Genomic DNA, 230,686 nt, shown 5'->3' on the forward strand with positions numbered 1-230,686 from the left:
CAATGCTTCACGAATCTCAATCGTCCCCTGCAGCGTGGCATCGATATCCCCCGCCACCAGGCTGCGGATCAGTTGGTCATTGAGCCAGAAACTCTTGATGATCACCCCCGCTGGTGCCCACTGCGCTTGCGCAAAGGCCTCGCGATTGCTGCCGGCCAATACGCCGATCCGCTTGCCCCTCAAAGACCGTATGGTGGGCACCAGGCCCGAATCCTTGCGCGCCACCAGGTGGGTGGTAAGCGGGTAAAGATCCTCGGTAAAGTCGATCAGTTGTCGCCGTTGCGGGGTCGATGCCATGCCCATGATCGCGTCGAAACGCCGCTGTTCAAGGGCCGCGATACTGCCAGCAAAAACCTGGTCGACCCAGGTGCAGCGGACATTGAGCTGCGCGCACAAGGCGTTACCCAGTTCGATGTTCAAGCCCACCAGTTGGCCTTTCTCATCGCGACTTTCATAAGGGGGAAACTGGGAGGAGATGGCAAAGCGGATTTCGCTACGCGGCTGATTGTCTGCAGCAACCGTAGAAAAGCTACCCATTACCATCAAGAAGATGAGTGCAGCGCCAATCTGTGTCGCAGCCATGGGGATGTCCTTTTCCTGAAAGATCAGCGTCATCAGTCCCCGTCTCTGCCAGGCAGAATCGGGGATTGGATGGGGTGCAAGCTTTCAAGAAATGGTCGTTGGCGGACAAGGCGAAAGATCAGTAGTTGCTGTAGGCACAACTAACCCGTGCAGGGGATTTATTACCGGTACATGCCAGAGCGGTCAGCGCTTGCCCATCGAACGGCGGGTGCCAGGAGGTGCCATACCCGGGCTCTTGGTGTGGCCGTTCTTGGCACCGTTTTTGTACCAGGGCTGGCTGGCATTTTTTTCCCCGGCAAGCTCGCCCGGTTTGAATGGAAACTTGAACGCCGGGATCTCGGTTTTGGCTGCGTTTTCGACGCTTTCAGGGTTGACCTGTCCGTCAATCTCGACAGCTTCAACAGGGGGTTGTGTCGGGGAATTCATGGGAGCTCCGGGGAGTGCAAAAAATGACGCGGGACCGCCTTGCGGACCACACTGGCGCGCAGTATACCTGCGCGCCTCGGATCTTTAACCACTGCCCGTACGAATGGTCGGTGTTTGCTGACAGCGCCGTCAGTTAGCAGTCACTTTGCTGACCCGGTCCACAGGCTATAAAGAACCTTCATTCTTCTGTTTCTCTGTCCGGGCGCCGTCACCCCATGCACATTCCACGAAAATCCGCCGTGATCGTCGGCGTCCTGGTCTTGGTGGCCATCGCCGCCTGGGCGTTGATCCGACCGGCCAAGACCAAACTGGTGGCTTCGGCGGCAATCCCGGTGCGGGTGGTCAGCGTCGCCGAGCAGGACATCCCACGCTTCGTCAGCGGCATCGGTTCAGTGTTGTCGTTGCACAGCGTGATCATCCGGCCGCAGATCGACGGCATCCTCACCAAGTTGCTGGTCAAGGAAGGCCAACTGGTCAAGGCCGGAGACCTGCTGGCGACTATCGACGACCGTTCGATTCGTGCCAGCCTGGACCAGGCGCGGGCGCAACTGGGGGAAAGCCAGGCGCAACTGCAAGTGGCTCAGGTCAACCTCAAGCGCTACAAGGAATTGAGTGTCGACGACGGCGTGTCCAAGCAGACCTACGACCAGCAACAAGCCCTGGTCAACCAGCTCAAGGCGACAGCCCAGGGTAACCAGGCCGCCATTGATTCGGCACAGGTGCAGTTGTCGTACACACAGATTCGTTCGCCGGTCACCGGGCGCGTCGGTATTCGTACGGTGGATGAAGGCAACTTCCTGCGCATGAGCGATGCCCAAGGCTTATTCTCGGTCACCCAGATCGACCCGATTGCCGTCGAGTTTTCCCTGCCGCAGCAAATGCTGCCCACCCTGCAAGGCTTGATCGCCGCCCAGCAACCTGCCGACGTCAACGCCTACATGGGCGCCGACACCGATGGCCAGACCGGTGACCTGCTCGGTGAAGGCCGCCTGAGCCTGATCGACAACCAGATCAGCGCCACCACCGGCACCATCCGCGCCAAGGCCGAATTCAGTAATGCCACGCAGAAGTTATGGCCGGGGCAACTGGTGACCATCAAGATCCAGACCGCCCTCGACAAAAACGCTCTGGTGGTGCCGCCGACCGTGGTCCAGCGCGGCCTGGACTCGCACTTCGTGTACCGGGTCAACGGTGACAAGGTGGACATCGTGCCGGTGCAGGTGGTCTATCAGGACAGCGACATGAATATCGTCAAGGGCGTGCAGGCCGGTGACGTACTGGTCAGCGATGGCCAGTCGCGGCTCAAGGCTGGGGCTCAGGTGGAGGTTCTCAAGGAACCTCCACAAGTGATCCAGACCGCCAACGCACAGGTGCAGCCATGAAGGGCAGTCGCTCGCCGTCTGCCTGGTGCGTCGACCACCCGGTCGCCACGCTGCTGTTGACCTTCGCCCTGGTGCTGCTGGGGCTGATTGCCTTCCCGCGCTTGCCCATCGCCCCGTTGCCGGAAGCGGAATTCCCGACCATTCAGGTCACCGCGCAACTGCCCGGTGCCAGCCCCGATACCATGGCCTCGTCGGTCGCGACGCCCCTGGAAGTGCAATTCAGTGCCATCCCCGGCATGACCCAGATGACCTCCAGCAGTGCGTTGGGCTCCAGCCTGTTGACCCTGCAATTCACCCTCAACAAGAGCATCGACACCGCCGCCCAAGAAGTGCAGGCGGCGATCAACACCGCCTCCGGCAAGCTGCCCAGCGACATGCCTAGCCTGCCGACCTGGAAAAAGGTCAACCCGGCAGACAGCCCAGTGCTGATCCTCAGCGTCAGTTCCAGCAGCATGCCCGGCACCGAACTGAGCGACTATGTGGAAACCCTGTTGGCCCGACAGATCAGCCAGATCGACGGCGTCGGCCAGATCAACATCACCGGCCAGCAACGTCCGGCCATTCGCGTGCAAGCCTCGCCGGACAAACTCGCCGCCATCGGCCTGACCCTTGCAGACATTCGCCTGGCCATCCAGCAATCAAGCCTGAACCTGGCCAAGGGCGCGCTCTACGGGCAGAACAGCGTGTCCACTCTGTCGACCAACGACCAGCTGTTTCACCCCGAGGAATACGGCGAGTTGATCGTCTCCTACAAGGATGGCGCGCCCGTACAACTGCGGGATGTGGCCCGCGTGGTCAATGGCTCGGAAAACGCCTACGTCCAGGCCTGGTCCGGCGATACGCCAGGGGTCAACCTGGTGATTTCCCGCCAGCCTGGCGCCAATATCGTCGAGACCGTGGACCGTATTCAGGCCGAGCTACCGCGCTTGGAAGCCATGCTGCCGGCCTCGGTGGAGGTCAGCATACTGTCGGACCGGACCAAGACTATTCGCGCGTCCCTGCATGAAGTGGAAATCACCCTGTTGATCGCCGTGTTGTTGGTGGTGGCGGTGATGGCACTGTTCCTGCGCCAGTGGTCGGCAACGATGATTGTGTCCAGCGTGCTCGGGGTGTCGCTGATCGCCAGCTTTGCCTTGATGTACGTGATGGGCTTCAGCCTGAACAACCTGACACTGGTGGCCATCGTGATCGCCGTCGGCTTTGTGGTGGACGATGCGATTGTGGTGGTGGAGAACATCCACCGTCATCTGGAAGCGGGCCTGGGCATGCGCGAGTCGGCCATCAAGGGCGCCGGCGAGATTGGCTTTACCGTGGTGTCCATCAGCTTCTCGCTGGTGGCGGCGTTTATCCCGTTGCTGTTCATGGGCGGCGTGGTGGGACGGCTGTTCAAGGAGTTCGCCCTGACGGCCACCTCAACCATTCTGATTTCGGTGGTGGTGTCCCTGACGTTGGCCCCCACATTGGCCGCGCTGTTCATGCGTGCGCCGACCCATCATCCCCATGACAAACCCGGTTTCAGCGAGCGCCTGCTGGCCGGTTATGCCAAAAACCTGCGCCTTGCCTTGGCTCACCCACGATTGATGCTGAGTATCTTCATCGTGACCTTGGGGCTGGCCATCGCCGGTTACGTGTTTATTCCCAAGGGTTTCTTCCCGGTACAAGACACCGGTTTTGTCCTCGGCACCAGCGAGGCGGCAGCGGACGTGTCCTTTCCGGACATGATCACCAAGCACCAGGCGCTGGCCGAAATCATCAAGGCCGACCCGGCGGTGGAGGCGTTCTCCCATTCAGTCGGCGTGACCGGCAGTAACCAGACCATCGCCAACGGCCGGTTCTGGATTGCCTTGAAAGATCGTGGTGAGCGCGATGTATCCGCCAGCCAGTTTATCGACCGTATCCGCTCCAAACTGGCCAAAGTGCCGGGGATTGTCCTGTACCTGCGAGCCGGCCAGGACATCAACCTCAGTTCCGGCCCCAGCCGCAGCCAGTACCAATACGTGCTCAAGAGCAATGACGGCCCGACACTGAACACCTGGACCCAACGCCTGACGGAAAAACTGCGGGCCAACCCGGCGTTCCGCGACTTGTCCAACGACCTGCAACTGGGGGGCAGCATCACCCATATCAGCATCGACCGACAGGCTGCCGCCCGCTTTGGCCTGACCGCCACCGATGTCGATCAGGCGCTCTACGATGCTTTCGGCCAGCGCCAGGTCAACGAGTTCCAGACCGAGATCAACCAGTACCAAGTGGTGCTGGAACTCGACACCCAACAGCGCGGCAAAGCCGAAAGCCTCAATTACTTCTACCTGCGCTCCCCGTTAAGTGGCGAGATGGTGCCGCTGTCGGCGGTGGCCAAGGTTGATCCGCCCACCGTCGGGCCGTTGTCCATCAGCCATGACGGCATGTTCCCGGCGGCCAACCTGTCGTTTAACCTGGCACCCGGTGTGGCGTTGGGTGATGCGGTGATCATGCTCAACCAGGCGAAGAACGAGATCGGTATGCCGGCCTCCATCATCGGCAACTTCCAGGGAGCGGCCCAGGCATTCCAGAGCTCACTGGCCAGCCAGCCATGGCTGATCCTCGCGGCGCTGGTGGCGGTCTACATCATTCTGGGCGTGCTGTATGAGAGCTTTGTGCATCCGCTGACCATCATCTCCACCCTGCCCTCGGCGGGACTGGGGGCGTTGATCATGCTGTGGCTATTGGGCCAGGACTTTTCGATCATGGCGTTGATCGGCCTGGTGCTACTGATCGGTATCGTCAAGAAAAACGGCATCCTGATGATCGACTTCGCCCTGGAGGCCCAGCGCGTTCGCGGGTTGCCACCCCATGACGCGATTTATGAAGCCTGCGTTACGCGGTTCCGGCCAATTATCATGACCACCCTCGCCGCCTTGCTGGGCGCCGTGCCGCTGATGTTGGGTGCAGGCCCCGGTGCAGAACTGCGCCAGCCGCTGGGGATTGCGGTGGTCGGCGGGTTGCTGGTGAGCCAGGCGCTGACGCTGTTCACCACACCGGTCATATACTTGTATCTTGAGAAACTTTTCCACAGACCCAAACCGGCCCTTGGGCTGGCGACCACACACTGAGGCGGGGTCATGCGCGTTCTGATTATTGAAGACGAAGAAAAAACGGCCGACTACCTGCACCGCGGCCTGACGGAGCAAGGCTACACCGTCGACGTGGCGCGCGAGGGCGTTGAAGGCTTGCACCTGGCCCTGGAGAACGATTATGCGGTGATCGTGCTCGACGTGATGCTGCCGGGGATTGACGGCTTTGGCGTACTGCGGGCATTGCGTGCCCGCAAGCAGACGCCGGTGATCATGCTCACCGCCCGGGAGCGGGTGGAAGACCGCATTCGCGGCCTGCGTGAAGGTGCCGATGATTACCTGGGCAAACCCTTTTCGTTCCTCGAACTGGTGGCACGCCTGCAAGCCCTGACCCGGCGCAGCGGCGGCCACGAGCCGGTGCAAGTGACCGTCGCCGACCTGTGGATCGACTTGATCAGCCGCAAGGCCAGTCGCAACGGCATACGTCTGGACCTGACCGCCAAGGAGTTCTCGTTGCTCAGCGTATTGGCTCGGCGCCAAGGCGAGATCCTGTCCAAGACCTCCATTGCGGAAATGGTCTGGGACATCAATTTCGACAGCGACGCCAACGTCGTGGAAGTGGCGATCAAGCGCCTGCGGGCCAAGCTCGACGGGCCATTCGAACAGAAACTGCTGCACACCATTCGCGGCATGGGCTACGTGCTGGAGAACCGCAGTGTCGGCTAACTCCATCGCCCTGCGCCTGAGCGGTATGTTCACCCTCGTGGCGATGCTGATCTTCGTGTTGATCGGCGGTGCGTTGTACCAACAGGTAGACCGTGGCCTGGGCTTGTTGCCGGGCGCCGAGCTGGATGCGCGCTATAGCGTGCTGGAATCTTCGGTGACGCGTTTTGGTACGCCGGACCATTGGGCAAAGATCACCAACAAACTCAAATTGCTGGGGGAAGAAGACAAACGCATCCGTTTCTGGGTGGTGAGCAGTGATCCCACCTACGAATACGGCAACCCCGACGCACAGATTCGTGCGTTCGCCGAAGGGCCGATCGGCAAGCGCGACCTGCACCTGCCGGGGCACGCTTATCCGTTCAAAGTGCTGGTGAGCCAGTTCCCGGCCAAGGAACAGCGTCCGCCGCTGCGCTTCATGATTGCCATCGATACCGAAAACTTCCGCGCGACCCAGCATCATTTGCTGGTGGCATTGATCAGCCTCGCGCTGGTGGGTGTAGTGTTGGCGTCCTTGCTGGGTTTTTGGGTGGCGCGCATTGGCCTCAAGCCGCTGATCAAGCTGTCGGATGAGGCACAGAAACTCGCGCCACCAAAACTCTCCGGACGCCTGCAACTGTCGCCGCTGCCGCCGGAACTCAAGCAGTTCGTCAACTCCTTCAACTCCACCCTGGACCGAGTGGAACAGGCCTACTCCCGGCTGGAGTCGTTCAACGCCGACGTTGCCCACGAACTGCGCTCGCCCCTGACCAACCTGATTGGCCAGACTCAGGTCGCCCTGACCCGTGGCCGTTCGGCAGAGCATTACTTGGAGGTGCTGCAATCGAATCTGGAAGAGCTGGAGCGGCTGCGCTCGATCATCAATGACATGCTGTTCCTGGCCAGCGCCGACCAGGGCAGCAAAGCCACCAAGCTGATTGAAAGCTCGCTGGCCGATGAAGTTGCCACCACACTCGATTACCTGGACTTCATTCTCGAAGATGCTCAGGTACAAGTGAACGTTATTGGCGATGCCCAGGTGCAGATCGAAAAAGCCCATTTGCGGCGGGCGCTGATCAACCTGCTGAGCAATGCCGTACAACACACCGCGCCAGGGCACACCATCAAAGTGAAGATCGAAGTGCTGGAGCATCACGTGGCGATTGGTGTGACCAACCCTGGCGAGATAATCGCCAGCGAGCACTTGCCTCGGTTGTTTGAACGCTTCTATCGGGTGGACGCGTCCCGCAGCAACAGCGGCGCCAACCACGGGCTGGGGTTGGCGATCGTCAAGGCGATTGCTTTGATGCATGGCGGCGATGTGTTTGTGCGCAGTGAGGCCGATGGCAATACGTTCGGCATTACCCTGCCGGTCTAATCCTTCAAAACCCTGTAGATCCAAATGTGGGAGCGGGCTTGTGTGGGAGCGGGCTTGCTCGCGAATGCGGTGGGTCATTCAGCCTTCATGTGACTGATCCCCTGCATTCGCGAGCAAGCCCGCTCCCACATTTGGAATCCCACCCTAGTTACTGTTGCGATTTGGGCAATAGTCATTATCTTGTTACACTCTGTATCGCACCGCTCACCTGCGCTAATTTGTCGCAGCGATGAGCGTGACGGCGAAGACAGCTGACCCGCTCTCCCCTATTTCCCTCGACTTATTTCCAGGGCTCTACACTGGGAATCTGTCTTAAAGCCGCTGACTTCAGCGGCTTTTTTTTGACCCAAAAAAGGCCAGGCAAACCTAACGACACTGGCCAGTTTCGATTCATCCAAAGGAGCCCCACCCGGTGAAAACCCCGCTGACGTTCACCCCGTTATTCCTCGCGATTACTGCAACTATCATCCCTCTCGCCCAAGCGGCAGACCCCACGCCCGCCGACGGTTTCGTCGAAGGCTCAAGCTTCAAGATCAACACCCGCAACTACTACATGAACCGCGACCGCCGCGACATTCACACCGATGACAGCAAGGAGTGGGGCCAGGGTTTCCTCGGGATCTTTGAATCCGGCTACACCCAGGGCACTGTCGGTTTCGGCCTCGACGCCCACGCCATGCTCGGCCTCAAGCTTGACGGCGGTGGCGGCACCGACGGCTCCAGCATCCTGCCCGTAGGCTCCGGCAACGGCAAAGCGCCGGGTTCTTTTTCCACCGCAGGCGGCACCCTGAAAATGCGCGCCTTCGACACCGAACTGAAAGCGGGCGACCTGTTTCTCAACAACCCGGTTATCGCAGGGGGCATGACCCGTATGCTGCCCCAGACCTTTCGTGGTGTGAGCCTGACCAACCACAGCGTTGATGGCTGGATGATCGAAGGCGGCCAGGCCAGCTTCACCAAGCTCTACAACCAGAGCGGTCACCGCCGCATCGGCACCAGCTACGGCACCCTGCCCACGGGTGAAGACAGCCAGCACTTGAACTGGGCCGGCGTGGCTTGGAGCGGCGTCCCGGGGCTGACCAGCAGCCTGTATGCATCCGAACTCAAGGACATCTGGAACCAGTACTACTACGACCTGGACTACACCTACGCGGTCAACGACCTGGTCAGCCTCAACCCAGGCCTGCACTTCTACCATACCCAAGACACCGGCAACGCCCTGCTGGGCAACATCGACAACAACACCTACAGCCTGCACTTCACCGTTGGCGTCGGTAATCACAGCGTCACCGCCGCTTACCAGCGGGTCAATGGCAACACTCCGTTCGACTACATCACCCAGGGCGACAGCATCTACCTGGATAACTCCCAGCAATACTCGGACTTCAACGGCCCCAATGAGCGCTCGTGGAAGCTCAAGTATGCGTACGACTTTGTCGGCCTAGGCCTACCCGGCCTGACCTCGGCTGTGTCCTATATCAGCGGCAAGACTGACCTGACCACAGTCGATCCCGACAGCCGTGGCTATTCCTCCTGGTACAGCGCCGATGGCAAGAATGCCAAGCATTGGGAACGGGATATCGATTTGAAGTACGTGGTCCAGGGCGGCCAAGCCAAGAACCTGGCCGTGCGCCTGCAGTGGGCAACCAACCGGGGTGGGAATGGTTACTCGGCGGTGGATCGCGACGTGGATGAATACCGGGTGATTGTGGATTACCCCATTGATGTGTTTTGAGCCGGATCTTTCTTTTACCGGTAACCACTTAATTCACACTGCATAGAACTAAACTGCCAGCATCCCCACGCTGAAGTCAGTCCGATGAGCCCACGCTCCGCCTTTATCCGCCCTGCACGCCCAGAGCTTTTGCTGATTCTGGGCAGTGGCCTCACCGTCATCCTCATCGTTGGTATCGTGGCCGTGTTGCTGACCCGTGAACACGCCAGTGCCCTGCAGGCCGCCAAGCGCTCGACCAGCAACATCACCCAACTGATCAACGCCGATGTGCTGCGTAACGTCGAACTGTATGACTTGGCCCTGCACGGCCTGACCGCAGCGGCGACTCGCAAGGACTTGCCGCGGGTCCCGGCAGACATTCGGCATCTGGTGCAGTTCGATCAGGCAACGGCGGCCCCTTACAAGGGCGAAGTCCTGCTGCTGGACAAGACAGGCGCAGTCACTGCGGACTCATCGACGCTGACACCAACCCCACGCAACTTTGCCAACAACGATTTTTTCCAGGTACACCAACAAGACACCGATGCCGGACTGTTCATCAGCCGTCCTTTCAAAGTCCGCTGCGACTGTAATCAGGTATGGCGCATTGCGTTCAGCCGAAGGGTCAGCGGGCCTGACGCCGAGTTTGCAGGGGTCGCGGTGGCGACCATGCGCCTGGCGTATTTCGACCAGTTGTTCAACAGCCTCACGATCGGCAGCGGCAGCAGCATCAACCTGCTTAACAGCAGCGGCATTCTCCTGGCCCAGCAGCCCTTGCTCGAACGGGACATGATCGACAAGGACCTGAGCACGCGGCCGAACTTCAAAAGAATGCTGCGCGAAGGTAGCGGCAGTTTCAGAGGTGTCTCCAGCGTCGACGGCACGCCACGTTTGTACACGTTCACCAACGTCGGCACGCTGCCGCTGATCGTCGTCGTGGCGTTGTCCAGTGACGACGTGTTCGCTGCCTGGAAACGTGCAGCCCTGCTGATCAGTGGTGCTACTGGCGTGCTGTGCATTGGCCTGTTGTGGCTGACCTGGTTGCTACGCCTGGAGTTGCGCCGACGCTACCGAGCCGAAGCGGTGTTGTCGGAGCTTGCCGCCACTGATGCCCTGACCAGCCTGGCTAACCGCCGGACGCTGGATCAGCGCTTGCGCCTGGAATGGGACCGCGCCCAACGCTCGGGTGAACCGCTGGCCTTGTTGATGATCGACGTCGATCACTTCAAGGACTTCAACGACCGTCATGGTCATCAGGCTGGCGATGAAGCGTTACGCAGCGTGGCTCAGGTCATCGACAGCAGTATTCGCCGCCCTGCCGACCTGGCCGCCCGTTATGGCGGCGAGGAGTTTGCGGTAATCCTGCCGCATACCGACGGCAACGGCGCCGGGCTGATTGCCGAGCATATCCGCAGCGCCGTCGAGCACTTGCCACCGGTGGCCGGGGACACGAACCCCGTTACGGTGAGCATCGGGGTCGCCACCAGGGATAAAAACAGCCATGGTTCCCTGGAGGAATTGCTGCTCAGCGCCGACCGGGCGCTGTATGAGGCCAAGCACAGCGGGCGAAACCGCATTGTCGATGCCCAAGGCGTGCAATAACTCGGTATCAAGAACTACGCTAATTGCATTCTCGAAGCAGAAGTACGCCTGATGAGCCCAAACCCCGCTCGCCTGCACCGTCCGACCCGACGCCCGGAGTTCCTGCTGATCATGGGCAGTTGTCTCACGGTCCTGTTGATCATGGCGATTGTCACCGTGCTGCTGATTCGTGAGCATGCCAACACCTATGAGGCCGCCAAGCGTACGGCGAACAACATTACCCAACTGATCGACGCTGACGTACTGCGTAACGTTGAACTGTACGACTTGTCCCTCAAGGGCCTGATCGCTGCCACCGAGCGCAGCGATTTGCAAGACGTATCGGCCAATATCCGCCACCTGATACTGTTCGACCGTTCCGCGGCAGCCCCGTACAAGGGCGATATCCTGTTGCTGGACAAGGCTGGCGATGTGATTGCCGACTCATCACTCCTGACCCCAAAACCCGGCAACTTCGCCGACCGGGACTATTTCCTGGCCCATCAGAAAAACCCTGACGTCGGGCTCTTCATCAGCCGGCCATTCATGGCCCGCTGCATCTGCGATGACCAATGGCGAATCGCATTCAGCCGCCGGGTTTCAGGGCCAGACGGACGGTTCCTCGGGGTGGCCGTTGCGTCCATGCGCCTGTCGTACTTCCAACAACTGTTCAGAAGCCTGAACATCGGCAGCAACAGCACCATCAACCTGCTCAACCAACAAGGCATTCTGCTGGCCCAGCAGCCATTGCTGGAACGGGACATGATCGACAAGGACCTGAGCCAGCGCCCGAACGTCTTGCGCATGCTGCGTGAGGGCGAGGGCAACTTCCGTGGGGTTTCCAGTGTGGATAACCAGGAGCGCCTCTATACCTTCTCCACGGTCAGTGAGTTACCACTGATGGTCGCCGTGGCCTTGTCCACCAACGAAATCTTCGCCCCCTGGAAGCGCGCCGCCCTGCTGATCAGCGGCGCCACCGGGGTCCTGTGCGTCGGCTTGCTGTGGTTGACGTGGATGCTGTGCATGGAACTGCGCCGTCGCCACCGGGCTGAGCGAGTGCTGTCAGAACTGGCAGCTACCGATGCCCTGACCGGCGTTGCCAATCGCCGTACCCTGGACGAACGCCTGCGCCTGGAATGGGACCGTGCGCAACGCTCAAGCGAGTCATTGACGCTGCTGATGATCGACGTGGACCACTTCAAGGCGTTCAACGACCGACATGGCCATCAGGGCGGTGACGAAGCGTTACGCACCGTGGCGCACGTCATTGACAGTAATATCCGCCGCCCCGCCGACCTGGCGGCGCGCTACGGAGGGGAAGAGTTTGCGGTGGTGTTGCCCCATACCGACAGTAAGGGGGCGTGGGTCATCGCCGAACACATCCGCAGCAGTGTTGAACACCTGCCACGGATGGCCGGGGACACGATGCCGATTACGGTGAGCATCGGTCTCAGTACCTGGGACAAGAAGAGTCGTGCGTCCCTGGAAGAGTTGCTGCTGAGTGCTGACCGGGCGTTGTATGAGGCCAAGCACGCCGGGCGTAATCGTATTGTTGACGCAAAATCTCTGGCATAAAAAAAGGCCACCCGAAGGCAGCCTTTAAAAACAAAAGGAAAGAGAGTTGTTACTTACACCGCCGCAACGGGACGCATGTAAGAGATCGGTGCGGTGCTGGCATCTTCGAAGGTCACAACTTCCCAAGCATCTGTCTGGGCAATCAACTTGCGCAGCAGTTGGTTGTTCAGGGCGTGGCCCGACTTGAAGCCTTTGAACTCGCCTATCAGGCTATTGCCCAGCAGGTAGAGGTCACCGATTGCATCGAGGATCTTGTGCTTAACAAATTCGTCTTCATAGCGAAGGCCGTCTTCGTTCAGTACACCATCCGCGTCGACCACAATGGCGTTTTCAACGCTGCCGCCGAGTGCGAGGTTGTGCTTGCGCAGGTACTCGATGTCACTCATGAAACCAAAGGTACGGGCGCGGCTGACTTCTTTTACAAACGAAGTGCTGGAAAAATCCACGCTTGCACTTTGGGTGCGGTCACGGAATACCGGGTGATCGAAATCGATCTCAAAGCTCACTTTGAAGCCTTCAAACGGGACGAAGGTGGCGCGCTTGTCGCCGTCTTCTACTGTCACTTCCCGCAGAATGCGAATGAACTTCTTGGCTGCGTCCTGTTCTTCCAGGCCGGCAGATTGAATCAAGAATACGAAGGGTCCAGCGCTGCCATCCATGATAGGGACTTCGGACGCGGAGAGCTCGACGTAGGCGTTATCGATGCCCAGACCGGCCATGGCCGAGAGCAAGTGCTCCACCGTGTCCACTTTGACGTCACCGTTGACCAACGTGGTCGACATCGTGGTTTCGCCAACATTTTCCGCGCGAGCAGGAATCTGCACCACAGGGTCCAGGTCGGCACGAACAAACACGATGCCGGTGTCGACAGGTGCAGGTTTGAGAGTCAGGTATACCTTCTCCCCGGAGTGCAGACCTACACCTGTGGCACGGATAATATTCTTCAGGGTGCGTTGTTTAATCATGGCTTGGACCGCTTCAGCGCAAATTGCGAACTGGTATCAACAAAGGCTGGCGATAATAGCAGACCAGACCTTTGCTGAACACCAATCACCTTCATAGCCCTGATACATTCCATTAATCGGCCTGACGACGCAGGAAAGCCGGGATGTCCAGGTAGTCCAGATCATCTTGCGGATTCAAGCGAGTCGACGCCGCAGCACCGGCCTGAGCCTGGTTGCGCATCACGGTAGGACGATCCAGGTCACGATAGTTCACCGACGGCAGTTCCTGGCGCGAAGGCGCTGGAGCAGCAGACGCTTGGCTGGTGTGAACGGTATTGTCGATAACCTTCACAGGCTTCTCGATTTTCGCGCCCAGACCGGTAGCCACTACCGTAACGTGCAGCTCGTCGCGCATGTCCGGATCGATAACAGTACCGACCTTGACCATCGCGTGCTCGGAAGCGAAGGCTTCGATGATGCTACCCACGTCGGAGTACTCACCCAGGGACAGGTCAGGACCGGCGGTGATGTTCACCAGGATGCCGCGCGCACCTTGCAGGTTCACGTCTTCCAGCAATGGATTGCGGATCGCCGCTTCGGTGGCTTCACGTGCACGGTTCGGACCGCTGGCGCAGCCAGTGCCCATCATCGCCATGCCCATTTCGCTCATCACGGTACGCACGTCGGCAAAGTCGACGTTGATCATGCCCGGACGCTTGATGATGTCGGAGATACCGCGAACGGCACCGGCCAGTACATCGTCAGCCTTGGCGAAAGCCGACAGCAGGCTGGCGTCTTTACCGAGGATGGTCAGCAGCTTCTCGTTAGGGATGGTGATCAACGAGTCAACGCTTTCCGACAGCAGACGGATGCCTTCATCGGCGATCTGCATGCGCTTGCGGCCTTCGAACGGGAACGGACGGGTCACCACTGCAACGGTGAGAATGCCCATTTCCTTCGCCACTTCGGCAATGATCGGCGCAGCACCGGTACCGGTACCACCGCCCATGCCCGTGGTGATGAACACCATGTTGGTGCCCTGCAGCACTTCGGCAATACGCTCGCGGTCTTCCAGAGCGGCTTGACGGCCGACTTCCGGATTGGCGCCAGCACCCAGGCCTTTGGTCACAGCTGTGCCCAATTGCAGGATGGTGCGTGCACCGATGCTTTTAAGGGCCTGGGCGTCAGTGTTGGCGCAGATGAATTCAACGCCTTCAATGTTGCTCTTGACCATGTGGTTGACAGCGTTGCCGCCGCCACCGCCGACACCGATTACTTTGATAACCGGGCTTGCGGGGATGTTGTCTACGAGTTCGAACATTTTCCCTCTCCTTTCATTTCTCTAGTTTTTTCGCCTACTACTTGAAACGGTATTGCGGTAAATCTTTAGAAATTGCCTTTCACCCAGGCTTGCAACCGCTCGAACAACGGCGTTTTCGCTTCGTCGTCGCTTCTGTAGCTTTCGCGGTTGCCAATACCCGACAGGGAAATGCCGTCGGTCTGCTTTTGCAGCCCGTACAACAGCAAGCCCACACCGGTGGAATAAATCGGGTTACGCACCACGTCGCCCAGGCCCTTGACGCCATGGGGCACGCCCAGGCGGACTGGCATGTGGAAGATTTCCTCGGCCAGTTCGACCGCGCCTTCCATCTTCGAGGTGCCACCGGTCAGCACGATGCCGGCCGGGATCAAATCTTCGTAGCCGCTGCGGCGCAGTTCAGCCTGGATCAGGGTGAACAGCTCGTCGTAACGCGGCTCGACCACTTCGGCCAACGCCTGGCGGGACAGCTCGCGCGGTGGACGGTCGCCAACGCTTGGCACCTTGATGGTTTCACCGGCACCGGCCAACTTGGCCAGGGCGCAGGCGTAACGGATCTTGATTTCTTCGGCGTACTGGGTCGGTGTGCGCAACGCCATGGCGATGTCGTTGGTCACTTGATCACCGGCAATTGGGATCACGGCGGTGTGACGGATCGCACCCTCGGTGAAGATCGCGATGTCAGTGGTGCCGCCGCCGATGTCCACCAGGCACACGCCCAGTTCTTTTTCATCGTCGGTCAGTACCGAATACGCGGACGCAAGCTGCTCCAGAATGATGTCGTCGATTTCCAGGCCGCAGCGGCGCACGCATTTTTCAATGTTCTGTGCAGCGTTGACGGCGCAAGTCACCACGTGGACCTTGGCTTCCAGACGTACGCCCGACATGCCCAAAGGCTCACGAACGCCTTCCTGGTTATCGATCACGTAATCCTGCGGCAGGGTGTGCAGCACCCGCTGGTCGGCCGGGATCGCTACGGCTTGCGCGGCGTCCAGTACTCGTTCCAGGTCAGCCGAGCTGACTTCACGATCACGAATCGCCACAATGCCGTGGGAGTTCAGGCTACGGATGTGGTTGCCGGCAACACCGACAAACGCCGAGTGAATCCGGCAGCCGGCCATCAGTTGCGCTTCTTCGATGGCGCGCTGGATCGACTGCACGGTGGATTCGATGTTGACCACCACGCCCTTCTTCAGGCCCCGGGACGGATGCGTGCCGATTCCGACGATTTCCAGCGTGCCGTCGTCCGCGACCTCGCCTACCAGCGCCACCACCTTGGAGGTGCCGATATCGAGACCGACGATCATTTTGCCGCTTTGCACGTTTGCCATGGGTCCTGCCTCTTCTTAATTCTTCGCGACAGCGGGTTGCGCTGCCGTGGGCGCCGCAGCGGCCCGCCAGCCGACGGCCAGGCCGTTGGCGTAACGCAGGTCGATGCTCGCAATGTTCGTAATCTGTTCTTTCAAGGTCTTTTCATAGATGGCGATAAAGCGGCGCATCTTCTCCACCAAGTTGCCGCGTCCCAGCAACAACTCGATGCCCGGCCCAGAACTGCCGGCCCCGGTGGTCAAAAACCAGCTGCCCCGCTCGCGCAATTCCAGTCGCGCGATAGAGAAGCCCAGTGGCCGCAGCATCTGGCTCAAGGCCTGGTACTGCTGCATCACTTGCTGTTGCGCCCGTTGTGGTCCGAACAACTGCGGCAGGTGTTCGTAGTTCGCCACTTCGCGAGGCGCGAACGCCTGGCCCTGGTTGTTCAACAACGCGCCATCACCCCAACGGGCCACGGGCAGTTGTTCCTCCAGGCGGATCGTCACTTGATCCGGCCAAACCCTGCGCACTTCGGCGTGGGCAATCCACGGCATCTGTTCCAGTTCGGAACGCATGCCCGCCAAGTCAATGGTGAAGAAGCTCGCCGCCAGATACGGGCCGATCCGCTGTTGCACCGCTTGCTGGCTGATGTAGCTCAAATCACCCTGCACGCTGATCTTGGTAATCGGTCGATCCGCGTAAGGCAGCAGACGCTGGGCACCTTCGTAGGTACCGAAGCCCAAAACCACCAACAACACCGGCCAGAACAACGCTTTGAAAAAACCAAAATTGGCTTTCGGCAGGCGCGCCGACATCGGCTCTTTAGCCACCATCCGGCTGGCGCCCCGTGGCACCGGCTTGCGGCCGGGTGGCGAGGTTTGCTGATGACGAAGCGATGCGCCTTGCATGGTCTTAACCCCGCGGCTCAATGCTTGCTGCCAGAATGGCCAGCACCAACTGCTGGAAATCCAATCCGGCTGCGCGTGCAGCCATAGGTACCAGGCTGTGATCGGTCATCCCTGGTGCGGTGTTGACTTCAAGGAACCAGAAATTCCCTTGGTCATCCTGCATCACGTCTGCCCGCGCCCAACCGGCGATACCCAGCGCCTCACAGGCTTTCGCCGTGAGGTCCATCAATTCCTGTTCCTTGGCACTGTCGAGGCCACATGGAATCCGATACTGGGTATCGGAAGCCAGGTACTTGGCGTCGTAGTCGTAAAAGGTATGGGGCGTGCCCAAAGCGATAGGCGGCAATACTTGGCCACGCAGGGTTGCGATGGTGTACTCGGGACCGGAAATCCACTGTTCCACCAACACTTGCGAATCGTAGGTACTGGCCGCTTTCCATGCGTCAATCAATTCGGCGGCCGAGTTCACTTTGGCCATGCCGATACTGGAGCCTTCATGGGCTGGTTTGACGATCAAAGGCAAGCCCAGTTCCTTGGCTGCAGAAATACAATCGTCTTCGCTGCACAGCACGGCATGACGCGGGGTCGGAATACCCAGGCTATGCCAGACCTGCTTGGTACGCAGCTTGTCCATCGCCAGCGCCGAGGCCAGGATGCCACTACCGGTATAAGGAATGCCCAGGCACTCCAGCAGGCCCTGCATGCTGCCGTCTTCACCGCCACGGCCGTGAAGAATGACGAAGGCGCGATCGATTTTTTCGGCCTGCAGACGCGACAGGAAGTCATCGCCCACATCGATGCCGAACGCATTCACGCCACCGCTGAGCAGCGCATCCAGCACGGCATTGCCGGACTTGAGCGACACTTCACGCTCGGCGCTCTTGCCGCCGAACAGCACCGCAACGCGGCCGAAATCGGCAGGTTTGATCGTGGAAAACAGGGAGCCGTAGTCAATGGTCATTTCGACTTCCCCTGTGGTGCGGCAAACAGCGGGCTTGCCAGCAGTTTTGGGGCAAGGCCGCCGATATCGCCGGCGCCCTGGCACAGCAGGATGTCACCGGCACGCAGCAGTGGCTTGACCACGGGTGCGAGGTCGACACCACGCTCGATGTAGATTGGGTCCAATTGACCGCGCTGACGGATGCTGTTGCACAGCTTGCGGCTGTCGGCGCCCGGGATCGGTTCTTCACCGGCCGGGTAGACTTCCATCAGCAGCAAGACGTTGGCATCAGCCAGTACATTCACGAAATCGTCGTACAGGTCGCGGGTGCGGCTATAACGGTGCGGCTGGTAGACCATCACCAGGCGGCGCTCCGGCCAACCACCACGCACGGCCTTGATCACGGCTGCGACTTCAGTCGGGTGGTGACCGTAGTCGTCCACCAGCATCACGTTGCCGCCGTCCACCGGCAGTTCGCCGTAGACCTGGAAGCGCCGGCCCACACCGGCAAAGCCCGACAGGCCTTCGACGATGGCTTCATCGCTGACGCCCTCATCGGTGGCAATGCAGATGGTCGCCAGGGAATTGAGCACGTTGTGGTTGCCCGGCATGTTCACCGAGACGTCCAGCGGCTCACGGTCAGGGCGCAGCACGGTGAAGAAAGTCTGCATGCCTTGCTGGCGAACATTGATGGCACGCACGTCGGCGTCTTCGCTGAAGCCATAGGTCACGGTCGGACGCTTGACCAGTGGCAGGATCTCGCGCACCACCGGGTCGTCCAGGCACACCACCGCCAGACCGTAGAACGGCAGGTTGTGGAGGAATTCGACGAAGGTTTTTTTCAGTTTGTTGAAGTCACCGTCGTAGGTCGCCATGTGGTCGGCGTCGATGTTAGTGACCACGGCCACCAGCGGCTGCAGGTGCAGGAAGCTGGCGTCGCTTTCATCGGCTTCGGCGATCAAGTAGCGGCTGGTGCCCAACTGTGCATTGGTGCCCGCTGCATTCAGCCGACCACCGATCACAAACGTCGGGTCCAGGCCGCCGGCGGCGAACACCGAGGCGATCAGGCTGGTGGTGGTGGTCTTGCCATGGGTACCGGCAACGGCAATGCCGTGGCGGTAGCGCATCAGTTCGGCCAGCATCTCGGCGCGAGGCACCACGGGAATGCGGCGTTCAAGGGCGGTGGCCACTTCCGGGTTGGAGGTGTTTACTGCGCTGGAAACCACCAGCACGTCGGCCTCGGCAGCGTTCTCGGCACGGTGACCAATAAAGATCTGCGCGCCGAAAGACTCCAGGCGCTCAGTGACCGGCGACATTTTCAGGTCGGAACCGGACACTTGGTAGCCCAGGTTCAGCAACACTTCGGCAATCCCGCACATGCCCACACCGCCGATCCCGACAAAGTGGATACGACGGATGCGGCGCATTTCCGGTTGCGGCATGGCTTTCTGATTCTCAACCATGGGCCACCTCCAGGCAGATATCGACCACGTTGCGGGTTGCGTCAGGCTTGGCCAGGCGGCTTGCGGTGCTCGCCATGCTGTTCAGTCGTTCCGGTTGCATCAAAACCTCAGTCAGGCGTGCGGCCAAATCGGCGGCGCCAGTCGTTCTTTGCGGCAGCAGGAAGGCAGCGCCTTCCCCAGCCAAATATTCGGCGTTGCGGGTCTGGTGATCGTCGATGGCGTGGGGCAAAGGCACCAGCAAGGACGGCAGACCGGCGGCGGCCAGTTCACTGACGGTCAACGCACCTGCGCGACAGACCACCAGGTCGGCCCAGCCATAGGCATGGGCCATGTCTTTGATGAAGGGCTGCACGTTGGCTTCAACTCCGGCGTCGCGATAGCGTCCGGCGGTCACTTCATCGTGGTTCTTGCCCGCTTGATGGAACACTTCAGGACGCAGGTCCACGGGAAGCTGCGACAAGGCTTCGGGTAATAATTTGTTCAACGGTTCCGCGCCCAGGCTGCCACCGAGGATCAGCAAGTGCGGCTTGCGCCCAATCAGAGCCTGGCGCGCGATGGCCATGAACAGCTCGGTACGCACCGGGTTGCCGGTGGTACGGAGTTTGTCCGACGGGCCAAAGGTGTTGGGGAACGCTTCGCACACCCGGGCGGCCAACGGTGCCAGCAGGCGATTGGCGGTTCCGGCAACAGCATTCTGCTCATGGACAATCACCGGCACGCCCGCAAGCCTGGCAGCAACACCACCGGGACCTGTCACATAACCGCCAAAGCCCAACACACAGACGGGCTTCAATTCACGAATCACTTTGCGCGCTTGCCACACGGCCTTGAGCAACACGAACGGCGCCTTGAGCAGGGACAACTTGCTCTTGCCCCGCAGGCCGGTGACGTTGATCAAATGCAGCGGCAAGCCGGCATTCGGGACCAATTCATTTTCAATGCCACGTGGCGTGCCCAGCCAGTGCACCGTGTAGCCACGGGCCTGGAACTCGCGGGCACAGGCCAGCGCCGGGAACACGTGGCCACCGGTGCCGCCGGCCATGATCAGCACGTTAGCGCCCATGGGTCGGCTCCTCGGCGAAGTCGCTTTCGCTGAACTCCATCTCTTCACTGCCCAAGTGGGTCCGACTCTCCCACTCGATACGCAGCAGCAACCCGAGACAGGCGCAGCAAATCACCAACGAACTGCCACCGTAACTGAGGAACGGCAGGGTCAAGCCCTTGGTCGGCAGCAGGCCGACGTTCACCCCGATGTTGATCAGGAACTGGCCGATCCACAAGAACGCCAAGCCGTAAGCCACATAAGCTGCGAAAAACTGTTTGGCCTTCTCCGCCCACAAGCCGATGTACATGGCCCGCACGCAAACGAATACAAACAGTGCAACGGTGCACAGGGAGCCGACCACGCCCAGCTCTTCGGCGAGTACCGAGAACACGAAGTCCGTGTGGGCTTCCGGCAGGTAGAACTGTTTCTGTACGCTGTTGCCCAGGCCCACGCCCAGCCACTCGCCGCGACCGAAGGCGATCAAGGCCTGGGTCAACTGGTAGCCGGAGCCGAACTGGTCGGACCATGGGTCGGTAAAGGTGATCAGACGGGCCATCCGGTAGGGTTGCGCCTGAACCAGGATCGTCACCGCCGCCACTGCCAGCCCAACCATCAAGGCAAAGCGGAACAAGCCCACACCACCGAGGAATAGCATCGCCGCTGCGGCGCCCATCATCACGACGGTGGCACCGAAGTCCGGCTCCATCAGCAGCAGGCCGGCCATCGGCAGCAGCACGATGAACGGCTTGAAGAACCCCATCCAACTTTCGCGCACTTCTTTCTGGCGCCGTACCAGGTAGCCCGCGAGGTAGATCACCACAAACACCTTGGCGATTTCCGACGGCTGCACGTTGAACGCGCCGAAACCAATCCAGCGCATCGAACCGTTCACCTCACGGCCAATGCCCGGCAGGATCACCATGATCAGCAAACCAAAGGCACCGATCAGCATCAGCCAACCCAGGCGCTGCCAGGTGGCGATCGGAATCATCATGGTGACGATGCACGCCCCCAGACCGATCACCAGGTAAATCAGGTGACGGATCATCATGTACAGAGTGTTGCCCGACTGCACGGCGGCCACTTCCGAGGACGCCGAGGTAATCATCACCAGGCCCAGGCCCAGCAGCGCGAGGCAACCGGCGAGCATCGGGAAGTCGAGATCGATACCACGCCCGGTAATGATCGGCGACGGGTAAGGTTTGATGATGTTTTTGAGGTCGATACTCATGCCAAGGCCTCCACGGCGCGGGCGAATAGCTGGCCGCGCTCTTCGTAGTTCTTGAACATGTCGAAGCTGGCGCACGCCGGCGACAGCAGCACTGCATCACCTGGCTGGGCCAGGGCACGGCATTGGGCGATGGCGTCATCCAGCGAATGCGCACGAACCTGTGGCACCGAGTCACCCAGGGCATCGGCGATCAAGCCGGAATCTCGGCCCATCAGCACCACGACACGGCAGTTGGCCGCGACCGGATCTTTAAGGTCCTTGAAGTCAGCACCCTTGCCGTCGCCACCGGCGATCAGCACTACCTTGCCTTCGATGTCGGCACCAAGGCCTTCAATAGCAGCCAATGCGGCACCCACGTTAGTGGCCTTGGAGTCGTTGTAATAGCTGACGCCGTCCAGGTCACGCACCCACTGGCAGCGGTGTTCAAGGCCGGCAAAGGTGCGCAGGCTCGAGAGCATGGCGTCGAACGGCAAGCCCACTGCATGACCAAGAGCCAGCGCCGCCAGGGCGTTGGACTGGTTATGCGCGCCACGGATTTTCAGTTCGCGCACCGGCATCAGGTTCTGGAATTCGAAGGCCAGGTATTTCTCGCCGTTCTCTTCACGAATACCGAAGGCCTTGAAGTCTGGCTTGCTCAAGCCAAAGGTCCAGCACGGCAGGCCTTCGCCCATCAGCGGACGGCTCAAGGCATCCTGACGATTGACCACCACTTGCCGCGCACCACGGAAGATTCGGTGCTTGGCCAAGTGATAAGCCGGCAGGCCGCTGTAGCGATCCATGTGGTCTTCGCTGACATTCAACACGGTGGCCACTTCGGCGTTGAGTTGGTTGGTGGTTTCCAGCTGGAAGCTCGACAACTCCATCACGTACAGCTCGACGTCGTCGCGAAGCAGGTCCAGCGCCGGGGTGCCGAGGTTACCGCCCACCGCCACACGTTTGCCGGCCGCAGCCGCCATCTCGCCGACGAGGGTGGTGACGGTGCTTTTCGCGTTGGAGCCGCTGATGGCCACAATCGGCGCTTTCGCGTTGCGCGCGAACAGATCGATATCACCGGACAGTTTCACACCACGAGCAGCAGCGGCTTGCAGCGCCGGTGTTGCCAACGCCAGGCCGGGGCTCACGTAGAGCTCATCGGCGCGGCAGAGGAAGTCGACATCCAGCTCGCCACAACGCACTTCCACATGCGGGTAGTCACGGCGCAGCGTGACCAGCTCCGGTGGATTTTCCCGCGTGTCGGCCACAGCAAACGACGTGCCCCGGTTCGCCAGGAAGCGAACCAGGGACATGCCGCTCTTGCCGAGGCCGACAACGATGCGGAAGTGGTCAGAAGCGATCAAGGACACTCGTTTCTACCTCAGTTTCAGGGTGGCAAGGCCGACCAGGACCAGAATCACGGTGATAATCCAGAAACGGACAATCACGCGTGGCTCAGGCCAGCCCTTGAGTTCAAAGTGGTGGTGAATCGGCGCCATGCGGAACACCCGGCGCCCGGTCAACTTGAAGGAGGCGACCTGGATCACCACCGACAGGGTTTCCATCACGAACACACCGCCCATGATGAACAGGACGATTTCCTGACGGACGATCACCGCGATGGTGCCCAGGGCTGCGCCCAGCGCCAGTGCGCCGACGTCGCCCATGAAAACTTGTGCTGGATAGGTGTTGAACCATAGGAAGCCGAGGCCGGCACCGATCAGTGCGCCGCAGAACACGATCAGTTCACCCGCGCCCGGAACGTATGGGATCAGCAGGTACTCAGCGAATTTCACGTTACCCGACAGGTAGCAGAAGATGCCCAACGCGCCGCCGACCATCACCGTTGGCATGATCGCCAGACCGTCGAGGCCATCGGTCAGGTTGACCGCGTTGCTGGAGCCGACGATAACGAAGTAAGTCAGCACTACGAAACCAATGCCCAACGGGATACTGGCATCCTTGAGTATTGGCAGGATCAGGGTGGTTTCCACCGCACTTGGCGCGGTCATATAAAGGAAGATCGCTGCGCCCAGGCCGAACACTGACTGCCAGAAATACTTCCAGCGGCTTGGCAGCCCCTTGGAGTTCTTCTCGATCACTTTGCGGTAGTCGTCAACCCAGCCGATGGCACCGAACAACAGAGTCACCAGCAACACGGTCCAGACGTAGCGGTTGTGCAGGTCAGCCCAGAGCAAGGTACTGATGCCGATGGACGACAGGATCAGCGCACCGCCCATGGTTGGGGTACCAGACTTGGACAGATGCGACTGCGGGCCGTCATTACGCACAGACTGGCCAATCTGCAGGCTTTGCAGAGTACGGATCATCCATGGCCCCAGAAACAGCGACAACGACAGCGCGGTCAGCACACCCAGAATCCCGCGCAGGGTCAGGTACTGAAAGACCGCGAAGCCTTTGTAGAACTGTTGCAGATACTCAGCCAGCAGCAGCAGCATTAATGTTTCTCCGTACTTGAGCCACACAAGGCCGCGACGACGTTTTCCATCACCGCGCTGCGCGATCCCTTGATCAAAATAGTGGTGTGTTTGTCTTGTTCAGTCGCGCTCAGCGCCTGGATCAATTCGGCCTGGCTGGAGAAGTGCTGCGCACCGGGGCCGAAGGCTTTCACGGCGTGGACCATGTTCGAGCCCACGGCATAAAGAGCATCTACCTTGCCGGAGGCATAGCTGCCGACTTCACGGTGAGCTTGTTCTGCCCAGTCACCCAATTCAGCGATATCGCCAAGCACCAGGACCTTGCGACCAGCAAAACCGGTCAGCAGGTCGACGGCAGCACAGATCGAGGACTGGTTGGCGTTATAGGTGTCATCGATGACGCGCATGCCGTTGGTTGCCAACTGCGCCACGGTGCGGCCCTTGACCGGTTGCACCGCGCCAAGGCCGGTGGCGATGCCGAACAGCGACACGCCCAGCACATGAGCGGCGGCGGCGGCGGCCAACGCATTGGCGACGTTATGGTTACCCAGCAAATTCAGTTGAACGCGTTCGTCACCCTGCGGTGTGTGCAGGGTGAAAGCCGGGCAGCCACGGGCGTCGACGCTGATAGCCGAGGCGTAGAAATTGGCTGCAGTGTTGTGTACCGAGAAGCTCAAGACCTTGCGACCGGCGGCGCGTACACGCCAGGTCTCAAAGGCCTTGTCGTCGAGATTCAGTACCGCCGTACCGGAAGCGTCGAGGCCTTCGAGGATTTCGCCCTTGGCTTCGACGATTTTTTCCGGACCGCCGAACTCGCCGACGTGGGCAGTTCCGGCATTGTTGATCACGGCAACATGGGGACGAGTCATCGCCACGGTGTAAGCGATTTCGCCGATGCGCGAGGCACCCAGTTCGATCACGGCAGCCGTGTGTTCAGGCGCCAGTTCCAACAGGGTCAGCGGGACGCCAAAGTCGTTGTTCAAGTTGCCACGGGTAGCCAGCACCGGTCCGCGCGTACGCAAGATGCCGGCAAGCAGTTCCTTGACCGTAGTTTTGCCGCTGGAACCGGTCACTGCGGCAACAGGCTTGTCGTAGGCAGCGCGGTTCAAGGCACCCAACTGGCCGAGGGCCAGACGGGTATCAGCCACCAGCAATTGCGGCAATACCGAGTCCGCGACTTCGCGCTGGACCAAAGCACCGACCGCGCCGTTGGTGGCGACATCATTAAGGTAGTCATGACCGTCAAAGCGCGGGCCGGCCAGCGCGACGAACAATTGCCCTGGCTTGATGGCGCGACTATCGATGCTCACGCCGTCGAAACTGCAATCGCTGGACAACAGGCGTGCCGACAAGGCTTCGGTCAGTTCGCTGAATTTCAGGGCCTTAAGCATGGGCCACCTCCCATGCGGTCAAGGCGTGATCCGCCTCGACCAGATCCGAGAAGTCATGGCGCTCGCCATTGATTTCCTGATAGTCCTCGTGACCTTTACCGGCCAGTACCACCACGTCGTCGGCGCTGGCGCTGGCGATCAGTTGAGCAATGGCGGCGCCGCGACCGGCAACAAAAGTGACTTTCGAGGCGTCGACAAAACCTTCGCGGATGTCGTCGAAAATCTGGCTCGGCGCTTCACTGCGGGGGTTATCGTCAGTGACGAGAACACAGTCCGCCAAACGCTCGACGATTTGCGCCATCAGTGGGCGCTTGCCGCGATCGCGATCACCGCCACAGCCAAACAGGCACAGCAACTTGCCTTTGGCGTGGGGACGCAGGGCCAACAGGACTTTTTCCAGGGCATCCGGGGTGTGGGCGTAATCCACCACCACCAACGGCTGTGTGCCGCCGCCGAGGCGCTGCATGCGCCCGGCAGGGCCTTCCAGCTTCGGGAGCACCCGGAGGATTTCGTCCAGGGCGTAATCAAGCCCAAGCAACGCGCCGATGGCGGCAAGGACGTTGCTCAGGTTGAAGCGACCGAGCAAGGTGCTGCGCAAGTGGTGCTCGCCCTGAGGCGTGACCAGCGTGGCGCGCACGCCTTCATCATCAAACTGGGCGTTACGGCAATAGAGATACGCGCTGGTATCTTCCAGGCTGTAGCTGATCAACCGTGCTTCGCTTTTCTCGGCAGCCAATTGCCGACCGAATTCGTCATCCAGGTTAACCACCCGGCAGCTCAGGTCGTTCCAGACAAACAGTTTGGCCTTGGCGGCCGCGTAGGCCTCCATGGTGCCGTGGTAATCCAGGTGATCGCGAGACAGGTTGGTCATCACCGCCACGTCGAATGCCAGGGCGGTCACGCGACCCTGATCAAGACCGTGGGAAGACACTTCCATGGCAACAGCCTTGGCACCGGCTTTTTTCAGGTCGGCCAGGGTTGCCTGGACGGCGATCGGGTTGGGCGTGGTGTGCAGGCCGCTTTGCAGCGCGCCGTAGAAACCAGTGCCCAGGGTACCGACGATGCCGCAGTGCTGGCCCAGCAAGTCAAGGGCTTGCGCGACCAGTTGGGTAACGCTGGTCTTGCCGTTGGTGCCTGTAACGCCAATCAGGTTCAGGGTGCGGCTAGGGTCAGCATAAAAGCGCCCGGCGATGTCCGACAGCTGCGCCGCCAGGCCCTTGACCGGAATCAACGGTACATCGGTGATCGGCAGTACGGTGGCGCCGTCAACTTCATAGGCGACGGCTGCCGCCCCACGTTGCAGCGCATCAGCGATATGAGCGCGACCATCGAACTTGCCACCCGGTACCGCCAGGAACAAGTCACCGGCACGCACATTACGGCTGTCCAGGGTCAACTCGCGAATCAGCAGATCGCGGCCAGCGTGGGCAAAAATCTTGTTCAGGCTAAGAGACATCAGCCGCGCCCTCCATTGGCTTTTACAGCAGCGGCCGGTGGTCCGGCGTTCGCTTGTTGGGTCGGCGGCAGGTTGTCCGGCGTGATGTTCATCAGGCGCAAGGTCCCGGACATCACTTTGCTGAACACCGGCGCCGAAACCAGACCACCGAAGTAGCCAGCCTTGCTCGGTTCATCAATGACCACGACGATGGCGTAACGCGGATCGCTCATGGGGCCGAAGCCGGCGAACAGCGAACGGTAGGAGTTTTCTGCGTAGCCTTTAGTCCCCACGGCGGTTTTACGTGCTGTACCGGACTTGCCTGCCACGTGATACGCCGGCACTTGGGCGCGGAACACACCACGCGGTGCCTCGATCACTTGTTGCAACATGCCCTGCATGGTCTTGGCGACCTTTTCCGGAATGACTTGGGTGGCCTTCGGCGGCTCGTCAACATGGATCAGACTCAGTGGGACCATCTTGCCGTTGTTGGCCAGCACTGAGAATGCATGGACCAATTGGATCGCGGTCACCGACAGGCCGTAGCCGTAGGATAACGTCGCGGTCTCGGCTTTTTTCCAATCGCGGTAGTTCGGCAGATTGCCAACACGCTCACCTGGGAAATCCAGACCGGTGGGCTGGCCCAGGCCGATTTTCTGTGCCAGGCGGTAAATGGTTTCGCCGCCGATGTCGAAGGCGACCTTACTCATGCCGACGTTACTGGAGTTGATCAGGATGCCGGTCAAGTCCAGCACCGGACCTTCGCTACGGGACACGTCGCGAATGGTGTATTTGCCCAACTGCAGGGTGCCCGGATAAACCTCGACCTTGTCGCTGGGCTTCCAGCGACCGGTCTCCAGGGCCGCACTCATGGAGACGGCTTTCATGGTCGAACCTGGCTCAAACACGTCGATCATGGCGCGGTTACGCATCATCGCCGGTTGCAGGTTGCGACGGTTGTTCGGGTTGTAGGTCGGCTGGTTGACCATGGCGAGAATCTCACCGGTCTTCACGTCCATGATCACCAGGCTGCCGGCCTTGGCGCCGTTTTCGATGATCGCGTTGCGCAGTTCGCGGTTGGCCAGGTACTGCAGACGCAAATCAATCGACAACGCCAAGGGCTTACCGGCCTTGGCGTTTTTGGTGACCTGGACATCCTTGATCAATCTGCCGCGCCGGTCCTTGATGACCTGCCGTTTGCCGGGAACCCCGGCCAGCCACTCGTCGTAGGCCAGCTCAACACCTTCGCGACCGTGATCGTCGATGTCGGTGAACCCCACCATATGAGCAGTGGTTTCGCCGGCGGGATAGAAACGCCGAAACTCCTCGATGCCGTAGACACCGGGGACTTTAAGGTCGAGCACAATCTGGCCTTGTTCGGGGGTCAGGCCACGAACCAGGTAGATGAATTCTTTGTTGGCCTGGGCTTCCAGGCGTTCGCTCAGGGCTTTTGGATCCTGGCCCAAGGCGGCGGCGAGTTCCGGCCATTTGTCCTTGGCGGTCTGCAGTTCCTTGGCGTTGGCCCACAGGGTGGTCACCGGGGTACTGACGGCCAGGGGCTCGCCGTTGCGGTCGGTGATCAGGCCGCGGTGCGCAGGAATCGGGATATGACGCAGGCTGCGGGCATCGCCCTGGCCGATCAGGAAGTCACGGTCGACCACCTGCAGATCGATAATCCTCCAGGCAATCGCACTTACCATCAGTGCCAGCAAGCCCAGCACCACACGGAAACGCCACGGGTAGAGTGCGCCTTCGAGTTTCATCATGGCGCCACCATCCGCACTTCGGCCGCGCCCGGAATGTGCATCTTAAGCTGTTCAGTGGCCAGGATTTCGATGCGGCTGTGGGCCGTCCAGGTGCTTTGCTCCAGGATCAACCGGCCCCACTCTGCCTGTGCCTTGTCACGCACGCTCAATTCCCCATACAGGGAATTGAGTAACTGGCGGTTCCAGTGGGCGCTGTAGGACACCCCAATCGCGGACACCAGCACGCCGATAAACAACAGCATCATAAAGAAGCTGCCGCCCGGGAGGGGCTTGGCGAAGAGCTTACTCACCGCAACTTCTCCGCAACGCGCATGACAGCACTACGGGCACGCGGGTTGGCCTTGAGTTCTGCCTCGGAGGCGAACTGCGCTTTGCCATGGATTTTGATTTTCGGCACAAAGGCTTCGAAACGTACCGGCAGGTTGCGCGGCAGATTGTCGGACTCACCCTTGACCAGACGACGCATGAACAGTTTGACGATGCGGTCTTCGAGGGAGTGGAAACTGATCACCACCAGGCGACCGCCCACTTCCAGGGACTCCAGGGCCGCTTCAAGGCCGGCCTCCAGGTCACCCAATTCGTTGTTGACGTGAATGCGCAGGCCCTGGAATGCACGGGTAGCCGGGTTCTTGCCCTTCTCCCACGCTGGGTTGGCGACTTTCAGCACTTCGGCCAGGTCGGCGGTGCGCTCGAACGGCTGGATTTCCCGGCGTTCAACCACGGCGCGAGCCATGCGGCCGGCGAAGCGCTCTTCGCCGTACTCTTTGAATACACGCGTGATTTCTTCATGGGGAGCGGTGGCGATGAACTGCGCGGCACTGATGCCACGGCTTGGGTCCATACGCATGTCCAGCGGACCGTCGTTCATGAAACTGAAGCCGCGCTCTGGGTCGTCCAGCTGTGGCGAAGACACGCCCAGGTCCAGCAAAACCCCGGCCACCTTGCCCGCCATGCCGCGCTCGGCGACTTCGGCACCCAGCTCGGCAAAGCTGCGCTGCACAACGACAAAGCGGCCGTCTTCGGCCGCTAGCGCTTGCCCGGTGGCAATCGCTTGAGGGTCTTTGTCGAACCCGAGGAGTTTACCGTCGGAACCGAGCTGACTGAGGATCAACCGGCTGTGCCCGCCGCGCCCGAACGTGCCATCCAAATAGCAGCCATCAGGGCGTACGGCGAGAGCCTCGACGGCTTCGTCAAGCAGTACGGTGATGTGGTTAAAGCCGCTATCAATAGTCACAGGATCAAATCACGCAGTTCATCAGGCATAGCGCCCGGTTGTTGAATAGCAGCCAGGTCTGCTGCAGAAACAGCATCCCAGGCATCTTCGTCCCACAATTGGAACTTGTTCAGTTGGCCTACCAGCATCGCGCGCTTGTCCAACTTGGCGTATTCGCGCAGACGCGGTGGAACCAGGAAACGACCACTGCCATCGAGTTCGAGGTCGACGGCATTACCAATCAGCAAGCGCTGCAAGCGCCGGTTCTCTTCACGCAACGAAGGCAGGGCTCGCAACTTGGTTTCAATCAGTTCCCACTCATCGAGCGGGTAAACACATAAACAAGGATCAACGGCGTCAATCGTGATGATTAACTGCCCGGAACTTCGCGAAATGAGCTCGTCACGATACCGGCTCGGCATAGCGAGACGGCCTTTTGCATCGAGACTGATAGCGTTAGCTCCGCGAAACACAGGTGCGTTTCTCCAAATTCTAGCGTTTTACGTTCAAAAAACCCACTTTATGCCACTTTCCGCCACTTGCGCACACTATAGGAATGCGCCCACCACACCGTCAAGGCGCGGATTAAAGGAAAAGCCTTACAGAACGGAGATTTAGGAAGGTAAACAGAGGAGAAACGACAGTTTTGCGATATTTTTGACTCAACAACCACAAGCAACTCAAAGAGCTAGAGGCCGAAGTTAAAGTAATTTATTAAGAGTAAGATTTTTTTGGTATTACGAAGACACATCTGCCAATGATTTGGCAGGGAAGGATTCTTGCGCTACTACCTGGTTTCTGCTCGAGATTCGGGCAGAAGGAAAAAGGTGGAGAGTCGATCTATAAGCCGGGTTCTGTCTTGAACAGTCATTCGTCTACGATGGCCATCACTGGACATCTTTAGCAACCTACCCGGTTCCAGCGCGGGCCACGCCTTGGAACCCTATTTGGTCTTGCTCCAAGTGGGGTTTACCTAGCCACGAACTGTTGCCAGTCGTGCGGTGCGCTCTTACCGCACCTTTTCACCCTTACCGGCACCGAAATGCTTAGGCGGTTATTTTCTGTGGCACTTTCCGTAGGCTCACGCCCCCCAGGCATTACCTGGCACTTCGCCCTATGGAGCCCGGACTTTCCTCCCCCCTCTAATTTTCATAGAGGGCAGCGACTGTCCAATCGACTCTCCGCCGCGAAGATTAACGGCACGTGGCTTTCAGGACAAGCTTTAAAAGCCAACAATGCCATCATGTTCCGACGTGACGCAGATTAAAGCGCGGAACTATTCACTCTTTTGTTTATCCAGTGCGGCCTGATACAGCACATTCTTACGCACACCGGTAATTTCCGCCGCCAAGGCAGCCGCCCGCTTGAGGGGCATTTCCTTAAGCAGCAAATCGAGGACGCGCATGGCTTCGCTGCCCACGGCATCCTCACTCTCCGGTGCCGACCAGCCCGCCACCAACACCACGCACTCGCCGCGCTGCTGATTGCTGTCGCCTTCGACGAACGCCCGCAGCTCTTCCAACGGCAACCCCTTGAGGGTTTCGAAGGTTTTAGTCAGCTCTCGCGCCAGCAACGCCAGGCGCTCGCCACCAAATACCAGCTCCATGTCCTGCAGACACTCAAGGATGCGGTGCGGAGCTTCGTAGAAAATCAGCGTGCGCGGCTCTTCCTTCAACAGTTCAAGACGCGCCCGACGCCCTACTGCCTTCGCCGGCAGAAAGCCTTCGAAGATAAAACGGTCCGACGGCAAGCCGGCAGCGGATAACGCCGCAATCAGCGCGCACGCTCCCGGAACAGGCACTACATTGATACCAGCGGCACGCGCCTGACGGACCAAATGGTAGCCAGGATCGGAAATCAGCGGCGTACCGGCGTCGGAGATCAGCGCCACATCGTCGCCAGCGAGTAACCGCGTAATAAAGCGGCTACCCTCCTCACGTTCGTTATGCTCGTGACACGCAGCCAATGGCGTGGTGATACCAAAATGCTGCAACAAACGCAGGGAGTGCCGAGTGTCTTCAGCCGCGATCAATTTAGCCTCACGCAACACCTTCAGCGCCCTCGCGCTGATATCGTCCAGGTTGCCAATGGGCGTCGCCACGACAAAAAGCGAGCCTGCAGTGGAATTCAAAGGACCTGGAGCAGTCAAAGCGCACACCTCGATGATTGGCAAAAGCCACATTGTAGCGTGTAGACGCCTCGAAGACAGGACATCGGGGCAGAGACCTTTTGTAGTCATCTATCAGGCCTTGCAACATTTGCACGACCTAAATAGACGGTTTTACGCCAGTAACATCGCGCCCCGGCCAGTGCTTGGGTACAATTCCACGCTAATTTGATCGGTATCAGGAACACTTACATGATCGCTTGCCTGCGGCTGCTCTCCGCCCTCTGCCTCGCTGCCCTGTTGGCCGCTTGTGCCAGCTCGCCCTCGTCCAGCCTTGGCGACCTTCCACGGACTCCAGATGCCAGTATCGAGCAACTGCTCGAACAGGCCACCTCGGCAAAAACGCCGGAAAAAGCCGCCCTTCTGCGCTTGAGTGCTGCGGACCTGGCTTACCATCAGAACAATCCTGGACGCTCGGCGCAGATCCTTGCACAAGTCCCGCTGGACACCCTCAAGCCTGCGGCACAGATTTTCGCCAGCACCCTGGCGGCCGAACTGGCGATGACCCGCAACCAGCCCAAGGCAGCATTGGCGGCGCTGAATCATCCAAGCCTGCAAAACCTGAAGGACCTGCCGCCAGAACAGCAGATCCGTACTGGTACCGTGCATGCCCGTGCCTATGAGGCCGACGGCCAGACCCTGGCCGCTGCTCGCGAGCGCGTCGCCATGGCCCCGCTGCTCAGCGGCGACGCCTATAACAGCAACCATGAAGCCATCTGGGCGTTGATTGCTGCGCTGCCTGCCGAACAGCTGCAAGCCACCGGCAATCCGACGCTCGACGGCTGGATCACCTTGGCCCTGGCGGTCAAGAGTGCAGGCACCCTGGAGCAGCAGCAGGCCGCCATCGACACCTGGCGCGCGCAAAACCCTGGTCACCCTGCCGCCTCGCAACTGCCTGTGCCCCTGACCAAGCTCAAGGAACTGGCCAGCCAGCCCCTGAACAAGATCGCGCTGCTGCTGCCCCAGGAAGGCCCGCTGGCCAACGTCGCCAAAGCCTTGCGTGAAGGCTTCATGGCTGCTCACTACCAGGCTGAACAAGCCGGGCAGAAACCGCCAGTGATCGAGTTTTACGACAGCTCGCGCCTGACCTCCATCGACGATTTCTACGCCAAGGCCCAAGCCGCCGGCGTGCAACTGGTGGTCGGTCCTCTGGAGAAGCCGCTGGTCAAGCAGCTCAGCGCTCGCCCGCAATTGCCAATCACCACCCTGGCCCTGAACTACAGCGAAACCGACCAGAGCCCGGCCCAACTGTTCCAGTTCGGCCTGGCTGCCGAGGACGAGGCGCGTGAAGTGTCGCGCCGTGCTCGCGCCGACGGCCTGCACCGCGCAGCAGCTATGGTGCCGAAAGGCGAATGGGGCGAGCGCGTATTCAAGGCCTTCCGCCAGGATTGGGAAGCCAATGGCGGCACCGTGGTCGGCGTTGAATACGTTGACCAGCCGGTAGCCCTGGCCCAACAGATCGCCGATCTGTTCCATCTGCGCCAAAGCGAAGGTCGCGCCAAGAGCCTGCAAAGCACCGTGGGAACGGATGTCGCCGCACAGCCTTCGCGTCGCCAGGACATTGAGTTCATCTTCCTCGCTGTACCGCCGCAACTGGCCCAGCAGATCAAGCCGACGCTGAACTTCCAGTACGCCGGTGATGTACCGGTGTATGCGACGTCCCATGTGTACAGCGCCAGTGGCGACAAGAACCAGTACCTGGACATGAACAACATTCTGTTCTGCGAAACGCCATGGCTGCTCAACACCACTGATCCGCTGCGCAATCAGGTTGCTGCACAATGGCCGCAAGCCAATGGCAGCCTGGGTCGCCTGTACGCGATGGGCGTTGATGCCTACCGCCTGGCGCCGCGCCTGGGGCAACTCAAGGCCCTGCCGGACACTCGTATCGACGGGCTCTCCGGCAGCCTGGGCATCAGCCCGAACCAGCGGGTCGACCGCCAGTTGCCATGGGCTCAGTTTGTCAGTGGACAGGTCCAGCGCCTGCCTGATACCCCGCGCTGATGCCCCAGCGGTCAAGTGCACAAAGCGGTAAGGATGCCGAGCTTCAAGCACTCCAGCACTTGCAACAACAAGGTCTGCGCCTCCTGGCGCAGAACTGGTTATGTAAACGCGGCGAGCTTGATCTGGTCATGCTTGACGGCGATACAGTAGTATTTGTCGAAGTCCGCTACAGAAAACACGCACAATGGGGTGGCGCGCTCGCCAGTATCGACGGGCGCAAGCGTCAAAAGCTGATACTCGCCGCGCAGTTTTTCCTGCAAAGCGAACGCCGCTGGGCCGATTACCCCTGCCGTTTCGATGTGGTTGCCATGGAAAGCACACCGTCTGGAACAGTTGATCTGAATTGGCTGAAAGATGCCTTTGACAGCTGATTCGCTGGACATCTTCACCGCACACTTTTGCTCTTTGCTTTGCGGGCTGCACATTCCTGTGCCAAACAGCCGCGCTACTTAAGGTCACACAGATGGACATGCAATCCCGAATTCGCCAGCTTTTCCAGGCCAGCATTGATACCAAGCAACAGGCGATGGACGTACTTGCACCGCACATCGAGCAAGCCAGCCAGGTCATGGTCAACGCCCTGCTCAACGAAGGCAAAATGCTCTCGTGCGGCAACGGCGGTTCGGCCGGCGATGCCCAGCACTTCTCCTCCGAGCTGCTCAACCGCTTCGAGCGTGAGCGCCCTAGCCTGCCGGCCATCGCCCTGACCACCGATTCGTCGACGATCACTTCGATCGCCAACGACTACAGCTACAACGAAATCTTCTCCAAACAGATTCGCGCCCTTGGCCAACCCGGCGACGTACTGCTGGCGATTTCCACCAGCGGCAACTCGGCGAACATTATTCAAGCGATCCAGGCCGCACATGATCGGGAAATGATTGTCGTAGCATTGACCGGACGCGATGGCGGCGGCATGGCCTCGCTGCTGCTGCCCGAAGATGTGGAGATTCGCGTCCCGGCCAATGTCACCGCACGTATTCAGGAAGTCCACCTGCTGGCGATCCACTGCCTGTGCGATCTGATCGACAGCCAACTGTTCGGGAGTGAAGAATGACCGTTAACCGCCTCAGCCTATTGGCCCTCACGCTGTGCCTCGGCATCAGCGGCTGCAGCTCGGTAATCGAAGCGAGCCGCGACACGCCTATCCAGGACGATAAAGGCACCCGCACTTTCGGCAGCAAAATCGATGACTCGCTGATCGAAACCAAGGTTTCCGTCAACGTTTCCAAGGCCGCTCCAGACCTGGGCAATGGTGCCTCGCGCATCGTGGTCGTCAGCTTTAATGGTGTTGTGCTGCTCGCGGGACAAACCCCACGCGCCGACCTGAAGGCCCAGGCTGAACAAGCAGCCTCATCTGTTCAACGGGTCAAGAAGGTCCACAACGAATTGCAGGTGATGGACCCCATCACACTGCTGGCAATCAGCAACGATGCCTTGCTGACCACCAAGATCAAGACGCAAATGCTGACCGACAGCGCGGTTCCCAGCTCACGGATCAAGGTCGTCACCGATAACGGCATCGTCTACATGATGGGCCTGCTGACCCAGGCAGAAGCCACACGCGCGGCCAACCTGGTACAGGGTGTGTCCGGGGTGCAGAAGATTGTGAAAGTGTTCGAGTACATCGACTGATGTAAATCGACTGCAACGAAAAAGGGCGCCATGCATTGCATGGCGCCCTTTTTTATTAGCGTGGGGTTACTGGTACTGCTGGTACGGGTTGCCTTGGAACTCATTGTTCTGCTGAGGCGCTTGTTGCTGCCCAGGCTGCTGGTATTGCTGGCCAGGGATCGGACCGAGATTGACCTCTACGCGACGGTTTTGAGCGCGGCCATTGACGTCTGCGTTGCTGGCAATCGGGTTATCCGGACCGGCGCCGCGAGCACTCAGGTTGGTCGGGCTGACACCCTGGGATGTCAGGTACGTGGCAACGCTCTGCGCACGACGCTGGGACAGGTCCATGTTGTGCTGGCGACTGCCGGTGCTGTCGGTGTAACCGACGATCTGGATGGTGTTCTGGTTGAACTGCTTGAGGGAGCCCGCCAGGTTATTCAGTGGCGAATAGAAACTGCTGGCGATGGCAGCCGAGTCTGTGGCGAAGGTGATATTGCCCGGCATGATCAACTTGATCGTATCGCCCTGACGCTGCACTTCAACACCGGTGTTGGCCATTTTGGCCCGCAACTCGGCTTCCTGCTTGTCGGCGTAGTAACCGTAGCCCGCCGCGCCAATACCAGCGACGGCAGCGCCAATCAATGCGCCCTTGCCCCGGTTGTTATGGTCAATGGCCGCACCGGCCAAGGCACCCGCCAAAGCACCGAGCCCACCGTATTTGGCAGTTTTGCTCATACCTTGCGAGCCGCCGTCTGCCTGCCCTTGGCTACCGTCATAAGGGTTGGGCGAGGCACAGCCGGACAACAAAGCAACAGCCGTAGCAACAACAAGCAAACGACGCGAAGTGAACATGAAGGAAGCTCCTACTTTTGCATTCTGTGATGCAGAGGACATTGGCAATGGGCCTGTGCCGACGTTGGAACACGACAAACGGTAAAAATTCCGTGTCCGATCAGGCCCACACAAAACTGATTCAACCGCATTACAACAGATGAACATGGTGAAACCCTAGCAGACACCTCCTGAATGGGAATTGTCATTTTTGCTATAAATATCGTCAGATGGTCGTCACTTGGTGTCAGGAAAAATACCCTCCTGCCCTTCAAGCCCTGACAAAAGGGTTCTCGCGCATCTCATCTCCCAACCGCGTATCCGGACCATGACCGGTTACTACCGTCGCGCCCTCATCCAGCGTGTACAGCCGCTGCTTGATCGAACGCACAATGGTCGCCTGATCCCCGCCCCACAAATCGGTACGTCCCACGCCGCGCCGGAACAATGTGTCCCCGGCAATCAGCAATTTGGCGTCGGCAAACCAGAAACTCATCGACCCCGGCGTGTGGCCTGGTGTGTGCAAGGCCACCCCACAACCGCAGGCGAGTTCTTCTTCATCCTCCAACCAGCGGTCTGGAGACGGCACCGGGGTGTATGGCACACGGAACATCTGGCACTGCATTTCCAGGTTGTCCCAGAGAAATTGATCCTCCTTGTGCAAGTGCAACGTGGCGCCGGTCTTTTCCTTCAACTGGCCAGATGCCAGGAAGTGATCAAGGTGGGCATGGGTATGAATGATGCTCACCACTTTCAAGCCGAGCGCGTCCAGCCGTGCCAGGATCAGCTCATGATTGCCGCCCGGATCGACCACGATGGCCTTTTTGCTGATGGGGTCGCCGATGATGGTGCAATTACACTGCAACGGGCCGACAGGGAAGGTTTCGCGAATCAGGGCAGGAGGCTGGGACATCAAACGGGCTCGGTATGCTGTGATGGTGCCGATTCTGGCACAAAAAGCCCCGTACCTACCCCAGCAACCCCATCTCCTGCGCCCGAGCTACCGCCTGGGTGCGGCGCTCCACCCCAAGCTTGCTGTTGATATGACTGGCGTGAGTCTTGACCGTATGCAACGAGATAAACAGCTGGTTGCTGATTTCCTGGTTCGAACAGCCCTGAGCGATCAAGTGCAGCACCGCCAGCTCGCGCACGCTCAAGGCTTCATGGGTAGGCGCAGTCTCGACACACGCCATGGCTGGCAAGAGTGCCAGCAGGCTTTGATTCAGCAGACCATGAGCGGCGCGGCCCAGTTGTTCCCGCGTCCAGTCGGGATAGCGTTCCAGTAGTCGCTCAAAAGGCTGCAACGCCCCACCCGCCGCGGCTTCAAGTGCCTGGGCAAACACTTGGCGCGCCTGAGGCTCCTGACCACTGTCCAGTAACAATTGCGTCTGCTGGGTCAACGCCATCAGCGCGATCATCTGCCGCCCACTGTTGTGGGCCTGTCGCGCCAGTTCTTCGAGCCGCTGCAGTGCAGCAGAGGGCTGATGACGAATGGCATCCAACGCGGCTTGTTGCAGTTCGATATGTTGCGCCAGGTGTGGGTGAAACTCCGGCGCGGCAGCCGCCTGCTCACCGTTATACGTTTGCCCCAGTCGTGTCAGCCAGGCGTCCGCCAAGTCTGTACGCCCCTGTGCCAGCCACAGCTCGCATTTGATCAGGGTAATCATCGCCAGGTAATAGATCGGCGGCACGTCCCAGATGTGCATCAAGCGCTCGGCTTCAGCCAATTCGGCAAACGCCAGAGGGAAATCCCCACGACGGCCTTCGAAGTTGGCGATCACGCAATGCCCAATCAAAACACTGATATCCCGACAAGCGCGGGCCTCGCTCAAACCCGCACGCAAGCGGGCAATACCTGTTTCGGGCTGACAGCGCATCAACAACAAATAGCCCTCATATAGCGCGAGCCTGGCGCGTACTGCATACAACCGCTGGGGCGCTAACCCTTGCAAACGCTGCAAGCCCTGGCGGACTTCATCCAGGGAGCGCAGGATCTCACCCCGCGCCTGCAACACACGCGCGCGGTCGTAATGGGCCAGCGCCTCGAACAGCGGGTTGCCGACCCGCTGCGCCAACTCCAGCGAATCGCGGTTCAAGCCACGGGCACGCCACAGGTCGGCATCGACAATCGCCAAATTAGACAGCGTGGACAAGCACATCAGCCGCTGGCCGTAGCGTTTCTGCGGCAGGCTCTCCAGCGCCTCGGTGCAATACAGCTGAGTCAATTCACGGTTGCCGCGTCCACGGGCAATGATCCCGCTGAGGGCCAGCCACTGGGCCAGCATCGACTTCTGGGCGGTGGCCGACGGGGCCGGGAGAAAACGGCTGAGGTGACTGGACAACTCTTCCGCTGCATCCAGTTGGCAGGCCAAGCCCAGGGCCCAGCTATAGAGCACGATCAAGCGCGGCGTGCTGATCAACAGACTGTCGGGCAAGTCCATCTTCCAGCGCAGGAGCATGCCGACGTTTTGCTCGGCCAGCAGTTGCTCTTCCGAAAGGTTTTGCACCAGGTTCGCCGCCACATCCAGATGGCCGGCGCGCAACGCCTGCTCCACCGCCTCATCGATCAGGCCCTGGGCATTGAACCAGCGGCAAGCCCGCAGATGCAGGCTGGCAATCGGCAATACGGCGTTAGCCGCACGCCGGGTACGCAGCAAGTCGGAAAACAGATGGTGATAACGGAACCAGTGACCCTGCTCGTCCAGCGGCACCAGAAAGACCTGGTGAGCTTGCAGATAACGCAGGATCTCTGCGCTGTCGTGAGCTTCGCGCACGGCGTCGCACAGTTCGCTGCAAAAGCGTTCCTGAGGCGCGGTGTCGTAAAGAAATGAATGCACTTGCGCAGGCAAGCAGTCGATCACCTCCTCCAGCAAGTAGTCGCGGATCAGTCCCTCCCCGCCGTGCAAACCTTGGGGCAAGGCGCCGTCGTTGCCGGCTTCAGAAGCGGCCAACAACCAGAAACGCAGGCCGGCAACCCAACCTTCGCTGCGGCGAATCAGGTTATCCAGGGCCTCGCCGCGCAATGAACTGCTGTGGCGATCGAGCAAGGCCAGAGATTCATCGTTGGTCAGCCGCAGGTCCTGCTCCTGCAACTCCAGCAAGTGCCGGGACAGTCGCAACCGCGCCAGGTGCCAATCGGGACGCTGGCGGCTGGTCACCATCACCAACAGCCCGTCAGGCAGATGGTTGAGGAAAAACTGCAGGCAACGGTCGAGTACCGGGCCCTGGACCAGATGATAGTCATCCAGCACCAGCAGCAAGGGCGCGCGGGTGGAAAGGTGCACCGTCAACTCATCAAGCAGCCCGTCGAGCCACTCTTCAAACGCGAACGGCTGATGCCGCTGACGCATTTTCAGCAGACCCAACGACTGGGCGCCGATTTGAGGGAAATATTGTTGCAGGCCATCGAGCAGACGCTCGAGAAAACGCCCCGGATCGTTGTCCCTGGGGCTCAAGCCCAACCACAGACTTTGCCAGTGGGCCGGCAGGCTTTGGCAGAACTCCACCGCTAACGAACTCTTGCCGAAGCCCGCCGGCGCGCTGACCAACAACAAACGCCCACCCAACCCTTCGCTCAGGCGTTCGCACAGGCGTGGTCGCAGCACGTAGCCGTCAGGCAGCGGGGGTCGATAGAAGCGACCTTCCAGGGTGGGGATCACCGCACTGGCAGGCCCTTGGATTCGGGACAGATCAGTCATCGCCGGGCTCTTGTAGAAGGCTGTTGTCGGCATTGCAGATGTCCGCAGACTAGCGGTAAAAGCGGCAGCTTTGTAGATCTTTGCAACAATTGTCTGAAAAAGACTACAACAAAACATAACCGGGAGTTTCCATTACCCGGCTGGAGTCGATATTGCAGAAACCACAAATAAAATGTGGGAGCCGGGCTTGCCCGCGATACAGGCACCTCGGTGTGTCAGATACACCGAAGTGATGCTATCGCGAGCAAGCCCGGCTCCCACACCCGAGGATGCGGCCTCTGTTACAGCAGGTTAGCGAACACCATCCTGACGCAGGGCGGCCGGGGTGAAGTCGCTGGTGGTGGCGGTGAAGCCGAAGTCATAGGCCTGTTTCTCTTCGTTCTTCATGCCCAGTGCCAGGTAACGGCCGGACTGCAGGTCGTAGAGGGTTTCCAGGGCATACCACGGCACTTGCTTGTCGTAGTAGTTCTCGGCATGAGCTTCCGCCACGCGCCACAGTTGGCCACGACCGTCGTAGTGGTCGATCACTGCTGCCTGCCAAGTATCTTCGTCGATGAAGAAGTCACGCTTGGCGTAGATGTGACGCTGGCCTTCCTTCAAGGTGGCGACCACATGCCAGACCCGACGCAGCTCGTAGCGAGCCAGGTCCTGGTTGATGTGGCCGGCCTTGATGATGTCGACGTACTTGAGCTTCGGATCGTCGAGCTTGTAGCTGTTTTCGGCGATGTAGATTTCCTTCTTGCCTTCCAGTTTCCAGTCGTAGCGATCCGGTGCGCCGTTGTACATATCGAGGTTGTCGGAGGTGCGCAGGCCATCGGCGGCGGTACCCGGGCCGTCATAGGACACTTGCGGCGCCCGACGCACACGGCGCTGGCCGGCGTTGTAGACCCACGCAGAACGCGGTTCCTTCACCTGGTCCAGGGTTTCGTGCACCAGCAGCACACCACCGGCCAGACGTGCCGGCGCGGTCACTTGCTGCTTGAAGTAGAACAGGATGTTGCCCGGGTTTTTCGGGTCGTAGTCTTTCATCTTGTCGCGGAACACAAACTGGTCGCGGAAGTACACCAGGCTGAACGAGCCGTTGGTTTGCGGCGTGGCCTGGGTCACCAGACGGGTCACGCTGCCACCACGATAGCGGGTGATGTGGTTCCAGATGACTTCGACGCCGCTTTTCGGAATCGGGAACGGCACGGCAGTTTCGAAGTTTTCCAGGCCGTTGCCGCCGGACACCAGATTGGTGTTGGTGGCGTTTTTCTTGATGGCAGCGAACACATCAGCCGGCACGGTGGCGCCGCGATGGGTCGGATAGACCGGCATCTTGAAGGTTTCCGGGTAGCGCTTGAACATCGCGTACTGCCCCGGGGCCAGCTTGTCTTTGTACTGCTCGACGTTCTGCGCAGTGATGGTGAACTGCGGCTGCTCACTGGCGTATGGATTAGCCAGGAAGCCCCGCGCGTCCACGGCGCCAGCGTTGGTTGACAGCGGTGACCATTTAGGGATGGTGCCGGCCGCGTTACCGGCCATTTCCGCGCCCATCGGGGTCAGGGTCGTGCCCAGCTTTGACGCTTCATCCGCCGATACGGCCGCCATGACGTTGGAGGCCATGATCGACAGCCCAAGCACACCTACGTGCAACAGACTTTTAGTTATTTTCATATTCTGGTCTTCCTGAAATGCATGTGCTTAGAAGTTCACGCCGACACTAAGGGCTACGAAATCGCGGTCATCCACTGTGCTGAATTTGCCACCAAAGAAGTTGGTGTAGTTCAGGCTGGCGGTGTAGGTGTTCTGGTATTCGGCATCCACACCCAGGCTGACTGCCTTGCGGCCTTCTTCGAAGTTACCGCCAGGGCCTGGCGAGTAACCTTTCACGTCATGGGACCAAGCCACGTTGGGCTTGAGGTTGACGCCGGCAAACACATCCGGGTATTCCCAGATCGCCCTGGCGCGATAGCCCCAGGAGGTCGCGGTGGTGTAACCGTCGTTGTTGCAGTTGGTGTTCAGGCCTGCGGCATTGGGCAGGCCGGCGCCGTTGGCCGTCGAGTTATTGAGGGCGGCACAGAATCCACCCGGCAGAGTGCCAGGGCCAAAGACCGGGTCGCGGCCATAACGCGCCTCGTTTTTGCTTTCCAGTCCGCCGACGTGAGTAATACCAATTTCACCGACCGTGGTCAGGCGGCTGGCGCCCATGACCTGATCGAAGAAGTGTGTAAACGTCGTCTGGAACTGAGTGATTTCCTTGCGGTTGTAACCATGCAGATCCTGGCCCGGAGAGCCTTTCAATACCGAAGCGTTGCCATAACCCGGAATTGGCGTGACGCCCGCGTAGAGGATGTCGGTGGTACTCAGTTGTACCGGCGCGTTTGGCCGATAGCTCAACTCACCACTCCAGGCGGTGCCGGTAGGCAGCGTGGTGGAGAAGCTCAAACCGTACAGGCGGATATCTTCCGGGTACTCGACGAAGTAATTGGAGCTGCCTGCCACAATCAACGGTCGCAGTGCAGCCAAAGGCCCCAGAGGCCGGGTGTAAGCCGAGCTAGGTGCGCCTTGGGCACTGAAGATCGGTGCACGGCTGTGGTAGTTCATGAAGTACGCGCCGAACTCGGTATCCAACGGTTCGAAGTTGTAGTGCATGGCCACACCGAACTGGCCGCTGTCCCGCGCATCACGGTCCGGGCCACGACGCACCAGAACCCCTTCGTCGTTCACATTCACACCCAGGGCATTGAGGGTCGGCATTGCAGCACCCGGAATGGTGGAGCGCTTGTTCAAGACCCGCAGGTTGTTGCTGCAGCCATCGGCAATAACGTCAGGCTGGGAGAAGAACGTACCGCAGTTATCCACTACGGTCTGGTCCCACTCCAACTGGTAGAACGCTTCTGCCGACAAGTTATCGGTCAGGGTCTGCGACACATAGAACATGTTGACCGGAATCAAGCCTTCCTTGATTTCAGCCCCCGGACGACGGAACGCGGACACATCGATCGGGTTGATGGAGTTGATGCCGCCGCCGATGAAGGTACTTTCACCCCAGCTCACGACTTGCTTACCGAACCGCACGTTACCCGGCTGATCGGCAATGGAATAGTTGTGGTAAACGAAGGCATCGAGAATCTGCCCGCCGGAGGACTTGGCGCCCTCTTTGCGGTTGCTGTTGCTGACGTTCTTGAATTCCAGGTCTTCGTCTTGCAACTTGAAGTCATACCAGTACTTGCCACGCACAAACACACCGGTATCGCCATACTTCAGTTCAAGATCGTGAATGCCTTTGAAGATCTTTGAAAAGGTCTGCCCGGCCTTGAAGTTCAAATGGCCGTCGTCGGAAGTCTGCGACAACCCTTTGCCGCCGTTGTTGGCACCGATCAGGTCCTTGTTGGGATTCTGAGTTGACCAACTGGCTCCCAGCGACAGGGACGAATCGAAGCTGCCTTCGATTTCACCAATGTTAAAACTGACGCCGAATGCCGGCCCGGCGAGCGTAGAAGCAAGACCGACGGCCAGGGGCAGTTTCGCCCGGCGCCAGAACTGGTTTACTGAGGTCATCGACGCTACTCCATGTGCATTATTGTTATGGCAGTGAGCTTCTTCCTGGACGCTTGTAACGGCGGGAATACAACGATTCCAATGCCGGGCGACAACCGAACCTGCGCAGGTCCGCCGCACCGCATCCGTGAAAACTCTGGGATGGACTATAGCCAGCGGGGGGTACCGCTTGATCCCTCTAAAGTGTGATTTGCATCACCAACCCGTCTGCCACAGTCGTTTCGCCATACCAGCGAGCGCCGGCGCGGCAAGGATGGCTGAAAATTTCGAATAAACAAGTTGAAGGCTTGTGTTAGAGCGTCGCCGTGCCCGCGAAGGCACGGCGAAATACCTCAGAGGGTAGAAAGGAAGGTGCTGTTGTTGGCCTGCCATTCAATGATGTCGACACGGATACGTTTTTTGTCGAGTTTTCCGACACTGGTCTTGGGAATTTCAGTAACAACGGCAATCTGGCTCGGAATCGCCCACTTGCTTAGATGGCCCAGTTCGACAAAAGGCTTGAGGTGCTCCTTGAGTTCCTTGGCCCCTATCACATGGCCATCACGCACCACCAGCAAGGCAAACGGGCGCTCGCCCCACTGCGGGTCGGCAATCCCCACCACCGCTACTTCGCGTACCGCCGGGTGACGGCTGACCAGGTCTTCAAGGGCCAGGGAAGAGATCCACTCGCCGCCCGTCTTGATCACATCCTTGATGCGGTCACGAATATCGATTACGCCAAAGGCATCGAGCGTCGCCACATCACCCGTGTGCATCCAGCCACCGGCCCACAGCTCGGCACCCTTTTGCGGTTCGTTGAAATAACCTTCGCTGAGCCATGGAGCACGCAGCACCAGCTCGCCCTGGGACTCACCGTCGGCGGGCAGGAAATTACCGTCAGCATCGATGATTGCCGCTTCCACCAACGGCCCGGGCACGCCGGCCTTGATGCGGTAGGTAGTGCGCTCGTCTTCGCTGCCGGCCATCAACTCTTCGTTGAGGTGAGCACAGGACACCAACGGGCCGGTCTCGGACATGCCGTAGGCGGCGGTCAGTTGAATACCCCGCGCCTTGGACGCCTCGTACAACGAACGATTGAGCGCGCTGCCGCCAATGACGATTTTCCAGCCACCGAAATCGACACCCTGGCCAGCCTTGGCGTTGAGCACCATTTGCAGGATGGTCGGCACGCAATGGGAGAACGTGACCTTCTCCTTGCGCCACAACTCCACCAGGTATTCAGGATCGTAGCGGCCGGGGTAGACCTGTTTCAGACCAAGCATCGTGGCCACATACGGCAAGCCCCAGGCATGCACGTGGAACATCGGCGTGATGGGCATGTAGACGTCGTTGGTGCCCAGCAGGCGCACGCTGTCGACACTGCCCATGATGGTCGCCACGCCCATGGTGTGCAGCACCAGTTGACGATGGGTGAAGTACACACCCTTGGGGTTGCCGGTGGTGCCGGTGGTGTAGAAGGTGGTGGCCACCGAATGTTCGTCAAAATCCTGGAAATCGTACTTGGGACTGGCCGCCGCCAGCAGGCTTTCGTATTCGCCCACCAGGTTTGGCAGCTCGGCGGTTTTTTCCTCACCGTCGGTCAGCAGCAGGGTTTTGTCGACGGTGGTCAGGTGCCCGGCGATGGCTTGATACAGCCCCACGAACTCGCTGTTGACCAGCACGAAGCGGTCCTCAGCGTGGTTCATGGTGTAGAGAATCTGTTCCGGCGACAGGCGCACGTTGATGGTGTGGATCACCGCGCCGATCATCGGGATGGCGAACATGCATTCCAGGTAGCGGTGACTGTCCCAGTCCATCACCGCGACGGTGTCACCGGCCTTGACGCCGGCAGCCGTCAGCACGTTGGCCAGGCGGGCCACACGTTCGATCAGGGTTGGGTAGGTGTAACGCAGTTTGTCGCGGTAAACGATTTCCCGGGTCTTCTCGTAGCGGGTACCGGACATCAACAGGCGTTTGATCAACAACGGGTACTGGTAGGCGCCTTCGGCGGGCGGGATAACACGAGTCTGCAACATACTAATCCCTTATCTGACTGCACGGTCTGGCTGAAAGACTTGCACTGTAGAGCCCTTGCGCGCCATCCAAATCAGCCAAAGGAATGATTTGCAGACTCCGATGAATGCTAGCTTTGCGCCAGCATTCCGGTTATTTCATGCTGGTAAATGCCAGCTTTACACCGATCGCAATCAGCACCGCACCCATTCCCCGATCGAACCAATGTCCCATCCGCGCAAACCCTGCCCGCACCCGCTGCTGGCTGAACAACATCGCCACCAGGCAGAACCAAAGAGCCGTAGCCACCGCCAGATAAACCCCATAACCCGCCTGGACCGCCAGCGGCGTGTGGGGATTGATCACCACCGTAAACAGCGACAGGAAAAACAGCGTGGCCTTGGGGTTCAACCCATTAGTAACAAACCCCGAAGTGAAAGCCCCTCGCGCAGTGCGCTCACCCGCTTCACGGTGCAAATCTTCCTCATTGGAAGGCTTGGCCGGCTGAGCACGCAACGCCTTGAAACCGATGTACAACAGGTAAGCCGCCGCCGCCCACTTCAACGCGTTGAACAACACGATGGACTGGGAAACGATCAGGCCGATACCGAGCAACGAGTAGCCCACATGCAGGAAAATCGCCGAACCGACGCCCAACGCTGTCCAGGTCCCGGCGCGGCGGCCATGGGTCACACTCTCACGTACCACCACGGCGAAATCCGGCCCCGGGCTGGCCACCGCCAGCAAGTGAATCAAGGCCACGGTCAAGAACTCAGTGAGGTACATGCACACTCCAGGAAGTAACTGATTATTTCATCTGATAGGCTCGGCAGATTACGCCTTCGAACCCCGCCGAAAAAGGTACAGTTGATGACGAACAATCGCCGCGCCGTCTTCCTCGATCACCCCTCCCTTGACCTGGGAGACCTCGACCTGAGCGGGTTGCGGGAGCATTTCAGCGACTTGCAACTGTGGGAGCAGACCACCCCACAGAACGTGGTCGAACGCTTGCAAGGCGCCCAAGTGGCAATCAGTAACAAGATCCTGCTCAACGCCGAAACCCTGGTGGCCTGCCCCGAGTTGAAACTGATCCTGATCGCCGCCACCGGCACCAACAACGTCGACCTCGCCGCCGCCCGCGCCCAGGGCATTACTGTGAGCAATTGCCAGGGTTACGGCACACCGTCGGTGGCCCAGCACACCCTCATGCTGCTGCTCAATCTGGCGACGCGCTTGAAGGACTATCAACGGGATGTTGATGCCGGGCTCTGGCAGCAGGCCAAGCAGTTCTGCCTGCTGGACTACCCCATCGTCGAACTGGAAGGCAAAACCCTAGGCTTGCTGGGCCATGGCGAACTGGGTGGCGCCGTCGCACGCCTGGCCGAAGCCTTTGGTATGCGCGTTGTGCTGGGGGCGATACCAGGACGCCCGGCCCGCGCCGATCGAGTGCCGTTGAATGAACTGCTGCCGCAGATTGACGCCCTGAGCCTGCACTGCCCGCTCAACGAACACACTCGTCATTTCATCGGTGCCCGTGAGTTGGCATCGCTCAAGCCTGGTGCGTTTGTGGTCAACACTGCCCGCGGCGGTCTGATCGACGAACAGGCCCTGGCCGACGCCTTGCGCAGCGGTCACTTGGGTGGCGCGGCCACCGACGTGTTGAGCGTTGAACCACCGACCGCCGGCAACCCGTTGCTGGCCGCCGACATCCCGCGCCTGATCGTCACGCCTCATATCGCCTGGGCCAGCCGCGAAGCCCGGCAGCGAATCGTCGGCCAACTGACGGAAAACGCCCGGGGCTTTTTCAGTGGCGCCCCACAGCGCGTCGTCAGTTGATAAACTGCGCCCCTTTTCAAGGAGCAGACCATGGATCCGCGCAGTGAAGTACTGCTTCGTCAGGCCGAACTTTTTCAAGGTGACTTGCTGCTGGTGGGGTTGCCCGCCGACGACCTGCTGGGTCGTCTGCCCAATGCCCATGGCTGGTGCTGGCATGCCGGCGATCAGGCTGCGCTCGACGCGCGTTTCGCCGAGCGCAGCCATTTTGGCGTGACCGTGCCCGAGCGTTCATTCGACTCGGTCGTCGTGTTCCTGCCCAAGTCCAAAGACCTGGCCGACTACCTGCTCAATGCCGTGGCCGCACGCTTGCCCGGCAAAGAGCTGTATCTGGTAGGGGAAAAAAAGGGCGGCATCGAAAGCGCCGCCAAACAACTGATCCCCTTTGGTAAACCCCGCAAGCTCGACAACGCGCGGCACTGCCAGTTGTGGCAGGTCACTGTGGTCAACGCCCCGCAAGCTGTAGAGCTGGAAAGCCTGGCCGAGGTTTTCGACGTACCACTGGCCGACGGGCCACTCAAGGTCGTGAGCCTACCGGGAGTGTTCAGCCACGGTCGTCTTGATCGCGGCACCGAACTGCTGCTGGAGCATCTGGATAAATTGCCGAGCGGGCATTTGCTGGACTTCGGCTGTGGTGCTGGCGTACTGGGCGCGGCGGTCAAACGGCGTTATCCCCACAACACCGTCACCCTGCTGGATGTGGACGCCTTTGCAGCTGCCAGCAGTCGCCTGACGTTGGCTGCCAATGGCCTGGAGGCTGAGGTGTTGACCGGTGATGGCATCGACGCCGCGCCAATGGGTCTGAACACGATTTTGAGCAATCCGCCGTTCCATGTCGGGGTGCATACCGATTATCACGCCACCGAGAACTTGCTGCGAAAAGCGGCAAAACATCTGGCAAAAGGCGGCGAACTACGACTCGTGGCCAACAGCTTCCTGAAGTACCAGCCACTGATCGAAGAGCACTTGGGCGTGTGCGCAATCAAGGCCGAAGGCCAGGGTTTTCGCATTTACCGTGCCAAGCGCCCTTGATGACTTTTTGAAAAAGAAGGCTTGCCGAATGGATTTTGCCTAGGCAGAATCCGCTCCGTCCTAGGGGAGTAGTCTCCCACGAGCCCACGCTCGTCCGGCATACGTCAACATACTTGGTCAACAGACCATGGCGTATGCGACCCAGGAGTCCGCACAGACGGACCGGGGTTTGACAAGACCTATGACACGAACACCTTACCCGGGGCGGGAAGGCTGTACGTGTCATAGCCGTGTCGACCCGCCCCTGGAACTTACCTGATGCTGGATTCTCTGCTCGTCCCTACCGCAATCGTTGCCTTGGCCGAAATTGGCGACAAGACGCAACTGCTCGCCCTCGTTCTCGCTGCACGCTTTCGCAAACCCTGGCCGATCATCGCCGGCATCGTTGCTGCGACCCTGGCCAACCATGCGGCCGCTGGTGCCGTAGGCGCCTGGTTTGGCAGCTTCTTCTCAAATGCGATGCTGCACTGGATTCTCGCCGCGAGCTTTTGCGCCACGGCCCTGTGGACCTTGGTGCCCGACAAACTCGACGATGACGAAACCAGTACCACTCGCAAGTTCGGGCCATTCCTGACCACGCTGATTGCATTCTTCCTGGCGGAGATCGGTGACAAGACACAGATCGCTACCGTCATGCTGGCGGCGCAATACCCGGAACTGTGGCTGGTGATTATCGGTACGACGCTGGGCATGCTGATTGCCAACGTGCCGGTGGTACTGGCGGGGAATTTTGCGGCGGATAAATTGCCATTAACGTTGATTCGTCGCTTGGCGGCCACGGCATTTTTCATTCTGGCAATCGTTGCTGTCTACAAGGCCATGCAGAGCAGCGGCTGGCTGTAAACGCAATCCAATGTGGGAGCAAGCCCGCTCCCACACAAGCCCACTCCCACATTCAGATTTGCATTGCAGCCTTACAGATCAGGACTTCTTGGCCTGCTGATACAACGGCATCACCTTCGGAATCGCCGCCTGCAACGAGGCGATCCGGCTCTCGGAGGCCGGGTGGGTGCTCATGAACTCAGGTGGCGCCCCTTCGGAGGCCTTGGCCATTTTGTTCCACAGGGTGATCGCCGCGTTCGGGTTGTAACCGGCCCGCGCTGACAACTCCAGCCCGATCAGGTCAGCTTCGTTTTCATTGCTGCGACTGTTGGGCAAGGTCATGCCGTAGTTGGCCACAGTATCAGCCAGCGCCAGGCTATCCTGGCCCAGGCCGAACAACGCACCGGCGCCCTGCTTGGCCATCTGGATGCCGTAGGCCTTGGACATGGCTTCGCGGCCATGCTCACGCAAAGCGTGGGCAATTTCATGGCCCATCACTGCGGCAAGTTCGTCATCCGTCAGCTTGAGGTTGTCGATCAACGCGCTGTAGACAAAGATCTTGCCGCCAGGCCCGCAGTTGGCGTTGATCTCATCGCTTTTGATCAGGTTCACTTCCCACTTCCACTGGGCTGCGTCCGGACGGAAGGTCGGTGCCTGGGCAATCAGGCGCTTGGCAATCGCCTGCACGCGCTTGGCGTTGGCACTGGTCTTGTCCACCAAGCCCTTGCCGCCGGCGTCCCCCAACGTCTGCTGGTAGGACTGTGCATACATCTGGTCGACTTCCTGGCTCGACAACATGCTGAACATGTACTGCTTGCGCTCAACGCCCACAGCACCGCCGCTGGTGGTGTTGACCGACTGACAACCGGCCAGCAGCACCGCCGCGCCCAATGCACATACCGCTAATGATTTCTTCATGACACGCTCCCTGAAAACATGGCGCGTATCGTAGGCGGTCAATTGTATCGGCGCTAGATACACGAGACGTTTAACTGACAAATTTCGGACACATCTCACAACCCAACTCAAGGTTTAACCCGGCGTCAAACACTCCGGCCCATTGAGTTTCGGGTCGTTGACCATATTGGCCAACACCCGCTCGCGCAACGCCGCAGGCTCACTGGCCAATAGTGCCTGCAAGGTATGCAACGGGGTCTCGGGATCAAGCCACGCCTCTTGCCCCGCCGCATCGAGAATCAACGGTCGCCGCTGACTCTGCGCGGCCTGGGTTACCACCGCCGTACTCAACCACACCTGCTCCTGCACCGGATAAGCTTCCCAAATCGCCGCAAAGAACAGCGTCGAACCCTCGCCCGGCGTCAGCCAGTACGGCCGCTTGCGCTGGGTACCGCGCCATTCGTAGAACCCGTTGGCCGGCAACAGGCAGCGCCGCTGACGGAACGCTTCGCGAAACATCGGTTGCTCGGCCAGGGTTTCCGCCCGGGCATGGGCCGGGGTGCGGGACAAATCCGTGAGCCATGGTGGCGTGAGCCCCCAACGTGCTCGCGCCAGGGTGCGCTGGCCGTCGGTGGTGCGTTGGATCAATACCGAATCATTAGGGGAAATATTCCACTGGGCTTGTTGGTCCGCCGGAAAGCCCGGCAAGGCAGCAAACGCGGGGTTCCAGCGAAACAGGGCATAACGTCCACACATGGGGCAACACGACTCTTGGAGAAACTGGCTGACAGCCTAACAGACCAGCACGTCAGGAAAGCTGTCGGGTTCATCTCCAGGCACAGGCAGCGCGCCATTGTAGGCGGTGATCAGCTCCCGAGCGTAGTCAGCCTGCTCGTCCTCGACCGACAGCGCCAGCAGGCCAAACACCGGCAACTCCCCCACACCACCGAGTAAATCACGGCCCACCAAGTGTGCCTTGATCCCCTCACTGGCGAGCATGTGCTGGAGCAGTTCGCCCTCCATCAGGTTTTCCGGCTCGTAGATTCGCTGCATGGGCGTACCTTTTATTCGTTCTCGCTGCGCACGTTGAGCATCCATTCGTCATCGTGAACCTGCAGGTCGAAAATGATGGGCCGGCAGCACACCGGGCAATCTTCTATATAAGTCTGATCACCACCGGACAGATCCAGCACTGCCTCCGCCGGCTCACCACAATAAGGACAATCGTACGCCTCGGTCTCCAGCATCGCAGTCTCCCAAAGTGACTTATGCGTATAATCGCCGGTCTGTTTGCAGGGCTATTTTCGTTTGATGCCATTTGCTCAGACTGCGCCCTGTCACTTATCGATCCAAACCTTTACTTACCCTAGACGTTTCTAACAAGAGAGCATGATGGGCGAATTCGATACCATCCGACCTTACAACGACAGCGAAGTCCCGGCAGTGCTGGCCCGGCTGTTCAGTGACAAGGCCTTTCTGGACATCCTGACCCACTTTCGCTTCCCGCGCTTTGCCGGCGCCTTTGGCTGGCTGCTCAAGCCCCTGATCAGTCACCGCCTGCGCCGTGAGTTCGCCGGCGTGACCACCGTGGCCACCCTGCAAGACAAAGTCGAGTACTACGTCGACCATACCATTGACCGGGCCACCGACGGCGTGACCTATACCGGCGTCGAACAACTCAAGTCCGGCATGGCCTATCTGTTTCTGGCCAACCACCGCGACATCGTGATGGACCCGGCCTTCGTCAACTATGCGGTCTACCATGCCGGCCTGCCGACTCCACGCATTGCCATTGGCGACAACCTGCTGCAAAAGCCCTTCGTCAGCGACCTGATGCGCTTGAACAAGAGCTTTATCGTGCACCGCTCCATTACCGGGCGGCGCGAGAAGATGGCGGCGTATCAGTTGCTCTCGGCCTACATCAACCATTCGATTCGCAACGACGGCCAGTCGATCTGGATCGCCCAGGCTGAAGGCCGTGCCAAGGATGGGGATGATCGCACCGAATCAGCGATCCTCAAGATGTTCCACATGAGTCGCAAGGAAGAGCCGTTTGCCGAGGTCATCCAGTCGTTGAACCTGACGCCAGTGTCCATCAGCTACGAATACGATCCGTGCGATGCGGCCAAGGCCCGCGAGTTGTACATCCGCGCGACTACCGGCACGTACACCAAGGCAGCGGGTGAGGACGATGTGAGCATTGCCCTGGGCATCACCGGCTACAAGGGCCGGGTTCATATCAACTTCGCACTGCCGATCACCGAGCGCTTTGAAGATACCAAGCTGTTGGCCATCGAGATGGACCGGCAGATCCTCGGCGGTTATCGCCTGTTTCCGGTGCACTATCTGGCGTACGCCCAGTGGAGCGACGCCGACCCGCAATTGCAGGTGCCAACCGCAGCCGAGCTGTTCCCGGCCGAGGAGTTGGCCAAGGCAAAAGCAGAATGGGAGCGGCGGCTGAATGCCTGCCCGGCGGAACATCGGCCGTATCTGGTGCAGCAATATGCGACACCGGTAAAGAACCAGTATCGGGTCAAGGCAGGGATTGCACTGTAACGACCTACTCATGTGGGAGCGGGCTGGCTCGCGAATGCGGTTTATCAGCCTATACATGTGCTGACGGCCCCATCGCCTTCGCGAGCAAGTCGAATCGTCGCACCGCCGCTCCCACATTTGATTTATGGTGTTCTTACAGGCGGGTACTGAACCAAGACGCCATCAGCGCCAACCCGAGGCAGGCAAAACCCAGTCGGTACGCAAAGCGCTGGGCACGCTGGGTTCGTACATCCTGGAACAGCATCGGCTGATCAACGGCACGCTCTTCGCTAAGCGCTGCCAAATGAGCCAGGGCTCGTTGTTCACGCAGGCGCGTGACAGACAGTAGCCAGGCGCCGGGGCAAGCGGCCAGCAATGCGAATGCGTTGAGTAGTGTTGCAGCGTTAACGCCGAGCACGGAAAGTGGCAACGACATCATGAACCTCGGTGTCACTGTGGCCTTGGTATCAAACAGGTTACAAACCTGACCGATATGCGCTGCCTGCGCGTACGTAACTGCTCCTTCCCCCATTAACGGCTAATGTATCCAGTAATTTACGCCGTCACCTGAACGTCACCTTAACAAGCCACTCTGTTGCCCTTCCAAAGCCCAGGAGCTTGTCATGCTGCACGCACAAAACCAGGACCGTCTGTATCTGATAACCCAAAGCGACGAGCAAGAGGCACTCGTCGGTGGCCTGGCGTTCAATGTCCAGGATCGGCATTGGCTGGTGTACTGCGCCCTTGGTGGACACCTGCACGCCGACCTTCCGGAGCTGGATTTACTGACCGGAGTGAGTGTGCTCGACTTTTATGTCGAATCGGCCGCATGAAGACTGCAGGCACAAAAAAACCGGACTCATTACTGAGCCCGGTTTTTTTATCCGCGCTTATTGCGAGCTGAGGAGCTGGCTGATGCTCGGATCCTTGAACAGGCGAGTCAGGGCGTCACTCAGGACATCGCCGACCAGCTTGGTATTGGTTTCCTGGTTCGGCGCCATGCCAAAGCGCTGGTCCAGGGACGCAGCGTAGCGGCCGCTGTAGCGACGGGTGCCCGCAGACACATCGGATTTGAAGGTCGCACCGATGGTGGCCTCAGTCACGTACAAGCCTTCCTTGGGCGACTGATACTTCAGCTCGGCCAGGGTCACGGTCAATTGCGGGGCACCCGGGGAGTTACTGGTCGGGGTGAACCCCAACAGGCGTACAGCCGCTTCGGCCTGGGCTTGCAGCTTGGGCAGCACGTCGGCACCGGTCACCGTGATAGCGCTGGTTTCCGGGTACAGGCCACCGCGGGTGCCGAGGGTCGGCGACGGACGGCCATCAACCACACGTACCGACACCGGTTGGCCATGGCCGACGGCTGCCAGTGGGGTGGTGATTTTCGGTTGCGGGCTGAGTTGTTGCGGGCTGTGGGCGCAGCCAACCAGGGTCAAACTGGTCACAGTGATCAAACCGAACAACAGGCGTTGCAACATACTCATTTCTCCAGGACTAGATGCAAACAGGGCGCCAGTATAACGGCGCGTGGGCGTCACTCACCAGAGATCCTGAACATTGGCTGAACTGACCGTGAAATTACAATTTTGCATAGAATCGTCATTCCAGTGTCATGCCAGACTGACAATCTTCGAGCATGTAACGGATCAGGTACACAGCCATGCGCCTTCTCAAATCATTGTTCATGTCCCACCCCACTCATCGGCACTTTGCGCTCCTCGATGCCCAAGGCTGCTGCTTGGCATTTAAACAGTGCAGCCTGCCGCCCGTCGGCGACGGCTGGGTGGAAATCGAGGAGATTCGCCTGAGCTGGATGCACCGTCCATTGCCTGCCAATGCCCGGATCAGTCCACGGGTTTCGCACGCACATGCCCGGCAAGCGTTGGCCTCCTGACCAGATGCTTAATAAAAGTCATTAAACAGGACCATTTGCGCGCATTTCTTCGCTACAATCTCCCCCCGATTATAAGGACGTCTCCTGATCGGGCCTCGCAGCATCGCTAATGCTCTGGTATTAGCTCCCCCGCACCGCCCACAGAGAGCCGCCCACACAGATCGAGTGAAGCTGGCGAGCTTGCTGTTTTGTCTGCAAAACCACCGCCTTTACCGAATCTGCCAGAGCTGCCATTGCGCTCGGCCACTTGAGTTGTTTGCCCGTTATGCCGCGTGTCGGCAGTGGTTTCGGGCCAGGTGCCAGGCTGGGGCAGCCCTTTTTTGAGGTTCACGTCTTCAAAAGAGCGTGAAAAAACGGGTTTTCACAACTTCACAAGAGTGTGGCGAGCAAATGAATAGTTTTGCGTTTGTACAAGCACCATCAGCGTCTGGCACTGCCCAACCACACAGGACCGAGTACTCCTCAAGAACTGGAGTTTGAAGCCTGTCCGCTACGGATTTGGTTGCACGATCGGACGTACTTGACCATAAGTCGAATTGCCACAGGAGCCCTGAAATGCGTTCATACGCAGATCAGGCCCGGTCGGCAGCGTCCGCTGAAGTTGCAAAAAAATTGCGAAGAATCGGACATGGTGATCCTGGCCATGGGTAACCTGGGGCATCACGTGAACCGCCCCGTCACTCCTGGCAGCCATGCCGTCAATTTGGTGCTGCAGATTTTGGAGACGCGTTAATGGCGCATAACGAAGCAGTCGACGTAGTACTGGTAGGTGCGGGCATCATGAGTGCCACCCTTGCCGTACTGCTCAAAGAGCTCGACCCCGGCCTCAAGCTGGAAGTCGTTGAGCTGATGGATTCGGGTGCCGCGGAAAGTTCCAACCCGTGGAACAACGCCGGTACCGGCCACGCCGGGCTGTGTGAGCTGAACTACACGCCTGAAGCTGCCGATGGTTCCATCGACATCAAAAAAGCCGTGCACATCAACACTCAGTTCGAGGTGTCGAAGCAGTTCTGGGCGTACCTGACCAAGAAAGGCACCTTTGGCTCGTCCAAATCCTTCATCAGTCCGGTGCCGCACCTGAGCTTTGTGCAGGGCGAAAAAGGCGTGTCGTTCCTCAAGAAGCGCTTTGAAGCACTCAGCCAGCACCACGCCTTTTCGGATATGCACTACACCGAAGACCGTAGCGAGATGGCCGAGTGGATGCCGTTAATGATGCCCGGCCGCCCGCTGGACGAAAAAAACGCTGCCACCCGCGTGATGAACGGCACCGACGTCAACTTTGGCGCCCTGACCAATCAGTTGCTGTCGCACCTGACCAGTTCGGCAGATGCCCAGGTCAAGTACAGCAAGCGCGTCACCGGCCTCAAGCGCAACGGCGCCGGCTGGACCGTGAGCATCAAGGACGTCAACAGCGGCAATTCCCGTGATGTCGACGCCAAGTTCGTGTTCCTGGGTGCCGGCGGCGCGGCCCTGCCGCTGCTGCAAGCGTCGGGCATCGAAGAAAGCAAAGGCTTCGGCGGCTTCCCGGTCAGCGGCCAGTGGCTGCGTTGCGATAATCCGGAAGTGGTCAAGCACCACCAGGCCAAGGTCTACAGCCAGGCCGCCGTGGGTTCGCCACCGATGTCTGTGCCGCACCTCGACACTCGCGTAGTCGACGGCAACAAGTCCCTGCTGTTCGGGCCATACGCCGGCTTCACCACCAAGTTCCTCAAGCATGGCTCGTTCCTCGACCTGCCGATGTCGGTTCGCGCCGGCAACATTGGTCCGATGCTGGCGGTGGCCCGGGACAACATGGACTTGACCAAGTACCTGGTCAGCGAAGTCATGCAGTCCATGGAGCAACGCCTGGAGTCCCTGCGTCGCTTCTACCCCGAGGCGAAAGCCGAAGACTGGCGCCTGGAAGTGGCCGGCCAACGGGTGCAGATCATCAAGAAAGACCCGAAGAAAGGCGGTGTGCTGCAATTCGGTACCGAACTGGTTGCGTCCAAGGACGGTTCGCTGGCTGCATTGCTAGGCGCTTCCCCTGGTGCTTCGGTGACCGTCTCGATCATGCTGGAACTGATCGAACGTTGCTTCCCAGCCAAGGCTGCTGGCGAGTGGGCCACCAAACTGCAGGAAATCTTCCCGGCAAGGGAAAAAATCCTGGAGACCGATGCGGCGCTGTATCACAAGATCAACACGCAGAACAACATCAGCCTGGAACTGGTTGATGCAGGAGCGAGCTTGCTCGCGAAAAACGTTAACGATGACGCAGCACGCCTGGTTTAACGCGGCGCTCTCAGGTTCTTCGCGAGCAAGCTCGCTCCTACAGTAAAAGCAAAAATGCCCCGCTCTCTTTTGGAGAACGGGGCATTTTTTTGTCAGGGCAAATCAGCCGCGGGCTTTTTCGATCAGCTCGATATACTCGGCGGCGTTGCGCTGGTCCTTGATCACTTCAACGAACGTCAGGCCATGCTCATCCTGGCCATCCAGATCCAGGCCGGCTTCCTTGAAGAAACCCACAAAGCGCTCGAAGTCGTCGATACGCAGGCCACGATAAGCCTTGATCAGTTTGTGCAGGGACGGCGAAGTGGCGTCTACCGGTTCGAAATCCAGGAACAGCTTGATCTGCTCATCGCCGATCTCATCACCAATCACCTGTTTCTTATCTTTACGCATTACCGACTCCAGCCTGCAGACATTTACACGGGGCGGGCAGTTTAACTCCGCTGCTACCTCGAACGCACCGCCCCGGTGTGCAAATCCGCCCAGATATGGCCATTGGCATAGCTCAAGAACTGTACATATACTGTGTCGTTGCGCAGCAGATCGACGATCACTCGGTACTGCGTCACGGGGTAAGACAGAGTCAGGGTTTTGCTTTTGTCGTCGAACACCGGTTTTTTCAGACTTTTGCTTTCGGCATCAAAGCTGAGGATCACCTGGCTGAGGGTCGCACCTTTGTTCAGGGCCTTGCCCTTGAGGCGAATCATCAGCGACGAAGTCACTGGAATCGGCTGCTGGCTGGATTGACGCTGATTGCCCACCACCACCGAATACTCGGTGACTTGCAGCAATTGCTGCTGTTCGGGGCTTTCGGCCCGCAGGGCCAGCTCATCAGGCGGCAGGAATTGGCTGTGCAGCGGCGCGGGTGCCGCCGCCACAGGCAAACTGAGGGTCAGCACCAAGGCGGCACAAGTGCGTATCAACAGGCTCATGAGCAGGTCCGTGGAAGATGGCCCAGCACTCTAGCTCAATCGAACTGGGCAAGCATCCAGCGCTGATACTCAGCCACTTCGGCATCACCTTCTCGAGGCGCCCAACTCGCCAGTTCGCCCTCGCCGACTGGCCGATAAGGCCCCGCCTTGCATTCGAACATCACGGTATTTGGCTCCAGCACCACCACGCCGTGGAACACCCCCGGCGGCAAATCGACACCCTGGCATTCACCACCGGCCTGCATCACGCGCTTGGCCAGCACTTCACCGGTCTCACTGAAAATCAACAGACCCAGGCAGCCCTTGAGCACCAACAAGGTTTCCGCCTTGTCGGCACTCAGGTGGCGATGCGGCGGCACATAAGTCGAGGTTTGCAGGCCCACCGCCATGCGATGGCACGGTTCTTCCATCTGATGGAAGTTATGGTGATGCCGGCCACGCGGGCTGTTGGCCGCTTTCTCGGCCAACTCGGCAAACAGCGACTGATCAAGAAAGCTGGCCATTGATTACATCCCCTTGACGGCATAAATGCCGTTGGCGTTGCGCCAGTAACCCTTGTAGTCCATGCCATAACCGAAGATGTAGCGGTCGATGCACGGCAAGCCAACATAGTCGGCTTTCAGGTCCGGACGGGCTTTGCGGTCATGGTCCTTGTCGATCAACACGGCGGTGTGCACTTTACGGGCGCCCGCGTGTTTGCAGAAGTCGATGATCGCACCCAGGGTATGACCTTCATCGAGGATGTCGTCGATGATCAGCACGTCGCGGTCGATGAACGATACTTCGGGCTTGGCCTTCCAGAATAGGTCGCCGCCGCTGGTTTCGTTGCGATAACGGGTGGCGTGCAGGTAGGACACTTCCAAGGGAAATTGCAGATGAGTCAGCAATTTCCCGGCGAAAATCAGACCACCGTTCATCACACAAAAGACCACCGGGTTGGTGTCGGCCATTTCGCGAGTGATGTGAGCGCCGACCTTGGCGATTGCCTCTTCGACTTGCGATTCGGTGTACAGGCAGTCAGCCTCTCGCATGATTTGACGGATATGCTCGAGATCAGCGGACATGGCGCTCTCCAAGGGTGCTTATGGCAAGAAAAGCGGGCGAAGGTACGCTTCTGGGACGCAACGATCAAGCCTTAATGGACTAACGTACTAGATGTCTATAGGACAACACCGTCGGATAGATTAATCTAGGCCGGTTTTTTTGCCCGCTGCCGGAGCCTTTCCCCATGCCCATCCGTGAGATCCGCCATCCGCTGATCCGACACAAGCTCGGCCTCATGCGCCGCGCCGACATTAGCACGAAGAACTTCCGTGAGCTTGCTCAGGAAGTCGGAGCGTTGCTCACCTACGAGGCGACTAAAGACTTGCCTCTGGAAAACTACGAGATCGACGGTTGGTGTGGTCCCGTCCAGGTCGAGAAAATCGCCGGTAAGAAAATTACCGTGGTGCCGATCCTGCGCGCCGGCATCGGCATGCTCGAAGGTGTGCTGAGCCTGATCCCGGGCGCCAAGGTCAGCGCCGTGGGCGTGGCCCGCAATGAAGAAACCCTGCAGGCTCACACTTACCTGGAAAAACTGGTTCCGGAAATCGACGAACGCCTGGCCATGATCATCGACCCGATGCTCGCTACCGGCAGCTCCATGGTCGCCACCATCGACCTGCTGAAGAAAGCCGGTTGCAAGGACATCCGCGCAATGGTGCTGGTAGCCGCACCCGAAGGCATCGCCGCCGTCGAGAAAGCTCACCCGGACGTGGTGATCTACACCGCCTCCATCGATGAGCGCCTGAACGAACACGGCTACATCATCCCAGGCCTGGGCGATGCCGGTGACAAGATCTTCGGCACCAAGCAGAAGGACGCGTGACCATGCAGGATGAATTCAACGACCCGCTTTGGCGCCAGATCCTGTCTGGCGCACAGATGCTCTTCGTGGCATTTGGCGCGTTGGTGTTGATGCCGCTGATCACAGGTCTGGATCCGAACGTCGCACTGTTTACCGCAGGCCTGGGCACGCTGTTGTTCCAGATAGTCACCGGGCGTCAGGTGCCGGTGTTCCTGGCCTCGAGCTTTGCCTTTATCACCCCGATCATTCTCGCCAAGGGCCAATTCGGCCTCGCGGCGACCATGGGCGGCGTGATGGCGGCCGGTTTCGTTTATACCTTCCTGGGCCTTGCGGTTAAGGTCAAGGGCACCGGTTTCATCGACCGGCTGCTGCCGCCGGTGGTCATCGGGCCGGTCATTATCTCCATCGGCCTGGCCATGGCGCCGATTGCCGCCAACATGGCCATGGGTAAAGCCGGTGACGGCTCCGAGCTGATTCACTACCAGACGGCAATGCTGATCTCGATGCCGGCGCTGCTGACCACATTGATCGTGGCGGTGTTCGGCAAAGGTATTTTCCGCCTGGTGCCAATCATCTCCGGCGTGCTGGTGGGTTTTGCCATGTCGTTCTACTTTGGCGTGGTCGACACGGCAAAGATTGCGGCGGCACCCTGGTTCGCCCTGCCCCACTTCACCGCACCGGAGTTCAACTGGCAGGCGATTCTGTTTATCGTCCCGGTGGCCTTGGCGCCAGCCATCGAACACATCGGTGGCGTGATCGCCGTCGGCAGTGTGACCGGTCGCGACTACCTGAAAAAACCCGGCCTGCATCGCACGTTGCTGGGTGACGGTATCGCCACTACCGCTGCTGGCATGCTCGGCGGCCCACCCAACACCACCTACGCCGAAGTAACGGGCGCCGTGATGCTGACCAAGAACTACAACCCGAAGATCATGACCTGGGCGGCAGTGTTTGCCATCACCCTGGCGTTTATCGGCAAGTTCGGCGCGTTGCTGCAAAGCATTCCGGTGCCGGTAATGGGCGGGATTCTGTGCCTGCTGTTCGGCTCGATTGCCGCGGTGGGGATGAACACGCTGATCCGTCACAAGATCGACTTGGGGGAAGCACGCAATCTGGTGATTGTGTCGGTGACCCTGGTGTTCGGGATTGGTGGTGTGCTGGTCGGCACCGGCACGGGTCCGGACGACTTCGGCCTGAAGGGCATCGCCCTGTGTGCGGTGGTAGCGATTGCCTTGAATCTGCTGCTGCCGGGCAATGATGGCTGGAAGAACAAGAAGCCGGATGAGCCGTTGCTCTAGGCCAACAGCTTTGTGTTGCTGATGACCTCATCGCGGGCAAGCCCGGCTCCCACAGGGGTGTGGGAGCCGGGCTTGCCCGCGATGAGGCCCGTTCAGTCAATAAAGGGCTAAAGATCGCCCAACGCGTCGATCAACGCCTGATTCTGTTCAGGCGTACCAATGCTGATCCGCAGGAACTGGGCAATCCGCTCCTGCTTGAAATGCCGCACGATCACCCCTTGCTCCCGCACCTTCGCTGCCAGCGCCGCCGCATCATGCTGTGGGTGACGGGCAAAGATGAAGTTCGCCGCCGACGGCAGCACCTCAAAACCTTTTGCCTGCAACTGCCCGACAACCTTTTCACGACTGTCGATCACCCACTGGCAGGTCTTCTCGAAGTGCTCACGATCCTCGAACGCCGCCGCCGCACCAACAATCGCCAAGCGATCCAGTGGATAGGAGTTAAAGCTGTTCTTGATGCGCTCCAGCGCTTCGATCAGGTCTGGATGACCCACCGCCAGGCCCACCCGCAGCCCCGCAAGGGAGCGCGACTTGGAGAGGGTCTGAGTCACCAACAGGTTCGGGTAACGGTCCACCAGGCTGATGGCGGTTTCGCCGCCGAAGTCGATATAGGCTTCATCGACCACCACCACTGAGTCTGGGCTCGCTTTGAGGATCTGCTCCACCGCGTCCAGCGCCATCACACAACCGGTCGGTGCATTCGGGTTGGGGAAGATAATCCCGCCGTTGGGCTTGGCGTAGTCCGACGCGCGAATCTGAAAATGCTCATCCAGCGGTACCGCGTCGAAGGCGATGCCGTAGAGGCCGCAGTACACCGGGTAAAAGCTGTAGCTGATATCCGGGAACAGCAGCGGTTGATCGTGCTGGAACAACCCGTGGAAGATATGGGCCAGTACTTCGTCAGACCCATTACCGAGGAACACCTGCGCCGATTGCACACCGTAATACTGCGCCACAGCCTGTTTGAGCAGATCACCATTGGGATCCGGGTACAAACGCAGGTTGTCGTTCAATTCGGCTTGCATGGCTGCCAGCGCCTTGGGCGACGGGCCATAAGGATTTTCGTTGGTGTTGAGCTTGACCAGCTTGGCCAGCTTCGGTTGTTCGCCTGGCACGTAAGGCACCAGGTTCTTGACGAACGGGCTCCAGAATTTGCTCATGTCTCAGTTCCCCTGCTTGTCGTCAAGAATGCGGTATTCCGCGCTGCGGGCGTGGGCAGTCAGCGATTCGCCGCGCGCCAGCACTGACGCAGTTTTGCCCAGCTCCGACGCGCCCTGAGGCGAGCAGAAGATGATCGACGAACGCTTCTGGAAGTCATAAACCCCCAGCGGCGACGAGAATCGCGCGGTACCGGAGGTCGGCAGCACGTGATTGGGACCGGCGCAGTAGTCGCCCAAGGCTTCGCTGGTGTGGCGTCCCATGAAGATTGCACCGGCGTGACGAATCAGCGGCAGCCAGGTTTGTGGGTCGGCCACGGACAGCTCCAGGTGCTCCGGCGCGATGCGGTTGGCCACTTCGATGGCCTGCTCCATGTCACGGACCTGAATCAGCGCACCACGGCCATTGATCGATTTCTCAATGATCTCGGCGCGCTCCATGGTCGGCATCAACTTGGCGATGCTGGAGGCGACCTTGTCGAGGAATTCAGCGTCGGGACTGACCAGAATTGCCTGGGCGTCTTCATCGTGTTCAGCCTGGGAAAACAGGTCCATGGCGATCCAGTCCGGATCGGTCTGGCCATCGCATACCACGAGGATCTCCGAAGGGCCGGCGATCATGTCGATGCCGACCTGGCCAAATACATGGCGTTTGGCAGTGGCAACGTAGATGTTACCGGGGCCAACTACTTTGTCGACCTTCGGCACGCTTTCGGTGCCGTAGGCCAGTGCCGCTACGGCCTGGGCGCCACCGATGGTGAACACCCGGTCCACACCGGCGATGCAGGCTGCAGCCAGTACCAGCTCGTTGATTTCACCGCGCGGGGTGGGTACCACCATGACCACTTCGGTCACACCAGCTACTTTGGCCGGAATCGCGTTCATCAGCACCGAGGACGGGTAGGACGCTTTACCGCCGGGCACGTACAGGCCGGCGCGATCCAGCGGCGTAACCTTCTGGCCCAGCACCGTGCCGTCGGCTTCGGTGTAGCTCCAGGAGTCCTGTTTTTGCTTTTCGTGGTAGCTGCGCACTCGTGCCGCCGCAACTTCCAACGCTTCGCGCTGGGGAGCGGTGATGCGGGTCAGCGCCAGTTCCAGGCGTTCGCGGGGCAGGATCAGGTCAGCCATGGAGGCAACGTCCAGGCCATCGAACTGCCGGGTGAAGTCCACCAGCGCCGCGTCACCGCGCTCGCGCACGCCCTTGATGATGTCGAGCACCCGCTGGTTGACCGAGTCGTCGGACACACTTTCCCAGCTCAGCAGATGATCCAGATGATGGGCGAAATCCGGGTCGGCAGCGTTGAGTCGGGCAATTGCAGTGGACGTGGTCATAGCGAGGGCCTCAATAGAATTGGCAAAAACTCAGGCGCCCTAAACTAGCAGTCGTTTCCGCTTGGGCACCTGAGAATTCTGGCTATGAGGCGGATAGACGGGCGCGACCTAAGGCCGCGCGGGTGAGTCAGCCGCGGTGTCGAGACTCCACTGCCTTGCGCAGGGTGTCGATCAACGCCTGGATACGGGCGTGCTGCATTTTCATCGAAGCCTTGTTGACGATCAGCCGGGAGCTGATGTCGGCAATGAAGTCCTGGGGTTCCAGGCCATTGGCGCGCAGGGTGTTGCCGGTGTCGACCACGTCGATGATCTTGTCGGCCAGGCCGATCAGCGGTGCCAGTTCCATCGAGCCGTAGAGCTTGATGATGTCGACCTGGCGGCCCTGCTCGGCGTAGTAGCGCTTGGCAACGTTGACGAACTTGGTCGCCACTCGCAGGCGACCCTTGGGCTCGACATCACCGACACGGCCGGCGGTCATCAGCTTGCACAGGGCAATGCGCAGATCCAGAGGCTCGTACAGGCCCTGGCCACCGTATTCCATCAGCACATCTTTACCGGCAACGCCGAGGTCTGCCGCGCCATGCTCAACATAGGTCGGCACGTCAGTGGCACGCACGATCAACAGGCGAACGTCGTCCTGGGTCGTGGGGATGATCAGCTTGCGGCTTTTGTCCGGATTCTCGGTCGGCACGATGCCCGCTTCAGCCAGAAGCGGCAAGGTGTCATCAAGGATGCGGCCCTTGGACAGTGCGATGGTCAACATGGGAAACGTCAGTCCTTCATCAGGCTATTGCTGCCCGGTCGCAATCGGCGCCGGACACAGATCAAGGCCATTACAGCCTCGATTTGAAACAAATCCAATACCGCTCAGTTAACAGCAAACACTTTCATGTGGCGAGCGGGCTTGTCCGCGTTGGACTGCGTAGCAGTCCCAGTCTTTTTAAACAAAGAGCAGGGCCGCTTCGCGCCCCAACGCGGGCAAGCCCGCTCGCCACAATGACCGAATGTGCAGTCCCTGGAACTAGCCCGGTACGCGGCGAATTTTCGCGCCGAGCATCTGCAGTTTCTCTTCGATGCACTCGTAGCCACGGTCGATGTGGTAGATGCGGTCGATCAGGGTGTCGCCGTCAGCGCACAGTGCCGAGATCACCAGGCTGGCGGAAGCGCGCAGGTCGGTGGCCATCACTGGCGCGCCCTTGAGCTTGTCGATACCGGTGACGATGGCGGTGTTGCCTTCGACCTGGATCTTGGCGCCCATGCGGTGCAGTTCATACACGTGCATGAAGCGGTTTTCGAAGATGGTCTCGATCACGGCACCGGTGCCTTCAGCAATTGCGTTCAAGGAAATGAACTGCGCTTGCATGTCGGTCGGGAACGCCGGGTACGGAGCGGTACGCACATTCACGGCTTTTGGCCGCTTGCCATGCATGTTCAGCTCGATCCAGTCCTCACCGGTAGTGATTTCAGCACCGGCTTCCTTGAGTTTTTCCAGGACAGCTTCAAGGATGGTCGGATCAGTGTCCTTGACCTTGACACGACCGCCGGTCACGGCAGCGGCGACCAGGTAGGTACCGGTCTCGATACGGTCCGGCATCACTTTGTAGGTGGCCGAGTGCAGACGCTTCACACCTTCGATGGTGATGGTGTCGGTACCGGCGCCGGTGATGTTGGCACCCATGGCGATCAGGAAGTTCGCCAGGTCGACGACTTCCGGCTCACGCGCGGCGTTTTGCAGGACGCTACGGCCGTTGGCCAGTGCAGCCGCCATCATGATGTTCTCGGTACCGGTCACGCTGACGGTATCAAAGAAGAAGTTGGCACCACGCAGGCCGCCTTCCGGTGCCTTGGCCTTGATGTAGCCACCTTCGACGTCGATGGTTGCGCCCATGGCTTCGAGGCCACGGATATGCAGGTCCACCGGACGCGAACCGATGGCGCAACCGCCAGGCAATGCAACTTCGGCTTCGCCGAAACGGGCAACCATCGGGCCCAGCACCAGGATCGAGGCACGCATGGTTTTCACCAGTTCGTACGGGGCGATCAGGGTCTTGATGGTGCGTGGGTCGATTTCGACGCTGAGTTTCTCGTCGATCACCGGCTCAATACCCATGCGACCGAACAGTTCGATCATGGTGGTGATGTCGTGCAGGTGCGGCAGGTTGGCCACAGTCACCGGGCCATCGCACAGCAGGGTAGCTGCCAGGATCGGCAGGGCGGAGTTCTTCGCCCCGGAAATGCGGATCTCGCCATCAAGACGAGCACCGCCAGTAATAATCAATTTATCCATAAGAATCTCGACGCCTTGGGGGCTCAGGTGCGCTCGGCCCAGGCCGCGCGGCTGAAAAATTTCATAGTGACCGCATGGATGCTGCCATCGGTGATCCATGGGTTCAAATGGGCATAGATCTGCTGCTGACGCTTGACCGGGCTCAATGCCGCCAGTTCATCGCTAATCACGTTCAGCTGGAAGTTGCAGCCTTCGCCTTCAACTTCGACCTTCGTATCTGGCAGCTTTCCTTCAAGGAAGCTCTTCACTTCTAGGGCCTGCATGCTCAACCTCTATCGGCGCCCAGTGCGCGCGGGTCGCACATCATACAAAAAAGCCCCGCGCCTGCGAACCCCGCATAGCAGGACTCTGACGGGGGGCTTCTTTAATAATGTGTATTACGGATGCGCAAACAGCTCAGTAAGACCGGAAACCTGAGCGATTTCACGCATGTCTTCGGGCAAAGCCCGGACGCTGACCGGCTTTTTGACTGCCTCGGCATCGCGCATAAAACACAGCAGCAATGACAAACCGACGCTGCTGGACTTTTCCACTGCCGAACAATCCAGCACCAGCGCGGGGGCAGTACTGGCGTTAATCAGCGCCTGGCCCTGTTTGCGCAGGGCCGGCCCGGTACTGTAGTCCAGTACACCGCTGAGCAGTAATTCGCCGGCCTGGCCGAGATGGATAGCCGACTCACTCATTGGGCAGGCTTCTGTGCAGCGTCTTCGGACTGTGCCTTGGCCTTGGCGACTTCACCGGCCCAACCATTGATGGTTTTGTCCAGGTCATTGCCATTGCGCTGCATCGCGTCCGCAAACTGATCACGGAACAGCTTGCCGATATTGATGCCGTTGATGATCACGTTGCGCAGTTTCCACTCGCCGTTAATCTTTTCCAGGGTGTAGGTCACGGGATACACCGCGCCGCTGCTGCCCTTGACGGTCATGCCGACACTGGTACGGTCACCCGACTCATCCTTTGGTGCATCAACGGTAATGCCCTGGTTGTTGTACTCAAGCAGTGCATTGCCATAGAACTGAAACAGGCCGCGCTTGAAGTTCTCCTGAAAGCGGGTCATTTGCTCAGGCGTCGCCTTGCGCGAGTACTTGACGGTCATGATGCTTTTGGAGATGCCTTCGGCATCCACCACCGGACCGACGATAGTGTTCAGCGCTTCATAAAAGTCGCTCGGGTCCTGTTTGTACTTTTCCTTGTTGGCCTTCAAATCGGCCAACATCTTGTTGGTCGTGTCCTGCACCAGATCATGCGCAGAACCTGCAGCAACCGCATTTGCCATCAACGGCAGCGCTGCAAGCAGTACCAGCAGGCCACGTCGCAAGGTAGAGATCATGAACACATTCCTCATTTGGCGTCTTTATTAACGGTATTGAGCAGGAATTTTCCGATCAGGTCCTCCAGCACCAGCGACGACTGAGTGTCATGGATGGTCGAACCATCCTTGAGCAGGGCTGTTTCCCCGCCCACACTGATACCAATGTACTTCTCGCCCAGCAAACCCGCCGTGAGAATAGACGCCGTGGAGTCGGTCGGCAGATTATCCACCTTCTTGTCCACTTGCATGGTCACCCGGCCTGTGAAGCTGTCGCGATCCAGATCGATAGCCGTGACTTTGCCGATGGTTACACCCGCCATGGTCACTTTAGCTCTGACAGTCAAACCGGCGATATTGTCGAAGTAGGCGTAAAGTTTATACGTGTCAGCCGTAGGGCTGGCCGAGAGGCCGCTGACTCGCAGGGCGAGCAACAGTAAAGCCAGGATGCCAGCCAGCAAGAAAAGGCCGACACCGATTTCCACAGTGCGGTTTTGCATCAGAAATCTCCAAACATCAAGGCGGTCAAAATGAAGTCAAGGCCCAGTACTGCCAACGAGGCGTACACAACGGTCTTGGTGGTGGCGCGACTGATCCCTTCAGACGTGGGCTCACAGTCATAGCCTTGGAATACGGCGATCCAGGTCACTACAAAGGCAAAGACAATGCTCTTGATGATGCCGTTGAGCACGTCACCGGTGAAGGTCACACTGTTTTGCATGTTGGCCCAGTAGGAGCCGTCGTAGACCCCCAACCAGTCCACCGCCACCCACGAACCACCCCAAATCCCGACCACGCTGAAAATCATCGCCAGCAATGGCAGAGAGATGAAACCGGCCCACAGGCGCGGGGCAACAATGTATTTGAGCGGGTCCACGCCTATCATTTCCAGGCTGGACAGCTGTTCGGTGGACTTCATGTTGCCGATTTCCGCCGTCAGCGCCGAACCGGCACGCCCGGCAAACAGCAACGCGGTGACCACCGGCCCCAGTTCACGTAACAACGTCAGGGCGACCATCTGCCCTACCGCCTGCTCGGAACCGTAGCTGGAGAGGATATTGAAACCCTGCAACGCAAGCACCATGCCGATGAACATCCCGGAGACCACGATGATCACCAGGGACATCACGCCCACCGAATGCAATTGCTTGAGCAGCAGGCCAAAACCGCCACCGATTCCGCCGCGGCCGAGCAAGGCATGAAACAGGAAAATCGTCGAACGGCCGAGCACTTCGACAATGTCGATGCCCGAACGGCCGAAAAGGCGAACCTTCTCGATTAAAGATGTCTTGCGCATCAGCGCTTCCCCAGAAGATCTGAGCGGTAGTCCGCTGCCGGAAAATGAAAAGGCACCGGGCCATCGGGATCGCCTGTCATGAATTGGCGAATCCGCGGGTTATCAGCGTTCATCAGCTCTTCAGGCGTGCCCTGCCCCAACACCTGACCATCACCCACCACATAGAGGTAGTCGGCAATGCTCGCGGTTTCGGCCAAATCGTGAGAGACCACAATACTGGTGATGCCCAGGGCGTCGTTGAGCAGGCGGATCAAGCGCACCAGCACCCCCATGGCAATCGGGTCCTGGCCGACGAAAGGTTCGTCGTACATGAGAATCTGCGGGTCCAGAGCGATGGCACGAGCCAGGGCCACTCGGCGCTTCATGCCGCCGGACAATTCGTCAGGCATCAGGTCGATGGCACCGCGCAGCCCTACGGCCTGCAGTTTCAGCAACACAATGTCACGAATCATTTCGTCGGACAGTTGAGTGTGCACCCGCAGCGGAAACGCCACGTTCTCGAACACATCCAGATCAGTGAACAGCGCGCCACTCTGGAACAACACGCCCATGTGCTTGCGGGCATCGAACAGATCGCTGCGCGACAGCGTCGGCAGGTTCTGGCCATTGACCCAGACTTCGCCGGCACTTGGACGCAATTGCATGCCCATCAGGCGCAGCAATGTGGTCTTGCCGCAACCGGAAGGCCCCATGATGCCCGTGACCTTGCCACGGGGAATGCGAATATCCACATTATTGAAGATGCTGCGCGTACCGCGCTTGAAGGAAAGGCCCTTCAGCTCGACCGCGTAGGCGTTATCGGCACTCATCTAAACTCCTTGGGATGCAGCCTCTCGCTCAGACACCTTGTTTTCGATAAATGCTTAAGGCAAATAAAAACAAAGACCGTGCGGACCGAACTGGCGGCGAACTATATCACTGTCGATACAGCGCGCCCAAGGCCGGAACAGAGCTTGTTCAGAATCAGGACAGGTAAAAAATTGTAATTAAGAGGGTTCCCGCAACGCTGCCTGAACTAAAGGCTGACGAACTTGCGTGAGGGAATTGATCATTACCGCTATAATCGCCGACTTTTCGTCAGGCTATACGATTTCAGACATGAGCCAATCCAGCGACCTTATTCAATCCGCACAACGCACCATCCGCCTCGAGCTTGAAGCCGTAGAAGGCTTACTGGCCCATATCGACGCAGATTTCGTACGCGCATGCGAGATGATTCTGGCCAGCAAAGGCCGCGTTGTCGTGGTTGGCATGGGCAAATCCGGCCACGTTGGCAACAAGATTGCCGCCACCTTGGCGAGCACGGGGACCACCGCGTTTTTCGTGCATCCGGCCGAGGCCAGCCACGGCGATATGGGCATGATCACCCGGGATGACATCATCCTGGCCCTGTCCAACTCCGGCACCACCAACGAAATCGTCACCCTGCTGCCGCTGATCAAGCGCCTGGGCATCAAGCTGATCAGCCTCACCGGCAACCCGGATTCGACGTTGGCCAAGGCCGCCGAAGTGAATTTGAATGTGCATGTAGCCCATGAAGCCTGCCCGCTGAACCTGGCCCCGACCTCCTCTACCACCGCCGCCCTGGTGATGGGCGATGCGCTGGCGGTAGCCCTGCTGGAAGCCCGCGGCTTTACCGCCGAAGATTTCGCGTTTTCCCATCCGGGCGGTGCACTGGGCCGTCGGTTGCTGTTGAAAGTGGAAAACGTCATGCACACCGGCGACGAACTACCACAGGTCCAGCGCGGTACGCTGCTCAAGGACGCGCTGATGGAGATGACTCGCAAGGGCCTGGGCATGACGGTCATCCTGGAGGCCGATGGCCGCCTGGCCGGGGTTTTCACCGACGGAGACCTGCGCCGCACCCTGGACCGCACCATTGATATCCACACCGCCACCATCGACGATGTAATGACTCCTCATGGCAAGACCGCCCGCGCCGAGATGCTCGCAGCCGAAGCGCTGAAGATCATGGAGGACCACAAGATCGGCGCCCTGGTGGTGGTCGATAGCAATGATCACCCGATTGGCGCCCTGAACATGCACGACTTGCTGCGTGCGGGAGTGATGTAAATGACCACCGACCTGCTGCAACGTGGCAAACACATCAAATTGGCGATTTTCGACGTTGACGGCGTGCTGACCGATGGCCGCCTGTACTTCCTCGAAGATGGCAGCGAATTCAAGACGTTCAACACCCTCGACGGCCAGGGCATCAAGATGCTCATGGCTTCAGGCGTGCAAACAGCCATTATCAGCGGTCGCAAGACCCCCGTTGTGGAACGTCGCGCACAAAACCTGGGGATTCCTCACCTCTATCAGGGCCGCGAGGATAAACTGGTGGTTCTGGACGAGCTTCTTGGCCAACTCAACCTAAGCTATGAGCAGGTTGCCTACCTGGGTGATGACTTGCCTGACTTGCCGGTAATTCGCCGGGTCGGCCTAGGCATGGCGGTGGCCAATGCTGCAGCCTTTGTTCGCGAGCACGCCCATGGTGTTACCACAGCCCGTGGCGGCGAAGGCGCCGCCCGTGAGTTCTGCGAATTGATCCTGCGCGCCCAGGGCAGCCTTGAAGCGGCTCACGCCGCCTACTTATAGAGCTTTGTATGCTGAGTAAAAAGATTCGCAATTTCCTGTTATTCGCCGTCATCGCCGCGCTGTTCGCGGCGGTTGGCTACTGGAATATCAGCCCGGAACGCTTCCTCGACCAGCCTGTTGTGCAGGTCGACCAGAGCGCTATCGACTATTACGCCACCAATGCCTACAGCATCCAGTTCCTGCCCGACGGCAAGGTTCAGTATGAGATGACCTCGGAAAAGGTCGATCACATGAAGGCTTCGCAGATCACGATGCTGACCAAACCGGACATGCAACTGTATCGCGGCGCAGAGTTCCCCTGGCATGTCACCAGCGAACGTGGCGAGGTCAATCCCGACGGTACTGAGGTCGAGCTGATCGACTCGGTTCGCGTCGCTCGTACCGACGCACAGAACCGCGACACCATCATTACCAGCAGTCGCATGACCGTATTCCCACAGAAGCAATATGCGCAGACCGAGCAAGACGTTAGAATCGACGGCGCTGGCGGTGTATCGACTGGCAAGGGAATGAAAGCGTATTTGAAAGAAAGCAGGATACACCTGCTATCGAACGTAAGAGGACAGTATGAGGCTCGTTAAAACCCTCCCTATTTTGCTCGGTCTGGGCGCAGCACTGGGAAGCGTGAGCGCCTGGGCTCTGCCGAACGATAGCCAGCAACCGATCCACATTCAGGCTGACGATGCGCAGCTGGATGACAAGCAAGGTGTCGCGACCTACAAAGGTGACGTAATCATCACCCAAGGCTCGATGATCGTTAAGGGCAACACCGTGACACTTACTCGTACCAAAGACGGCGCGATTGATGTGGTCACTTCCGTGGGCAACCTGGCGTATTTCGAACAGCTGCAAAAGGTTGGCGACCCGAAACCGGTCCAGGGCTACGGCGTGACGATTCAGTACCATGCCCAGCAAAACCGCATCGTGCTGATCGACAAGGCCAAGGTCATCAATGACGGCAACACCACCGAAGGCGAAAAAATCGTCTACGACACCGTAAAGCAAATTGCCCAGGCTGGTCGTGCCAATGGCGCCACGGTCACCGAGAAACGTCCGCGTATCGACATGGTCATCCAGCCGAAAGAGAAGAAGACTCCGTAATGGCAACCCTGAAAGCCCAGCATCTGGCCAAGGCCTATAAAAGCCGTCAGGTCGTGCGCGACGTCAGCCTGTCGATCGACAGTGGCCAGATAGTCGGCTTGCTCGGCCCCAACGGTGCCGGCAAGACTACCTGCTTCTACATGATCGTTGGCCTGGTACAGGCCGATCAGGGTCGCGTACTGATCGACGACTTGGACGTCAGCCATCAGCCCATGCACGGTCGTGCACGGGCGGGTATCGGCTATCTTCCACAAGAAGCATCGATCTTCCGCAAACTGTCGGTATCCGACAACATCATGGCGATCCTCGAGACCCGCAAGGAACTCGACCGCGCCGGACGCAAGAAAGAGCTGGAAAGCCTGCTGCAGGAGTTCCATATCAACCACATTCGCGACAACCTCGGCATGAGCCTCTCCGGCGGCGAGCGTCGTCGCGTGGAAATCGCCCGCGCCCTGGCCACTGCACCGAAGTTCATCCTGCTGGACGAACCCTTCGCCGGTGTTGACCCAATCTCGGTCGGCGATATCAAACAGATCATCCATCACCTCAAGGCCAAGGGTATCGGTGTATTGATCACCGACCACAACGTCCGCGAGACCCTCGATATCTGCGAAACAGCCTATATCGTCAACGATGGGCAACTGATTGCCGAAGGCGATTCCGCCACCATCCTGGCCAACGAACTGGTCAAGGAAGTGTACCTGGGCCACGAGTTCCGTCTGTAAGCATCATCCTGCAAGCAGCATGGTGTCTGGCCCTTCGCCAAGGAGCGCAAGCAGCAATAAAAACCTCAAGATTTTTATTGTTACTGCGCTCTAGGCAAAGCCCCCGATATCAGGCATATAATTTGCTTATGTTTGGCGCTCACGCGCCCTGTCGTGGATGGCGCACTGCGCCGGCGAATAAGGTGTTAAGCCCCTGCCATGAAACCATCGCTAGTCCTGAGAATGGGCCAGCAGCTGACGATGACACCGCAGCTGCAACAGGCCATCCGCCTGCTCCAATTGTCGACCCTGGACCTGCAACAGGAAATCCAGGAGGCCCTGGAGTCCAATCCGATGCTCGAACGCCAGGAAGAAGGCGAAGACTTCGATAACGCCGACCCGCTGGCCGATAACGTCGAGCAAAAACCCAATACCGATACCCAGGAACCCTCCTACCAGGAAACCGCCCCGACAGTAGACAACCTCGAGGAAGGCGAATGGAACGAACGCATTCCCAATGAGTTGCCGGTCGACACCGCTTGGGAAGACGTGTACCAGACCAGCGCCAGCAGCCTGCCCAGCAACGACGATGACGAGTGGGACTTCACCACCCGCACGTCCGCCGGCGAAAGCCTGCAAAGTCATCTGCTGTGGCAACTGAACCTCGCGCCGATGTCCGACACCGATCGCCTGATCGCCGTTACCCTGATCGACTGCATCAATAACCAGGGATACCTGGACGAGACGCTGGAGGAGATCCTCGAAGCCTTCGACCCGGAACTGGACATCGAGCTGGACGAAATCGAAGCCGTCCTGCACCGCATCCAGCAGTTTGAACCTGCCGGCATCGGCGCCCGCAGCCTCAGTGAGTGCCTGCAGCTACAACTGCGTCAACTGCCAGCCAAGACGCCGTGGCTGGCCGAGGCCCAACGCTTGGTCACCGACTTCATCGACCTGCTGGGCAGCCGTGACTACAGCCAACTGATGCGCCGGATGAAGCTCAAGGAAGACGACCTGCGCCAGATCATCGAACTGGTGCAAAGCCTCAACCCACGCCCCGGTTCGCAAATCGAATCCAGTGAAGCCGAATATGTCGTTCCCGATGTGATCGTGCGCAAGGACAACGAACGCTGGCTGGTGGAGCTGAACCAGGAATCAGTGCCTCGCCTGCGGGTCAACCCGCAATATGCCGGTTTCGTCCGTCGCGCCGACACCAGCGCCGACAACACCTTCATGCGCAACCAACTGCAGGAAGCACGCTGGTTCATCAAGAGCCTGCAGAGCCGTAACGAAACCCTGATGAAAGTGGCCACTCAGATTGTCGAGCATCAGCGCGGCTTTCTGGAGTATGGCGACGAAGCGATGAAACCGCTGGTGCTGCACGACATTGCCGAAGCGGTCGGCATGCACGAGTCGACGATTTCCCGGGTCACCACGCAAAAATTCATGCATACCCCACGGGGTATTTATGAGCTGAAATACTTTTTCTCCAGCCATGTCAGCACCTCCGAAGGCGGCGAATGCTCGTCCACGGCAATCCGCGCGATCATCAAAAAACTGGTTGCCGCGGAAAATCAGAAAAAGCCGTTGAGTGACAGCAAGATCGCTGGTTTACTGGAGGCACAAGGCATTCAGGTCGCCCGTCGAACCGTCGCCAAGTACCGCGAGTCCCTGGGGATCGCGCCTTCCAGCGAGCGCAAGCGTTTGATGTGACGGGCGGGCCATAGCGTTCCAGTGGCAGGCATTTGCCTGCCGCTTTATGCACTGGCAACGAAGGAGAAGCTGTATGCAAGTCAACATCAGTGGACACCATGTAGAAGTCACCCCTCCATTGCGCGAATACGTCGAGCAGAAGCTGAAGCGACTTGAGGGTCATTTCGACAAGATCACCAATGTGCAGGTCATCATGAAGGTCGATAAGCTTCAGCAGAAAATCGAAGCAACCCTTCAGATACCCGGTGGCGAAGTGGTCGCCAATGCCGAGCATGAAGACATGTATGCATCAATCGATGCCTTGACTGACAAGCTTGACCGCCAACTTAAAAAGCATAAGGAAAAGAACCTGCACCTGATGCAAGGTACAGGTCGCTAACTCTCCCCCCATGATCCGACTTGAAACCATCCTGACCCCCGGCCGTTCCCTCGTGAACGTGCCGGGCGGCAGTAAAAAGCGCGCCCTCGAACAAATTGCCAACCTGATCGGCCGCGAAGTGCCCGAGCTGGATACGCAAGCTGTGTACGAGGCCCTGATTGCCCGTGAAAAGCTCGGTTCGACCGGCTTTGGCAACGGCATCGCCATTCCTCATTGCCGCCTGCAAGGCTGTGAGTCGCCAGTCAGTGCCCTGCTGCACCTGGACGCCCCTATCGATTTCGACGCCATCGACGGCGCCCCCGTGGACCTGCTCTTCGTCCTGCTGGTCCCGCAAGCTGCCACCGATGCACACCTGGAACTGCTCCGGCAGATCGCCAGCATGCTCGACCGCAAAGAAGTACGCGACAAACTGCGCAGCGCCAACAGCAATGAGGCGTTGTATCAGGTCGTCCTGGATGAACAGAACGGGCAGTAATCATGCGTTTGATCATCGTCAGCGGCCGCTCCGGCTCGGGTAAAAGTACTGCCCTCAATGTTCTTGAGGACAACGGCTTCTATTGCATCGATAACTTGCCCGCCGGTTTGCTGCCCGAGCTGGCGGAGCGCGCCTTGATCCATACAGAGCTGGCGCAACCGCTGGTGGCCGTGTCCATCGACGCCCGCAACCTGCCCAGCCACCTCACGCGCTTCCCGGAACTGCTTGAAGAAGTGCGCAGCAAACATATCCACTGCGATGTGCTGTACCTGGATGCTGACGAAGAAACCTTGTTAAAGCGTTTCTCCGAAACCCGTCGACGCCATCCCCTCAGCAGCCCACACCGCTCGCTGGCCGAAGCCATCGAGGACGAGACCAAGCTGCTGGGCCCGATCATTGATTTGGCCGACCTGAAGATCAACACCACGAACCTGAACCTGTATCAACTGCGCGATGCCATCAAGCTGCGCCTGTTGAACCAGCCGGAGCCCGGTACAGCGTTCCTGGTCGAGTCGTTCGGCTTCAAGCGGGGCATGCCGGTGGACGCCGACCTGGTGTTTGACGTGCGTTGCCTGCCCAACCCGTACTGGAAGCCGGAACTGCGCGACCAATCCGGCCTGGATCTACCGGTGGCCGAGTATCTGGCGGCACAACCGGATGTCGAGGAAATGTTCCAGGACATATCCAGCTACCTGCTCAAATGGCTGCCACGTTTTGCTGCCAGCAATCGAGCCTATGTCACCATCGCCATTGGCTGCACCGGTGGGCACCATCGTTCTGTCTATCTGACGGAGCGCCTGGGCCAGGTGTTGCAGCAAACCCTCAAGAACGTCCAGGTTCGCCACCGCGACCTTAGCTGAAAGGAACACCCCCGCGATGCCCGCTCTGGAAATTGAAATCATCAACAAGTTGGGCTTGCATGCCCGGGCCTCAGCCAAGTTTGTCGGCGTTGCAGGGCAGTTTCCTTGCCAGATCAGGGCCGGGCGCACTCCGGAATCCATGGTTGATGGCAAAAGCATCATGGCCATGATGATGCTGGCTGCCGGCAAGGGCACCAAGATCCACTTGAAAACGGAAGGCGAGCAAGAGAATGAAGCGATGGCGGCTCTGGTAAAGCTGATCAATGACTACTTTGACGAGGGTGAGTAAGCCCTCTCTTGACCTGTGATCGTTCCCGCCGACGGGAACGATCAATGGAAGCGCCCTACCCCAGCGCCGTATCCATCACCATCATCAAACAAAACCCGACACACAATCCCAAGCTAGCCAGCTTGTCGTGGCCATTACGCCGCGACTCGGGTATCACTTCGTGCGTCACTACCAGCAACATCGCGCCTGCTGCCAACGCCAACCCCAAGGGCAGCAGCACTTGCGCCAGGCTCACCAGCCAGGCACACAACACGGCAAACACCGGCTCGACCAATCCGGACGCAGCACCGATCAGGAACGCCTTGATCCGCGACATCCCCGCACCCGCCAGCACCAACGCAATCACCAGCCCTTCCGGCACATCCTGCAGCGCGATGCCCATGGCCAGACTATCTGCGTCAGGCATGCCGCCACCCGCCGACACTCCGACCGCCATTCCTTCGGGAATGTTATGGGCAATGATGGCAAACACAAACAACCAGATACGCGGCGGGATAACCGAGTGCTCCGGCGTGCCCACCAGCATTTCCGGACTGGCACCGGAGACTTTGCGATCCACCAGAAACAGCCCGAACGCCCCCAGCATGATGCCGAAACTGATCAGCCCGCTGGCCGACCAAGACGATAAACCAAGACTTTCGGCTGCGGCAATACCGGGCACAATCAGCGAAAACGCCGTCGCCGCCAACATCACCCCGGCACCAAAACCGAGCAACGTATCACTCACCGCCAGTGGCATCCGGCGAATCACCAACACTGGCACCGCCCCCAAAGCCGTTCCCAGGGCACAGATGGCCCCACCTTGCAGGGCCCGCAAAATACGCGGTTCCAGATCCAGCCAGGCCAGCCCTTGAGCCACCAGCAATGCAGTTCCTGCCAGCAGCAACAGCGAGCCAAACGCATAACGGAACATTCGCACGCTGCTAATCGCCAGTGTTTCAGTGCCCATAGTCGGCCTTAGATCTTGTTATAAAAAGGGTGTCAGGCGAGCGCAGCGCGGTACCGCTCGGCGACTTCTGGCCAGTTAATGACGCTGTAGAACGCGTTGATGTATTCCGGACGGCGGTTCTGGTACAGCAGGTAATAGGCGTGCTCCCAGACGTCCAGACCGAGAATTGGCGTATTGCCGCTCATTAGCGGGCTGTCTTGATTGCCGCTGCTTTCTACCACCAAGGTCTTTTGCGGGGTCACGCTCAGCCAGGCCCAGCCACTGCCAAAGCGGGTCAATGCGGCTTTGGTGAACGCCTCCTTGAAACTGTCGAAGCCACCCAACTGTTCATCAATAGCCTTGCCCAACGCACCGTCCGGCTTGCCTCCGCCCTTGGGCGACATGACTGCCCAGAACAACGAGTGGTTGGCATGACCTCCGCCCTGATTGATCACCGCTGCACGCAGTTTTTCCGGCAGTTGCTGGACGCTGGACACCAGTTTCTCCACCGGCCAACCCGCCCACTCGGTGCCTTCAACAGCCGCGTTCAGGTTATTGATGTAGGTCTGATGGTGCTTGGTGTAGTGAATCTCCATGGTTTGCGCATCGATATGCGGCTCCAGGGCGTCATAGGCGTAGGGCAAGGCAGGCAAGGTGTAGGTCATATCAATGTGCTCCATAGTGAGGACTGTTGCGGGTCGGCGCATCCGGTTGCGCCGCGTGACTGCCCAGCAAACGATAGGTACGGGGGTACTCGCCGTGATCGCTGATGAAATTCAACAGTTCAACGTAGGTTTTGCTGCTCTGACGCAGAGCCGCCTCTCGAAGGAGCGGGTTCAGGCGGACGTCCTGCATGGTCTGCAGCAGGCGCTGGTGAATGGCGCAGAGGTATTCCGCGCTTTCTTCCGGCTGATTCAAGCGTAGGTGCAAGTCTGCGAGGTTGTGATGGGAAATGACGCAAGCCGCCACTGCTTCGTCGGCATCCGCCCAGCGCTCAAACAACACCTGGGCCAAGGCCAAGGCCTGCAGGTAGTGCTCGCGAGCGTCCACCAGCTCGCCTTGCATAAAACAGCGATTAGCCCTTTCGATCGTGCGTTTCCAGTGCTCCATGGTGAGCCTCCAAAGCAGGGTCGGTGATTACACGCCGCCCGCCGTGAGCTTTTCCGGATCCAAGAGGATTTCCAGTTGGCTGCGGGACAAGTCCGTGTGTTCAAGCGCGACATCAATCACCGGACGACCTTGCTGATAGGCCTTCTTGGCGATCTCAGCGGCCTTTTGGTAACCAATGATCGGGTTGAGTGCGGTGACCAGGATCGGGTTTCGCGACAGCGCCTCCTTGAGCTTGGCCTCGTTGACCTTGAAGCTGGCGATTGCCTTGTCCGCCAGCAGGCGGCTGGAGTTGGCCAGCAGCTCCAGGCTACTGAGCAAGTTCTGGGCAATGATCGGAAGCATGACGTTCAGTTCGAAGTTGCCGGATTGGCCGGCGATGGTGATCACCGAGTCATTTCCGATCACTTGCGCCGCAACCATCGCAGTGGCCTCCGGAATCACCGGATTGACCTTGCCCGGCATGATCGAAGAACCGGGTTGCAAGCCTTCCAGCTCGATTTCACCGAGGCCGGCCAGCGGACCGGAGTTCATCCAGCGCAGATCGTTGGCAATCTTCATCAAGGACACGGCGATGGCTTTCAGTTGACCAGACACGGCGACGGCGGTGTCCTGAGAACCAATCAGGGCAAACAGGTTTTTGCCGGGCGTAAATCTCACCTCGGTCAAACGACTGAGCTGCTGGCTGAAACGCACAGCAAATTCCGGATGCGCGTTGATCCCGGTTCCTACCGCCGTGCCACCCTGGGCCAGGGCGTGCAGGCTCGGTAGCAAGTCTTGCAGGTGACCGATATTGGCCTTGAGTTGCTGCGCCCAGCCATTGAGCACCTGGCTCATGCGTACGGGCATGGCGTCCATCAGGTGGGTACGACCGGTCTTGATAAACGGATGAACCTCCTGCGCTTTGCGCTCGATCACCTGCACCAGGTGCAGCAATGCCGGCAGTGTTTGCTCATGCAGCACCAGCGCCGCGCTGACGTGAATCGTGGTCGGGATGATGTCGTTGCTGCTTTGCCCGCAGTTCACGTGGTCATTGGGATTGACCGGCTCGCCCAGCAGACGGCTGGCGAGCGTCGCGATGACTTCGTTGGCGTTCATGTTGGAGCTGGTGCCAGAACCGGTCTGGAAAATATCCACCGGAAAGTGCTGCATGAAGTCGCCTTCCAGCAACCCCAGGGCGGCATCGACGATGGCCTTGCCTTGGGCTTCGCTCAACTGCTTCAGCTCGACGTTGGCCTTGGCCGCGGCAGCTTTGGCGAGGATTAGGGCACGAATGAATGGCGCCGGCATGCGCTGGTGACTGATGGGAAAGTTATTCACTGCGCGCTGTGTTTGCGCGCCATACAAGGCTTCGGCCGGTACTTGTAGTTCACCCATGCTGTCGCGTTCGATACGGGTATTACTCATCGGGAAATCCTTGCATCAAGTCAGAAAAGGAAATGGAAGGCAGCAACTCACAGGTCGCCAGTTGCCAGGCAAAAGTCTGCCAGCGCTTGAGGCGGCAGGCACAGTGGGATAGTTTTTCCAGGTCGCGCAGGGGGCGCCAGGCCTGATCCATGCACATGGATCGCCAGTGCCAAGGCAGCGCTGTATCGGCAGCGGTATCCAGAAGCAGACGGAATGAGGTTTCGGCGATGGTCCAAGGATGGGTCGCCGTACAGCAGGCCAGATACCGACCTTCAGCCAGGTAATGTTCGATCAGGCGCGGCTCATCAGGATCGAGACCGCAGCGAATCTGACGACTCATCCAGCGCCAGCTTTCCAGGTAGGGATCCTCATGCAGGACAGAACTCATGATCCACGCTCATCCGGTAATGATATTTATTATTAAATGATGTTGAGAATCAAAACAAGAGTCTGAGCAAAACCCTCGAAATTGCAGCCACAAAAAAGGCGCGCCACCCAATGGGTGGCGCGCCTTTTTTACAGCGTTGACGGATTAGCTACCGGCGACCGTCATCTTCTCGATCAGCACTGAACCGGTGCGGATGTTGCTGCGCAGCTCAAGGTCATTACCCACTGCAACAATCTGCTTGAACATATCGCGCATATTGCCGGCGATGGTCACTTCCTGGACGGCGAACTGAATTTCGCCGTTTTCCACCCAAAAACCTGCCGCGCCTCGGGAGTAATCACCGGTGACCATATTCAGGCCCTGCCCCATCAGTTCGGTAACCAACAAGCCGCGCCCCATACGCCGCAACAGCGCCGCCTGGTCTTCTTCACCATGCGTCACGAACAGGTTGTGCACGCCACCGGAGTTGGCAGTGCTCGGCAGGCCGAGTTTGCGGCCGGCATAGGTGCCCAGTACGTAGGACACCAACTCACCGTTCTCGACGAACGGCTTGGCATAGGTCGCCAGGCCATCCCCGTCGAACGCCGAACTGCCCATGGCACGCATCAAATGCGGGCGCTCATCAATAGTCATCCACTCAGGGAACAGCTTCTGACCCATCGCCCCTTCCAGGAACGAGGATTTGCGGTACAGGTTCCCGCCGGAAATAGCCCCCAGAAAACTGCCGAACAATCCACCAGCCAGCTCTGCCGAAAACAGCACCGGGACTTCGCAGGTCGGCACCGGACGCGCACCCAAGCGGCTCGCCGCACGTTGCGCAGCGCGCTGACCGATGCTCACCGGATCAGCCAGCAATTCGCCCTGACGGCTTACGTCATACCAATAATCGCGCTGCATCTGGCCATTGGCCTCGGCAATCATCACGCAGCTCAAGCTGTGGCGAGTAGAGGCATAACCACCGACAAAGCCATGACTGTTGCCATACACGCGGCAGCCCTGATGGGTACTCAAGGTGGTGCCATCGGCATTTTTGATTCGGCTGTCAGCGTCAAACGCTGCCGCTTCACAGGTCAGCGCCTGTTCGATAGCCTGCTCCGGGGTGATGTCCCAGGCATGGAACAAATCAAAGTCCTTCAAATCCTTGGCCATCAAGGCTTTATCAGCCAACCCCGAGCTTTCGTCTTCAGAGGTGTGCTTGGCAATGGCCAGTGCTGCGGCAACGGTCTCGCGAATCGCTTCCGGGCCGCTGGCGGATGTGCTGGCCGAGCCTTTGCGCTGGCCCACGTACAAGGTGATGCCAAACCCTTGGTCACGGTTGAATTCAACGGTTTCCACTTCTCGCTGGCGCACCGACGTCGACAGCCCTTGCTCCAGGGACACCGCCACTTCACAGGCGCTGGCCCCCTGGCGCTTGGCCTCGGCAAGGATCTGCTCGACTTGTTCCTGCAGTGCCGGTAACGCTTGCGGACCGACGCTTTGGGCTGCACTCATGGTTTTCTCCACTCAAATTCTGCTTTCGGTTAAGGCCTTCGAGCGACCGGGCCGGACAAGCGGCCCCCGACTGGTTATCATGGCGGCGTTTCTTTGCGGACTGCCACCATGGTTGATTCTTACGACGACTCCCTCGATGGGGAGAAAAGCAAAACCCAGGTCAAACGCGAGCTGCATGCTCTGGTTGACCTCGGCGAGCGCCTTACAACGCTCAAGCCTGACTTGCTGGCAAAACTGCCCTTGACCGACGCTATGCGCCGGGCCTTGGCCGATGCGCCCAAGCACACCGCGAATATCGCGCGTAAACGGCACATCATGTTTATCGGCAAGTTGATGCGCGATCAGGACACTGACGCCATTCTGACGTTGCTCGATCAAATGGATGCCTCCACGCGCCAGTACAACGAACGGTTTCACAATCTGGAACGCTGGCGTGACCGCTTGATCGCGGGCGACGACGCCGTTCTGGAGAAGTTCGTCCTGGACTACCCGGATGCCGACCGCCAGCAACTGCGCTCCCTGATCCGTCAGGCCCAGCACGAACTGGCGCAGAACAAGCCACCGGCCACCAGCCGTAAAATGTTCAAGTACATCCGTGAGCTGGACGAGACTCAACGCGGCCTGCGCTGATCCTCTTCCCCGGGTGGCGGCCTTCGCCACCCGAAGCTCCCGTTCTTACGACCCCGTGCCACCCACGGTGATCGCATCAATTTTCAAGGTTGGCTGGCCGACACCCACCGGTACCGACTGTCCATCTTTCCCGCACGTCCCCACACCACTGTCCAGCGCCAGGTCGTTACCGACCATCGACACCTTGCTCATGGCTTCCGGGCCGTTACCGATCAGTGTTGCCCCTTTGACCGGCGCGGTAATCTTGCCGTCTTCGATCAAATACGCCTCGCTGGTGGAAAACACGAACTTGCCACTGGTGATGTCTACCTGCCCGCCGCCGAGGTTGGCGCAGTAGATACCGCGTTTCACCGACGCGATGATTTCGGCGGGATCACTTTCACCACCCAGCATGTAAGTGTTAGTCATACGCGGCATTGGCAGGTGCGCGTAAGACTCACGACGACCGTTGCCGGTACGGGCCACGCCCATCAGGCGGGCGTTGAGTTTGTCTTGCATGTAGCCCTTGAGCACACCGTTTTCGATCAGGGTCGTGCATTCGGTAGGCGTGCCTTCGTCATCGACGCTCAACGAGCCACGACGCCCGGCCAACGTGCCGTCATCGACAATGGTGCAGAGTTTTGAGGCAACCATTTCGCCCATGCGACCGCTGTAAGCCGAACTGCCCTTGCGGTTGAAGTCGCCTTCCAGGCCGTGGCCCACCGCCTCATGCAGCAGAACCCCGGACCAACCCGAGCCCAACACCACCGGCAAGGTACCCGCCGGGGCCGGAATCGCTTCCAGGTTGACCAATGCCTGGCGCAGTGCCTCACGGGCATAGCCCATGGCGCGGTCTTCAGTCAGGAAATAACAGTAATCGGTACGCCCGCCACCGCCATGGCCGCCGCGCTCGCGACGGCCGTTTTGCTCAACGATCACGCTGACGTTAAAGCGCACCAATGGCCGCACGTCCGCTGCCAGGCCGCCGTCAGTGGAGGCCACCAGGATTCGCTCCCAGACGCCGGCCATACTCACGGTGACTTGCTGGATACGTGGGTCCAGGGCGCGGGTTGCCGCATCCACACGCTTGAGCAGCTCGACCTTTTCGGCACGGCTGATCACTTCCAGTGGGTTATCCGGCGCATACAACTGGGCCACATCCTGAGTGCTGAACGCCTGCACCGTACCGTTTTGCCCGGCACGGGAGATCGAACGAGCCGCTCGGGCGGCCAAACCCAGCGCCTCGAGGGTGATGGCATTGCTGTAGGCAAAACCGGTTTTTTCACCGGATTGCGCCCGCACACCCACCCCTTGGTCCAGGTTGAAACTGCCTTCCTTGACGATGCCGTCCTCCAGGGCCCAGGACTCGGAGATCTGCCCCTGGAAGTACAAATCGGCGGCGTCGATACCCGGCCCGGCCAAATCGCCCAGCACGGTTTGCAAGCTTTCAATGGTCACGCCACCGGGCGCCAGGAGGTGTTCACTGACTGAGGACAACAACTCGCTCATAGGTTTGGCCTTAAATTCATCGTTCTGAAGCAGGTCGCTGCGCGCCCTGCGAGAAAAAACGCCGATGGTTCACCACCGGCATGCGCGCCCGTATCGACGCCTGTTCACTGCTATCGCGTTCGGCCAGCAACACCGCTTCGCCTTGATCCTGTTGTGTCAGCACTCGCCCCCAGGGGTCGACAATCGCCGCGTGGCCGAAAGTTTCCCGTGGCCCCGGATGCACGCCGCCTTGAGCGGCCGCCAGCAAGTAGCACTGGGTTTCGATGGCCCTGGCACGAATCAACACGTCCCAATGTGCAGCCCCGGTCACCGCCGTAAACGCGGACGGTGCGGTAATCAATTCAGCCCCGGCAGCACGCAATTCGCTGTACAGCTCCGGGAAACGCAAGTCGTAACAAACCGTCAGCCCCAAACGGCCCACGGGGGTATCCGCCACCACCACCTGGCTACCGTAAGCATAGTCATCGGATTCCCGATAACGACCCCGGGCATCAGCCACGTCGACATCAAACAAATGCAGCTTGTCGTAACGGGCGACGATTTCACCGTGTTCATTGATCAACAACGAGCAGGCATTGGACTTGGCCGTCGACTGCCCCTCGGGCGGCAACGGCAAAGTGCCGGCTACTATCCATAAGGTGAGGTCGCGGGCGGTCTGTTTCAACCAGGGCAGGATCGGGCCTTCGCCCAAGGCCTCGGCACGGCCGATATCGGCGACGTCACGACGGCCCATGGCGGCGAAGTTCTCCGGCAGGACCGCCAGCCGAGCACCGCCGGCGGCGGCCTGTTCAAGCAGACGACGTGCCTGGGCCAGGTTGGCCAGCACGTCGCTTTGGCTGACCATTTGAATGACTGCGATGGACATGACGGGCTCCGGTATTCGAGACGGATAGACCATGACACTATAAGGGCGGTCCTGCGGACCGCATCGCAGCCTCGTGCCTCGGCAGCGGCTACAGAACCTTATCGTGACTTTTCAAATGGCTTGTCGAAGGTGATTTTCGGGTCCTTCCAAGGGCCTTGCACCGTGTATTGCACGCTGGCGAAACGAGAAACCCGGTCACCAATCAGCTTGTCGATCAGAAACAATGCCCCACCAATAGCCGGCGCCCCAACAATCAGTGCCGCAATCGGCAGGTTGTTGGTCACCGGCAAGGTCACCAGCAGCTTGGCATCGACCCGATCAGCCACCAGGTCCAGGGTACCGTTAATCTCCAGATTGGTGGATGGCCCGGTCATGGTGATTGGCTCACGGGTGACAAACACGCCGTTACTGGCCGCCAGCAACCCCTTGACCCGGTCATAACTCAAACCCTTGCCGAGCAAGTCGGAAAAGTCCAGACGCAGGCGTCGGCCAATGGAGTTGAAGTTCAGCAGACCAAACACCCGCAGGGCCTGGGCCCCACCTTCCACTTCAACGAACTGGCCTTTGCGGAAACTGGCGTCCAGGCTGCCGGAGAAGCGCTTGGGCCCGACCCAGGCCGGCGAACCCGGCCAGCGTCCGTCCACATCCAGGTGGAAATCCTCGCTGGTCACGGTCGGGGCAAAACCCCAGCCCTTGAGCACATCAGCAATGTTCTTGCCGTCCAGGCGCCCTTTGTACCAGCTGCTGCTGGCGCCCGGCGCACCTTCCCAGCCACCGGCACCTTTCAATTGCATGCCCTTGAGACCCAGGTCGAGGCTATTGAAAGCCATGCCCTTGGCCGTCGGCCGCACCTTCAGCGACCAGGCACCAATCAAGTCTGGCCCCTGGAACAATTGATCAATGGCGATATCCAGTGCCGGGATCTGCTTGGGATCCACATCTGCCAGCGGATCTGGCGCATTTTCATCGGCCTGCACCGACGGGTCGACCGCCGGCAACTTCACGTACTGCAAGTTGACCGCAATCGGTGCGCCTTTGGCATCCGGCAACCCCACAGTGCCTTTGGCTTGCTGGCTGTCGAGTTGCAAAGCCCAGGCTGCGGGCTTGCGATCCAACAGCAACGTTACCTGATCGAACTGAGTGCCAAAACCGGTCAGCTTGTCGACCTTGAAGTTCGCACCGCTCAACAGTTGCTTGGCACTGCCGCCCGGGTCATTGCTGGCATAACGATCCGCCAGCTTTTTCCAAGGGTCGATATCCAGCTCTGACAATACGCCGCGAATGCGCAAACCTTTGGCGCTTGGCAGCAGCGCATCGCCGTCACCCAGAAACAGTTCACCGCGACCGTCGGCGAAATTGTCCGCCGGGGCGGCAAAGGTAAAGTTGGCCAGCTCGCCATAATCAAACCAGTAACGCCGTTCCTTGCCCTGCAAGGTCATACGGAACACGGTGTCGCGCCCCTGGCTGGCGGGCATGCCGAACGGTGCCGGCAGATCAACCACCACGCCCTTGAGGTTAGAGCTGACCATCAACTGACTGTCGGCGCCGTCCAGGTTCAATTGAAGTTGGTAAGGGATATCGCCTGAGACCGGCAATGGCTGGCTGACCTTGAGCCAGTCAGTCAGCTTCTTGACCGCCACCTGCCCCTTGGCCGTGACCCGGGTGTTGAGATTGCCAGGTTTGCCATCGGCAAAAATCTGCGCCGTGATCGGCCGGTCAAACGCCTGGGCGCTGATCTTCTGACCGCTGAGGCCCTTGGCACTGTCGAAGCGGAAGTCACCCTTGAGCTGACTCAAGTCCAGCGCGGGCTCGGCCAACTGTAGCCGTGCCTTATCAGTCTTGAAGTCCACTACGATCTTTGGCTCAGTGTTCTTGGCCAAAGGAACATCCAGGTCCAGACTCCCTTGCAAATCGCCCTCGCCTTTCCAGCCGGCAAACGTCGATGCCGTACCAATCGGCGCTTCCTGAAGAATTTTAAGACCGTCGCCCAAGCCGCCGGCAAAGCCACCGGTCAGCAACAGATGACTGTCCTGCCCGCTGGGCGCGTGAGGGATATTGACGTAGATGTCCTTGACCTTGGTGTCGAGCAACTGGCCCTTGCTGGCCAGGATGCGCACGCCGGTCTCTTCGACAAACACTTCACCCGCAACCTTGCTGACATGCGGCCAGCCTGGCTGGAACGCCAACTCGGCGTCGTGCACCTTGAAAAACAGGCTGATATTGCGCGCAGCCGTCGGTGCGTCGTGGTTCAGCGACCCCTGATACTGGAAGAAACCTTGATCCACAGCACCCTTGAGAACCGCCGTACGCAGCCATTCGTCCAACGCCGGGCTCAAGACCGCCGGCAGGTATTTGGAAGTAAAACGTCCATCGCCATCGACCATGCCGACTCGCAGGTCCATGTAGTCTTCCTGGCTATGGTCAAAATGCAGGCGAATCAGGAAGTCGGCAGCGACCTTGCCCTCTTCTCCAAGTACCTTGATGTACGGCGCGATCAGGGTGAAGCCTTCTTTATCCAGCTTCCAGGTCAGTCGTGCGTTGGCCTGGATGTACTGCCAGGGCTTAGCGAAAATCGGGAACAGGTGCAGTGAAAAATCCTTGCTGTCCATGCGTAGTTCGCCATGACCCAAATCGCCGCTGATGCTGCCGCTGACATTGCGAGCTGCCGGCGCGCCGAAATAGGCGTCGAAGCCGATCCGATCGAGGTTGGCGGCAAAACTCACTTTCTGGTCAGTGGTGTCCTGGGGACGATAATCCGCCATTACATTGCGCAAGGTCCCGGTCGCCTTCAGGTGTTCGACCGCCGTGGCAACGCCTTCCGGCAGGGGTGCCAGGGCATTGAGCAAAGGCGTGATGGGCGTCAGGTCCAGACGATCCGCCTGCAGGTTCCAGACTTCCTGAGCATCGCCCGTGACCAACGTCTGCTGCAATTGCAGGCGCGACTCCCAACGAGTCTCCCCCAGGTTCATCGCCAAGGAGTCGAAGAGCACCTTGAGACCACCGTCATTACGCTGCACATAGGCAGTCAGTGCCAGGTTCTCGATATGCGCCGGCCTGCGGTCGGCATAGCTGACGCGCAGTTGCGGGGCATTGAGGCGCACGACAGCGCTTTGCACCGTGCCTTGGCCCCAGTTCAGCCAGAACTCGCCACCGGCCTTGAGTTCACTGAGCTTCCATTGCTGGGTCAGTTTTGCCGGGATCCAGCGAGCCCAGTCACTCTGGGGCAGGCTCAGGTAAGCCTGAACCTCTGCGTACTTCCACTGGTCGGCCCTGATCCGGGTGCGCAGGTTCAGTGCCAGGGGCTGGCCATCCGGCAAGGTCAACCGCGCATCGAGGCGTTGACGAGAGGCACCGGTTTGCAGGTTCACGCCGACATAAGTAAGGGTGACTGGCGCCTGGCCGAACGGCTGCAAGGTCACTTGGCTATCGAGCAGCGACAGCTCCGATACCGTTTGCATGCGTGTGAACAGCTGCTGCGGATCCAGCGGTTGGTCATCCTGCACCGGCAAGCCTTGCAGCGCCCAATGGCCGTCCTTGTCCTCTTTGGCGCTGACCTGCAAGCCACTGACCTCCAGGTGCGCAATACGCACGTCCCACGCCAGCAGGCTGGCCCAGACATCCGGCACCACTTGCACCTGGTCCAGGCGCAGCGCACTGCTGCCTTCTCCGACCATCACATCGTGAGCCAGCAACACCGGCGCAAAGCCACTCCAGCGCCCTTCCAGGCTGCCAATGCTCAAGGGCATATCCAAAGCGGCCCGCGCCTTGGCTTCGATTTCGCCCCGGTATTCCGCCACCAACGGCGTCAACTCACGGCCCAGGCTGACGTAGACCGCAGCCAGAACCAGCAGCAAGGCACACAGGCCAAGGCCCCAGCGGGTCAATGCGGCAAAAAAGCGTATCAGACGCTCCATGTCAGGCGACCCTCAAGACGGTAATCGGACGGCAGATCAAGGCCTGCCCGTCTCGTTGGAAAAAACATACGCGAATCAGAGCAGCACCACGTCGTATTGTTCCTGTGAATACATGGTTTCAACCTGGAAGCGAATCGTGCGGCCAATGAACCCTTCCAGCTCTGCCACATTGCCTGACTCTTCATCCAGCAGTCGGTCGACCACTTTTTGATTGGCCAGCACCCTATAGCCTTCGGCCTGATAGGCGCGGGCCTCTCGGAGAATTTCCCGGAAAATTTCGTAGCACACCGTTTCCGGGGTCTTCAGCTTTCCACGGCCCTGGCAACTGCTGCAGGGCTCGCACAACACTTGCTCGAGACTTTCGCGGGTGCGCTTGCGGGTCATCTGCACCAGGCCCAACTCGGTGATCCCGATAATGTTGGTCTTGGCGTGGTCGCGCTCCAACTGCTTCTCGAGGGTGCGCAACACCTGGCGTTGGTGCTCTTCATCCTCCATGTCGATGAAGTCGATGATGATGATCCCGCCCAGATTGCGCAGACGCAGTTGACGGGCAATCGCTGTGGCGGCCTCGAGGTTGGTCTTGAAGATGGTTTCTTCGAGGTTGCGATGGCCGACAAAGGCCCCCGTGTTGACGTCGATGGTGCTCATCGCTTCCGCCGGGTCTACCACCAGGTAGCCGCCAGACTTGAGCGGCACTTTGCGCTCCAGGGCCTTCTGGATTTCGTCCTCGACGCCATACAGGTCGAAGATCGGGCGCTCACCAGGGTAATGTTCCAGGCGGTCGGCAATTTCCGGCATCAGCTCGGCAACAAATTGCGTGGTGCGCTGGAAGGTTTCCCGCGAGTCGATGCGAATTTTCTCGATTTTGGGGCTGACCAGGTCGCGCAATGTGCGCAGGGCCAAACCCAGGTCTTCATAGATAACGCTCGGTGCGCTAATGGTTTTGATCTGCGCGTCGATCTGATCCCACAAGCGTCGCAGGTAGCGGATGTCCATGAGGATTTCATCCGCCCCTGCGCCTTCGGCCGCGGTGCGCAAGATGAAACCACCAGCCTCCTTGATGCCCTCAAGGGCCACGCAATCGCTGACTACCTTTTTCAGGCGCTCACGTTCGGCTTCGTCTTCGATCTTCAGGGAAATGCCAACGTGAGCCGTACGCGGCATGTACACCAGGTAGCGGGAAGGAATCGACAACTGGGTCGTCAGCCGCGCGCCCTTGGAGCCAATCGGGTCCTTGGTGACTTGCACCACCAGGCTTTGCCCTTCGTGCACCAGAGCACTGATGCTTTCGACGGCCGGGCCTTCGCGCAGGGAGATTTCCGAGGCATGGATAAACGCGGCGCGGTCCAGACCGATGTCGACAAACGCCGCCTGCATGCCCGGCAATACCCGCACTACCTTGCCTTTATAGATATTGCCGACGATCCCGCGCTTCTGGGTGCGCTCGACATGCACTTCTTGCAAAACACCGTTTTCTACCACCGCCACGCGTGATTCCATCGGCGTGATATTGATCAGAATCTCTTCACTCATGGCTGGGTCTCGTTCAGGCGTTTTCACAATAGTGACCGATCGCTTAAGGCTTGGCGCTGAAATACGGCGTTTAGCGCACGGTAAGGTTTTGCCAACAGGGTATGCCGAATTGGCCCAGCAGTTCCGCGGTTTCGCACACAGGCAGGCCGACAACGGCGGAGTAGCTGCCATTGAGCCCGGCTACAAACACCGCGCCCAGCCCTTGGATAGCATAGCCGCCCGCCTTGTCTTGGGGTTCGCCGCTGTGCCAGTAAGTGGTGGCTTCGTCTGCCGATATCTTGCGAAACCGCACGCGACTGCTCACCAGCCGCGTTTCGCAACGCTGGCCGTCAAGCAGTGCGATGGCAGTAAGGACTTCATGTTCACGATCAGAAAGGGCCAGCAACATGGCCAGGGCGTCGGCCTGATCCAGCGGCTTGCCGAGGATCTGGCCGTCGAGGATCACGGCGGTGTCGGCGCCCAGTACACAGGCCTCCGAAGTATCCGACAACGCTGCACGCCCCGCCGCCGCCTTGCCACGGGCAAGGCGTTCGACGTAGGACACCGCAGATTCATCTGTCAGGGGAGTTTCATCAATGGCAGCGCCGACCACGGTGAAAGGCACGCCGATCTGGGTCAGCAGCTCACGCCGCCGGGGGGATCCGGAGGCCAGATAAAGCAAATTCATTCCAGACTCTCCCTGTGGGGTTTGATAACCAGGCAGAGCCTCGAGATCCATTCAATTGATTTTGTAGCGGCGACGCAACCCACGCAGGCCAAAGCTGATCCAGGGCCACAGTAACGCACTGACCAGTGCCGGCAGAACCAGCGCCAGTGTCGGCTGGCGATTACCGGTCAAGGCACTGAGCCACAGCTGTACCAACTGAGCCAGGCCGAATATCACTAGGATCACCAGACACTGCTGCCACATCGGGAACATGCGTAAACGCTGCTGCAGCGACAGTACCAGAAAGGTAATCAACGTCAGGATCAACGCATTCTGACCGAGCAAGGTGCCGTACAGCACATCCTCAGCCAACCCCAGGCACATCGCGGTGACCATGCCGACCTTGTGGGGCAGCGTCAGGGACCAGAACGCCAGCAACAACGCCAGCCACAGCGGGCGCAGTATCTCCATGAACTGCGGCAACGGCGAAACGCTGAGCAGCAAGCCAATGGCGAAGGTCAGCCAGACGATCCAGCCATTACGCGAATGGGTACCGGCCATTATTCCTCCCTCTGCCGAGTGGTTGCCGGGGCCGCCACCGGTGGTTTAGTGGCGGCAGGCGCTGCTGCAGGTGGCTTGGCGGCAGCAGGAGTCACAGGCTTGGCGGGGCGTGCACTGTGGGCAATGGGCTTGACGGGTGTGGCCACCGGCGCGACAGGCGCTGCCGGTACCGCAACAGGTGCAACGGCTGGAACCGGTTTGGGCACGGTTGCCGGAATAATTGGCGTGGTGCCGTTTTGCTTGTCTTCCGCTTCCTGGGCCTGGGCGGCTTCGTTGGCGCGCTCTTCCGGAGTGCGGTTATCGCTGAACACCAGCAGCAGGTAACGGCTACGGTTCAAGGCGGCGGTCGGCACAGCACGGACGATGGCGAATGGCTGGCCGGAATCGTGGATCACTTCCTTGACCGTCGCCACCGGGTAACCCGCCGGGAACCGTTGACCCAGGCCAGAACTGACCAACAGGTCGCCTTCCTTGATATCAGCAGTGTCCGCTACATGGCGTAGTTCCAGGCGTTCAGGATTGCCAGTACCGCTGGCAATCGCCCGCAAACCGTTGCGGTTGACCTGCACCGGAATGCTGTGGGTGGTGTCGGTGAGCAACAGGACGCGGGAGGTATACGGCATCAACTCCACCACCTGGCCCATCAGGCCGCGGGCATCGAGCACCGGCTGGCCCAGGACCACGCCATCGCGCTCACCCTTGTTGATGATGATGCGGTGGGTGAAGGGGTTGGGGTCCATGCCAATCAACTCGGCCACTTCGACCTTCTCGTTGACCAACGCGGAAGAATTGAGCAACTCGCGCAGCCGAACGTTCTGCTCAGTGAGGGCCGCCAGCTTTTGCATGCGCCCCTGCAGCAGCAGGTTTTCGGTCTTGAGTTTTTCGTTTTCGGCGACCAGCTCGGTACGGCTGCCAAACTGGCTGGCCACACCTTGCCATAGCCGTTGCGGCAGGTCAGTGATCCAGTAGGACTGCATCAGTACCAGCGACATCTGGCTACGCACTGGCTTGAGCAGTGTGAAGCGGGCATCGACCACCATCAGCGCGACCGATAGCACGACCAGCACCAACAGGCGCACGCCCAATGAGGGGCCTTTGGCGAAAAGCGGTTTAATAAGCCGCTCCTCCCAGGCAAATGTTTTCTTTATTCATACGGCATCAAACCGGCCTGGATGCAGATTGAAGAAGATAAACGCCAACAGGCAGCACTGCAAAGTGCTGCCTGTGAGCGAAACATGGACGAACCAGCAAAATCTTATTCGCTGGAAAGCAGGTCCATAGTGTGTTTATCCATCATTTCCAGTGCACGACCACCGCCACGAGCAACGCAGGTCAGCGGGTCTTCGGCGACGATCACCGGCAGACCGGTTTCCTGGGCCAGCAACTTGTCGAGGTCGCGCAGCAAGGCGCCACCACCGGTCAGTACCAGGCCACGCTCGGCGATATCGGAAGCCAGTTCCGGCGGCGATTGCTCCAGGGCGCTTTTCACAGCCTGAACGATGGTGGCCAGGGACTCTTGCAGAGCTTCCAGCACTTCATTGGAGTTCAGAGTGAAGGCACGCGGAACGCCTTCGGCCAGGTTGCGACCGCGAACATCAACTTCGCGAACTTCGCCGCCTGGGTAAGCAGTACCGATTTCCTGCTTGATGCGCTCGGCGGTAGATTCGCCGATCAGGCTGCCGTAGTTACGACGCACATAAGTGATGATCGCTTCGTCGAAGCGGTCGCCGCCTACACGCACGGATTCGGCATACACCACACCGTTCAGGGAAATCAGGGCGATTTCAGTGGTACCACCACCGATATCCACCACCATCGAACCGCGCGCTTCTTCAACCGGCAGGCCGGCACCGATCGCAGCAGCCATTGGCTCTTCGATCAGGAACACTTCACGGGCACCGGCACCAAGGGCCGATTCACGGATGGCACGACGCTCCACCTGGGTGGACTTGCACGGAACGCAGATCAGCACACGAGGGCTGGGCTGCAGAAAACTGTTTTCGTGAACCTTGTTGATAAAGTACTGCAGCATCTTCTCGCAGACGCTGAAGTCGGCAATCACACCATCCTTCATCGGACGAATGGCAGCAATGTTGCCCGGCGTTCGGCCAAGCATGCGTTTGGCCTCGGTGCCAACGGCAACGACACTTTTCTGATTACCATGGGTCCGAATAGCCACAACCGATGGCTCATTCAGGACGATACCGCGCTCGCGCACGTAAATAAGGGTGTTGGCAGTGCCCAGGTCGATGGAAAGATCGCTGGAAAACATGCCACGCAGTTTCTTGAACATGGGAAAGGGACCCTAGGCAACGCGTGGGTAAAAAAGTGCGGCAAACTCTAACAACGACAGGGATTTTGGGCAAGGCGCCAATATGTTAAATTGACCGACTTTCTGTGCACCAACCCCCACAATCGCGGCCTTATGACCGTAGAAATGCGGTAGTGTTCCGACAATCTAACACACGGATAGCTTCCGTTCTGTTTTCCACTGGAGAATCCCATGGCGCTTGAACGCTCCGACGTGGAAAAAATCGCTCATTTGGCCTGCCTTGGCCTCAATGAAGCCGATCTTCCACAGACCACCGCAGCCCTGAACAGCATTCTCGGGCTGGTCGACCAAATGCAGGCCGTGAATACCGACGGCATCGAGCCCCTGGCTCACCCACTGGAAGCCAGCCAGCGCCTGCGCGCGGACGTCGTGACCGAACGCAATCATCGCGAGGCCTACCAGTCCATCGCACCAGCGGTCGAAAACGGCCTGTACCTGGTTCCGAAAGTCATCGACTAAAGGGAAAGAGCCTGCAATGCATCAATTGACTCTGGCCGAGATCGCCCGCGGTCTCGCCGATAAAAAGTTTTCTTCCGAAGAGCTGACCAAGACCCTGCTGGCACGTATTGCCGAGCTGGATCCCAAGGTCAACAGCTTCATCAGTCTCACCGAAGAACTGGCCCTGAGCCAGGCCAAGGCCGCCGACGCCCGCCGCGCCAACGGTGAGAACGGCGCCCTGTTGGGTGCGCCGATTGCCCACAAGGACCTGTTCTGCACCCAGGGCATTCGCACCAGTTGCGGCTCGAAGATGCTCGACAACTTCAAAGCGCCTTATGACGCCACCGTGGTCGCCAAGCTGGCCGCTGCCGGCGCCGTGACCCTGGGCAAGACCAACATGGACGAGTTCGCCATGGGCTCGGCCAACGAGTCGAGCTACTACGGCGCGGTGAAAAACCCGTGGAACCTTGCGCACGTGCCAGGTGGTTCGTCCGGTGGTTCGGCCGCTGCCGTTGCCGCGCGCTTCCTGCCAGCCGCCACCGCGACTGACACCGGCGGCTCGATCCGCCAACCAGCCGCCTTCACCAACCTCACCGGTTTGAAACCGACGTACGGTCGTGTTTCCCGTTGGGGCATGATTGCCTACGCCTCCAGTCTCGATCAGGGCGGCCCTTTGGCGCGCACGGCTGAAGACTGCGCAATATTGTTACAAGGCATGGCAGGCTTCGATCCACAAGACTCCACCAGCATTGATGAGCCGGTGCCGGATTACAGCGCCAGCCTCAACACCTCGCTCAAAGGCCTGCGCATTGGTGTGCCAAAAGAGTACTTCAGCGCCGGCCTCGACCCGCGTATTGCTGAACTGGTGCACAACAGCGTCAAGGAGCTGGAAAAGCTCGGCGCGGTGATCAAGGAAATCAGCCTGCCGAACAACCAGCACGCGATTCCGGCCTACTACGTGATCGCCCCGGCAGAAGCTTCCTCCAACCTGTCGCGGTTCGACGGCGTGCGCTTCGGCTACCGTTGTGAAGACCCGAAAGACCTGACCGACCTTTATAAGCGTTCCCGTGGCGAAGGCTTCGGCGCGGAAGTGCAACGTCGGATCATGGTCGGTGCCTACGCTCTGTCGGCCGGTTACTACGATGCGTACTACCTCAAGGCGCAAAAAATCCGTCGCCTGATCAAGAACGACTTCATGGCTGCCTTTAATGAAGTCGACGTCATCCTCGGCCCAACCACGCCGAACCCGGCCTGGAAGATTGGCGCCAAGACCGGCGACCCGATCGCCGAGTACCTGGAAGACCTGTACACCATCACCGCCAACCTCGCGGGTCTGCCGGGCTTGTCCATGCCGGCCGGTTTCGTCGATGGTCTGCCGGTTGGCGTGCAACTGCTCGCTCCGTATTTCCAGGAAGGCCGCCTGCTCAATGTGGCGCACCAGTACCAGTTGAACACTGACTGGCACACTCGCACCCCTACCGGCTTCTGAGGAGAACACTATGCAATGGGAAGTTGTGATCGGGCTGGAGATTCATACCCAGCTCGCCACCCAATCGAAGATTTTCTCCGGTAGCGCCACCACGTTCGGCTCCGAGCCCAACACTCAGGCCAGCCTGGTTGACCTGGGCATGCCCGGTGTATTGCCGGTGCTGAACCAGGAAGCAGTGCGCATGGCGGTGATGTTCGGCCTGGCGATTGACGCCGAGATCGGCCAACACAACGTGTTCGCCCGCAAGAACTACTTCTACCCGGACCTGCCCAAGGGTTACCAGATCAGCCAGATGGAATTGCCGATTGTCGGCAAGGGCTACCTGGATATCCCACTGGAAGACGGCACCATCAAACGTGTCGGCGTTACCCGTGCGCACTTGGAAGAAGATGCCGGCAAGAGCCTGCATGAAGAATTCAACGGTGCCACCGGCATCGACCTGAACCGCGCCGGCACCCCGCTGCTGGAAATCGTGTCCGAGCCGGACATGCGCAGCGCCAAGGAAGCGGTGGCTTACGTCAAGACGATCCACGCGCTGGTGCGTTACCTGGGCATCTGCGACGGCAACATGGCCGAAGGTTCTCTGCGTTGTGACTGCAACGTGTCGATCCGGCCAAAAGGCCAGGTCGAGTACGGCACCCGCTGTGAGATCAAGAACGTCAACTCGTTTCGTTTCATCGAGAAGGCGATCAACACCGAAGTGCGTCGCCAGATCGAACTGATCGAAGACGGCGGCAAGGTGATCCAGCAAACGCGCCTGTACGACCCGAACAAAGACGAAACCCGCGCCATGCGCAGCAAGGAGGAAGCCAACGACTACCGTTACTTCCCCGATCCGGACCTGTTGCCGGTGGTCATCGAGGATTCGTTTCTCACTGAAATCCGCGCCACCCTGCCGGAATTGCCACCGCAAAAACGCGAACGTTTCCAGGAACAGTTCGGCCTGTCGGTCTACGACGCCAGCGTTTTGGCCTCGAGCCGCGAGCAAGCCGACTACTTCGAAAAAGTCGTGAGCATCGCCGGCGACGCCAAACTGGCGGCCAACTGGGTCATGGTCGAACTGGGCAGCCTGTTGAACAAACAGGGCCTGGAAATCGACGAGGCACCCGTGTCGGCCGAGCAGTTGGGCGGCATGTTGCTGCGGATCAAGGACAACACCATCTCCGGCAAGATCGCCAAGACCGTGTTTGAAGCCATGGCCGCAGGCGAAGGCAGCAGCGATGAGATCATCGAGAAGCGCGGCCTTAAGCAAGTCACTGACAGCGGCGCCATTTCGGCGGTGCTCGACGAGATGCTCGCGGCCAATGCCGAACAGGTCGAACAATACCGAGCGGCGGATGAAGCCAAGCGCGGCAAGATGTTCGGCTTCTTTGTCGGCCAGGCCATGAAGGCCTCCAAAGGCAAAGCCAACCCGCAACAGGTCAACGAATTGCTGAAAAGCAAACTCGAAGGCTGATAGCGGTTGTCTCTCTGCAGGAACCCGCCTGTGTGGGAGCTGGCTTGCCTGCGATAGCATCACCTCGGTGCGTCTGAAAGACCGAGGCGCTTGCATCGCGGGCAAGCCCGGCTCCCACATGAGCGGGTTCCTGCATTAATTTCGGGGACACCTTTAATGAAGCGTCTACTCGGCCTCCTGGCCCTGTTCTCCTTGCTAACCGGCTGCGCCAGCGGGCTCATTGACCCCAACGGCTACGACGAAACCGGCACTGCGTCCTACTACGGCGCCAAACACCACGGCAAACGTACCGCCAGCGGTGAAGCCTTCAATCAGAACGGCCTGACCGCCGCTCATCGCCGCCTGCCCTTTGGTACGCGGGTCAAAGTCACCAACCTCAATAACGACAAAAGCGTCGTGGTCCGTATCAATGACCGTGGCCCCCACACCCGTGGACGCCTGATCGATCTTTCGCGCAAGGCCGCCGAGCAATTGGGTATGCTGCGCAGCGGGACCGCGCGCGTTCGTGTGCAAGCCCTGAGCAATTGACCGACGGGAGCCCTGACCATTTTCGGATTAACCGCCCTATCGCCCTTCAGTCTGATCGAGCTGATCAGTGGCCTGGTGTTGCTGATTCTCGGTGCCGAAGTGCTGGTGCGCGCTGCCATCCGCCTGGCTGCCAGCCTCAAGGTGCGACCACTTATCATCGGCTTGAGCATCGTCGCCTTTGGCAGCAGCGCGCCGCAGATGGCCGTCAGCCTGCAAGCCACCCTGACGGACAACACCGACATCGCCGTGGGCAGCGTAATCGGTAGCAGTATCTTCAATATCCTCGTCACCCTCGGCCTGTCGGCGTTGATCATTCCGTTACGGGTCTCACGCCAACTGGTGCGCCTGGATATCCCGGTGATGATCCTCGCCAGCCTGCTGGTGTTCGCACTCTCCGCCAACGAAATACTAACCCCGGTGGATGGCCTGCTCTTGCTGACCGCACTGGTGGCTTATCTTGGCTTGCTGCTATACCAGACGCGCCATTCCCGTCGCCCTCGCACCCGTGACACAGTGGTGCAGGCGCCATGGCTGAGCAGCGTGCTCTGCATGATTGCCGGCCTGCTGTTGCTGGTGTTTGCCGGGCACCTGTTGCTGGGGGCGGCGGTAGAAGTGGCCAGTGATCTGGGCCTGTCCGAGCGGGTTATCGGCCTGACCATCGTCGGTGTCAGCACCTCGCTACCTTGCCTGGCAACCTCACTGATCGCCGCTCTGCGAGGGGAACGTGAGATTGCCGTGGGTAATGTGATCGGCAGCAATCTGTTCAACCTGTTGGGCGTCCTGGGTTTTACCGCCCTGGTGGCGCCTTCGCCGCTGTCGGTATCGCCCAATGCCCTGGACTTCGACCTGCCGGTGATGCTCGGCGTCGCGGTCTTGTGCCTGCCGGTGTTTTATTCCGGTTACCGGATCACCCGGGCCGAAGGCTTGCTGTTTCTGGGGCTATACCTGGCCTACGGGCTGCATGTGATTTCGTTCACCACCGGTATGCCCCTGGCCAACAGGCTGGAACAACTGATGCTGTATTACGTCCTGCCAGCGCTGGTGGCTTTCCTGTTGTTCACCTCGCTGCGAGCCTGGCGCCGCCAACACAAGAGGGAATCGCAATGACCGATCAAAAAAAGCCCGGGGTTGAAATGCGTCGCCAGGTCATGGGCGATATGTTCGTCGATCGCGCCTTGGGGAATGCCACCGAGTTCACCCAGCCGCTGCAGGATTTCGTCAATGAGCATGCTTGGGGCAGCGTCTGGAATCGTGACGGCTTGCCGCTGAAAACCCGAAGCCTGATCACCCTCGCCGCCTTGACTGCGCTCAAGTGCCCGCAAGAGCTCAAAGGGCACGTGCGAGGTGCGTTGAACAACGGCTGCACTGTGGAGGAAATTCGCGAGGCGCTGCTGCATTGCGCGGTGTATGCCGGCGTGCCAGCAGCCATTGATGCATTCCGCGCCGCACAGGAAGTCATCGACAGCTACCAGAAAAGCCCCCTGTAGGAACGAGCTTGCTCGCGAAAAACCTTAGGGCACCGTGTTCATCCAGGACACACGCGTTATCGTTAACGCCTTTCGCGAGCAAGCTCGCTCCTACACCCAGCCACCCGCCTGCAACACAAAGATTCCGATATTCGTGGTCACTGCCGCCATCAGCGTGGTGATCACGATAATCGCCGCCGCCAGTTCATGATTGCCTTGCGCCGCGCGGGCCATGACGAAACTGGCTGCCGCCGTCGGAGCCCCGAAATACAGAAACAGAATCCCCAACTCCGGCCCACGGAACCCGCACAACCAGGCACCGAGAGTCGCCAGCACCGGCAAGCCAATCATCTTCACCAGGCTGGCGCTCAACGCCATGTCGCCGCTCTTGCGCAAGGCCGCCAATGACAATGTCCCGCCAATGCAGATCAAGGCCAGGGGCAAGGTCATGTCCGCCAGGTACTGCCCCGAAGCTTGCAGCCAGTTGGGCAAGCCAATCTGGAAATAAGCGAAGGGCGTCGCGGCAATCACGCTGATGATCAGCGGGTTGCTGATCACACTTTTGAAGATGCTCCACGGATCGGACTTAATCACCGGGCTGTACACCGCCAGCACAATGGTCGACAGCGTGTTGTAGAACAGGATCACCAGCGCTGCGAGAATCGCCCCGAGGGAAATCCCATAATCGCCATACATGCTGGCCGCCAGTGCCAGGCCGATCACCCCGTTGTTACCTCGAAATGCGCCCTGGGCGTAGATACCACGGTCTTCCCGTGGGCAGCGCCAGATCGCCCAACCCCAGGCCAGGGCAAAGCTCAGCAAGGTGGCGACGGAAAAATAGATCAGCAGCGCCGGCTTGAGCGCCGAGTGCAAGTCCGCATGAATAATTCCGAGAAACAGCAACGCCGGCATGGTGACGTTGAACACCAGGGCCGACGCGATGTGGATGAAGTTGTCGTTGATCCAGTTGATGCGTTTGAGCAGCACACCGAGAAACAGCATGGCGAACACTGGCGCAGTGATGTTCAGGGTCGCGAGGAAGATTGCCAGCATGCCGGGGGGAACCTTGGGTGAGCGTCGGTAAGTGGCAATGATAAGCCAGCAGGGGCAGGCTCGTCTGGTCGAACACCTCGAACAAGGAGATGGCTTTTGTAGCGAGGGGGCTTGTCCCCCGTTGGGCTGCGCAGCAGCCCCAATAAGATCGAAGCATTCCTTCAGGCAAAACCCGTTAGCTGGTTTAGGGCCGCTTCGCAGCCCAACGGGGGACAAGCCCCCTCGCCACAAAAGCATGCCCCACAATGTTCAGGTGATCGGCGCCGGATTGAACAACGTGATGTCATTGTGCAGTTTGTGCCGCTCAGCCCAGGTCTGCTTCTTGCCGCTGGCCACGTCCAGATAGAAGTGGAACAACTCCCAGCCCAGCTCCTCAATCGTCGCCCGCCCCGTCGCAATTCGCCCCGCATCGATGTCGATCAAATCCGGCCAGCGCTGAGCCAGTTCGGTCCGTGTCGAGACCTTCACCACCGGCGCCATCGCCAACCCATAGGGCGTGCCGCGACCAGTGGTGAATACATGCAGGTTCATCCCCGCTGCCAACTGCAAAGTACCGCAGACAAAATCACTGGCGGGCGTGGCGCAGAAGATCAGGCCCTTGTGCTTGAACCGCTCACCCGGGCCGAGTACGCCATTGATCGCGCTGCTACCCGACTTGACGATGGAGCCCAGGGATTTCTCAACTATGTTCGACAACCCGCCCTTCTTGTTCCCCGGCGTGGTATTGGCGCTGCGGTCAGCCTCGCCCTTGGCCAGGTAGCGGTCGTACCAGTCCATTTCCCGTACCAGTTCCTGAGCCACTTCCTTGCTCTGCGCGCGAGCAGTCAGCAGGTAGATGGCGTCACGGACTTCAGTCACTTCGGAAAACATCACCGTCGCGCCCGCCCGCAACAACAGGTCTGACGCATAACCCAACGCCGGGTTGGCGGTGATACCGGAAAACGCATCGCTACCGCCGCATTGCATGCCCAGGATCAGCTCCGAGGCGGGTACGGTTTCGCGCCGCCGCAGGTCGAGCTTCTTCAGTCGGGTTTCTGCCAGACCCATGATCTGTTCGATCATCTCGGCAAACCCGTGGCTGGAATCCTGAAGGCGATACAGCCAGGGTTCACTCAGATCCACAGAGCTGTCGTTGTCATGCATCACCTGCCCAGCCTGCAATTTCTCGCAGCCCAGGCTGATGACCAACGCCTCGCCACCCAGATTCGGGTTGCGTGCCAGGTTGCGCACCGTGCGGATCGGGATGTAGGCGTCGGTAGCAGTAATCGCCACCCCGCAGCCGTAGCTGTGGGTCAGCGCCACCACGTCGTCGACGTTCGGGTACTTGGGCAACAACTCGTTCTTGATGCGCTGGACCGCATGGTCCAGCACCCCGGTCACACATTGCACGGTGGTGGTGATGCCCAGAATATTGCGCGTGCCGACGGTGCCGTCGGCATTGCGGTAACCCTCGAAGGTGAAGCCCTCCAACGGTGCCTGAGCCTCGGGCACCTCTGTGGACAGCGGCAAGCTGTCCAGAGGCGGCGCGGTAGGCATGCGCAGTTGATCTTCCTTGACCCAACTGCCCCGGGGAATCGGTTGCAAGGCATAGCCAATGGTCTGTCCGTAGCGAACGATCTGCCCGCCTTCGGGAATATCTTCCAGCGTGACCTTGTGGCTCTGGGGGATGAAATCCACCGTCACCAGGCCGTCCGGGAATTCGGTCCCGGCAGGTACGCCCTGGTCGTTGACCACAATCACCACGTTATCCCGCTCGTGCAAACGGATGGAGCGTGGTGAGTCGGCATGTTCAATCAACTGCATGACGCGGGCCCCTTCAGGAATGCGCTTGGGAAAGTTTAGTCAGCTCAGGGCCTTTGGTCGGTGGTTCCTTGAGCACCACGCGCTTGATCGGACCGACGATCACCAAGTAGCTGAACACCGCCACCAGGGCATTCGCACCGACGAATACCAGCGCCCACTTGAACGAACCGGTGGTGCTGATGATGTAGCCGATCACAATCGGTGTAGTGATCGAAGCGATGTTGCCGAACATGTTGAACAAACCGCCGCTCAAACCAGCGATTTGTTTCGGTGAAGTGTCGGACACCACCGCCCAACCGAGTGCACCAACGCCTTTGCCAAAGAAGGCCAAGGCCATGAAGCCCACCACCATCCATTCGATGTCGACGTAGTTGCACGCCACGATGCTGCTGGAAATCAGCAGCCCACCAATGATCGGCGCCTTGCGAGCGAAGGTCAGCGAATGCCCTTTGCGCAGCAGGTAGTCGGAAATCACCCCGCCCAACACGCCACCGATAAAGCCGCAGATGGCCGGCAATGACGCAATGAAACCCGCCTTGAGGATGGTCATGCCGCGCTCCTGCACCAGGTACACCGGAAACCAGGTCAGGAAGAAATAGGTGATGCCGTTGATGCAGTACTGGCCCAGGTACACACCGAGCATCATGCGGTTGGTCAGCAACTGGCGGATGTAATCCCACTTCGGTCCATCGACTTTCTTACCCTTGCCCTTGTCTTGATCCATATCGACCATGCCACCGTTGTCGGCGATGTGCTGAAGCTCGGCGTCGTTGATCATCGGATGCTGGCGCGGGCTGTGGATAACTTTCAGCCAGATCAGCGAGAACACAATGCCGATACCCCCCATGACGACAAACACGTGCTGCCAGCCAAAGGTGTAGACGATCCAGCCCATCAACGGCGCGAACAGCACCGTGGCGAAGTACTGCGCCGAGTTGAAGATCGCCGACGCTGTGCCGCGCTCGGCCGTCGGAAACCAAGCAGCGACGATCCGCGCATTGCCGGGAAAGGATGGCGCTTCGGCCAGGCCCACCAGGAAGCGCAGCATGAACAGCGCGACGATGGCGGTTGAAAGGCCAAATTCACCGACATAGCCCTGCAGCACAGTGAACAGCGACCAGGTAAAGATGCTCAGCGCATAGATTTTCTTCGAGCCAAAACGGTCCAGCAGCCAGCCGCCAGGAATTTGCCCGGCCACGTAGGCCCAACCGAATGCAGAGAAGATATAACCGAGGGTGACCGCGTCGATGCCGAGGTCTTTTTGCAGGCTTGAGCCGGCGATGGCGATGGTGGCCCGGTCGGCGTAGTTGATCGTGGTCACCAGGAACAGCATGAGCAGGATCAAATAGCGGACGTGGGTCGGCTTGGTCGCTTGCATGTAGATGTACTCCCACTAATTATTTTTTTTGCGGGTAATCGTTTTGATGTTGCGTGCTGAGGCTCAGACCTGCCGGGATTTGCGTTATGTGGGAGCCGGGCTTGCCTGCGATTGCATCACCCAGGTGTTCCTGAAACACCGAGGTACCTGCATCGCGGGCAAGCCCGGCTCCCACATAAAGCAGCCCCTATCAGCCAGCGCCTACAAAGGTGTTGCTGTTACGAACCGATGTAGCTGGTTTTCACCACGGTGTAGAACTCTTGCGCATAGCGACCCTGCTCACGCGAACCATAGGATGAACCTTTACGGCCACCGAACGGAACGTGGTAATCCACGCCGGCAGTCGGCAGGTTGACCATCACCATCCCGGCCTGGGAGTGGCGCTTGAAGTGGTTGGCGTACTTCAATGATGTGGTGGCAATGCCTGCCGACAAACCGAACTCGGTGTCGTTGGCCATCGCCAGCGCAGCCTCGTAATCCGCCACGCGAACCACGTTGGCCACCGGGCCGAAGATTTCTTCACGACTGATACGCATGGTGGCTTCGCTGTCGGCAAACAGCGTCGGCGCCAGGTAGTAGCCCTCAGTGTCGCAAGTCACCAGGCCACCACCGCTCACCAGCCGCGCACCTTCGCTCTGGCCAATGTCGATGTATTTCAAGTCCTGATCCAACTGCGCCTGAGACACCACCGGGCCAATGTCGGTGCCGGTTTTAAGGGCATGGCCAACCTTGATCGATTTCATCCGTTCAGCCATGGCAGCGACGAACTGGTCGTGAATCCCGGCGGTGACAATCATGCGGCTGGACGCCGTACAACGCTGGCCGGTGGAATAGAACGCGCTCTGCACCGACAGCTCGACGGCCTGTTTGAGGTCGGCATCATCAAGAATGATCTGCGGGTTTTTGCCGCCCATTTCCAACTGCACTTTGGCTTGACGCGACACGCAACTGACAGCGATCTGCCGCCCAACACCCACGGAGCCGGTGAAGCTGATGCCGTCGACTTTCGGGCTGTTAACCATGGCATCGCCAACCACACGACCGCTGCCCATCACCAGGTTGAACACACCGGCGGGGAAACCGGCGCGGGAAATAATTTCCGCCAGAGCCCAGGCACAACCCGGAACCAACTCGGCAGGTTTGAGCACTACGCAATTGCCATAGGCCAACGCAGGGGCAATTTTCCAGGCCGGGATGGCAATCGGGAAGTTCCACGGGGTGATCAGGCCAACCACACCGAGGGCTTCACGGGTGACTTCGACATTGACGCCCGGACGAACCGACGGCAGGTAGTCGCCGGACAGACGCAGGCATTCACCGGCGAAGAACTTGAAGATATTACCGGCGCGAGTCACTTCGCCGATGGCTTCGGGCAGGGTCTTGCCCTCCTCCCGTGCCAGCAAGGTACCAAGCTCTTCGCGGCGGGCGAGGATTTCACTGCCGACTTTGTCCAGGGCGTCATGACGCGCCTGGATACCCGAGGTCGACCAGGCCGGGAACGCAGCGCGGGCAGCGTCGATGGCGGCGTGGACTTGAGCGAGGTCAGCCTTGGCGTAATCGCCAATGACATCAGACAACTCAGACGGGTTGATATTGGCCGAATAGTCGGCGCCAGCGACCCATTGGCCGCCGATGTAGTTGTCAAAACGTTTGGCTTGGGACACGAATCTTCTCCTGACGCAAAAAGCCGCTGATTGCTCAGCGGCTTTGGTGATGGGTTATTGCGCGCCTTGCTTGTCAATCAGCGCGGCCAGGGCTTCGTATTCTTCCGGCAGCAGATCGGTCAACGGCGTGCGCACGGGGCCGGCGTCGTACCCGACAATTTTCGCCCCGGCCTTGACGATGCTCACCGCGTAACCGGCCTTGCGGTTACGGATGTCCAAGTACGGCAGGAAGAAGTCATCGATGATCTTGCCGACGGTGGCGTGATCTTCACGGGCAATGGCGTGGTAGAAATCCATCGCGGTTTTCGGGATGAAGTTGAACACCGCCGAAGAGTACACCGGTACGCCCAAAGCCTTGTAGGCAGCGGCGTAAACCTCTGCAGTCGGCAAGCCACCCAGGTAGCTGAAACGGTCTCCAAGGCGACGGCGGATCGACACCATCAACTCAATGTCACCCAAGCCGTCCTTGTAACCGATCAGGTTCGGGCAACGCTCGGCCAGGCGCTCCAACAGCGGCGCGGTCAGGCGGCAAACGTTGCGGTTGTAGACCACCACGCCGATTTTTACCGATTTGCACACGGCTTCAACGTGGGCGGCGACGCCGTCCTGGCTGGCTTCGGTCAGGTAGTGCGGCAGCAGCAACAGGCCCTTGGCGCCAAGGCGCTCGGCTTCTTGGGCGTATTCGATGGCCTGGCGGGTCGAACCGCCGACACCGGCGAGGATTGGCACGCTGGTGGCACAGGTATCAACGGCGGTTTTCACCACCTGGGAATATTCACTGGCCGCCAGGGAGAAGAACTCACCGGTGCCGCCGGCGGCAAATAAGGCGGTGGCGCCATAAGGGGCCAGCCATTCCAGGCGCTTGATGTAACCCGCCTGATGGAAATCGCCTTGGGCGTTGAAATCGGTCACAGGGAAAGACAGCAGACCGGAGGAGAGGATGGACTTCAGTTCTTGTGGATTCATTATTCGAACACCCTGGGCAAAGACTATCTGTTGAGAGATTGCTGATGGTTATTTGTTAATGTCGTACGTCATCGTACAACTATAAAAGTATTCGTCAACTGCAATTCATCAGGCTCACGGGCAGACCGGGTTTTGGCGGCGTCTAAAACGGGCTTCTTGACGTAGGAATTTATTCCTCTATGATCCAGACAGCTGTATATACATACAGTTATTAAGGAAGAGTCCTACGACATAGCAAGGAGCTAACATGTCAGTACTTGAATCGGTAACACGCTCGAAAAATCCGTCCCTACGTTTTGAAGGTGGCGAACACACCGCCATCGGCGACGACACTCTGCTGCGTTTCGCCAAGGACGCACCGGCGATCCCCGCCCGAGAAGTTGAGTTGCATCTGCCCAATGGTCTCGCCCTGCGGTACGGCCAGATCATCTCCCTGGGCGGTGATTTCTACGGCATCCCTGGCCAGGCCATCAGCGATGGCGCATCGGCAACCGACCGCGTGCAACGGTTTACTGCGGCCTTCAACTCCCTGGCAGTCCTGCCCGCCGCACGCGAGGAAGCAGGCAAGATCCTGGCGGTCATGCAAAAGGAGATCAATGCGGTCAACCAGGCTATCAAGGACGGCAAGCAGCCCCATGAGGCTTACGATGCGCTCGGAGATACTTTGTCCGAAGAGTGGAACCGGATTACCGGTGGTGGCAGTGCCGTGTCGGCAATGGTTCCGCTGGGGCGTTACCTGAAACTGGCGGCGGACAACGCTGACCATTTCGGCGAATGGGCGTTGTCAGCTTATTTGGCAGGCCATACGGCGGCACTGCAACAAGCCGTCGTGGCGCATCAAAGTGGTACCGACCAGGCGTTGGAATTGGCTTATGCCATGAACAGCTTTGCGGATCACTTTTTGACCGACCTGTTTTCCGCCGGCCACCTGCGCGTACCGCGCAAGCAACTGGCAGCCGTGGTGACACCGGGTGAGTTGGGGTCGCTGATCAGCCGCTTCATGCACGACGAAGACAGCAAGTTCGGACTCAACGTGCGCAATGCCCTGGGTGATGAATGGCACGCCTACGGTGATAAACGCTATTTCGATACCAATGACGCTGCCAATCGGGCCCAGGTTAAACGCGCGGTGCAGGCGTCGGCAGATGAGATCTTCGAGACGTTTACCAGTGGCATCGCGCCCTCCCCGGCCAACTTCAAGGCACCACTTTATGTGCCGGATTTGAATGCCGCGAACAACCCGAGCAATAACTTCTCGCCGCTGTTCAAGGCCGAGGGTGACAAAGTGCTACGCCGCACAGACGTCAACAACCTCAATGACAAGCACTGGACCAACGATTGGTGGGGTTGGAGCACGTATCTGTTGCTCAAGGACTACAAGCCAAATCAACCCACCTGAAGCACATGAGTTAAGCCTGGAGCCTTAACCTGTGGCGAGGGAGCTTGCTCCCGTTGGACTGCACAGCAGCCCCAAGAAAAATACTGGGTTCTTTCAAACAGAACTCGGGAGAATAGATTTGGGGCCGCTGCGCGGCCCAACGGGAGCAAGCTCCCTCGCCACAATAAGCGTTCATGGCATTCAGCCCCGCTGCGCCTCTGCCTCTTCATGAGCATGACGCAACCGCTCACGACTGTTGGTCAGGTGCAACCGCATCGCCGCTCGTGCCGCATCCGAATCCTGACGGGCAATGGCGTCGTAGATTTCTTCGTGTTCGCGGCTCAGGCGGCTCATGTAGTGTTGCTGGTCATCATGAGCCAGGCGCGCGGAGTTCAAGCGAGTGCGCGGGATAATGCTGGTGCCCAAGTGGGTCATGATGTCGGTGAAATAGCGGTTGCCGGTGGACAAGGCAATCTGCAGGTGAAACTGAAAGTCCGATGCCACCGCATCACCGGCGTGGGCAGCGCTTTCGTTCAACGCATCCAGGGCGGCGCGCATGGCCGCCAACTGTTCGTCACTGCGGCGTTGGGCTGCCAGGCCGGCGGATTCCACTTCGAGGCTGATGCGCAGTTCCAGAATCGCCAGCACATCACGTAATGTCACCACCGTGGCCGGGTCGATCCGGAAACCGCTGGGGCTTGGCGTATCCAACACAAAGGTGCCGATGCCGTGACGGGTTTCCACCTGCCCTGCCGCCTGCAGCCTCGAGATGGCTTCACGTACCACGGTACGGCTGACGCCATGGGCATCCATGATCGCCGATTCGGTAGGCAATTTATCACCACGTTTGAGCTGACCGTCGCGGATCTGCTCGGACAGCACCGTGACCAATTCCTGGGCAAGGCTGCGACGCTTGCGGGGAAGACGAGGGGCGGCGCTGGAGTTTTCCATGATGAATCATCTATCTCGGCGAACTAAAGGGGCATCATAGCCCAAGCCGGTTGTACGATCACCGTTCTGTCAGCACTTTCATCTGCAACCTGCGGGCTTTTGCAGCGCGCAAAAAAATACCCCGGCAAAGCCGAGGCATTTTTCAACACTTGCCCGAAGGCTTGTGTCCTGTCACTTCACCACTTTCAGACTCGGACGACCGCTAGGACGCGGCGGCTCGGAATCAGGCGGCGGCACATCATTGTCATCTTCGAGCTCGATCGCGTCGTCGTCCTCAAGAGGCGACTCCAGATCAAACACCATGCCCTGGCCGTTCTCCCGGGCATAAATCCCCAGGATGGCGCCGATGGGCACGTACAGCGTATGCGGCACACCGCCGAAACGCCCTTCGAAACTGACCGCTTCATTGTCCATGTGCAGGTGTCTCACGGCACTGGGCGAAACGTTCAGGACGATCTGTCCGTCACTGGCAAAACCTTGTGGTACCTGCACAGCAGGAAACTCGGAATTGACCAGCATGTGCGGGGTGCAATCGTTGTCCACAATCCACTCATAGAGCGCGCGGACCAGATAAGGTCGACTGGAGTTCATCAGCGGCTCCTTAAGCCTTAGCGCATATCACGTTCGACACCAGACAGACTCGCCTGGAAAGCCTCACGCGCAAACTGGCGCTCCATGTAATCAAGCAGCGGCTTGGCAGGCCGCGGCAGTTCAATGCCCAGAATCGGCAAGCGCCAGAGTATGGGTAATAGGCAGCAATCCACCAGACTTTGTTCCTCGCTGAGGAAAAAAGGTTTGTCGGCAAATAACGGCGAAACACCCGTCAGGCTCTCACGCAATTCCTTGCGCGCCTGAACGCGAGCCGCTTCTTTGCTGCGCGAATCCAGGATCAAATCGACCAGGCCACACCAGTCACGCTGAATCCGATGGATCAGCAGACGGCTGTTGGCACGTGCCACCGGATACACCGGCAACAAAGGCGGATGCGGGTAACGCTCATCCAGATATTCCATCACCACGGTTGACTCCCACAGCGCCAGGTCACGATCAACCAGGGTGGGCAAGCTGCCGTAAGGGTTCACTTCGATCAGTTTCGGCGGGTGACGACCGGCCTCCACACTGATGATCTCTGCGCTGACACCCTTCTCTGCGAGCACGATGCGTACTCGGTGGGAATAGTGGTCGGCGGGGTCGGAGTAACAGGCCAACCGATTGGTCACGCCCATGGCGGTCCTCCTCGCTTGTTGAAATTATTGAAACGCTCAAAAACGAGCGCGCCCAGAGAGCATCTCCGTAACGCCTGGATCAACCAGACCGTTACCTGTTCAGAGATGCCGCTGGGCGCGCAAGATTAACAGCAATTGCTTACGGTTGGATCAATGCACGTCCTTCCAGTATTCGCGTTTGAGTAAATATGCGAACACGAAGAAGAAGGCCAGGTACAGCAACACATAGGTACCAATGCGCTGATGCTGCAGCTTCACTGGGTTGGCCGAATAGGCCAGGAAGGTCACCAGGTTCTTGACCTTCTCATCAAACTGCTCTTCGTTCAACGCACCGGTTTTTGGCATTATGGTCAGTTGATCGCACGCTTCATGAGTCAGCGGCGTACCGGTCAACGGGTCATATTGCTTCTTGCCGTCTTCAACGATCTGAACCTGCTTGCATCCTACCACTTGGCGACCCTGCAGGCCGACCAGAACGTTAGGCATACCGACATTCGGGAACACCTTGTTGTTCACGCCGTACGGGCGCGACGGGTCTTCATAGAAGGATCTCAGGTAGCCGTAGAGCCAATCGGTGCCACGAACGCGCGCCACCAGGGTCAGGTCCGGCGGTGCCGCCCCGAACCAGGTCTTGGCATCGGCAGGTTGCATACCGATGTTCATGTGGTCTCCGATCTTGGCGCCGGTGAACACCAGGTTCTTGAGCATCACGTCATGGGGAATGCCCAAATCATCGGCAACCCGCTCGTAACGCTGGAACTTGGCGCTGTGGCAGCCCATGCAGTAGTTGGCGAACGTACGTGCGCCATCTTGCATCGCAGCCTTGTCAGATACGTCGATATCGACTTTTTCCAGGTCCGGGCCATGCTCGGCCGCGAAGGACAGTATCGGCAGGGCCGCAAGAATCAATGCAACGAATAATTTTTTCATCAGCCAGTCACCCTTTCCGGAACCGGTTTGGTCTTCTCGAGCCTGGTGTAGAACGGCATCAGAATGAAGTAGGCGAAGTACAGGAACGTGCAGACCTGCGACAGCAGCGTACGCTCAGGGGTCGGCGCCAATACGCCCAGTACGCCCAGGATCACGAACGAAATGCAGAACACCCACAGCCAGATCTTGCTCATCCAGCCCTTGTAGCGCATGGATTTGACCGGACTACGGTCGAGCCATGGCAGGACGAACAGCACGGCGATGGCCGCGCCCATGGCGATAACGCCCATGAGTTTGTCGGGAATCGCCCGCAAAATGGCGTAGAACGGAGTGAAGTACCAGACCGGGGCAATGTGTTCCGGGGTCTTGAAGGCGTTCGCTTGTTCGAAGTTCGGCTTCTCGAGGAAATAACCGCCCATCTCCGGGAAAAAGAACACGATCGAGCAAAAGATGAACAGGAACACCACCACGCCGACGATATCTTTCACGGTGTAGTACGGGTGGAAGGCAATGCCATCCAGCGGTACGCCGTTCTCGTCCTTGTGCTTCTTGATGTCCACGCCGTCCGGGTTGTTGGAGCCGACTTCGTGCAGCGCCAGGACGTGCAACACCACCAGGCCGAGAATCACGATCGGCAAGGCCACCACGTGCAAGGCGAAGAAGCGGTTCAGGGTAATACCGGAAATCAGGTAGTCACCACGAATCCACTGGGTCAGGTCGTTGCCGATGACAGGGATCGCACCGAACAGCGAGATGATCACCTGGGCGCCCCAGTAGGACATCTGGCCCCACGGCAGCAGGTAGCCCATGAAGGCCTCAGCCATCAGCGCCAGGTAGATCAGCATGCCGAACACCCACACCAGCTCGCGAGGCTTCTGGTACGAACCGTAGAGTAAGCCACGGAACATGTGCAGATAGACCACGATGAAGAACATCGAAGCGCCCACGGCATGAAGCAGACGCAAGATAGCGCCATGATTGACGTCGCGCATGATGCCTTCGACGGACGCAAAGGCCTCTTCCGCCGACGGGGTGTAGCTCATGGTCAGCCAGACACCGGTAACGATCTGGTTGACCAGCACCAGCAGTGCCAGGGAGCCAAAGAAGTAGAAGAAGTTGAAGTTCTTCGGGGCGTAATACTTGCTGAGATGGTCTTCCCACATCTTGGTGGCGGGGAAGCGTGCATCAACCCAATCCATGAACTTGCTCATCAGACTTTCTCCCCCTCGTCGACGCCAATGACAATGACACTGTCAGTCTCGTAGTGATGTGGCGGAACTGGCAGGTTCAAAGGCGCGGGTTGTGACTTGTAGACGCGGCCGGCCAGGTCGTAGTGGGAACCGTGGCACGGGCAGAAGTAGCCGCCGACCCAGTCCTTGCCCAAGTCCGCGGGCGCCACTTCCGGGCGGAAGGTGGGAGAGCAACCCAAGTGGGTGCAGATACCGATCAGCAGCAGAATCTCTGGCTTGATCGAGCGAATTTCCTTATCGACGTAAGCGGGTTGGTCGGAATTCTTCGAGTCGGGGTCAGACAACTGGCCTTCGATCTTCTTCAAATTTCCCAGGATTTCCTCAGTACGACGAACGATGAACACTGGCTGACCGCGCCATTCAGCAATCATTTGCTGGCCTGGATCGATCTTGCTGACATTCACCTTCACCGGTGCACCTGCGGCTTTCGCCTTGGCACTGGGAAACCATGACCCCACGAACGGGACCGCAGCCCCCACCGCTCCTGCAGCACCCACCACGGATGTGGCTGCTACCAAGAAGCGACGCCGGCCTGCATTCACGCCGTCATTGCTCATTCAGTCCTCTCCCATCAGCTTTGTGGCCTGTTAAATCAGGCGTCTACTAAGTGTTAAATCTGAACTTATAAAAATTTTGCCGAATGGTAATGAAAAGCCCCACCTCTGACAAGGTAATTACCCCCGGCCCCAGCTCCAAGCCTTTGAGTATAGGGGGTCTACGGATGTGGCAAGTTGTCACGGTAAAAAATTGCCTATAAATCGCAGACAATAAAAAACGCCCAGCTCCGTGAGGAGGCTGGGCGTTTTCTGGAACGTAAAAGCGAATTAACGCTTCGAGTACTGCGGACGCTTACGCGCTTTACGCAGACCGACTTTCTTACGTTCAACTTCACGAGCATCGCGAGTAACGAAGCCAGCTTTGCGCAGAGCGCCACGCAGGGTTTCGTCGTACTGCATCAGAGCGCGAGTGATACCGTGGCGGATTGCGCCAGCTTGACCACTTACACCGCCACCGATAACGGTGACGTAGATGTCGAACTTTTCAACGGTCTCGGTCAATTCCAGCGGCTGACGAACTACCATACGGGCAGTTTCGCGACCGAAGAAGTTTTCCAGAGTGCGGTTGTTGATCGAGATGTTACCAGTGCCCGGACGCAGGAAAACGCGTGCGGTTGCGGTTTTGCGACGGCCAGTGCCGTAATTTTGAGTCGCCGACATAATGAACTATTCCGTTAAAACTTCAGTTCTTGGGGCTGCTGAGCAGCATGAGGGTGAGCAGCGCCCGCATAGACTTTCAGCTTGCGAAACATATCGCGACCCAGTGGGCCCTTAGGCAGCATACCTTTGACCGCGATTTCGATCGGGGCTTCAGGCTTCTTGGAAATCAGGCCTTCGAAGTTCGAAGACTTGATACCGCCTGGGAAACCGGAGTGACGGTAGTACATTTTGTCTTGCGCTTTGTTGCCGGTAACACGTACCTGCTCAGCGTTGATGATCACGATGTAGTCACCGGTGTCAACGTGAGGGGTGTATTCAGGCTTGTGCTTGCCACGCAGACGGCTGGCGACTTCAGTGGCCAGACGACCCAGGGTCTGACCAGCGGCATCGACGACAAACCAGTCGCGCTGAACTGTTTCCGGTTTTGCAGTAAAAGTTGTCATTCTTTAATAGCCTCAGGGGCCGCCCTGTAAATTAGACGGCGGATCTTACTGAATAGTGCGTACTTTGACAAGTCAAAGGCAGCCGGATACAGACGCTATCGGGGGCTCGGGTCAGCGCGTCCGTTCAACGGCAAGATTCTTCGGCAGGCGGCGCATCACTTCCACTGCAGAAAGAGGTGGGCAATTATGCAGATTGCCAAAAAAAATTCAACCTGCTTTTATGATTGTTTTCCCCGAAGGAGTACCCGATGGATTATCGACAACTGGGCCGGACCGATCTGAACGTGAGTGCGATAGCCTTGGGGACCATGACCTGGGGCGAGCAGAACAGCGAGGCAGAGGCCTTCGCACAGATCGAACGGGCCAAGGCCGCGGGGATCAATTTCCTCGACACGGCAGAAATGTACCCGGTGCCACCCAAGGCAGATACCTACGCCACCACCGAGCGTTATATCGGTAACTACTTCAAAAGCCGCGGCGACCGTGCCGACTGGATCCTCGCCAGCAAGATCGCCGGCCCCGGCAACACCATCGACTACATCCGCGATGGCAACCTCAAGCACAACCGCAAACACATCGTCGACGCCCTGGACGCCAGCCTCAAGCGCCTGCAAACCGATTGGATCGACCTCTACCAACTGCATTGGCCGGAGCGCAGCACCAACTTCTTCGGACAATTGGCCTACAAACACAAGGCCGAAGAAAACCTGACGCCGCTGGAGGAAACCCTCGAAGCCCTGGACGAACAGGTCAAGGCCGGCAAGATTCGCCATATTGGCCTGTCCAACGAAACCCCATGGGGCACCATGAAGTTCCTGGCCCTGGCCGAAGCCCGTGGCTGGACCCGCGCGGTGTCGATCCAGAACCCCTACAACCTGCTCAACCGCAGCTTTGAAGTGGGCCTGGCGGAAATCGCCATTCGCGAGCAGTGTGGGCTACTGGCCTATTCGCCATTGGCGTTCGGCATGCTGAGTGGCAAATACGAAGGGGGCGCACGTCCGGCAAAAGGTCGCCTGAGCCTCTACAGCCGCTTCAGCCGCTACTTCAACGCACAATCGGAAGCCGCATGCAGCCGTTACGTGGCCTTGGCGCGTGAGCACGGCCTGGACCCGGCGCAGATGGCGCTGGCCTTTGTGACGCAGCAGTCCTTCGTGACCAGCAACATCATTGGTGCCACGACGCTGGAGCAACTGGACAGCAACATCGCCAGCGCCGACTTGAAACTGTCGGATGAAGTGCTGGCGGGGATCGAGGAGATTCAGAAGGATCACCCAAACCCTGCGCCTTGATTGACCGGCAAGGCTGACACCTAACCTGTGGCGAGGGGGCTTGCCCCCGTTGGGCCGCGAAGCGGCCCCAAAACCTGCCATCTCAATCGACCTGAAAAAACGAGGTGCTGTTATTGGGGCTGCTACGCAGCCCAACGCGGGCAAGCTCGCTCGCCACATAAAGCCCATACGATTTTCAAAGCGCCCGCGCAATAATCTCCTTCATGATTTCATTGGTCCCCGCATAAATGCGCTGCACCCGCGCATCCGCCCAGGCCCGGGCAATCGGGTATTCCCACATGTAGCCATAACCGCCGTGCAGCTGCACGCACTCGTCGAGCACCTTGCATTGCAGGTCAGTGGTCCAGTACTTGGCCATCGCCGCCGTAGGCACGTCCAGCTTGCCTTCCAGGTGCTGCTCCAGGCACTTGTCGACAAACACCCGGCCGATCTGCGCCTCTGTTGCAATCTCCGCCAACTTGAAGCGGGTGTTCTGGAAATCGGCAATCGGCTTGCCAAACGCTTTGCGCTCGCGGGTGTATTCCAGGGTCCATTGCAATGCCGCTTCCGCTGATGCCAAGGCGCCAATTGCCACGGTCAAGCGCTCCTGGGGCAATTCCTGCATCAAATAGGCGAAGCCCATCCCCGCCTGCCCCAGCAGATTTTCCTTGGGCACCCGTACATCCTGAAAAAACAGCTCCGAGGTGTCCTGGGCCTTCATCCCGACCTTTTCCAAGCGCTTGCCCTTGTCGAAGCCTGGTGTATTCGCCTCCACCAGGAACAAGCTGGTGCCCTTCGCGCCAGCCTTCGGATCGGTCTTGGCCACAACGATGACCAAGTCTGCGAGGAAGCCATTGGTAATAAAAGTCTTCGAACCGTTGATCACATATTCATCGCCGTCCAGCACGGCGGTGGTCTTCACCCCCTGCAGGTCGGAGCCGGCACCCGGCTCGGTCATGGCGATGGCCGTGACCATCTCCCCGGAGATCAGTTTGGGCAGGTACTTCTGCTTCAGCGCTTCGCTGCCGTAATGCAGGATGTACGGCGCCACGATGTCCGAATGCAGGGAGAAACCGATCCCGGTCAACCCCAGCCGACTGATCTCCTCGATCACCACCGCGCTATAGAGAAAGTCCGCCCCCAAGCCACCATATTCTTCCGGCAGGTGAGAACAGAGCATTCCCGCCTCCCCCGCCTTGTTCCACAGGTTGCGATCAATATGCCCCTGTTTTTCCCATTGCCCGTGGAACGGCGCAGCGTCTTTTTCGAGGAAGGTGCGCACGCTCTGACGGAAGAGTTCGTGCTCCGAGCTGAACAAGGTTCTGGGAATCATGGGTCACCTGTGAGAATTGTCAGACAAGAACAAGATCACAAAGCCTAAGCCTGCGGGACGTCACAGGACACTGGACACATGCGACAAAAAATAAGACGATCCAGCCGTCTGGTGACCACTTTCCCCTATAAGAATAAATGAAATTATGTCTACCCAAGTCTCCACGCCCTTGCGGCGCGTCAGCATTTTGGCCATTGATCGGGTATTTGCTTCCACCCTCATGCAAGCCAAGGATTTCTTCCACCTCGCCAGCCTGCGCTATGGCAAACAGCTGGGCCAGGGCCTTACTCCCGCATTCGAAACCCGCCTGGTCAGCCCTGATGGGCAATCGGTGCGCAGCTTCAGCGATGTGATCATGCCGGTGGACGGCGGGCTGGAAAATGCCGACATTATTGTCCTGCCGGCGTTCTGGGACGACTTTGACTCCCTGTGCGGCCGTTATCCGCAGATCCTGCCTTGGCTACGGGAGCAACACGCCCGTGGCGCCGTGCTCTGCGGCGAAGCCACCGGGGTATTCTGGCTCGCTGAAGCGGGACTGTTGGACGGCAAGGAGGCGACCACCTATTGGCGCTTCTTCAACGCGTTCAGCGAGCGGTTCCCCAAGGTACAACTCAATCAGGACAAGCACCTGACCGACGCCGACAACCTGTACTGCGCCGGCGGTACCACCTCGGCCTGCGACCTCTACATCTATTTGATCGAACGCTTCTGCGGCGCCAACATCGCCCAGGCCGTGGCGCGCGACATTCTTTATGAAGTGCAACGCAGCTACGCCCCCGGTCGCATCGGCTTCGGCGGCCAGAAACTGCACCAGGACGTGATCATCCTGCAGATCCAGCACTGGCTCGAAGAACACTTCGCCGACAAGTTCCGCTTCGAAGACGTCGCCCGGGAACACGGCATGAGCATCCGCAACTTCATGCGCCGCTTCCAGACCGCCACCGGCGACAAGCCCCTGCACTATCTACAACGCCTGCGCATCGAAACCGCCAAGGGCTTGCTTTCGGGCAGTCGCAAAAGCATCAAGACCATCAGTTATGAGGTGGGCTATGACGATGCGAGCTTCTTTGCGCGGTTGTTCAGGCAGCACACCGAGCTGTCGCCGAACCAGTACCGCCAGCAGTTTCAGCAAGCCGCCTAAGCAAAGGGTATACACAGTACAAAGTGGGAGCTGGCTTGCCTGCGATGGCGATCTGTCAGGCACCAGATGCATTGCCTGACAGACCGCCATCGCAGGCAAGCCCGACTCCCACATTTGATTTCTGCTGATCTGGAAATTTTGTATAAAAAAGGCCTGCATCGCTGCAGGCCTTTTTCATTTCGATCACACCACTTACGGCTTATGCGCCCGCGACAGGAACTCGTGGGATTGCATTTCCAGCAAGCGGCTCAAGGTCCGTTGGAACTCGAAGTTCAAGCGACCGCCGGTGTAGAGGTCCTTGAGTTCAACTTCGGCCGAAATGATCAGCTTGACGTTACGGTCGTAGAACTCATCGACCATGTTGATAAAGCGTCGGGCGATGTCGTCGGTGGTGACGGTCATTTGCTCGACGCCGCTCAAGATAACAGCGTGGAAGATCTTGCCCAGCTCGATGTAGTCGTTCTGGCTGCGGGGGCCGTCGCACAGTTCGCGGAAGTCGAACCAGGCCACATCGTCGCAAGTGCGCAGGGCGATGATTTCGCGGTTTTCAATAATCAACTTATCGTTTTCCACGGCCTGGGTGCATTCCGGCGTCAGGGCGCGGAAGCTTTTGCGCAGGCTTTCCTGAGCGGCTTCGTCGAGCGGGAAGTGGAACAACTCCGCTTGTTCGAGGTGACGCAGGCGGTAGTCGACGCCACTGTCGACGTTGACGATGTCAGTGTTCTGCTTGATCAAGGCGATAGCCGGCAGGAAGCGCGCCCGCTGCAGGCCGTCCTTATACAGGCCGTCCGGCACGATGTTCGAGGTAGCGACCAGGGTCACACCGTTCTTGAACAGTTCTTCCATCAGCGTGCCGAGGATCATGGCGTCGGTGATGTCAGAGACGAAAAACTCATCGAAACAGATCACCCGCGCCTCATCGGAGAAACGCTTGGCAATGATGGTCAGCGGGTTTTTCTCGCCGGGAAGGGTCTTCATCTCTTCATGCACACGCTTCATGAAGCGGTGGAAGTGAGTGCGGACCTTTTCCTTGAACGGCAGCGCTTCGAAGAACGTGTCCACCAGGTAAGTCTTGCCCCGGCCCACGCCACCCCAGAAATACAGGCCCTTGACCGGCGCTTGGTCTTTCTTGCCAAACAGTTTGCTGAACATCCCCGGCTTGTTCTGCGAGGCCTGGACCAGATCGTCGTACAGGCGCTGCAAATGACGCACCGCAGTTTCCTGGGCGGCGTCATGGAAGAATTCGGGGCGCTTCAGATCAGCTTGATATCGTTCTAGGGGCGTCATAATTCGTTAGCAAGGCAACAAAAACGGGCCGCCACTGTAACGACGGCCCTGAAGAATGGCAATCAACCCTTGGTCGGGTTAATCCTCGATTGGCGTCAGCGCTACGCGCAACGCCTCGATGGCGGCATCGCGCGATGCGCTGTCGGCGAAGGACGGACTGTCGGCCACGGCCGCACCTTCCAGCCAGACGCTGAAGCTCAATGCTTCGCTGCGTACGTCCAAGTCCTGACCCGACTGCAGTTGTTTGGTCACGGCACCCGCCGCTTTACCATCGGCAAAGTTGCGCGACAGCAGCAGTTGCTCACCTTCGGCTGCCAACAGGCGGAAGCGGAAGCTACCGTCATCTTCGCGGAAACTGACGAAGCGCGCGGCTTTCGCAGCCTTCTTCTTGGTGCTGGCGGCAACCGTGGTCTGGTTGACAAACGAACGCAGGCCAACTGCTTCACGCAGTTCGCTGAGGAACGGAGCGGCCACGGCACGGGCTTTCTTGGCACCGATCAACAGCAGATCTTCCATGTCCGAAGGGCGCGACATCAACTGGTGATAACGCTCGCGGGCTTCGCCCAGTTGGCCGTCCAACAGCTGGAACAGACGGTTCTTCGCCTCGCCCCAGCCCAGGCCTTGCAGCAGTTCGCCACGGAATTCCTCTTCCTGAGCCTTGGTGGCAAACGCCTGGAACAAGGTGAACAGGTGGGAGTTGTCCGGATCTTTTGCCTCGCCTGGCGCGCGGGAGTCGGTGACGATCCGCGAGATGGCATCTTTCATGTCTTTGGCGCTGGTGAACAACGGGATGGTGTTGTCGTAGCTCTTCGACATCTTGCGGCCATCCAGGCCCGGTAAGGTGGCGACGCTTTCTTCGATCAGCGCCTCAGGCATGGTGAAGAATTCTTTACCGTTGCCGAACAGATGATTGAAGCGCTGGCCGATGTCCCGAGCCATTTCCACGTGCTGGATCTGGTCACGACCGACCGGCACTTTGTGGGCGTTGAACATCAGGATGTCCGCGGCCATCAGCACCGGGTAGCTGTACAGGCCCATGGTGATGCCCGCATCCGGGTCTTCGCCATTTTCCAGGTTCTTGTCCACCGAGGCCTTGTAGGCGTGGGCGCGGTTGAGCAGGCCCTTGGCCGCCACACAGGTCAGCAGCCAGGTCAGCTCGGGGATTTCCGGGATGTCGGACTGGCGGTAGAAGGTCACCCGGTTCACATCCAGGCCACCGGCCAGCCAGGTCGCGGCGATTTCCATACGCGAGCGCTGGATGCGCTGCGGGTCATCGCATTTGATCAGGGCGTGGTAGTCGGCCAGGAAGTAGAAGGAGTCGGCGTTGGCGTCCTGGCTGGCAAGGATCGCCGGGCGGATGGCGCCCGCGTAGTTGCCCAGGTGCGGCGTGCCGGTGGTGGTGATGCCGGTGAGGATACGGGTACGAGTCGTCATGGGTAATCGCTTATCAGACTGCTATCAATTCGAAAGGCGCGGCAGCACCAGATCCTTTAGATCGGTCAGCTTGCCATGAAAAAAGTGTCCGCATTCTGCCACTTTCAGCAGCTCATGGGGGCGATTCAAGGCCGCGGACCAGTCGTAGACGGTCTGGGGGTCGACCACTTCGTCGGTTTCAGGCTGGATCAGAGTCAATGGGCAGTTCTGCGCCAGCACGTCCTGATCGCGCAGGCGCATGACCGCAGCCGCCACCATGAACAGGTGCGCAAGTTTTTCGCCCTTGGCTTCCAGGCGGCCGCCGAGACTTGCCGCAACATACCCACCGAAGGAAAAACCCAGCAGGGTGATAGGCAGGTCGGGGTGTTTTTCACGCAGCCAGGTGGCGGCCGCTTCGGCGTCGTCCACTTCACCGGTGGACATATCGTGGGTTCCGGCGCTGGCGCCGACGCCACGATAATTGAAACGCAAAGTAATCAAACCGGCATCGCGGGCAGTGCGTTGCAGGGTCGAAACCACTTTGTTGAGCATGGTGCCGCCCTGCACCGGGTTAGGGTGGCAGATCAGCGCCAGGCCACGTGGCTCGGGGTGATCCAGATACAGGGCTTCCAGTTGGCCGACCGGGCCATCGATCAAAACGGGGGTTTCACGCATCAGCAAGGAAGGAACTCCGTGACCTCTCAAGGGGTCGACTCGTCTAGCTAAAAGTCTGTGCATGGCATCATTGCGAACTTAATCGCGGTATACAGCGCAGGTCCGAGCCGTTAACGTAAAGCAAAGCCGTTTATAGAGGAAGGACTCGTGGAACACTCGCTCTTAGTTTGGTTGTTGCCGACTCTCGCCTTGGTTGCCGGTGTCGCCATTGGATTCCTGGTTGCTCGCCTGCTGCCCAATGCGGCGCCTAACCGCACGCAGCGTCAGTTGGATGACATTCAGGAACGTTTTGACAGTTATCAGAACGAGGTTGTTACCCATTTCAACAGCACCGCGACCCTGGTGAAAAAGCTCACTCAGAGCTATCAGGAAGTACAAGATCATCTCGCCGAGGGCGCCAACCGCCTGGCCCTGGACGACATCACCCGTCAGCGTCTGCTGGCCGCGCTGCATTCCGATGTGCCGCAAGCTCCACGGGAACGCCTGACCCCACCACGGGAAAATCAGGAACCGCCTCGGGACTACGCGCCAAAAACGCCGAACGCCCCAGGCATGCTGGATGAGCATTACGGCTTGAAGAAGTAATACACTTTCAAGCGACATAAAAAGCCCGGCTGATCGATGATCAGCCGGGCTTTTTGTTGGGGGTACGGTCTGCCAAATAGCACAAAACATGCGGGAGCCGGGCTTGCCCGCGATAGCGGCATATCAGATTACATCTCTGCTGCCTGACATACCGCTATCGCAGGCAAGCCAGCTCCCACACTGACCGTGTCCGGTCTCAGGACACCGGTTGTTCTTGCAACTGCCCCTGCTCAATCCGCACATGCCGCCCATGGAAGCGCTTGAGGCTACTGCGATGACCAACGCTGACGATGCTCAAGCCAGGCAGCTCATCAATCAACGCCTGGTACAACGTCGCCTCATCCTCTTCATCCATGGCCGAGGTCGCCTCATCCATGTACAGCCATTGCGGCGCGAACAGCAGCGCACGAGCAAAGGCCAGCCGCTGTTGCTCACCCGGCGAGAGCATGCGTTGCCAGTGATTGGCTTCATCAAGACGGTTGACCAAATGCGGCAAGCGGCAGGTTTCCAGGACCTGTGCATAACGTTCAGCGCTATAGACCGAGTCTTCCTGTGGATAACTCAGCACCGCCTTCAACGTGCCAATCGGCAGATACGGCTTCTGTGGCAGGAACAGATAACGCGCCGCCGGCAGGCGAATCGCGCCATGACCGTTAGGCCACAGGTGCCCCATCGCCCGCAGCAACGTACTTTTGCCACTGCCCGAGCGGCCGCTCAACATCACCCGCTGGCCCGGTTCCACCACCATGTCGGCTTGGGTCAGCAAGTGACGGCCGTCTGCCAAATCCAGCCCGAGCCCTGTCACCGCCAGCTCGGCACCTTGGTTCTGCACCTCAATCGCCGGCTTGCGCGCCTCGTTGTCGCTCATGGCCTGATGGAAACTCAACAGACGATCGCTGGTAGCACGCCACGAGGCCAGGTCGGAGTAGGCACTGATAAACCAGCTGAAGTTCTCCTGTACGTTGCCGAACGCCGAGTTGATTTGCATCAGCTCACCCAGTTCGATCTTGCCGGTGAAATAGCGCGGCGCCGCAACGATGAACGGGAAGATGATTGCAATCTGGCTGTAACCGGCGGTGAAGAAAGTCAGGCGCTTGGACACTTTCATGATGTCCCAGAAGTTGAGCCACACCTTGCCGAACCGTGTGCTGAGGCGCTGATTCTCGTTGGGCTCGCCGTTATACAAGGCAATGCTCTCGGCGTTCTCTCGCACCCGTACCATGGAGAAACGCAAGTCAGCTTCGAAGCGTTGTTGTTGGTTGTTCAGCCCGATCAACCGGCGACCGATCAAGTGAGTCAACCAGCTGCCGACACCGGCATACACCAAGGCACACCAGAACATGTAGCCGGGAATCGTGACGCCGAACACTTCGATGCTGCCAGAAACGCCCCACAGAATGATGGAGAACGACACCAGGCTAACGACGTTGCGCAGCAGCCCCAGGCCGAGGCCCAGGGTACTGGTAGTGAAACTGTTGAGGTCTTCGGAAATCCGCTGGTCCGGGTTATCGGTATAGCCACCCTGCTCCAGCTGGTAGTAGTTCTTGTCGGCGAGCCAGCGTGCGAAGTGCTTTTCGGTGAGCCAGGCCCGCCAGCGAATCGTCAGCATCTGAGTCAGGTACAGGCGATATACCGCACCCAGGATTGCCACGGCGGCAATCGCGCCGAAATAGCCGATCAATTGCCAGAAGGCGGCGGTGTCTTTCTTCTCCAGGGCGTTGTAGAAATCCTTGTACCAGTGGTTGATCCATACGGAAATGGCCACGCTGAACAGCGACAAACCAATCACGGCGATCAGCAACAACCAGGCCTTGCCCTTCTCTTCACTGCGCCAATACGGCGTGACCATTTGCCAGACTCGGCGGAAAAACTGCCCGCGCACAGCATCGTTGACCGCGGAATATTCAGCGTTCTGATTCATGGATAAGGCTCGATAGGGAAAAGAACACACACAAGCCGATCATAGTGGATCGGCTCGTGCGGTCGAGAGCGGCGCTGATATTTGTTCAGCGCGGGTTCAGCGCCGAACCGGACGCTTTTGCAGCTTGCGCTGCAAGGTCCGGCGGTGCATGCCCAGGGCGCGGGCGGTGGCGGAGATATTGCCTTCGTGCTCGGTCAGCACCCGTTGGATGTGCTCCCACTGCAGGCGGTCGACAGACATCGGGTTTTCCGGCACCAGGGTGTCGAGGTCGGCGTGCTCGGAGAGCAACGCAGCCAGCACATCGTCAGCGTCCGCCGGCTTGCACAGGTAATTGCAGGCACCCCGTTTGATGGCCTCGACGGCGGTGGCGATGCTGGAATATCCGGTGAGGATCAGCACGCGCATTTCCGGGTCCAGCTCCAGCAGCTTGGGCAACAGCACCAGGCCGGAGTCGCCGTCCATTTTCAGGTCCAGTGCCGCGTAGTCCGGCAGGTCGGCCGTAGCAATGGTCAGACCTTCTTCGGCAGAACCTGCGGTACTCACGCGAAAACCGCGACGGCTCATGGCCCGCGCCATGACGCGGGTAAAGGTGGCGTCGTCATCTACCAGCAGCAGGTGCGGCAGTTCTTCGCCTTCGACTTGGATCTCGTCACTCATCGATGTCTCCTCGTGCGACACGGGGCAGGCGCAGCTCGGTGAGCGTGCCACCTTCCTCATGACTGTAGAGTTTCACTGAGCCGCCAGCGCGTGTCACGCTGGCCTTGCTCAAAAACAGGCCCAGGCCGAAGCCTTTGCCCTTGGTGGTAAAGAATGGCTTGCCGATCTGCTCGGCAATGGCCAGCGGCACGCCGGCACCGTGGTCGCGAATACTGATGGTGAAGTTTTCCTGGTCCCAGTCCAACTGCACTTCCAGCCCTTCCGGACAAGCATCGGCGGCGTTGTTCAGCAGGTTCAGCAGTGCCTGGGTCAAATCCGGCGGTGGTGCCATGCGCGGTACTGTGCCCTGCCCCAGCAGATGGAAACGGTAACTGGCTTCGGGACGCATCAAGTGCCAGCGGTTCAGGGCTTCGTCCAGCCACTGGGTGACATCTTGCATCTCTATCGCCAGGCGACGGTTGGCTTCGGCGGCACGCACCAGCTGCTGCAAGGTTTGCTTGCACGCCTGGACTTGATCCTGCAGTACGCTCAAGTCGTCCTGCAAGTCTGGATGATGGTGGTCTTGGCGCATTTCCTTGAGCAACACGCTCATGGTGGCCAACGGCGTGCCCAACTCATGAGCCGCGCCGGCCGCCTGGGTGGCAACAGCCAACAGTTGCTGGTCCCGCAGGCCTTCCTCACGGCGGATCGCCCGCAACTCTTCCTGACGGCGCAGCTCTTCAGCCATGCGCGCAGCAAAGAACGTGATCACGGCGGCGGACAGCGCGAAGCTCAGCCACATGCCATAGATCTGCAGGTTTTCCCGAGCGATCGGAAAGGTTTGCAGCGGATAGAACTGGGCCAGCAGCAGGGTGTACAGGGTCAGGGCGATACCGGACAAAATCACCGAGTAACGCCAAGGCAACGTCACCGCAGCGATGGTCAGCGGCACCAAATAATAAGAAACGAAGGGATTAGTGGAACCGCCGGAGAAATACAGCAACACACTGTGGATAAACAGGTCGCAGGCCAGTTGCAGGGCGTATTCCAGCTCGGTCACCGGCCACGTGGTGCGCAGGCGGATGACGGTAAAGGCGCACAACACCGTGGAAAAGCCGAGGGTCACGGCCAGTTGCAGCCAAGGCAGCGGCAACAGGTCGAGCCAATAGGCCAGGCCCACAGAACCGGCCTGTGCGGCCAGGACCAGGGTGCGGATGAAGGTCAATCGCCACAGGTTCTGGCGAGTGGCGGAAGTCAGTTGTACGGGGGCGAGCATGAGCTCTCCTGATGAGCGCTCCAGGCGGATCGCACCGAGTATAAACGAAGCGACAGCGCTGGCACGGCGTGTGTGGCTCTTTGACGCAGGCCTTCCACATGACCGTTCGTCGGCACTCCCGCTATTTGTAGAGAATGTGTAACCCGCCGAACCAGACCATCACGTCTACAGTCATACCGATTACGATTATCTCAAGGAGCTTCTATGTCACGTTTCATTCGCAGCGCAGCCGTTATCACCCTCGGTGTCGGCACCCTTGCCAGCCTGCCGGCCCTGGCCGCCGATGAGCTGCACTACAACCAGATCTCCCTGCGCGCCGAAGTCAGCCAGGAAGTGGCCCGTGACCAGATGATCGTCACCCTTTACACCGAATCCCAGAACAGCGACCCAGCCAAGCTCGCCGCTGAAATCACCACCACCATGAACACAGCCCTGGCCCAGGCCCGCGAGGTCAAGGCCGTGACCCTGCGTCAGGGCAGCCGCAATAGCTACCCGATCTACGACAACAAGAACCAGAAGATCACCGGCTGGCGTGAACGCGCTGAGATACGCATGGAAAGCTCGGACTTCGCGGCCCTGTCCAAGCTTACCGGTGAGATGCTGACCAACCTGAAAATGGACAGCATGGACTTCGCCATCGCCAACCCGACCCGCAAGGCCAGCGAAGACGCCCTGCTCAAGGAAGCTGTCACCGCGTTCAAGGCCCGTGCCCAACTGGCTACCGATGCGTTGGGTGGCAAGGGCTACAAGATCGTCAACCTGAACTTCAATACCAACGGCTATCCACAGCCCTATGCCCGTGGCGGGATGATGATGAAGGCTGCGGCCATGGACTCGGCGCCGGCCCCGGAAGTTGAAGCGGGTACCAGCCAGGTCAGCATGAGTGCGGATGGGGTGATCGAAGTCCTGCAATGACCGCGATGCACTGAAACCAGAAACGGCGCGGCCCAAGGCAAGCGCCGTTTTTTTTCGCCTGTAGATCCGGACAACTTTACCAACACTCTGCTAATCCCCCGGAACAACAGGTGCACAACCTATTCATACACACCCCTGTCACTTTTCCAGACACTCCCAAGGGAATGGAGAGCTTGATTGTCGTTACTCATCACTAGCAATGCCCATAGATGAATGGACGCGTGTGCTGCGGGCAATGCCTTCTGATGACTATCGAGAATAAACACGATGACCTCCATCACCCGCACACCGTCTCCTTTGTCTTTTTCGCAACCCTATAAATCCGTTGCCGGGGCGATCCCAGCACAAATAAGCATCGAAAAACCACTGACCGCCCGTGAGCAGGGTGATCGTCAATTAGCGACAAACATCCGCAACGCACTGCATCCCCAAGACCGCCAATACAACACTCGCGTTCAAATTCCTGCCAACTCCACCTTGGGGCAGTGGCAACAGCAGTTGGCAAGGGCATTGCTGAACCCGGCGTTTCAAGACTGGTTGAAAGATAGCAACATCAACCCCTCAAGTGTCGTCGTGCATCCGGACACCAACAGCATCTCGGTCATCGTTAATAACCAAAGAGTCAGCTTCAGAACGGGCAATGACCTGGCATGGAATGCTGCAGCAGCACCTGTATTGGACGCAGGCAAGGTCCTCGCCGCCGGCAACGGTATTTCCCTGAGCTACGACGATGCCTTCAGGACTAATCTTGAACTGAAGACAGTAGGCCAGTTTTATGGCCTACAAACCTCCGCCGACTATGACCAACTCGATCGAACCCAAACCTTCCCGGCGATCGCCGCATCAGATCCGTACAAGTCGGACAGAATCCGCGGCGAAGATCAGTTGAAAAGCCAGCGAGGAATTGTCGATCATCTGTACAAACTCCAGGACACGCCCTCCAGCGCCAACGCACAGCAGGCACAAACCTATAAACACCTGGCACTGACGGTTGCCGATGCGCTGCCAAACGTGCGCGTACACGCAAAACGATGGGCGGAGTCCCTCATTTTCCGACTGACCGGCAAATTGGTGGACGCCGATACACTTTATTTGAACCGTTTCAACGGCTCGCAAAGCGCTTCAACTGCTACCGGCTGGGAGCACATGAACGAAGAGCCAACCTCCTCCCTGCGCCTGCCCGATGCGCTGCTGAAGAACTTCTCTGAAAACGATTGGGTCCCCGGCAATCTGGACTCGGAATCCGGTATCTATAAAGACGGACCTGGGCAGAGTAAAACGGGAGGATACGGTACGCATAACCAATTTCCCCTGGCCCCATCGACACTGATGCATGCCAGTTGGAAAACCGACTTCCAGGCGAAAATGACGCAAGAAATCGGCAACTTCTGGAACGCCCACAGCGATGACTACCAAGCAGCGATCAAAGGGGAGTTCGCCTATCAAGCTCGAAAGCAACTGAAGACCGTTGAAGCCAGGCCTCCCGCAGAGCAAGCTCTGCAAGCCCCCGAACATCGATTCACCCGTGAAGACTACCGTTTGGTCATGGGCGCGGCGTCCAATCTTCCACTCGACGAAAATGCACCGCTCAACGTCGAACAGCTCAGGGCCAAAGCCCCGGTAAAAGGCATCGTCCAGGCGCATGCTTTCAATATCAAGGGCTTCTTGTCTAACGACATTGTGCGTTTCAGTGCTGCCGACGGTGGCCGGCAAGCCCTCTACATCCCTGGCGCCGAGCCAGCATTTCTCAGGTTCGACTCCCTGGAGAAACTGGATCAATGGGTTATCGATCAAACCAAGGACCCCAAAAAGCGCGAGTCCCTGGTCGCTCATTTTCCGTTGATCAGCCGCCAAGACCATGAGTCGGGCACCATTGAACGCTTGGCGAAAGTGTTCATGCCCGTCTTGTGGTTTACGAATGTAGGCACCAAAACGGAAGGCCTGGACACGACTCTCGGCAAACTCTCTTCTGGAGAACTGAAAGACCCTACGTTTAATGGCGATGGATCGCACATTGAGGGGGATGTCTTCTCGGCCATGACGTCCGCCAGTAAAGAGCGCATGACAAGTGACGCCGATGTAATGATCAAGTCCAACAGTGAGGTGACGCGAGACACCTGGCTTAACGACATCACCGTCGCAGCAGGTTTGCTTGCCAAACTGGCGCCTATTGCTGCGCCCGTTGCCGCCGCCGCAGTCGTTACTGGGCTGACCGAGCTGGCGCTAGGGGAGGAAAAACAATACTCCGGCGATACGCTGGCTGAACGCAACGACGGTGCATCCAAGGCATTCGATGGCTTGTTGAACACCTTGTTCTCGGTCGGCGCCAGTGGAAGGGTTGAGGACCCGTTCACTCCCCCAGAAGAAACATCGGCCAACCCCAAGCCAGGCGAGCCTCCTCAGATTGAAAGCCCGCAGTCAGTACCTGGCATTAACCGTTTGCAGCCCAGCCAATCGGGCAATATCAGCCAATACGCAGTGCAGAACGGTGAACAACTCATTGAAAATGCCACACGTAACGCGAAGGGTATTTACCAGGTTAAAGATGCAACAACCGGCTCAGATCAATGGTTTATTCGCTATACCGACACAACCGGTGTTCGCCAGGTGTATGAGATAAAAGGCGACTTCAAATTGAGCAATGATTATATGCAGATCATTGATCGTGATACGGGCAAGCCAGTACTGACGGTGCATTCAGGCGGCGATGGTGAGTGGATTCGCACGACTGGAAATGGTGGGGCCAGGTGGCCATGGCAACGCACCCCATCGCCAACCCCAAGTAATGACTTAAAGATCTCGCCAAAATTCTCGGATCAATTCGTTGAATTGGACGGTTCAAAAATGACGGGAGCCGACAGGGTCGATAAATACTTGAAAGTCAACGAGGGGGGCGCCTATGAGTTCTCCAGTAGAAACTATGAAGAAAACGCCATAATCAAAAGAAACCTCAACGTGTCCTGGAACATCGATGAGCGTGGGTTTTCAGTTGAATCTGGAGAAAAGGCACAATTTACGGAGCACAGTACAAACGAGTACTCCCCAAACTTTGTGCTCGATATAAATCGCAATCCTTACACCGTAATCACCAAAGAAAACGGACGTGAGGTGAGCGTGGCGCTGGATGGCACGGCAGATTCTGCCGAGGGTATCCGCCAAAGCCGACTAAAACAGTTTGAGGCTGCAATTGCGCCTGCTGATCTGCGCGCACGCATTTCCGAGGTAGCCCATCAAGGCTCCATAGCGCCCGCCACCATTAACTTGAATGGAGAATCGGTGCTACAGGACGGCTACTACTTTGGCGCTGACGATACCCATTTTTACATCGAGCATGACCCATCAAAGGACCTGACTCAGGTCAGGATCATTTCCAAAGGGCATCTTTCAAATCCAGAACAAGATATCAACCATGTTCCAGGTGTAGAGGTCACCATCAGCAGAACGTTTACGATACGGGAGAGTAACGAGCTGGAAGGGTCGTTTGCGATCGACAAGAATGCACCTACCCAAATTGAAGTATCGGTTCAAGCGCAGTAGCAAACTGCGGGGCCTTCCCTCTACCTCATAAACCCCAACGGCGGTAACCTCGGTAGCCGCCGTTTTCGTTTGGGCAGCCTTCACCTGCCACTTCAGGGGTATCCATGGAAAGAATCGCCTTAAAAACGCTGCTCCTCGCCGCCGGCTTGCTGGCCCTTATGCCGATGGCCCAGGCGGCCAGCACCCTGGTCTACTGCTCTGAAGCCAGCCCCGCCGGCTTCGACCCCAGTCAGTACACCAGCGGCACCGATTTCGATGCCTCCGCCGAAACCGTCTTCAACCGCCTGACCCAGTTCAAGCGCGGCGGTACCGAAGTTGAGCCAGGCCTGGCCACACGCTGGGACGTATCCCCGGATGGCCTGACGTATACCTTCCATCTGCGAGAGGGCGTTAAGTTCCACACCACCGACTACTTCACCCCCACCCGCGACTTCAATGCCGACGATGTGCTGTTCACCTTCCAGCGCTTGCTGGATGCCGACAGCCCGTTTCGCAAGGCCTACCCCTCCGAGTCGCCGTACTTCACCGACATGGGCCTGAACACCACCATCAAGAGCATCGACAAGATCGACGACCACGCCGTGCGGTTCAGCCTGAATAACGTCGATGCCTCGTTCGTGCAAAACCTGGCCATGAGTTTTGCCTCGGTGCAATCCGCCGAGTACGCCGCGCAGTTGCTCAAGGAGGGCAAGGCCGCAGACATCAACCAGAAGCCCGTCGGCACCGGGCCATTCGTGTTCAAGCGCTACCAGAAGGATTCGCAGATCCGCTACAGCGCCAATAAAGAGTACTGGAAGCCCGAGGATGTGAAACTCGACAACCTGGTGTTTTCCATTACCCCGGACGCAGCTGTGCGCCTGCAAAAGCTCAAGACCGGCGAGTGCCAGGTCAGCGGCTATCCTCGTCCTTCGGACATCGAAGTGATGGAGCAGGACCCGAACCTGCGGGTGCTCAAGCAAGCCGGTTTCAACCTGGGCTTCCTCGCCTACAACGTGACCCACAAACCCTTGGATCAGCTCAAAGTGCGCCAGGCCCTGGACATGGCCATCGACAAGCCGGCCATTATCAAGGCGGTGTACCAGAGCGCCGGGCAATTGGCGCAGAACGCACTGCCGCCGGCCCAGTGGTCTTATGACCCGACAATCAAAGACGCGCCGTACGATCCGGTCAAGGCCCGGGCGCTACTAAAAGAAGCAGGGGTTGCACCAGGTACCACCATCAATCTTTGGGCCATGACGGTACAACGGGCGTCCAATCCCAACGCACGGATGTCGGCGCAAATGATCCAGCAGGACTGGGCCAAGATCGGGATAACCGCCAATATCGTGAGCTACGAGTGGGGTGAGTACATCAAGCGGGCGAAAAATGGCGAGCACGATGTGATGATCTACGGCTGGACCGGCGACAACGGCGACCCGGATAACTGGCTGGGTGTGCTCTACAGTTGTGCCGCAGTCAAGGGCAGCAACTACGCAAAATGGTGTAACCCCGAGTACGACAAACTGGTGCAGCAGGCCAAAGTCAGCAGTGACCGTGAGCAGCGCATCAAGTGGTATCAACAGGCACAAAAAATCCTTAAGGAACAAGTACCTATAACACCTATTGCGAACTCGACGGTTTTCCAGCCACTTCGAAAGGAAGTCCAGGACTTCAAGATCAGTCCATTTGGGCTGACACCCTTCTATGGCGTGAGTCTCCATAAGTAACAGCCCTGCGCCAACCGGGTGCGCCAGACGCTCCGGTTGGTCATTTTTGGTGCGCTAAACGCACCGAAAAGACCCTCCAAAATGTCTATTTGTGTCGAAACTTACATCAATGCGACATTCCTGTACGTTCGTACCACTGTTTAGCGCTTGCAGCCTCTCAACATCTTGCATTGGGTATGGGCCCTGCATAAGTATCCGCAGGTCGACTCACGAGGTCGCCCTCACTACCAAAAATGACAACAAATCATGAGGCCAACATGCTTAAACACGCAGTCATTCCGTTATTAGTCAGCGCCGGTTTAATGGCTGCTGCACCTTTCGCCCAAGCGGCGACTAATCTGGTGTTCTGCTCCGAAGGGAGCCCGGCCGGTTTCGATCCAGGCCAGTACACCACCGGAACAGACTTCGATGCTTCGGCCGAAACCATGTTCAACCGCCTGACTCAGTTCGAGCGCGGCGGCACCGCCGTAATTCCTGGGCTCGCCACCAGCTGGGACGTTTCCCCGGATGGCCTGACGTATACCTTCCACCTTCGTGAAGGCGTCAAGTTCCACACCACCCCGTACTTCAAGCCAACTCGTGAGTTCACGGCTGACGACGTACTGTTCACCTTCAACCGGATGATCAATAAAGACGATCCGTTCCGTAAAGCCTACCCTACCGAGTTCCCGTACTTCACGGACATGGGGATGGACACCAACATCAAGAACATCGAGAAAGTCGATGACCACACCGTCAAGTTCACCCTTGGCACCGTGGACGCCGCCTTCATCCAGAACCTGGCCATGAGCTTCGCTTCCGTCCAGTCGGCTGAATACGCCGCTCAACTGTTGAAGGAAGGCAAGGCACAGGACATTAACCAGAAGCCAATCGGCACTGGTCCGTTCGTGTTCAAGAGCTATCAGAAAGATTCCAACATCCGTTACACCGGCAACAAGGACTACTGGAAGCCTGAAGACGTGAAGATCGACAACCTGATCTTCGCTATCACCACCGACCCGTCGGTACGTATCCAGAAGCTGAAGAAAAACGAATGCCAGGTAACCCTGTTCCCACGTCCAGCCGACCTCAAGGCGCTGGGTGAAGACAAGGACCTGAAACTGCCGCACCAGGCTGGTTTCAACCTGGGCTACATCGCCTACAACGTGATGCCGGTGCTCAAAGGTCAAACCGCACCTAACCCGCTGTCCGACCTGCGAGTACGCGAGGCACTGGACATGTCGGTGAACAAGCAGCAGATCATCGACTCGGTTTATCAGGGCGCAGGCCAATTGGCCGTCAACGCCATGCCGCCAACCCAGTGGTCCTATGACACCACCATCAAAGATGCCCCGCACGATTTGACCAAAGCCAAGGCTTTGCTCAAGGAAGCAGGCGTCAAGGAAGGCACCGAAATCACCCTGTGGGCGATGCCGGTTCAGCGTCCGTACAACCCGAACGCCAAGCTGATGGCCGAGATGCTGCAGAACGACTGGAAACAGATCGGCCTGAAGGTCAACATCGTCAGCTACGAGTGGGGCGAGTACATTAAGCGTTCCAAAGGCGGCGAGAACCAGGCCATGATCATTGGCTGGAGCGGCGACAATGGTGACCCGGACAACTGGCTGAACGTGCTGTTCGGCTGCGACTCCCTGGCCGGCAACAACTTCTCCAAGTGGTGCGACAAGAAATTCGACGGCATCGTGAAAGAAGCCAAGGCAACTTCCGACGTAGCCAAACGCACCGAGCTGTACAAGCAGGCGCAACATATCCTCAAAGATGCAGTCCCGATGACACCTATCGCGCACTCGACGGTGTATCAACCCATGCGCAACAACGTGCAGGACTTCAAGATCAGCCCATTTGGCTTGAACTCCTTCTACGGCGTGAGCGTAAGCGGCAAGTAAGGATCCCTGGCGGCGACGTGTAAAAACGTCGCCGTTATTGCATCCGCCAAGACCATAGGAATCAGACTACATCCGCACCTGCTGCCGTCCTACGGCAACAAACTGCGAATCACTCGTCCGCTACCTACAAGGTCTGTCAGATTCGACGCATTTACTGCCCGGCTCCCGACTCATAACGTCGTGGCACGGCAGAGGCTTCGTACCTGTAGGGCATTTGCTGAATGTGGGGTCAGTGTTGTTTCCATGCCCTGAACGGCCTGGCGATTGCTCACTGACGACAACAACAAACAAGGATTGGGGACTGTCATGCGCCATACAACCGTTCTATCCGCGATTTTGGGCACCGGCCTGTTAATCAGTGCGTCACTGAGCCAAGCGGCTGACAAGAAAAGCCTGGTGTTTTGCTCCGAAGGCAGCCCCGCTGGCTTCGACACCGCGCAATACACCACCGCCACTGATAACGATGTAGCCGAGCCGCTCTATAACCGTCTGGCTGAGTTCGAGAAAGGCGCCACCACGGTAGTCCCCGGTCTTGCAACCTCATGGGACATTTCACCGGACGGTCTGACGTATACCTTCCACCTGCGCGAAGGGGTGAAGTTCCACAGCAACAAGGACTTCAAGCCGACGCGCGATTTTGACGCCGACGACGTGCTGTTCACCTTCAACCGCATGCTTGACCCCGAGCACCCTTTCCGCAAGGCCTACCCCACCGAGTTTCCGTACTTCACCGGGATGAGCCTGAACAAAAATATCGCAAAGGTCGAAAAAACCGACCCACACACCGTGGTGATGACGTTGAACACGGTAGACGCCGCGTTTATCCAGAACATCGCCATGAGCTTCGCCTCGATCCTGTCGGCCGAATACGCCGACCACTTGCTCAAGATCGGCAAGCCTAGCGAAATCAACCAGAAGCCGATCGGCACTGGGCCTTTCGAGTTCAAGAGTTATCAGAAAGACTCCAACATCCGCTACGTCGCCAACAAACACTACTGGGCGCCGGACCGGGTCAAGCTCGATCAACTGATCTTCGCCATCAATACCGACGCCTCGGTGCGGGTGCAGAAGCTCAAGGCCAACGAATGCCAGGTCACCCTGCACCCTCGACCGGCAGACGTAGACGCCCTCAAAGCCGACCCGAAATTGCAACTGCTGACCAAACCTGGCTTCAACCTCGGTTACATCGCCTATAACGTACGGCACAAGCCTTTCGACCAGCTCGAAGTACGCCAGGCCCTGGACATGGCGGTGAACAAGCAGAGCATTCTCAATGCGGTTTACCAAGGCGCGGGGCAACTGGCGGTCAACGCCATGCCGCCAACCCAATGGTCCTACGACGACACCATCAAGGACGCCGCTTACAACCCGGAAAAAGCCAAGGAACTGCTCAAGGCCGCCGGCGTCAAGGAAGGCACCGAAATCACCCTATGGGCGATGCCGGTGCAACGGCCGTACAACCCCAACGCCAAGCTGATGGCCGAAATGCTCCAGAACGATTGGGCCAAGATCGGCCTCAAGGTCAAGATCGTCAGCTACGAATGGGGCGAGTACATCAAGCGCACCAAGAATGGCGAACATGACATCAGCCTGATCGGCTGGACCGGCGACAACGGTGACCCGGACAACTGGCTGGGTACCCTGTACAGCTGCGACGCCATCGGCGGGAACAACTACTCCATGTGGTGTGACCCTGCGTACGACAAGCTGATCAAGCAAGCCAAGGTCGTCACCGACCGCGAACAAAGGACTGTTCTGTACAAACAGGCGCAGCAACTGCTTAAAGCACAGGTGCCGATCACGCCAGTCGCCCACTCGACGGTCAACCAGCCGTTAAGCGCCAAAGTCGAAGGTTTCAAAGTGAGCCCCTTCGGCCGCAACGTGTTCTCGGGCGTCAGTATCAACCCATAAGAAAGTAACCGGATTGCACAGGGCGAAGTTCGCCCTGTGGCAAACGTGCAGCCTTAATTCAGTGGTCCTACGGCAAACGTTTGCAAAGGCTTGAACGAGTTACACACCCAATAGCCGGTTCACCTAAAAAGACCGGCATTAAAAAAAGAGAACCAAAGGAGCTTCACCCATGAAACTGAGCAGCACCGCGCTACTGGCCTTGGCCATCAGCAGCATCACGGCTAACGCCTATGCTGACCCTGCAAGTCAGGACTTCGTTCCTACCACTCTGGCCGGCTCCAGCGCCCAAAGCGAGGCCAAAGGCTTTATCGATGGACAAAGCCTGGGCGGTACCACCCGTAACTGGTTCTCCAACGAGCAGAAATTCCGTGGTGGCAAGTTCACCTACCAAAAACACGGTGAAGCCCGCACCGACGCGTACCGTACCAACTGGGTACAAGGCACCATCCTCAACTACAGCTCGGGCTTTACCCAAGGCACCGTAGGGGTCGCTACCGAAGTCGCGGCCTACAACGCCGTGGTCCTGGACCGCAGCAAGCGCGATATCAAGGGCGGTTCCAACCGTACCCTGGCTGACTCCAACGGCGACGCCGTGGACCAGTGGAGCAAACTGGGTCTGGCCAACGTCAAGTTCCGCGTCTCGAACACCACCTTGACCGCCGGTCGCCAGAACTTCAGCAGCGGCATTGTCGACACCATCGGCAACCGTGCACTGCCTTCGAGCTTTGAAGGTGTGAGCTTCAACAGCGAAGAGTTCAGCAACCTGTCGTTCCAGGGCGGCGTGTTTGACCGCGTTTCGCCACGGACCGAGCAAAGCCTGTCGAAATTCCGTACCGAATACGGCAATGGCGCTGAAACCGACAAGGTCAACACCCTCGGTGTGAACTACCAGCCGTTCAAGAGCCTGAAAACCAGCCTCTTCGCCGCTAACGTGGAAGACTTCTGGAACCAGTACTACTTCGGTGCAACCCACGAGTTGGGCGACAGCCAGACACTGGCACTGACCACTGGCCTGAACTACTACAAAACCGTCGATACCGGCAAAAAGTTGATGGGCACGATCGACAACGATACCTACTCGTTGTCGCTGGGTCTGACCCACCAGGCTCATAGCCTGACCTTCTCCTACCAGGCCGTGAACGGTAACGAGTACTTCGACTACCTGCACGAAACCAACGGTATCTACCTGGCCAACTCCCTGACGTCCGACTTTAACGGTCCGAACGAGAAGTCCTTCCAGATCGCCTACGGCCTCAACATGGCCGAATACGGCGTGCCAGGCCTGAAGTTCAACATCTACTCGGCTCGCGGCTGGGGTATCGACGGTACTCACTACACCGGCGACGGCGGCCGAGCAGGCTTTGCCTACAACGGCATTCAGGCCCAGGACGGCGAGAAACACCAGGAATACGGTATCGGTACCTCCTACGCCGTGCAGAGCGGCCCGCTTAAGGCCACCGCTATTCGTGCGACCTACGTCACTCACCGTGCCACCGAAAACCAGGCTGACGGCAACATCCGTGAGTTCCGTCTGGTCACCACCATTCCGTTCAACATTCTTTAATTAGCGCCAGGTGTACGGCGGGCTCAGGACGAGCCCCCGTACACGCTTGTCTGGTTCAATCGATTGCAGAGGGCTCTCAATGAAAATGCTCCCGTTACAAGCTGCCATTGCCGCTGCGCTGTTGAGTGTGGCGATTGGCGTTTCGGCCAAACCGTTGATCGTCTGCACCGAAGCCAGCCCTGAGGGTTTCGATCCAGTTCTGTACAGTACGGCAGTCACCGCAGATGCCGCCGCAGAAACCATGTTCAACCGGCTGGTAGACTTCAAACCGGGGACCACCGAAATCGTCCCGGCGCTCGCCAAATCCTGGGATATCAGTGAAGACGGGCTGAGCTACACCTTTCACCTGCGTACCGATGTCAAGTTCCACACCACCGATTACTTCACGCCCACCCGCAACATGAATGCCGACGATGTGCTGTGGAACTTCCACCGCCAGATGGACCCGAACCACCCGTGGCATAACAAGTCCAGCACCGGCTTCCCGTATTTCGAAAGCATGGGCTTCAAGGAACTGATCAAGAGCGTCGAGAAAACCGACGACCACACCGTGGTCTTTACCCTGACCCGTCGTGAAGCACCGTTCCTGGCCGACGTCGCCATGCCGTTTACCGCGATTCACTCCGCTGAGTACGCCGACAAATTACTCGCCGCCGGCAAGACCGACGAGCTCAACAGTAAGCCGATCGGCACTGGCCCCTTCATCTTCACCCGTTATCAAAAAGACGCTCAGGTGCGTTTCAAGGCCAACCCGGAATATTTCCGTGGCAAGCCACCCGCCGATCCACTGATCCTGTCCATTGCCGTCGACAACAACACCCGGCTGCAGAAGCTCAAGGCCAACGAATGCCAGATCGCGCTGTATCCCAAGCCTGACGACATCCCAAGCGTCAAGGCCGACCCGAACCTGAAAGTCTATGAACTGGCCGCCATGACCATGGGCTACATCGCCATGAACACCACGCACAAGTACATCAGTGACCCGCGGGTCCGTCATGCGATCAATATCGCCTTTGACAAGGAAGCCTATGTCAATGCCATGTATGGCAAGGGCAACGCGGTGGTCGGCACCGGTCCTTATCCACCGACACTGCTGGGATTCAGCGAGAAACTGAAAAACCCGCCCCGCGATCTCGACAAGGCCCGCGCCCTGCTCAAGGAAGCGGGAGTGCCTGAAGGCACGGTCTTTACGCTGTACACCCGCAATGGCGGTGGCCCGACCAATCCCAACCCCCTGCTGGGTGCACAGATGATGCAGTCGGACCTGTCCAGGATTGGTCTTAAGATCGACATCCGTGTCTTCGAATGGGGCGAAATGCTCAAGCGCTCGAAAGCGGGTGAGCATGACCTGATGTCGGCCGGCTGGGCGGGGGATAACGGGGACCCGGACAACTTCCTCACGCCTAATTTGAGTTGCGACGCCGCACAAAACGGCGAAAACTACGCCCGCTGGTGTAACAAAGAGTTTCAAGCCCTGATCGACAAGGCTCGCGAGGGCACTGAACCGGCAGCTCGGGCTGCGCTCTATGAACAAGCACAGGAGGTTTTCGAGAAGGACCAACCGTGGATCCCCATGGCCTACCCGAAAATGTTCACCGCCTTGCGTAAAAACGTCGAGGGTTTTACCCAAAGCCCCCTGACCAACAATAACTTCGCCACCACCCAGGTGAAGTAATAAGAGACGCCCGGCACCGTCGACCTGGACGGTGCCGGACCTGCCTAACCGGCTGATTGAGGTACACAACAAGATGTTTAGTTTTATTGCCCGCCGATTGGGGTTATTGATCCCCACGTTTTTCGGCATCACCTTGCTGACGTTCGCGTTGATTCGCATGATCCCTGGCGATCCCGTGGAAGTCATGATGGGCGAACGACGAGTCGACCCCGAAATGCACGCTCAGGCAATGGAACGCCTTGGTCTGAATAAACCCTTGTATGCGCAATACTTTGACTACGTCGGCAAGCTTGCCCACGGCGACCTTGGCGAATCCCTGCGTACCCGTACCAGCGTGTGGACTGAATTCACCGCCCTCTTCCCTGCGACCCTGGAACTGTCCATGGCCGCCCTGTTGTTCGCCGGCGTCCTGGGCCTCCTGGCCGGGGTAATCGCGGCCTTGAAGCGAGGATCCCTGTTCGACCATGGGGTGATGGGCATCTCCCTCGCGGGATATTCGATGCCGATCTTCTGGTGGGGCCTGATCCTGATCATGTTCTTCTCCGTGAGCCTGGGCTGGACCCCGGTGTCCGGACGTATAGACCTGCTCTACGACATCGAGCCGCGCACCGGCTTCATGCTGATCGACACCCTGCTGGCGGATGAACCCGACGCGTTCTTCGACGCCCTGCACCACCTGATCCTGCCGGCCATCGTGCTCGGCACCATTCCGCTGGCCGTGATCGCGCGGATGACCCGCTCCTCGATGCTCGAAGTGCTGCGTGAAGACTACATCCGTACCGCCAAGGCCAAAGGCCTGTCGCCGGCACGCGTGGTGTTCGTCCACGGCCTGCGCAACGCGCTGATCCCGGTACTGACGGTGGTCGGCCTGCAAGTCGGCACCCTGCTGGCCGGTGCGGTCCTGACCGAAACCATCTTCTCCTGGCCCGGCATCGGCAAATGGCTGATCGAAGCCATTGGCGCACGGGATTATCCCGTGGTGCAAAACGGCATCCTGTTAATCGCCTGCCTGGTGATTATGGTGAACTTCGTGGTGGATATCCTCTACGGCTTTGCCAACCCACGCATCCGTCACCAGCGCTGAGATCATGACCATGACCACTCCAACTACTTCGGTAGCAGTCGATCAAAGCCTGCTTTATCCGTCCCCGTACAAAGAATTCTGGCAAGCCTTTTCCAAGAACAAGGGCGCGGTTGCCGGCCTGTTGTTCATGTTGCTGGTGATATTTTGCGCACTGTTCGCCCCTTGGGTGGCGCCGCACAACCCGAGCGAACAGTACCGCGACTTCCTGCTGACCCCGCCAGCCTGGCTGGAAGGTGGGCAGATGCAATTCCTGCTGGGCACCGACGAACTGGGCCGTGACTTGCTGTCGCGCCTGATCCAGGGTTCGCGCCTGTCGTTGCTGATAGGTTTGTCTTCGGTCGTCATGTCGCTGATCCCGGGGATTCTGCTGGGTCTGTTCGCCGGCTTCTTCCCACGCTTGCTCGGCCCGACCATCATGCGTTTGATGGACATCATGCTGGCCCTGCCATCGCTGCTGCTGGCTGTGGCGATTGTCGCCATCCTCGGCCCTGGCCTGATCAACACCGTGATCGCCATCGCCATCGTGTCCCTACCGTCCTATGTCCGCTTGACCCGCGCTGCGGTGATGGGCGAACTGAACCGCGACTACGTGACCGCCGCCCGCCTCGCTGGCGCCGGCCTGCCCCGCCTGATGTTCGTCACCGTGCTGCCTAACTGCATGGCACCGTTGATCGTGCAGGCAACCTTGAGTTTCTCCTCGGCGATTCTTGATGCCGCAGCCCTTGGCTTCCTCGGCCTTGGCGTACAACCGCCAACCCCTGAGTGGGGCACCATGCTGGCCTCGGCTCGCGACTACATCGAACGCGCCTGGTGGGTAGTGAGTCTGCCTGGCTTGACCATTTTGCTCAGCGTGCTGGCAATCAACCTGATGGGCGACGGTCTGCGCGATGCGCTGGACCCGAAACTCAAGAATGCCGCCTGAGGAGATTCCCATGTCACTGCTAGAAATCAAGAATCTCAATGTCCGCTTCGGCGACAAGACCGCCGTGCCGGTGGTCGATGGCCTCGACATTTCCGTCGACAAGGGCGAAGTACTGGCGATCGTTGGCGAGTCGGGCTCGGGTAAATCCGTGACCATGATGGCGCTGATGGGCCTGATCGAGCACCCCGGCATCGTCACCGCCGACGCCCTGAACTTCGACGGCAAGGACATGCTCAAACTGAGCAACCGCCAGCGTCGGCAGATCGTCGGTAAAGACCTGGCGATGGTGTTCCAGGACCCGATGACCGCGCTGAACCCTAGCTACACCGTGGGTTTCCAGATCGAGGAAGTGCTGCGCCTACACCTGAAGATGTCCGGCAAGCAAGCCCGCAAGCGTGCCATCGAACTGCTGGAAAAAGTCGAAATCCCAGGCGCTGCCAGCCGAATGGACGCCTACCCCCACCAGTTGTCTGGCGGCATGAGCCAGCGCGTGGCCATCGCCATGGCGATTGCCGGCGAGCCGAAACTGCTGATCGCCGATGAACCGACCACTGCGTTGGACGTAACCATCCAGGCGCAGATCATGGAGCTGCTGCTGGCCCTGCAGAAAGAACAGAACATGGGCCTGGTGCTGATCACCCACGACCTCGCGGTCGTGGCCGAAACCGCCCAGCGCGTGTGTGTGATGTACGCCGGCCAAGCCGTGGAAGTCGGCCAGGTGCCTGGCCTGTTCGACGTTCCGGGGCATCCGTACAGTGAAGCATTGCTGGCGGCGATTCCGGAACACAGCATGGGCGCGGCCCGTCTGTCGACCTTGCCGGGCATCGTTCCCGGTCGTTATGACCGTCCACAGGGCTGCCTGCTGTCTCCACGCTGCCCGTATGTCCAGGACAGCTGCCGTCAGACCCGCCCGGGTCTGGACCCTAAAGCCCACAGCCTAGCGCGCTGCTTCTACCCCTTGAACCAGGAGGTGGCGTAATGGCCGTCGTTCTTACCGCCCGCGACCTGACCCGTCACTACGAAGTGTCCCGTGGCCTGTTCAAGGGCCATGCCTTGGTGCGTGCGCTCAATGGTGTGTCGTTCGAACTGGAAGCCGGCAAGACCCTTGCGGTCGTAGGCGAATCCGGTTGCGGCAAGTCCACTCTGGCCCGTGCCCTGACGCTGATTGAAGAACCGTCCTCCGGCTCGCTGAAAATCGCCGGCCAGGAAGTCACCGGTGCCGACAAGGCCCAACGCAAGCAACTGCGCAAAGACGTGCAGATGGTGTTCCAGAGCCCTTATGCGTCGTTGAACCCACGCCAGAAAGTCGGTGACCAACTGGGCGAGCCGCTGCTGATCAACACCAACCTGTCCGCCGCCGAGCGCCGGGAAAAAGTCCAGGCGATGATGAAGCAAGTGGGCCTGCGCCCTGAGCATTATCAGCGCTACCCGCACATGTTCTCCGGTGGTCAGCGCCAGCGGATCGCATTGGCCCGGGCGATGATGCTGCAACCCAAAGTGCTGGTGGCGGATGAACCGACCTCGGCACTGGACGTGTCGATCCAGGCCCAGGTGCTCAACCTGTTCATGGACCTGCAGCAGGAGTTCAACACCGCCTACGTGTTCATCTCTCACAACCTGGCGGTGGTGCAGCACGTCGCCGACGACGTGATGGTGATGTACCTCGGCCGCCCGGTAGAAGTGGGTCCCAAGCACGACATCTACGCGCGTCCACTGCACCCCTACACCCAGGCACTGCTGTCGGCGACCCCAACCATTCATCCGGACCCGAACAAACCGAAGATCAAGATCGTCGGCGAGTTGCCCAACCCGCTAAACCCGCCATCTGGCTGCGCGTTCCACAAGCGTTGCCCGTACGCCACCGAACTGTGCAGCACCGAAGAGCCGGCCTTGCGGCCACTCGATAACCGCCAAGTGGCTTGCCACTTTGCAGAACAGTTTGTCGGCTGAGGCACAAACCCAAAAAACCTGTAGGAGCGAGCTTGCTCGCGAAGAACCTGAGAACGCATCGGAGCATCAGGCTCCCAGCGTTATCGTTAACGATCTTCGCGAGCAAGCTCGCTCCTACAGGGGCTAGTGTCTCACTTGAGTTCTACAGCCCTTCCCATCAGGTTGCGCATCAGCCTGGTAGGAGGGGCTTTTTTGCCTGTACTACTTATGTATCGCTGTCACCGCCATCATCCGGGTCGTCATTGTTATCCGGCCCGCCGGTGGTGCCATCATCATCGTCTTTGGAGCCGCCCTGGCCTTCATCACCGCCTTCAGACTCGCTCTTGGCCAGTTGCAGCACGCTTCCCTGCACCGTCTTCGCCGCCACAAACCCCGAGTCATGGCCTTGCACGGCCGTATTAGCCCACGCTGCCGACATGCCCAGCGATAACATCACCAGCACTTTGATCAACAGCACCAAACGTTGAAAGATACTCATGGTCGATTTCCGTCCAGTCAGTTGGTGAATCCCGCACGACCTGTGTCTTCGGCTTACGCCGACTGTCGCCCTTTCTCAAGCTAGTAGCGTTATGGGGTTTTCGCCATCTCGATCACCGTTGCCGAAGGAATTAGCACTTCGCTTATAGAGCTGTTTGGAATAATCATTATTCCAATACCAAAACTCACCCTCCTACCGACACTCCCCATAACACCTGCTATAAAAACCGAGCGCTCTTACACAGAAAACCACATTAACGCTCACCCCATGTAGAAATTATCTGGAACTTGTAACAAGTATGTTTCGGCAATTGCACAATTCAAAGCTTGAAGACTAAAGTCCGCCCTCTTCAACTAGTTACTTACAGGTTAATGTTATCTATGAGAGCCATTTCCAAATCCCTGGAAAAGTTACTGTCGGACATTTATGAAGATGGCGACGTGTCGATGGAGGAGTTCAAGTCCCTACAGGCCGAGTCAGATCGCCGCTGGGAGGCCGTAGTCCATGAACTGGGGCCAAACAACACATTGCTGACGTTTCAAAGTTCCATGGATGTAGCCCTGCACTTGTTGCACCTGAGCGTGAGTCATATCAAGAATCAGGAGCTGACTGACGTGGGCGAAGCAATCGTCAAGGATGCCATTGTTGCGCAAGTTGAAGCCGTACGCGTGGGAGCAGAACTTTCGTTAAAGCAACTTCGGGTAGGGCCGAACAGCCTTTAATTCAATAGTTATCCGCCACAAAAAAGGGCGAAGCCATCACAGCTTCGCCCTTTCTATTACCGCCAGACCTTAGTGATGCTCACGGGTCGCGCGGAATTTCACATCCGGCCAGCGCTCTTCCATCAGCGCCAGGTTGACCCGCGTCGGGGCCAGGTAGGTCAGGTGACCTCCGCCGTCGATCGCAAGGTTTTCCACGGCCTTGTTGGAGAACTCTTCCAACTTCTTCTTATCGCTGCAATCGATCCAGCGTGCGGAGTACACGGTGATCGGCTCGTAGGAGCACTCGACCTTGTATTCCTCTTTCAAGCGGCTGGCGACCACATCGAACTGCAGCACACCGACGGCGCCGAGGATGATGTCGTTGCTGCGCTCAGGGAAGAACACCTGGGTCGCGCCCTCTTCCGCCAGTTGCTGCAAGCCTTGGCGCAGTTGCTTGGACTTGAGCGGGTCACGCAGGCGTACGCGGCGGAACAGTTCCGGCGCGAAGTGCGGGATACCGGTGAAGCCCAGCACTTCGCCTTCGGTGAACGTATCACCGATCTGGATGGTGCCGTGGTTGTGCAAACCGATGATGTCGCCGGCAAATGCCTCTTCCAGTTGCTCACGCTCGGAGGAGAAGAACGTCAGGGCGTCGCCGATACGCACGTCCTTGCCGGTACGCACGTGGCGCATCTTCATGCCTTTTTCGTATTTGCCGGAGCAGATACGCATGAAGGCGATACGGTCGCGGTGTTTTGGGTCCATGTTCGCCTGGATCTTGAACACGAAGCCTGCGAATTTCTCTTCCACTGGCTCCACGGTACGTTCGTTGGCGACACGGGCCAGCGGTTTCGGCGCCCAGTTCACCACGGCGTCGAGCACGTGATCGACACCGAAGTTGCCCAAGGCGGTACCGAAGAACACCGGCGTCAGTTGGCCGTCGAGGAATTCCTGCTGATTGAACTCGTGGCAGGCGCCCTGTACCAGTTCCAACTGATCGACAAAACGGTCGTACTCGTCACCCAAGTGGGCGCGGGCTTCGTCCGAGTCGAGCTTCTCGATGATTTTCACATCGGTGCGTTCGTGACCATGGCCGGCTGTGTAGACAATGATGTAGTCGTCGGCCAGGTGGTACACGCCCTTGAAGTCGCGGTAGCAACCGATCGGCCAGGTGATCGGCGCGGCCTTGATCTTCAGGACGGCTTCGATCTCGTCGAGCAATTCGATCGGGTCACGGATGTCACGGTCGAGCTTGTTGATAAAGCTGACAATCGGCGTATCCCGCAGACGGCAAACGTCCATCAGCGCGATGGTCCGTGGCTCAACGCCTTTACCGCCGTCGAGCACCATCAGTGCCGAGTCGACCGCAGTCAGGGTACGGTAGGTATCTTCGGAGAAGTCTTCGTGGCCCGGGGTGTCGAGCAGGTTGATCATGTGTTCGCGGTAAGGAAACTGCATGACCGACGTGGTAATGGAAATACCCCGTTGCTTCTCCATCTCCATCCAGTCGGAGGTGGCATGACGGTCGGATTTACGGGATTTCACCGTGCCGGCCACTGCGATCGCCTTGCCCATCAGCAGGAGCTTTTCGGTGATGGTGGTTTTACCGGCATCGGGGTGGGAAATAATGGCGAAAGTGCGGCGTTTCGCGACTTCGGCGGCCTGGTGGGTCATGGGAAATCGCCTGGCAGGTGAGTCAAAAAAGGGCGGCGAGTATAGCGTAAACCCGGGGTGCCGGACCACCGTTCACCCAGTTAGGGGTGGCTAAAAGCTCCCAAGTGTGGAACCTTTTAAAAGGTGGAGGCGTCCACTCTCCTGTTACAGCATTCGTACCAGGGGCTGAAAAATCAGCAAGTTAGCCTGACGAGGCTGCGCTCATAGCTCGACCTCATGCCGTTTTGCCGGCATTGGCGAGCTGCTTTTCGCGACCACATTTGCCGACAGCCAGGAATGGCATTGCCGCTCGGGAATGTGCTCGCCGACTGAAATAAGGAGTCCGCCTGTGGCTATTCGCTATGGCAAAGGGCTGATAGGAGGAGCGGTTGTCGTCGCTCTCCTGGCCCTGCTGGTCCATTGGATTGGCATCAACACGATCGAACTGTACCGCGACGATTTGTTGTTTTACCTGCAAGCTCACCTGATTCTTGTCCTTGTCTCCATGCTTGCCGCCCTGATTGTGGGCATCCCCGCCGGTATTCTGCTCAGCCGACCGAACATGGTCGGGCGCGCAGAACGCTTCATGCAGATCTTCAACATCGGCAACACCGTCCCTCCCCTGGCCGTCCTGGCCATCGCCCTCGGCGTGCTCGGCATTGGCAGCGGCCCTGCGATCTTCGCCCTGTTCCTCGCCTCCTTGCTGCCCATCGTGCGCAACACCTATGAAGGACTGAAAAACGTCCAGAGTTCCTTGAAAGAAGCCGCTGTCGGCATCGGCATGACCCCGCGCCAAGTGCTGTTTCGCGTGGAGTTGCCCAACGCCGTGCCGATCATCATCGGTGGTGTGCGCGTGGCCCTGGCGATCAACGTCGGTACCGCGCCCCTGGCGTTCCTGATCGGCGCCAACAGCCTGGGCAGCCTGATCTTCCCTGGCATCGCCCTGAACAATCAGCCGCAACTGCTGCTCGGCGCCGCGTGTACCGCGCTGCTGGCCTTGCTGCTCGACGGTCTGGTGACCATGGCCAGCCGCCTCTGGCTGGAACGCGGGTTACGTCCGTCTTAAGGCTTGGCAAAGGAATTCACATGAAAAAACTGACTTTGATATTGAGTTGCGTCCTGCTGTTCGCAGGAATTGCGCAAGCCGCTGAAAAACCGGTCATCCGCATCGGCGCCCGGGTGTTCACCGAACAAACCCTGCTGGCCGAAATCACCTCCCAATACCTGCGCACCAAGGGCTATGACACCCGTGTGACCGGTGGCTTGGGCAGCAACCTGGCGCGCAGTGCCCAAGAGAGCGGGCAACTGGACCTGATCTGGGAATACACCGGCGTGTCGCTGGTGGCCTACAACCATGTCGACGAGAAGCTCGACAGTGAACAGTCCTACGCTCGGGTCAAAGAACTCGACGCGAAGAAAGGCCTGGTCTGGCTGTCACCGTCGAAGTTCAGCAACACCTACGCCCTGTCCCTGCCGGAGAACGTGGCCAAGGAATACCCGCAGATCAACACCATCAGCGACCTGACCAAGGCCCTGGCCGAGGACACTAAGGATAACCGCCTGGTGGCCCTGGACACCGAGTTCGCCAACCGTTCCGACGGCATGGCCGGCATGGTCAAGCTGTACGGCATGAACCTGACCCGCAAAAACACCCGGCAGATGGACGCAGGCCTGGTCTACACCGCCCTGCGTAATGGCCAAGTGTTTGCTGGCCTGGTCTACACCACCGACGGGCGCCTCAACGCCTTCAAATTGAAGCTGCTGGAAGACGACAAGCATTACTTCCCGGACTACACCGCCGCGCCCGTAGTGCGTCAGGTTTATCTCGACGCACACCCGCAACTGGCCGCAGAGCTTGCGCCGCTGGCCGCGTTGTTCGACGACGCAACCATGCGCCAACTCAACGCGCGGGTGGATGTCGACCATGAAAGCCCATCCGCCGTTGCCGCAGACTTCCTGCGCCAACACCCACTCAACTAAGGAGAAGACATGGAATTCCTGAACGCCTTCTCCCATCTTGATTGGGCACTCGTCCTGCAACTGACTTGGCAGCACATCACCCTGGTCGGTATCGCAGTCATCCTGGCCATCGTTGTTGGCGTGCCGCTGGGCGTGCTGATGACCCGCTTCCCGACACTCGCCGGCCCACTGCAAGCCAGCGCCACGGTACTGCTCACCGTACCGTCCATCGCCTTGTTCGGCCTGCTGCTGCCGTTTTATTCCAAGTTCGGCCAGGGCCTGGGGCCGATGCCGGCGATCACCGCCGTGTTCCTCTACTCCCTGCTGCCCATCATGCGTAACACCTACCTGGCCCTGACCGGCGTGGAACCGGGTATTCGCGAAGCCGCCCGTGGCATTGGCATGACCTTCGGCCAGCGCCTGCGCATGGTCGAGCTGCCCATCGCCGTGCCGGTGATCCTCGCCGGTGTGCGCACCGCCGTGGTGATGAACATTGGCGTCATGACCATCGCCGCCACCATCGGCGCCGGCGGTCTGGGTGTACTTATTCTGGCTTCCATCAGCCGCAGCGACATGTCGATGCTGATCGTTGGCGCCGTGCTGGTCAGTCTCCTGGCCATCTTCGCCGACCTGCTTCTGCAATGGCTGCAACGCACGCTGACTCCAAAAGGACTGCTCAAATGATCGAACTTCAAAACCTGACCAAGACCTTTCAAAGCAACGGCAAGACCATCACCGCCGTTGATTCCGTGAGCCTGACCGTCAACGAAGGCGAAATTTGCGTATTCCTCGGCCCGTCGGGCTGCGGTAAAAGCACCACGCTGAAGATGATCAACCGCCTGATCAAACCCACCTCGGGCAAGATCCTGATCAACGGCGAAGACACCACCGACCTCGACGAAGTGACCCTGCGCCGCAACATCGGCTATGTGATCCAGCAGATTGGCTTGTTCCCCAACATGACCATCGAGGAAAACATCGTGGTCGTGCCCAAGCTACTGGGCTGGGACAAGCAGAGATGCCATGACCGTGCCCGTGAATTGATGAGCATGATCAAGCTCGAACCCAAGCAGTACCTGCACCGCTACCCGCGGGAACTGTCCGGTGGCCAACAACAGCGCATCGGCGTGATCCGCGCCCTGGCGGCTGATGCGCCATTGCTGTTGATGGATGAGCCGTTTGGCGCGGTCGACCCGATCAACCGCGAGATGATCCAGAACGAGTTCTTCGAGATGCAGCGCGCGCTGAACAAGACGGTGATCATGGTCAGCCACGACATCGACGAAGCCATCAAGCTGGGTGACAAGATCGCCATCTTCCGCGCCGGCAAGCTGCTGCAGATCGACCATCCGGACACCTTGCTGGCACACCCTGCCGACGAGTTCGTCAGCAACTTTGTTGGCCAGGACAGCACCCTCAAGCGCCTGCTGTTGGTAAAGGCCGAAGATGCGGCGGACAACGCACCGTCCGTCAGCCCGGAAACCCCGGTGGCGGATGCCCTGGAGTTGATGGACGAACATGACCGTCGCTATGTGGTGGTCACCTGTGCCGAGAACAAGGCGCTGGGTTATGTGCGACGTCGCGACCTGCACCGTCAGACCGGTACCTGCGGGCAATACCTGCGAGAATTCAACGCCACGGCGGCGTACGACGAGCATTTGCGCATCCTGTTGTCGCGGATGTACGAGTTCAACCGCTCGTGGTTGCCGGTGATGGATGCGGAGCGGGTGTTCCTGGGGGAAGTGACCCAGGAATCAATTGCCGAGTACCTGAGTTCCGGTAAGTCGCGTGGGGGCAAGACCAGCATCGTGTCGCCCGCCGAAACTGCGTTGGCCTGATAGATCGCTATCGCAGGCAAGCCAGCTCCCACATTGAATTGCATTCATCTGTTGGAATGCATTCCCCTGTGGGAGCCGGGCTTGCCCGCGATGAATGCGCCGCAAATCCCGCTGAATTGCCCCATCCGGGGAACATCAATCCGTCATCCCCGTCAGTTACATAAGTAGCTGCACGGCACCACACGACGAACGCGTGCAAAAACGCGACATTTTTAGTTGATCTAAAGCCCCTCACGTCCTAAAGTTCGCGCCGAACGTCCATGCTGGAAACGATCCATCCGGCTCAAGTACTGACGACGAGACAGCAAGGCCAAGGGAAGCGGTTGATCCCATGGCCTTTTTGCTTTCGGCGACATGCCTTGGGAAGTAGGCGAACCAAAGTGGGGATACGGAGGACGTTCATTTGCACCCATTGATCAATCTAGTTTGCCAGTAGGAGTTCCCAGCATGTCGATCCAGGTCGAAGACTATTACGCGCGCGAAACCTTCCAGAAAATGAAGGCCTTCGCCGACACGCAAGAAACCCCGTTCGTGGTGATCGACACCGCGATGATCAGCAAGGCCTATGACGACCTGCGCGCCGGTTTCGAATTCGCCAAAGTCTATTACGCGGTCAAGGCCAACCCGGCCGTCGAAATCATCGACCTGCTGAAAGACAAAGGCTCCAGCTTCGACATCGCCTCGATCTACGAGTTGGACAAGGTGATGGACCGTGGCGTCAGCGCCGACCGTATCAGCTACGGCAACACCATCAAGAAATCCAAGGACATTCGCTACTTCTATGAGAAGGGCGTGCGCCTGTTCTCCACCGACTCCGAAGCCGACTTGCGCAACATCGCCAAGGCCGCGCCGGGCTCGAAAGTCTATGTGCGGATCCTCACCGAAGGTTCGACCACCGCTGACTGGCCTCTGTCGCGTAAATTCGGCTGCCAGACCGACATGGCCATGGACCTGCTGATCCTCGCCCGCGACCTGGGCCTGGTGCCGTACGGCATCTCGTTCCACGTGGGTTCGCAACAGCGTGATATCAGCGTGTGGGACGCGGCGATTGCCAAGGTCAAAGTGATCTTCGAGCGTCTGAAAGAAGAAGACGGCATCCACCTGAAGCTGATCAACATGGGCGGTGGCTTCCCGGCCAACTACATCACCCGCACCAACAGCCTGGAAACCTACGCCGAAGAAATCATCCGTTTCCTCAAGGAAGACTTCGGTGACGACCTGCCGGAAATCATCCTGGAGCCGGGCCGTTCGTTGATCGCCAACGCCGGGATCCTGGTCAGTGAAGTGGTGTTGGTCGCACGTAAATCGCGTACCGCCGTCGAGCGTTGGGTGTACACGGATGTGGGCAAATTCTCCGGCCTGATCGAAACCATGGACGAAGCCATCAAGTTCCCGATCTGGACCGAGAAGAAAGGCGAGATGGAAGAAGTGGTCATCGCCGGCCCAACCTGCGACAGCGCCGACATCATGTATGAAAACTACAAGTACGGGCTGCCGCTGAACCTGGCAATTGGTGATCGTTTGTACTGGTTGTCCACCGGTGCGTACACCACCAGTTACAGCGCTGTTGAATTCAATGGTTTCCCACCGTTGAAATCGTTCTACCTGTAACGCAGGCAGCAATAAGCAAAAGCCCATGACGCGTCATGGGCTTTTTTTTGCATCATGAAAGTGCTGCTGCGCGCGCCTGATAAGCCAATGCCATCGCCTTGATCTGAGGGTCATCGGCGCTCTGCAAGGCCACCTGTGCCACCCGCAAAAACTTCAGATTCCCGCCTGCCAGCGCCTTGCGCAGCCACTCCAGTGCAGCCTCGGTCTGGCCTTGATCCGCCAACACCGCCGCATAGCTGAACTGCCCGCGAAAATCCCCGCCGATGGCTGATTGTCGATACCACTCAACCGCCGCGTTTAAATCCTGTGGGCAGAATTGCCCCTCTTCCAGATAACGCCCCAGCAGGTTCATCGACTTGGCGTGCCCCAGTTCTGCCGCCTGTCGGTAACACGTCAGCGCTTGCAGCTGATTGCAAGCCACACCCCGACCAGTCGCCAGCAGGTTCGCGTAGTTGTACAAACCCCAATCCAGCCCGGCTTCTGCCGCCAAGCGATATTCCCGAGCGGCCGCACCGGCATTCGCGTCGCAACCCCAGCCATGCTCAAAACACCGACCCGCCATATTGCGCGCCATCAGGTGACCGCCTTGGGCCGCAATCTGGAACCAGCGCAGTGCCAGGGCCTCGTCGCGCTCGATACCGCGCCCTTCCAGCAGGATCTGCCCGAGCAGCGCCTGGGCATCGATCACGCCCTCTTTCGCGGCGATCAGGATCGCCTGGGCGGCGCGAACCGGGGATTCGTCGAGCATCGCTCGCAGTTGCTCGCCGTCCAGCACTTCTTCACGGCGCAGATGAAAGCCCATGGTCAGACCTCGACCCAGCGGCGCAACAAGTTGTGGTAGGTGCCGGTGAGTTGGATCAGCGCCGGGTGGTCGGGCACGTCTGCGGTCAGTTGCTGAATCGCGCCGTCCATTTCAAACAACAGGGTGCGCTGGCTGTCTTCACGCACCAGGCTCTGGGTCCAGAAAAACGAGGCGTAGCGAGTACCACGGGTGACGGCGTTGACCTTATGCAGGCTGGAGCCTGGGTACAACACCATGTCCCCAGCCGGCAACTTGACCCGCTGCAGACCGAAGGTGTCCTGGATCTCAAGCTCGCCACCGTCGTAGTCGTCGGGGTCGCTGAAAAACAGCGTGGATGAAAGGTCGGTGCGTACCCGCTCGTGGCTGCCCTTGGGCTGGCGCACGGCGTTGTCGATATGGAAGTCGAAACTGCCTCCAGCGGTGTAGCAATTAAGCAGAGGCGGAAAGACTTTGTGCGGTAACGCCGCTGACATAAACAACGGATTTTTCCACAGGCGTTCCAGCATCGCTGCACCGATTTCCTGCGCCAATGGGTGACCTTCCGGCAGTTGCAGGTTGTGCTTGGCCTTGGCCGACTGATGCCCGGCGGTGATTTTCCCATCGGCCCAATCGGCCTGCTCCAGGGCTTCGCGGATGCGCAGCACTTCCTCGCGAGAGAACAGGCCGGGAATGTGCAGCAACATGGGGCAATACCTGGGGCAGAGGGATGCCAATGGTATTGATTCTTATTGAATGTGTAAAACACTGTTCTGCACCGGTGACGAACGAGAATGCAAAAACCGTAAGGCAAAAGTGTAAAGAATGTAAATTCAGTGCGAATAGTAATGTATCGCAATTGATAGAAATACTTGTTCACCCTATATTCCGCGGCTTCACATCCTTGGGGAAAGGACACGTCATGTCGCGCACTTCTATAAAAACACCGGTCAATTCACCTCGCTTGCTGGCCTCGGCCATCGGCGTTGCCATCAGCGCCAGCTCTGCAGCCCACCTGGCTCAAGCGGCCGAAAACACCGACCAAAAAAACGAGCGCAACAGCATCTCCCTGGGTGCCACCAGCATCACCGGGCAAGAACAAGACGCGACGTCCTACCAAGTAGAAAAAGCCTCTTCGCAAAAGTACACCGCGCCGCTGGTGGACACCCCACGCTCGGTTACCGTTGTACCGCAGCAAGTCCTCAAGGACACCGCCGCCACCTCGTTGCAGGATGCCTTGCGCACCGTACCGGGCATTACCTTTGGCGCCGGTGAAGGTGGCAACCCGCAGGGCGACCGTCCATTCATTCGCGGCTTTGACGCCCAAGGCGACACCTACCTCGACGGCGTGCGCGACACCGGCGGCCAGAGCCGCGAGATCTTCGACATTGAATCCATCGAAGTCAGCAAAGGCCCGAACTCTTCCTTCGGTGGCCGCGGCTCGGCCGGCGGCAGCCTCAACCTGGTGAGCAAGACGCCACAGGCGCGGGACTTCACCAATGGCGGTTTCACCTACGGTTCCGACCAGACCCGTCGCTACGTGCTCGACGTCAACCGTCAGTTCCTCGACAACGCCGCGTTCCGCCTGAACCTGATGAGCCACGAACAGAACGTGGCCGGCCGCGACACCGTCAACTACGACCGTTGGGGCGTGGCCCCGTCGCTGACGTTTGGACTGGGCACACCGACCCGCGTCAACTTCAGCTACTACCATATGGAAAGTAACGATCTGCCGGATTCGGGGATTCCGTATGGCTACAGCTCACCGACTGCAACAGCACACGTTCATGACAAACCCACCGATGGCGGTGATAGCAACAACTTCTACGGCCTGAAAGACCGCGACTTCCGTAAGACCCGTGCAGACATCGCGACGTTCTCCATCGAGCACGACCTGAGCGACAACATGACGCTGAAAAACACCCTGCGTCATGGCAACACTGGCCAGGATTACATCCTGACGCAACCGGACGACAGCAAGCGCAACGTTAGCCAGTTCGGTACCGTTTGGCGCCGCGCCAACGCACGAGTGTCCACCACTGAAACCACCACCAACCAGACCGACCTGTTTGGCAGTTTCCAAGCCTTGGGTTTCAAACACTCCTATTCCACAGGCCTGGAATTCACCGGCGAAGAAACCCGAGTCAGCGGCTATAACTTCGGCACGTCCAACGACGCACAAGTCTGCAACCCGGGAAGCATTCCGAGCTGCACCTCTCTCGCGAACCCGAATCCTGATGATGCGTGGAACAGCAGCATTGCACGCAATTACAACGGTACCAACACCAAGGCCACCAGCCGCGCCGCCTACGTATTCGACACCATCGAACTCGATCCAAAATGGCTGCTGAACGTAGGCCTGCGTTATGACACCTTTGATACTGTCGCCAACACCAACGCCGTACCAACCGCGACCACTCCAACTCGCAGCAAGATCAAGGACGACAGCCAGTTCTTCAACTGGCAGGCTGGCCTGGTCTGGAAGCCGATGGAAAACGGCAGCATCTACACGTCGTATGCCACATCGGCATCGCCAGCTGGTGGCCTGGTGGGTGAAGGTCAAGAAACTAACGGCTTCGTCACTGGCATTAACACCAGCGACTTGAAACCCGAAGAAACCGTCAACTATGAGCTGGGCACCAAGTGGGACCTGCTCCACAACCGCCTGTCCCTTACAGCGGCAGTGTTCCGCACTGAGAAGAAAAACGCCCGGATTCTGGTGGACTCCAACACCTATGAAACGACAGGCGAATCCCGGGTAGATGGCCTGGAACTGTCAGCCAGCGGCAAAATCACAGATCAATGGCAGGTGTTCGCCGGTTACAGCTACCTGAAAAGCGAACTGGTGGACCCAGGCAAGAACGGCAACCGTCAGGGCGTAGTCACTGCCGGCTCCAACAAAGGCAACGAAATGCCCAACACGCCGAAGAACACCTTCAGCCTCTGGACCACGTACGACGTGACGCCGAAGTTGACCATCGGCGGCGGCGCGTTCTATGTCGACGAAGTCTACGGCGACGCGGGCAACACCGTTTACGTGCCGTCCTACACCCGCTACGACGCCATGGCCAGCTACAAGCTGACCAAGAACGTCGACCTGCAGTTGAACGTGCAGAACCTGACCGACAAGACCTACTACGACAAAGCCTTCGCGGCGCACTTCGCCAACCAGGCAGCCGGTCGTACGGCGCTGTTGACCACCAGCTTCCACTTCTAATCCGCGACCCTGTAGCCGGTGCCGAGGAACGAGGCTGCGATGGGTTTGGGCGGCATTCCGACGCAGCAGACCCCGAAGGGAGGTCCTGCGGACACGCATCGCAGCCTCGTGCCTCGGCAGCGGCTACAAGGCGGCGATATCCGGTAAAACCCCACGCATCGGATGCGTGGGGTTTTTGTGTGTAAAACAGAATGTTTCTCGACAACCCACGGCATAATGCGCGCCGTGACGAATATATTCAGATAAACGAGGCAGTCCGACGTGTTGAAGAAAACCCTGTTCCAGTTGCATTGGTTCTTCGGCATTACCGCCGGGCTGGTGTTGGCCTTGATGGGGATCACCGGCGCCACGGTCTCGTTCCAGGATGAAATCCTGAGGGCGCTCAACCCAACGGTGCTGACCGTCGAAAAGCGCCCGGCCGGGGTGCTGCCGCCCGCTGAGTTGGTGCGCAAGCTGGAAGCCACCGAAGGCAAGGTCGTCTCGATGCTTTGGGTGGAAAACGAAAGCGGCAACGCCGCCCGGGTATTCTTCACCCCACCACCCGGTGAGCGTCGCGGCCAGATGCGCTACTTCGACCCATATACCGGCGACTACATGGGCGACGCCGTCGGCCAGGATTTCTTCGGCTTCATCTTGCAGCTGCACCGTTTCTTGGCCATGGGCGATACCGGCCGGCAGATCACCGGGGCCTGCACGCTGATCCTGGTGTTCTTCTGCCTCTCCGGCCTGTACCTGCGCTGGCCGCGCCAAGTGGCGAGCTGGCGTGCGTGGCTGGCCCTGGACTGGCGCAAAAAAGGCCGCAGTTTCAATTGGGACCTGCACTCGGTATTCGGCACCTGGTGTTTGCTGTTCTACCTGCTGGCGGCGTTAACCGGCCTGTCCTGGTCCTACGATTGGTACAGCCAGGGCCTCAATAAATTGCTCTCGGACGCTCCGCAAAACGAGCGAATGCGCAAGCGCGGCCCGGCCTCTGAAGGCCCGGCGCCAATTGCCAATTACGAGGCGATGTGGAGCAGCATCTACAGCAATGCCGGACCGAAGCTAAGCGCCTACAACATCCGCATGCCAGCGGTCGCAGGCCAACCGGCCACTGTGTTCTATCTGTTGCAGGATTCGCCCCATGACCGGGCACTGAACCAGATCAGCCTGGATCCGGCCACGGGCGAGGTCAAACGCCATGATCAATACGCCAGCAAAAGCTTCAAGGCTCAATTGCTGACCAGCATTTACGCACTGCACGTCGGCAGTTATTTCGGCTTGGTGGGACGGATCATCCTGACCATCACGGCCCTGTGTATGCCGCTGTTCTTTATCACCGGCTGGCTGCTGTACCTGGACCGTCGCCGTAAAAAACGCCAGGTCCGTGATGCCCGTAAAGGCCTGAGTGAAAACCCCAGCGACGCACCAACCTGGCTGATCGGCTTTGCCAGCCAGAGCGGTTTTGCCGAACAACTGGCCTGGCAGACCGCCGGGCAATTGCAGGCCGCCGGTTTGCCGGTAAAAGTCCAATCCCTGGGCAGCGTCAGCGAAGACGACTTGCGTCAGTCAGAGAATGCGCTGTTCGTGGTCAGTACCTTCGGCGATGGCGAGGCTCCAGACAGCGCTCGCGGTTTCGAGCGTGCCGTGCTGGGCCGGGACTTATCCCTCAAAGGCTTGAACTACTCGGTGCTGGCCCTGGGCGATCGGCAATATCAGCACTTCTGCGGCTTTGCCCGACGCCTGCATTTCTGGCTGACCAACCAGGGTGGCAACCCGTTGTTCGCCCCGGTTGAAGTCGACAGCGGCGACAGCGACGCCTTGCTGCACTGGCAACAACAACTGGGCCAACTCACCGGCCACACACCGACGGCCGCATGGGCCAGCCCCTGCTACGAAAACTGGACCTTGAGCCAACGCGCCCTGCTCAACCCGGACAGCAGCGGCTCCGGCGTCTATTTGCTGGGGCTGACGCCACCGGCTCCACGAACCTGGCTGGCCGGTGACCTGGTCGAAGTGCTGCCGCGCAATGGTCCCTGGGCTATCGAACACTTCCTCACCGGCCTCGGCATTGCCGGCAGCGACGGTGTGCAGGTCGATGGCCTGCTGCAAACCCTCGACCAAGCGTTGGCCTGCCGCCAGCTCCCGGATAATCGCGCCCATCTGGTGGGCTTGCACGCCCAGGCGTTGGTGGATGCACTGGTGCCGTTGGCCATGCGCGAATACTCCATCGCCTCGATTGCCAGTGACGGCGTACTGGAGCTGATCGTGCGCCAGGAACGCCACCCCGACGGCAGCCTCGGCCTGGGTTCCGGCTGGTTGACCGAACACGCGAACATCGGCTCAGGCATCAGCCTGCGTCTGCGGCGCAACAGCGGTTTCCATCTGCCGAGCGAACCGGTACCGCTGATTCTGCTGGGCAATGGCACCGGCCTCGCCGGGTTGCGCAGCCTGCTCAAGGCGCGAATTGTCGACGGCCTGCAACGTAACTGGCTGCTGTTTGGCGAACGCAATATCGCCCACGACTATCACTGCCGGGACGAGTTGCAAAGCTGGCTGGCCAGCGGTGATCTGGCCCTGCTGGACCTGGCGTTCAGTCGGGATCAGGAGGAAAAAATCTACGTTCAGGACCGCCTGCGCGAATCCGCCGAAGTACTGCGCAAGTGGCTGGCAAACGGTGCGGCGATTTATGTCTGCGGCAGTTTGCAGGGCATGGCGGCGGGCGTGGATCAGGTGCTGGTGGAGATCTTGGGCAGTGAGGCCGTTGAGCGCCTGATCGAGCAAGGCCGTTATCGCCGGGATGTTTACTGACCGCAAACCACCGAAGGTCAAATGTGGGGCTTGCTGTTTCCCGTAGCAGCTGTCGAACCCCAGCGAGGCGGCGTAAGGCGCGACGCGGTTCTGTGTCTGCCCCGATAGAGGCGGTACGACCAACGCAGCCTCGCTGGGGCTCGACAGCTGCTACGTCGGGAACGAACCGGACCGCGCCTGTCCGCTCCCGCCGGATTACCAGCGATAGGTGGCAGAAGCCACGGCCGTACGCGGGTTGCCAAACAGGCAGCGCGTGGCGTCATAGCAGCCAGAGATGTACTCGTCGTTAGTCAGGTTGGTGACATTGAGCGCCAGCTTCCACGGCCCGGTCTGGTAGTGCGCCGAGGCATCGAACACGGTGTACGACGCCACCTCCAGCGAGTTGTCGGCGCCACCCGGGTTGGCGCCGACATAGCGCACACCCGCCCCAACTCCGAAGTCCTTCAGCAAGCCGTCCCGCAAGGTGTAGTCCGCCCACAGAGAAGCCATGTTGCGTGGGATAGGAATGAAGGTCGGGGTCTTGCCCTGGCTGACATCGTTGGCCTTGGTGATCTTCACATCCTGATAGGTGTAGCTGGCGATCAAGTCCAGTTCACGGCTCAGGCTGGCGGTGCCTTCGAGCTCAAAGCCACGGGAACGGATCTCGCCGGTTTGCACATTGAAATTAGGATTCAGCGGGCTGGGTGTCGTCACGTTACTTTGGGTGATCTGGAACACCGCTGCCGTGACCGAGGCATTGCTGTCCTTGGGGCTGAACTTGATCCCCGCTTCGTACTGCTCGGACTCCGTAGGGTCAAAGGGTTTACCGTTGGCATCGATGCCTGAGTTCGGCGTGAAGCCCGTCGAATAACTGGCGTAAGGCGCCAGGCCGTTATCCGCCAAATACACCACGCCCACCCGGCCGCTGAGTGCCTCGTCCTTTTGCTCGACGTGGGTGCCGGACACACGTTCGTTGGTTTCAGAAGTGGCCCAGTCATAGCGACCGCTTAAGGTCAGGCGCCAGTGATCATCCAGCTTGAGTTGGTCTTGCAGGTACAGGCCGGTCTGGTTCAGGGTCGAATTGGGACGGTAGCGCGAGCTTTTTTGCGGATCATTGAACACCGATGGATCGAACGGCACGAACACCGGATTGTAGAGATTCAACGACGGTGCAGCCGCAGCAACATCCCGTTCGCTGCTGTTCTGGTGCTGGTAGTCCAGGCCGATCAACAGTGTCTGGTCGATACCGCCGGCAGTGAAATCAGCCTGGGCCTGGTTGTCGACGGTCCAGCGTTTGTAGGTGAAATCATCGATCTCGGCGGACCGCGAGATGGTGGTCAGCGAACCCGGTTCAAAGCCGGTGCCGTAGATCATGTTGTCGTCCAGATCCAGCCGTGTGTAGCGCAGGTTCTGGCGCACTTGCCAGGTGTCGTTCAGGCGTTTGGAGAACTCGTAACCCAGGGAAAATTGCTTCTTCTCGTACTTCTGGAATGCCTTGTCGGCGGGGAATACGTCGCGACGGATATGGCCGTTGGGGTTGAAGGTGACGGTCCCCGCTGCCGGGTAAAAACCATCGCCGGAGTTGCTGTCGTCGTAAAGCCAGGACGCCAACAAGGTCAGGCGCGTGTCCTCGTCCGGCTGGAACGTCAGGGACGGCGCCAGGGACTGACGCTTGTCCTGCCACGGCGTGTCCTTGATGTTCTGGTCACGCAGCACACCGACCATGCGGTACGACCACGCGCCCTGCTCATCCAGCGGCCCGGTGCTGTCGAAGCTGACCTGCTTGCGCGCATCGGTGCCGTATTGCACCTGCACTTCGTTGGCGGCAATCGTACTCGGGCGCTTGGACACCTGGTTGATCACACCACCGGGGTCGCCCTGCCCATACAGCACACCGGCCGGGCCACGCAGCACTTCGACCCGCTCGAGCATGTACGGGTCCACCATCCAACTGGCGAGGTTGGTGGTGGTTGGCAGTTGCAGGCTGTCCAGGTAAGTGGTCGGGGTAAACCCGCGAATCACCGTGTACCAGTCGGAGCGATTGTTGGCGCCGTAGCTGGAAACCCCCGGCGTGTAGCGCAGCGCCTCGTTCACCGATTGCACGCCCTGAGCGTCCATGCGCTCGCGGGTGATCACCGAAATGGATTGCGGGGTTTCGTGGATCGGTGTGCCGGTCTTGGTCGCGCTGATGCTGCGCTGGGCGACATAGCCGTCGACTTCGCCCAGCGGCGTTTGATCAACCTCGGGCGCCGTGATCGACAGGCTGTCCAGTTGCAGCTTGCCATCCCCTTGCGGCACCACTTGTAAACGATAGGTGGCGCCGACCTGCACGGCTTCCAGTCCGCTGCCGGCCAACAAGCGCGCGAGGGCAATCTCCAGGCTGTAGCTACCGCTCAGGCCCGCTGTCTGCTTGCCACGGGTCAGCGCCGGGTCGAACGCCTGGGCCACACCGGCCTGCTCGGCCAGAGTGCTGAGGGCGACGCCCAATTCACCGGCCGGGATGCGGAAGTTTTGCACGCGACTTTGCTGCGACACCGATTGATCGGCAGCCGCCGGCAACACACTGCCAGCAAGGAAGATCGGAAACAGCGCAGCCGCAAGAGGATGCAACCGGACAACAGGGCGGGTCATGGGGCGATTCCTGGAAGTTTTGTTTGGGTTTCTCAGGCCATGACGGGCGAGATGGGCAAAGGGACAGTGAGCGCTGAATTTATTTATCGGACTTGATCACAACGAGCCAGTCGGTAAAGCGTTGCAGGCGAATCGGCAGGCTGGTCTGCAACGCGGCAAGGGCGGCGTCGCTGTTGTCCAGCGGGAACGAGCCCGACACCCGCAACCCGGCCAGTGCCTGGCGGTCGTAATGCAGGACACCACGGCGATAGCGCGCCAGTTCATCGAGTACTTCCAGCAGCGGTCGATCATCGACTTTGAGCACGCCACGGGTCCAACTGGCAGGGTCAGCGGTGCCGAGGGTGGTCAGGCCATCAACGTGATCGGCGTACAGCAGCGCCTGCTGTCCGGCGGCCACCCGCGCGGCTGCACTCGACACACGGGCAGGTTGAGCAGCGATGGCGGATTCGAGCACGGTGACGCGGGTCTGGCCGTCTTCGCGACGCACCAGGAAACGCGTCCCCAACGCCGTGACCGTGCCTTGTTCGGTACGTACGACAAAGGGACGCTGCGGGTCTTTGGCCACTTCGACCCATAACTCTCCGCGCCGCAGGTCGATCAGCCGGCGCTGGCCGTCAAACTCAATGTCCACCGCTGAATCGCTGTTGAGCTGCAACTGGCTGTGGTCTTCCAACATCATTGAGCGACGCTCGCCCACGCCGGTCCGCTGATCTGCCAGCCACACAGGCGCCTGACGTACGCCTTGCCAGGCCACGGCTGCCGCGACCAATAAGACCAACGCCGTACCGGCGCGCCGCAGAGCCGGCTTGCGCTGGGCCGCGAAGGCTCGCTCCAGGGTTTTGCGCGAGCGGGAAGCGGGCAAGCCGTCAAAACGCCCCCAGAGAATCTCCAGCCGCGACAATGCGAGGGCATGCCCCGGATCGGCATCACGCCAAACCGCGCAGGCCTGGCGCTGGCTTTCATCGGCCTCACCGGAATGCAACACCGTCAACCACTGGGCGGCCGCAGCGACTTGCTCGGGCGTGGGTTCGGATCGGTTCACGGCGTTGGCACGTACAGCAGCGTGTAGCAATGCACCATGACCTGGGCGATGTACTGTTTGATCATGCTTTTCGAAACGCCGAGGTGCTCGGCGATTTCCGCGTGGGTCCAGCCGTCCAGGCGGTTGAGCAGAAAGGCTTGCCGGGTTTTTTCCGCCAGACCATCCAGCAGGCGGGCGACCGACTCCAGCAACTCGAGAATTTGATGCAGTTCTTCAGGGCTGATTGCCGCCGCGTCGGCGCTTTCATGGGCCAGCACCGCCAGGTAGGCGCGTTCGAGCTTGCGTCGGCGTTCGCCATCGATCAGCAGGCGAATCGCCGTGGTGGTGAGGAAGGCGCGTGGCTCTTGCAGGCGCTCGGGTTCGGCGAGGCTCAGAAGGCGAATAAACGTATCTTGTGCCAAGTCCGCCGCGCGCTGGGAGCAACCGAGTTTTTTGCGTAGCCAGTTGTGCAGCCAGCCGTGGTGGTCGCTATAAAGCAGACCGACCAGGCGATTGCGCGGCGAGTCGGGCTGCATAAGGGGGTGATGGGCTGGCACTGCGGCATCCTGAAGGGGGTGAACCTGCATGAATGCGAATATATTTCATTTGGTAACGGGTGTCACTAAGCCTGGTTGGGGGTGGGCTTTGGGGCGATGTACGGCTTTAGCCCCCCTCCAACGCCAATTCGCCAAACACCTTTTTGGCTAATGCCGATCAATTAGGAGCCAACAATACCCCTGTGGCGAGGGGGCTTGCCCCCGTTGGGCTGCGAAGCAGCCCCAATAAGACCGCTGAGTTTTTTCAGATAAACCGAGATGGCAGGTTTTAGGGCTGCTCCGCAGCCCAACGGGGGCAAGCCCCCTCGCCACAGGTCAGTATTCGCTCTCCAAATACGGCTGATTTTTCAAAGGCCTTGAAAGGCATAGCCCTCACACCGGCTGCAACTTCTGCTCAAACACCGACACCCCATCCAGGTCCCTCAAAATGACCGTCAGCTCCGCCGTCTGACCGTCAATCTGCACTTCCCCAAAAAACTGAAACCCGGCAAACGGCGAGGTGTTCTGCGCCGGTGGCGCTTTCTCGAACACCACCTGCGGCCCGAAGGTCTTGTCCAACGGATTAGGCCCAAAACTCCCCGCATTCAGCGGCCCCGCAACAAACTCCCAGAACGGCTCGAAATCCTGAAACGCCGCCCGGTCGGGGTGATAGTGATGGGCCGCGCAGTAATGCACATCGGCGGTCAGCCACACATGATTGCGCACTTTTTGCGCCCGCAGGAACGCCAGCAGTTCAGCGATTTCCAGCTCACGGCCTTGGGCCGGCCCCGGGTCGCCGTTGGCGATGGCTTCCCAGCGCGGCACGCCTGGGCTGACTTCACCGTCGGGCACGCCGAGGCCGATGGGCATGTCGGCAGCAATGACTTTCCACTGGGCCTTGGAGGCCTTGAGTTCGCGCTTGAGCCAGTCCAACTGCTCACGCCCGAGAAAAGGTTTTTCGCCGCCCAGGTTGTCATCGTTGGGCCCACGATAGCTGCGCATGTCGAGCACGAACACATCCAGCAGCGGCCCGTAACTGAGCTTGCGATAGATGCGCCCACCCTGGTCGGCACTCTGCAGGCGCATCGGTGCATATTCGAGCCAGGCTTGGCGCGCGCGACCTACCAGAGTGTTGATGTCTTTGGTCTGGTAACGATCATCCAGTTGCTTGCTCGGCGACCAGTTGTTGATTACTTCGTGGTCGTCCCACTGCCAGATCTGCGGCACTTCGGCGTTGAAGCGGCGGATGTTTTCGTCCATCAGGTTGTAGCGATAGTTGCCGCGATATTCATCCAGGGTTTCGGCGACTTTGCTTTTGGCCTCGGTAGTGATGTTGCGCCAGATACGCCCGCCTTCGGTGGGCAACTGCGCCGGCACCGGGCCGTCGGCGTAGATGGTGTCGCCACTGTGGATAAAGAAGTCCGGCAGGCGCAGGCGCATGGCTTCGTAGATGCGCATGCCGCCGATGTCCGGGTTGATGCCAAAGCCTTGGCCGACGGTGTCGCCGCTCCACACAAAGCGGATGTCCCGGCGCTGTTGCGGCACGCTGCGCAAGTGGCCGAACCACGGTTCGCTGGCGACGCCGGTCTGGGCGTCTTCAAACTGCACGCGGTAGAAAATCGCCTGGTCGGCGGGCAGCCCCGTCAGCTCGACCCGGGCGGTAAAATCGGTGCGCCCGTCAGCCAGGGGTGAGACGAATCGGCGCGGGTTGCTGAACACGCTGCGGGTATCCCACTCCACCACCATCCGCGCCGGGCGGTCACTGCGGCTCCAGATCATCGCCCGGTCGCCCAGCAAGTCACCGGACTGCACACCATCGGTGAGTTGCGGGCGGTCCTTGACCGAAGCAATCACCGCCGGCGCCAGGCCGGGCAACAACAGACCGGCCCCGACGGCTTGCATCACACGGCGGCGACCGAGATCGAAGTGGCTCATGGCGGGTTCCCCTTTTGCTGGATCAAAAGGGAAACTTAAGCACGCCAGGATGAAAAACATATGACACCTGTAGCCGCTGCCGCCAGGCTGCGATCGCCTCGCAGAGGCGCAACCTATCAAGACCGCTGAAGGCCTTCGGCCTTATCGCAGGCTACGCCAGCGGCTACAGTGGTTTTGGTTGGGCAATGGGCAGCTCGATCAGTTCGGGACGTTTGATCAACGCATACACCACCGCCGTCAACACACTCCCGGCGACAATCGCCAGCAAATACAACAGCGCGTGGTTGATCGCATTCGGGATCAGCATCACAAACAACCCGCCATGGGGCGCCATCAGCTTGCAGCCAAAATACATCGACAGCGCACCGGTCAATGCACCGCCGGCAATGCTCGCCGGAATCACCCGCAATGGGTCCTTGGCCGCAAACGGAATGGCCCCTTCGGAGATAAAGCACATGCCGAGAATCAACGCCGCCTTGCCTGCCTCGCGTTCGGTCTGGGCAAACTTGCGCCGCGCCAGGAGCGTGGCGATGCCCATGCCAATCGGCGGCACCATGCCGGCCGCCATGGTCGCAGCCATCGGTGCACCGCTCTGTGCCGCCAGCAACCCGACGGAAAACGCATAGGCCGCCTTGTTGATCGGCCCACCCAGGTCGACACACATCATCCCGCCCAGCAGGATCCCCAACAGCACCGCATTGGCCGTGCCCATGTTGCTGAGAAAGTCCGTCAGCCCGGTGAGCATATGCGCCACCGGCGGGCCTACCAGGTAGATCATCACCAGCCCGGTGAACAGGCTCGCCAGCAACGGGATGATCAGGATCGGTTTGAGGGCTTCAAGGCTTTGCGGCAAGCGTACCGCGCGGCTGATCAGTTTTACGCTGTAGCCGGCGAGGAAACCCGCCAGGATCCCGCCGATAAACCCGGCACCCAAGGTGCTGGCCAGCAAGCCGCCAATCATCCCCGGCGCGAGGCCAGGGCGGTCAGCGATGGAGTAAGCGATGTAACCCGCCAGCAACGGCACCATCAGCATGAATGCCTGGTCACCGACGGTCTTCAGTGCTGCGGCCAACGTGCCTTTTTCTTCGAACGCGTGAATACCAAAGACGAAGGACAAAGCAATCAGCAAACCGCCTGCCACCACCATCGGCAGCATGAATGACACACCGGTCAGCAGATGTTTGTAGACCCCTGTCTTCTCGGTCTTGGCGGCGACACCGCTGGCAGCGCTTTCCTGCTTGCCTTCAGCCAGTGCTTTATTGAGGGTGGCTTCCGATTGCTTGAGGGCAATGCCAGTGCCGCAGCGGTAGATTTTCTTACCGGCGAAACGCTCGGTGGCGACTTCGATATCGGCTGCCAGCAGTACCACGTCGGCGTCACGAATCGCTTCCGGACTCAGCGGGGTACGAGCGCCCACCGAACCCTGGGTTTCCACCTGCAAGTCGTAACCCAAGCGCTTGGCCGTTTGTTGCAAGGCTTCAGCAGCCATGAAGGTGTGGGCAACGCCGGTTGGGCATGCGGTGATCGCGACAATACGCGGCGCGCTTTTGGGTGCGACCACAGCCTCGCTCGCGACATACACCTGGGCCTCTTCGGCGCCCCTGCGCAACACGGCCTCGACATCTTGCAACGCTTGCGCCGGAGTGCTCTGGAACACGCGCTTACCGACAAACCGCTGCTTATCCACCGGCGTACTGCTGACCAGCAACACCCACTCGGCCGCCTCGATCGTCGCCGCCGACAATTGGCGTTCCGGATGTTGTGTGTCGACCACTTCGACACTGGTGCTCCAGCCCTGGCGCTGAGCGGCGGCGTCCAATAAGCGGGCGCACAGCACACTGGTGACCATGCCGTTGGGGCAGGCAGTAACAATGGCTAACTTCATGACAAACCCTCTTATTGTTCTGTCAGCGTGCGCACGTGGACGCCGCTTTCGAGACGCGCCAACTGCGCGTCATCGCTGATACCAAAACCGATCTGCGTCACCGCCATTGCGGCAATGGCCGTGGCCCGGCGCAAGGTGGTTTCGGGCACATCGAAACTGAGCAAACCGTGGAGCATTCCCGCCAGCAGTGAGTCCCCTGCCCCTACGGTGCTGGCAACCGTGACCTTGGGCGGCGTAGCGTGCAGTGCCGTGCCGGGACTGAACCAGTTAACGCCGTCGGCACCGTGGGAAATCACCACGTGTTCGACACCTTGGGCATGCAACCGCACGGCGGCCTGGGCCTGTTGCGCGACCGAGTCCGCCGGGCAATCCAGCGCTTCAGCCAGTTCTTCGGTATTGGGTTTGATCAACCACGGGCCGGCTTTGAGCCCGGCACGCAAGGCCTCGCCACTGGTATCCAGCACGACTTTCAAGCCCAGGCTTTTCAATTGTTCCAGCAAGCCTTGCAACCACTGCGGGCTGACGCCACGAGGCAGACTGCCGGCGACCACCACTGCGTCGTACCCAGGAGCAATCCGCGCCAACTGATCGAGCAATGCCTGTTGCGCCTGCTCACTGACCACCGGGCCTGGGCCGTTGATGTCAGTGACACGGCCGTCCTGCTCGGCGATCTTGATGTTGCTGCGGGTTTCGCCGGGGACGCGGATGAAGGCATCGACGAAACCACGTCGAGCGATCAACACATCGAACGCTTGTGGATTGTCTTCACCGAGAAAACCGCCCACGGTCACCTGATGGCCCAAGTCCGCCAGCACTTGGGCGACATTGACGCCCTTGCCGGCCGCGTGGGTGAGCATGGCTCCACTGCGATTGACTGCGCCCGGTTCCAGGCGCGCCAATGGCACTGTCAGGTCCAACGCCGGGTTCAGCGTCAGGCTTAAAATCCTTGCCATTTACACGGCCTCCACAAGGGCACGCACTTGCGCGGGAGTGCCCATCGCCAGCGCTTGTTGAGCCAGGCCTTGGGCCTGGCTCAAGGTAAATTCACGCACCCGCGCCTTGACCTCGGGGATGCTGCGGGCAGAGACGCTCAGCTCATCAACACCCAGGCCAACCAGCACCGGAACGGCCAACGGGTCTGCCGCCAGCTCTCCGCACACGCCAACCCATTTGCCATGGGCATGGGCCGCACGCACGGTGATGTCGATCAGTTGCAACACCGCCGGGTGCAAGCCATCGGCCTGGGCCGAGAGCGTCGGATGGCCACGGTCGATGGCCAGGGTGTACTGGGTCAGGTCGTTGGTGCCAACGCTGAAAAAGTCCACTTCCTTGGCCAGCACCGGCGCCAACAACGCGGCGGACGGTACTTCGATCATGATGCCCAACTGCAAGTCGGCCACCGGAATTTCCAGGCGCAGGCGCTCGGTCATGTCCCGGGCCTGACGCCACTCATCGACGCTGCCAACCATGGGGAACATGATCCGCAGCGGACGCTTATCCGCCGAGCGCAGCAGTGCGCGCAGTTGCGCTTCCATGATCTGTGGGCGTTGCAGGGTCAGGCGAATGCCGCGCACACCGAGGAAAGGATTTTCTTCCTTGGCGATCGGCCAATACGGCAGCGGTTTGTCGCCACCGACATCCAGGGTTCGCACCACCAGCGGACGACCACCGAGACCGTCGAGTACACGGCGATATTCGGCTTCCTGAGTGGCCTCGTCCGGCGCCTGTTTGTGGGCCATGAAAATCAGTTCGGTACGCAGCAGACCAATGCCTTCGGCGCCCTGCTCCACCGCGCTGGCAACACCGGCGCTTTCACCGATATTGGCGAACACTTCCACGGCATGGCCGTCGCGCGTCAAGGCTGGCTCGTGGCGCTGGGCAGCAGCGGCTTGCAGGCGTTGCTCGCGGGTATCGCGCTCCTGAGTGGCGCGTTGCAAGGTGGCCGCGTCGGCGTCCACATGCAGACGGCCGCGCTGACCATCCAGCAACAGCGGTGTGCCCGAGGCCAGCAGCAGCACCGACGCACCTGCGCCCACCAGCGCCGGAATGCCCAAAGCACGCGCGACGATGGCGCTGTGGGCTGTAGCGCCGCCACGGGCGGTGAGGATGCCGGCAACGCGTGTTGGGTCAAGACGGGCCACGTCCGACGGGCCGACTTCGTCCATCACCAGGATGTAGGGTTCATCAGGCTCTTGTGCGGTTTCGACGCCGCACAATTGCGCCAATACTCGGCGGCCAATGTCCCGCAAGTCGGCGGCACGCTCGGCCAGCAGCGCGTCCTGCAAAGATTCCTGCTGCTTGGCGGCGGCTTCGATCACGCTCATCCACGCAGCTTCGGCGCTTTCACCTTGCTTGAGGCGGGTGTCGACTTCGTCGGTCAGTTCCGGGTCGTCGAGCATTTCCTGGTGGGTGATGAAGATTTCGCGAATGGCTTTGGATTTGCTGCGCTCGATCAGGCCCTGGATATCGTGGCGCACATCCGTCAGCGCAGCGTGCAGGCGCTGGCGTTCAATAGCGGTCGTTTCACCACGCAGCGGGTACTCGAAGGGTTGCAGCACCTGAATATGCGCCGGACCGATAGCAATACCGGGCGCAGCGGCGATGGCCTGGATCAGACTGCCGGATAACGGCGCGCTGATCTGCGGTTCGATATCGATGACTGGGTGTGCGGTGTTACCTACAGGCAGCGGCTCGACTTCTTCTCCGAGCCCTTCTTCCACTGCTGCCAACAAAGCGGGTAATGCATCGCCGGCGATGGCTGGCTCGGCGACAAACTCCAGTACCTGGCCACGCCGGGCGCCGAGGCTCAGCAGCTTGCTCAGGCTTTTCACCGACACGGTGCCGCCTTGGCCGTCGACGATACGCACGCGGATTTCACCGTCAAAACTTTTCGCCAGTTGCGCAAGGATCTTCGCCGGACGCGCGTGCAAGCCATGGGCGTTAGCCAAGGCGATTCGTGCGCTGGGCCAATCGGCGGGCAGTTCACCACCGAGCACTTCCAATACTGCACGGCTGCTGGTGGCGCGGCCCAGTTCCTGGCCCCTGCCCTCTATCAGCAAGGCGCACAGGCGTTCTAGCAAGGCTTGATGAGCTTCGCCGAGACTGGCCAGGCAGAACAGGCCACTCAGGGGCTGGCCCAAGTAACGCATGGGCTTGTCCGGGGTGACGAAAGCCAAGCCAGGACGCTTGACCGTTTGCTCGCTGTGCAACCACCACAGGCCATCGCCCAGCGGCAGCGCATCAACCTGTTGCAGCACGGCGGCAAAGCCATTGCTCACGCAATCGGCCTGGCGCAACAGGCGGGCGCCGCGCCACACCAGCTCTTCAAAATCATCAGCGGACACCCCGAGGCCAATCATCTGCGCATCCAGCGCCAGTTCCTGCGGCGCGCCTTGCAACAACTTCAGCAGGGCTTCGGCGGAACTGGCGCGACACAACGCCTGGCCCAGGTCGGTTTCACCGAGGGCACGGGTCAGCAGTTGCAGCAGGCGCAGGTGTTCGTCGGATTTAGCGGCAATGCCGATCGCCAGGTAGACGATCTGGCCATCACCCCAATCCACGCCTTCAGGGAATTGCAGCAGGCGCACGCCGGTGGCGAACACTTGGTCACGGGTTTCGGGAGTGCCATGAGGGATGGCGATGCCTTGACCAAGAAAGGTCGAGCCTTGGGCTTCACGGGCTTGCAAGCCACTGAGGTAGCCTTCGGCGACCAGGCCATCAGCCACCAATTTATCTGCGAGCAAGTGCAAGGCAGCAGACTTATCCACAGCCGTCTGGCCCATGGATATCTGCTCTATGGTGAGCTCAAGCATGCCGTTCTCCTAGTTAGTGCGCCGGGCGCACTAGGTATTATTTTGAATAAATCAGTGCAAATGCGTTCGAAAAAATTGACTGGGTGGTCAGTTGGCAGAACCAACCCGGTCGCGATAATCGTAAAAATACGCCTGCTGAAACGTTTAATCTAGAATTTATGGCAGGTTACGCGTTAATTAAGCATGCTTGAAGCGCCACTCGGCGCTTGAGCTGAGACAATGGTCGTCTGCTGGAATCGGTTACGATTGGACAAAATGTCGGGGCAAGCTCTAAAAAACAAGGAAATCCCGGTTTGAAACTCAGTGATATCGCGCGCATAGCCGGTGTGTCAGTCACCACCGCCAGCTACGTCATCAATGGCAAGGCCGAACAGCAACGCATCAGCAGCGCAACCGTCGAGCGGGTGCGTGCAGTGGTTGAAGAACACGGCTTTACGCCCAACCCTCAGGCCGCCGGGCTGCGCAGCCGGCACACCCGTACCCTGGGTTTTATTCTGCCGGACCTGGAAAACCCCAGTTACGCACGGATCGCCAAGCTTTTGGAACAAGGCGCGCGGGCGCGTGGCTATCAATTGCTGATCGCCAGCTCCGACGACGACGCCGACAGCGAACGTCAATTGCTGAAACTGTTCCGTGCCCGGCGCTGCGATGCGTTGTTCGTCGCCAGTTGCCTGCCGGCCAGCGACGACAGCTACCGCGAGCTGCAAGCCAAGGGCCTGCCGGTGATTGCCATCGACCGGGTGATGGAGCCTACCCAGTTCTGCTCGGTGGTCAGCGACGACCACCAGGCGTGCCAGCAATTGACCAGCAGCTTGCTGCAACCCGTGCCCCGGCAGATTGTACTGATCGGCGCCCGGCCAGAACTGAGCATCAGCCAGGAGCGCGCTGCAGGCTTCAAGGAAGCCTTGAACGGCTTCACCGGTGAGGTGCTGATCGAACACGGCGAGGCCTTCAGTCGCGACTGTGGCCGACAGTTGATGGAAGAATTACTGCAACGCCTTGGGCATTTGCCTGACGCGCTGGTGACCACCTCCTACGTGCTGCTGCAAGGTGTCTTCGACGCGCTGCATGACTTCCCACTCAGGTCCCGGCCGTTGCGCCTGGGCACCTTCGGCGATACCCAGTTGCTGGACTTCCTGCCGTTGCCGGTCAACGCCATGGCCCAGCAGCACTCGTTGATCGCCGATACGGCGCTGCGCCTGGCCTTGGCGGCCATTGAAGAAGAACAGTACCAGCCGGGCGTCCATGCCATCGGCCGCACGTTCAAGCAACGGATTCACGAGGCCTGAGCGTGGAGCTGATCGACAGCCACACTCACCTGGATTTTCCGGACTTCGATGCCGATCGCAATGAAGTCCTGAACCACAGTCGCCAGTTGGGCGTACGGCGAATGGTAGTGCTGGGGGTCTGTCAGCAAAACTGGCAGCGCGTGTGGGACCTGGTGCAGCAAGACGCGGATTTATATGCGGCCCTTGGGCTGCATCCGGTGTATCTCGATGACCATCGACCGGCCGACCTCACTGAACTGGGGGACTGGTTGACCCGCTTAAAAGGGTATCGACAGCTGTGTGCGGTGGGTGAAATCGGCCTGGATTACTTCCTCGAACATCTGGACCGTGAACGTCAGCAAGCCTTGTTTGAAGCTCAACTGAAACTGGCGGTGGACTTCCAGTTACCGGCGCTGCTGCACGTTCGGCGCAGCCATGCCGCCGTCATCGCGACCCTCAAGCGCATTCGCCTGCCACGCGGCGGCATTATCCATGCCTTCGCCGGCAGCCAGGAGGAAGCCCACGAATACATCAAGCTCGGTTTCAAGCTGGGTTTGGGAGGGGCAGCAACCTGGCCTCAAGCCTTGCGCATGCACAAGGTGATCGCCCAGTTGCCACTGGACTCGGTGGTGCTGGAAACCGATTCACCGGACATGGCGCCCGTCATGTACCCCGGCCAGCGCAACAGCCCTGAACACCTGCCGGACATCTGCATCGCCCTGGCCGAGCGCATGGGCATCAGCCCATCAGCCCTGGCCGAGGCGAGCACGCGCAACGGGTGCGAGCTGTTCAACTGGTAAGTCCCTGACCGGATTGATCGCCTGCAGAGTCAATGTCATGTGCTGACGGTGACGGGCATAACGCAACGTCAGAAAGTAAATCAGCACCGCCACCAAAGACACATTGAGCTGCCCGATCACACTGATCAGGCCTGTCCATTCCGCCACCAACGCCACCAGCAGGGCCACGCTGGTCAACACAATCATGCTCGGCCGCAACAGCGCCAGGTTATCCAGGGACTTGAGCTGCTTGAGCTGTTTGGGACAACACAGCTGCAAGACTTTGTGGCAATACTGGCAATCAAAGGGCTCATTGATGGCAATGGCGTTAAGCTGCCAGGGCTTGAGTTCAAAAATAATGTCGCAGTGGGCGCAATGCCCTCTGACACCGACGATTGCCGCCGTCATGGTTGAGCCTCCGAGACGCAGTGGATGTGGTGAAATAAATTCTCACCCATTCTGCCGGAGAAAAAAGGTCAACGGACGAAACAGGACATACGCCACACACCTTGAGAATCAACCCTACAGCTTTTCCCTACACCCGAAACGCGCCGATCAGTTGCTTCAACTCAACAACCTGCTGTGACAATTGCCGACTGGCCTCTTCAGTCTGATGCGCACCCTGCGCGGCATGCTCTCCTGCACGATTGATCGCAACGATGTTCTGGTCAATGTCATGGGCCACGGCGGTCTGCTGCTCCACGGCTGCCGCAATCTGCTGGTTCTGATCGACGATCATGCCCACGGCGCCGAGGATGTTTTCCAAGGCCTGCTGGACCTTTTCCGACTGCCCGACCGTGCCATTGGCCATTTGATGACTGCTGCCCATAGCTTTCACCGCCGCGCCAACACCGCTGTGCAGCTTGGCGATCATCTGCTCGATTTCTTCGGTGGAATGCTGCGTGCGTCGAGCCAGGGTCCGCACTTCGTCGGCGACTACGGCAAATCCGCGTCCCTGCTCGCCCGCCCGCGCCGCCTCGATGGCTGCGTTGAGCGCCAGTAGGTTGGTTTGTTCAGCGATGCTCTTGATCACTTCCAAGACGCGGCTGATGGACTGGCTGTCGAGGGCCAATTGGTTAATCACCCGTACCGACTGATCAATTTCCGACGCCAGCAACGCAATGCTGCCCTGCTGGGATTGCACCAAGCCACGGCCGCTGACGGTTTCATCATTGACGCTGTGGGCGCTGCTGACGGCGGCGGCCGCGCTGCGGGCCACTTCCTGGGCCGTGGCTGACATCTGGTTCATGGCAGTGGCCACCTGTTCGATCTGGCCGCGCTGGTCCGACACCGCCTGGTTGCTACGGGCTGAGACTGTCTCCACCTGTCCGGCCTGGCGCTCTACCTCGCTGACGGTGCGCCCTACTCGCTCGATCAGGTCATGAATTTTCGCCACCGTGCCATTGAATACCTGGCCCAAGTCCCCTAACTCGTCGCGGCTGTGGGCCTTGATGCTGACGGTCATGTCACCGGCTGCGACCTTGTCCATCATTGCGCCCAGACGCTGCAGAGTGGTCCGAGTGGAGGCGTAGAAACCACCATACAAGTAGAAGATCAGCAAAAACACGGCGGTCAGGGCCGTGACCAGCACCACCATGTGCGTGCGATTCTGCGACAGGCGCTGCTGCAACTGCTGCTCAAGAAAGGTCAGCGTCGCCTCATCCAGTTGATAGGTCTTGGCCATCAGGCCACTGACCTCGTCGTAAAACCCCTGCCATGGCGCGTCCAGCGCTTCAGCCATCACCACGTGCTCTTCGAACAACTCACTGCCCTGCTTGAGGCTGGCTTTGCTGGCATCGGCCAGGGTATCCAACGCGGCATGGGCGGCTTTGCTGGAACCCAAGGCGTCCTGCAATTTCAGGCCATATTCAGCCTGGAGCTTTTCCAACTGCTGCAGCAATTCATCAAACCGAGTGCTGGAAGCGGAATTGAGAAAACCCTGACCAAGGGAATAAGCGCCCATCGCCCGGCCTTCACCCAAGGCCTGGGTGACTTGCGGGATGATGCTGGTGATCAATTCGATCAACTGGCGCAGGTCACTTTGCGGGTCACGGCTCAAGCCCGACTGGCTGGCGATGATCTGGCTGAGCATTTGCGCCTTATTGAGCAGCTTACCGATCAGCGCGCTTTTGCTAAGCACAGAGGATTCGCTTTGCTGCGCTTTGAAGGCCGCGATCATTTCGTCGCGCTTACCGTCAAACACCTTGACCTGTTCCGGGTCGGCGACCATGGCCTGGAAGCCTTGCAGACGCTCCAACACACGTAGCTCCAGAGCGCTGATCTTGCCTTCAAGATCACCGGCCTTACCCGACTGGCCCAAGGTCGCGTTTATCTGTACCTGGTTGTTCAGGGTTTCCAGATCACGTCGCAAAACCAGGCTACTACCCAACAGATCCAGGCTTTGCAGTTCGATTTGCGTACCCTGGAATTCACGCCAGGAATCGCGCACCAGGTAGTAGTTGGTCACCAGCATCGGCAGGAGAAACAACACGCTGATCAAGCTGAACTTCATGCCGAAACTCAGGCGATTCATCAACGCGATGGCGGGATAGAGCAAGCTCTTCACAGATGGACTCCCTTTTCTTTTATTTTTATTGAGCGCAGGAGGTAAGGCAGATAGCCAGTACTTGGCGCTCTGTCTGTATAGCTCAATTCGAAAGGGAGTTTTGTAACTTAAGGTTAACGGTAGGAGCAGGCTCCCACCGTTACTTCATCAAGGAAGGACGGTCCAGATGGCAAACCCGGCATACCACAGCACGGCGGCCCGCAGCAGCAGCTCCCAGATACGATCCAGGCTGTTGATGCCATCGGCGCCCACCACTGGCGGCGGGATTTCTCCGGCCACCAGACCGACCTTTTCCACCAGTTGTGCAGCGCTGATATCCCAGTTGAGCAGCTCATGGAGCATCACCCGGCTGACCCCGACAAAGTTGCCCACCAAGGCAAAACTCGCCGCCAGCAAGCGCACCGGCAACCAGTCGAAGGCATGACGCAGTTGCGTTGCGCGCTCCACCACCAACGGGTTCTTGCCGTGCTCACTGGCCAGCGCCAGCAGGCGATAAGCCAGGGCAGCCACGGGACCCAGCAGGAAATACCAGAAAATCACCGCAAAGAAACTTTGATAGGCCTGCCACAACAAGTGGCCTTGGACCCGCTCCAGCAGTTGTTCGCCACTGTCGGCACCGATGCTCAGGTCGCGTTCGGCCACGTGCTCGGCGGCTTGCAGGTCGCCGCGGCGCCAGGCATCACGAAACGGACCGAGACCGGCCAATAGATCGCCGCGCCCCAGGGCATAAATCACCACCAACAAATGCACCGGCAACGCCAGCAAACCATAGGCCACGGGTTCCAGCACCAGTAACAACAGTCCCAACAGCGCGACCGGCAACAGCACCAACACCACCAGAATCAACCAGGGCTGTTTGCCCATGCGTTCGCTGGATTCGAGTTTGGCCAGCTCGCGCAACCAGGCGCCATCACGCTGCACTCGATGGCGCAAGGCCGAAAACTTCTCGACCCATACCGCCAATACCAACACCAGAAAACTCATTGTGCTTGTCCTCCATCCTGCAAGGCGTCGCGAAAGCGCACCCAATCAAAAGCCGGTCCAGGATCCGTCTTGCGTCCCGGGGCGATGTCACTGTGGCCACAAATGCGCTGGCGGGTAATGTCCTTGTAGGCAGCCAATAACTGACGGGTCAGCTCAATCAAGGATTGGTACTGGGCATCGGTGAAAGGCAAGTCATCCGTGCCTTCCAGTTCGATCCCCAGGGAAAAATCATTGCAAACCTCACGCCCTTCGAAACTCGACACCCCTGCATGCCAGGCCCGGTCCAGGCACGAGACAAATTGCGTCACAACGCCATCACGCTCAATCAGGAAATGCGCAGACACGCGTAGGTCAGCAATACCCTCAAAGTAGGGATGTTCCGTGACGTCCAGACGATTCTGGAAGAATTCATGCACCTTGCCGGTGGCAAACTGTGCCGGCGGCAAACTGATGTTATGCACCACCAACAGGGAAATCTCGCCGCCGGGGCGCTCATTGAAGTTAGGCGATAGGCAATGACGAATGCCCTGGCACCAACCACTGGCGGGGTCCAACTGCATACAGGTTCCTTGAACGAGGCTGAGGGACTCCAGTATGCCGCGTTCAGCCCGTTGGTTGCGATCACTTGGCGTGATTGAGTTGCCGCAGGCTGCCAATCACAGAGGCCAGCGCCCGGTCGAACAACAGCGCATCATCCAGGGCCCAAACCCCGCCGCGCTTGAACTCCAGCGCCAGCTCGTTGCCGGTTTTCTCCAATACCTTGAGGCCCGTGCGGTTGACAAAAATATAGCTATTGGCCAGCGGGATGATCGCCGTCAGCTTACAACGCAGGGTATTTTCTTCATCTTCCTGGAACTCGACCCAGCAGCCGATCCGCAGTTGACGGACCTTGAGTACGTCCGGGTCATCATCTGGCAGGCTCACAATCTCGGCGCGGGCAGCAGGACTGAGTACGAACGCCTCACGTACCTCGATCAAGGCGCCGACCTTCGACAGCGACGACTGGCCGCCCGCATTCGCCTGGAACGACTGGAGATGCAGGGCTTGCAACTGGGTGAAAAACTCACGGGTGATAAACGGATCAAATGCGGCAGCGCTCAACCCATCGCGCAAGGCCTTGAGCAAAGCCGGCAACTGTTCCAGCAAATGCCTCCCGGCTTCAGTGTCCTCGCTCATGCCGACGCTCCAGATCAACTCGTCCATGGTCTGCAAACTGCCCTGCCATTGCGCTGATTGCTCGCCGTGCTTGAGGCCGACCAACAACAGCACCTGGCTCCATGCTTGCTGCAGGAACTGCACCACCACTTCGGGCAAGACTTTCCCCAGTAGCCTGACATTGAGGGCGTCGGCCACGCGCTGACGGGCGATTTCGGTCCGCGCGCGCCCTTCCTCCGCGTCTCGGGTGCGCTGCTCAAGTAACTCGCAGCGACGTCGCTCGTCGTTGGTAAAAGCGCTGAACTCCGCCAGCAACTGGGAAAAAATCGCCGGATCGTCGACAAAATCGTTCAGTAGTCGCTGCACAACCTGCTCAATACGCAGGTACAGGCTATCGCGCTGGTAATTGTCACACGTGCCCCACCCCATGGCGGCCGAAGCGATTTCATTGAACAGACGTCGCGCCGGATGGCTACGGCGACTGAAGAAGCTCTTGTCCAGCACTGCCACTTTCAGCATGGGAATCTGCAAGCGAGCGATCAATACCTTGAGGGAATCCGGCAAGGAGCGATCGTCGAGGATGAACTCGAACAGCATGGCAATCAGGTTGATCACGTCCTCGTCGGCGTCGTCGACCACCCGTGACCTGCCACTCTTGACGCTGACCCGGGTCAGCAGTTGTTCAAGTTGGTTGCGCAGGTCGAAATCGTCCTCGACCTCGGGCTCCGGAACGTATTGCTGCAAGTGGGAGAGCAGGCGCAACAAGTCACGGGTAGAAATCGGTTGAGTCTGAGCGCTGGCTTCAAGGGTCGGACAGACACTGCCGCGCACGGCGAACAACAGTTTTTGCAAGGCGGCAAAGGCGACCAACGAACCCTCATCGGTTTGAGGATCGGCAGCGGGCACAATGTCTGCTGTCGGGTGGGCCTGAACGTCTCGCTCACCAGGACGCCGGGACGGGACAGCCTTGAGCCCGGGCAAGACGCCGGTGGCAATCAGCAGTTGATTGGCTTCGCCATACAACTGGTCGGCGTCACTGAGAACGTATTTCTCAAACAGTTTGAGGATGATCAGCTTGACCCGGATCTCCATCCCCAGACTGCGGCCGGCCTGCAGGAAGAACTCACAGAGCATCGCCGGGCCGAGGGGGTTTTCCCGGTCATCCAGGCGCTTGCCAAGCAGCTCGCTCAAGCGCGCGGAGAGTTGCCCCAAGGCCAAACCATCGCGATGCTGCACCTTGCCGAGCATGGCTTCCAGGGCCACGCCTTTTTCCAGTTCGTCACCGGACGCGCCGGGCAATGCCTCGTAGGAAACCACGGGCAGCAACTGCAGCTCACCACGTCCCACCTGCCCGATGTTGGCGAAGGCATCAAAGAGCTGTTCCATAAAGCTGCGCTCGAAGTTCTTGCGCTTGAGGCGCAAGTCACGCATGGCTTCGAAGAAAATGTTGTGGTCGACGCTGTTACGGGCTTTGTCGGCCATTTCGAACAAGGTGTCATCGGCGTTATCGAACAGCTCCTGCAACCCCTGATTGAGCTGTTGGGCCGCCTTATCACGGACCTGGAGCAGAACCACTGGCAGGCGGGCGAGCGGTGACGGCATCGCTTGTGCCTTATTGATCGGCACCACCTTCCCGTCATTGTGCATCCTGGCCCTCCTGAAACGGCGATGTTCGGTTTTGTGAAAGATCGGTACACCCTGGGTGAAACATCCATGGGCACAACGATTATCGGGGTATCACCGAGACGTCAAAGCTATGACGCCAATTGCAAGGCGCGAGATTATCTTGCAAACAGGGGCAATTGCGCCAGCAAACTCTGTAGCGGCTTTGTAAAAGGACGCTCGATCCCGGATTGGCAGCGCTTCGCGCCTTGGGTTGCAGCGCGCCCTGCCCCTATAATCGGTGCACTTTGTTTGTGGAGCCCGTTATGCCGAATCTACGTCTCGCCGACCTGACCGCCGAAATCGAAGCCAACGTGCGTCGCGCATTGTTGGAAGACATCGGCAGCGGCGACATCACTGCGCAACTGATCCCTGCCGAACGGCTGGCCAAAGCCACCATCATTACCCGCGATGCCGCCGTTATCAGTGGTACGGCTTGGGTGGATGCGGTGTTCCGTCAACTGGACCCTCGGGTCGCTGTGCACTGGCAGGTAAGCGACGGTGAGCGCGTCAGCCCCAACCAGGCGCTGTTTCATCTCGAAGGCCCGGCTCGCTCACTGTTGAGTGGCGAACGCTGTGCGCTGAACTTTCTGCAGTTGCTGTCAGGCGTTGCGACCCGTGCTCAGTACCTGGCGGACTTTGTCGCCAGCACCCAAGTCAAGCTGCTGGATACCCGCAAGACCCTGCCGGGCCTGCGACTCGCACAAAAGTACGCAGTGACCTGCGGCGGCTGCCATAACCATCGCATCGGTTTGTATGACGCCTTCCTGATCAAGGAAAACCATATCGCTGCCTGCGGCGGCATTGCCCAGGCTATTACCGCCGCCCACAAGATCGCTCCGGGAAAGCCGGTGGAAATCGAAGTGGAAAGTCTGGAGGAGTTGCGCGAAGCACTGGCGGCAGGTGCCGATATCATCATGCTCGATGAGTTGAGCCTGGATGACATGCGCGAAGCCGTGCGCCTGAATGGCGGTAAAGCCAAGCTGGAAGCCAGCGGTGGAATTAACGAAAGTACCTTGCTGCCTATCGCAGAAACCGGGGTGGACTACATCTCCATCGGGGCGATGACCAAGGATGTGAAGGCAGTCGATTTGTCGATGCGCCTCAGTATCTGATGGACGCCTGCGGGAGCGAGCAAGCTCACTCCCGCAGTTGCTCGATCAAATCGCGAGGTTATTCATCCCGCAGTACTCGTTCCAGTCGACGCCAAGCACCTCGGCGGCCTCTTTGTGCAAGACCAGGCGTGCAGCCTCGAACTCTTCAGGAGAGGACGTGTACTTGAGGGTTAACTCCCACGGCTGGAGGCCCTGAGCCTCGGCCTCATCCTCAAATGCCCATTGGATCTGGTCCTTTTGATCGTCGGCGCTAAGATCTTTGATCTCTTCCAGGAGTTCCGGCGACTCCGAGACATACTTTTTGAGGGCCGCTTCGTGCCGTGCTTCCTGGGTCATTTCTTGTATGGTCATGTCGTTCTCTTTGATCTAGGAATGGGGATGCATCTGGGTCATCAAGGTCGCGCAGATACAAAAGAACAGGCATGAATACCGGTTCGTCTGGCCTTCAGAACCATTCTGGGATCATCTGAAAACTGTGTTGCCTTTGTGCCCGAGACAGGAATCGAACCTGCGACCTTCGCGTTACGAGTGCGCTGCTCTACCGGCTGAGCTACACGGGCGGTGGACTAAAGCTAGCACTGCCTTGGGCGTCCGGCAACTCACTGCTTTTCGAGGGCAATGACCCCCTGAGTCCAGAACCGTGGCTGCAGGAGTACGTTGCTGGTACCGACATAATGATGCTGACGCTCGCCGAGGTGAGGTACGTCGCGAATAGCCACGAATATCAACAGACCGACCGCCAGGATGCTCGCCGCCATCCATGCCCTACGCAGCAACGGCCGCGAGGCGCTTGTGGGCGTTCGCCACACATGCAGAGCCATCAGCCAGCCCACCACCAGTGCCAACCATAATTGCGAGTTGGGCATCACGATTACACCATCCACCATGGCTTGGGTCATGGCCCCGACCAGCGCGGCGAACAGGCACAGGCGCAGCAGGTCGACAGCCGCCACCGACAGGACACGCTCACGCAACACACCCAAGGTCGCCCAACCCGCCCGCGTCGCCATTACCACCACACACAAGGCCGATGGAACACCCCATTCGCTGGCCCATTGCAAAATCGCCTGGTGCGGGTGAGCGGCGATATCGTTGGCGATGTCGGCAAAATGCATTGGCCCAAAGCCCAGCCAAGGCCGCTCACGAATCATATCCCAGGCTTGCCACCAGATCGGACCTCGGCCTGAAAGGGAGGTGGTCAAGCGGTCGCTGGCAACCTGGGTCAATTCGAGCCCCAGATACCCTGCCAACACCGTGAACAGCAGCCAATACAAGACCAAGCCGGTGAGCAGTGCCGCCAGTTGCCAGCCCAGCCAGCGACGACCCGATGGCCCCAAGAAAACCACGAGTAAACCGGCGACGCCCATACCGAGCCATGTACCGCGGGTCCCGCCACCTATCGCAATCAGCCACCAGATACACAGCAAGGCGAATACCAACCCACGCACTGTACGCTTGCTAGTAGGGAGCAGGAGTGGAAGCGCCAACAGCGGCAAAGTGAATGTCTGAAATTGACCGTAGAAGCGCTTGTTGGAGAACCCCGACAGCAGCAGGTCAGTGTTCAACACCGACTCACCGCTGGTAAAGGCGAGCACGCCGGCGTGCAGATACTGAATACTTTTGATCAGGCACAGCAGTATCACGCACAGAATCAACGTCCGATCCACGGACTCGTCGCCATTGCGTCTGAGCACGGCAAAGGCAAACGCAATGGCGCCGCAGGTGATGAACAACGCCAGCTCGGTCAACGCCCATATCGGTTGATGGGCCAGCGACGAAGAGACCAGGCCCAACAGGATAATCACTGCCAGCCCGATAGCCGTTGGCCTGTCGACAAGCCGCGTGGTGCACGCAGTCGATGAAACCAATAGGCCATAAATCACCGCACACAACCCCACGGCAATCTGAACCGCACGCTGCCAGTCATGCCCGCTGAACGGCGCGCAAATCGCCAGCGCCAACAGACAGACCGCCACCACTAGGAATACGTTTCCTCGCTGCTGCACGGATAGCGCCATAAGTGACTTCAACTTCCTTGTGGATCGTTGGTATCAAGCTTGACCTGATGCTGCTCAGTTAAGCAAACCTGGGGCGAGCTCACTCCAGGAAGATGCCTGATCACGCCCGGCCAGCAGTACAACCTTTCGCGGCGTACTGCTCTTCGGCATCCGTCGTGCAGCTCCAGCCCTTGGTAGCACTGCGGGTCAGGGTGATGGTCTTACCCAGCACCGGCGCAGGCGCATCGAGGATTTCACAGGTAATTGTGCCCGCACCTGTGGCGACATCGCCGGTCGCCTCGATCTTGCAGTTGGCGGTCGGGCTGGTCCCGCCGATCAAGGCTACAGTTGGCGCAGTGCCTTGGTTGAGTGTGTCTTCAAACCCGGCCTTCAACGCGGAAATTTCCGCCAGCCCTGCCGTAAACTTGGCTTTGGCCTGGTGCTTGGTATAGATGGGCAGGCCGATTGTGGCCAAGATGCCGATGATCGCCACGACGATCAACAATTCGATCAAGGTAAAGCCTTTCTGACGTATCACGCTCACTCTCCAGAATAAGACGGGGCTCAGCCCCCACAGCAAGGCGCGTCCTGCGCCCTGTCCTCAGCAACCGCGCCAGTGTACTCATCCCGACTGGCGCAATCCCGTACAAGTCGCACAATCTGACATTTTTTCGTTCGTATCCGCCCTGTCCGACGCCCTCCCCTGACTAAGCTCTAAATCTTCAACTGCTCGTGTACGGTGCTTCGAAATGAACAATGTGCTCTTGAGTATTACAGCCCGCAATGAGGCCATGGGATGACCGAAGCTTCAGTGATCTATGCTTGGGAAGGCACCAACCGCAAAGGTCGCAAAGTGTCCGGAGAAACACGTGGACACACGCCGACGCTGATCAAGGTGCAGTTGCGCCAGCAGGGGATCAACCCCGGTCGGGTATGGAAAAAGTCCCGCACCTTGTCGAGCTTGCGCCGGCCAGTCAAAGCGGGCGATATCGCCTTGTTTACCCGCCAATTGGCAACCCTGCTGAAGGCTGGAATCCCCTTACTGCAGGCATTCGACATCATCACTGAGGGCTTTGATAACCGGCACATGCAGGCGCTGATACAAGGCTTGAAACAAGAGATCGCGGCAGGCAGCAGCCTGGCCGCAGCACTGCAGAAACAGCCACACTATTTCGATGATTTGTACTGCCACTTGATCGCAGCAGGCGAACAGGCCGGCGCACTGGAAACGCTGCTGGAGCGCGTGGCCATTCATCTCGAAAAGAGCGAACAGCTCAAGGCCAGAATCAAGAAGGCTATGACCTATCCACTGGCGGTGCTGATGGTTGCCGCCATTGTCAGCGCGATCCTGCTGATTCACGTTGTGCCGCAGTTCCAGGGACTATTTGCCGGAGTCGATGCCGAACTTCCGGGGTTTACCTTGATGGTCATCGCCCTGTCGGAGTTCATGCAGCACGCGTGGTGGGCGTTGGCCATAGGCCTGGGCGCCAGTGCTCTCGGACTGCGCAAGGCTTACCGGCTCTCGCCCGACTTTCGTCATCGGATCGATACGGGTTTGTTGAAAATGCCACTGGCAGGCACACTGCTGAAAAAGTCGGCTGTCGCCCGCTATGCCCGAACGCTCTCGACCACGTTCGCAGCTGGCGTGCCGCTGGTGCAGGCGCTGGATTCGGTGGCCGGCGCCGCTGGAAATGGACTGTTCAAACAGGCGATCAATCGTATGCGTCAGGACGTATCAACAGGCATGCAGCTGAATCAAACCATGGCCATCAGCGGCCTCTTTCCGGGTATGGCCATTCAGATGACCGCGATTGGCGAAGAGTCGGGCACTCTCGACAGCATGCTGGAGAAAGTCGCCAGCCACTATGAAGCGGATGTCGACAATCAGGTCGACAACCTCACCAGCCTGATGGAGCCACTGATCATGGTGGTACTTGGGGGTATTGTCGGGGCACTGGTGGTCGCCATGTACCTGCCGATCTTCCAGCTCGGTACAGCGTTTTGAGCCTGTCATTGAGTGACATGCTGGCCCAGCAGCCATGGCTGTTCATGTGGGGCGCGCTGCTGCTTGGCCTGATCGTCGGCAGTTTTCTCAATGTCCTGGTATGGCGCCTGCCAAAAATGCTGACGCGGGAATGGCGCGCCCAGGCCCATGACATCCTCGAACTCCCTGCGGAACCGAAAGGCCCGACCTACAACCTGCTGCTGCCTCACTCTTGCTGCCCTCACTGCGCGCAGCCGATTCGACCATGGGAAAATATCCCACTGTTCAGTTATCTGCTGCTCAAGGGACGCTGCTCCCATTGCCATGACCCCATCAGCCCGCGCTACCCGCTTACGGAGTTGGCGTGTGGACTGGTCTCGGCGTACGTCGCCTGGCATTTCGGCTTCGGCTGGCAGGCCGGCTGGGTCATGCTATTGAGTTGGGGCCTGCTGGCGATGAGCCTGATTGATGTTGATCACCAATTGTTGCCGGATGTACTGGTTCTGCCCTTGCTCTGGCTGGGGCTGATCCTCAATCAGTTTGGTTTGTTCGTCGCACCGGCGGATGCGCTCTGGGGCGCGGTCGCGGGCTATCTGAGCCTATGGTCGGTGTTCTGGCTGTTCAAACTGATCACCGGCAAGGACGGCATGGGATACGGTGATTTCAAACTGCTGGCGCTGCTCGGCGCCTGGGGTGGCTGGCAGATTCTGCCGATGACGCTGTTGCTGTCCTCACTGGTGGGTGCGATATCGGGGCTGATACTTTTGCGTTTGCGTAACGCCCAGACGTCGGTACCCATGCCTTTTGGACCTTATCTGGCGATTGCCGGCTGGATTGCATTGCTCTGGGGTGGTCAAATAACCGACTTCTATTTGCAGTCTGTCGGTTTCAAATGATGACGTGTGCCTCAACACCCTGGATTCTTGGCCTCACCGGCGGCATCGGTAGTGGCAAAAGTGCAGCGGCCCAGCACTTTATCGACCTTGGCGTCGATCTGGTGGACGCCGACCACGCCGCCCGCTGGGTGGTCGAGCCCGGTCGCCCGGCACTGGCGAGTATTGCCGAGCATTTCGGCGCAGGCGTGTTGTTGCCCGACGGCCAACTGGACCGTGCAGCACTACGCAAGTTGATCTTCGAAGTCCCCGAGGAACGTCGCTGGCTCGAGGCCCTGCTGCACCCGTTGATTGCCGAGGAAATTCGCAGCCACCTGGCTCGCGCTCAATCGCCTTACGCGATCCTCGTGTCACCCTTGCTGATCGAGTCTGGCCAATACACCATGACCCAGCGCATCCTGGTGATCGACGTGCCGCAGTCGCTGCAGATTCAGCGTACCCTGCAACGCGACGGCATCAGCGAAGAGCAGGTTCAGGCGATCCTCAAGGCCCAGGCCACCCGAGAAGATCGTTTGCGCCAAGCCGACGATGTACTGATCAACGACCAAGACCTTGCCTGGCTACATGGCGAGGTCGAGCGACTGCACCACTTTTACCTTACTTTGCGTGGAGGCCGATCATGAGCCAACCCTTGACCGTTGAATGCCCAACCTGCGGCGCGCCTGTGGAATGGAATGCGACCAATCCCAACCGGCCATTCTGCTCGGACCGTTGCAAACTGATCGACCTGGGTGCCTGGGCGTCGGAAGAACACAAGATTCCGGTCAGCCCGGATGCCGAAGACGAACTGTTCTCGGAAGATCTGCCCCCACGCGCCCATTAAGGACGCATAAAACCGTAGTCCTGCTGGTCATCGAGGTTCTGCGCAAGAAATTGCAACTCGTCGGCCAGGTCTTCGGCACTGCGCACGCCCTTGCTCTGCTGCACCACCGCACTGAGCAAGGCGCGCAGGCTCAGGCCCGGGTCAAAACCGATTTCCTGTGCCGCGTCCTGACTTCTGCGCATTTCCTGCCTTGCCCATTCGTACACACTCATGATCCGTGCTCCTGGAAATTTCCCAGAGCATGGGACCGCCAGGCCGTGCAGGATTTGACCTGGATCAAGGGCGAGAGTCGTCGTCCTTCCAGGGCGCTGAAAGGTATCGGGTGCGGTTGAACGTCTCCAGCCACTCCGGGCAAAACACCACCAAAGCGCTGATGACCATCCCATTGATAAAAGCTTCGGGAAAGATGATCAGCCACAAGTAGCCGACGAAATCCTCCAACCACTCCGGCATCACGAAGCGGCCGTCAAACCACAGCAGTCCCAGCCCCGCCAACAGGCACAGCAACGCCGAGAGCCCCGCAGCAAAGAAACCGGAGCAGAAGATGTACACAAAGGGATTACGCGGTTTCGTCCGCTCCACCAGCAGCGCACAGACTTCAGTGATCAGCACCGGCAACAAGACCAAAAGCATGCCGTTGACGCCCACCGCTGCCAAGTCCTGGCGACCGAGCAACACCAAACCAAGCTGGGCGATCAACCCGCCGACAATTGCCAGGGGCCAGTCGAGCAAGAGGGTCACCGCGGTCATGCCGATAAAGTGGTAAGACACACCGGTATCGAAATCCCGGCGCACCAACCACAACATGAACAACGCGAACACCGTGCCAAACAGCAAATGCTGACGCCGTCGGTCGGCAAACAGCTCAACCCAGGGCGAGCGCAGAATTGCCCACATCACCACCGGCGCATAGAGCAGCCAGCCGATGCTGAGGGTTTCCGGCGCCAGCACCGCAGCGCTGATCACGGCTGCACCTGCTCCAGGGCTTGGCGAAGTTGCGTCGCGGAGTCATATTCGTGACGAGCCACCAGCTTGCCGTTGTCCAGTTGCAGCCACAGCACTTTATCCACAGGTGCTGGATAACGCGGGGAAATCCGTGCATCACGATCGAGCATGACCCGGTAGTTGTAGGCCTGCATGGCCGGTACGGCGAACAGCCTGGCGATCAGCCGGGGCATGCGCTGGATATCGGCGATAAACACCGCATGGCGTGCTTCCAGATAGCCTTTGGGCTGGCCTTGCAACGCCACGTCCACCTGTTTGGCGGCGTCCATGCTGCGGGCCACCAACAAGACTTGCACCTGATCATCCAGGGTATAGGCTTGGTCAAACTGATCCAGCAAGGTCCAGGGGGCGAGCCGCTCCCCTACTTCGACGGCCTGAACCCACAGGGGCAAAAGGCTCAAGAACAGCGCCACCCAATACTTCACTGCACACTCCTCATTCCGGGATAAACGCCCCGTGGTCAGTCTACACCGACCGGTTGATGACTCCAGTGAGCCGTCATCACCCAGCAGTTACCTTCCATCATTTGAGAAGTAGATTGATCATCCGCCTGCCTGCGCGCGAAAACATACGCACGACGCCGGCGCATCTGCGTCAGCACAATGCCCGGAAACCCCGGTCAAGATCGGCGATCAATGAGTGAACAGCTTCCAACCCAATGTGCAAACGCAGAAGATTGCCTCCTGTCGGGTAGCGGGTACTGCGCTCAGACAGGTTGACCGGGCAGACCAGGCTTTCGAAACCACCCCATGAGGCGCCCAGACCGAACAACTGCAGAGCTTCTACAAAAGTATGCACCTGGTGAAGACTGGCCGTTGCAAACTCAAACGTAAGCAATCCATTGCAACCTTGGAAGTCGCGTAACCACAGTTCATGCCCAACGTGCGTGGCCAGTGCGGGATAATAGACACGGGCCACTTCCACCCGGTCCTCCAGCCACTGTGCAACCTCCAACGCCTGGCGCCCGTGGGTTTCAAGGCGGCAGGCCAGCGTACGTGCGCCCCTTAATATCAACCATGCATCGTCGGGGCTGACTGTGCTCCCGAACGTGTCGCTCATACGCGAAAGCGGCATGAAGGCGGCCTCAGTCGTGCACACGCTGCCCATCATCGTATCGCTGTGCCCACTGAGGTACTTGCTTAGCGCCATGATCGAAATATCGGCCCCCAGCGACAAAGGCTGATAGAGATAGCCGCCCCCCCAGGTGCTGTCGACCGCCAGCAAAATGCTGCGGGTTTTGCAGAGACGAGCAATGGCGGGCAGATCAACAATTTCGTAGAGCAGCGAGCTCGGCGTTTCGGCATAGATCATCCGTGTAGTGGGCTTGATCATCGATGCCAAGCCGTGGCCATCGGCAGGATAATAATCGACCTCAATACCGAATGGCTGGAGGAACTCGCGGGCCAGACGTCGAACCGGCGAGTAGACCCCTTCAGTGATCAGTACATGCTCGCCTGGTCGCAAATAGGCCAGGAAGACTTGGGCAATCGCGGCCATCCCCGTCACAAACAATTTGCTGCGATAGCCCCCTTCAAGCTCCGTGACCAGGTCCTCCAGGGCGAACGCGGTGGGATTACCACGCGCCCCGTAACTCAAGACTCGCTCATCGTCCCGGCGGTCCTGCGCATCGCGCATCTGCTCAATATCATCGAACAATACTGTGCTCAGTCGCGTCACGGGAACGCTAACCCCGTGCGGTCCGGAGGCCTGCTGATTGCGCCCCGCATGAATCAGGCGGGTTTTCATCAGTGGTGCATCACGGCATTGAGCCTAGCGGGCGTCACCACCATGATGAACGGAATTATGAGCAGCGCCGTGCAAACGGCAAAGACCGCGAACGCGATACGTATGCCAAAGAACTCGGCCAGTACGCCAACAAGTGCCGCACCGATCGGCATCGCGCCCCAGCTGAACAGCCGTGAGGCCGCGCTATAGCGGCCGAGCATGCTGCCGGGTACCAGATGCTGGCTGATGGTTCGAGAGTTGACCGTCCATAACGTGCCGCCCAGCCCGCCAAAAAATGCACCGGCACTGACTGCCCAAAGATTGGTCGTTACGACTGGAATCGCCACCATGGCAAAGGTACCGATTAGATCGGCGAGCATCACGTTACGGCGCCCAAACAGTCGATTGAGGGTTGTGGTACTCACCGCCCCCATCAAGCCACCGACACCGAGGGCACTGAGCATGATCCCATAGCCCTTGGCATCAAGCCCCATAGCGGTTGTCGCGAACAGCGGCATCAGTGCCAGCCAGGCGCCCCAACAGGCACACAACACGCTGAGCGACAAGGCCATGAGTCGCAGGAGTTTTTCATTCCACAGACATTTGAGTCCCTCGACGATTTGCTCATGCACTGAAACCGGCTTGGCGCTCCAGACGGGTTCTACGCGGAACTTGCCCACCAGCAAGAGCAGCACCAGAATGCCTGCCACGTAACCGCCAAACACCACACCCAGGGCAACTGCAGTACTACCTGCCACAAGAATGCCGCCGATCAGAGGCCCACAGAACTCGTTACAGACGGTCTCGGCCCCCGCCACCCAGGCGTTGGCACGCTCTCTGCCCGGGCGCGCGACAGCATCAGGAATCAACGCCGACGCTGCGGTCTGTGCCACCACCTCTGCGATCCCAAGTGTCAGGCCGCCGATATAGAGCAACGGCAACGTCACGCCCTCAGTCAGCACCATCGCCAACAGGGCGGCGACCACAACAAGTCGGGTGATATCCGCGATCCAGAGCAGCACACGTCGATCGGCGCGGTCAACCAACACCCCCACATGCAAAGCGACAAGCAACCAGGGCAATGTGAGTGTCACCGATACCCCCGCAACCAACGCCGGTGAGGCCGTGAGCATCGTGGCCATCAACGGCAGAGCCACTTTGGTCACACCATCGGCCAAGTTGGTCAACGCGGTAAATATCACGAGGACGCCGGTGTTTCTTGAACTGACCTCCTCAATGGTTTTGGTGGGTTTGATGATCGTGGTCAAGGCAATCTCCCTCTGCTCTATGTCACGTAGAGTCTTTTATTCTGCGTTATTTTGATTGCTAGCTTGAAACATGCTGTTGATCGACAGCAGCGGGGTCAAGCACCAGTTCCGATAGCGCATACCTGCAGCGACGACTCACTTCAGCATGCACGACATGGCGGGTCGTCTTTGCCGGATATGGCCGACGCTGCAAGCCCCGGGCAATCACATCTTCAGGGCAAATGTCGAGACCCGCCCGCCACGATCCCAGTTCGACTTGTGAATAATCGAGCAAAAGACAAGGCACCCACAGCAGCGAGTGGCGCTTCGCGAATTCCCTGCGATGATGACCATCCATGATCACCAGAGACGTGCGCTCAACCAAAATAGGCTCCAGCCAGAACCCCTCCCGAATGATGTCGCGGCTCACCTGCAGCACACGCTCTTCGATGAACTCTTCGGTCGGTAACAGTTGTTGTGGCGCCAGCAAGACCATTCGATCATGAGCCATCACTGTCTTGGCACACCCTGCATCAGTCATTCTCCGTTCCTCCATCATCCTGTAGAACGTCGCCAGGAGTGCCAGCACGGGCACACACAGGACGGATAAAAAGCTGAAAGACCATAGGCATTAAGCCACCTCTTGTGCCAAGAGCGAGGCGATGGCGCGACGGTCGATTTTGCCGTTCACGTTCAACGGGAAGTGCGTGAGAAACGTCACCCTTCGCGGAACCATATATGACGGCAGTTTCAGCCGTAATACGTTCAACAATGCTGCCGTATCGATAGGTTTCCCTGTGTAAACAGCTTCCAGGTCAATCTCGGTGTCAGCACCGGGAACGGCGAGCACAACCGCGTCGATAATCCCGTCGTGTTCGCGCAGCACCGCCTCGATCTCCCCCAGTTCCACTCGGTAGCCCTTGACTTTGATCTGTTCATCCAGACGCCCCTGATGCACCAGACCCCCCTGGACGTCAGTCACCCGATCCCCCGTGCGATACCAATGCTGAGGCGTCAGCGGTGTTTGACCATCGTAGGGAACCGCAATACCCGTGCTTAGATCGAAAAAGCGCCGGACATTGTCCCTGGGGTCCAGGTAGCCCGGGAAACGCTGAGGACCGCGCATGCATAACTCACCCTCGGTTGCCGGTTCGCCCGAGGCGCTGACGATGACATGCTCCATATGCGGATAAACCGTGCCGATCGGGACCGTGCCGTTCGCCGTGCGGGGCCAATCGTCCTGGTGCGCAGGCAAACGATATTCGGCGCAGGTGATCGTCAGCTCGGTCGGACCGTAAAAATTTTCCACCACGGCATTGGGTGCCGCTAATTGCCAGGCTTGCGCCTGTTGCAACGTTAACGGCTCCCCCACGAACAGGCTCAGGCGCAGGCTGGGCATCGCACCAGGGCGCAACGCACGCAGCCTGCGCGCGAAGGAAATCACCGACGGCACCGAACACCAGTGGGTGATTTGACGAGCCGTCACAAAACGCACCGGCGCCAATACCTCGTTGCGCGTCGGCACCACCAGCGTGGCGCCACTGCCCCAAGCGGCGAACATATCAAACACCGACACGTCGAACGTCGTGTCGAACATCTGCGACAACCGAGCACCAGGCCCCAGCTCATAACGCGCGATCACGTAGTCGAGATAGGCACTCACATTCATATGGTTGATCGGTACACCCTTGGGAGTGCCCGTCGAACCCGAGGTGAACAAGATATAGGCCAGGTCATCTGGGCCAACCGCATTTGGCGCAAACTGCAACTCACTGTCGCGTACCCCGACCAGAGGCACCAGAGGCATTGACAAGCCTTCGATGCCCTCGGATTCGCTCAACACCAGATCAAGCCGCGCAGCCTCGGCAATAGTGACGTTGCGCGCATCCGGGAAGGCGGGATTCAGAGGCACTGCAGTACTGCCCAGGCGCTGAATCGCGAGATACCCCACGTAGGTTGCCAGGCTTCGGGCCGCCAACAGGCCGACCCGGCGTGGCACCTGTCCTCCCGCCGCCTGGACGAGCATCCTGGCCATGGACTCGACACGTGCTGCAAGTTCGTCATAGGTCAAGTAATGGTCGTCAACCTCCAAGGCATTCACAGAGCCATGACGGGCAACTGCCGATGAGAACCAATCGTATAACGTCCTTGCCTTGTTCATTGAGAGGCTCCCTCCTTAGTCAGCGTTGAAGAAACGATGTGCTCAAATGCATGGGTGATCAGCGCCGGGCGCGGACGTCCCCGGTCTGCGGACTGAAGCGCAAAACTCAACGTCCGTGGCAGCTCGCCCCACGCCGCACTGACGCTCGCGTCCTGGGCGAAGCGGTATTGATAATGGCGACTGGCGGCCCAGAGGTCCTGGGCATGGCGACGCAACAGATCGGGGTCTTGCGCGAATCGTTCAGCCAGATAACGCAAGGCTGCCGCGCCCTCGACCCATTGCCCGCCATGATCCGCGCGATCATCAACACCCCGCGCCAGCCAGCGATAGCAATCCGGTGCAGGAACATTGGAAGTATCGCCGAGGGCATGTACATCACGATTACGTAGCTCGCAGGTCAGCTGGGGTAAAGGCGTGAGCATCTTCGCCAGCTCCTCGTCGTTGACCCAGCCATCGTAGGGGTGCTGCTCACCTTGAGGCAGTACGGCGCTGAACTCGTCAATCACCCGCCATTGATTACCGCGCCGCTCGGACAAGCGAATCCAGTGCGGCACGTCTTCGACGCCATACGTCGGGCTCCAGGGCAAGTTGCGGGTGCTCGCCACGACGATCACATCGTTGTTTCGCTCGAACTCCTCCAGCAAGCCTTTTCGCGCCGTCTCCCAGGTATCCGAAGTGCTATAGCCGAGCAAAGGTCCCACTCGACGATGTTGAGTAAATGCCAGGGCACCGTCCTCAAGGTCGGTGCGCACCGACAAATTGATGGCCTGCGCAAACTCGCCTTCAATACCCGGCGTGTCCCTGCGCAAATGACCGATGAGGTTGGTCGTATAACAGCTCAGCATAATGCCTCTCCTAATGCGCAACTGATGGGTAACTCAGTGTGGTGACGCAGCGTGGTCCAGGAGATCGCTCGCCACGTCCCTCCCTGCGGCCTCAAGGGAACGTCGATGGCCCAGGGACGCCCCGATATGCCACTGCCGTCGCACTTGACGCAGGCTTCCTGCACAGACCACACCCATGCGAACTCCAGGGCCTGTTCGGCCGCCGGCAGTGACAGTAATTCTGCTGCCCGATCGCGTAGACAACGACGCACCATGCGCTCGTCCGGTTGTGCCACAGGCAGCTGAATATCAACCCCCACCTGCCGCCCCATACTGACAGCGACAGCAACGGCATCGCTGTCATGGGACCAACTGACTCCCACCTGCGGCCATCCCACGAGGACCGGCTTGCCATTCGCACCGGGAACCAGTTCAGCATCGGCACACGCCGGTGCGACCTCAGCCAGAAGTGCCCGCAGCAAACCTCGGGCGGTGAGCATTTCCGAGCGACGCCACTGGGGCAGCCCCGATGCCTGGCCCAAGTCCGCCGGGTGAGTGCTTTGCTCAACATCTCGACCGAAGTCCACCCAGGTCGCCGGAGCAATCTGCACGCTCATCGGCACTTCTCTCGCGATTCAAGCGGTGAGAGCGCCTGGAGCAGGCTATCGGCCTGATCGGCAACGCTGCCCAGGACAATTTCCGTTGAGCCTCCCGCGATGGCGAATATCGCGGCCTCGGTCCGCAACCGTTGCATGCCATCGTTGGCAAAACCCTGGGCTCCGTACAGATGGGCACAGGTTTCAAGTACCTGATTGACGGTAATCCCGGCGGACGCCTTGAGCAGTGCCGCAGCCGCGTGATCATGCTCGACGGCAATACGTCGAGCGACCGCGCTGGCCAGTGCATCGAGCTGGCGGGCTTGTACCAGCGCCCGTGCAAATCGCTCACGCACGCCGTTCTGCTGCCAGATATCACCACGTGCCGTGAGCCAGGCTTTGGTCGCACACAACGCACGATGGCACATGGCTGAAGCCCATAAGCCGCTGGCCAGTCGCTCGACCGCAATGTGCCGGGCGAACAGCGGCAAGCCTCGCCCTGCTCCGCCAATCACTGCGCTCAGGGGCAACGAAACCGCCTCAAGCCGAATATGGCCGACCCCTGCATTGGGAAAGAGCGCGCTGTCAACCGGCTCGACCGATACGCCAGGCGTATCGACCGGAATCAACACCCAACTGAAGTTGGTGAAGTGAGGGCCTTCACGGCGCCGTGCCAGGACTAACAACCAGTGCGCCGTGGTGGCATTAGTGATCCAGCGCTTCTCGCCGCTGACCACGACCCGGTCATCAACCACCGTCGCCGTGGTGGCGAGCGCGGTAAGATCGGAGCCCGCACCAACGTCGGTCGCCGCCCAGGCGGTGATTGCAGTACCCGCCAACGTTGCAGCAGTTGCTGGCGAATCAGGTGCCATTTCGGCGAGTAACGGCAACGAACTGGCTAACTGAACACAAGCACTGAGCACAATGCCCGCGTCATCGCGAGCGTCCAACGACCCCAGTAAGATACGTAGCTTGTCCGGGTCTACGCCACGCTCCGGCCTGCCGTCACGATAGACACCCGCGATCTCCCCGCTGGCACCCAACTCGGCCCAGATCCTACGCCCTGCTCCGGTGCAGGGCGGGGTCATAGTCAAGTCAGTCAAAGCGCACCTCGGGGTCCAGCAGAGCCAGCTTGCCGTCAGCCAGACGCAGCCGGTCGTTGTTATAGTTCAAGGCCGCCGAACGCAGATCCCGCAGTGCCCGTTCCAGATGGGTCGGTGACCCACGCAGATAACCGTGCTGCATGCCGATAAGGGAAATGAGGTCTTCTATCACCGCATGACATTGCTCCGATGCGGTGACTTTGAGGCCATTGATCAGCAGTTGTATTCGCGGGCGACTCAGGTCCGGCTCGGTGTCCACCACCTCAGCGCAACGCCAGAGCAGCGCGTGCACCACCTCAAGCCGCTGTCGTGCAGTAGCCAGGCGGGTCAGCAGCAACTCGGAATCCAACTTCGCCGAGCCTCGTGCCCGGCTGTCGCGGAGCACGCCGATCACTCGGGACAGAGCACCGCTGGCGGTACCGAGCCAGGCGGCAGACCACCCCAAATGCGCTATCGGGCCGAAGATCGAGGACACAATCTCGCGGAAGCAGCCGTGCTGGCCAATTACTTGATGGGCAGGCAACTCACCCCGCAGATGCAAAGGCCCACTGTCGCTGGCGCGCATGCCCAGCGGCTGCCAGGTGCCGGCCGGTGTGACCTCGATCTGATCACGACGGGCGTAGACCAGCGACACTTGATGAGCCGACTCGGCGTGAGGGTCTTGCATCGTAATCAGGTAACCGTCGGCGTGGAGCCCGCCCGTGACGATGGGCGCAAAACGGTCAAGGATCAGATTATCGTTGGCGATGCCGAGCCGGGACACCGCACCGAGCAAGTTCCCACCAGTACCGACTTCGGTGGTCACCGATGCCAGATAGCAGCGCCCCTGGGCAATCTGCGGCAATAATTCGCTACGTAACTCACCGGCGGCATAACGGGTGATCGCAGCTACCTGCTGGCAATGCATGGCGAAAATCATGGCAACAGACATGTCTTCACGTCCCAGTTGGGTCGTCACCCGGAGCACGTCCGCAATGGTTCCGCCCAACCCACCAAACTCCTCAGGGACCAGCAACCCCAGAAGCCCGGTCTCCCGCAGTGCCTGCAGCGCTTGAGTCGGGAATACCGCATCGAGGTCAGTGCGCTCGGCATGCTCGGCGGTGATCCTCGCCACTTGCTTGACCAAGTCGGCCAATTCGGGTCGTGACAGCAACAACGTAGTCACGAGACAACTCTTGCGCTGAGCGCGACCGAGATCGCGTTCCACAGATTCCCTGCGGTCGCAAAGGTATGATCGTTGAGGTCTTCATCCGCCAGGGTGATCGCGAACACATCCTCGATACCGAAGAGCAGATCAATGGACTTCATCGAGTCCAATCCCAGCTCCCGTAACCGCATATCCGGGGTGAGAGCTTGATTGCGCAGCAGAGGAAGAAACGGCGTCAGCAGTGTTACGAAATCAGCGTTCATAAGTATTCCTTGCGAATCAATTCCAGTTGGGAAAGGTGGGTGACGCGACCGCCATCAACGACGACCTCAGTCGGTGCCGGGTGCCCAAGGAAGGCAATAAGACTGGCGTACAGACCGTAAGCACCGACGTTCGGCACGCTCAGCACGTCGCCACTGCTCAGGGCTGGCAACTGGGCGTTCCTGGACCAACTGTCCAGCGGTGTGCAGAGCGGCCCGGTGACAATGAACGGGGTCGTCGGCCCTTCTTGCTGCTGCCCGACGAGATAGGGGTTGAGCGGCGGAAGCCGGCGCAACCCGGACATGCCTCCCAGGTGATTGATGCCCGAATCCAGGACTACAACATCCTTGCCATGGGATTTTTTGACATCGAGCACCCGCGTCAGCAAGGTGCCCGCAGTGCCCACCAGATAACGGCCAGACTCAAAAACAATGTGCGGCGAGCCTTCGCGCCATGTCCTGAAATGCTCATCGAAAAGCGTCGCGAGGCCCTCGTGCAATCCCTCCAGATTGATGGCTTGCCCTTTCTGAGCGAAAGGCGCACCGAAACCGCCTCCTAGATCAAGGGTCTCGATCTGCACGCCCTGACCGGCGAGTACCTCTGTCAGACGCGCCGTCGTGGCGAGTGAGTGTGCGAACTGCCCGAGCAAGTCGTGCACATTTGTCAGGTTGGTCCCCATGTACAGATGCAATCCGCTGACGCGTACGCGCTTGCGATTAGCAAATCGCTGCGGCTCGGCGAGCACCCACTCCAGGTCCGCACCGAATTGCGAGGGAACGCCCGTCATCGTCAAACCCTGGCCCGCAACCGGCTGATCATCGTTGATGCGCAACAGACTGCGGACATCGACATCTGCGTGTTCGGCCAATCGATTCAGTTGATCCAGCGCCATCCCCGAGTCGACGGAAAACTCACGCACCCCGATCTTCAACGCGTAAGCCACATCCTCGTCGCGTTTACCCGGGCCGGTATAAAGCACCTCGCTTGCCGGCCATCCGGCCGCAAGTGCCTGGTCCAACTCACCGACAGAGCACACCTCCGGCAGCGCGCCCTGGCTACGAACTGTCGCAAGTATCGCCGGATGCGGGTTGGCCTTAAGCGAGTAATAGATACCGTTGAGCCGAGGCAAGGCCGAGCGCAATCGCTCGCAGTTGGCCTTCACTTCATCCAGGTCATACAAATACGCTGGGGTCTGGACCCCGAGCCTCATTGCGGCGTCGACCGCCACGCTTGCGGCTTCGCTGACGGGGTCCGCCAATGCACTAGACATTTGCGACCTCCTCACGAAGCGCTTTACGGTTGATTTTTCCGTTGTTGGTCAACGGCAATTCGTCCAGCACCACACAACGCTGTGGAATCTTGAACTCCTCGATTTCCTCGCGCAGCATCAGCTTCACGTCTTCTGGGCTCAGGTCACCGACCACCACCAACAACGCCGGCTGGCCGCCGTGAGGCGGCAGTACCACTGCGGCCTCAACGCCGGCCAGGCGTCTCACCGCGGCCTCAACCTCAATGGTGCTGACGCGAAATCCGCGCTCTTTGTAAATGTCATCGTCACGACCGGCGAAGTAGACGTAACCGTCCTTATCCTGCCAGCCTTGATCACCGGTACGCAGTTGCGGGAAGAGCCCGTCCTGACGATGAAAACGCTGCGCAGTGAGTTCGGGGCAACGCCAATAACCCGCCATCACATTCGGGCCACGCACCACAAGCTCGCCCACTTCACCAGGCGGCAATCGATTGCCGGCGCTGTCCACGACAAACAGCTCCGTTCCGGGCAACGCGAGGCCGCAGGCACCCGGCCGTTCAAGATCGGCATCCGGTGGCATGATCGCTGCCCGCTTGCACTCGGTCAGGCCGAACATCAGTTGAACCCGCAAGCCCGGGATCGCCTCACGCAACGTGACCAGCGGCTCGGCCGGCATGGCCGCTCCCGTATTGGTCAGCAACCTGAGCGACGAGGGAATCACCGCAGAACTTCGGCGCAGCAGTCGGGCCAGGTTTTCGGCAACCGCCGGCACCGAGGCGAGAATGGTCGCCTTCGCTTCGATCAGGTTGGTCAGTATGGAAGGCCCAACCTCTGCTGGCAGACCAAGCCGAACATGCGCCCCGCTGAGAGCACCGAGAAAGACCTGATACATGCCGTAGTCGAACGAAAGAGGGAGCGGGCAATACACGACGTCTTCGGTCTGGTAGGCCAGTACCTTCTGGATGGCGTGGATCGCAAAAAGCGCCTGTTCATGGGTACTGACCACCGCTTTGGGACGCGCCGTGGTGCCGGAGGTGTAAATCAGGCACAACGGATCGACCGAGATACCCGCTGTCGGCGTGGTCGAGTACGCCAGATCCGGGGCGACGAGCATCTGCTGGCGCAGGGCCTGAAAACTCACGGCCGGGATGCCACGCTGGCGAGCCAATTCCAACGCCGCCTCCTCAGCCGCAATCAACAGTGCAGGCTCGGCATCATCAAGCACGTGTGCCAGCGCTTCACCGCGGGTTTGCTCATGCAGCAATGAGAACGTCGCGCCCATTCGGGATGTCGCGTAGATGAGCACAGGCACCGACACATCGGTAGGCCCGACCACGACTAGCCGTTGCCCACGACGCAACCCCAGGTGCAGTAGCCAGTCGGCGGTCAGTCGGCTGGCAGTCGCCAACTCAAGGTGAGTAAAGGACGCGGTCTTGGTCGACACCGCCAACCGGTCCGGCCAGCGCTGTGCCGCAGCATCAATCAAGTTGTGCAACAGGTTCATTCAAGCTCTCCTCTGGCTGGCGCGCCGCTATACGGCATAAGTCGTCGATACAGTGCAGGTTCTCCGGTACCAGATCGTCGGGGTCGAACAGCACCCCCAATCGATCCTCAAGACACTCGACAATCTCCACGACTCGGAACGAGCTGAACGTGGCAAACGAGGGAAAAGGCGTGCCGGCAAGAATGTCGGCCCTGGCGACATCCAGGACCTGTGCCACAACGTCGGCAATCCGGTCACGCAAGGTGGCCACGGCAAATACCCGGACATCCCCGACCAGCAACTCAGCGAGGCGTTCGAAGACCACCGAGGGTGCGCTATTGCCACGCAGACTACGGCGGTACGCCAGGTAGGTATGCTCGACTAGCAGCCGCCACTGAGTGAGGTGCTCAGCAATCGCCTCGCCATCCGTTGCACCCACCTGATGGTGCAACGCCGCATGCAACTGGCGGGATCGCGCCATCAGCCAGGTTTCCAGCGTCAGTCGCTCCAGGGCTTCTACCTGATCGGGGTGTTCACGATAGGCCCGCAGGTAGGCGCTGACACATTGTGGGTCCGCTACCAGAACCAGTGGTTCAGGCAACGCGTCATCCGGGAGTACCTGGGGAGCCAGCGCAAAAGCGCGGGCGCCCTCGGGTAATGCCTCGGCCAACTGCTCTGCCGATAACGACCAGGTACCGGGGCGTGCTGGTCCCCACTGGGTGTCGTTGTGGTAACCGTCCGAGATCAGGACGTCCTCATCCCGGACCTCGAGGAGAAAACTGTGCTCCATGTGCTTGTGGCCGAAGTAAGGCACCCAGTGCAGATGGAAGGCATCGGCGACCACATACAGGCAACCGTGCTTGTCACACAACGCAAGCAGTTCCGACGCCGAGCCAACGTCTCGACATTCGACGACACGTAGCCCCAACCAACGCTCGGCGGCGTTCAAGTAGTCCTGCTGAAGGGGCTCGATCGTCGGCAGCCCACCGTCACCCTCCCGGGGTTCGAATCGCAGCACCGCACCCAACGCCAACGAACGCTGCACGCCATGATGGCGCTCGGCGAGCAATGCCAGGTTGACCTGCATGCAATCGAGTTGCTCAGCACCGACGCCGATCATGACTGCCTCGCCGGGCTATCCACCGGGGCCAATCCCGAAACCGCCGCCAACAAGGCTGCCGGACTCGGTGCCTGGTCACGCAGCGTACCGTCGAGCAGTTGTTGGTAGGCGCCCAGGTCCAGATAACCATGCCCGCTGACACACACCAGGATTCCACGCTCGGCACGCAGATCACCGGCGCCGCTGGTGGCCAACCGAGCTGCAGCCGCCAGTGCATGGCAGGACTCCGGTGCCGGCAGCACCGTCTGGGTCTGGGTGAAGACTCGACCGCACTCCAATGCCGTCACCTGGTCTACCGCCACGGCGTCAACATACCCCTGGTGTCGAAGTGCAGAAATAAGTTTCGCCGCACCGTGGTAACGCAAACCGGCAGAGTGCGAGTCAGGAATCGAATAGTCACTGCCAATGGTGTACATCGCCTCAAGCGGAGACGTACCCGTGGCGTCAGTTTTGTCATAGGCGTAGACGCCCTTGGTCAGTTTGGGCGTGCTACTGGACTCGGCCGCGACCAACCGTGGCATGGTGCCCCCCGACGCTTTGGCCTCGGTGTAGAACGGTAGCGCCAGGCCGCCAAAATTCGATCCCGCACCCACGCAGCCGATGACCGCATCGACCTCGGCTTCGTGCTCGGCCAACTGTTCGGCTGCCTCGAGACCGATCACCGACTGGTGCAGAATGCTGTAGTTTTCACCACTGCCGATGCAGAAAGCCGCCCCGCTGGTACGCGCGGCATATTCGACCGCTTCACCGATGGCGAGTGAAAGACTATTACCCTGGCCTCCCGACTGCCGAGCAACGTCGGTAAGCGTGGTGGGGCTGGCATGCACCTCGGCTCCCAGCAAGCGCATCAGGACTCCCCGATAGGGCTTGCGCTCCAGGCTGGTGCCGACCATAAAAATCGTGCACCGCATCCCGAATAGCGAACACGCCGCAGCCAGCGCGGTTCCCCATTGTCCTGCGCCCGTACCGGTTACCAGCTCGCGCACGCCGGCTTTGTGGTAGTAGTAAGCCTGCGCCAGCGCCGTATTAAGCTTGTGGCTGCCGGAGATATTTTCACCTTCATATTTGACCCAGATCGGCACCCTTGAACCGATCGCCTGTTCGAACCGACTGGCGCGCCACAGAGGCGTCGGGCGAAAGGACCGGTAGGCCTCCTGTACCGGTGCGGGGATATCCCAGAACTCTTTCTGCTGGATGCTCTGGCGCGCCAGTTCCATCGGTAGATTGACCTGTACCGAGCCCCCCGCTCTCGTCTGGGGCGTGCGGTCTTCGGGCAAGCGTTCGTCAAGATAGGGCAACGCACTACGCCACTGCGCAGGAACCTGAATACTCATGCGCTGACCTCCGAATGGTTTTGGATAACGTCCACAAGATCAGCCACCGTGGTGAAGGACCGGCCTACGAACAGGTCGTCGCTCAGCGTGACGTCCAACTGCTCCTCCAGTTGGATCAGCATGCCGACGAACCCCAGCGAGTTGATCCTGAGCAATGCACCATTGAGCGGCTCGTCATCCGCGACCTGGTCGGGACTGATCGCCAGGCGCGACTCGGCAATGACAACTTTTTTGACGGCCTGCGCGACGCGGCCACGATCCAGCTTCAGAACGGACATGATGTACTCCTGTCTGCGCGCAAGGCGCCTTTGGCGTCGACTACCCAGCTATAGGTCAGCAATGCGGTAAGGGTCACCGAACCACGCACGTGCAAACGGCCGGTGCTGATGGATATTTCCGAACCGAGCTCCAGCGTCGGACCATCGTGCAGGCGCAGGGAGCCGTTGATGACCACCGCCGCCGCATCGATCAGGGCCACAAATTGGTCAATGACCGCCACCTCGTTGCTGATGATGCCTTCGGTGTGTTTTGAACCGTACCGACGAATATGGGCCACTGCTTCGTCGAGTCCGGACACCGGCAGCACACCGAGTGTCGCGTCGAGAAACTCACGCCCCAGATCGTGTTCACCAAGGGCCTGCACGCTGACGTTGGCCCTGCCGTGCGCTTGCAACCCGGTCCCCAATCGAAGTGTGATCGGGCCCTCTGCCGCCGTACCCGCCTTAATCAGTTGCTCAACGAAGGCGTCAGCGACTTGCGCATCCACCAACATCAATTCCACCGTATTACACGCTGTCGGCTCCGCAAGTTTGCTGTCCAGCGCAATCGCCGCGGCCAGTTTCAGGTCGGCACTGTGGTGAACGTAGATATGATTGACCCCGCCACCACTGGCGATGACCGGGATCGAGCTCACCGAACGGCAATGCTCGATCAGCGACGGGCTGCCTCGAGGTATCAATACATCGATGGCGTCATGGCGCTTGAGCAATTCACGCAGGACCGAGCGATCCGGATCGGAGACGATCGTCACCATGGATGCCGGCAAACCCGCCTCAAGCAGGGCACGGTGGATGATGTCCGCCAACGCCGCGTCGGTCGCCGCCATCTCCTTCCCTCCGCGCAGCAACACAGCGTTGCCTACCACCACTGGAATCAGTGCACCCTCGACCGTCACCGTCGGGCGGGCCTCATACACCATGAACACCACGCCCAAGGGTTTGGGCACACGACGTAAGGTTCCCCAGTCATCGACGTTCACCCATTGCGTGGACACCGTCGCAGCCGGCAGTTCGCGCGCCACTTTCTCGGTCAGCGCAACCAGGTGGCGCAGTTGGCTCTCGCCCATGCGCAGCCGTTCTACCAGTACCGATGGCAAGCCTCGTCGCTCGGCCTCCTTGAGGTCATGGGCATTGGCCTGCAGAACCGACGCCCACTCTTGCGTGAGCAAGCTGGACAACACTTGGCAGTAGCGGGCATAGGCCGGATCGCCTACAGGGGGGGATGTTTCAAAGGCATGTCTTGCGTTGCTTAGCAGTTGCTCAACCATCAGGTTCTCCTTACCACATGAATTGGCCGCCATCGACGATCAACTTTTGTCCCGTGAGATAACTGCTTTGCGCGCCAATCAGAAACTCCAGGGCGGCTGCGATATCCTCGGTAGAACCGAGGCGCCTTTGTGGAATCTGCGCCAGCACCTCCGCCAGCTTGTCGCGGTCATCGAGGTGGAACCGAGTACGTAACTCTTCGGTATCGGTCATGCCCGGTATGAGGCAGTTGACCCGGATCACCGGGGCCAACTCGAGGGCGAGGCATTTGGTCAAATGCAACAAACCCGCCTTGCTTGCGCAGTAATTAGCCCCATCCAGGCGTGGGCGAATTCCCGTAGTTGCCCCAATGTTCACCACCGAGCCGCGCCCGGCCTCGAGCATCGCCGGGGCAAATGCCCGCGTCAGATAGAAAGGTCCGGACAGGTTGACCCCGATGACATGGCTCCAGTCCTCATCCGTCAGCTCTAGAAACGGCCTATCCCGGTTGACTCCCGCGTTGTTGACCAAGACCTGTGGCACCCCATACCGGGTGATGATCTGGTCAGCCACGGCACGAACCGCGTCCGGATCGGAGACATTGACCTGTATCGCGACCAGGGCGTCGCCCCATTGCATCTCGGCCTGCCGCGCAGCGTCGGCATCGCCCTGATAAAGCGCGATGACTCGATAACCCAGGCTGATCAATCGCCTGCTGAGCGTCAGGCCAATGCCTCGCGTGCCCCCACTCACCACAGCAATCCGTAGTTCAGTCATGGCCTGCCTCCGCCACCCGGGAGGCGGCTCAAAGCGCCACCTGCTGTTCGATCCAATGACGAAACTGGCCGACGGTCCGCAAGTCGACCAGATCACTGAGATCAATTTCGCTGTCGCTCTCCGGAATCAGGGTCAGGATCAGGCGAACGGCTGCCAAAGAGTCGATACCCAGCTCTACAAGCCGCGAGTCATTTGTGAAGTCCCTGCCGACAGCCTTGCGGATAGCCGCTGTTACATCGGCATCAAGTTTTCGATTGGTCGAGCCCATCAATTCCCCCCCCAACACGTAGCAACATAAATGAGTTCCCAATGCAAATAGAAAAAAACAACGACTTGGTAATTGAAGCATTATTGTTTTATTTATTTTTCTTCCGCACTCGAACGCCGACAGGCTTGCGCCCACCATCAGAGTTTAATAACTAAACGTTACCTGTTGGGTTAACCAACTTCGTATTACGTTACTTGCACACCCGCGAGAGACTTATCAATTAAGCCACCTAATTTTTTTCGATTAGATGCATCTTCCAGCATTGAATAATGGTCACCTGGAGCGGCAATACATTCCAACAAGGAGTGATCGACGACTTGCCCCCAACCTAAGGTTGAATGGGCGCTGCCATGTTCTATCGTAGAGATCGCATAAGGAGAGAGCTCCTGGGCGCGGAACAAATGAATTTTTACCGGCGGCACACCAATAAGATATTTATCCACGTTGCGTTCAAAACCTCGGACCTGCTCCCAACGCACTCGCTCAAGGCTTGGGTCCAACCCTCGGGGGTAAAGACCCAATTTTTGGGCGGCCTCAATCAGTTGCGTAAAACCGACTGTTGCGACTTGCTGTTGTAAACACTCAACGGCTTCCCGTTGTGCAAGGGTCGAGCGCGCGGCGATATCCTCGAAAAACGTGTTCTGCACAGGTTGGCCAGTCGCTTCCAGGCTTGGCGGCGCTCCATCGATAATGCCCAGAAAGTCGACCTCATGGCCCAAGTCCGACAGAACCGCTGCGATGGCATAGGCCAGCACACCCCCGGCTGAATAACCGATGACCCGGTACGGTCCGGTGGGCTGGATGGCCTGCATGAAAGCAGCCATCGTGGTGGCCATCGACTCGATCGTTTGCAGTTCAGCCTGCGCGGCGGGCGGCCAAGGCAGCGCATATATCGGGTGATTGGCAGCGATATGAGGCGCCAGCGAAAAGCTGTACGAGTAATCGCCCAAGCCACTTGGAACAAAGAAAATCGCCGGTTCATCCCCTTCCGCACGTACCACCACGCTGCCCGATTGGGCTCCGGGAATCGAGCCTCGGGCAATCTGTGGTGCCAGGTGGCTCAGTACGGAGTACTGGAACAACTCGTTGAGCGACAGCGAATAGCCCAGGCCGGCCAACTGGCTGATCATTTGCACGGCGAGCAGTGAATGACCGCCCAATGCGAAAAAGTTGTCATGGCGGCTGACCTTGTCCAGTTTGAGCAACTGCGCCCATACCCCCGCGAGTGCCACTTCGACCTCTCCCTGCGGCGCTTCATAAACCTGACGGGCGAAAGCATCGTCGTCTGGTACGGGTAGCGCCTTGCGGTCGATCTTGCCGTTAGGCGTCAGTGGCAGCGCGTTCAGCCTGACAAAGGCCGCAGGCACCATATACTCCGGCAACCGTGTGGCAAGATGCGCCCGCAAGGTGCCGGCCAGTGATTCGGCGGGCTCGGCCACCACATAAGCCACCAGTCGCCTGTCGGCGCCATCACCTACTGCAATCACTGAGGTTTCGAGCACCTGTGGGTGCTCGGCCAGGCGTGCTTCAATCTCCCCCAGTTCAATACGGAAACCGCGGATCTTGACTTGGTGATCGTTACGCCCAAGGAATACCAAGCTGGCATCCGGCAGATAACGGGCCAGGTCGCCAGTCTTGTACATCCGCGCACCAGGGACCGCACTGAACGGATCATCGACGAAGACTTGGGCCGTCAGTTCCTGACGATTCAGGTAGCCCCGTGCCACGCAGGCCCCGCCAATGTATAGCTCACCCGCGGTGCCCAAAGGCACCGGCTGGCCGTCCGCAGTCAAGACATACGTGCGGGTGTTGGCAATCGGTCGACCGATGGAGTGCATGACATTGTCGGGAAACACCTTCAGCAGGGTCGCATTGACCGTCGTTTCAGTTGGCCCATAGGCATTGAACAACGCCGGACGATGCCCTTTACGGCTAAACCAGGCTTGCAAGGCTGGAGGGTATGAGGCCTCACCACCAAAGACGATCTGGCGCAGGGTGGCCGGCAGATCAATTTCAGGTTGAGCAATGGCCAGCCGAATGAAAAAAGCGCTGGGTATGTTGAGGTACGTGACCTTATTGACAGCACACTGCGCCGCGAAGTCGTACTCGGAGTTCAGCCACTGGTCTGTGCGCAGAACCAGTGACGCCCCGCAGGTAAGAGCAACGAAAATATCTTCCACGGACATGTCGAACGAGATCGATGCAAACAGCAGCAACCGATCTTGCTCCGTGACGTCATAACGATGCTGCAATGCCGCCGCCTGGCTGATCAGGTTACGGTGTTCGACCATGACGCCTTTGGGTTTACCAGTGGAGCCCGAGGTGTAAATAACATAGGCCAGGTGCCGGGAGGTCAGACCGGGCACCCGCACATTGGTCTCGGGCAAGTCGGGCAGCACATTCGGATCGAGCACAATATTCGTGGTCAGGGCCGTTTCACCCAGGACATCCCGACCGGCCGAATCGGTCAGCAAGGCAACGGGCGAGCAATCCTGCAAAATGTCCACCAACCGCTCCGACGGATAGTCGGGATCCAGGGGGACGTACGCTCCCCCTGCCTTGAGCACGGCCAACAGGCCAACCAGCAACGCAGGCGATCGCTTCATGCAGATCGCCACCCGCGCGTCAGGCTTGACGCCCAGCGCGATGAGTTGATGGGCAAGTCGGTTGGCTCGGGCGTTCAGTTCGGCATAGGAGGTTTGCTGACCTTCGTAGATCAGCGCGACTGCGTGTGGCCGCAGTTCGACCTGCTGCTCAAACAGACGATGAACACACGCATTTTCGGGGTACTCGATCGTATGTTGATTCCATGTATCGAGCAGCAGCTCGCGCTCGGCGGGCGCCAGAATATCCACCGTCGCGACAGCACGTGGCGTATCCAGCGCCATGGCCTGCAGTATCGACTGCAAATAACCTGCGTGGCGTTCAATCGTTTCGCGATCGAACAGCGCGGTTGAGTAATCCAGCGTTCCGACGATCTCCCCGTCCACCAGCGCTAGGCTCAATTCGAGATCGAACTTAACGGTGTCATAAGCTTGCTTGGCAGGTGAAACCTCCAGGCCAGGCAGGCTCCATTGGCTCACGTCAGTGTTTTCCCAGACGAAAATCACCTGGAACAGCGGCGTGTGATCCGAACGGCGTGGCGGCTGCGCGATCTCGACCACCTGCTCGAAAGGCAAATCTTGATGCCCTTGGGCACCCAGTACCCTATCGCGTACACGCTTAAGCAATTCACCTGTATCCGGCGCGCCGGACAGATCAACACGCAACGTGAGCATATTGACGAAAAAGCCAATGAGCGATTCGACGTCCTGGTGCCTGCGGTTGGCCGTCGGCGTTCCGATCACCAAGTCATCCTGCCCCGAGAGCCTTGATAGCACTGCCGCCCAGGCAGCCAGCACGGTCATGAATAACGTAACGCCGTGTTTGCTGCTCAGCGTGCCGAGCGCTTGGGTAAAGGTCCGATCAAAGTGGATCGGCACCTGGGCCCCGACAAACGATTGTTGGGCGGGACGTGGACGATCGGTTGGCAAATCGAGCATCGTCGGCATGCCGGTCAGGGCCGTGCGCCAGTAATCGCCTTGCACTTGAAGACGTTCATTCGATAACCATTGGCGCTGCCACGCCGCGTAATCGGCGTACTGAATCGTCAGCGGCGCCAGGCCATGCGGCCGACGCTCCAGAATCGCTGCATAGAGCGTGCGAAGCTCGGGCAGCAACACCCCAAACGACCAACCGTCCGAGACGATGTGATGTTGGGTCAGCAAGAATACGGATACCTCGTCGCTCAAACGGATCAGGCGAGCGCGCACCAGTGGGCCTTGAGCCAGGTTGAACGAAAGGCGTGCTTCTGTCGCGCTCATGCTATCCAACTCGGCTTGCGGATCAGACACATTGCGCAGATCCTGTTCGATCAGCGGCAAACCGTGCGCTGGAGGCAGCAGATTGACCCAGGGCTGGCCGTCACGCGTGACAAATACCGACCGTAATACCTCATGCCGCTCAAACAGGGTATTGAGCGATTGGCGCAACGCCTCAACGTTGAGCGAACCTTTGAAGTACCAGGCCATCGGGATGTGGTAGGCGTCACTCCCGCCGTCGAACTGCGCCAGCAGCCACAAACGTTGCTGAGCGAATGACAACGGCAACAGCCCGTTACGCACAAGGGGTTCAATCGGTAATAACGAAGTGCCTCCTTGTACCTGGTGTTGCAGGACTTCTTCAGCCAGCCCGACAAGCGTGGGCGACGTAAAGAGCGACGCCAGCGGTAACTCTGCCCCCAGGTCCGTAACGCGGCTGACCAGTTGCATGCCGAGCAGCGAATGCCCACCCAGCTCAAAGAAGTTGTCGTGACGACTGATACGCTCCAGTCCTAACAATTCGCTCCAAATCGCTGCCAGGCGGCACTCGATCTCACCTTCCGGCGCAGCATAGACCTGACGTACAAACGCATCGTCCTCGGGCGCCGGCAGTAACTTCTGATCGACTTTGCCGTTACCGGTCAACGGAAGTGCATCAAGGCGCACGAATGCGGACGGCACCATATAATCCGGCACCCGGGCAATAAGATGTGCAAACAGCTCCGCGGCCAGTAGATCACCCGGCTCCGCCACCACATACGCGATCAGACGCCGGCTCTGCCCCTCCCCAACCGCCAATACCGTCGCTTCAGTGACAGCAGGATGCTTGAGCAAAGCGCCTTCGATTTCACCAGGTTCCACGCGAAACCCACGAATTTTGATCTGATGATCGTTGCGACCGAGGAAAACCAACCACCCCTTCTCATCACGCAAGACCTGGTCGCCCGTGCGGTAGCGGATAGCACCTGGCACATACGGATCGTCGATAAAACGCTCAGCGGTGCGTTCCAAGTCATTGATATACCCGCTGGCCGGGCAACGCCCGCCCAGCAGCAGTTCACCGACCACCCCTCTGGGCGCCAAGTGCCCGGTACGATCAATCACCTGAGCAGTCACCCCAGTCAATGGCAGCCCGATGGGCACATAGGCCGGCCACGGAATATCGGTCGCAGCCAGCCGGTGAGTGGTGACAGCATGGGTTTCCGTCGGCCCATAGAGATTGACCAACTGCACGTCCGGGTGACGTTCAAAGAATGCCTGGGTGTTCTCATCGACAATCAGTTGCTCACCGGAAACGCACAGATACCTCAGCGCAGTCAGGTCGAAGTCTGCAGCTGCCTGCACAAAAGACCGAAGTGCCGCCACCGGCAGATAGACATGCGTCAGGTCGCCCTGGCGTACATGGTGCGCGATACCCGGAAAATCTCTTCGATCAATGCCCCCTCTGGACACCACCGCACCGCCCGCCACCAGTGTCGGCACAATCTCCTGGAACGACACATCAAAGCCCAGCGGCGCGTACTGAAGAAACCGGCTGTGCTCATCAATGCTCAATGCATCCAGCTGCCAGGCGGTCAGGTTCACCAACGGCACGTTATGCATCAACACGCCCTTGGGTTTACCCGTCGAGCCTGAAGTAAACATGACGTAAACACCGTCTTCCGGCCTGCGCGCTCCCGTGGGTGGATTCAGCGCACCCTGCAACTCTCCAAGCTCGAATACCGTAATACCCGGGTCACCCACACCCACGGCAATCCGACAATGTGCCTTGTCGGTCATATACGAAAGACGCTCAGCGGGAAGGCTCAAGTCCAATGGCAGGAACACAGCACGAAGCTTCAGCACCGCGAGCATGGCAATGATCGTGTCAATGAGTGTCACGGTCGTCAGGCCGACCACGTCGCCGCCCCGTACATTTCGCTCATACAACCCTGCGGCTGCCTCATCGACACGCTGATACAGATCGCGATAGGTCAGAACCGAGCCGTCCTCCTCAACCGCTACCCGATCTGCGTGACGCACCGCGCTGGTCTGCAACCAGGTATAGAGATCGCCGACGGCAGGCTCATGCCAATAGCCGTCGCTCCTAACACTGTCATCCAGCGAGGAGTCGGCAAACAGGTTGGCCAAGGCAACGCCAGGATCACGGACCACCGCATTCAGCGCGTCCAGGATCGAACCATGGATACCGTCGGCAACTTGCTGGGGCAACAACGTGGTGTCGTGCTCCAACTCCAGTAGCCAGCCGTCTGACGTCGGCGTGACACCTAGCCATAGATCAAACTTTGCAGTGCCCGTGCCATGCTCACGTACCGATTGCACCGGACCGTCGGGCGCGACGGCTGTCGAGTCCTGCATGGCGAGCATGCTCGAGAACAGCGGGTTGCGATTGCTGTCGCGGTTGGGTGAACAGTAGCGAACCACCCGGGTGAACGGAACGGCCACCGAACGCTTGAGCTGATCGACCTCGGTGCTGATCGTCGATCGCAAATACTCGTCGAAACCGACCTGCCAGGGAACCTGGGCGATAAACGGAAGGGTATTGACAAAGAATCCGCACAGATCATACGAAGCGAGCGTCCGACGAGCCGCGAGGGGCACACCAAAAGTCACCACTGGGACGTCGGCATGACGCCCGAGCGTCGCAGCAAAAATACCGGCAAAGAAGGTAAACGGCGTGACACCCAACTCACTCAGCGTTCGGTCGATGCCTGCGTTGAGCTCATGACTGAGCTCAATTCGGCGACGCTGCCCCGAGAATGAAGTGACGAGAGGGCGGCCTGGGCGAGGAAAAAGAACAGTTGTCGGTGCTTCCTGCAGGCGTGCACCAAGGGTACGAGCGGCATCTTCTACACGGGCTTCATTCGCGGCGCGGAACTGGGCGGCGAGTTCACGCTGAAGCGCTGCCTCCCTTGCATGACGCAACGTGTGGGTATCGAGATTGCCTGCAAGGGCCGAACTGAAATCACGGATCAAAGGCTCTATAGACGCTCCGTCAAATACGGCGTGGTGAATCACCAGCAATAACGACGAACGCTGGCCGTCGGCAGCCACAACATGGGTAGCCCGCAATAACGGCGCCTGGTCCAGTTGAAACGAGGTCTTGGCCAACACCTCCAGCTCTGCGTCTACCGTCGACTCAAAAGCGTCTTGCGCAACGATTTCGCGCAATGGGAGGTCGGCAATGGATAGAGGGCTGACAAGTAACGCTTGTAAATCGCGGAACGCCAGCCTGAGCGCAGGCTGAACTTCAATCAAACTAGTAAGAGCATACTTAACTGCGTACGTAGTTACCGTCGAAGCAAGCGACAACTCAATCAAGATATTGTAAAGATGAGGCACCGGTATAGATTTTTGTACGACGACCAACCCCAACTGGGATTCCGTCAGCGGTGCTGACCAATCTTCCATGATATTACCCTCGATTTGTTGACCATCCCTGTTGCTGTCAACTCGGGTTATTATAAATAACTCAGTAAAACGCCCCTCAGCGAAACCGTATTGAAAGACCATCGATAGGCTTTACTCAATACAGATCCTAGAAAAACACCGCCCGCAATTTTTATAACTGCCACTCAAAGTGTCCTCACATCGTAGTAGCGTTTTTTCCCTGCGCAAGTTTTTTTTAGACTTTATTTTCGATGCATAGAGCACTCTCCTTATAAGGCTAGAACCAGAGGTTTACGGAGCATCTAATCGTGACAAAAGCATGACAAGTGCAACGCTTATTTAACTCACAACTGTGACTAGCGCAAAGAATAGGGCCGTGGTATGGCGAGAAAGACGGAACGTCCACCATGAGCATCAGAAACGCTTCGGGTAGAGCGGCCTGCGTGCTTGCAAAAAACCTCATAAACCCGGCATGTTCTATTTTTACGATCACATTTGGACGCTAAGCTTGCCTTATGGATGACTCCGATTATCTGCGCCTGCTCACCATAGCGGCCGAACAAGCCAATGCGTTCCTGTCCAATGCCCGCAAATGGGAGCGTGAGCGTTGGGTCTGCCAACGCCTGCTGCAAGGCCTGAACGTGCCCTATCGCGCCGAAGAGTTTCACGCCGCCGGGCAAGAGCCTCCAGATGTACTGTTTCGCGACGCCAGCTTCGAGGTTTTTTTCGTGCTGGATGAGGGCCGACGCCTGAATGATGAATGGCGCGACGAACTGCTGCGCCGTCGCAGCGCCTTTTCCCTGAGCCAATTGGTACGGCGTGAAGCCAAGCCCAAGCGCATTCCCGCCCATGAGTTCCTTCTGCGTCTGGCGCCAACCCTGCGCAAGAAAGCCCACAACTACAAGGAACGCGGGATGGACCTGGGAGAGCTGGATATCATTGCCTTCGCCAGCCTCAAACGCGAAGTGCTGGACCTCAATAGTCACTTCCCGCCACCCACCGAATACCTGCGCCAAGGGTGGCGCTCGCTGTCATTGGTGGGGCCGACCTTTGCCCGGGTGCTGTTCGCCCACCCTGACGCACCGGATTTTCTGCGCAATAACCTGGGGCGCAGCATTGTCTTTGACGTCGGTATCAGCCTATAGGCCCGACCGCCGGCATGGCGAACTCCCAGGCCGGGTGATACAAAGAGCAATCAATATTTGCCTGCTGATGGCCAGTGAACGAAGGCAGCGCGGTTCAGCGACTATGCTTCTGGCAATGCCGCAGATCACACACCTGTAACGTTCACTCCTTTTGCAACGTCTACCTGACGAGGCCTTTATGACCAGCCGCCTGAACCCCGACGACCAAAAGCATGTCGAAGAGTACCTGCAACTGTCCCAGAACCAAGTTGAGCGCAGGCCTTTCCGGCCATGGCTGCTCCTTGGCGTGGTACTGGTGGCCGTGATCGGGATGGGCCTGCTGAGCCGACTTTTGAGTTACCTGACGCTATGAGCTGCCTTGCGCTCGCTCGGGTAATTGCACCGATTTCTTTTAGCCTTGCGAGATATCCCCATGACCCATCGTATTATTATCGTCGGCGGCGGCGCCGGCGGCCTGGAGTTGGCTACCCGCCTGGGTAAGACTCTGGGCAAACGCGACACCGCCAGCATCACGCTGGTGGACGCCAACCTGACCCACATCTGGAAACCGCTGCTTCACGAAGTCGCCGCCGGTTCGCTGAACTCTTCGGAAGACGAACTCAATTATGTTGCCCAGGCGAAATGGAACCACTTCGAGTTCCAGTTGGGGCGCATGAGCGGGCTCGACCGTGAACAGAAGAAGATCCAGCTGGCCGCGACCCTCGACGAACAGGGCCTGGAACTGGTCCCTGCCCGCGAACTGGCCTATGACACCTTGGTTATCGCTGTCGGAAGCACCACCAACGACTTCGGTACCCAAGGTGCGGCAGAACACTGCCTGTTCCTCGACACCCGCAAACAGGCCGAGCGCTTCCATCAGCAATTACTCAACCACTACCTGCGCGCCCATGCAGGGCAAACCGATGTGGTGGAGCAGATCAGCGTTGCCATCGTCGGCGCTGGGGCAACCGGCGTTGAGCTGGCGGCCGAGCTGCATAACGCAGCCCACGAACTGGCGGCGTATGGCCTGGACCGGATCAAGCCGGAAAATATGCACATCACTCTGATCGAAGCAGGCCCCCGGGTATTGCCTGCTTTGCCGGAGCGCATTGGCGCCCCAGTGCATAAAACCCTGGAGAAACTTGGAGTCACGGTGCTGACCAACGCAGCCGTCAGTGAAGTGACTGCTGACAACCTGATCACCAGCAGCGGCCAGGTGATTCCTGCCAGCCTCAAGGTCTGGGCCGCTGGCATTCGTGCACCGGGCTTCCTCAAGGATATCGACGGCCTGGAAACCAACCGCATCAATCAACTGCAGGTGCTGCCAACCCTGCAAACCACGCGCGATGAAAATATCTTCGCCTTTGGTGACTGCGCGGCCTGCCCACAAGCAGGTACCGATCGCAACGTACCGCCACGGGCGCAAGCCGCTCACCAACAGGCTTCGTTGCTGGCCAAATCATTGAAGCTGCGGATTGAGGGCAAGACCCTGCCGGCCTACAAGTACACCGACTACGGCTCGCTGATTTCACTGTCGCGTTTTTCGGCGGTGGGTAACTTGATGGGCAACCTGACAGGCAGCGTGATGCTGGAGGGTTGGCTGGCGCGGATGTTCTATGTATCGCTGTATCGCATGCACCAGATGGCGCTGTATGGCTTCTTCCGCACAATGATGTTGATGCTGGGGAGCAAGATTGGGCGCGGCACTGAGCCTAGGCTCAAATTGCACTGACAACGGGTCCAGGATAGGGCCTGATTTCTGTGGGAGCCGGCTTGCCCGCGATGCAGACACCTCGGTACTTCAGGTATACCGAGCTGATCCAATCGCAGGCAAGCCAGCTCCCACAGTTGTTTTGTGGAAGGCTCAATATTTTTGCAGGCAAAAAAAATCCCCGTATCTTTCGATCCGAGGATTTTTAATATGGTCGGGGTAAGGGGATTCGAACTCCTGACATCCTGCTCCCAAAGCAGGCGCGCTACCGGACTGCGCTATACCCCGGTAAAAAAAAGGCGACCTTTCAGTCGCCTTCTACGATCAGTGCTTTTGGCCTCTGATCTTAAGATTCGATTCCAGCGCTAGCTGGTTTCAAAAATGGTGGGTCGTGTGGGATTCGAACCTACGACCAATTGGTTAAAAGCCAACTGCTCTACCAACTGAGCTAACGACCCAAATATGGTCGGGGTAAGGGGATTCGAACTCCTGACATCCTGCTCCCAAAGCAGGCGCGCTACCGGACTGCGCTATACCCCGGCTTGAAATTGGCTCCGTGACCAGGACTCGAACCTGGGACCCAATGATTAACAGTCATTTGCTCTACCGACTGAGCTATCACGGAACTACATATTTCAAAGTACAACTTTACTGCTTGTTACCCTCTCTTCAACCCGTCCGTATCGCTACGTTCACGTCTCTGAGGCGCGCTATTCTACAATCTTAAAAACCCCTGTCAACCCTTTAAATTGCTTTTAAGACAATGATTTGCGCTTCTTTCTGATTTCTTCTTGGGGAGAAGAAACCCGTGGGCTGACGTTGCTGCGGGGCGCACTTTACAAGCCTTTGCCTTACAGTTCAACGCCCTATCGAAAAAAAAGGCCCCGCAATGCGGGGCCTTCTCTTATAACGGTACAACCTGGACTCAATGGAAGACGATTTCGTCGTTCTCCACGGTCGCCGTGACGCTAGTGCCCGGCATAAAGCTGCCGGACAAAATCAGCTGCGCCAACGGGTTTTCGATCCAGCGTTGGATCGCACGCTTCAACGGCCGTGCGCCGTACACCGGGTCGTAACCCACGGCAATCAGCTTGTCCAAGGCTTCGCTACTCAGCTCCAGCGACAGCTCGCGCTCGGCCAGACGGCTGCGCAGGCGACCCAACTGGATCTCGGTGATGCCAGCGATCTGATCCCGCGCCAGAGGCTCGAAGATCACCACTTCATCCACCCGGTTGATGAACTCCGGCCGGAAATGGCTGGTCAACGCATCCATCACCGCCGCACGCTGGGCTTCACGATCCCCCACCAGCTCTTGGATCTGCGACGATCCCAGGTTGGAGGTCATCACGATCACCGTGTTGCGGAAATCCACGGTACGCCCGTGACTGTCTGTCAAACGACCATCTTCCAACACTTGCAGCAACACGTTGAACACATCCGGGTGGGCCTTCTCGACCTCATCCAAAAGGATCACTGAGTAAGGCTTGCGCCGCACGGCTTCGGTCAGATAACCGCCCTCTTCGTAGCCCACGTAGCCTGGTGGTGCCCCGATCAAGCGAGCCACGGAGTGTTTCTCCATGAACTCGGACATATCGATTCGCACCATGGCCTCTTCAGTATCAAAGAGGAACTCGGCCAACGCCTTGCACAGCTCGGTTTTACCGACACCCGTCGGGCCGAGAAACATGAAGGAGCCGCTCGGACGGTTCGGGTCGGACAACCCGGCCCGGGAACGCCGTACCGCGTTGGACACTGCGACCACCGCTTCTTCCTGACCGATGACCCGCTGGTGCAACAGGCTTTCCATTTTCAGCAGCTTGTCACGCTCACCTTCGAGCATTTTCGACACAGGAATACCGGTCCACTTCGACACAACTTCGGCAATTTCTTCCTCGGTCACTTTACTGCGCAGCAACTGGTTCTCGCTTTTGCCGTGCTGATCGACCATTTGCAGACTGCGCTCCAGGTCCGGGATCACCCCGTACTGCAACTCGGCCATGCGGTTCAGGTCGCCCTTACGGCGAGCAGTTTCCAATTCTTGACGGGACTGCTCGATCTTTTGCTGGATCTGCGCCGAGCCCTGCACTTCGGCTTTTTCCGAAGTCCAGATCTCTTCGAGGTCCGAATACTCACGCTCCAGGCGAACAATTTCTTCCTGGAGTTTCTCCAGGCGCTTGATTGCCGCCTCGTCCTTTTCTTTCTTCAGGGCCTGGGATTCGACTTTCAGTTGAATCAGGCGCCGCTCCAGACGATCCAGCACTTCCGGCTTGGAGTCGATTTCCATACGAATGCGGCTGGCCGCTTCGTCGATCAAGTCGATAGCCTTGTCCGGCAGTTGACGGTCAGTAATGTAGCGATGGCTCAATTTGGCCGCCGCAATGATCGCGCCATCAGTGATCGCCACCTTATGGTGAACCTCGTAGCGCTCTTTCAGGCCACGCAGGATCGCGATGGTGTCTTCTTCGCTCGGCTCCTCCACCAGCACCTTCTGGAAACGACGCTCAAGGGCAGCGTCTTTCTCGATGTACTGGCGATATTCGTTGAGCGTGGTGGCGCCAACGCAGTGCAACTCACCCCGCGCCAATGCCGGCTTGAGCATGTTACCCGCATCCATGGAACCTTCGCCTTTACCGGCGCCGACCATGGTGTGCAGTTCGTCGATAAACAGAATGATCTGCCCTTCCTGCTTCGACAGTTCATTAAGCAGGGATTTGAGGCGCTCTTCGAACTCACCACGGAACTTGGCGCCGGCAATCAGCGACCCCATGTCGAGGGACAGCAGACGCTTGCCCTTGAGGCCATCCGGCACTTCACCATTGATGATGCGCTGGGCCAGGCCTTCGGCAATTGCAGTTTTACCCACGCCAGGTTCGCCGATCAGTACCGGGTTGTTCTTGGTACGACGTTGCAGCACCTGGATGGTGCGGCGAATTTCGTCGTCACGGCCGATCACCGGGTCCAGCTTGCCTTCTTCGGCACGCTTGGTCAGGTCGACGGTGTATTTATCCAGGGCCTGGCGGGACTCCTCATGATTGGGGTCATTCACCGCTTCGCCGCCACGCAGGTTGTTGATGGCGTTTTCCAGGGCCTTCTTGCTCACGCCCTGGCCCAGCAACAATTTGCCAAGCTTGCTGTTGTCGTCCATCGCCGCAAGCAATACCAGTTCGCTGGAAATGAACTGGTCGCCCTTCTGCTGGGCCAGGCGATCGGCCTGATTAAGCAGGCGCGCCAAGTCCTGGGACATGTTCACGTCGCCAGTGGGGTTCTGGATTTTCGGCAGTTGGTCGAGCTCTTTGCTCAACTCCTTGCGCAGGCTGTTGATGTCAAAGCCCACCTGCATCAGCAACGGCTTGATGGAACCACCTTGCTGTTCCAGGAGCGCTTGCATCAGGTGCGCGGGCTCGATGGCTGGATGGTCCAAGCCAACCGCCAGGGATTGAGCATCCGATAAGGCCAACTGTAATTTGCTGGTTAAACGATCAATACGCATTAGTCACCTTCCTTTTAAGCAGGCCGGAGCTATAACTTCCTGAATGAAGAAACCTGCCAGATACGCCTATAGATGTGGTCGATTCTGGAAGATTCAAGCGGTCAACGATTGATGCAGGTCAGGAGAGTCTAGCGTTCGAGCCAGATAAGGGAAGCAAACCGACCCGTGCGCGGGCTGCGCCGGTAGGAATAGAAGCGGGGATCGGTCACGGTGCAAAAACCGCCACCGTATACGGCTGTGATGCCGTGTGCAGCCAGACGCAAGCGCGCCAACTGGTAGATGTCGGCCATGAACTTGCCCGGATTCAGACTGGGGACGAACGCCCGCGCCGTTTCCGGAAGTTGCCGCATAAAGACTTCCCGTACTTCCGGGCCGACTTCAAAAGCGTGTGGGCCAATAGCTGGGCCTAGCCATACCAGTATTTCGGCGGGCGCAACGCCCAGGCTTTTAATGGTCGCTTCCAGCACGCCGGCTGCCAACCCACGCCAACCAGCATGAGCGGCCGCGACGCGAGTACCGTCACGATTACAAAACAAGGCTGGCAAGCAGTCAGCCGTCATCGCAATGCAGGCGATGCCGGGGGTACCGGTCCAACTGCCATCGGCTTCGGCAATCTGGCCAGGGTCGGCTTCAACCACGACAACACCATGAACCTGGCGTAACCAGGCCGGCTGGATATTGAAGGCATCGGTCAAGCGTCGACGATTTTCGCTGACAGCTTCTGGGCTGTCCTCGACATGATCGCCAAGGTTGAGGCTGTCGAACGGCGCCAAACTGACGCCGCCCGCACGCGTGGTGACGCAGGCTTTCACCCCGGCCGGCGCGGGCCAGTCAGGAATCAGCCAGCCACTCATCCGATAAATGCCTCACGATCCTGCTTGAGCAGCGACAACAACCAGACAAAATCGTCCGGAAGTGGCGATTCCCAGCTCATCCGCTTACCGCTCGTCGGATGATCCAGCTCCAGGAAGCGCGCATGCAGCGCCTGGCGTGGGAAGGTTTTCAGTGATTCAACCATCGTGACACTCGCCGCCGGCGGAATACGGAAGCGGCCGCCATAGGCCGGATCTCCGACCAACGGGAAGTTGATGTGTGCCATGTGCACCCGAATCTGGTGAGTACGACCGGTTTCCAGCTTGACCCGCACGTGAGTGTGGGAACGGAAACGCTCCAGCACACGGTAGTGGCTGACGGCCTGCTTGCCGCCCTCCATAACCGCCATGCGCTGGCGCTGCTGGCCGTGGCGACCGATGGGGGCATTGATCTTGCCACCCGCCACTACCACGCCGATCACGATACATTCATAGATGCGGCTGACACTGCGGCTCTGCAACTGTGTGACCAGTTGCGTCTGCGCCTGAATGGTCTTGGCCACCACCATCAAGCCGGTGGTGTCCTTGTCCAGACGGTGCACGATGCCGCAGCGCGGGACATTGATGATGTCCGGCACATGGTGCAGCAAGGCATTGAGCAAGGTGCCATCAGCATGCCCAGCGGCCGGGTGAACCACCAGTCCTGCGGGTTTGTTGATCACCAGGATGTCGTCGTCTTCATAGACGATGTCCAGTTCAATGTCCTGGGCGATCCATTCTCCCTGGGCTTCCTGCTCGGCAGTCAGCTCAAGAATCGCACCGCCATGGACTATGTCTCGCGGGCGGATAACCGCTCCATCCACAGTCAGGCGGCCGTCTTTGATCCAGGCGGAAAGGCGCGAGCGCGAGTGCTCAGCGAATAATTGTGCGGCGACTTGATCGAGGCGTTGGCCGCCCAATTCGGACGGCACCTCTGCGCGAAGTTCAATTTTATCGGACATGCTCAGACTAGGCGTGGCACAGCCTTTGGTTTCGGCTGCGCGCTTGTGGTTAAATACGGCGTCTTTTGCCCCGAGGCTTTCAACGGGGCGCTCATCATAACAGGACGGCCCCGCCCAAGACAGCGGCCGTCATAGGGACGCAAGCCGCCATGCAAGTGAAACACCTGCTGCTGATCGCCATCCTCGCCATGACTGCTGCTTGCTCGTCAACAAAGGAAGTCGTCGACGAAAACCTGAGCGAAGTCGAGCTGTACCAACAAGCTCAGACCGACTTGGACAACCACAGCTACACCAGCGCCACAGCGAAGCTGAAGGCACTGGAGTCGCGGTACCCGTTCGGCCGCTATGCCGACCAGGCCCAGCTCGAACTGATCTACGCCAACTACAAGAACGCCGAGCCGGAAGCTGCCAAGTCCGCCGCCGAGCGTTTTATCCGCCTGCACCCGCAGCACCCGAACGTGGATTACGCCTACTACCTCAAGGGCCTGACCTCGTTTGACCAGGACGTAGGCCTGCTGGCGCGCTTCCTGCCGCTGGACATGACCAAGCGTGACCCGGGCGCTGCCCGCGACTCCTACAACGAGTTCGCCCAGCTGACCAGCCGCTACCCCAACAGCCGCTACGCGCCGGACGCCAAGCAGCGCATGATTTACCTGCGCAACCTGCTGGCCTCCTATGAAATCCACGTGGCCCACTACTACCTGACCCGTCAGGCCTATGTAGCAGCCGCCAACCGTGGTCGCTATGTGGTGGAGAACTTCCAGGAAACCCCATCGGTAGGTGATGGCCTGGCCGTGATGACTGAGGCTTACCAGCGTCTGCACCTCGATGCCCTCGCCGCCACCAGTCTGGAAACCCTGAAGCTGAACTACCCGGACCACCCAAGCCTGGTGGACGGTCAGTTCGTGCCAACCGTTGCCGAAGCGGATAACCGCTCGTGGCTGAGCAAGTACACCCTGGGTCTGATCGAGTCCCGTCCACCGCTGCCACCAGGCGAAACCCGCGCCAATCAAGACGTGATCAAGCAGTACCAGGATGCCAAGGACGCTATTCCTTCGGACCTCAAGCCTCATGACGAGAACGGTGACGTGATCGAAGAGCAGGCTCCCGAAGCCTTGGGCAACAACGAAGATCGCTCGTGGTTCAGCTACATGACCTTCGGTGTTTTTGACTGATAGGTTGATGCAGCACAAAAAAGGAGCCCCTCAGGGCTCCTTTTTTATTGCTCACCTTTATTCCGCTGTGCGCCTGTCACGTCCTTGGCTAAACTGCCTAATTCCTTGTCGAGAAGCTGCCCACCATGGTCCGTTTACTGTTCTGGATTGCCCTGATTGCCGCCGCCGTATGGTTTTGGCGCAAATTCAAGCGTCCTGTGCCGATGCAACAACGGCCCAGCGAGCAAGGTGCAACCCCCATGGTTCGCTGTGCCCATTGTGGCGTGCACTTGCCACAGGATCGCGCCCTGAGCTCTCGTCAGGAGTGGTATTGCACACAGGCGCACCTCGAGCAGGGGCCGACGCCTATCGAGCGTCGGTAGCTGCCGCTAGATCCGTCCTGCCGGCGCATAAGGCGCCGGATCAATGATCGGCTCACGCTCCAGCAACAAATCGGCAAACAACTGACAGGATGCCGGAGCTAGAACCAGGCCATTGCGGTAATGCCCACAGTTGAGCCATAACCCTTCAAAGCCAGGTACTTTACCGATATACGGAATACCTTCAGGCGACCCGGGCCGCAACCCTGCCCAGTGCCCCACCACCTGGGCATCAGCCAGAGCCGGAATCAGCTCCACCGCCGAGGCTTTCAGGCTTTCCAGTGCCGACTCGGTAGGCGTCTTGTCGAAGCCCTCATGCTCCAAGGTACTGCCAATCAGAATGTGTCCGTCTCGCCGGGGAATCGCATAGCGGCCTTTGGCTAAGACCATGCTCGACAAAAAGTCCGAAGCACATTTGTACAAAATCATCTGGCCCTTGACCGGCTCCACGGGCAGCACCAAACCCAGACTACCCAGTAACTCGCCGCTCCAGGCACCAGCAGCGAGCACCACATGATCACCACGGACTGGGCCAAGTGCAGTATTTACACCGACAACCTTTCCGTCTTCCTGAATGAAACCTTCTACTGCGCACTGCTCATGAACCGTCACATTGGGTAAAGCCAGCAAGGCGGCCTTGAGCGACTTGACCAGGCGCGGATTGCGTACGTTGGCCACATCAGCCATGTAAATAGCCCGGGAGAACCCCGGGCCCAGTACGGGAACCGTGTCATGGGCCGCAGAAACATCCACCTTGCTCAATGGACGGCCTTCGCGGGCAGCCCAGGCAAGCGCTTCGGCTTCATCATCCAGGTCCAACCAAAACAAACCGGTGGTATGAACCTCGGGGTCGACCCCGGTAGCATCGAATAACCGCTCGCCCAACTGCGGGTAGAAATCCTGGGACCAATGGGCCAGCGCGGTAACCGCAGGACTGTAACGCCACGGATAGAGCGGCGAAACAATGCCACCGCCAGCCCAGGAAGACTCCTGCCCCACCGCCGAACGGTCCAGCAGCGCTACCGCCAGCCCTTGGGTTGCCAGATTGAACGCCGTCAACAGACCGATAACCCCGCCGCCGACAATCACTACTTGCTGTTGCTGATTAGCCATCTTTCGATCCAGCCGATAAAAAGAAAAGAACGCATCTGGCGCCCAATCATTCACGATCCTCATCATCGCCCCCAGCAGGCCTTGCGTGACATCCCGGGCGCGGCTGTCGGATTGGTCGCAACACCGCTGCTGGTCAGGCTGAAGTCACCACACAGATCGCCCATCATCACTGACCCGATAATGGGCGTAGCTACCAGAATGAAATCCTGAGGGTTCAGTGCCACCGCGATTCTATAGCGATCATTGCCCGCACTGACGCCGCTTGCATCAATAAAGGTGCCGTTCCTCGCATAATAACGCTCAAGGTACTGGGCCTGCTCAGTCAGTAGCCCGGCTATTTCGGTGCGATACGCCCTTTTCATATGGCCGGTGTATCCGGGATACACAATGCCGGCCAAGGTCGCGACGATCGCCACCGCGATCAATAATTCGATCAGGGTAAAGCCCTTACTGCATCTGCTCATCACGCCACTCGCCTACAGAAGTTGTCGCCACATGACTCGTCGGAAGCGGCCCCCCTGCCCGTCATCCAGCACCACTCGCGCATACACCGTCTCCAGCACCGTCCGTGAGTGGCCACTGATGCCCACTGCGGTCACCCGGTACAACGTCGCCGGAGTTTCGGGTGGCAGATGAGCCAATCCAACTCCGCGCCCCAGGTTTTGAATGCCATAGACACCACTCTTCGTGCCCACCCAAGTGATCGTGGATACAGGATCAGTCCCTGGCCCGGTTACCTGAACAGATTCACTTGGAGCACTGCATAACGCAGTAGTCCTGCAGGGGCGCAAGTCAAATCCCGGGGCCTGCACCGCAGACTCGCCCAGCCTCAGTCCACTTTCAGCACTTTGAAATGACTGGTTGCGCAGCCTGACACTGCCGGTGATCTTTTCCTGGGAGATTGCTCCCTGCATCGAAGACAACCCGATAAGCGCCAACAACAGCAGGAACACCAGACTGATTGGCAGCACCACGCCGGCCTGCCACGAATGAAACCGAAATTGACGTCGCGGCATAGGGCTACTCCAGACGATTACGCAACGCCGCCACGACGCTGTACGTCTGATCTCTCACCCTCCCACCGGGATCCTGGAGCGTCAGGAGGATGCGCACACTGCGTATCAAAGCTTCGTCAGTAGGGCTGGTGTCATACCGGGTCACAACGCTTGACCCCGCCTTTGCGGCCATCCCGAAACTGAGATCGAATGCCCGCACGTTATCCACCAGGACCGCCTTGGCCGGAGCTGCGGGTGTGCTCAGCCTTAACTGCCCTCCTTCAAAGGTGTATGTCAGCTTGCGAACAGGGAAGCTGGTATGCCCAGGTGCAGGCTCCGAAATGGTTCCAGCATAGGCTTGGGCAACGCTGGTGCAATCGGAGAGCACCGTCCAGTCGGCTTTACTGCCAGTGTTTCCAGCATCCGCAGTGACCAGTGTCAGGGTCTTTGAGCTCCCAGCAACGCTCCAGCCAACAGGCCGTGAAAAGTCCGCCGGAGCGTTGACGATGGATGCAATGGACAGACAACCAAACATGCCCGCCAGACGGATCTCCTGAATCAGCTTACCCAGGATAAACCGCGCATCGTCCTGCAAAAGCGCAGACGCATTCTGGCTGGCATAGGTACTGCGAGCGCTGATAGATATCTGGACCAGCCCTATAACCAGCACCAGCCCAAGGGTCAACGCCAACAGCATCTCGACCATCCCGAAACCACGATCACGGCGAGTCATTGCAACGCCTTCGGGTCGACTGCAACACGACTGGTCAGCGTGAACGTTTCTCGGGCGCCGCTGGCATTCGTCCCCCGGGAGTCGTCCCAACTGATACTGACGGTCACCTCTCGCCGATTGATGGAGACCGAACCTTTGGCGCTTTCACCAGCAAACCCGAGGATATTGGCCTCAAAATCATGCAGGTCGAGGTCACGAACACTGGCCATCACGGTATTGGCAGGAGCACTTTCCAGCTGCCCCCATGAATAGTCGACTCCCGAATTGGCGCGAATCCGGTCCAGCATGTCATAGGCGATAAAGCTGGCCTGGCTGGTCATCCTTGAGCTGTCGGTGTACTTCAAGGCCTTGAGTTGGATCAGCGCCGCTCCCAGCAATCCAACGGCGAGGATCAACACCGAAACCAGGACCTCGATCAAGGTCATACCGACCTGCGATGCTGGGGAGGGTTGGGCGTAAGACGTCATTGGGCAGGCGTGCATACCATCGTCATCCGTGTCGAAGGGTGTCAAAAGGCAGGGAGAAATCTCCTCTGCGGCCCAAGACTAGCGCCTGTCCTGGAGCTGCGCTGCACCTCGGAACAAAGCGAAATACTTTGGACAGGAAGGCCACCATTCATCACTTCGAAGCCGACGCTATAACTATGTCTGCCAACTGGCCGCCTGAATTCCGATGAATAAGGCCAACCACGACAAGAACGTCCACGGAGGGACGACATATGAAACAGTATGGTTTTACGTTGATCGAACTACTGTTCGGCCTGATCCTCAGCGGTTTCCTGGCTCAATTGGCCATGCCCAGTTTCAAGGGGCTGCTTGAGTCACAGCGCCGTCAGAGCGCCGCCGAGTCTTTGGTCGGAGGACTGCGCTACGCCCGAACCGAAGCCATCGCGCGCAACCGCCCGGTCATCATCCATGCGTTGGACGATGACTGGAGCCTGGGATGGAGGGTCATACTCGACCTGAGCGGCCGCGGCCATCTGGACAATAGCAATCCAGTGCTACTGGAGCGACAGGACACCGGGCAGGTACCGATTGTGGGCAATACGCCGGTGAGGACCCAGATACGCTTTAGCGGACTGGGCGAACCATTGCTGTCAGCAGGAGGTTTTCGAGCCGGCACTGTGCACGTTTGCGCAACAGACCAGCCACTGAGCGTGCACCAAGTGGTGCTGGCGCCCACCGGCCGCATCAGCCTGCGCAATGACAAGACCGAACAGGCGCTATGCCGGAGTTACACCGGCACGCTGGGCCTTAGAGCAGCGAGCGAACCCGCAGCTCCTTGGGCATGGAGAAAGTGATGTTTTCTTCACGACCGGCCAACTCATCCGCGCCGGTGGCGCCCCAGGCTTGCAGTTGCTGAATCACACCACGCACCAACACTTCCGGGGCCGAAGCGCCAGCAGTGATGCCGATACGCTCGACGCCATCGAACCAGCTGCGTTGCAAGTCTTCAGCACCATCGATCAGGTAGGCCGGGGTAGCCATACGCTCGGCCAGCTCCCGCAGACGGTTGGAGTTGGAGCTGTTGGGACTACCGACCACCAGCACCACATCGCACTCGTCGGCCAATTGCTTGACGGCGTCCTGGCGGTTTTGCGTGGCGTAGCAAATATCGTCCTTGCGTGGCCCACCAATCGCCGGGAAGCGCGTGCGCAAGGCATCGATGACACGGCTGGTATCGTCCATGGACAAGGTGGTCTGGGTGACAAAGGCCAGCTTCTCCGGATTGTGCACTTGAAGTGCGGCCACATCTTTTTCGTCTTCCACCAGATAGATCGCACCGCCATTGCTGGCATCGTACTGACCCATGGTGCCTTCGACTTCCGGATGACCGGCGTGGCCGATCAGGATGCACTCACGACCGTCACGGCTGTAGCGTGCAACTTCGATGTGAACCTTGGTCACCAGCGGACAGGTGGCGTCGAACACTTTCAAGCCACGGCCGGCCGCTTCGGTACGCACAGCCTGGGAAACACCGTGAGCACTGAAGATGACAATGACATCATCCGGCACTTGATCCAGCTCTTCGACGAAAATAGCGCCGCGAGCCCGCAAGTCCTCAACCACGAATTTGTTGTGGACCACTTCATGACGCACGTAAATCGGCGGCCCGAAGACTTCCAGGGCGCGGTTGACGATTTCGATCGCCCGGTCCACGCCGGCGCAGAAGCCACGGGGATTGGCGAGTTTGATTTGCATGCTGTGCCTCGTGTCTTTGTGGGAGCTGGCTTGCCTGCGATGCAGGCGACTCGGTGTATCAGCTACTCCGAGGCGATGCTATCGCAGCGGTGCGACGATTCGACAAGCCAGAGCCCACATAAGCCGGTTCGTCAGTTAGATAGCTTTAACGTCGATGATTTCAACATCAAAGGTCAAGGTTTTACCGGCCAACGGATGGTTGAAGTCGATGGTCACCTGGGCGTCGTCAAAGATTTTGACCACACCCGGCAGCTCGGTATTCGCCGCATCGTTGAAAATCACCAACAGGCCTTCCGACAACTCCATATCCTGGAACTGCGAACGCGGGATGATCTGTACGTTTTGCGGATTTGGCTGACCAAAAGCGTTTTCCGGCAGGATCTGCAGGTTGCGTTTGTCGCCAGCCTTGAAACCGAACAGTGCCGCTTCGAAACCCGGTAGCAGGTTGCCATCGCCGACCTTAAAGGTCGCCGGGGCCTTGTCGAAGGTGCTGTCGACCGTGTCACCGTTCTCCAGGCGCAGTGCGAAATGCAAGGTGACTTCCGTGTTCTGGCCGATGCGTTGCTCAGCCAATACCTGTTCAGTCATGAACGGTTTCTCCGGTTTTCTTACTTTTGAACATATCCAACGCCAGCATGATTGCACCGACGGTGATGGCGCTGTCGGCAAAATTGAACGCTGGGAAATACCAGCGGTTCTGCCAATGCACCAGAATGAAGTCGATCACATGGCCCAAGGCAATGCGGTCGTACAGATTGCCCAGCGCGCCACCGAGCACCAGAGCCAACGCAACCGCCAGCCAGGTGTCATTACGGCCAAGACGCTTGAGCCAGACCACCAGCACCGCACTGACCACTACCGCAATCAGGGCAAACAGCCAACGCTGCCAGCCGGAGCTGTCAGCCAGGAAGCTGAAGGCAGCACCGGTGTTGTAAGCCAAGGTCCAGCTGAAGTAGTCAGGAATGACCACGATCTGCTGATACATCGACAACGAGCCCTCGAAGTGAGCCTTGCTGAGCTGGTCAATGACCAGCACCAGCACGCTCAGTACGAGCCAGCCCAGACGTCCGAAACGACCGGCAGCATTAGGCATAGTGACGAACCTCGCCAGCGCCGCTGATGTTGTCGACGCAACGACCGCAGATTTCCGGGTGCTCAGGATTCACGCCAACGTCTTCACGGCAGTGCCAGCAGCGGGCGCACTTGGCGAAGGCCGACTTGACCACTTTGAGCTTCAGGCCCGGCACTTCGGTAGCCACCGCATCGGCCGGAGCCTGGACGAATGGCGCCAGGCTGGCAGTCGAAGTGATCAAGACAAAGCGCAGCTCATTACTCAACTTGGCCAGGTCGGCGGTCAGGCCCTCCTCAGCAAACAACGTAACTTCGGCCTGCAGGTTGCCGCCAACGGCCTTGGCCGCACGCTGGTTCTCCAGCTCCTTGTTCACGGCGACCTTGACGGCCATCACGCCTTCCCAGTACTCGCGCCCCAGCTCGAAGTCAGCCGGCAGTTCGGTCAGGCCTTCGTACCAGGTATTGAGCATGACGGACTCGTTACGCTCACCCGGCAGGTATTCCCACAGCTCATCTGCGGTGAAAGCCAGGATCGGAGCAATCCAGCGCACCAGCGCTTCGGAGATGTGATACAGCGCGGTCTGCGCCGAACGGCGGGCCTTGCTGTTGGCGCCGGTGGTGTACTGGCGGTCCTTGATGATGTCGAGGTAGAAACCACCCAACTCCTGCACGCAGAAGTTATGGATCTTCGAGTAGACGTTCCAGAAACGGTATTCGCCGTAGTGCTCTTGCAACTCGCGCTGCAGCAACAAGGTACGGTCCACGGCCCAACGATCCAGGGCGAGCATGTCCTCGGCCGGCAGGATGTCAGTGGCCGGGTTGAAGCCGGTCAGGTTCGACAGCATGAAACGTGCGGTGTTACGGATACGGCGGTAGGCGTCAGCGCTACGCTGCAGGATCTGCTCGGACACGGCCATCTCGCCCGAGTAATCGGTAGAGGCGACCCACAAGCGCATGATGTCGGCACCGAGCGTGTCGTTGACCTTTTGCGGAGCGATCACGTTGCCTAGGGACTTGGACATCTTGCGGCCGTTTTCGTCGACGGTGAAACCGTGGGTCAGCAGTTCGCGGTACGGTGCGTGATCGTCGATGGCGCAACCGGTCAACAAGGACGAGTGGAACCAGCCGCGGTGTTGATCCGAACCTTCCAGGTACAGGTCGGCGCGAGGACCGGTTTCGTGGCCCATTGGGTGCGAACCGCGCAGTACGTGCCAATGCGTGGTACCCGAGTCGAACCAGACGTCGAGGGTGTCACTGATTTTGTCGTACAGCGGCGCTTCGTCGCCGAGCAGCTCGGCAGCGTCCAACTTGAACCAGGCTTCGATGCCTTCCTGTTCAACACGCTGGGCCACAACTTCCATCAATTCGACGGTGCGCGGGTGCAGTTCGCCGCTTTCCTTGTTCAGGAAGAACGGGATCGGCACACCCCAGTTGCGCTGGCGGGAAATGCACCAGTCCGGACGGTTGGCGATCATCGAGTGCAGGCGCGCTTGGCCCCAGGCCGGGACAAACTGGGTATCTTCGATGGCCTTGAGCGCGCGTTTGCGCAGGGTTTCGCCGCTGGTCGGCTCTTTGTCCATGCCGATAAACCACTGCGCGGTAGCGCGGTAGATCAACGGGGTCTTGTGGCGCCAGCAGTGCATGTAGCTGTGGCTAATGGTTTCGGTGTGCAACAACGCGCCGACTTCCGACAATTTGTCGATGATCGCCGGGTTGGCCTTGAAGATGAACTGGCCACCGAAGAACTCCAGCGATGGCGCGTACACGCCATTGCTTTGCACCGGGTTGAGGATGTCATCGTTGACCATGCCATAAGCCTTGCAGGTCACAAAGTCGTCCACGCCATAGGCAGGCGAGGAGTGAACCACACCGGTACCAGCACCCAGTTCGACGTAATCAGCCAGGTACACCGGCGACAAACGGTCGTAGAACGGATGGCGGAAGTTGATCAGCTCCAGGGCCGAGCCGGTGGTGGTCGCAATCACCGAACCTTGCAGGTTGTAGCGGCTCAGGCACGACTCAACCATCTCTTCTGCCAGTACCAGCAGCTTGTCACCGACATCCACCAGGGCATAGGTGAATTCCGGATGTACGTTCAGCGCCTGGTTGGCCGGGATGGTCCACGGGGTGGTGGTCCAGATCACGATGGAGGCTGGCTTGGCCAAGCTCGCCAGACCGAAGGCTTGCGCCAGCTTGGCTTCGTCAGCGATCGGGAAGGCCACGTCGATGGTTGAGGACTTCTTGTCTTCGTATTCCACTTCCGCTTCAGCCAGGGCCGAACCGCAGTCAAAGCACCAGTTCACAGGTTTCAAGCCCTTGAACACGAAACCGCCCTTGACGATTTCGGCCAAGGCACGGATTTCACCGGCCTCGTTCTTGAAGTCCATGGTCTTGTACGGGTTGGCCCAATCGCCCAACACACCCAGACGGATGAATTCGGACTTCTGCCCTTCGATCTGCTCGGTGGCATACGCACGGCACAACTCGCGAGTTTTGTCGGCGCCCAGGTTCTTGCCGTAGGTCACTTCGACTTTGTGTTCGATCGGCAGACCGTGGCAGTCCCAACCCGGGACATAAGGCGCGTCGAAACCCGAAAGGGTTTTCGAGCGGATAATCATGTCCTTCAGAATTTTGTTCAGTGCATGACCGATGTGAATCGTGCCGTTGGCATAAGGAGGGCCGTCGTGCAGGACGAATTTCGGACGATCCTTGCCAATCTCGCGCAACTTTCCGTACAGGCCAATACTGTCCCAGCGCTGCAGAATCTGCGGTTCGCGCTGTGGCAGGCCGGCCTTCATTGGGAAGGCGGTGTCCGGAAGGTTTAGCGTGGCTTTATAGTCGGTCATTTAAGGCTCTTCATTAGCGATGGGCGCTAGGTGCGGCTAGTGCACGGGCGGCGGCGACATCCGCATTGATCGCCGTTTTCAACGCCTCCAGAGAGGCGAAACGCTGCTCTTCACGCAGCTTTTGGTGGAAAACCACCGTCAAACGCCGGTCATACAAATCCCCGGCAAAATCCAAAAGGTGAACCTCCAGGTGGGCCTTGCCATCACCTGCAACCGTGGGTCTGACGCCTATATTGGCGACTCCTGGCCACGATTGGCCGTCGATGTCGACACTCACCAGGTAAACCCCAGTCAGTGGCACGCGACGGCGCTTGAGTTGCACGTTGGCCGTTGGCGTGCCCAATTGGCGCGCCAGCTTCTGACCGTGCAAAACCCGCCCGGCAATCCGGAACGGGCGACCGAGCAAACGCTCGGCCAAGTCGAAGTCGGCAGCGGCCAGTGCATTACGCACCTGGGTACTGCTCACGCGCAGGCCGTCCAGTTCGACGGTTTGCGCGGCTTCGACAGTAAAACCTTGAGTCACGCCGGCCTGTTGCAGGAAGTCAAAGCCTCCTATCCGGTCACAGCCAAAGCGGAAGTCGTCACCGACCTCCAAGTGCTGCACACCAAGGCCATCCACCAAAATGCGGTCAACGAACTCGGCGGCACTGAGACTGCGCAAACGTTGGTTGAAGGCCAGGCACAAGACACGGTCCACGCCCTCTTCTGCCAGCAACTGCAACTTGTCTCGCAAGCGCGCCAAACGTGCCGGCGCTGTCTCCGGGGTGAAGAATTCACGGGGTTGTGGCTCAAAAATCACCACGCAGCTGGGCACGCCCAACTCAACCGCACGCTCACGCAGCCGGGCCAGGATAGCCTGGTGACCACGGTGAACACCGTCAAAGTTGCCAATAGTGGCGACGCAGCCCCGATGCTCAGGGCGCAGGTTGTGGAGACCTCGAACCAGCTGCATAACGCGCTTCTTGCTCATAAAGTGGTCGATTATAACCACACCCGGCCCAGGACGACAGGCAACAGCGCAGGCCAATTGCTCGAATCGATAAAACAACCGTCTTATCGACGAAAACTCCTTAACTCAGCGACTTGCGATTGAAATCCCGCAAACGGAAGCCCATCAGCAGCAACATCCCGAAGTACACCACCACCCCGGCGACCACCAATGCTCCCAGGCGCATGAATCGCTCCAGCATATGGCCTTGATCCCAAGCCGGCATCAGGTGCATCAGCCCCAGCAGCACAGCCGACATCATCGCCACCGCCACCAGCAGCTTGAGGGCAAACAGGCCCCAGCCCGGCTGAGGCTGGAACATCTGCTGTTTACGCAGTTGATAAAACAGCAAGCCCGCGTTGATGCAAGCGCCAACACTGATGGCCAATGCCAGGCCGGCATGCGCCAAAGGACCGATAAATACCAGGTTGAGCAGTTGCGTGACGATCAAAGTGAAAATTGCGATTTTCACCGGCGTACGAATGTTTTGCTGGGCATAAAAGCCCGGCGCCAAGACCTTGATCACGATGATGCCCAGCAGACCAATGGAGTAGGCGATCAGGGCACGCTGGGTCATCGAGGCATCAAACGCGCTGAATTGACCGTACTGGAACAACGAAACGGTCAACGGCTCGGCCAGGATTCCCAGGGCCAGGGAGCACGGCAGCACCAGCACAAAACACAGGCGCAGGCCCCAATCGAGAATTCGCGAATACTCGTGACGATCTTTACTGGCGTAGGTGCGAGACAGCGTCGGCAGCAAAATAGTACCCAGGGCCACGCCCAGAACGCCGGACGGCAACTCCATCAGACGGTCGGCGTAGTACATCCAGGACACCGAACCCGAAACCAGCAACGAGGCGAAAGCCGTGTTGATGATCAGCGAAATCTGACTGACGGAAACACCGAGAATCGCCGGCAGCATGTTTCTCATCACGCGCCAGACCCCGGCGTCCTTGAGGTTCAGGCGTGGCAGCACGAGCATGCCGATCTTTTTCAGGTGCGGCAGCTGGTACAGCAGTTGCGCCAAACCTCCGGCCAGTACCGCCCACCCCAAGGCCATGACCGGCGGATCAAAATACGGCGTGAGAAACAGCGCAAAAATAATCATGCTGACGTTAAGCAAGGTCGGCACGAACGCCGGCACCGAGAAACGGTTCCAGGTATTGAGGATCGCGCCCGCCAGGGACGACAGGGAAATCAGCAAGATATAAGGAAACGTCACCCGCAAGAGATCGGCGGTCAGGGCGAATTTTTCCGGCGTATTGGCAAAACCGGGGGCGGTCGCCCAAATCACCCAAGGCGCCGCGAGCATGCCGGCAATCGTCACCAGCATCAGAACCAGGGTCAGCAAACCCGAAACGTAGGCAATAAAGGTGCGGGTCGCCTCCTCGCCCTGCTGGGCCTTGTACTCCGCCAGAATCGGCACAAAAGCCTGGGAAAACGCCCCCTCGGCGAAGATTCGCCGCAACAGGTTGGGCAATTTGAAGGCAATGAAGAAAGCATCCGTGGCCATGCTGGCGCCGAAAATACGTGCCAGCAGCGTGTCACGCACGAACCCAAGAACCCGGGAAATCATGGTGATGGAGCTGACAGCGGCCAACGATTTGAGCAGATTCATTGAAAGAGTTTTTGCCTATAGATAAAGAGCAGGCGAACAAAGCGCCCACATATGCGATACTCCGCGCCTGCAACAGCACAGAGCCAAAGCTCGCGAGTTTACAGGTCAAGCGCCGGAAATAAATCACCCGCCTCTTAAGATCGACCACTCAGCAGTTCGCATCAGCCGCCCTTGACAAGACTTCAACTCATCGGCATGATTCGCGGCCTATTTTGTTTGCTATTTCCTAAAAAGTCTTT

At 59.1% G+C, this 230,686-nt stretch carries 206 protein-coding genes, 5 tRNA genes, 1 other RNA gene, 2 pseudogenes and 1 riboswitch (1 of these 215 cut by a window edge); of the genes and pseudogenes, 73 read left to right on the forward strand and 141 right to left on the reverse strand.

Going from position 1 to position 230,686, the window contains the following annotated elements; translation table 11 throughout:
• Window positions 1-582, reverse strand: partial view of a transporter substrate-binding domain-containing protein gene (locus HKK55_RS20120; protein ID WP_169356274.1) — the start only. It extends 597 nt beyond the left edge of the window; 582 of the gene's 1,179 nt are visible here — the first part of the coding sequence; its start codon is at window positions 580-582; the stop codon falls past the left edge of the window.
• Window positions 583-765: 183 nt separating this feature from the next.
• The gene (locus HKK55_RS20125; protein ID WP_169356275.1) at window positions 766-1,008 is read right to left on the reverse strand and encodes a hypothetical protein; all 243 of its coding nucleotides are present in this window, start codon (window positions 1,006-1,008) and stop codon (window positions 766-768) included.
• Window positions 1,009-1,223: 215 nt separating this feature from the next.
• Between HKK55_RS20125 and HKK55_RS20130 the strand changes: the two genes are divergently transcribed.
• The 7 genes from HKK55_RS20130 (at window position 1,224) to HKK55_RS20160 (ending at window position 12,393) form a co-directional block, all read left to right on the forward strand.
• Window positions 1,224-2,390, forward strand: coding sequence for an efflux RND transporter periplasmic adaptor subunit (locus tag HKK55_RS20130; RefSeq protein WP_169356276.1), 1,167 nt, complete (start codon window positions 1,224-1,226; stop codon window positions 2,388-2,390).
• Complete coding sequence (locus tag HKK55_RS20135) at window positions 2,387-5,482, forward strand: multidrug efflux RND transporter permease subunit (protein WP_169356277.1); 3,096 nt, start codon at window positions 2,387-2,389, stop codon at window positions 5,480-5,482. Before HKK55_RS20130 ends, HKK55_RS20135 begins: the two co-directional genes overlap by 4 nt.
• 9 nt (window positions 5,483-5,491) lie before the next feature.
• Window positions 5,492-6,169, forward strand: coding sequence for a heavy metal response regulator transcription factor (locus HKK55_RS20140; protein WP_169356278.1), 678 nt, complete (start codon window positions 5,492-5,494; stop codon window positions 6,167-6,169).
• Window positions 6,159-7,523: a heavy metal sensor histidine kinase gene (locus tag HKK55_RS20145; RefSeq protein WP_169356279.1), complete on the forward strand. Its 1,365-nt coding sequence runs from the start codon at window positions 6,159-6,161 to the stop codon at window positions 7,521-7,523. Before HKK55_RS20140 ends, HKK55_RS20145 begins: the two co-directional genes overlap by 11 nt.
• Window positions 7,524-7,935: 412 nt before the next feature.
• Window positions 7,936-9,258, forward strand: a complete 1,323-nt coding sequence (locus tag HKK55_RS20150; protein WP_169356280.1) for an OprD family porin — start codon at window positions 7,936-7,938, stop codon at window positions 9,256-9,258.
• Between the two features lie 84 nt (window positions 9,259-9,342).
• The gene (locus HKK55_RS20155) at window positions 9,343-10,839 is read left to right on the forward strand and encodes a sensor domain-containing diguanylate cyclase (RefSeq protein ID WP_169356281.1); all 1,497 of its coding nucleotides are present in this window, start codon (window positions 9,343-9,345) and stop codon (window positions 10,837-10,839) included.
• Window positions 10,840-10,890: 51 nt separating this feature from the next.
• Window positions 10,891-12,393, forward strand: a complete 1,503-nt coding sequence (locus tag HKK55_RS20160) for a sensor domain-containing diguanylate cyclase (protein WP_169356282.1) — start codon at window positions 10,891-10,893, stop codon at window positions 12,391-12,393.
• A 53-nt stretch (window positions 12,394-12,446) separates the two neighbouring features.
• Here the strand turns inward: HKK55_RS20160 and lpxC are convergent, their stop codons facing one another.
• The 18 genes from lpxC to rsmI form a co-directional block, all read right to left on the reverse strand.
• Window positions 12,447-13,358 (reverse strand): UDP-3-O-acyl-N-acetylglucosamine deacetylase, encoded by a 912-nt coding sequence (gene lpxC, locus HKK55_RS20165; RefSeq protein WP_003216227.1) that lies wholly within the window; start codon window positions 13,356-13,358, stop codon window positions 12,447-12,449.
• 112 nt (window positions 13,359-13,470) lie between these two features.
• Window positions 13,471-14,658: a cell division protein FtsZ gene (gene ftsZ, locus HKK55_RS20170; protein WP_169356283.1), complete on the reverse strand. Its 1,188-nt coding sequence runs from the start codon at window positions 14,656-14,658 to the stop codon at window positions 13,471-13,473.
• A gap of 65 nt (window positions 14,659-14,723) precedes the next feature.
• The gene (ftsA, locus tag HKK55_RS20175) at window positions 14,724-15,986 is read right to left on the reverse strand and encodes a cell division protein FtsA (RefSeq protein WP_169356284.1); all 1,263 of its coding nucleotides are present in this window, start codon (window positions 15,984-15,986) and stop codon (window positions 14,724-14,726) included.
• A 15-nt stretch (window positions 15,987-16,001) separates the two neighbouring features.
• On the reverse strand, window positions 16,002-16,871 hold the full coding sequence (locus HKK55_RS20180; RefSeq protein ID WP_169356285.1) for a cell division protein FtsQ/DivIB: 870 nt from the start codon (window positions 16,869-16,871) through the stop codon (window positions 16,002-16,004).
• A gap of 4 nt (window positions 16,872-16,875) precedes the next feature.
• Window positions 16,876-17,832 (reverse strand): D-alanine--D-alanine ligase, encoded by a 957-nt coding sequence (locus tag HKK55_RS20185; protein WP_169356286.1) that lies wholly within the window; start codon window positions 17,830-17,832, stop codon window positions 16,876-16,878.
• On the reverse strand, window positions 17,829-19,274 hold the full coding sequence (gene murC, locus HKK55_RS20190) for a UDP-N-acetylmuramate--L-alanine ligase (protein WP_169356287.1): 1,446 nt from the start codon (window positions 19,272-19,274) through the stop codon (window positions 17,829-17,831). Before murC ends, HKK55_RS20185 begins: the two co-directional genes overlap by 4 nt.
• Window positions 19,267-20,337, reverse strand: coding sequence for an undecaprenyldiphospho-muramoylpentapeptide beta-N-acetylglucosaminyltransferase (gene murG / locus HKK55_RS20195; RefSeq protein WP_169356288.1), 1,071 nt, complete (start codon window positions 20,335-20,337; stop codon window positions 19,267-19,269). The genes murC and murG overlap by 8 nt, the downstream gene beginning before the upstream one ends.
• Window positions 20,327-21,550 carry a putative lipid II flippase FtsW gene (gene ftsW, locus HKK55_RS20200; RefSeq protein ID WP_169356289.1) on the reverse strand — a complete coding sequence of 408 codons (1,224 nt, stop codon included), beginning with the start codon at window positions 21,548-21,550 and terminating at the stop codon, window positions 20,327-20,329. Before ftsW ends, murG begins: the two co-directional genes overlap by 11 nt.
• A complete protein-coding gene (gene murD, locus HKK55_RS20205; protein ID WP_169356290.1) occupies window positions 21,547-22,893 on the reverse strand; it encodes a UDP-N-acetylmuramoyl-L-alanine--D-glutamate ligase in 1,347 nt (448 codons plus the stop codon). The genes ftsW and murD overlap by 4 nt, the downstream gene beginning before the upstream one ends.
• A gap of 6 nt (window positions 22,894-22,899) precedes the next feature.
• A complete protein-coding gene (gene mraY / locus HKK55_RS20210) occupies window positions 22,900-23,982 on the reverse strand; it encodes a phospho-N-acetylmuramoyl-pentapeptide-transferase (protein WP_169356291.1) in 1,083 nt (360 codons plus the stop codon).
• Window positions 23,982-25,352, reverse strand: a complete 1,371-nt coding sequence (gene murF / locus HKK55_RS20215; RefSeq protein ID WP_169356292.1) for a UDP-N-acetylmuramoyl-tripeptide--D-alanyl-D-alanine ligase — start codon at window positions 25,350-25,352, stop codon at window positions 23,982-23,984. The genes mraY and murF overlap by 1 nt, the downstream gene beginning before the upstream one ends.
• Window positions 25,345-26,808, reverse strand: a complete 1,464-nt coding sequence (locus HKK55_RS20220) for a UDP-N-acetylmuramoyl-L-alanyl-D-glutamate--2,6-diaminopimelate ligase (RefSeq protein WP_169356293.1) — start codon at window positions 26,806-26,808, stop codon at window positions 25,345-25,347. Before HKK55_RS20220 ends, murF begins: the two co-directional genes overlap by 8 nt.
• Complete coding sequence (locus HKK55_RS20225; RefSeq protein WP_169357911.1) at window positions 26,808-28,550, reverse strand: penicillin-binding protein 2; 1,743 nt, start codon at window positions 28,548-28,550, stop codon at window positions 26,808-26,810. Before HKK55_RS20225 ends, HKK55_RS20220 begins: the two co-directional genes overlap by 1 nt.
• Window positions 28,550-28,843 (reverse strand): cell division protein FtsL, encoded by a 294-nt coding sequence (gene ftsL, locus HKK55_RS20230; RefSeq protein ID WP_169356294.1) that lies wholly within the window; start codon window positions 28,841-28,843, stop codon window positions 28,550-28,552. The genes HKK55_RS20225 and ftsL overlap by 1 nt, the downstream gene beginning before the upstream one ends.
• Window positions 28,840-29,781 carry a 16S rRNA (cytosine(1402)-N(4))-methyltransferase RsmH gene (rsmH, locus tag HKK55_RS20235; protein ID WP_178128889.1) on the reverse strand — a complete coding sequence of 314 codons (942 nt, stop codon included), beginning with the start codon at window positions 29,779-29,781 and terminating at the stop codon, window positions 28,840-28,842. Before rsmH ends, ftsL begins: the two co-directional genes overlap by 4 nt.
• A gap of 2 nt (window positions 29,782-29,783) precedes the next feature.
• Entirely contained in the window at window positions 29,784-30,239 is a 456-nt protein-coding gene (mraZ, locus tag HKK55_RS20240) for a division/cell wall cluster transcriptional repressor MraZ (protein ID WP_003171868.1), read from the reverse strand.
• A gap of 354 nt (window positions 30,240-30,593) precedes the next feature.
• An RNA gene (gene rnpB / locus HKK55_RS20245) (RNase P RNA component class A) lies at window positions 30,594-30,947 on the reverse strand.
• A gap of 95 nt (window positions 30,948-31,042) precedes the next feature.
• Window positions 31,043-31,948: a 16S rRNA (cytidine(1402)-2'-O)-methyltransferase gene (gene rsmI, locus HKK55_RS20250; protein ID WP_169356296.1), complete on the reverse strand. Its 906-nt coding sequence runs from the start codon at window positions 31,946-31,948 to the stop codon at window positions 31,043-31,045.
• 177 nt (window positions 31,949-32,125) lie between these two features.
• On the opposite strand from rsmI, the gene HKK55_RS20255 reads away from it, so the two are divergent.
• From HKK55_RS20255 to HKK55_RS20270, 4 genes are all read left to right on the forward strand, one after another.
• Window positions 32,126-33,937, forward strand: a complete 1,812-nt coding sequence (locus tag HKK55_RS20255) for a penicillin-binding protein activator (protein ID WP_169356297.1) — start codon at window positions 32,126-32,128, stop codon at window positions 33,935-33,937.
• A complete protein-coding gene (locus tag HKK55_RS20260; protein ID WP_169356298.1) occupies window positions 33,937-34,308 on the forward strand; it encodes a YraN family protein in 372 nt (123 codons plus the stop codon). The genes HKK55_RS20255 and HKK55_RS20260 overlap by 1 nt, the downstream gene beginning before the upstream one ends.
• A gap of 92 nt (window positions 34,309-34,400) precedes the next feature.
• Window positions 34,401-34,994, forward strand: a complete 594-nt coding sequence (locus HKK55_RS20265) for a phosphoheptose isomerase (RefSeq protein ID WP_007904374.1) — start codon at window positions 34,401-34,403, stop codon at window positions 34,992-34,994.
• Window positions 34,991-35,572, forward strand: coding sequence for a BON domain-containing protein (locus HKK55_RS20270; RefSeq protein WP_169356299.1), 582 nt, complete (start codon window positions 34,991-34,993; stop codon window positions 35,570-35,572). Before HKK55_RS20265 ends, HKK55_RS20270 begins: the two co-directional genes overlap by 4 nt.
• A 66-nt stretch (window positions 35,573-35,638) precedes the next feature.
• On the opposite strand, the gene HKK55_RS20275 is transcribed toward HKK55_RS20270, so the two are convergent.
• From HKK55_RS20275 to HKK55_RS20305, 7 genes are all read right to left on the reverse strand, one after another.
• The gene (locus tag HKK55_RS20275) at window positions 35,639-36,406 is read right to left on the reverse strand and encodes an OmpA family protein (protein WP_169356300.1); all 768 of its coding nucleotides are present in this window, start codon (window positions 36,404-36,406) and stop codon (window positions 35,639-35,641) included.
• A gap of 250 nt (window positions 36,407-36,656) precedes the next feature.
• Window positions 36,657-37,298, reverse strand: coding sequence for an MBL fold metallo-hydrolase (locus HKK55_RS20280; RefSeq protein WP_169356301.1), 642 nt, complete (start codon window positions 37,296-37,298; stop codon window positions 36,657-36,659).
• 55 nt (window positions 37,299-37,353) lie between these two features.
• The gene (locus tag HKK55_RS20285) at window positions 37,354-40,083 is read right to left on the reverse strand and encodes a LuxR C-terminal-related transcriptional regulator (RefSeq protein ID WP_169356302.1); all 2,730 of its coding nucleotides are present in this window, start codon (window positions 40,081-40,083) and stop codon (window positions 37,354-37,356) included.
• 291 nt (window positions 40,084-40,374) lie between these two features.
• Entirely contained in the window at window positions 40,375-41,739 is a 1,365-nt protein-coding gene (locus HKK55_RS20290; RefSeq protein WP_169356303.1) for a DUF1329 domain-containing protein, read from the reverse strand.
• A gap of 27 nt (window positions 41,740-41,766) precedes the next feature.
• Complete coding sequence (locus tag HKK55_RS20295) at window positions 41,767-43,626, reverse strand: DUF1302 domain-containing protein (RefSeq protein WP_169356304.1); 1,860 nt, start codon at window positions 43,624-43,626, stop codon at window positions 41,767-41,769.
• 332 nt (window positions 43,627-43,958) lie between these two features.
• Window positions 43,959-45,641, reverse strand: coding sequence for a fatty acid--CoA ligase (locus HKK55_RS20300; protein WP_169356305.1), 1,683 nt, complete (start codon window positions 45,639-45,641; stop codon window positions 43,959-43,961).
• 130 nt (window positions 45,642-45,771) lie between these two features.
• A complete protein-coding gene (locus HKK55_RS20305; protein WP_169356306.1) occupies window positions 45,772-46,404 on the reverse strand; it encodes a LysE family translocator in 633 nt (210 codons plus the stop codon).
• Window positions 46,405-46,488: 84 nt separating this feature from the next.
• On the opposite strand from HKK55_RS20305, the gene HKK55_RS20310 reads away from it, so the two are divergent.
• The 3 genes from HKK55_RS20310 to HKK55_RS20320 all read left to right on the forward strand — a co-directional run bounded on the left by HKK55_RS20310 (window position 46,489) and on the right by HKK55_RS20320 (window position 49,326).
• Window positions 46,489-47,454, forward strand: a complete 966-nt coding sequence (locus tag HKK55_RS20310) for a 2-hydroxyacid dehydrogenase (protein WP_169356307.1) — start codon at window positions 46,489-46,491, stop codon at window positions 47,452-47,454.
• Between the two features lie 30 nt (window positions 47,455-47,484).
• The gene (locus tag HKK55_RS20315) at window positions 47,485-48,483 is read left to right on the forward strand and encodes a class I SAM-dependent methyltransferase (protein ID WP_169356308.1); all 999 of its coding nucleotides are present in this window, start codon (window positions 47,485-47,487) and stop codon (window positions 48,481-48,483) included.
• A 51-nt stretch (window positions 48,484-48,534) separates the two neighbouring features.
• A riboswitch (yybP-ykoY riboswitch) is annotated at window positions 48,535-48,653 on the forward strand.
• Between the two features lie 88 nt (window positions 48,654-48,741).
• On the forward strand, window positions 48,742-49,326 hold the full coding sequence (locus HKK55_RS20320; protein WP_169356309.1) for a TMEM165/GDT1 family protein: 585 nt from the start codon (window positions 48,742-48,744) through the stop codon (window positions 49,324-49,326).
• Between the two features lie 78 nt (window positions 49,327-49,404).
• Here HKK55_RS20320 and HKK55_RS20325 read toward each other — a convergent pair whose 3' ends face one another.
• From HKK55_RS20325 to HKK55_RS20340, 4 genes are all read right to left on the reverse strand, one after another.
• Window positions 49,405-50,223 (reverse strand): M48 family metallopeptidase, encoded by an 819-nt coding sequence (locus tag HKK55_RS20325; protein ID WP_169356310.1) that lies wholly within the window; start codon window positions 50,221-50,223, stop codon window positions 49,405-49,407.
• 114 nt (window positions 50,224-50,337) lie between these two features.
• Window positions 50,338-50,958 (reverse strand): SOS response-associated peptidase, encoded by a 621-nt coding sequence (locus HKK55_RS20330; RefSeq protein WP_169356311.1) that lies wholly within the window; start codon window positions 50,956-50,958, stop codon window positions 50,338-50,340.
• Between the two features lie 36 nt (window positions 50,959-50,994).
• Window positions 50,995-51,255 carry a DUF2007 domain-containing protein gene (locus HKK55_RS20335; protein ID WP_169356312.1) on the reverse strand — a complete coding sequence of 87 codons (261 nt, stop codon included), beginning with the start codon at window positions 51,253-51,255 and terminating at the stop codon, window positions 50,995-50,997.
• Between the two features lie 11 nt (window positions 51,256-51,266).
• Window positions 51,267-51,449, reverse strand: a complete 183-nt coding sequence (locus HKK55_RS20340; RefSeq protein WP_169356313.1) for a CPXCG motif-containing cysteine-rich protein — start codon at window positions 51,447-51,449, stop codon at window positions 51,267-51,269.
• Between the two features lie 142 nt (window positions 51,450-51,591).
• Here HKK55_RS20340 and HKK55_RS20345 point away from each other — a divergent pair, with 142 nt between their 5' ends.
• Window positions 51,592-52,758, forward strand: a complete 1,167-nt coding sequence (locus HKK55_RS20345; RefSeq protein ID WP_169356314.1) for a 1-acyl-sn-glycerol-3-phosphate acyltransferase — start codon at window positions 51,592-51,594, stop codon at window positions 52,756-52,758.
• Window positions 52,759-52,891: 133 nt separating this feature from the next.
• Here the strand turns inward: HKK55_RS20345 and HKK55_RS20350 are convergent, their stop codons facing one another.
• Window positions 52,892-53,176, reverse strand: coding sequence for a hypothetical protein (locus HKK55_RS20350; protein ID WP_169356315.1), 285 nt, complete (start codon window positions 53,174-53,176; stop codon window positions 52,892-52,894).
• 184 nt (window positions 53,177-53,360) lie between these two features.
• Between HKK55_RS20350 and HKK55_RS20355 the strand changes: the two genes are divergently transcribed.
• Window positions 53,361-53,570 (forward strand): hypothetical protein, encoded by a 210-nt coding sequence (locus HKK55_RS20355; protein WP_169356316.1) that lies wholly within the window; start codon window positions 53,361-53,363, stop codon window positions 53,568-53,570.
• Window positions 53,571-53,627: 57 nt separating this feature from the next.
• On the opposite strand, the gene HKK55_RS20360 is transcribed toward HKK55_RS20355, so the two are convergent.
• Entirely contained in the window at window positions 53,628-54,215 is a 588-nt protein-coding gene (locus HKK55_RS20360; RefSeq protein WP_169356317.1) for a YajG family lipoprotein, read from the reverse strand.
• Between the two features lie 182 nt (window positions 54,216-54,397).
• Here HKK55_RS20360 and HKK55_RS20365 point away from each other — a divergent pair, with 182 nt between their 5' ends.
• Together HKK55_RS20365 and mqo are read left to right on the forward strand one after the other, a co-directional pair.
• Window positions 54,398-54,631 (forward strand): hypothetical protein, encoded by a 234-nt coding sequence (locus HKK55_RS20365; RefSeq protein WP_169356318.1) that lies wholly within the window; start codon window positions 54,398-54,400, stop codon window positions 54,629-54,631.
• A 732-nt stretch (window positions 54,632-55,363) separates the two neighbouring features.
• Window positions 55,364-56,899 (forward strand): malate dehydrogenase (quinone), encoded by a 1,536-nt coding sequence (mqo, locus tag HKK55_RS20370; protein WP_169356319.1) that lies wholly within the window; start codon window positions 55,364-55,366, stop codon window positions 56,897-56,899.
• A gap of 102 nt (window positions 56,900-57,001) precedes the next feature.
• On the opposite strand, the gene HKK55_RS20375 is transcribed toward mqo, so the two are convergent.
• Genes HKK55_RS20375 through HKK55_RS20390 form a run of 4 tightly spaced genes read right to left on the reverse strand, consistent with a single transcriptional unit; the run spans window position 57,002 to window position 58,892 of the window.
• A complete protein-coding gene (locus tag HKK55_RS20375) occupies window positions 57,002-57,289 on the reverse strand; it encodes a PA4642 family protein (protein WP_169356320.1) in 288 nt (95 codons plus the stop codon).
• 53 nt (window positions 57,290-57,342) lie between these two features.
• A complete protein-coding gene (locus tag HKK55_RS20380; protein WP_169356321.1) occupies window positions 57,343-57,828 on the reverse strand; it encodes a hypothetical protein in 486 nt (161 codons plus the stop codon).
• A 35-nt stretch (window positions 57,829-57,863) separates the two neighbouring features.
• Window positions 57,864-58,331, reverse strand: coding sequence for a WbuC family cupin fold metalloprotein (locus HKK55_RS20385; protein ID WP_169356322.1), 468 nt, complete (start codon window positions 58,329-58,331; stop codon window positions 57,864-57,866).
• Window positions 58,332-58,334: 3 nt separating this feature from the next.
• Window positions 58,335-58,892, reverse strand: coding sequence for a hypoxanthine-guanine phosphoribosyltransferase (locus HKK55_RS20390; protein WP_169356323.1), 558 nt, complete (start codon window positions 58,890-58,892; stop codon window positions 58,335-58,337).
• A gap of 164 nt (window positions 58,893-59,056) precedes the next feature.
• Between HKK55_RS20390 and upp the strand changes: the two genes are divergently transcribed.
• Together upp and HKK55_RS20400 are read left to right on the forward strand one after the other, a co-directional pair.
• Window positions 59,057-59,695, forward strand: coding sequence for a uracil phosphoribosyltransferase (gene upp / locus HKK55_RS20395; RefSeq protein WP_169356324.1), 639 nt, complete (start codon window positions 59,057-59,059; stop codon window positions 59,693-59,695).
• 2 nt (window positions 59,696-59,697) lie between these two features.
• Entirely contained in the window at window positions 59,698-60,972 is a 1,275-nt protein-coding gene (locus HKK55_RS20400; RefSeq protein ID WP_169356325.1) for a uracil-xanthine permease family protein, read from the forward strand.
• A gap of 107 nt (window positions 60,973-61,079) precedes the next feature.
• Here HKK55_RS20400 and hisC read toward each other — a convergent pair whose 3' ends face one another.
• From hisC to HKK55_RS20450, 10 genes are all read right to left on the reverse strand, one after another.
• On the reverse strand, window positions 61,080-62,132 hold the full coding sequence (gene hisC / locus HKK55_RS20405; protein ID WP_169356326.1) for a histidinol-phosphate transaminase: 1,053 nt from the start codon (window positions 62,130-62,132) through the stop codon (window positions 61,080-61,082).
• A 3-nt stretch (window positions 62,133-62,135) separates the two neighbouring features.
• Window positions 62,136-63,461, reverse strand: coding sequence for a histidinol dehydrogenase (gene hisD, locus HKK55_RS20410; protein WP_169356327.1), 1,326 nt, complete (start codon window positions 63,459-63,461; stop codon window positions 62,136-62,138).
• Window positions 63,462-63,588: 127 nt separating this feature from the next.
• Window positions 63,589-64,224: an ATP phosphoribosyltransferase gene (gene hisG / locus HKK55_RS20415; RefSeq protein WP_003188599.1), complete on the reverse strand. Its 636-nt coding sequence runs from the start codon at window positions 64,222-64,224 to the stop codon at window positions 63,589-63,591.
• 258 nt (window positions 64,225-64,482) lie between these two features.
• Window positions 64,483-65,748, reverse strand: a complete 1,266-nt coding sequence (gene murA, locus HKK55_RS20420; protein ID WP_169356328.1) for a UDP-N-acetylglucosamine 1-carboxyvinyltransferase — start codon at window positions 65,746-65,748, stop codon at window positions 64,483-64,485.
• Between the two features lie 23 nt (window positions 65,749-65,771).
• On the reverse strand, window positions 65,772-66,011 hold the full coding sequence (locus HKK55_RS20425; protein WP_169356329.1) for a BolA family protein: 240 nt from the start codon (window positions 66,009-66,011) through the stop codon (window positions 65,772-65,774).
• 114 nt (window positions 66,012-66,125) lie between these two features.
• Window positions 66,126-66,431 (reverse strand): lipid asymmetry maintenance protein MlaB, encoded by a 306-nt coding sequence (locus HKK55_RS20430; protein WP_169356330.1) that lies wholly within the window; start codon window positions 66,429-66,431, stop codon window positions 66,126-66,128.
• Complete coding sequence (locus HKK55_RS20435) at window positions 66,428-67,081, reverse strand: phospholipid-binding protein MlaC (RefSeq protein WP_169356331.1); 654 nt, start codon at window positions 67,079-67,081, stop codon at window positions 66,428-66,430. Before HKK55_RS20435 ends, HKK55_RS20430 begins: the two co-directional genes overlap by 4 nt.
• Before the next feature lie 11 nt (window positions 67,082-67,092).
• Entirely contained in the window at window positions 67,093-67,560 is a 468-nt protein-coding gene (gene mlaD / locus HKK55_RS20440; protein WP_010170575.1) for an outer membrane lipid asymmetry maintenance protein MlaD, read from the reverse strand.
• Window positions 67,560-68,357, reverse strand: a complete 798-nt coding sequence (gene mlaE / locus HKK55_RS20445; protein WP_169356332.1) for a lipid asymmetry maintenance ABC transporter permease subunit MlaE — start codon at window positions 68,355-68,357, stop codon at window positions 67,560-67,562. The genes mlaD and mlaE overlap by 1 nt, the downstream gene beginning before the upstream one ends.
• Window positions 68,357-69,166, reverse strand: a complete 810-nt coding sequence (locus tag HKK55_RS20450; protein WP_003216128.1) for an ATP-binding cassette domain-containing protein — start codon at window positions 69,164-69,166, stop codon at window positions 68,357-68,359. The genes mlaE and HKK55_RS20450 overlap by 1 nt, the downstream gene beginning before the upstream one ends.
• 289 nt (window positions 69,167-69,455) lie before the next feature.
• Between HKK55_RS20450 and HKK55_RS20455 the strand changes: the two genes are divergently transcribed.
• The 10 genes from HKK55_RS20455 (at window position 69,456) to HKK55_RS20500 (ending at window position 76,476) form a co-directional block, all read left to right on the forward strand.
• Window positions 69,456-70,430 (forward strand): KpsF/GutQ family sugar-phosphate isomerase, encoded by a 975-nt coding sequence (locus HKK55_RS20455; protein WP_155583491.1) that lies wholly within the window; start codon window positions 69,456-69,458, stop codon window positions 70,428-70,430.
• Window positions 70,431-70,955, forward strand: coding sequence for an HAD family hydrolase (locus HKK55_RS20460; RefSeq protein ID WP_169356333.1), 525 nt, complete (start codon window positions 70,431-70,433; stop codon window positions 70,953-70,955). It abuts the gene before it with no gap.
• An 8-nt stretch (window positions 70,956-70,963) separates the two neighbouring features.
• Window positions 70,964-71,536: an LPS export ABC transporter periplasmic protein LptC gene (lptC, locus tag HKK55_RS20465; RefSeq protein ID WP_169356334.1), complete on the forward strand. Its 573-nt coding sequence runs from the start codon at window positions 70,964-70,966 to the stop codon at window positions 71,534-71,536.
• Window positions 71,523-72,056: a lipopolysaccharide transport periplasmic protein LptA gene (gene lptA / locus HKK55_RS20470; RefSeq protein ID WP_169356335.1), complete on the forward strand. Its 534-nt coding sequence runs from the start codon at window positions 71,523-71,525 to the stop codon at window positions 72,054-72,056. The genes lptC and lptA overlap by 14 nt, the downstream gene beginning before the upstream one ends.
• Complete coding sequence (gene lptB, locus HKK55_RS20475; RefSeq protein WP_154744722.1) at window positions 72,056-72,781, forward strand: LPS export ABC transporter ATP-binding protein; 726 nt, start codon at window positions 72,056-72,058, stop codon at window positions 72,779-72,781. The genes lptA and lptB overlap by 1 nt, the downstream gene beginning before the upstream one ends.
• Before the next feature lie 198 nt (window positions 72,782-72,979).
• Window positions 72,980-74,473 (forward strand): RNA polymerase factor sigma-54, encoded by a 1,494-nt coding sequence (locus HKK55_RS20480; RefSeq protein WP_169356336.1) that lies wholly within the window; start codon window positions 72,980-72,982, stop codon window positions 74,471-74,473.
• A gap of 73 nt (window positions 74,474-74,546) precedes the next feature.
• Window positions 74,547-74,852: a ribosome-associated translation inhibitor RaiA gene (gene raiA, locus HKK55_RS20485; RefSeq protein ID WP_078740744.1), complete on the forward strand. Its 306-nt coding sequence runs from the start codon at window positions 74,547-74,549 to the stop codon at window positions 74,850-74,852.
• A gap of 10 nt (window positions 74,853-74,862) precedes the next feature.
• The gene (gene ptsN, locus HKK55_RS20490; RefSeq protein WP_169356337.1) at window positions 74,863-75,327 is read left to right on the forward strand and encodes a PTS IIA-like nitrogen regulatory protein PtsN; all 465 of its coding nucleotides are present in this window, start codon (window positions 74,863-74,865) and stop codon (window positions 75,325-75,327) included.
• A gap of 2 nt (window positions 75,328-75,329) precedes the next feature.
• Window positions 75,330-76,187 (forward strand): RNase adapter RapZ, encoded by an 858-nt coding sequence (rapZ, locus tag HKK55_RS20495; RefSeq protein WP_169356338.1) that lies wholly within the window; start codon window positions 75,330-75,332, stop codon window positions 76,185-76,187.
• 16 nt (window positions 76,188-76,203) lie between these two features.
• Entirely contained in the window at window positions 76,204-76,476 is a 273-nt protein-coding gene (locus HKK55_RS20500; protein ID WP_169356339.1) for an HPr family phosphocarrier protein, read from the forward strand.
• 55 nt (window positions 76,477-76,531) lie between these two features.
• Here HKK55_RS20500 and HKK55_RS20505 read toward each other — a convergent pair whose 3' ends face one another.
• The 6 genes from HKK55_RS20505 to pmbA form a co-directional block, all read right to left on the reverse strand.
• A complete protein-coding gene (locus HKK55_RS20505) occupies window positions 76,532-77,425 on the reverse strand; it encodes a ZIP family metal transporter (protein ID WP_169356340.1) in 894 nt (297 codons plus the stop codon).
• Between the two features lie 32 nt (window positions 77,426-77,457).
• Window positions 77,458-78,069 (reverse strand): superoxide dismutase, encoded by a 612-nt coding sequence (locus HKK55_RS20510; protein WP_169356341.1) that lies wholly within the window; start codon window positions 78,067-78,069, stop codon window positions 77,458-77,460.
• Window position 78,070: 1 nt separating this feature from the next.
• Window positions 78,071-78,514 carry a hypothetical protein gene (locus HKK55_RS20515; RefSeq protein WP_169356342.1) on the reverse strand — a complete coding sequence of 148 codons (444 nt, stop codon included), beginning with the start codon at window positions 78,512-78,514 and terminating at the stop codon, window positions 78,071-78,073.
• A 27-nt stretch (window positions 78,515-78,541) separates the two neighbouring features.
• The gene (locus HKK55_RS20520) at window positions 78,542-79,918 is read right to left on the reverse strand and encodes a lyase family protein (protein WP_169356343.1); all 1,377 of its coding nucleotides are present in this window, start codon (window positions 79,916-79,918) and stop codon (window positions 78,542-78,544) included.
• On the reverse strand, window positions 79,911-80,306 hold the full coding sequence (locus HKK55_RS20525) for a FagA protein (RefSeq protein WP_169356344.1): 396 nt from the start codon (window positions 80,304-80,306) through the stop codon (window positions 79,911-79,913). The genes HKK55_RS20520 and HKK55_RS20525 overlap by 8 nt, the downstream gene beginning before the upstream one ends.
• Before the next feature lie 144 nt (window positions 80,307-80,450).
• Window positions 80,451-81,797 (reverse strand): metalloprotease PmbA, encoded by a 1,347-nt coding sequence (gene pmbA / locus HKK55_RS20530; protein ID WP_169356345.1) that lies wholly within the window; start codon window positions 81,795-81,797, stop codon window positions 80,451-80,453.
• 108 nt (window positions 81,798-81,905) lie between these two features.
• Between pmbA and yjgA the strand changes: the two genes are divergently transcribed.
• Window positions 81,906-82,427, forward strand: a complete 522-nt coding sequence (gene yjgA / locus HKK55_RS20535) for a ribosome biogenesis factor YjgA (RefSeq protein ID WP_169356346.1) — start codon at window positions 81,906-81,908, stop codon at window positions 82,425-82,427.
• 45 nt (window positions 82,428-82,472) lie between these two features.
• Here yjgA and tldD read toward each other — a convergent pair whose 3' ends face one another.
• The 8 genes from tldD to mreB form a co-directional block, all read right to left on the reverse strand.
• Window positions 82,473-83,915: a metalloprotease TldD gene (tldD, locus tag HKK55_RS20540; RefSeq protein ID WP_169356347.1), complete on the reverse strand. Its 1,443-nt coding sequence runs from the start codon at window positions 83,913-83,915 to the stop codon at window positions 82,473-82,475.
• Window positions 83,916-83,931: 16 nt separating this feature from the next.
• Window positions 83,932-84,780 carry a carbon-nitrogen hydrolase family protein gene (locus tag HKK55_RS20545; protein ID WP_169356348.1) on the reverse strand — a complete coding sequence of 283 codons (849 nt, stop codon included), beginning with the start codon at window positions 84,778-84,780 and terminating at the stop codon, window positions 83,932-83,934.
• Between the two features lie 98 nt (window positions 84,781-84,878).
• Window positions 84,879-88,694, reverse strand: a complete 3,816-nt coding sequence (locus HKK55_RS20550) for a YhdP family protein (RefSeq protein ID WP_169356349.1) — start codon at window positions 88,692-88,694, stop codon at window positions 84,879-84,881.
• Window positions 88,695-88,769: 75 nt separating this feature from the next.
• Window positions 88,770-90,227 carry a ribonuclease G gene (gene rng / locus HKK55_RS20555; protein ID WP_169356350.1) on the reverse strand — a complete coding sequence of 486 codons (1,458 nt, stop codon included), beginning with the start codon at window positions 90,225-90,227 and terminating at the stop codon, window positions 88,770-88,772.
• A 70-nt stretch (window positions 90,228-90,297) separates the two neighbouring features.
• Window positions 90,298-90,894, reverse strand: a complete 597-nt coding sequence (locus tag HKK55_RS20560) for a nucleoside triphosphate pyrophosphatase (protein ID WP_169356351.1) — start codon at window positions 90,892-90,894, stop codon at window positions 90,298-90,300.
• Window positions 90,895-90,945: 51 nt separating this feature from the next.
• Window positions 90,946-91,434: a rod shape-determining protein MreD gene (gene mreD / locus HKK55_RS20565; protein WP_155583511.1), complete on the reverse strand. Its 489-nt coding sequence runs from the start codon at window positions 91,432-91,434 to the stop codon at window positions 90,946-90,948.
• Window positions 91,434-92,549, reverse strand: a complete 1,116-nt coding sequence (gene mreC / locus HKK55_RS20570) for a rod shape-determining protein MreC (RefSeq protein WP_169357912.1) — start codon at window positions 92,547-92,549, stop codon at window positions 91,434-91,436. Before mreC ends, mreD begins: the two co-directional genes overlap by 1 nt.
• Window positions 92,550-92,689: 140 nt before the next feature.
• A complete protein-coding gene (gene mreB / locus HKK55_RS20575; protein ID WP_002555108.1) occupies window positions 92,690-93,727 on the reverse strand; it encodes a rod shape-determining protein MreB in 1,038 nt (345 codons plus the stop codon).
• A gap of 210 nt (window positions 93,728-93,937) precedes the next feature.
• On the opposite strand from mreB, the gene gatC reads away from it, so the two are divergent.
• From gatC to HKK55_RS20605, 6 genes are all read left to right on the forward strand, one after another.
• Complete coding sequence (gatC, locus tag HKK55_RS20580) at window positions 93,938-94,225, forward strand: Asp-tRNA(Asn)/Glu-tRNA(Gln) amidotransferase subunit GatC (protein WP_032860102.1); 288 nt, start codon at window positions 93,938-93,940, stop codon at window positions 94,223-94,225.
• A 16-nt stretch (window positions 94,226-94,241) separates the two neighbouring features.
• The gene (gene gatA / locus HKK55_RS20585; protein WP_169356352.1) at window positions 94,242-95,693 is read left to right on the forward strand and encodes an Asp-tRNA(Asn)/Glu-tRNA(Gln) amidotransferase subunit GatA; all 1,452 of its coding nucleotides are present in this window, start codon (window positions 94,242-94,244) and stop codon (window positions 95,691-95,693) included.
• Between the two features lie 10 nt (window positions 95,694-95,703).
• Entirely contained in the window at window positions 95,704-97,149 is a 1,446-nt protein-coding gene (gene gatB / locus HKK55_RS20590; RefSeq protein ID WP_169356353.1) for an Asp-tRNA(Asn)/Glu-tRNA(Gln) amidotransferase subunit GatB, read from the forward strand.
• A gap of 156 nt (window positions 97,150-97,305) precedes the next feature.
• Window positions 97,306-97,677, forward strand: a complete 372-nt coding sequence (locus tag HKK55_RS20595) for a septal ring lytic transglycosylase RlpA family protein (RefSeq protein WP_155583515.1) — start codon at window positions 97,306-97,308, stop codon at window positions 97,675-97,677.
• Between the two features lie 60 nt (window positions 97,678-97,737).
• Entirely contained in the window at window positions 97,738-98,784 is a 1,047-nt protein-coding gene (locus tag HKK55_RS20600; RefSeq protein WP_178128890.1) for a calcium/sodium antiporter, read from the forward strand.
• A complete protein-coding gene (locus HKK55_RS20605; RefSeq protein ID WP_169356354.1) occupies window positions 98,781-99,164 on the forward strand; it encodes a carboxymuconolactone decarboxylase family protein in 384 nt (127 codons plus the stop codon). Before HKK55_RS20600 ends, HKK55_RS20605 begins: the two co-directional genes overlap by 4 nt.
• A 90-nt stretch (window positions 99,165-99,254) precedes the next feature.
• Here HKK55_RS20605 and HKK55_RS20610 read toward each other — a convergent pair whose 3' ends face one another.
• The 5 genes from HKK55_RS20610 to kdgD all read right to left on the reverse strand — a co-directional run bounded on the left by HKK55_RS20610 (window position 99,255) and on the right by kdgD (window position 106,007).
• The gene (locus tag HKK55_RS20610) at window positions 99,255-100,196 is read right to left on the reverse strand and encodes an AEC family transporter (protein WP_169356355.1); all 942 of its coding nucleotides are present in this window, start codon (window positions 100,194-100,196) and stop codon (window positions 99,255-99,257) included.
• A 249-nt stretch (window positions 100,197-100,445) separates the two neighbouring features.
• Window positions 100,446-101,999, reverse strand: coding sequence for a galactarate dehydratase (gene garD, locus HKK55_RS20615; protein ID WP_169356356.1), 1,554 nt, complete (start codon window positions 101,997-101,999; stop codon window positions 100,446-100,448).
• Between the two features lie 13 nt (window positions 102,000-102,012).
• The gene (locus tag HKK55_RS20620; protein ID WP_169356357.1) at window positions 102,013-103,377 is read right to left on the reverse strand and encodes an MFS transporter; all 1,365 of its coding nucleotides are present in this window, start codon (window positions 103,375-103,377) and stop codon (window positions 102,013-102,015) included.
• A 218-nt stretch (window positions 103,378-103,595) separates the two neighbouring features.
• Window positions 103,596-105,041, reverse strand: a complete 1,446-nt coding sequence (locus HKK55_RS20625; RefSeq protein WP_169356358.1) for an aldehyde dehydrogenase family protein — start codon at window positions 105,039-105,041, stop codon at window positions 103,596-103,598.
• Between the two features lie 54 nt (window positions 105,042-105,095).
• Window positions 105,096-106,007, reverse strand: a complete 912-nt coding sequence (gene kdgD, locus HKK55_RS20630; RefSeq protein WP_155583521.1) for a 5-dehydro-4-deoxyglucarate dehydratase — start codon at window positions 106,005-106,007, stop codon at window positions 105,096-105,098.
• A 247-nt stretch (window positions 106,008-106,254) separates the two neighbouring features.
• Here kdgD and HKK55_RS20635 point away from each other — a divergent pair, with 247 nt between their 5' ends.
• Complete coding sequence (locus HKK55_RS20635) at window positions 106,255-107,406, forward strand: phospholipase (RefSeq protein WP_169356359.1); 1,152 nt, start codon at window positions 106,255-106,257, stop codon at window positions 107,404-107,406.
• Between the two features lie 180 nt (window positions 107,407-107,586).
• On the opposite strand, the gene HKK55_RS20640 is transcribed toward HKK55_RS20635, so the two are convergent.
• From HKK55_RS20640 to rplM, 8 genes are all read right to left on the reverse strand, one after another.
• Entirely contained in the window at window positions 107,587-108,336 is a 750-nt protein-coding gene (locus tag HKK55_RS20640; protein ID WP_169356360.1) for a FadR/GntR family transcriptional regulator, read from the reverse strand.
• Window positions 108,337-108,507: 171 nt separating this feature from the next.
• Complete coding sequence (locus HKK55_RS20645) at window positions 108,508-108,927, reverse strand: ClpXP protease specificity-enhancing factor (RefSeq protein WP_169356361.1); 420 nt, start codon at window positions 108,925-108,927, stop codon at window positions 108,508-108,510.
• 17 nt (window positions 108,928-108,944) lie between these two features.
• Window positions 108,945-109,562 carry a glutathione S-transferase N-terminal domain-containing protein gene (locus HKK55_RS20650; RefSeq protein WP_155583525.1) on the reverse strand — a complete coding sequence of 206 codons (618 nt, stop codon included), beginning with the start codon at window positions 109,560-109,562 and terminating at the stop codon, window positions 108,945-108,947.
• A 150-nt stretch (window positions 109,563-109,712) separates the two neighbouring features.
• The gene (locus HKK55_RS20655) at window positions 109,713-110,492 is read right to left on the reverse strand and encodes a cytochrome c1 (RefSeq protein ID WP_169356362.1); all 780 of its coding nucleotides are present in this window, start codon (window positions 110,490-110,492) and stop codon (window positions 109,713-109,715) included.
• On the reverse strand, window positions 110,492-111,703 hold the full coding sequence (locus HKK55_RS20660; RefSeq protein WP_169356363.1) for a cytochrome bc complex cytochrome b subunit: 1,212 nt from the start codon (window positions 111,701-111,703) through the stop codon (window positions 110,492-110,494). The genes HKK55_RS20655 and HKK55_RS20660 overlap by 1 nt, the downstream gene beginning before the upstream one ends.
• Window positions 111,703-112,299, reverse strand: a complete 597-nt coding sequence (petA, locus tag HKK55_RS20665; RefSeq protein ID WP_155583528.1) for a ubiquinol-cytochrome c reductase iron-sulfur subunit — start codon at window positions 112,297-112,299, stop codon at window positions 111,703-111,705. Before petA ends, HKK55_RS20660 begins: the two co-directional genes overlap by 1 nt.
• 267 nt (window positions 112,300-112,566) lie before the next feature.
• Window positions 112,567-112,959 (reverse strand): 30S ribosomal protein S9, encoded by a 393-nt coding sequence (rpsI, locus tag HKK55_RS20670; protein WP_003216038.1) that lies wholly within the window; start codon window positions 112,957-112,959, stop codon window positions 112,567-112,569.
• 14 nt (window positions 112,960-112,973) lie between these two features.
• A complete protein-coding gene (gene rplM / locus HKK55_RS20675) occupies window positions 112,974-113,402 on the reverse strand; it encodes a 50S ribosomal protein L13 (RefSeq protein WP_155583529.1) in 429 nt (142 codons plus the stop codon).
• Between the two features lie 248 nt (window positions 113,403-113,650).
• Here rplM and HKK55_RS20680 point away from each other — a divergent pair, with 248 nt between their 5' ends.
• On the forward strand, window positions 113,651-114,691 hold the full coding sequence (locus HKK55_RS20680; RefSeq protein WP_169356364.1) for an NADP(H)-dependent aldo-keto reductase: 1,041 nt from the start codon (window positions 113,651-113,653) through the stop codon (window positions 114,689-114,691).
• Between the two features lie 175 nt (window positions 114,692-114,866).
• Here HKK55_RS20680 and HKK55_RS20685 read toward each other — a convergent pair whose 3' ends face one another.
• Window positions 114,867-116,003: an acyl-CoA dehydrogenase family protein gene (locus HKK55_RS20685; RefSeq protein ID WP_169356365.1), complete on the reverse strand. Its 1,137-nt coding sequence runs from the start codon at window positions 116,001-116,003 to the stop codon at window positions 114,867-114,869.
• A 220-nt stretch (window positions 116,004-116,223) separates the two neighbouring features.
• Here HKK55_RS20685 and HKK55_RS20690 point away from each other — a divergent pair, with 220 nt between their 5' ends.
• Complete coding sequence (locus HKK55_RS20690; protein ID WP_178123323.1) at window positions 116,224-117,144, forward strand: GlxA family transcriptional regulator; 921 nt, start codon at window positions 116,224-116,226, stop codon at window positions 117,142-117,144.
• Window positions 117,145-117,336: 192 nt separating this feature from the next.
• On the opposite strand, the gene zapE is transcribed toward HKK55_RS20690, so the two are convergent.
• From zapE to HKK55_RS20705, 3 genes are all read right to left on the reverse strand, one after another.
• Window positions 117,337-118,431, reverse strand: coding sequence for a cell division protein ZapE (gene zapE / locus HKK55_RS20695; protein WP_155583533.1), 1,095 nt, complete (start codon window positions 118,429-118,431; stop codon window positions 117,337-117,339).
• A gap of 78 nt (window positions 118,432-118,509) precedes the next feature.
• Window positions 118,510-119,865, reverse strand: coding sequence for a tryptophan--tRNA ligase (locus HKK55_RS20700; RefSeq protein ID WP_169356367.1), 1,356 nt, complete (start codon window positions 119,863-119,865; stop codon window positions 118,510-118,512).
• 24 nt (window positions 119,866-119,889) lie between these two features.
• The gene (locus tag HKK55_RS20705) at window positions 119,890-120,519 is read right to left on the reverse strand and encodes an alpha/beta hydrolase (protein ID WP_169356368.1); all 630 of its coding nucleotides are present in this window, start codon (window positions 120,517-120,519) and stop codon (window positions 119,890-119,892) included.
• Window positions 120,520-120,666: 147 nt separating this feature from the next.
• On the opposite strand from HKK55_RS20705, the gene HKK55_RS20710 reads away from it, so the two are divergent.
• A complete protein-coding gene (locus tag HKK55_RS20710; RefSeq protein WP_169356369.1) occupies window positions 120,667-121,104 on the forward strand; it encodes a YhcB family protein in 438 nt (145 codons plus the stop codon).
• Window positions 121,105-121,300: 196 nt separating this feature from the next.
• Here the strand turns inward: HKK55_RS20710 and HKK55_RS20715 are convergent, their stop codons facing one another.
• From HKK55_RS20715 to HKK55_RS20725, 3 genes are all read right to left on the reverse strand, one after another.
• Window positions 121,301-123,025: an ABC transporter ATP-binding protein/permease gene (locus HKK55_RS20715; RefSeq protein WP_169356370.1), complete on the reverse strand. Its 1,725-nt coding sequence runs from the start codon at window positions 123,023-123,025 to the stop codon at window positions 121,301-121,303.
• A gap of 96 nt (window positions 123,026-123,121) precedes the next feature.
• Window positions 123,122-123,682 carry a response regulator transcription factor gene (locus HKK55_RS20720; RefSeq protein WP_169356371.1) on the reverse strand — a complete coding sequence of 187 codons (561 nt, stop codon included), beginning with the start codon at window positions 123,680-123,682 and terminating at the stop codon, window positions 123,122-123,124.
• The gene (locus HKK55_RS20725) at window positions 123,675-124,937 is read right to left on the reverse strand and encodes an ATP-binding protein (RefSeq protein WP_169356372.1); all 1,263 of its coding nucleotides are present in this window, start codon (window positions 124,935-124,937) and stop codon (window positions 123,675-123,677) included. The genes HKK55_RS20720 and HKK55_RS20725 overlap by 8 nt, the downstream gene beginning before the upstream one ends.
• Before the next feature lie 204 nt (window positions 124,938-125,141).
• On the opposite strand from HKK55_RS20725, the gene HKK55_RS20730 reads away from it, so the two are divergent.
• From HKK55_RS20730 to HKK55_RS20780, 11 genes are all read left to right on the forward strand, one after another.
• Window positions 125,142-125,852, forward strand: a complete 711-nt coding sequence (locus tag HKK55_RS20730) for an SIMPL domain-containing protein (protein ID WP_169356373.1) — start codon at window positions 125,142-125,144, stop codon at window positions 125,850-125,852.
• A gap of 267 nt (window positions 125,853-126,119) precedes the next feature.
• A complete protein-coding gene (locus HKK55_RS20735) occupies window positions 126,120-129,389 on the forward strand; it encodes a DUF6543 domain-containing protein (protein WP_169356374.1) in 3,270 nt (1,089 codons plus the stop codon).
• A gap of 104 nt (window positions 129,390-129,493) precedes the next feature.
• On the forward strand, window positions 129,494-131,095 hold the full coding sequence (locus tag HKK55_RS20740; protein WP_169356375.1) for an ABC transporter substrate-binding protein: 1,602 nt from the start codon (window positions 129,494-129,496) through the stop codon (window positions 131,093-131,095).
• 257 nt (window positions 131,096-131,352) lie between these two features.
• Complete coding sequence (locus HKK55_RS20745) at window positions 131,353-132,981, forward strand: ABC transporter substrate-binding protein (protein WP_169356376.1); 1,629 nt, start codon at window positions 131,353-131,355, stop codon at window positions 132,979-132,981.
• 306 nt (window positions 132,982-133,287) lie between these two features.
• Window positions 133,288-134,892: an ABC transporter substrate-binding protein gene (locus tag HKK55_RS20750; RefSeq protein ID WP_169356377.1), complete on the forward strand. Its 1,605-nt coding sequence runs from the start codon at window positions 133,288-133,290 to the stop codon at window positions 134,890-134,892.
• A 169-nt stretch (window positions 134,893-135,061) separates the two neighbouring features.
• On the forward strand, window positions 135,062-136,456 hold the full coding sequence (locus HKK55_RS20755) for an OprD family porin (protein ID WP_169356378.1): 1,395 nt from the start codon (window positions 135,062-135,064) through the stop codon (window positions 136,454-136,456).
• Between the two features lie 79 nt (window positions 136,457-136,535).
• A complete protein-coding gene (locus HKK55_RS20760) occupies window positions 136,536-138,131 on the forward strand; it encodes an ABC transporter substrate-binding protein (RefSeq protein WP_169356379.1) in 1,596 nt (531 codons plus the stop codon).
• 73 nt (window positions 138,132-138,204) lie between these two features.
• Window positions 138,205-139,215, forward strand: coding sequence for an ABC transporter permease subunit (locus HKK55_RS20765; RefSeq protein ID WP_169356380.1), 1,011 nt, complete (start codon window positions 138,205-138,207; stop codon window positions 139,213-139,215).
• 10 nt (window positions 139,216-139,225) lie between these two features.
• Window positions 139,226-140,137 (forward strand): ABC transporter permease subunit, encoded by a 912-nt coding sequence (locus HKK55_RS20770; protein ID WP_155583544.1) that lies wholly within the window; start codon window positions 139,226-139,228, stop codon window positions 140,135-140,137.
• Between the two features lie 10 nt (window positions 140,138-140,147).
• On the forward strand, window positions 140,148-141,116 hold the full coding sequence (locus HKK55_RS20775; RefSeq protein ID WP_169356381.1) for an ABC transporter ATP-binding protein: 969 nt from the start codon (window positions 140,148-140,150) through the stop codon (window positions 141,114-141,116).
• Window positions 141,116-142,087, forward strand: coding sequence for a peptide ABC transporter ATP-binding protein (locus tag HKK55_RS20780; protein ID WP_169356382.1), 972 nt, complete (start codon window positions 141,116-141,118; stop codon window positions 142,085-142,087). The genes HKK55_RS20775 and HKK55_RS20780 overlap by 1 nt, the downstream gene beginning before the upstream one ends.
• A gap of 16 nt (window positions 142,088-142,103) precedes the next feature.
• Here HKK55_RS20780 and HKK55_RS29330 read toward each other — a convergent pair.
• Together HKK55_RS29330 and HKK55_RS20785 are read right to left on the reverse strand one after the other, a co-directional pair.
• Window positions 142,104-142,193: pseudogene (locus HKK55_RS29330) on the reverse strand (outer membrane lipoprotein carrier protein LolA); the annotation flags it as partial.
• A 99-nt stretch (window positions 142,194-142,292) separates the two neighbouring features.
• On the reverse strand, window positions 142,293-142,565 hold the full coding sequence (locus HKK55_RS20785; RefSeq protein ID WP_169356383.1) for a hypothetical protein: 273 nt from the start codon (window positions 142,563-142,565) through the stop codon (window positions 142,293-142,295).
• 380 nt (window positions 142,566-142,945) lie between these two features.
• Between HKK55_RS20785 and HKK55_RS20790 the strand changes: the two genes are divergently transcribed.
• A complete protein-coding gene (locus HKK55_RS20790) occupies window positions 142,946-143,287 on the forward strand; it encodes a hypothetical protein (RefSeq protein ID WP_169356384.1) in 342 nt (113 codons plus the stop codon).
• Window positions 143,288-143,356: 69 nt separating this feature from the next.
• Here HKK55_RS20790 and HKK55_RS20795 read toward each other — a convergent pair whose 3' ends face one another.
• Entirely contained in the window at window positions 143,357-144,940 is a 1,584-nt protein-coding gene (locus HKK55_RS20795) for a peptide chain release factor 3 (RefSeq protein ID WP_155583549.1), read from the reverse strand.
• A gap of 328 nt (window positions 144,941-145,268) precedes the next feature.
• Here HKK55_RS20795 and HKK55_RS20800 point away from each other — a divergent pair, with 328 nt between their 5' ends.
• The 5 genes from HKK55_RS20800 to HKK55_RS20820 all read left to right on the forward strand — a co-directional run bounded on the left by HKK55_RS20800 (window position 145,269) and on the right by HKK55_RS20820 (window position 150,327).
• Window positions 145,269-145,985, forward strand: coding sequence for an ABC transporter permease (locus HKK55_RS20800; RefSeq protein WP_169356385.1), 717 nt, complete (start codon window positions 145,269-145,271; stop codon window positions 145,983-145,985).
• 20 nt (window positions 145,986-146,005) lie between these two features.
• Window positions 146,006-146,899, forward strand: coding sequence for a glycine betaine ABC transporter substrate-binding protein (locus HKK55_RS20805; protein ID WP_169356386.1), 894 nt, complete (start codon window positions 146,006-146,008; stop codon window positions 146,897-146,899).
• 9 nt (window positions 146,900-146,908) lie between these two features.
• Window positions 146,909-147,562, forward strand: coding sequence for an ABC transporter permease (locus HKK55_RS20810; RefSeq protein WP_169356387.1), 654 nt, complete (start codon window positions 146,909-146,911; stop codon window positions 147,560-147,562).
• Window positions 147,559-148,716, forward strand: coding sequence for a betaine/proline/choline family ABC transporter ATP-binding protein (locus HKK55_RS20815; protein WP_155583552.1), 1,158 nt, complete (start codon window positions 147,559-147,561; stop codon window positions 148,714-148,716). Before HKK55_RS20810 ends, HKK55_RS20815 begins: the two co-directional genes overlap by 4 nt.
• Window positions 148,717-149,163: 447 nt before the next feature.
• Window positions 149,164-150,327 carry a type III PLP-dependent enzyme gene (locus HKK55_RS20820; protein ID WP_169356388.1) on the forward strand — a complete coding sequence of 388 codons (1,164 nt, stop codon included), beginning with the start codon at window positions 149,164-149,166 and terminating at the stop codon, window positions 150,325-150,327.
• 52 nt (window positions 150,328-150,379) lie between these two features.
• Here the strand turns inward: HKK55_RS20820 and HKK55_RS20825 are convergent, their stop codons facing one another.
• Entirely contained in the window at window positions 150,380-151,129 is a 750-nt protein-coding gene (locus HKK55_RS20825; RefSeq protein WP_169356389.1) for a tetratricopeptide repeat protein, read from the reverse strand.
• A 2-nt stretch (window positions 151,130-151,131) separates the two neighbouring features.
• Window positions 151,132-151,812 (reverse strand): Fe2+-dependent dioxygenase, encoded by a 681-nt coding sequence (locus tag HKK55_RS20830; protein WP_169356390.1) that lies wholly within the window; start codon window positions 151,810-151,812, stop codon window positions 151,132-151,134.
• Window positions 151,813-152,027: 215 nt separating this feature from the next.
• Here HKK55_RS20830 and HKK55_RS20835 point away from each other — a divergent pair, with 215 nt between their 5' ends.
• Window positions 152,028-154,322 (forward strand): TonB-dependent siderophore receptor, encoded by a 2,295-nt coding sequence (locus tag HKK55_RS20835; protein WP_169356391.1) that lies wholly within the window; start codon window positions 152,028-152,030, stop codon window positions 154,320-154,322.
• 261 nt (window positions 154,323-154,583) lie between these two features.
• Window positions 154,584-157,109: a sulfite reductase flavoprotein subunit alpha gene (locus HKK55_RS20840; protein WP_169356392.1), complete on the forward strand. Its 2,526-nt coding sequence runs from the start codon at window positions 154,584-154,586 to the stop codon at window positions 157,107-157,109.
• A gap of 195 nt (window positions 157,110-157,304) precedes the next feature.
• On the opposite strand, the gene HKK55_RS20845 is transcribed toward HKK55_RS20840, so the two are convergent.
• The 7 genes from HKK55_RS20845 to ptsP form a co-directional block, all read right to left on the reverse strand.
• A complete protein-coding gene (locus HKK55_RS20845) occupies window positions 157,305-159,719 on the reverse strand; it encodes a TonB-dependent siderophore receptor (RefSeq protein WP_169356393.1) in 2,415 nt (804 codons plus the stop codon).
• Window positions 159,720-159,798: 79 nt separating this feature from the next.
• On the reverse strand, window positions 159,799-160,761 hold the full coding sequence (locus HKK55_RS20850; RefSeq protein ID WP_169356394.1) for a FecR family protein: 963 nt from the start codon (window positions 160,759-160,761) through the stop codon (window positions 159,799-159,801).
• The gene (locus HKK55_RS20855; RefSeq protein WP_169357914.1) at window positions 160,758-161,276 is read right to left on the reverse strand and encodes a sigma-70 family RNA polymerase sigma factor; all 519 of its coding nucleotides are present in this window, start codon (window positions 161,274-161,276) and stop codon (window positions 160,758-160,760) included. The genes HKK55_RS20850 and HKK55_RS20855 overlap by 4 nt, the downstream gene beginning before the upstream one ends.
• A gap of 393 nt (window positions 161,277-161,669) precedes the next feature.
• Window positions 161,670-163,211 (reverse strand): alkaline phosphatase, encoded by a 1,542-nt coding sequence (locus tag HKK55_RS20860; RefSeq protein ID WP_169356395.1) that lies wholly within the window; start codon window positions 163,209-163,211, stop codon window positions 161,670-161,672.
• A 163-nt stretch (window positions 163,212-163,374) separates the two neighbouring features.
• A complete protein-coding gene (locus HKK55_RS20865; protein ID WP_169356396.1) occupies window positions 163,375-165,096 on the reverse strand; it encodes a PTS fructose-like transporter subunit IIB in 1,722 nt (573 codons plus the stop codon).
• An 11-nt stretch (window positions 165,097-165,107) separates the two neighbouring features.
• The gene (gene pfkB, locus HKK55_RS20870) at window positions 165,108-166,049 is read right to left on the reverse strand and encodes a 1-phosphofructokinase (RefSeq protein ID WP_169356397.1); all 942 of its coding nucleotides are present in this window, start codon (window positions 166,047-166,049) and stop codon (window positions 165,108-165,110) included.
• On the reverse strand, window positions 166,050-168,908 hold the full coding sequence (gene ptsP / locus HKK55_RS20875) for a phosphoenolpyruvate--protein phosphotransferase (protein ID WP_169356398.1): 2,859 nt from the start codon (window positions 168,906-168,908) through the stop codon (window positions 166,050-166,052).
• A 293-nt stretch (window positions 168,909-169,201) separates the two neighbouring features.
• Here ptsP and cra point away from each other — a divergent pair, with 293 nt between their 5' ends.
• Both cra and HKK55_RS20885 read left to right on the forward strand, forming a co-directional pair.
• On the forward strand, window positions 169,202-170,197 hold the full coding sequence (gene cra, locus HKK55_RS20880) for a catabolite repressor/activator (protein ID WP_169356399.1): 996 nt from the start codon (window positions 169,202-169,204) through the stop codon (window positions 170,195-170,197).
• 2 nt (window positions 170,198-170,199) lie between these two features.
• Window positions 170,200-170,976 carry a TatD family hydrolase gene (locus HKK55_RS20885; protein WP_169356400.1) on the forward strand — a complete coding sequence of 259 codons (777 nt, stop codon included), beginning with the start codon at window positions 170,200-170,202 and terminating at the stop codon, window positions 170,974-170,976.
• Here HKK55_RS20885 and HKK55_RS20890 read toward each other — a convergent pair.
• The 5 genes from HKK55_RS20890 to HKK55_RS20910 all read right to left on the reverse strand — a co-directional run bounded on the left by HKK55_RS20890 (window position 170,923) and on the right by HKK55_RS20910 (window position 177,307).
• Window positions 170,923-171,363 (reverse strand): hypothetical protein, encoded by a 441-nt coding sequence (locus tag HKK55_RS20890; RefSeq protein WP_169356401.1) that lies wholly within the window; start codon window positions 171,361-171,363, stop codon window positions 170,923-170,925. The genes HKK55_RS20885 and HKK55_RS20890 overlap by 54 nt on opposite strands.
• A gap of 127 nt (window positions 171,364-171,490) precedes the next feature.
• Window positions 171,491-173,521 carry a methyl-accepting chemotaxis protein gene (locus tag HKK55_RS20895; protein WP_169356402.1) on the reverse strand — a complete coding sequence of 677 codons (2,031 nt, stop codon included), beginning with the start codon at window positions 173,519-173,521 and terminating at the stop codon, window positions 171,491-171,493.
• Window positions 173,522-173,668: 147 nt separating this feature from the next.
• Window positions 173,669-174,505: a regulatory signaling modulator protein AmpE gene (gene ampE, locus HKK55_RS20900; protein WP_169356403.1), complete on the reverse strand. Its 837-nt coding sequence runs from the start codon at window positions 174,503-174,505 to the stop codon at window positions 173,669-173,671.
• Window positions 174,502-175,065 (reverse strand): 1,6-anhydro-N-acetylmuramyl-L-alanine amidase AmpD, encoded by a 564-nt coding sequence (gene ampD, locus HKK55_RS20905; RefSeq protein WP_169356404.1) that lies wholly within the window; start codon window positions 175,063-175,065, stop codon window positions 174,502-174,504. The genes ampE and ampD overlap by 4 nt, the downstream gene beginning before the upstream one ends.
• A 61-nt stretch (window positions 175,066-175,126) precedes the next feature.
• Window positions 175,127-177,307 (reverse strand): DUF1631 domain-containing protein, encoded by a 2,181-nt coding sequence (locus HKK55_RS20910; protein ID WP_169356405.1) that lies wholly within the window; start codon window positions 177,305-177,307, stop codon window positions 175,127-175,129.
• 281 nt (window positions 177,308-177,588) lie between these two features.
• Here HKK55_RS20910 and nadC point away from each other — a divergent pair, with 281 nt between their 5' ends.
• Window positions 177,589-178,437, forward strand: a complete 849-nt coding sequence (gene nadC, locus HKK55_RS20915; protein ID WP_169356406.1) for a carboxylating nicotinate-nucleotide diphosphorylase — start codon at window positions 177,589-177,591, stop codon at window positions 178,435-178,437.
• A gap of 45 nt (window positions 178,438-178,482) precedes the next feature.
• Here the strand turns inward: nadC and HKK55_RS20920 are convergent, their stop codons facing one another.
• The 4 genes from HKK55_RS20920 to HKK55_RS20935 all read right to left on the reverse strand — a co-directional run bounded on the left by HKK55_RS20920 (window position 178,483) and on the right by HKK55_RS20935 (window position 180,969).
• Complete coding sequence (locus HKK55_RS20920) at window positions 178,483-178,788, reverse strand: DUF6388 family protein (RefSeq protein WP_169356407.1); 306 nt, start codon at window positions 178,786-178,788, stop codon at window positions 178,483-178,485.
• Between the two features lie 136 nt (window positions 178,789-178,924).
• A tRNA-Thr gene (locus HKK55_RS20925) sits at window positions 178,925-178,997 on the reverse strand.
• A 39-nt stretch (window positions 178,998-179,036) separates the two neighbouring features.
• The gene (locus tag HKK55_RS20930) at window positions 179,037-180,455 is read right to left on the reverse strand and encodes an O-antigen ligase (RefSeq protein WP_169356408.1); all 1,419 of its coding nucleotides are present in this window, start codon (window positions 180,453-180,455) and stop codon (window positions 179,037-179,039) included.
• Window positions 180,456-180,555: 100 nt separating this feature from the next.
• Window positions 180,556-180,969 (reverse strand): pilin, encoded by a 414-nt coding sequence (locus HKK55_RS20935; RefSeq protein WP_169357915.1) that lies wholly within the window; start codon window positions 180,967-180,969, stop codon window positions 180,556-180,558.
• Between the two features lie 261 nt (window positions 180,970-181,230).
• On the opposite strand from HKK55_RS20935, the gene HKK55_RS20940 reads away from it, so the two are divergent.
• Genes HKK55_RS20940 through yacG form a run of 4 tightly spaced genes read left to right on the forward strand, consistent with a single transcriptional unit; the run spans window position 181,231 to window position 184,134 of the window.
• The gene (locus HKK55_RS20940; protein WP_169356409.1) at window positions 181,231-182,439 is read left to right on the forward strand and encodes a type II secretion system F family protein; all 1,209 of its coding nucleotides are present in this window, start codon (window positions 181,231-181,233) and stop codon (window positions 182,437-182,439) included.
• A gap of 8 nt (window positions 182,440-182,447) precedes the next feature.
• The gene (locus HKK55_RS20945) at window positions 182,448-183,314 is read left to right on the forward strand and encodes an A24 family peptidase (protein ID WP_272902591.1); all 867 of its coding nucleotides are present in this window, start codon (window positions 182,448-182,450) and stop codon (window positions 183,312-183,314) included.
• The gene (gene coaE / locus HKK55_RS20950; RefSeq protein ID WP_169356410.1) at window positions 183,311-183,934 is read left to right on the forward strand and encodes a dephospho-CoA kinase; all 624 of its coding nucleotides are present in this window, start codon (window positions 183,311-183,313) and stop codon (window positions 183,932-183,934) included. Before HKK55_RS20945 ends, coaE begins: the two co-directional genes overlap by 4 nt.
• Window positions 183,931-184,134: a DNA gyrase inhibitor YacG gene (gene yacG, locus HKK55_RS20955; protein WP_169356411.1), complete on the forward strand. Its 204-nt coding sequence runs from the start codon at window positions 183,931-183,933 to the stop codon at window positions 184,132-184,134. The genes coaE and yacG overlap by 4 nt, the downstream gene beginning before the upstream one ends.
• Here the strand turns inward: yacG and HKK55_RS20960 are convergent.
• The 21 genes and pseudogenes from HKK55_RS20960 to HKK55_RS21060 all read right to left on the reverse strand — a co-directional run bounded on the left by HKK55_RS20960 (window position 184,131) and on the right by HKK55_RS21060 (window position 209,228).
• On the reverse strand, window positions 184,131-184,346 hold the full coding sequence (locus tag HKK55_RS20960) for a hypothetical protein (protein WP_169356412.1): 216 nt from the start codon (window positions 184,344-184,346) through the stop codon (window positions 184,131-184,133). The genes yacG and HKK55_RS20960 overlap by 4 nt on opposite strands.
• 64 nt (window positions 184,347-184,410) lie before the next feature.
• Window positions 184,411-185,100: an energy-coupling factor ABC transporter permease gene (locus HKK55_RS20965; protein WP_169356413.1), complete on the reverse strand. Its 690-nt coding sequence runs from the start codon at window positions 185,098-185,100 to the stop codon at window positions 184,411-184,413.
• Window positions 185,097-185,564, reverse strand: a complete 468-nt coding sequence (locus HKK55_RS20970; RefSeq protein WP_169356414.1) for an FAD/FMN-containing dehydrogenase — start codon at window positions 185,562-185,564, stop codon at window positions 185,097-185,099. Before HKK55_RS20970 ends, HKK55_RS20965 begins: the two co-directional genes overlap by 4 nt.
• Before the next feature lie 169 nt (window positions 185,565-185,733).
• A pseudogene (metC, locus tag HKK55_RS20975) lies at window positions 185,734-186,885 on the reverse strand (cystathionine beta-lyase); the annotation flags it as partial.
• Window positions 186,885-188,132, reverse strand: a complete 1,248-nt coding sequence (locus HKK55_RS20980) for an MFS transporter (protein WP_169356416.1) — start codon at window positions 188,130-188,132, stop codon at window positions 186,885-186,887. The pseudogene metC and the gene HKK55_RS20980, both read right to left, overlap by 1 nt.
• A gap of 58 nt (window positions 188,133-188,190) precedes the next feature.
• Window positions 188,191-188,652, reverse strand: coding sequence for a ParB N-terminal domain-containing protein (locus tag HKK55_RS20985; RefSeq protein ID WP_169356417.1), 462 nt, complete (start codon window positions 188,650-188,652; stop codon window positions 188,191-188,193).
• 90 nt (window positions 188,653-188,742) lie between these two features.
• Entirely contained in the window at window positions 188,743-190,272 is a 1,530-nt protein-coding gene (locus HKK55_RS20990; protein WP_169356418.1) for an AMP-binding protein, read from the reverse strand.
• Window positions 190,269-191,117, reverse strand: a complete 849-nt coding sequence (locus HKK55_RS20995; protein ID WP_169356419.1) for a hypothetical protein — start codon at window positions 191,115-191,117, stop codon at window positions 190,269-190,271. The genes HKK55_RS20990 and HKK55_RS20995 overlap by 4 nt, the downstream gene beginning before the upstream one ends.
• The gene (locus tag HKK55_RS21000; protein ID WP_202020910.1) at window positions 191,111-191,683 is read right to left on the reverse strand and encodes a 4'-phosphopantetheinyl transferase superfamily protein; all 573 of its coding nucleotides are present in this window, start codon (window positions 191,681-191,683) and stop codon (window positions 191,111-191,113) included. The genes HKK55_RS20995 and HKK55_RS21000 overlap by 7 nt, the downstream gene beginning before the upstream one ends.
• A gap of 26 nt (window positions 191,684-191,709) precedes the next feature.
• On the reverse strand, window positions 191,710-192,795 hold the full coding sequence (locus HKK55_RS21005) for an acyl-CoA dehydrogenase family protein (protein WP_202020911.1): 1,086 nt from the start codon (window positions 192,793-192,795) through the stop codon (window positions 191,710-191,712).
• A complete protein-coding gene (locus HKK55_RS21010; RefSeq protein WP_202020912.1) occupies window positions 192,788-193,960 on the reverse strand; it encodes an acyl-CoA dehydrogenase family protein in 1,173 nt (390 codons plus the stop codon). The genes HKK55_RS21005 and HKK55_RS21010 overlap by 8 nt, the downstream gene beginning before the upstream one ends.
• Window positions 193,957-194,205 (reverse strand): acyl carrier protein, encoded by a 249-nt coding sequence (locus HKK55_RS21015; protein ID WP_169356421.1) that lies wholly within the window; start codon window positions 194,203-194,205, stop codon window positions 193,957-193,959. The genes HKK55_RS21010 and HKK55_RS21015 overlap by 4 nt, the downstream gene beginning before the upstream one ends.
• Complete coding sequence (locus HKK55_RS21020) at window positions 194,202-195,473, reverse strand: hypothetical protein (protein WP_202020913.1); 1,272 nt, start codon at window positions 195,471-195,473, stop codon at window positions 194,202-194,204. Before HKK55_RS21020 ends, HKK55_RS21015 begins: the two co-directional genes overlap by 4 nt.
• Window positions 195,466-196,956, reverse strand: a complete 1,491-nt coding sequence (locus HKK55_RS21025) for a class I adenylate-forming enzyme family protein (RefSeq protein WP_169356422.1) — start codon at window positions 196,954-196,956, stop codon at window positions 195,466-195,468. The genes HKK55_RS21020 and HKK55_RS21025 overlap by 8 nt, the downstream gene beginning before the upstream one ends.
• The gene (locus tag HKK55_RS21030; RefSeq protein WP_169356423.1) at window positions 196,931-198,055 is read right to left on the reverse strand and encodes an acyl carrier protein; all 1,125 of its coding nucleotides are present in this window, start codon (window positions 198,053-198,055) and stop codon (window positions 196,931-196,933) included. The genes HKK55_RS21025 and HKK55_RS21030 overlap by 26 nt, the downstream gene beginning before the upstream one ends.
• Window positions 198,052-199,389 (reverse strand): TrpB-like pyridoxal phosphate-dependent enzyme, encoded by a 1,338-nt coding sequence (locus HKK55_RS21035; RefSeq protein WP_169356424.1) that lies wholly within the window; start codon window positions 199,387-199,389, stop codon window positions 198,052-198,054. The genes HKK55_RS21030 and HKK55_RS21035 overlap by 4 nt, the downstream gene beginning before the upstream one ends.
• The gene (locus tag HKK55_RS21040) at window positions 199,386-199,667 is read right to left on the reverse strand and encodes an acyl carrier protein (protein ID WP_169356425.1); all 282 of its coding nucleotides are present in this window, start codon (window positions 199,665-199,667) and stop codon (window positions 199,386-199,388) included. The genes HKK55_RS21035 and HKK55_RS21040 overlap by 4 nt, the downstream gene beginning before the upstream one ends.
• Window positions 199,655-200,935, reverse strand: coding sequence for a glutamate-5-semialdehyde dehydrogenase (locus HKK55_RS21045; RefSeq protein WP_169356426.1), 1,281 nt, complete (start codon window positions 200,933-200,935; stop codon window positions 199,655-199,657). Before HKK55_RS21045 ends, HKK55_RS21040 begins: the two co-directional genes overlap by 13 nt.
• 10 nt (window positions 200,936-200,945) lie before the next feature.
• Window positions 200,946-201,689: an SDR family NAD(P)-dependent oxidoreductase gene (locus HKK55_RS21050; protein ID WP_169356427.1), complete on the reverse strand. Its 744-nt coding sequence runs from the start codon at window positions 201,687-201,689 to the stop codon at window positions 200,946-200,948.
• 28 nt (window positions 201,690-201,717) lie between these two features.
• Complete coding sequence (locus tag HKK55_RS21055; protein WP_169356428.1) at window positions 201,718-201,957, reverse strand: acyl carrier protein; 240 nt, start codon at window positions 201,955-201,957, stop codon at window positions 201,718-201,720.
• A 185-nt stretch (window positions 201,958-202,142) separates the two neighbouring features.
• Window positions 202,143-209,228, reverse strand: coding sequence for a non-ribosomal peptide synthetase (locus tag HKK55_RS21060; protein WP_169356429.1), 7,086 nt, complete (start codon window positions 209,226-209,228; stop codon window positions 202,143-202,145).
• Window positions 209,229-209,722: 494 nt separating this feature from the next.
• On the opposite strand from HKK55_RS21060, the gene HKK55_RS21065 reads away from it, so the two are divergent.
• From HKK55_RS21065 to HKK55_RS21075, 3 genes are all read left to right on the forward strand, one after another.
• Window positions 209,723-210,352, forward strand: coding sequence for a DUF1780 domain-containing protein (locus HKK55_RS21065; protein WP_154744567.1), 630 nt, complete (start codon window positions 209,723-209,725; stop codon window positions 210,350-210,352).
• A gap of 178 nt (window positions 210,353-210,530) precedes the next feature.
• Window positions 210,531-210,704 carry a DUF3094 family protein gene (locus tag HKK55_RS21070; protein ID WP_169356430.1) on the forward strand — a complete coding sequence of 58 codons (174 nt, stop codon included), beginning with the start codon at window positions 210,531-210,533 and terminating at the stop codon, window positions 210,702-210,704.
• A 60-nt stretch (window positions 210,705-210,764) separates the two neighbouring features.
• Window positions 210,765-212,063 (forward strand): NAD(P)/FAD-dependent oxidoreductase, encoded by a 1,299-nt coding sequence (locus HKK55_RS21075; RefSeq protein ID WP_169356431.1) that lies wholly within the window; start codon window positions 210,765-210,767, stop codon window positions 212,061-212,063.
• 190 nt (window positions 212,064-212,253) lie between these two features.
• Here the strand turns inward: HKK55_RS21075 and HKK55_RS21080 are convergent.
• The 7 genes from HKK55_RS21080 to rluD all read right to left on the reverse strand — a co-directional run bounded on the left by HKK55_RS21080 (window position 212,254) and on the right by rluD (window position 217,345).
• Window positions 212,254-212,330: transfer RNA gene (locus HKK55_RS21080), tRNA-Pro, on the reverse strand.
• Between the two features lie 94 nt (window positions 212,331-212,424).
• Window positions 212,425-212,500 (reverse strand) — tRNA-Lys (locus tag HKK55_RS21085).
• Window positions 212,501-212,505: 5 nt separating this feature from the next.
• A tRNA-Pro gene (locus HKK55_RS21090) sits at window positions 212,506-212,582 on the reverse strand.
• Between the two features lie 9 nt (window positions 212,583-212,591).
• A tRNA-Asn gene (locus HKK55_RS21095) sits at window positions 212,592-212,667 on the reverse strand.
• Between the two features lie 300 nt (window positions 212,668-212,967).
• Window positions 212,968-215,532, reverse strand: coding sequence for an ATP-dependent chaperone ClpB (gene clpB / locus HKK55_RS21100; protein ID WP_169356432.1), 2,565 nt, complete (start codon window positions 215,530-215,532; stop codon window positions 212,968-212,970).
• Window positions 215,533-215,660: 128 nt separating this feature from the next.
• On the reverse strand, window positions 215,661-216,386 hold the full coding sequence (pgeF, locus tag HKK55_RS21105; protein ID WP_169356433.1) for a peptidoglycan editing factor PgeF: 726 nt from the start codon (window positions 216,384-216,386) through the stop codon (window positions 215,661-215,663).
• Window positions 216,383-217,345, reverse strand: a complete 963-nt coding sequence (rluD, locus tag HKK55_RS21110) for a 23S rRNA pseudouridine(1911/1915/1917) synthase RluD (protein ID WP_155584738.1) — start codon at window positions 217,343-217,345, stop codon at window positions 216,383-216,385. Before rluD ends, pgeF begins: the two co-directional genes overlap by 4 nt.
• A gap of 149 nt (window positions 217,346-217,494) precedes the next feature.
• Here rluD and HKK55_RS21115 point away from each other — a divergent pair, with 149 nt between their 5' ends.
• Window positions 217,495-218,520, forward strand: a complete 1,026-nt coding sequence (locus HKK55_RS21115; protein ID WP_169356434.1) for an outer membrane protein assembly factor BamD — start codon at window positions 217,495-217,497, stop codon at window positions 218,518-218,520.
• A 125-nt stretch (window positions 218,521-218,645) separates the two neighbouring features.
• On the forward strand, window positions 218,646-218,882 hold the full coding sequence (locus HKK55_RS21120) for a PP0621 family protein (protein ID WP_169356435.1): 237 nt from the start codon (window positions 218,646-218,648) through the stop codon (window positions 218,880-218,882).
• Window positions 218,883-218,888: 6 nt separating this feature from the next.
• Here HKK55_RS21120 and thiO read toward each other — a convergent pair whose 3' ends face one another.
• From thiO to pilV, 5 genes are all read right to left on the reverse strand, one after another.
• The gene (thiO, locus tag HKK55_RS21125) at window positions 218,889-219,992 is read right to left on the reverse strand and encodes a glycine oxidase ThiO (protein WP_169356436.1); all 1,104 of its coding nucleotides are present in this window, start codon (window positions 219,990-219,992) and stop codon (window positions 218,889-218,891) included.
• A 62-nt stretch (window positions 219,993-220,054) separates the two neighbouring features.
• Window positions 220,055-220,456 carry a type IV pilin protein gene (locus HKK55_RS21130; RefSeq protein ID WP_169356437.1) on the reverse strand — a complete coding sequence of 134 codons (402 nt, stop codon included), beginning with the start codon at window positions 220,454-220,456 and terminating at the stop codon, window positions 220,055-220,057.
• A gap of 12 nt (window positions 220,457-220,468) precedes the next feature.
• Window positions 220,469-221,008 (reverse strand): PilX N-terminal domain-containing pilus assembly protein, encoded by a 540-nt coding sequence (locus HKK55_RS21135; RefSeq protein WP_169356438.1) that lies wholly within the window; start codon window positions 221,006-221,008, stop codon window positions 220,469-220,471.
• 4 nt (window positions 221,009-221,012) lie between these two features.
• Window positions 221,013-221,720: a PilW family protein gene (locus HKK55_RS21140; RefSeq protein WP_169356439.1), complete on the reverse strand. Its 708-nt coding sequence runs from the start codon at window positions 221,718-221,720 to the stop codon at window positions 221,013-221,015.
• A complete protein-coding gene (pilV, locus tag HKK55_RS21145) occupies window positions 221,717-222,202 on the reverse strand; it encodes a type IV pilus modification protein PilV (RefSeq protein WP_169356440.1) in 486 nt (161 codons plus the stop codon). Before pilV ends, HKK55_RS21140 begins: the two co-directional genes overlap by 4 nt.
• Before the next feature lie 236 nt (window positions 222,203-222,438).
• Here pilV and HKK55_RS21150 point away from each other — a divergent pair, with 236 nt between their 5' ends.
• Window positions 222,439-223,020 (forward strand): GspH/FimT family pseudopilin, encoded by a 582-nt coding sequence (locus HKK55_RS21150; RefSeq protein ID WP_169356441.1) that lies wholly within the window; start codon window positions 222,439-222,441, stop codon window positions 223,018-223,020.
• On the opposite strand, the gene ispH is transcribed toward HKK55_RS21150, so the two are convergent.
• The 6 genes from ispH to murJ form a co-directional block, all read right to left on the reverse strand.
• Window positions 222,974-223,921: a 4-hydroxy-3-methylbut-2-enyl diphosphate reductase gene (gene ispH, locus HKK55_RS21155; RefSeq protein ID WP_155584746.1), complete on the reverse strand. Its 948-nt coding sequence runs from the start codon at window positions 223,919-223,921 to the stop codon at window positions 222,974-222,976. The genes HKK55_RS21150 and ispH overlap by 47 nt on opposite strands.
• Window positions 223,922-224,056: 135 nt before the next feature.
• Complete coding sequence (locus tag HKK55_RS21160; RefSeq protein WP_178128891.1) at window positions 224,057-224,494, reverse strand: peptidylprolyl isomerase; 438 nt, start codon at window positions 224,492-224,494, stop codon at window positions 224,057-224,059.
• 7 nt (window positions 224,495-224,501) lie between these two features.
• Window positions 224,502-225,014 (reverse strand): signal peptidase II, encoded by a 513-nt coding sequence (gene lspA, locus HKK55_RS21165; RefSeq protein ID WP_169356443.1) that lies wholly within the window; start codon window positions 225,012-225,014, stop codon window positions 224,502-224,504.
• A complete protein-coding gene (gene ileS, locus HKK55_RS21170; protein WP_169356444.1) occupies window positions 225,007-227,838 on the reverse strand; it encodes an isoleucine--tRNA ligase in 2,832 nt (943 codons plus the stop codon). Before ileS ends, lspA begins: the two co-directional genes overlap by 8 nt.
• Window positions 227,839-227,851: 13 nt before the next feature.
• Window positions 227,852-228,790 (reverse strand): bifunctional riboflavin kinase/FAD synthetase, encoded by a 939-nt coding sequence (gene ribF / locus HKK55_RS21175; RefSeq protein ID WP_169356445.1) that lies wholly within the window; start codon window positions 228,788-228,790, stop codon window positions 227,852-227,854.
• Between the two features lie 118 nt (window positions 228,791-228,908).
• Window positions 228,909-230,447 carry a murein biosynthesis integral membrane protein MurJ gene (gene murJ / locus HKK55_RS21180; protein ID WP_169356446.1) on the reverse strand — a complete coding sequence of 513 codons (1,539 nt, stop codon included), beginning with the start codon at window positions 230,445-230,447 and terminating at the stop codon, window positions 228,909-228,911.
• Window positions 230,448-230,686 lie beyond the last annotated feature (239 nt).

The sequence above is a fragment of the Pseudomonas sp. ADAK18 genome (genome assembly GCF_012935695.1).
Classification (GTDB): domain Bacteria; phylum Pseudomonadota; class Gammaproteobacteria; order Pseudomonadales; family Pseudomonadaceae; genus Aquipseudomonas.

Bases quoted from the DNA above. Each gene is read 5' to 3' on its own strand.
- HKK55_RS20790 (WP_169356384.1), top strand. From the start codon at position 142,946: ATGAGAGCCATTTCCAAATCCCTGGAAAAGTTACTGTCGGACATTTAT.
- HKK55_RS20255 (WP_169356297.1), top strand. From the start codon at position 32,126: ATGATCGCTTGCCTGCGGCTGCTCTCCGCCCTCTGCCTCGCTGCCCTG.
- murJ (WP_169356446.1), bottom strand. From the start codon at position 230,447: ATGAATCTGCTCAAATCGTTGGCCGCTGTCAGCTCCATCACCATGATT.
- HKK55_RS20620 (WP_169356357.1), bottom strand. From the start codon at position 103,377: ATGCAAGCGACCAAGCCGACCCACGTCCGCTATTTGATCCTGCTCATG.
- HKK55_RS20330 (WP_169356311.1), bottom strand. From the start codon at position 50,958: ATGTGTGGACGTTATGCCCTGTTTCGCTGGAACCCCGCGTTTGCTGCC.
- HKK55_RS20390 (WP_169356323.1), bottom strand. From the start codon at position 58,892: ATGTCCGCTGATCTCGAGCATATCCGTCAAATCATGCGAGAGGCTGAC.
- HKK55_RS20810 (WP_169356387.1), top strand. From the start codon at position 146,909: ATGGAATTCCTGAACGCCTTCTCCCATCTTGATTGGGCACTCGTCCTG.
- zapE (WP_155583533.1), bottom strand. From the start codon at position 118,431: ATGACGCCCCTAGAACGATATCAAGCTGATCTGAAGCGCCCCGAATTC.
- HKK55_RS20220 (WP_169356293.1), bottom strand. From the start codon at position 26,808: ATGTCTCTTAGCCTGAACAAGATTTTTGCCCACGCTGGCCGCGATCTG.
- HKK55_RS21150 (WP_169356441.1), top strand. From the start codon at position 222,439: ATGAAACAGTATGGTTTTACGTTGATCGAACTACTGTTCGGCCTGATC.
- HKK55_RS20225 (WP_169357911.1), bottom strand. From the start codon at position 28,550: ATGAAACTCGAAGGCGCACTCTACCCGTGGCGTTTCCGTGTGGTGCTG.
- HKK55_RS20160 (WP_169356282.1), top strand. From the start codon at position 10,891: ATGAGCCCAAACCCCGCTCGCCTGCACCGTCCGACCCGACGCCCGGAG.
- HKK55_RS20310 (WP_169356307.1), top strand. From the start codon at position 46,489: ATGACGAACAATCGCCGCGCCGTCTTCCTCGATCACCCCTCCCTTGAC.
- mlaE (WP_169356332.1), bottom strand. From the start codon at position 68,357: ATGCGCAAGACATCTTTAATCGAGAAGGTTCGCCTTTTCGGCCGTTCG.
- yjgA (WP_169356346.1), top strand. From the start codon at position 81,906: ATGGTTGATTCTTACGACGACTCCCTCGATGGGGAGAAAAGCAAAACC.
- HKK55_RS20820 (WP_169356388.1), top strand. From the start codon at position 149,164: ATGTCGATCCAGGTCGAAGACTATTACGCGCGCGAAACCTTCCAGAAA.
- ptsP (WP_169356398.1), bottom strand. From the start codon at position 168,908: ATGCTTGAGCTCACCATAGAGCAGATATCCATGGGCCAGACGGCTGTG.
- pilV (WP_169356440.1), bottom strand. From the start codon at position 222,202: ATGCACGCCTGCCCAATGACGTCTTACGCCCAACCCTCCCCAGCATCG.
- HKK55_RS20300 (WP_169356305.1), bottom strand. From the start codon at position 45,641: ATGTTGCAGACTCGTGTTATCCCGCCCGCCGAAGGCGCCTACCAGTAC.
- HKK55_RS20345 (WP_169356314.1), top strand. From the start codon at position 51,592: ATGATGGGCGAATTCGATACCATCCGACCTTACAACGACAGCGAAGTC.
- ileS (WP_169356444.1), bottom strand. From the start codon at position 227,838: ATGACCGACTATAAAGCCACGCTAAACCTTCCGGACACCGCCTTCCCA.
- HKK55_RS20755 (WP_169356378.1), top strand. From the start codon at position 135,062: ATGAAACTGAGCAGCACCGCGCTACTGGCCTTGGCCATCAGCAGCATC.
- HKK55_RS20400 (WP_169356325.1), top strand. From the start codon at position 59,698: ATGCAGGATGAATTCAACGACCCGCTTTGGCGCCAGATCCTGTCTGGC.
- gatA (WP_169356352.1), top strand. From the start codon at position 94,242: ATGCATCAATTGACTCTGGCCGAGATCGCCCGCGGTCTCGCCGATAAA.
- pfkB (WP_169356397.1), bottom strand. From the start codon at position 166,049: ATGGCAAGGATTTTAAGCCTGACGCTGAACCCGGCGTTGGACCTGACA.
- HKK55_RS20435 (WP_169356331.1), bottom strand. From the start codon at position 67,081: ATGATCTCTACCTTGCGACGTGGCCTGCTGGTACTGCTTGCAGCGCTG.
- HKK55_RS20930 (WP_169356408.1), bottom strand. From the start codon at position 180,455: ATGGCGCTATCCGTGCAGCAGCGAGGAAACGTATTCCTAGTGGTGGCG.
- HKK55_RS21015 (WP_169356421.1), bottom strand. From the start codon at position 194,205: ATGAACGCTGATTTCGTAACACTGCTGACGCCGTTTCTTCCTCTGCTG.
- HKK55_RS20320 (WP_169356309.1), top strand. From the start codon at position 48,742: ATGCTGGATTCTCTGCTCGTCCCTACCGCAATCGTTGCCTTGGCCGAA.
- HKK55_RS20910 (WP_169356405.1), bottom strand. From the start codon at position 177,307: ATGCACAATGACGGGAAGGTGGTGCCGATCAATAAGGCACAAGCGATG.
- HKK55_RS20455 (WP_155583491.1), top strand. From the start codon at position 69,456: ATGAGCCAATCCAGCGACCTTATTCAATCCGCACAACGCACCATCCGC.
- HKK55_RS20660 (WP_169356363.1), bottom strand. From the start codon at position 111,703: ATGAGCAAGTTCATGGATTGGGTTGATGCACGCTTCCCCGCCACCAAG.
- HKK55_RS20680 (WP_169356364.1), top strand. From the start codon at position 113,651: ATGGATTATCGACAACTGGGCCGGACCGATCTGAACGTGAGTGCGATA.
- HKK55_RS20770 (WP_155583544.1), top strand. From the start codon at position 139,226: ATGACCACTCCAACTACTTCGGTAGCAGTCGATCAAAGCCTGCTTTAT.
- HKK55_RS20890 (WP_169356401.1), bottom strand. From the start codon at position 171,363: ATGACGGCGGCAATCGTCGGTGTCAGAGGGCATTGCGCCCACTGCGAC.
- lpxC (WP_003216227.1), bottom strand. From the start codon at position 13,358: ATGATTAAACAACGCACCCTGAAGAATATTATCCGTGCCACAGGTGTA.
- HKK55_RS20335 (WP_169356312.1), bottom strand. From the start codon at position 51,255: ATGCAGCGAATCTACGAGCCGGAAAACCTGATGGAGGGCGAACTGCTC.
- HKK55_RS20645 (WP_169356361.1), bottom strand. From the start codon at position 108,927: ATGAACTCCAGTCGACCTTATCTGGTCCGCGCGCTCTATGAGTGGATT.
- HKK55_RS20605 (WP_169356354.1), top strand. From the start codon at position 98,781: ATGACCGATCAAAAAAAGCCCGGGGTTGAAATGCGTCGCCAGGTCATG.
- HKK55_RS20940 (WP_169356409.1), top strand. From the start codon at position 181,231: ATGACCGAAGCTTCAGTGATCTATGCTTGGGAAGGCACCAACCGCAAA.
- HKK55_RS20135 (WP_169356277.1), top strand. From the start codon at position 2,387: ATGAAGGGCAGTCGCTCGCCGTCTGCCTGGTGCGTCGACCACCCGGTC.
- HKK55_RS20305 (WP_169356306.1), bottom strand. From the start codon at position 46,404: ATGTACCTCACTGAGTTCTTGACCGTGGCCTTGATTCACTTGCTGGCG.
- ftsW (WP_169356289.1), bottom strand. From the start codon at position 21,550: ATGAGTATCGACCTCAAAAACATCATCAAACCTTACCCGTCGCCGATC.
- HKK55_RS21070 (WP_169356430.1), top strand. From the start codon at position 210,531: ATGACCAGCCGCCTGAACCCCGACGACCAAAAGCATGTCGAAGAGTAC.
- HKK55_RS21075 (WP_169356431.1), top strand. From the start codon at position 210,765: ATGACCCATCGTATTATTATCGTCGGCGGCGGCGCCGGCGGCCTGGAG.
- HKK55_RS20130 (WP_169356276.1), top strand. From the start codon at position 1,224: ATGCACATTCCACGAAAATCCGCCGTGATCGTCGGCGTCCTGGTCTTG.
- rsmI (WP_169356296.1), bottom strand. From the start codon at position 31,948: ATGTGGCTTTTGCCAATCATCGAGGTGTGCGCTTTGACTGCTCCAGGT.
- murG (WP_169356288.1), bottom strand. From the start codon at position 20,337: ATGGGCGCTAACGTGCTGATCATGGCCGGCGGCACCGGTGGCCACGTG.
- HKK55_RS21065 (WP_154744567.1), top strand. From the start codon at position 209,723: ATGGATGACTCCGATTATCTGCGCCTGCTCACCATAGCGGCCGAACAA.
- HKK55_RS21115 (WP_169356434.1), top strand. From the start codon at position 217,495: ATGCAAGTGAAACACCTGCTGCTGATCGCCATCCTCGCCATGACTGCT.
- HKK55_RS20785 (WP_169356383.1), bottom strand. From the start codon at position 142,565: ATGAGTATCTTTCAACGTTTGGTGCTGTTGATCAAAGTGCTGGTGATG.
- HKK55_RS20515 (WP_169356342.1), bottom strand. From the start codon at position 78,514: ATGGAGCACTGGAAACGCACGATCGAAAGGGCTAATCGCTGTTTTATG.
- HKK55_RS20730 (WP_169356373.1), top strand. From the start codon at position 125,142: ATGTCACGTTTCATTCGCAGCGCAGCCGTTATCACCCTCGGTGTCGGC.
- ftsA (WP_169356284.1), bottom strand. From the start codon at position 15,986: ATGGCAAACGTGCAAAGCGGCAAAATGATCGTCGGTCTCGATATCGGC.
- HKK55_RS20340 (WP_169356313.1), bottom strand. From the start codon at position 51,449: ATGCTGGAGACCGAGGCGTACGATTGTCCTTATTGTGGTGAGCCGGCG.
- coaE (WP_169356410.1), top strand. From the start codon at position 183,311: ATGATGACGTGTGCCTCAACACCCTGGATTCTTGGCCTCACCGGCGGC.
- hisC (WP_169356326.1), bottom strand. From the start codon at position 62,132: ATGAGCAAATTCTGGAGCCCGTTCGTCAAGAACCTGGTGCCTTACGTG.
- HKK55_RS21130 (WP_169356437.1), bottom strand. From the start codon at position 220,456: ATGAGCAGATGCAGTAAGGGCTTTACCCTGATCGAATTATTGATCGCG.
- HKK55_RS20860 (WP_169356395.1), bottom strand. From the start codon at position 163,211: ATGAGCCACTTCGATCTCGGTCGCCGCCGTGTGATGCAAGCCGTCGGG.
- ptsN (WP_169356337.1), top strand. From the start codon at position 74,863: ATGATCCGACTTGAAACCATCCTGACCCCCGGCCGTTCCCTCGTGAAC.
- HKK55_RS21140 (WP_169356439.1), bottom strand. From the start codon at position 221,720: ATGACTCGCCGTGATCGTGGTTTCGGGATGGTCGAGATGCTGTTGGCG.
- HKK55_RS20125 (WP_169356275.1), bottom strand. From the start codon at position 1,008: ATGAATTCCCCGACACAACCCCCTGTTGAAGCTGTCGAGATTGACGGA.
- HKK55_RS20180 (WP_169356285.1), bottom strand. From the start codon at position 16,871: ATGCAAGGCGCATCGCTTCGTCATCAGCAAACCTCGCCACCCGGCCGC.
- kdgD (WP_155583521.1), bottom strand. From the start codon at position 106,007: ATGAATCCACAAGAACTGAAGTCCATCCTCTCCTCCGGTCTGCTGTCT.
- HKK55_RS20690 (WP_178123323.1), top strand. From the start codon at position 116,224: ATGCAAGCCAAGGATTTCTTCCACCTCGCCAGCCTGCGCTATGGCAAA.
- HKK55_RS20360 (WP_169356317.1), bottom strand. From the start codon at position 54,215: ATGTTGCAACGCCTGTTGTTCGGTTTGATCACTGTGACCAGTTTGACC.
- HKK55_RS20560 (WP_169356351.1), bottom strand. From the start codon at position 90,894: ATGAATTTGCTTTATCTGGCCTCCGGATCCCCCCGGCGGCGTGAGCTG.
- HKK55_RS21135 (WP_169356438.1), bottom strand. From the start codon at position 221,008: ATGCCGCGACGTCAATTTCGGTTTCATTCGTGGCAGGCCGGCGTGGTG.
- HKK55_RS21040 (WP_169356425.1), bottom strand. From the start codon at position 199,667: ATGTCCGTTCTGAAGCTGGATCGTGGCCGCGTCGCGCAGGCCGTCAAA.
- thiO (WP_169356436.1), bottom strand. From the start codon at position 219,992: ATGGCTAATCAGCAACAGCAAGTAGTGATTGTCGGCGGCGGGGTTATC.
- HKK55_RS20520 (WP_169356343.1), bottom strand. From the start codon at position 79,918: ATGAGTAATACCCGTATCGAACGCGACAGCATGGGTGAACTACAAGTA.
- HKK55_RS20635 (WP_169356359.1), top strand. From the start codon at position 106,255: ATGTCAGTACTTGAATCGGTAACACGCTCGAAAAATCCGTCCCTACGT.
- HKK55_RS20745 (WP_169356376.1), top strand. From the start codon at position 131,353: ATGCTTAAACACGCAGTCATTCCGTTATTAGTCAGCGCCGGTTTAATG.
- HKK55_RS20995 (WP_169356419.1), bottom strand. From the start codon at position 191,117: ATGCTGAGCTGTTATACGACCAACCTCATCGGTCATTTGCGCAGGGAC.
- murF (WP_169356292.1), bottom strand. From the start codon at position 25,352: ATGCTTAAGGCCCTGAAATTCAGCGAACTGACCGAAGCCTTGTCGGCA.
- HKK55_RS20685 (WP_169356365.1), bottom strand. From the start codon at position 116,003: ATGATTCCCAGAACCTTGTTCAGCTCGGAGCACGAACTCTTCCGTCAG.
- HKK55_RS20480 (WP_169356336.1), top strand. From the start codon at position 72,980: ATGAAACCATCGCTAGTCCTGAGAATGGGCCAGCAGCTGACGATGACA.
- HKK55_RS20830 (WP_169356390.1), bottom strand. From the start codon at position 151,812: ATGTTGCTGCACATTCCCGGCCTGTTCTCTCGCGAGGAAGTGCTGCGC.
- HKK55_RS20155 (WP_169356281.1), top strand. From the start codon at position 9,343: ATGAGCCCACGCTCCGCCTTTATCCGCCCTGCACGCCCAGAGCTTTTG.
- HKK55_RS20795 (WP_155583549.1), bottom strand. From the start codon at position 144,940: ATGACCCACCAGGCCGCCGAAGTCGCGAAACGCCGCACTTTCGCCATT.
- HKK55_RS20735 (WP_169356374.1), top strand. From the start codon at position 126,120: ATGACCTCCATCACCCGCACACCGTCTCCTTTGTCTTTTTCGCAACCC.
- gatB (WP_169356353.1), top strand. From the start codon at position 95,704: ATGCAATGGGAAGTTGTGATCGGGCTGGAGATTCATACCCAGCTCGCC.
- HKK55_RS20460 (WP_169356333.1), top strand. From the start codon at position 70,431: ATGACCACCGACCTGCTGCAACGTGGCAAACACATCAAATTGGCGATT.
- HKK55_RS20775 (WP_169356381.1), top strand. From the start codon at position 140,148: ATGTCACTGCTAGAAATCAAGAATCTCAATGTCCGCTTCGGCGACAAG.
- HKK55_RS20640 (WP_169356360.1), bottom strand. From the start codon at position 108,336: ATGGAAAACTCCAGCGCCGCCCCTCGTCTTCCCCGCAAGCGTCGCAGC.
- lspA (WP_169356443.1), bottom strand. From the start codon at position 225,014: ATGCCTAATGCTGCCGGTCGTTTCGGACGTCTGGGCTGGCTCGTACTG.
- HKK55_RS20825 (WP_169356389.1), bottom strand. From the start codon at position 151,129: ATGGGCTTTCATCTGCGCCGTGAAGAAGTGCTGGACGGCGAGCAACTG.
- hisG (WP_003188599.1), bottom strand. From the start codon at position 64,224: ATGTTGACCATCGCACTGTCCAAGGGCCGCATCCTTGATGACACCTTG.
- HKK55_RS20265 (WP_007904374.1), top strand. From the start codon at position 34,401: ATGGACATGCAATCCCGAATTCGCCAGCTTTTCCAGGCCAGCATTGAT.
- raiA (WP_078740744.1), top strand. From the start codon at position 74,547: ATGCAAGTCAACATCAGTGGACACCATGTAGAAGTCACCCCTCCATTG.
- HKK55_RS20325 (WP_169356310.1), bottom strand. From the start codon at position 50,223: ATGAAGAAATCATTAGCGGTATGTGCATTGGGCGCGGCGGTGCTGCTG.
- HKK55_RS20655 (WP_169356362.1), bottom strand. From the start codon at position 110,492: ATGAAAAAATTATTCGTTGCATTGATTCTTGCGGCCCTGCCGATACTG.
- ribF (WP_169356445.1), bottom strand. From the start codon at position 228,790: ATGCAGCTGGTTCGAGGTCTCCACAACCTGCGCCCTGAGCATCGGGGC.
- HKK55_RS20140 (WP_169356278.1), top strand. From the start codon at position 5,492: ATGCGCGTTCTGATTATTGAAGACGAAGAAAAAACGGCCGACTACCTG.
- HKK55_RS20610 (WP_169356355.1), bottom strand. From the start codon at position 100,196: ATGCTGGCAATCTTCCTCGCGACCCTGAACATCACTGCGCCAGTGTTC.
- petA (WP_155583528.1), bottom strand. From the start codon at position 112,299: ATGAGCAATGACGGCGTGAATGCAGGCCGGCGTCGCTTCTTGGTAGCA.
- garD (WP_169356356.1), bottom strand. From the start codon at position 101,999: ATGCAGTTGATTGAACATGCCGACTCACCACGCTCCATCCGTTTGCAC.
- HKK55_RS20985 (WP_169356417.1), bottom strand. From the start codon at position 188,652: ATGACTGATGCAGGGTGTGCCAAGACAGTGATGGCTCATGATCGAATG.
- ftsZ (WP_169356283.1), bottom strand. From the start codon at position 14,658: ATGTTCGAACTCGTAGACAACATCCCCGCAAGCCCGGTTATCAAAGTA.
- HKK55_RS20960 (WP_169356412.1), bottom strand. From the start codon at position 184,346: ATGAGTGTGTACGAATGGGCAAGGCAGGAAATGCGCAGAAGTCAGGAC.
- HKK55_RS20270 (WP_169356299.1), top strand. From the start codon at position 34,991: ATGACCGTTAACCGCCTCAGCCTATTGGCCCTCACGCTGTGCCTCGGC.
- rng (WP_169356350.1), bottom strand. From the start codon at position 90,227: ATGAGTGAAGAGATTCTGATCAATATCACGCCGATGGAATCACGCGTG.
- mqo (WP_169356319.1), top strand. From the start codon at position 55,364: ATGGCGCATAACGAAGCAGTCGACGTAGTACTGGTAGGTGCGGGCATC.
- HKK55_RS21060 (WP_169356429.1), bottom strand. From the start codon at position 209,228: ATGGAAGATTGGTCAGCACCGCTGACGGAATCCCAGTTGGGGTTGGTC.
- HKK55_RS20855 (WP_169357914.1), bottom strand. From the start codon at position 161,276: ATGCAGCCCGACTCGCCGCGCAATCGCCTGGTCGGTCTGCTTTATAGC.
- HKK55_RS20525 (WP_169356344.1), bottom strand. From the start codon at position 80,306: ATGAGTTCTGTCCTGCATGAGGATCCCTACCTGGAAAGCTGGCGCTGG.
- HKK55_RS20765 (WP_169356380.1), top strand. From the start codon at position 138,205: ATGTTTAGTTTTATTGCCCGCCGATTGGGGTTATTGATCCCCACGTTT.
- HKK55_RS20815 (WP_155583552.1), top strand. From the start codon at position 147,559: ATGATCGAACTTCAAAACCTGACCAAGACCTTTCAAAGCAACGGCAAG.
- yacG (WP_169356411.1), top strand. From the start codon at position 183,931: ATGAGCCAACCCTTGACCGTTGAATGCCCAACCTGCGGCGCGCCTGTG.
- HKK55_RS20650 (WP_155583525.1), bottom strand. From the start codon at position 109,562: ATGGGCGTGACCAATCGGTTGGCCTGTTACTCCGACCCCGCCGACCAC.
- HKK55_RS20290 (WP_169356303.1), bottom strand. From the start codon at position 41,739: ATGAAAATAACTAAAAGTCTGTTGCACGTAGGTGTGCTTGGGCTGTCG.
- HKK55_RS21025 (WP_169356422.1), bottom strand. From the start codon at position 196,956: ATGAACCTGTTGCACAACTTGATTGATGCTGCGGCACAGCGCTGGCCG.
- rapZ (WP_169356338.1), top strand. From the start codon at position 75,330: ATGCGTTTGATCATCGTCAGCGGCCGCTCCGGCTCGGGTAAAAGTACT.
- HKK55_RS20920 (WP_169356407.1), bottom strand. From the start codon at position 178,788: ATGACCATACAAGAAATGACCCAGGAAGCACGGCACGAAGCGGCCCTC.
- pgeF (WP_169356433.1), bottom strand. From the start codon at position 216,386: ATGAGTGGCTGGCTGATTCCTGACTGGCCCGCGCCGGCCGGGGTGAAA.
- HKK55_RS20350 (WP_169356315.1), bottom strand. From the start codon at position 53,176: ATGATGTCGTTGCCACTTTCCGTGCTCGGCGTTAACGCTGCAACACTA.
- HKK55_RS20500 (WP_169356339.1), top strand. From the start codon at position 76,204: ATGCCCGCTCTGGAAATTGAAATCATCAACAAGTTGGGCTTGCATGCC.
- lptA (WP_169356335.1), top strand. From the start codon at position 71,523: ATGAGGCTCGTTAAAACCCTCCCTATTTTGCTCGGTCTGGGCGCAGCA.
- mlaD (WP_010170575.1), bottom strand. From the start codon at position 67,560: ATGCAAAACCGCACTGTGGAAATCGGTGTCGGCCTTTTCTTGCTGGCT.
- ampE (WP_169356403.1), bottom strand. From the start codon at position 174,505: ATGAGTTTTCTGGTGTTGGTATTGGCGGTATGGGTCGAGAAGTTTTCG.
- HKK55_RS20365 (WP_169356318.1), top strand. From the start codon at position 54,398: ATGCGCCTTCTCAAATCATTGTTCATGTCCCACCCCACTCATCGGCAC.
- HKK55_RS20705 (WP_169356368.1), bottom strand. From the start codon at position 120,519: ATGCGTGAAACCCCCGTTTTGATCGATGGCCCGGTCGGCCAACTGGAA.
- HKK55_RS20720 (WP_169356371.1), bottom strand. From the start codon at position 123,682: ATGAGTGACGAGATCCAAGTCGAAGGCGAAGAACTGCCGCACCTGCTG.
- lptC (WP_169356334.1), top strand. From the start codon at position 70,964: ATGCTGAGTAAAAAGATTCGCAATTTCCTGTTATTCGCCGTCATCGCC.
- HKK55_RS20990 (WP_169356418.1), bottom strand. From the start codon at position 190,272: ATGAACAAGGCAAGGACGTTATACGATTGGTTCTCATCGGCAGTTGCC.
- HKK55_RS20315 (WP_169356308.1), top strand. From the start codon at position 47,485: ATGGATCCGCGCAGTGAAGTACTGCTTCGTCAGGCCGAACTTTTTCAA.
- HKK55_RS20845 (WP_169356393.1), bottom strand. From the start codon at position 159,719: ATGACCCGCCCTGTTGTCCGGTTGCATCCTCTTGCGGCTGCGCTGTTT.
- HKK55_RS20375 (WP_169356320.1), bottom strand. From the start codon at position 57,289: ATGCGTAAAGATAAGAAACAGGTGATTGGTGATGAGATCGGCGATGAG.
- HKK55_RS20545 (WP_169356348.1), bottom strand. From the start codon at position 84,780: ATGTCCATCGCAGTCATTCAAATGGTCAGCCAAAGCGACGTGCTGGCC.
- HKK55_RS21050 (WP_169356427.1), bottom strand. From the start codon at position 201,689: ATGACTGAACTACGGATTGCTGTGGTGAGTGGGGGCACGCGAGGCATT.
- HKK55_RS21120 (WP_169356435.1), top strand. From the start codon at position 218,646: ATGGTCCGTTTACTGTTCTGGATTGCCCTGATTGCCGCCGCCGTATGG.
- HKK55_RS20510 (WP_169356341.1), bottom strand. From the start codon at position 78,069: ATGACCTACACCTTGCCTGCCTTGCCCTACGCCTATGACGCCCTGGAG.
- clpB (WP_169356432.1), bottom strand. From the start codon at position 215,532: ATGCGTATTGATCGTTTAACCAGCAAATTACAGTTGGCCTTATCGGAT.
- tldD (WP_169356347.1), bottom strand. From the start codon at position 83,915: ATGAGCGAGTTGTTGTCCTCAGTCAGTGAACACCTCCTGGCGCCCGGT.
- HKK55_RS20865 (WP_169356396.1), bottom strand. From the start codon at position 165,096: ATGAAGTTAGCCATTGTTACTGCCTGCCCCAACGGCATGGTCACCAGT.
- rpsI (WP_003216038.1), bottom strand. From the start codon at position 112,959: ATGTCGGCGACTCAAAATTACGGCACTGGCCGTCGCAAAACCGCAACC.
- HKK55_RS21045 (WP_169356426.1), bottom strand. From the start codon at position 200,935: ATGGTTGAGCAACTGCTAAGCAACGCAAGACATGCCTTTGAAACATCC.
- HKK55_RS20835 (WP_169356391.1), top strand. From the start codon at position 152,028: ATGTCGCGCACTTCTATAAAAACACCGGTCAATTCACCTCGCTTGCTG.
- HKK55_RS20725 (WP_169356372.1), bottom strand. From the start codon at position 124,937: ATGCTCGCCCCCGTACAACTGACTTCCGCCACTCGCCAGAACCTGTGG.
- HKK55_RS20760 (WP_169356379.1), top strand. From the start codon at position 136,536: ATGAAAATGCTCCCGTTACAAGCTGCCATTGCCGCTGCGCTGTTGAGT.
- pmbA (WP_169356345.1), bottom strand. From the start codon at position 81,797: ATGAGTGCAGCCCAAAGCGTCGGTCCGCAAGCGTTACCGGCACTGCAG.
- hisD (WP_169356327.1), bottom strand. From the start codon at position 63,461: ATGACCACGTCCACTGCAATTGCCCGACTCAACGCTGCCGACCCGGAT.
- ispH (WP_155584746.1), bottom strand. From the start codon at position 223,921: ATGCAAATCAAACTCGCCAATCCCCGTGGCTTCTGCGCCGGCGTGGAC.
- HKK55_RS20505 (WP_169356340.1), bottom strand. From the start codon at position 77,425: ATGGGCACTGAAACACTGGCGATTAGCAGCGTGCGAATGTTCCGTTAT.
- HKK55_RS20595 (WP_155583515.1), top strand. From the start codon at position 97,306: ATGAAGCGTCTACTCGGCCTCCTGGCCCTGTTCTCCTTGCTAACCGGC.
- HKK55_RS20295 (WP_169356304.1), bottom strand. From the start codon at position 43,626: ATGACCTCAGTAAACCAGTTCTGGCGCCGGGCGAAACTGCCCCTGGCC.
- HKK55_RS20750 (WP_169356377.1), top strand. From the start codon at position 133,288: ATGCGCCATACAACCGTTCTATCCGCGATTTTGGGCACCGGCCTGTTA.
- mreD (WP_155583511.1), bottom strand. From the start codon at position 91,434: ATGGCCGGTACCCATTCGCGTAATGGCTGGATCGTCTGGCTGACCTTC.
- HKK55_RS20700 (WP_169356367.1), bottom strand. From the start codon at position 119,865: ATGACGACTCGTACCCGTATCCTCACCGGCATCACCACCACCGGCACG.
- upp (WP_169356324.1), top strand. From the start codon at position 59,057: ATGCCCATCCGTGAGATCCGCCATCCGCTGATCCGACACAAGCTCGGC.
- rplM (WP_155583529.1), bottom strand. From the start codon at position 113,402: ATGACAACTTTTACTGCAAAACCGGAAACAGTTCAGCGCGACTGGTTT.
- HKK55_RS21055 (WP_169356428.1), bottom strand. From the start codon at position 201,957: ATGGGCTCGACCAATCGAAAACTTGATGCCGATGTAACAGCGGCTATC.
- HKK55_RS20550 (WP_169356349.1), bottom strand. From the start codon at position 88,694: ATGGAGCGTCTGATACGCTTTTTTGCCGCATTGACCCGCTGGGGCCTT.
- mreB (WP_002555108.1), bottom strand. From the start codon at position 93,727: ATGTTCAAGAAACTGCGTGGCATGTTTTCCAGCGATCTTTCCATCGAC.
- murC (WP_169356287.1), bottom strand. From the start codon at position 19,274: ATGGTTGAGAATCAGAAAGCCATGCCGCAACCGGAAATGCGCCGCATC.
- HKK55_RS20430 (WP_169356330.1), bottom strand. From the start codon at position 66,431: ATGAGTGAGTCGGCTATCCATCTCGGCCAGGCCGGCGAATTACTGCTC.
- HKK55_RS20780 (WP_169356382.1), top strand. From the start codon at position 141,116: ATGGCCGTCGTTCTTACCGCCCGCGACCTGACCCGTCACTACGAAGTG.
- HKK55_RS21020 (WP_202020913.1), bottom strand. From the start codon at position 195,473: ATGTCTAGTGCATTGGCGGACCCCGTCAGCGAAGCCGCAAGCGTGGCG.
- HKK55_RS20280 (WP_169356301.1), bottom strand. From the start codon at position 37,298: ATGTCCCAGCCTCCTGCCCTGATTCGCGAAACCTTCCCTGTCGGCCCG.
- HKK55_RS20355 (WP_169356316.1), top strand. From the start codon at position 53,361: ATGCTGCACGCACAAAACCAGGACCGTCTGTATCTGATAACCCAAAGC.
- HKK55_RS20715 (WP_169356370.1), bottom strand. From the start codon at position 123,025: ATGAATCAGAACGCTGAATATTCCGCGGTCAACGATGCTGTGCGCGGG.
- HKK55_RS20385 (WP_169356322.1), bottom strand. From the start codon at position 58,331: ATGGCCAGCTTTCTTGATCAGTCGCTGTTTGCCGAGTTGGCCGAGAAA.
- HKK55_RS20450 (WP_003216128.1), bottom strand. From the start codon at position 69,166: ATGAGTGCCGATAACGCCTACGCGGTCGAGCTGAAGGGCCTTTCCTTC.
- lptB (WP_154744722.1), top strand. From the start codon at position 72,056: ATGGCAACCCTGAAAGCCCAGCATCTGGCCAAGGCCTATAAAAGCCGT.
- ampD (WP_169356404.1), bottom strand. From the start codon at position 175,065: ATGCAGTTGGACCCCGCCAGTGGTTGGTGCCAGGGCATTCGTCATTGC.
- HKK55_RS20275 (WP_169356300.1), bottom strand. From the start codon at position 36,406: ATGTTCACTTCGCGTCGTTTGCTTGTTGTTGCTACGGCTGTTGCTTTG.
- rluD (WP_155584738.1), bottom strand. From the start codon at position 217,345: ATGTCCGATAAAATTGAACTTCGCGCAGAGGTGCCGTCCGAATTGGGC.
- HKK55_RS20740 (WP_169356375.1), top strand. From the start codon at position 129,494: ATGGAAAGAATCGCCTTAAAAACGCTGCTCCTCGCCGCCGGCTTGCTG.
- HKK55_RS20805 (WP_169356386.1), top strand. From the start codon at position 146,006: ATGAAAAAACTGACTTTGATATTGAGTTGCGTCCTGCTGTTCGCAGGA.
- murA (WP_169356328.1), bottom strand. From the start codon at position 65,748: ATGGATAAATTGATTATTACTGGCGGTGCTCGTCTTGATGGCGAGATC.
- HKK55_RS20425 (WP_169356329.1), bottom strand. From the start codon at position 66,011: ATGCAGGCCCTAGAAGTGAAGAGCTTCCTTGAAGGAAAGCTGCCAGAT.
- gatC (WP_032860102.1), top strand. From the start codon at position 93,938: ATGGCGCTTGAACGCTCCGACGTGGAAAAAATCGCTCATTTGGCCTGC.
- HKK55_RS20285 (WP_169356302.1), bottom strand. From the start codon at position 40,083: ATGACTGATCTGTCCCGAATCCAAGGGCCTGCCAGTGCGGTGATCCCC.
- HKK55_RS20260 (WP_169356298.1), top strand. From the start codon at position 33,937: ATGCCCCAGCGGTCAAGTGCACAAAGCGGTAAGGATGCCGAGCTTCAA.
- HKK55_RS21035 (WP_169356424.1), bottom strand. From the start codon at position 199,389: ATGAGTATTCAGGTTCCTGCGCAGTGGCGTAGTGCGTTGCCCTATCTT.
- HKK55_RS20185 (WP_169356286.1), bottom strand. From the start codon at position 17,832: ATGACCATTGACTACGGCTCCCTGTTTTCCACGATCAAACCTGCCGAT.
- mraY (WP_169356291.1), bottom strand. From the start codon at position 23,982: ATGCTGCTGCTGCTGGCTGAGTATCTGCAACAGTTCTACAAAGGCTTC.
- nadC (WP_169356406.1), top strand. From the start codon at position 177,589: ATGCCGAATCTACGTCTCGCCGACCTGACCGCCGAAATCGAAGCCAAC.
- HKK55_RS20380 (WP_169356321.1), bottom strand. From the start codon at position 57,828: ATGAGCCTGTTGATACGCACTTGTGCCGCCTTGGTGCTGACCCTCAGT.
- HKK55_RS21030 (WP_169356423.1), bottom strand. From the start codon at position 198,055: ATGATCGGCGTCGGTGCTGAGCAACTCGATTGCATGCAGGTCAACCTG.